Origin of the sequence: Paucibacter sp. JuS9 (genome assembly GCF_044043925.2) — a bacterium.
GTDB lineage: Bacteria > Pseudomonadota > Gammaproteobacteria > Burkholderiales > Burkholderiaceae_C > JAUASW01.
Genome location: NZ_CP194172.1, coordinates 4,705,246 through 4,930,876 on the forward strand (window position 1 = coordinate 4,705,246; position 225,631 = coordinate 4,930,876).

Consider the following 225,631-nt stretch of genomic DNA (forward strand, 5'->3'; position numbering starts at 1 on the left):
TTGGCCTGCTCGTAGTAGGCGGCGCGCAAGGTGTCGAAATCGACATTGCGGGCGCCGGGGTCGTTCACGTCCGGGCTGATCGAGGCGGTGCGCGGCGTGGGGCCGAGGGCGCCGGCGGCGAAGCGCGGTTTCTCGGGCGTCGAGTACTTGTCGCAGGCGGCGCGGGCCAGCCGGGCGGCGGCCACGTTCATCTCGTAGGCGTACTCGCCCAGCTCGTAGTCTTCCTGCGCCACCGAGGTGGTGCCGAAGGTGTTGGTCTCGATGATGTCGGAGCCGGCCGCCAGGTACTGCTCGTGGATCTCGGAGATCACTTCGGGCTTGGTCAAGACCAGCAGGTCGTTGTTGCCCTTGAGGTCCTTGTGGTGATTTGCGAAGCGCTCACCGCGGTAATCGGCCTCGCCCAGCTTGTAGCGCTGGATCATCGTGCCCATGGCGCCATCCAGGATGGCGATCCGTTGTTGCAGAATGTCCGGCAGCTGGGCGCCGCGCGTGTAGCGGATGGAGGCGTTCTTCATGTGCCCATTGTAGGAAACCAGGCAAGACCCCATGCAGCACCTGTTACCGAAGGACGCTCACGCCTTCCTGCAACGAAGGCCCGAGGCTTTGTTCCTGGACATCCGCATGGAGCTGGAATACCTCTATGTGGGCCATCCGCCGGGCGTGGTGCACCTGGCCTGGTATGAATACCCGGAGATGCAGGCGGATGCCGCGCAGTTCGTGGCCCAGGTGCGGCGCGAAGCGCGCGATCGGCTGGACACGCCGGTGGTCCTGATCTGTCGCTCAGGCCAGCGCACCGTGGCGGCCGGCGAGGCCCTGGAGGCCGCCGGCTTCACCGAGGTGGTCAACGTGCTGCATGGTTTCGAGGGTGAAATCGACGCCAACTTCCAGCGCGGCCGCCTCAGCGGCTGGCGTTTCGACGGCCTGCCTTGGGAGCAGATGTAGGGCCGGTGCTGGGGTTGGCGCCGGGCCGGCCGCCGCCTTCTCGGCGCTGCGGCTGGCGACGCTGGTCCGGGCGCGGCTCGCGCGGGCGCTGTTCCATCTCGGGCGGGCGCTCGGCGGCTTCCTTCCTGGCAATCTCGAGGATGCCGGGCAGCTCTTCCAGGGTCAGGCCTTTCAGCACGCAGAAATTGGCTTCGGTCAGCGTGGTGCGCTGGAAATCGCGCAGGAGCTGGGCGCGGTTGTTGCGCTGCTGGTTCTCCAGCGCCTCGCGCTCCTGCTGCACGCCGCGGCGCCGCTTGAGTTCCTCGCGGGCGGCCAGGCGGTGCTCCTCCAGGAGCTCGTCACCAGGCTGGCCGTCCAGGTCGTAGCGATGCGTGGCCTTGCCCAGGGCGATCAGGTAGCCGGTGCTGCCCGTGTGGCGGCGCAGGAAGGCTGAGAGCTGGGCCTTGGTGAACCTGCCCGGCGCACGTTGCTGGATGTCGGCCTGGATGCGCAGCTTCAGGGGCTTCTGCATGCCGGTGAACAGGGCCGGGAACAGCGCCTTCAGCTGCGAGGCCACCTCGGCGGGGCTCAGCGTGGAGGCAGCAACGGCGCCGGCCTCCGTCGTTTCCGTTGCTTCACCGGCATGCGCCGCGTCTGCTGCTTCCGTCGCTTCGGCAGCCTCGTTTACCTGGGTTTCCTCGTTGGCAGGAGCCTCGGGCGTGGGGGTGGTCTCGGTCATGAATGCAGGATCGGCGCGCGGGCCAGTTCGGTCGGGAAAGGGGCGTATTGTCCACGCAGCTCATGTCCTTGTGCCAGCCATTCATCCGATGTCAGCGTGCGATGTGCCCGCTCGCCGCTACGCTGCAAGCCTCACTACAACCCCTCAGAAGGAGAAGGAGCCATGTATTCCTCGTCATCACCGTCGCGCTTCGGCGCCCTGCCCAAGATCGCAGTCGGCGTCCTGGCCGTCGTCATCCTGGTCAGCATGATCAACCCCGTGCGCATCGTGCAGTCGGGTACGCGCGGCGTGATCACCACCTTTGGCAAGGTCGATCCCGAGCCGCTGGGCGAGGGCCTGCATTTCGTCATGCCGTTCGTGAACCGGGTGCACATGATCGATGTGCGCCTTCAGAAGAACGAGGGCAAGGGCGTTGCCGCATCGAAAGACCTGCAGCAGGTGGCTGTTTCAGCGGCCTTGAACTGGCGCCTGGACCCAGCCCTCGTGTCGCAGACCTACCAGGCCATTGGCAACGAGCATGCCGTGGCCGCCCGCGTGATCGAGCCGGCCGCTCAGGAAGCCACCAAGGCCATTGCCGCCCAGTACACCGCCGAAGAGCTGGTGACCAAGCGCACCGAGGTCAGCAGCAAGATCCGCGACGCCCTGGAACAGCGCCTGAAGCGCCATGGCGTGATCGTGGATTCGCTGGCCGCAGTGAACTACGACTTCTCCGCTGTGTTCGACAAGGCCATCGAAGCCAAGGTCGAAGCAGAGCAGAAGAAGCTCACCGCCGAGCGTGACCTGGAGCGCATCAAGGTGGAAGCCGAGCAGGCACTGGCCAAGGCCCGCGGTGAAGCCGAATCCTTGAAAGCCAAGCGGCTGGAAGTGACGCCCGAACTGCTGCGCCTGAAGCAGCTGGAGAACGAGTCCGACGCGATCAAGAAGTGGGACGGCCGCCTGCCCCACTACACCGGTGGCGGTACGCCCTTCATCCAGCTGAATTCGGGCGGCAGCGCCACAAAGCAATGAACCATGCGACCAAGGGGTCGATCCGGAAGGATGCCCCCCCTTGGCTCATGCAAGTGCCGAGGGGTGTCTGGAAGCGTCACATTGCTGCCATTCTTTTGACGGAGGCTCCTATGCGCTGCCACGGACAGGGGTGGGTACTTGCGCTCATGTCCCCCGGCCTTCGGCCTCCGCCTTTACTTCGCTCCAGTACCCACCCCTATCCGCGGCCGAACCTGCGCATGCCCGCTGGCGGCCTGATCTTCGACCAATCCAAACACCAGAACACGAACGGCTGCTACGTGCCGCAAGCGACCTACGCCGCGAAAGTCACCTGCCCCCGAACACCTTCTTCAAGAGCGCGCTGCCGGTGCCTATCGGGTCCTGGCGGATCTTCTTTTCTTCCTCGCCAATCATCAGGAACAGGCCGTCCAGCGCGCGGGCCGTGACGTACTGCTGGATGTTGGCGTCTTCGCCCTTCATGAGGCCCATGCTGGCCGCCTTGCCGGCAACGGCGTTGTACTTGTCGGCCAGCGCCACCTTCTCCGTGGCCTGCGTGACGATGGGCAGGAACTGCTTGCCCAAGGGCTCGCGGGTTTTGCCGGCGAAGAAATCGGTCACGGCCTTGTCGTTGCCGCCGCGCACGAGCTTCAAGGCGTCTTCTACGCTGATGTCTCTCACCGCCTTGACCAGCAGTGGCTTGGCGGCCGGTACGGCGGCCTCGGCCGCGCGGTTCATGGCCAGCAGCAGCTCGTCGACCTTCCTGCCCTGGCCGGTGGCCTTCAGGAGCTTGACCGCGCTTTTCAGCCGCTCCGGCAACTCGATGCGCACCAGCGGGTTGCCCATGAAGCCGTCGTTCCTGCCGAGCATGGCCACGGCCGATTCGGCGCCTCGCTCCAGCGCTGCACGGATGCCGCTGGCGGCATCGGTTTCGCTGATGGCGGCCCAGCTTGTTGGGATCAAGAGGCCGGATGCGGCCAGGACAGTGAACTCACGACGCTTCATGGCAAGGCCCCCAGTCTTTCGGTGATCAGCTTGAAATAGCCCTCGGCATCGATGCCGCCCAGCACCAGCGCATTCTGCTTGCGTGGCGTGACGCCCCACCAGTCCACCACGCTCATGCCCAGGGTCAAGTCGCTACTGGTCTCGATCTCGACATTGCAGCGGCGGCCCGTGAAGAGCTCGGGCTTCAGCAGCCAGGCGATCACGCAGGGGTCGTGCAGCGGGCCGCCTTCCTGGCCGTATTTCTCTTCGTCGAAACGCTCGAAGAATTCCATCCACGCGGCGCAGGCCAGGCCGGTGCGGTTGCCCAGGGCGCGCAAGGCTGCAATGCGTGGGCGCGTGGTCAGGGCCTGGTGCGTCACGTCCAGCGGTGCCATCGTGATCGGGATGCCGGCAGCGAAGACCAGTGCCGCAGCTTGCGGGTCCACAAAGAAATTGAACTCGGCCGCCGGCGTGATGTTGCCGCCTTCGAAGCAACCGCCGCCCATCAGCACGATCTGCTCGATGCGTGCAGCGATGCGCGGCTCCTTCTGAAGCGCCAGTGCGATGTTGGTCAGCGGGCCCAATGCGCAGACGGTGATGCCTTCAAGCCGCATCAAGGTCTCAACCAGGAAGTCGACCGCATGGCCTTCTCGCAAACGCATCTGTGGCTCGGGCAATTCGATGCCATCCAGGCCGCTCTTGCCATGGACGAACTCGGCGGTGACCAGCTCGCGCTGCAAGGGCTTGGCAGCGCCGGCGAATATCGGCATGTCTGTGCGGCCCGCCAGCTCGCAAATGATTCGTGCGTTGCGGCTGGTCAACGGCAGCGGCACGTTGCCAGCCACCGTCGTGATGCCGACGACTTCCAGCTCGGGGCTGGCCAGCGCCAGCAGGATGGCGATGGCGTCATCCTGGCCGGGGTCGGTATCGATGAGGATCTTCTTGACGGTCATTTGGCGTCGGGAACATGCAGCGGCAGCACATCCTGCTCGATGGCACCGAAGATGCTCTGCCCGTCCCGTCCCTTCATCTCGATGCGCACCGTGTCGCCAAACTTCATGAACTCGGTCTTGGCTTCGCCGCCGCTCTCGATCATCTCGATCGCGCGCTTCTCGGCAATGCAGCTGTAGCCCTTGGCCCAGTCCTTGTTCGAGACCGTGCCCGAGCCGATGACCGAGCCGGCACGCAGATTGCGTGTCTTGGCCACGTGGGCGATCAACTGGCCGAAGTGGAAGCTCATCTCCGGCCCGGCCTCGCACTGGCCAACCTTGCGGCCGTTCCACATCGTCTGCAAAGTGAGATGCAAGCGGCCCTTCTTCCAGGCGTCGCCGAGCTCGTCGGGCGTGACTGCCACCGGGCTGAAAGCAGTCGCCGGCTTGCTCTGGAAGAAACCGAAGCCCTTGGCCAGCTCGGCCGGTATCAGGTTGCGCAGGCTCCAGTCGTTGGCCAGCATCACGAGGCGGATGCATTCCAGCGCGGCGTCGGCGTCGGTGCTCATGGCCACATCGCCGGTGACCACGGCGATCTCGGCCTCGAAGTCGATGCCCATGGCTTCAGAAACGAAGCGGGCGCCTTCGCAGGCGCCGAGGAAGTCGTCGCTGCCGCCTTGGTACATCAGCGGGTCGGTGTAGAAGCTTTCGGGGACTTCGGCGCCGCGGGCCTTGCGCACCAGTTCCACATGGTTGATGTAGGCCGAGCCATCGGCCCATTGATAGGCGCGTGGCAGCGGCGCCATGCAGCGCTGCGGCTCGAACGGGAAGGCGTGGCGCGCCTTGCCATGGTTCAGGTTCTGCGAAATCTCTTCCAGCTGCGGTGCGACGAAGTTCCAGTCGTCCAGCAGCTGCTGCATGCGGGTGGCGATGCCGCTGGCGTAGTGCGCCAGGCTGAGGTCGCGCGAGACGACCAGCAGCTGGCCGTCGCGGGAGCCGTCGTTGTAGGTGGCGAGTTTCATGGCTTGGATGGTCGATGCGGGCAGGGCGCCGCTTTGGCTAGCATTGTCCACATGCTTCAAGCCCTGGCGACAACGACCCTCCATGCACCGCGCCCGCGCGTGCTGGTTGGGGCCTTGGCGGCGGCCGTGGCACTGCATCTGCTCCTGGTCTGGAGCCTGCTCAGCCGGCCTTCGGCACTGCCTTTGGGCCAGCCGGCCAAGGCCTTCACGACCAGCGTTCTGTTGATCCCTGCCCAGCCCGAGCTTGCGGCCGCTGCGGCGCCTGCAATGCCCCGTGAACCCGCCGCCAAGTTGCCGAAGCTGAGGCCGAGCACGCCCTTGGCGGCCACTGCCGCACCGCGCCCGGTGGCGGGCTTCAGCTGGCAGTACCTGCTGATCCAGGGCGAGCGGCAGGGCACGGCGCGGCTGAGCTGGCGCCCCGATGAGCAAGGCCACTACGAGGCCTTGCTGGAGCGTGAGCTTGCCGGCAAGGCCTTGCCCACCTGGCGCAGCCTGGGTGATCTGGACCCGGATGCTGGCCTCGCGCCGCGCCGCTTTGCGCAAAGACAGCAGGGCAAGCAAGGCATGCGCGACCGCCAGGCCACCAATTTCCGTCGGGACGAAGGGGTGGTCAGCTTTTCAGCCAGCCCGGCGGTCCTGCCCTTGCAACAAGGTTCGCAGGACCGCATCAGCTGGTGGCTGCAGCTCGCCGCCCTGGTCGAGGCCGAGCCGCAACGCTATCAAGTCGGCACGGAGCTCTTGATGCCCGTGGCCAGCCTGCGCGGCGAGCTGCAGCAGTGGCGATTCAAGGTGCTGGGTCGCGAGGGCCTGGAGCTGCCTGCCGGGCGCCTGGAGTCGGCCGTGCGGCTGGTGCGCGAGCCGCTTGGTGCCTGGGATTCCCGGGTCGAGCTCTGGCTGGACCCGGCGCGCCATCACCTGCCGGTGCGCATCCGGCATACGCAGGCCGACACCCTGCGCTGGGAATTGCTGCTCCAGAGTGAAGGGAAGCCCGAGTTGCCGTGATCTTGTGCCGCTTCCACCACAGCGGGTCCTCATGGATTCCCCTGAAGTGGGGGGCTTTCTGCCAGTATTTGGCTCAGCGCGCTCTTGAAAGCGCTTAGTCTGGATCCAGCTACCGGCCATAGGAGAGTTCTCATGCACATGCTTTACAACTCCCCCAGCTACATCGTGGTCCAGTTCGAGGTGCCGGTTGATACGGGCGTCAGCGAAGATGCACCGCAATGTCTGAGTCGGGGTGGCTTCGAGATCGTCGACAAGTTCGCTCGTCGCGAGATCTTCATCGAGGGCGCGATGGCGCAGCAGTTCCAGGAAGGTGTCGAGGCGCTGATTGGCGACCGCGAGCCGTCCGAAGATGAGCTGGACGACTTCATTGAGCGGTACGCCAACATGGGACAGCAGCCGGTCGTGATGCATTAACGAACGACAAACACAGGGGCCTCACGGGGCCCCTTGTTCTTGGCGCCGGGCTGCGCCAAGATCGGACCACGCCGCCCGATCCAACAAGGGCGGGCGAAGGTAGCGAGGAGTCGCCCATGGTCAAGCGTCTGGCAGAGCAGCAAAGCGTGCTGGCTTCGCCCGGGCTCAGCAATGCCCCGGTGCTGGATCGCATGTGCTCGCATTTCGTGCTGACGCTGACGGTGCGGCATGCTGGCCGCTTCAACCTGCGCCGCGATTTCAACGGCCTCCTGTCCTTCACCGGCCGGCATCTCGTCTGGCCGGTGCGCGTGCTGACAAGGCTGCGCGAGTTCCTCGAGCGGCGCGTGCAGGGCAATGAGCTGTGGGCCGGTCACACGGCGCTGGGTGATGCCGCCTTCCTGGACCGTTTCGGCGTCTGGAACGGCCCCTTCGCCGAAGCCACGCTGTTCTTCTACCTCGACGAGTACGTGAAGGACGCGCCCAAGGACGTGCTGGCCGTGCTGGCCACCACCTGCGACCACCTCGACCGCCAGCTCAAGCGCGAGTCCACCCTGGTCGAGAAGAACATCGCGGCCCTGGGCAATCTCCTGCAGCTCAATCCGGCCGAGCGGGCCTTGCTGCTCTACGGTACCTTGGCCCGCTACCAGCGCGAGCTGCGCGGCGCCCTGGTCGAGTTCAAGGTCAACAACGCGCAAGAAGCCTTCGCCGCGATTGCGGCCGTGGCCGGCGTGGACGAGCGCGATGTGGCCGAGGCCTTGCGCGCCGGTTCGCGGCTCGAGCGCATCGGCATGGTCGAGAACCTGATCTCGGAGCACAACATCACCGACCTGGCCGACCTGATGAAGGTCAGCGACCAGCTGCCGCCGGTGCTGATGCGCGAATACCAGGGCCCGCACGACCTGATGGCCGTGTTCACGCGGCCGGTGGTCAAGAGCAGCTTGAGTGGCCGCGACTTCCAATTCGTCGCTGAAGACCTGCAGGTGCTAGGCACCCTGCTGCGACAGGCGGTCGCGCGGCGCGAACCTGGCGTCAACGTGCTGCTTTACGGGCCGCCGGGCACGGGCAAGACCGAGCTGGCGAAAGTGGCGGCCGAAGAGGCGGGCCTGGATCTTTACGAGGTCGAATACGCCGACCGTGACGGCAACTCGCTGACCGGCCGAGACCGCTACCGCTCCTTGCAGATCAGCCAGCAGTTCCTGAAGGCCAGTGAGCAGGTGGCTCTTCTGTTCGACGAGGTCGAGGACGTGTTCCCGCCGCTGTCGAGCGACACCATGCACCTGATGGCGCGGCTCGATTCAGCGCTCGAGGCGCCGCATTCCGCCTCGGTCAGCGGCAAGGCCTGGGTCAACCAGATCCTCGAGACCAACCCGGTGCCGGTGGTCTGGGTGACCAACCGCATCGAGCAGATCGACCCGGCCTTCCGGCGCCGCTTCCAGTACCACCTCGAACTCAAGTCGCCGCCGCCGGGCGCGCGCCTGGGCCTGGTGCAGCGCGCCCTGTCGGAGGTGAAGGTCGGCGACGGCTTTGCCGCCAAGCTGGCAGAGCGCCGCGCGCTCACGCCGGCGCAGATCCGCACCGCGGTTCGCTTTGCCCAGCTCGCGGGCGATGGTGAGGACTGCGAAAAGCTGATCGAGCGCCAGTTGCTCAACGCCGACAAGGCCTTGGGCTCGGCTGGCCAGGAGCGTGGCGCGCGCGTGACGGTCACGCGCTACGAGCCCGAGCTCCTCAACTGCGAATCACGCTTCGAGATCTCGCGCATCGTCGAGGCCCTGCAGCGCCGCGGCCGCGGCAACCTCTGCTTCTTCGGCCCGCCTGGCAGCGGCAAGACGGCGCTGGCCGAACACATCGCCCAGCAACTGCACCGGCCCTTGATGGTGCGCCAGGCCAGCGACCTGGTGAGCAAGTTCGTCGGCGAGACCGAGGCGAACATGGCCCGGATGTTCGAGGCTGCCTCGCATGAAGGCGCGGTGCTGTTGCTGGACGAGGCCGACAGCTTTCTGCGCAGCCGGCGCATGGCCGAGCGCAACTACGAGGTGAGCGAGGTCAACGAGATGCTCGCTGGCATGGAGCGTTTCGACGGGCTCTTCATCTGCACGACCAATCTGTTCGACGACCTCGATGAAGCCGCCCTGCGCCGCTTTGCCTTCAAGATACGCTTCCATCCCCTGAAGCCCGCTCAGCGCGAGCGCATGTTTGCGCGCGAGGCGCTGGGCGGCGATGCGGCAGAGTTGAGCAGCGAGCAATGCGAAAGGCTGGCACGGCTCGATCAGCTGACGCACGGCGACTTTGCCGCGGTCAGCGAGCAGGTCGCCATCCTCGGTGAGCAGTTCGCCCCAGATGAATACCTGGCCCAGCTGGAGTCCGAACACCGCGTCAAGCCGGAAGTTCGGCAGCGGCGGGAGATTGGCTTCCGCTGACGGCACATTGCGGACTCTTGCCTTCTTCCTCGAAGGTACGTCGAAGATCAGGCCGCCAGCGGGCACCCATTCGCTCCTGTCCCCCGTCACCGGCCTGCGGCCGGCGCCTCCTCCTTTACCTCGCTGCGGGGCACCCACTGCCGTCCTGCTCCGCACCACCGTGGCCTGCGCCGGGTGGCAGGCGCAGGTTCGGCCGAGGGCGTCGGGTGAGGGTTTGGGCGAGGTAAAGGAGGAGGATCGGGCGAAGCCCGGTCCGGGGGACAGGAGCACAAGCCCTCACCCGATGGCCTCGGCAGCGCGAAAGAAGGAACCAGCGTGTGGCTGCTATGTGCCGAGAGCCGCCCCTCCCGAGGCGGCTCTGCCGGACTTACTTGGCCGTCACGAGCCCGCGCTTCTCCAGCAGCGGCTCGATTTTGGGTGCATGGCCCACGAGCTTGCCGAACAGCACCATCGCATCCTCAGCACCACCACGCGAGAGCAGCGTGGCGCGGAACTTGTCGCCGTTCTCGCGCTTGAGGCCGCCATTGGCATGGAACCAGGCCACGGTGTTGGCGTCCAGTACTTCGCTCCAGATGTAGGCGTAATAACCGGCAGAGTAGCCGCCCATGATGTGGCTGAAGTAGGGCGTGCGATAGCGCGGCGGCACCGGCGAGAAGTCAACGCCGGCGTCCTTCAAGGCCTTGGCTTCGAAAGCCATGACCTGGTCGGCGGTCGGAACGTCAACGGCCTTCAGCTGATGCCAGCGCTGGTCCAGCAGCGACGCGGCCAGGTACTCGGTAGTCGCGAAGCCCTGGTTGAACTTCTTGGCAGCGGCCATCTTCTCCAGCAGCGCCTTGGGCATTGGTTCGCCGGTCTTGTGATGCTTGGCGTAGTTGGCCAGCACGCTGGGCCAGGCGGCCCACATCTCGTTGACCTGCGAGGGGTACTCGACGAAATCGCGCGGCACGCTGGTGCCGGCAAAGCTCGGGAACATCACGTTCGAGAACATGCCATGCAGTGCATGGCCGAACTCATGGAACAGCGTCGTCACCTCGTCCCAGGTCAGGAGCGTGGGCTGGCCGGCCGCGGGCGGCGGGATGTTCAGGTGGTTGGCCACCACCGGCAGCGTGCCGTTGAGCTTGTTCTGCTGCACATAGGCGTTCATCCAGGCGCCACCGCGCTTGGACGGGCGCGAGTACATGTCGGCGATGAAGATCGCCAGCTGCGAACCATCGGCGTTGTACACGTCATAGACGGTCACGCTCGGATGGTAGACCGGCAGGTCGCTGCGCTGCTTGAACTTCAGGCCGTAGAGCTGGCCGGCGGCGTAGAACACGCCGTTTTCCAGCACGTTCTTCAGCTCCAGATAGGGCTTGAGCTGCGACTCGTCGAAGCCGTACTTCTCAGCGCGCAGCTTCTCGCTGTACAGGCTCCAGTCCCAGGCTTCGAGCTTGAAGCTCGGCTGCTTCTTCGCGGCCTGTTCCTTGTCGATGATGGCTTGCAGCTCGGCCGCTTCACGCTTGGCCGAGGCGACTGCCGCGGGAGCCAGCTTGCCGAGCAAGTCGTTCACGGCCTGCGGTGTCTTGGCGGTCTCGACCTGCAGCACATAGTCGGCATGCGTGGCATAGCCCAGCAGTGCGGCGCGCTCGGCGCGCAGCGTGGCCACGCGGGCGACGATGGTCGTGTTGTCGAAGTTGTTGCCGCGGCTGCCACGGGCCACCGAGGCCTTGTACAGGCGCTCGCGCAGGGCGCGGTCGTTCAGCTGATTCAGGTAGGGCTGGCCGGTGGTGTTGAGCAGCGCAATGACGTACTTGCCTTCCAGCTTGCGGGCCTTGGCGGCAGCCGCAGCGCCGGCGATCTGGTCGGGTGTGAGGCCGTCGAGCTGCTCGGCCTTGTCGACCACCAGGGCCGAGTCGTTCACCTCGGCCAGCACGTTCTGGTTGAACCGGGTCGAGAGCGTCGCCATCTCGGCGTTGATGGCCTTGATGCGGGTCTTCTGGGCTTCGTCCAGCTGGGCGCCGGCACGCACGAAATTGCGCTGGTAGCGTTCGATCAGGCGCACCGATTCGGTGTCCAGACCGAGCTTGTCGCGCTGGGCGTGCAGGGCCTGCAGGCGGGCGAACAGCTTGGCATTGAGCGAGATCGCGTCGCTGTGCGCGGCGAGCTTGGTGGCGTACTCGGCCTGCAGCTTCTGGCGGGCCGGGTTGGTGTCGGCGCCCAGCAGCGAGAACAGCACCGTGCTGGCGCGGCTGAGCGTTCGGCCGCTGCGCTCCAGCGCGACGATGGTGTTGTCGAAGGTGGCGGCGGCCGGGTTGTTGGCAATCGCCTCGACCTCGGCCAGCTGCTCGGCCATGCCGGCGTCCAGTGCGGGGCCGAAGTGCGTGTCGGCAATCTTGTCGAAGGCCGGGTATTGCAGGGGCAGGGTGCTGGGCTTGAGCAGCGGGTTGCTGCTGTCAGCGGGCGCCTGGGCCAGGCTCATCGAGGCAACGGCGGCCAGGGTGGCGGACGCGGCAATCGCGCGGCTGACGCGGCTGACGCGGCTGACGCGGGTGAGGCGGGAAATCCTCATGGGATGTACTCCAGAAACGGGGTGCGAAGCGCGCAAGGCTAACCGATGCGGGCAAAGAACTTCGAAGTTCGACCCCGCCCGAATCCATGGCATCGTTCGGGCATGCACAACAACGGCCCCAAAGAACTTCCTTCCAGTCTCAAGGTCTGGACCATCTGGCTGCTGGTGCTCCTGCTGGTCTTCCTCGGCTTCAAGGCCTGGGAGCGCGAGCAGGGCCGCAGCCGCTTCCTTGTGGAGGACAGCGGCGAGATCGTGCTCAAGCGCGGGCCGGACGGCCATTTCCATTGGCCCGGTCGCCTGGGCGATGTGGAAGTGATGTTCATGGTCGACACCGGCGCCACCTCCACCGCCTTGCCCGAGGGCCTGGCGCGCCAGGCCGGCCTGGTCTCGGAGGGCGAGGTGCGCTCCAGCACGGCGGGCGGTATCGCTCGCGGCTGGCGGGCGCGGGCTCATCTGCAGCTGGACGGCGGCGTGGAGGCGCGGCAGTTGCCGGTGACGGTGCTGCCGCAGCTGGATGCGCCGCTCCTGGGCATGGACATGCTGTCCAAGCTGCAGATGACGATGAGCGGCAATGAGCTGCGATTGAAGGGAGGCCGTTGATGCCCGTTCGCTATCTGCTGGCCGGCCTGCTCTTGTGGGCGGGCGCGGCATTCGCGCAGGACTGCCCCACCGTGCCCATGCCCGGCGCCGCCAAGCTGCGCCAGCTGGAGTCCGAGGCGGTGGACCGCGGACCGCTGTGGCGCATCCGCCGCGACGGCCATGACAGCTATCTCTACGGCAGCATCCACATCGGCCGCCCGGCCTGGCTGTTTCCCGGCCCGGCCTTGCGCCAGGCCTGGAGCCGCACCGACACCCTGGTGCTGGAGCTGGACCCCGGTGACCCGCAGTTGATGCAGGCGCTCCGGGCGATGCCCGCGATGGAGCTGGACCTGCGCAGCCAGAAGCGCCTGCAGGCGCAGATGCTCGCGGCCTGTCTGAGCGAACAGTCGCTGGCCGGCCTGCATCCTCTGCTGCAGGTGGCCAGCATCGCCAGCATCGCCGGCCGTGCCGATGGCCTGGACCCGGCCTATGCGCAGGAGATGTCCCTGCTGGCCCGTGCGCGCGGCGAAGGGCGCCCCGTGCATGCACTCGAGACCGCCGCCGAGCAGATGGCAGCCTTGGTGCCGGCCGATGCGGCCACGGCCAAGCGCGAGCTGAGCGTGAGCCTGGAGCAGCTGGAGAAGGGCCGGCTGCGGCCCATGCTGCGCGGCCTGGCCGATGCCTGGGAGCGCGGCGACCTGCAGGCGCTGAGCCAGGTCGAGCCGCCCTGCAATTGCCCGGACGACGACATCGAGCGCGAGCAGCTGCGCCGCCTCAACGATGGCCGCAACGAGGCGCTGGCGCAACGAATCGCCGCCCTGCATGCCTCCGGCAAGCGGGCGCTGGTGGCGGTGGGTGCCTTGCACATGAGCGGCACCAAGGCCCTGCCCCTGCTCCTGAAGCAGCAGGGCTTCGAGGTGGAACAACTGCTGCCCAAGCCCCGCTGACGGCGTAGGATGCTGCCACCCCTTTCAACAGCGGAGACAGCGCGCATGGCCGACACCAGCTTCACCAAGTTCGTCCCGGGCTTCGACTTCCTGCAAGGCCTGGTCAAGAACGCCGGCTCGGCCCTGCCGGGCATCGGCCAGTGGGTCGCGCCCACCTTGAACCCGGAGGAGCTGGGCAAGCGCATCGAGGAGCTGCGCACCGTGCAGTTCTGGCTGGAGCAGAACGCCCGCATGCTCAACGCCACGATCCAGGCACTCGAAGTGCAAAGGATGACCCTGTCGACCTTGCAGACCATGAACGTGCCGCTGACCGAGCTGCGCGAGAGCCTGAAGATGCCCATGCCCGAGATGCCTGCCTTCCCCGGCCTGCCGGCTGCGCCCAAGGTGGCGGCGCGCGTCAAGAAGCAGGCGGCTGCCAAGGTGGATGCAGAAAGCACGAAGCCGGCGGCCAAGGCGGATGCCAAGACACCGCCGGTCGACCCCATGCAATGGTGGGGCGCCTTGAGCCAGCAGTTCACGCAGCTGGCCGCCAACGCCATGAAAGACCAGGCCACGGACGCCGCCAAGAACCTGGCCGGCGCCATGGTCAAGCAGAGCTTCGATGCTGCCGGCGAAACGCTGCGCAAGGCCGCCTCGGTGCCAGGCGCCGTGGCCAGCAGCGTGGCCAAGGGCCTGGCGGGCAAGCCGGCCGCCAAGAAGGCCGTCAGCAAGCCTGCGGTGCGCCGCCGCTGAAGCTGCCCCGGGCCGCCATGAAGCCCTTTGCCAGCGCGCACGCCACCCATCCGCTGCCGCAGATGGCCATGGCGCTCGCGGCGGCGCAGATCGACGCGCAGCGCGCCGAGTCCGGCCTGCAGCCCACGCTGGGCTGGCTCTATCTGAGTGCCCGATTCGTCAGCGCCGCGGAGGTCTTGCTTGACGAAGCGCGCCAGCGCTGGCCAGGTGTCGATTGGGTGGGTTGCAGCGCCATCGGGCTGATTGCCGGCGAGGCCGAGTATTTCGATGACGAGCCGGCGCTGGCCCTGATGCTGGCCGAGCTGCCGCGCGAGCAGTTCCGTGTGTTCTCGGGCGCCGCGCCGCTGGCGCGCTGGCCGGCCGAGCTCGCGCAAGTGCATGCCGATGCCGCAGCGCCCGAGCTGGGCGAGCTGCTTCAGGACATGGCCAGCCACACCCGTGACGGCTATCTGTTCGGCGGTCTGCCCAGCAGCCAGCCCACCGAGGCCGGCGTGCAAGTGGCCAATGGCGTCTGGCGTGGCGGGCTCTCGGGTGTGGCCTTCGGGCCAGGCATCGAGATCATTTCGCGCGTCAGCCAGGGCTGCCAGCCGCTGGGCGAGGAGCGCGAGGTCAGCGACTGCGATGGCAACCTGCTGCTGGCGCTGGATGGCGAACCCGCGCTGGACCTGCTGCTACAAGACCTGGCCCTGCCGGTGCTGACCGAGGCCGACGACTGGCGCGAGGCCTTGCCGCGGCTGCGCCAGACGCTGGCCGGCCTTCGCCGCACGGCCCTGTCTGCTCAGCCGCGCCTGCATGCCTTCGGGCCCGAGGTGATGGTGCGCCATCTGGTGGGTATTGATCCGGCCCGTCACGGCGTGGCCATTGGCGAGCGTCTGCATCAGGGCGACCACCTGAGCTTCTGCCAGCGTAACCGCGAGGCCGCGCGCCGCGACCTGGTGCGCATCTGCGCCGAACTGCGCGAGCTGGCCGGCGAAAGGCCCATGCTCGGTGCGGTCTACGTCAGCTGCGCAGGGCGCGGCGGCCCGCATTTCGGCAGCCCTTCGGCCGAGGCCCGCATCGTTCGCCATGCACTTGGCGAGGTGCCGCTTGTGGGGTTTTTCGCGGCCGGCGAGATCGCGCATCAGCATCTCTATGGCTACACCGGCGTGCTGTCGGTATTCTTGGGTCCATGACGATGGATCGTCGAAGCCTGCTTGCCGCTGCCAGTGCACTCGCTGCGGGAGCCGGGCATGCCGCAGCGCCCCTGGTCGTGCGCGTGGCCAAGCACGAGGCCATGCAAGACCCGCAGGTGCGCTACATGCTGCTGCTCCTGCGCCTGGCCCTGGAGCGAAGCGGCAAGAAAGTCGAGATCCAGTCCAGCCGCAATGTGATGGTGCAGAGCCGCTCCTTGCTGGAGCTGGCAAGACCCGACCCCGGGCTCGACGTGTTCTGGACCATGACCAATCCCGAGCGCGAGCAGCAATTGCTGCCGGTCCGTATCCCGCTGGACCGTGGTTTGCTCGGCTGGCGCCTCCTGCTGGTACGCGAGGCGCAGCTCGGGCGATGGGCCGGCGTCAAGACGCTGGAGCAATTGGGCGCCTTGCAGGCCGGCCAGATGAACGACTGGCCCGACACCGCCATCCTGCGCGCCAACGGTCTCAAGGTGCAGACGGGCACGCATTTCGAAAGCCTGTTCAGCTGGCTGGCCGAGGGCCGTTTCGACTACTTTCCGCGCTCGGTGCTGGAGATCGGCCTGGAGGCGCAGGAACATGCCGCTCGTGGCGTGGTGATCGAGCCGCATCTGCTGCTGCAGTACCCGACCGCGCTCTACTTCTTCGTCGCACCCGCCAAGCCGCAATTGCATGAGCTGTTGACCCAGGGCATGGAAGCCCTGGTTGCCGACGGCACCCTGGAGCGGCTCTGGCAGGCCCAGTTCGGCGATGTGATCGAGCGCTACAAGCTGCGCTCGCGCCACTTGCTCAAGTTGCAGAACCCGCTGCTGCCTACCGCCACGCCGCTGGCGCGCAAGCAGTTGTGGTTCGGGCTCTGAACGAGTAACGGCTCAAGGCGGCAACTGCCAGCGCTCAACGATGCGCCGGTACTCGCCCGAGGCTTTCAGTGCCGCCAGGCCCTGGTCCAGCAAGGCCGCGTGGCGCGGCGCCTCGGCTCGCTTGCGCGAGAAGGCCACATAGATCGGCAGATCGTTGAAGGCGCGGCCCACGCGTTTCAACTTGCCGCGCAATTCGCCGGCATTGGCTTGCACCAGGTAGTCGAAGACGCGGTCGTCCAGCACGGTGAAATCGGCGCGGCCTGCCGCCAGCATGCGCAGATTGGCCAGGTCGCTCAGCGCGACGACGCGGACGATGCTCTGGTTCGCCTCGATGGTGTCGCCATACGAGCCGCCGTGCGTCAGGACCACGCGCCGGCCCGACAGGGCTGCCGGCCCCAGGCCGCTTTCCTTGTTGTCGACCCGGGCGTAGATGCCGTTGCTGTTGAGCAGCAGCGGCGTGGCGTGGAAGAGATAGGAGTCCTGGCTGTGCTTGAGGTCCTGGCCGCTGTTGAAGCAGCCCAGTTCGTCGCCACGCTCGACCAGGGTCATGCAGCGGGCAAAGGGCATGCTTTTCAGTTGCAAACTGACCCCGACGCTGGCATAGGCTGCGCGCACGAGGTCGACGGTCAGGCCGGTGATGCGCCCGTCCCGCTGCGCCGTGTAGGGGTACCAGTCGTTCTCCGCTACCAGGGTGATCTGCTCTGCCCGCGCTGGCGCCTGGCTCAGGCTCAGCAAGAGAAAGAGGACGGAGAGCAGCGCGCGCATGGTCCGCCCAATATAGACCTTGCGGGCTTCAGCGGCCACGCCGCCACGTCCCCTGATTGATGCCCAGGCCCAGCAGCACCGCCGCCGTGCCGGCCCACTGCAGGGGGCTCGGCCATTCGCTGAAGGCGGCTGCCGCAGCGAGCAGGCCCACCACCGGCACCAGCAGCGACCAGGGCACGACCTTGCTGGCCGCATGGCGCTTGAGCAAGCGGGTCCAGAGGCTGTAGGCCAGCAGTGTTGCCAGCAGGCCGAGGTAGAGCACGGCGGCACAGGCCTTCAGATCCATGGCATGGATCTGCTCGCGGATGGCGTCGTGGCCCTGCTGCCAGAGTGCCATCGCGAAGAAGGGAGCTATGGGCACCAGGCTGCTCCAGGCGATGAAGGACACCGGGTCGTAGTCGCCTTGCTTCGCCGCGACGCGACCGACCAGGTTGGACACGGCCCACATGAAGGCCGCACCCAGGGTCAGCAGGAAGCCGATCAGCGTCATTTGCCCGGGGCCTTCGCCATGGGCGGCGGCAATCGCGATCAGGCCGGCCAAGGCCACCGTGAGGCCGGCCCATTGCGAGCGGCGCGTCGGCTCGCCCAGCAGCGGGGCTGCGAGCAGCAGGGTGAAGAAGGCCTGCGTCTGCATCACCACCGAGGCCATGCCGGCCGTCATGCCGAGTTGCAGCCCGGTGAACAGGAGGCCGAACTGGCCCACGCCTTGTGCCAGGCCGTAGGCCAGCAGATAGCGCCAGGGCAGGGGTGGTGCGCGCCAGATCACGAGCAGGGCGGAGGCCGCCACGCAGAAGCGCAGGGCGCCCAGCAGCATCGGCGAGAGGCCCTGCAGGCCCAGCTTCATCACGACGAAGTTGAGACCCCAGATCACGACGACGGCGGCGATGCGCATGGCGTCGCCGCGAGACAGCGTCGTCGTGCTCATCGGCTGATCTTCCGGCCCTGCGCGGCACGGGCGGCGACGAAGGCCTCGAACGCTTCAGCGCTGCTCTTGCCTGGCACGAAGCCGAGCTCTTCCTTCAAGCGCGTGTTCAGGAGCACGGGTCGATAGCGCAGGAAGTCCAGTTGCTCGGGCCCATAGCGGCTGATGCCCAGCTTCGATCCCACGGCCAGCGCGAACTGCAGCAGCCCGGCCGGCAGGTCCAGCACCGGCTTGCCCAGCCGCGCCGCGATCTCGCGCAGCGGCAGCGCGCCATCGCCGGCCACATTGAAGAGGCCCGCCTGGCCGGTGCGCAGCGCATGAGCAAAGGCCGCGCAGACGTCTTCATCCCAGATGAAGACGAAGGGGCTGGCGCTGCCGCGTATCGCCAGCAGGCGCTTCTTCTCGAACAGCGCGGTGATCTGGTTGTCGACCCGCTCGCCGAGGATGGTGCCGATGCGGAATACCGTCTGCTTCAGCTCGGGGTGCCGCACGCGGTAGTCGGCCAGCATCTCCTCGACCAGGCGCTTGTGGTGCGAGTAGGCAAAGCTCTCGTTGCCGCGCAGCGCCTGCTCTTCGCTGATCCAGTCCGGGTTGTCGGCGTGATAGCCGTAGGCCGCGCCGCTGCTGCTCACCAGCAGGTGCCGAACGCCGGCGGCCACGCAGGCCTGCAGGATGTTCTTGCTGCCCAGCACGTCGACCGAATATTCCAGCTCGCGGCTGGAGCCGCGGCCCGGCGTGACGATGGAGGCGAGATGGACGACGGTGTCGATGCGGTGCAGCTGCAGCGCATGCACGAGGCTGGCATCGCGCACATCCTGCTTTTCGTAGACGACGCCGGCCAGGCGGCGCTCAGTCGGCACTTCGCGCACGTCCTGCGCCAGCAGCAGTTCGCAGTCGCCGGCTTCGGCCAGCAGCTTCAGCAGCGAGCGGCCGAGAAAGCCGTCCGCGCCCGTGATCAGTATCCTCATGCCAGTCGCTCCGCGTCCCGCCTTGGTATTGCTGCGGGCCGAGCGCCGGGCCGCTCCCAAGCCGGCCCGCATTGGGCGAGAGCTTGCTGGTCAAGCCAGCAAGAATCGCCGTCCCCTCGGGGGACCGGCCAAGGTACGCCTTGGACGAGGGGCCTCATATTGAGTCGCCCTTGAAGCGTGTTCTTGCGGCTGGCCGGTTTGCCCACCAGGCCGCCAGCCCCATGCCGATGATGATGTCGAGGAAGCCCCAGGCGCCGGCCACCACGGCCATGCCGCCGAGGCCACCGAAGAAGCTGAAGATCAAGACCAGGCCGAGGCCCGCATTGCGGATGCCCACCTCGACGGACATGGCCCGCCGCTCGTACTCCGCCAGGCCTGCCAGCGCCGCGCAGCCATAGCCCAGGCCATAGGCCAGCGCGTCATGCAGGATCACGGCACCCATCACCAGGCCGAGGTACTCGAGGAAGTAGCGCCAGTTGCCGGCAATCGCCGCAACGATGAAGAGCACGAGAAAGACAAAGCTCAGGATGCGCGCCGGCTTCTTGACCTTGTCGGTGAAGGCCGCAAACAGCTTGGCGCAGGCCATGCCCAGCACAAAGGGCAGGCCGATGATGATGACGATGTGCAGGCCCATCTCGAGCGGGTCCAGCGCGATGCTGCGCAGGAGCGGCGCGGCCGTCGGATGCATGCCGCCCCAGAAGGCGACATTGAGCGGCATCAGCACGATGGCGAGCGCGTTCGACACGGCGGTCATCGACACCGACAGCGCCACATTGCCGCCAGCCCGGTGCGTGATGATGTTGGAGATGTTCCCCGGCGGGCAGCAGGCCACCAGGATCATGCCCAGCGCAATGCTGGGCGCCGGCTGCAGCAGCAGCGTCAGCACATAGGTGATTGCCGGCAGCAGGAGGAACTGCGCTGCAATTGCCACCGCCATCGCGATGGGCATGCGCGCCACGCGCTTGAAGTCCTCGACCCGGGTGTCCAGCGCTATGCCAAACATCAGGAAGGCCAGCACGCCGTTGAGCAATTGCAGCGACGCGGGGTTGAAGTTGAGACGTACCTCGTCGACAGGGATCATCTTCAGGCTCCTGCGAGGGCGGCAGCTTCGGCACGCACGGTGCGGCGGTAGACGTCCTTGTTGACGTAGTAGGCCATGCGCTCGAGCTTGAGGTAGCGGTAGCCACCGCTGAGGTCGGGCGCCGGGCCCGTGAGCTTGGCGGCGAAGCCGGCGGCCCTGGCCGGCTCGCTGGCCTGGGCCTTCAGGAAGCGCGCCACCAGCTCGGCCTGCTCGTAGCGGCCCTGCCATCCCAGGCCGCTGGCCTCGACCATGCCGATGACCGCGAGGTTGGTGAAGCGCGGCGCAAAGATGTTCAGGTAGAGCTGCGGCGCCATGCCCTGCCAGTTCAAGAGCTCGCGGCTGATGAAGGGGTAGTGCAGCTGATAGCCGGTGGCCGCCAGCACCAGGTCGTAGTCGCGCGAGCTGCCGTCCTTGAAGTGCACGGTCTGGCCCTCGAAGCGCGCGATGTCGGGCCGCACCTTCACGTCGCCATGGCCGATGTGATGCAGGATCAGGGAGTTCACCACGGGGTGCGACTCGTACATCCTGTACTCGGGCTTGGGGAAGCCGAAGCGCACCGGGTCGCCGGTGAACCATTGCAGGATGCGGCTGTCAATTCTCTGCTTCAGCCAGGGCGGCAGCGTGATCTTGCCGCCTATGGTGTCGGCTGGTTTGCCGAACACATACTTGGGCACGAAGTAATAGCCGCGGCGCACCGAGATGTCCACGCTCTTTGCGTAGTGCACCGCATCCACCGCGATGTCGCAGCCCGAGTTGCCAGCGCCGATGATCAGCACCCGCTTGTCCTTGAACATCTCCGCGCTCTTGTAGGCGCTGGTGTGATGCAGCTCGCCCGTGAAGTTGCCTTCGAAGCGCGGCATATTGGGCTCAGCCAGCGTGCCATTGGCAATCACCACGGCCTTGAACTCGGCGCTGTGCTCGCCGCCTGCAGCATCGAGCCAGCTGACGCGCCACAGCGGCGCCGGGCCGTTGCCCACCGGCTCCACGCGCTGCACCCGCGTGCTGAAGCGATAGTGCTGGCGCAGGCCGAACTTGTCGGCAAAGGCGGCGAAGTAGCGCTGCAGTTCCTTGTGGCTGGGATAGTCGGCCACCGAGTCGTCCATGGGGAACTCGCTGAACTCGGTCATGCGCTTGCTCGAGATCAGGTGAGCCGACTCGTAGACCGTGCTGCGCGGGTTGGCGATGTTCCACAGCCCGCCCACATCGCTGTAGGCCTCGAAGCCCTGGAAAGGGAGGCCGGCCTTTTGCAGATTGCGCGCGGCGGCCAGGCCCGAGGGGCCGGCGCCGATCAGGGCGATTTGCTGGCGGGTGTCTTGTTCGCTCATTGTCTTGTCTCTTGGTTCTTGTTCAGGCCAGGGATCTCGGTGGCGCCGGCTTCGCCCACGCGTGGCTTGCGCGGCTGCTTCAGGAGGATGCGCTCATGCAGCCGCTCGGGCAGCAGGGCCAGGGCGCTGGAAAGCCAGCCCAGGCGCCGCGGCAGCACGATGTCTTCGCGGCCGCGCGTGAGGCCGGCCAGGATGCGGGCGGCTGCCACTTCGGGCTCCAGCAAACCCGGCATGGCGAAGCGGTTGCCCGCCGTCAGCGAGGTGCGCAGGTAGCCGGGGCTGACGGTCGTCACCTGCAGGCCGCTGGCGCGCAGGTCGGCGCGCAGGCTTTGCAGATAGACGATCAGGCCGGCCTTGCTGGCGCAATAGGCGCCATTGCCCGGCAGTCCGCGCCGGCCGGCGAGGCTGGCAATGCCCACCAGCGTGCCGCGGCCGGCCGCCTGCAATGGCGCGACAAAGGGCTGGAAAGTGGTGGCCACGCCCAGCAGATTGATCTCCAGCATGCGGCGCAGCACGGCCAGGTCTTCGGCGCGGGCGCCATCGAAGCCGCCTGCCACGCCGGCGTTGGCGATCACCAGGTCGGGTGTGCCGTGATGACTCGTCCAGTCATCCGCCATGGCCTGCATGGCCGCGCCATCGCTGACGTCGGGCGTGTAGATGCGGCTGCGAGCCGGAGCCAGGTCTTGCAGGGCCTGGAGGCGCTCCCGGTTCAGGCCGACCAGGGCCACGGCCGCGCCGGACGCGAGCAACTGGCGCGCCAGGGCCTGGCCCAGGCCGCCGCAGGCGCCGGTGACGATGGCATTGCTGAACATGGCCGCGAGCTTAGCCAGCGGCGAGAATCGTCTCGGATTGTTTTATTGATTCGTCCCGGAATCCGAGATTTGACAAGCATGCCTGAAGACGCCACCCCGGGCCTGCGCCTGCTCGACCTGCTGGAATTGCTGGCTCGCGCGGGCGTGCCGCAAAGCCTTTCGGAGCTGCTGCCGCAATCGCCCTGGCCCAAGCCCACCCTGCACCGCATGCTGCAGCAGTTGGAGGCGGGCAATTGGCTGCAGCGCGAGCCCGATGGCCGCCGCTATGCGCTGGCCGGGCGTGCGCGCGCGCTGGCCGAGGCGACTCTGTCGGGCAGTGCCCAGGCCGGCGTGCGCCACGCGGTGCTGCGCGCGCTGGTGGCCGACATTGGCGAAAGCTGCAATCTCACGGCACTGTCGGGCGCGGAGGTTATCTATCTCGATCGCGTCGAAACCGCGTTCCCGCTGCGCCTGGAGCTCAAGCCCGGCACGCGCGTGCCCCTGCATTGCTCGGCCAGCGGCAAGCTGTTCCTGGCCTTTGCGCCGGCGCGGCAGCGGCAGCAGTTGCTCGAGGGCTTGAATCTCACGCGCCACACCGCCACGACCCTGCACAGCCGCGAGCAACTGGAGGCGGAGCTGGTCCGCATCCGCCGGCAAGGCTATTCGGTGGACGACCAGGAGTTCGTCGAAGGGCTCAACTGCGTGGCCGTGCCGGTGCGCGAAAGCGGCGCCGCGTCCACGAGCCCGGCTCGCTGCGCCGTGGCCTTGCAGGCACCGAGCGCGCGCCTTCCCTTGAGCGAGGCGCTGGGCTTGGTCGGGCGCTTGCGTGAGGCGGCTGCGGCGCTCGCGCGCAGCCTGTGATCAGCGTTCCTTGAGCAGGTCCAGGCTGTAGCTGCGGTATTCGAAATCGATGTCTGGCGGCGGCGCAGTCCGCAGATGATGGATGCGTCGCTTGGACAGCTCCACCAATTGCAGCGAGGGCAGGAGATGCTTGCGCATCAAGGCTTGCAGCGAACCATCGGCATGGGCCTGCTGCAGGCCCAGGGTGAGGCGCTCGATCACCGCCGTGTTGTCGCGGTGCGTGTAGATGAACTGCGGCATGTCGTAGACCAGCGCGAAGCTGCGGTCCAGCAACAGGCCGGGCTGGGCTTGCGCCTGGGCTTCGGCCTGCACCTCCAGCACGCTGCGGCAGAACAAGTCGGCGCGGCCTCGGGCCACCATGCGGAACAGGGCCTCGTAGCCGGCGCCCTCGATGACATGGAAGCCGTTGTCGCGCAGCACCGGCACATCGGACCAGCCCAGCCCTTGCAGGATGCTGAACTTGTTGCGCAATTCGTCCAGCGTGCTGGCCTGGGCGACCGCCTGCTGCGACTGCGGCGACACGAAACAGACGCGGTAGCCGGTGGCCCCCAGCATCAGCGGGAAGCGCACGGGCGCGAGCAGGCCCGTCTCATGGGCCTCGCTGGCGCCAGTCATGATCATCAGATTGGGATGGGTCTTCTGCCGCGCACTGAGCAGCGCGCGCTGCTTGTTCATTGGCGGCGAACTCAGGAGCTTGTAGGGGCCATGGCTGGCCAAGGTCTTGTCGAGCGCCAGCCGCAGCGCAGCATTGATGTAGATCTGCCGCTTGTCCGTGGGGCTTTCCGGCGATCGCAAGGTCAACAGCAGTTCGGCCGCCGACGCGGCAATGCTGACGCTGCAGGCGAGCAGCGCGGCGAAAAGGGCGCGGAATGGCTTCACGATCAGGGGGAATGGCTTGGCCGCATTAGAGCGCATCGAAGCCGCTACAGTCACGGCTTGTCGCTGGAGAAGCCTGTTGTCAAACGCCTCTGAAGCTCCGCATGCCACGCTACGCCGCCAAGCCCAGGCGAGGCTTGTCGACGCGTTGCTGGATGTGCTGCCTGCGCATGCGCTCTTGTGGCAGTCGGAAGACACCACGCCCTATGAATGCGATGGCCTGACCGCCTATCGCACGCGGCCGCTGGCCGTGGCGCTGCCCGAGAACGAACAGCAGGCGGGCGCGGTCCTAAAGGTCTGCCATGAATTGCAGATCCCGGTCGTTGCGCGCGGTGCCGGTACCGGCCTGTCGGGCGGTGCCTTGCCGCATGAGCAGGGCCTCACGCTGGCCCTGGCCAAGTTCAACAAGATCATCGCCGTCGATCCGCTGGCCCGCACGGCGCGCGTGCAATGCGGCGTGCGCAACCTCGCCATCTCTGAAGCAGTCGCGCCGCATGGCCTGTACTACGCGCCCGACCCCAGCAGCCAGATCGCCTGCACGATTGGCGGCAATGTGGCCGAGAACTCCGGTGGCGTGCATTGCCTCAAGTACGGCCTCACGCTGCACAACCTCTTGAAGGTGCGCGGCCTGACGGTCGAGGGCGAGCCGGTCGAGTTCGGCTCCGAGGCGCTCGATGCCGCCGGCCTGGACTTGCTGAGCCTGATCGTCGGCAGCGAAGGCATGCTGGCGGTGATCACCGAGGTGACGGTCAAGCTCACGCCCAAGCCGCAGCTGGCGCGCTGCATCATGGCCAGCTTCGACGACATCCGCAAGGCCGGCGAGGCGGTGGCGGCCATCATTGCGGCTGGCATCATTCCGGCTGGCCTGGAGATGATGGACAAGCCGATGACCGCGGCGGTCGAAGACTTCGTCCACGCCGGCTACGACCTGACGGCCGAGGCCATCCTGCTGTGCGAAAGCGATGGCACGCCGGAAGAGGTGGCCGAAGAGATCGAGCACATGAGCGCCGTGCTGCGCGCAAGTGGCGCCACGCAGATTTCGGTCAGCGAGAACGAGGCCCAGCGCCTGAAATTCTGGAGCGGCCGCAAGAACGCCTTCCCGGCCTCGGGCCGCATCAGCCCCGACTACATGTGCATGGACTCGACCATTCCGCGCAAGCGCCTGGCCGACATCCTGCTGGCCATCCAGCAGATGGAAGAGAAGTACGGCCTGCGCTGCGCGAATGTCTTCCATGCCGGCGACGGCAATCTGCACCCCTTGATCCTGTTCGACGCCAACGACCCGGACCAGCTCCACCGCTGCGAGCAGTTCGGCGCCGAGATCCTCGAGGCCAGCGTGGCCATGGGCGGCACGGTCACCGGCGAGCATGGCGTGGGCATCGAGAAGCTGAACTCCATGTGCGTGCAGTTCTCGGCCGAAGAGCGCGCGCAGATGATGGCCGTGAAACGCGCGTTCGATCCGACCGAGGGTCTCAACCCCGGCAAGGTGATTCCGACGCTGCAGCGCTGCGCCGAATACGGCCGCATGCACGTGAAGCGGGGCTTGCTGGCCTTCCCGGAACTGGAGCGCTTTTGATGACGTCGCGGCTGTTGAAAGACTTGCAGGAGCAGATCCGCGCAGCCACGGCGCCATTCGAGGTTCGTGGTCACGGCAGCAAGCGCTTCTATGGCGGTGAGCCGCGCGGCGAAGTCTTGAGCACGGCAGGCTTGAGCGGCATCAGCAGCTACGAGCCGAGCGAGCTGGTGGTGACGGTGCAGGCCGGCACGCCGATCAGCGAGCTGGAGAAGGTGCTGGCGGCGCAAGGCCAGCACCTCGCCTTCGAGCCGCCCCGCATCAACGGTGAAGGCACGGTGGGCGGCATGGTCGCCTCCGGCCTGGCCGGCCCCGCACGGGCCAATGCCGGCGGCGCGCGCGACCATGTGCTCGGCGCCACGCTGCTGAACGGCAAGGGCGAGCTGATGAACTTCGGTGGCACGGTGATGAAGAACGTGGCCGGCTATGACGTCTCGCGTCTGCTCGCCGGTTCGCTGGGCGTGCTGGGCCTGATCGCCGAGGTGTCCTTGAAGGTCTTGCCGCGCCCGGTCGTGCAGGCCACGCTGCGCTTCGACATGGACCAGGCGCAAGCCCTGCAGCAACTCAATCGCTGGGGCGGCCAGCCTTTGCCGATCACCGCCAGCGCCTGGTGGGATGGCGCCCTGGTGCTGCGCCTGGCCGGTGCCGAGGGTGCCGTGCGCAGCGCCTTCCACAAGCTCGGTGGCGAGCTGATTCCCGACAGCCTGGCCCTGCCTTTCTGGGAAGGCCTGCGTGACCAGCGCGATGAGTTCTTCGTCGGTGCCGAGCGGGCGGTGAGCGCCGGTGCGCGGCTGTGGCGTCTGTCCTTGCCGCAGACGGCGCCGGCCCTGAAGCTGCCGGGCGAGCAATTGATCGAATGGGGTGGTGCCCAGCGCTGGGTCACGACCAGTGCGCCACCCGCGCAGATGCGCGAGGCGGCCAGTTCAGTCGGCGGTCATGCCACGCTCTACCGCTCGCAAGACAAGAGCAGTGGCGTATTTGCGCCCTTGTCGCCGCCGCTGGCACGCATTCACCAGCAGCTGAAGCTGGCCTTCGATCCCAAGGGACTGTTCAACCCCGGCCGCCTCTACCCAGACTTCTGATGCAAACCAAGCTCGCCCCCGAATTCCAAGGCACGCAGGAAGGCAAGACGGCCGAGGAGATCCTGCGCCGCTGCGTGCACTGCGGCTTCTGCACCGCCACCTGCCCCACTTATCAGTTGCTGGGCGATGAGCTCGACGGTCCGCGCGGCCGCATCTACCTGATGAAGCAGGTGCTGGAAGGCGAAACGCCCACGCGCAAGACGCAAGCGCACCTGGACCGCTGCCTGACCTGCCGCAACTGCGAATCCACCTGTCCCTCGGGCGTGCAATACGGGCAGTTGCTGGAGATAGGCCGCAACATCGTCGAAGCCAAGGTCGAGCGCCCGGCTGATGAGCGCCGCCAGCGCTGGCTCCTCAAGGAAGGCCTGACCTCGCGCGCCTTCGCGCCAGCCATGAAGCTCGGCCAATGGTTCAGGCCCCTGGTGCCTGGCGCTTTGAAGGACAAGATCCCGGCCCGACCCGACAAGCACGCGCACCAGTGGCCCACGCGCGTGCACAAGCGCAAGGTCCTGATGCTGCTGGGCTGCGTGCAGCCCGCGATGATGCCCAACATCAATTCCGCCACGGCCCGTGTGCTCGATGCGGCCGGTGTGCAGACGCTGGTGGCCGACGACGCAGGCTGCTGCGGCGCGGTGCGCAGCCACCTGAGCGACCACGAGGGTGGCCTGGCCGACATGCGCCGCAATATCGACGCCTGGTGGCCGGTCCTGAAGGCCGACCCGTCCATCGAAGCCATCGTCATGAATGCCTCCGGCTGTGGCGTGACGGTGAAGGAATATGGACAGTCCTTGAAGCACGACCCGAACTACGCCGAGAAGGCCGCGCGCATCAGCGCGTTGACCAAGGACCTCAGCGAGCTGCTGCCGTCGCTGGTGCCGGCGCTGAAGTCGCGCCTGGCCAAGCGCAGCGGCGGCACCGTGGCCTATCACCCGCCGTGCACCTTGCAGCATGGCCAGCAGTTGCGCGGCGGTGTTGAAGCGGGGATGCGCGAGCTCGGTTTCCGGGTGGAGACCGCGGCTTGCGAGAGCCATCTCTGCTGCGGCTCGGCCGGTACCTATTCGGTGCTGCAGCCCGAACTCTCACGCCAGCTGCGCGACCGCAAGCTGGCCGCGCTGGCGCCGCTGCAGGCCGAGACCATCGTCTCGGCCAATATCGGCTGCATCCAGCATCTGCAGTCCGGTACCGCGGTGCCGGTGCAGCATTGGGTCGAGCTGCTGGATGCCCAGCTGCGCTGAGACCGCATTCTTTACATGCGGCGTATAAAGTCGCCGTCTGCCCCGTGTTGAAGTGAAGTTGAAGTGAAGACATCCGCCATGAGCCAACGCCGTTCCTTCCTGCTGTTGACGACGCTTGCCACAGCCCTGCTGGCTGCTTGCTCGGGCCCGATCCCGATCCTGCAGCCTGCCGCGACCAAGGCGGTTGCCGCTCCTGCTTCGCCGGCCCGGCCCAAGCTGGTGGTCTTCATCGTCATTGACGGGCTGCCCATGCGCCAGGTGCTCGAGAACCGCGAGCAGTTCTCGCCGGACGGCTTCCGCCGCTTCCTGGACCGCGGTGCCACCTTCATGGATGCCCATTACGCCCATGCCCACACGGTCACCGCGGCCGGCCATTCGGTGATGATGACCGGCGCCTATCCGCAGCGCACCGGCATCATCAGCAATGAATGGGTGGACCCCGAGACCCGCAAGCCCGTCTACAACACCCAGGACACCGACTACCACTACATCGGCAACAAGACCGGCCCGATGGCGGGCACCAGCCCGCGCATGCTGCAGGCCGAGACGGTGGGCGACGTGTTGCGCACGGCAGACCCGCTGTCCAAGGTGCTCGGCATCTCGGGCAAGGACCGGGGCGCCATCCTGCCGGCCGGCCACAAAGGCACGGCATATATGTACATGAGCAGCACGGGCCAGTTCGCCTCGAGCACGTACTACATGCCGCAGCATCCGCAGTGGGTCGAGGCCTTCAATGCGGCCAAGCCGGCCGACGCCTTGTTCGGCCAGACCTGGGCGCCCTTGCTGCCCGACAAATGCGAAGACGGCAGCACGCGGCGCCAGCCGGTCGCCGGCGGCCCGATCTACGCCTGCGACGCCTATGCACGCTCGGCCGCCGATGGCCAGCCCTTCCAGAGCGCCGAGGGCAGCGTCAATGGCAACCGCCTGCCCGCCGTGCTGGGCCAGCAGCTGAGCGGCCCCGGCCCCGACTTCTACAAGCTCATCCTGCCCACCCCCTATGGCGACCAGCTGACGCTGGCCTTCGCGCGCGCAGCCGTGGAAGGCGAGGGCCTGGGCCAGGACGATCATCCCGACATCCTGAGCGTGAGCCTCTCAAGCCACGACTACATCAACCATGCCTTCGGCCCCGAGTCCAAGCTCTCGCATGACCACATGCTGCGCCTGGACCGCGATCTGCAGGCATTCTTCCAGTACCTGGACCAGCGCCTAGGCGCCGGCAACTACATGGCCATGCTGACGGCCGACCACGGCTTTGCCGACACGCCGGAGTGGGCGAAGTCGCTCGGGCGCGATGCCAAGCGCTTTGGCAGCAAGGCCCTGGTGGCGCATGCCAACGTGGGTCTGTCCATGCGCTTCGGCGAGGGCAAGTGGGTGACCGAGACCTCGGCCATGGGCCTGCTGTTCGACGAGAAGCTGATCGCCCAGCGTGGCTTGAAGCCAGACCAGGTCTACCTGGCGGCGCGCGACATCATGCTGATGCATCCCGAGGTCGAGGCTGTCTTCACCCCCGATCAGCTGCGCAGCAATGACGAGCGCACGCCCTACCTGGCGCAGATGCGCAAGTCCTGGCACCCGGAGCGCGCCGCGCCGGTACAGGTGATCATGAAGGAAGGGCGCTTGTTCAGTACCCGCACCTCCGGCAGCTCGCATGGCACGCCCTACGCCTACGACCATCATGTGCCCATTCTGGCCTGGGGCCCGGCCTGGGTGGGCCAGGGGGCGGTGAACCGCTGGGTCGAGGTGGCCGACATCGCGCCCACGCTGGCCGGCATCCTCAAGGTCGGCGTGCCGCGCCAAGCCCAGGGAAAGCCCTTGCCATTGCCGCGCTGAGGCAGCGCCGGAGCGTGAACTATCCCCATTGAAGTGCAGGTGCTGGCCGGCCTAGTATCGACCTGTGAGCAAGCCTGCCGCCCAGCCCCGCAAACGAGATATCAAGGCCTACGCCAGCGGCGCCTTCAAGCCGCACGGCCATATCGAGTTCTGGACCGAAGGTCAGGTCGTGCGTATCGAGGCCCAGGGTCCGTTCAACCGCGAAGCCTTCCAGGCTGTCGGCCTGGCCATGCGCGAGCTGTTTGCCACCATGCCGCCGGCGCCGGTGTTTGCCGACATCCTGGAAATCAGGCGCAGCATCATGATTTCGCCCGAGGCGCTGGAAGCCTTCGGTCACTTCCTGGCACAGATGAGCGCCAACAAGTCGGCGCCAAGAGCCGTGGCCTACGTCGTGGCGCCCGATGTCGAGGGCCGCAGCCTTGTGCTGCCCTTGCTGGACAGGCTCTATGCCGAGCATGGCCGGCAGTTCGCCGCGTTTGAGACCATGGCGCCGGCCGAAGCCTGGGTGCGCGAGCGCCTGAGTCAGCGCTGAGCGGCTTCAGCCCGCGTCCCTTTCAATCCGGTCCCGCCCTGCGGCCTTGGCGCGGTACAGCGCCGCATCGGCCCGCTGCAGCAAGACCTCGGAACTTTCGCCCCATTGCGCTTCCACCAGGCCCGCCGAGCAGCGGTAGCCAAACTCGGGTTGCTCGGCCAGCGGCCGGCTCTGGCGCACGCGGGCCAGCAGCCGCTCGACGATGACGCCGGCCTGCCCCAGGGCCGCGGCCGGCAGGATCAGGAGGAACTCCTCGCCGCCAATGCGGGCGCAGCCGTCTTCGCGCCGGGTGCTGGCCAGCATCTGGCGGGCAAAGTCGCACAGCACCTGGTCGCCGGCGGCATGGCCCAGGCTGTCATTGATCTGCTTGAAATGGTCCAGGTCCAGCAGCGCGACGCACAGCGGCCAGGCTTCAGACTCAGCCAGCGCCTGCTGCAGCAGTTGCAAGCCCTGGCGGCGATTGGCCAGGCCGGTCAGCGCATCGGTCTGCGAGGCCCGCAGGGCCTTGGCGTGGGCCTGTCTCAGGGACCGGCTGTCCTGGCGCAGCGGCGTGATGTCGATGGCCAGGCACATCAGCCAGCCGTCCGGCAGAACCGTCTCGCTCATCCAGATCCAGCGACCATCGGTCAGGTCGGCCTCGAAGGCGCGGTGCGGCAGCTTGCCGCGGCGCGAAGCGGTGGCGGCCAGCCAGGCCTCGATGTCGTCCGCCTCGATCACCGCGCCCTGGCCGCTGGCATGGTTGCTGCGCATCATGTCCGACCAGGTCAAGTGCCCATCCGGCTGCACCTTGTAGGCCTCGCAGAAGGCCTTGTTGGCCCAGCGCAGCACATCCTGCGCATCGAACAGCGCCGCGGGATTGGGGCTGGCCTCATGCAAGGCAAGCAGGGTCTGCGGCAGTAGGGCTTCGCTCATGGGCCGGTGCGGGTCTCCTGAGCGGCATTCTGACCCATTGCGGCGAGGCTGGCAGCCTCGCCTGTCTTGGTGTCAGCGTGCGCTGACTTCTCCCGAGCCGCTGACACGCTGCGTCAACTTGGGTCGGCCGGCGTAGCTCAGGTCGCCGGAGCCGCTGAGGTTGACGTCCAGGATGTCCACCACGCCCAGCGACAAGTCGCCCGAGCCGCTCAATTGCGCCTTGGCCGAGGCGCCGCCCAGGCTGCGTGCTTCGACGTCGCCGGAGCCGTGCAAGGCCCAGGTTTGCTGGTCTGCCCGGCCGGCCACGTGCACATCGCCCGAACCGCTGAGATGCGCCGACAGCTGCTTGACCTCCAGCATGCCGATGGCCAGGTCGCCCGAACCGCTCAGCGAGACATTGAAGCTCTCTCCCTTGAGCCGCTCGATCGTGACGTCGCCGGAACCGCTGATCTGCAGTGCCTGCAATTGCTTGACGTCGAGCCAGACGACCGGCGCATGGCGGGTCGAATAGCCGCTGCGCTCCTGGATGCGCAGGATGAGGGTGTCGCCCTCGACGCGGCTTTCCACCAGCGGTTCGATATTGTCGTCAGCGCTGACCTTCAGCCCCTCGCTGCCGGCCTGGTTGATGCGCACGTCGAAGGGACCTTCGACGCGCACCTTGCTGAACGAGCTCACAGCGCGGGCTTTCTCGACGATATTGCCGGAGCCCTTGATCCGGCGGCCGCTGGGGCCGTATTCGCTGGTGCCGCTGAAATGCGCGCTCCAGCCATTGGCCTCTTTCTTGATGCGCAGGCGCCAGTCGTTTTCGTCCCCGGCCAGGGAGGCCTGGCCCAGCAGGGCAAGGGCCAACGGCAACAGCAGGGTCTTCTTCTTGAGATTCAACATGGGTGGCTCCTGAAACACAAAGTGCGGCGAGTGTGCCCAGGCCGACAGCCGCCACCAACAAGGCGCTGACAGACTGCAATTTGAGCCGGATGGGGCGCAGGCGGCTAGGATGGAATGCCAGGCAAGGAGCATTGCATGAAGTGGGAAGGCCAGCGCGAGAGCGACAACGTGGAGGATCGCCGCAGTTCGAGCGGGAGCGGCGCAGGCGGCTTGCCCGTTGGCGGGCGGGGCCTGGGCATTGGCGGCATCGTCGTCGCGCTGCTGGTGTCCTGGGCCTTTGGCATCAATCCGATGACCGTTCTGGGGCTGATGGAAGGCGGAGGTGGCGGCGCGCTGCCGCAGGCTGAGCAGCGCGAGCAGCCGGCGGGCGAAAAGCCGAAGGATCCCGCCGGGCGCTTTGCGGCCGTCGTGCTGGCCGACACCGAGGATGTCTGGAACACCTACTTCGGCCGTGCCCAGAAACAGTACGAGGCACCTCGCCTGGTCCTGTACACCGGGCAGTACCCGACCGCCTGCGGCACCGGCGACGCCGCGATGGGGCCGTTCTACTGTCCTGGCGACCGCAAGGTCTACCTGGACCTGAGCTTCAACGACACCTTGCGCCAGCGCCTCGGCGCGCCCGGCGACTTCGCCCAGGCCTACGTGATTGCGCACGAGGTCGGCCATCACATCCAGAACCTGCTGGGCACGAGCGCCAGGATGGAGGCGGCGCGCGGCCGCCTGTCGGAGCGCGAATACAAGGCCTTGAGCGTCAAGCTGGAGCTGCAGGCCGATTGCCTGGCCGGCGTCTGGGGCCATCACTCCCAGCGCAGCAAGAACTGGATCGAGCGCGGCGACATCGAGGAGGGGATCAATGCCGCCTCCCAGATCGGCGACGACACCCTGCAGCGCCAGGCCGGCCGGGCGGTCGTGCCCGAGAGCTTCACCCATGGCAGTAGCGCCCAGCGGGTCGCCTGGTTCAAGCGCGGCATGGAGTCGGGTGAAATGAAGGCCTGCGACACCTTCAAGGCGGCATCGCTCTGAAGGCACGCACCCCTTATTCTTCGCGTGGCGGCTCGCCTTTGACGGGCTGGAAAGACAGCCAGGTCTTGCGGGCCAGGTGCACGGCCAGCAGGTGAGGCGGCATCCGCAGGGCATGTGCGCGCCAGTAGGCTGCGGTCTGCGCCCAGGCATCGCCGCTTCTCAAGGGCGGGCGCAGGGCATGCGAGCGGATGGCCCGTGGCAGGATCGCCGCATGCCAGCGGCCCAGCTGCGCTTCGCTGGCGGGATCGAGCGCGCGCAGCACAGCCTCGGGCACCGGCGTGCCCACGCAGTCGCGCGCCAGCAGCAGGCCCAGGCGCACGGGCGCGGCCAGCTCATTGCCCAGCGCGGCGCTGCTGACTCGTTGCCAGAAATCGACTGAATCCGCGGCGCTGGCAATCAGGCCGTCGATGTCGATCAGGTCGCGCAAGCCGTTGTGGAACTCACCCTCGTGGACCAGGTGCACCAGGCTGTGGATCAGCAGGTCTTCCAGCGCCGGCAGGCGGATGCAGCCATGTGCCGCCAGCGCATGCGAACGCGCCAGGATTTTTTCGGGATCGGGATGCAGGCGGGCCGTGCGCGGCAGCAGGTTGTGGTGCACGTCGATGACGCTGCCGCGACGCACGTTGAACATGGGCGGCAGCTCATGCATCCATTGCCGGTAGTAGCGCTGGTCGTAGGGTTCGGACTTCGCCGAGGCCCAGCCCGCCTTCATCAGTTCACTCTCCACGTCCCCCAGTGCCTCGCTGGGCACGAGGATGTCAACGTCGCCGAAAAGCCGGCCGCGGCTGACGGCATGGTCCGCCATGACGTAGGCAGACCCTTTCAGCAGCAGCACCGGCACGCCAAGTGGCGCCAGGCAGTCGTCAATGCAGCGGACCTCCCAGCGGACCGACTGCCGTTGGCGCTCGCTGAGCAGCCGGGCGCCATCGAAATGGCGCGCAATGGCCGCTGGCAGCCGCTGGCCACGCGAATGCAAGGCCTCGCCGACGGTGCCGATCAGGTTCAGGCGCCGCGCGACAGTGACATGTTCGAGCCAGGCCGCTTCATCGAGCGCGTGGCTGGCGCCCGGGTCGCGCAGCAGCGCGACCAGGCGATCAATGGCGGCCTTGGCGTCGATGGGCCTCATGCTTGCTCGCCGGTGATTTCTCGAATCACGGCCAGGCCTTCCGAAGTGCTGCCGTATTGAGCCGTGAAGCAGCGCGCGCCGCCCAGCAGGCCCATCATGGCGTCGAAGCCGACGCCGCCCATGCGCTCGCGGTTGAAAGACTGTTCAGCGATCAACTTGAATGCCTCGGCTCGGTCGATTTCCTCGATGGCAGGGGGCTGGCCGGCCACGAAGCGCGGGAACAGCACCCAGCGGACTCGGGCACCCTGCTCGCTCATGGCCAGCGAAGCCTCGGGAACGGCCGCATGCGTGACCGTGCCCTTGCGGGTGTCCGTGTAGACCGGGCCGATGCGGGCCCCAGGGAAGCCGCGTACAACCTCGATCGATGCATTCTTCAGGCTGATCGGCCTGGGGTGAGGCAGCAGCTCGCCGCGCGCCGGATCCAGGATGGCCAGCTCGTCCGAGAGCAACTGCCAGCCCTCGATCAAGGCCAGCGAAGCGCACAGCGTGCTTTTGCCTGCGCCAGGGAAGCCGGGCAGCATCAATGCCTGGCCGTTGCGCGCCAGCACCGCCGCGTGCATCACCAGATAGCCCAAGGCCTGGCTGGCCACACACCAGTTGAGGCCCCACTCGAACACCGGTCCGGCTTGCTCCGCTGGCAGCGGCAGGAAGAACTCGGCACCATCCAGCAGGAAGCGCACCTGCGGGCGCCACCAGCGCCTCAGGCCTGTGCCTGGCAGCAGCTCGATGTCGAAGTCGACGAACTGGCCGCCCGGCGCCTCAGTGGCGCCCGCATAGAAAGTCTCGAGGTGCAGGGCGAGCCCGGGCAATTCGGAGCGCAGCCGTATGGTGAACGGCGCAAGCCGCAGAACCGTGTCGATCACCGCAACGACCTCAGCCGACGGCCTGTATCAGGTCGGCGCGGAGCAGTTCGGCCACGGTATCGCTGGCGGGCAGCTCGCGCGGCTCGGCCAGCAGGCTGGCCAGCAGGTCGGCCGCAGGATTGGTCAGCAGCCAGAAGTCGCCCGAGTGGCGGTCAAAGACGATGCGGGCCGATTCGTCCGGCCAGGCGGGCGACAGGCTCAACGCGCGCCCGCGCCGCGGCTGCAGCCGCGGGCCCATCAGAGGGCTGACCACCGGCCCTCAGCCGAGCAGTTGCAACTCACTTCTTGCACAGGTCCGGATCGGCGCCAACGTCGGCATTGATGTCGTACATGCCCGAGATGTAGTTGATGACGTCGGTCGCAGTCCAGGGCTTGGAGCAGGTCACGCCAGCGGCGCACCAGGTGCCACCTGACTTGGTGGCATTCCACATCGAGAGGATTTGCGCCTTGGTGATCGGGTACTCGCTGGGCCAGTAGCTGGCATTGAGGTAGGCCGCCAGCAGGTGGCGCTGCAGCTGACCGCCCGGGAATGAGGTCGGGAAGGCCAGGACGGCCCAGACGCCGTAGGCGGTACTGCCGATATAGCCCGCACCCGGCAGGATGGCGTTGGCCAGCGTGCCTTGAGTCTTGATGTCAGTCAGTGCCAGGCCCTGCATGCCGGCGCTGCAGACGTCCACGGTCTTGTAGAACGTCGGGACGGTGACGCCGGTCCAGTAGTTGAACTTCTGGGGCACTTTCCAGAAACCAGGCGATCGGCCGCCGCTGCAGGAGCCAGAGCCACCCGGTCGGGGGCTCATATTGCCGCTCATCACGGCCGAAGGGCTCTTGCAGGTGCCGGTGGTGGTGCCCGTGCCCAGCGCGGTCTTGGATGCCGACGCCAGCAAGACGCCGGTGCCGCCGGCAACGCCGGACACCAGGCGACGGCGCGAACGGTTGATCGGGGCGATGGAGGCGGCGATGACCGCGCGGCTCGAGTGCTCCGGCGCTGCGGATGCGCTTGAAGGTTCTTCTCGATTCATGTCGAACTCCATCGGTGATCAATAGTGCAATATTGTTGGCTTGTGCCCGCCCTGCGAACCCGCGCACGGACAGTCGCAATGGCGGGACGCTAGCTGCCGACGTAGTGTTGCATAGTCTCCCTGGCGTCGCCCCCCGCAAACAGGGGTGGATCTGTGAACTGCTTTGGCTGCGCCGGGGCTTTGAAGCCCGCTCAGGGGACAAACAGGGGGCGTTCCCGACGCTTTGCGCAAAGCGCCCGCACTGCCGCCACGCCTCAGGGGGCCTTGCTGTCACACCAGGCGGCCACTGTCGCGCGCTCCTGGGCGCTCAGGCGCAGGCCCAGCTTGGAGCGGCGCCACAGCATGTCGTTCGCGCTGCAGGCCCATTCCTCTCGGTGCATGAACGCCAGCTCCGCTTCGTACAGGTCGGCCCCATGGTGCCTGCCCATGTCGCCCAGGCTCTTGAACGAGCCCAGCAGGCCTTCGATGCGCGTGCCCTGTGCATGCGAGAGCCGTCTCCGCCATCGCGGGCGGCAGCCAGGGCCAGCGCTGCTGGACGGCGGCGACGAAATGCTCGATATCCTGGTCGGGCCGGCCCGGCTTCTTGCCCGACCAGGCGGCCAGGTCGCCACCGGGCAAGAGCGCGTCATGGGTCCAGGCCGTGCCCTTCTGCCCAAGCATGTCGCCGATCAGGCCGGCTGCATCTTCGGCCAGCTTGCGGAAAGTGGTGATCTTGCCGCCCCAGACGCTCAGGAGCGGCGCGGCCCCGTCGTGCAGCGTTTCCAGTGCGTAGTCTCGCGTGATGGCGGCGGCGCTGCCCGAGGCGTCATCCAGCAAGGGGCGCACGCCGGCGTAGCTCCAGACCACGTCGTCTGGCTGCACCGGTGATTTGAAATAGCGACTGGCCTGCGTGCACAGATAGTCGATTTCGGCTTCGCTGATGCAGGCGCGTGCAAAGCCGGCGATGGCTTCGTCAGGCTGCTCCACATCGGTGGTGCCAATCATCGTGAAATCGCCCTCGTAGGGGATGGCGAAGATGATGCGGCCGTCCGGGTTCTGGAACAGGTAGGCGTGGTCGTGCGTGAAGCGGCGCGGCACGACGATGTGGCTGCCCTTGACCAGGCGCAGGCTCTTGGTGGCCAGTGCCTCGTGCCTGGCCGGCTTGGCCACGCCACGCAGAAAGCTCTCAGCCCAGGGGCCGGCCGCGTTGACCAGTGCACGCGCCTGCACCTGGCGGTCGCCTGCCGGCGTGGCAATCGTGGCTTGCCAGTCCTGCTCGCCGCGCTGGGCCCGCAGCACCGGGCTGCGGGTCAGGATCTCGGCGCCGCGCGCCTTCGCGTCGAGCGCGTTCAGGAGCACCAGCCGCGCGTCGTCCACCCAGCCGTCCGAATAGACGAAACCGCGGCTGAATCGGTCCTGCAAGGGCGCGCCAAGCACGGAGCCACGCAGCCTCACGCCATGGGAGCCCGGCAGCCATTCGCGCCGGGCGAGATGGTCGTAGAGGAAGAGGCCGGCGCGGATCATCCAGGCCGGTCGCATCGCCTGGTCATGCGGCATCACGAAGCGCAGCGGCCGCATGATGTGCGGCGCACTCTTCAGCAGCACTTCGCGCTCCAGCAGGGCCTTGCGCACCAGCGAAAACTCGTAGTACTCGAGATATCGCAGGCCGCCGTGGATCAGCTTGGTGCTGGCCGAGGAGGTATGCGATGCCAGGTCTTGCGCCTCGGCAAGCAGCACCGAGAAGCCGCGCCCAGCGAGATCACGGGCAATGCCGGCGCCATTGATGCCGCCTCCAACCACCAGAACATCGACCTGTTCCATGCGGCCTATCCTAGACTACGTCGATGGACTATCTGCTCGCGCTTGACCAGGGAACCTCCAGTTCCCGCAGCATCGTCTTCGACGCCCGAGGCCGGTTGGTCGCCCAGGCGCAGCGCGAGTTCACCCAGCATTACCCGCAGCCGGGCTGGGTCGAGCATGACGCGATGGAGATCTGGCAAAGCCAGTTGGCCACCGCGCGCGAAGCCATCGCGAAGGCGGGCCTGAGGGCGCAGGACATCCGTTCGATTGGCATCACCAACCAGCGCGAGACCACGGTGCTGTGGAACCGTGCCACCGGCCAGCCCATTCATGCGGCCATCGTCTGGCAGGACCGGCGCACCGAGCCCCTGTGCGCGCGCCTGCGGGACGACGGGCACGAGGCGCTGTTCCGCCAGCGCACCGGCCTCCTGCTGGATCCGTATTTCTCCGGCACCAAGCTCGCCTGGCTGCTGGACCACGTGCCCGGCGCACGCGAGATGGCCGAGCGCGGCGAGCTCGCGTTTGGGACGATGGACAGCTGGCTCGTCTGGCAGCTCACCGGCGGCGAGGTGCATGCCACCGATGTGTCGAATGCTTCGCGCACCCTGATGTTCGACGTGCATCAGAACCGCTGGGACGAAGAGCTGCTGGCGCTGCTCAATATTCCGGCTTGCCTGCTGCCCGAGGTTCATCCGTCGGCCCACCACTTCGGCCAGACCGCGTCTTCATTGCTCGGCGCAGCGCTCTCCATCGGCGGCATCGCTGGCGACCAGCAGGCGGCGCTGTTCGGCCAGGGCTGCTTTCGCGCGGGCATGGCCAAGAACACCTATGGCACCGGCTGCTTCATGCTGATGCACACGGGCGGGCGCTTCGAGCGCTCAGTCAATGGCTTGATCACGACCAGCGCAGCCCAGGTGTCATCGCGGCCCGAATACGCGCTGGAAGGCAGCGTCTTCATTGGTGGCGCCGTGGTGCAGTGGCTGCGAGACGGCCTGCATGCCATCAAGTCCAGCAGCGAAGTGCAGGCCCTGGCGGCGAGCGTTCCAGATGCCGGCGGCGTGATGCTGGTGCCGGCCTTCACCGGGCTTGGCGCGCCCTACTGGAACCCCGAGGCGCGCGGTGCCATCGTGGGCCTGAGCCGCGGCAGCAGCATGGCGCATATCGCGCGCGCGGCGTTGGAAAGCATCGCCTTCCAGAGCGCCGCGCTGTTGCAGGCCATGAGCCGCGATGCGGTGGCGGCGGGTGGCGAGCCGGTCAGCGAGTTGCGCGTCGATGGTGGTGCCTGCGTGAACGACCTGCTGATGCAGTTCCAGGCCGACCTGCTGGGGATCCGCGTCGTGCGGCCGCGGGTCATCGAGACCACGGCGCTGGGTGCGGCCTGTCTTGCCGGCTTGAGCAGCGGTCTCTATGCGGGCCTGGACGAGCTGTCCGGCCAATGGCAGGCCGAGCGTGTGTTTGAACCCGCCATGACGCGCGAGCGTGCCGCCGAGCTGATGGCGCAATGGGAGCGCGCCGTGCGCCAGACCGTGGCGCGCTGAAGCAGCTCCGCAGCACGCTCAGTCGTTGTTCCAGGCCGAGACCAGCAGGAGGATCTTGCCGTCGATGCCGGGCTTCTGCGCGGCTGTGGGCATGGGCACCTCGATGCGGATCTGTCCGCCCTTCACCTGGGTGTAGCTGAGCGCCTGCGTGGCCTGGCCCACATGCTGGCTCTCCCAGCTGTGCAGCACCTTCCAGGCGCCGCCCTCCTGCTCAGGCGGCTCCAGCGAAATGAGCAAGCTGTCACGGAACAGATGGCTGCCCTCGAAATGCTGGTCGGCCCAGAATTTGCGGTCGATCACGTAGTCGGGCACGCGCACCGACACGTCCATGGCATAGGCCAGCGTGCGGTCCACGGTCGAGACCTTGGCCTTGTTGGCCAGGAAGACCGTGGACAGATAGACCAGGTTGCCGCCGCGCGCCTTTTGCTGCGTCAACTCGGCGTGGCTGCGGCAGGCCGGCGAGTCTTCTTCGGCGGTGCGGCGGCTCAGGTACCAGCGCTTGCCGCGCGGCCGCGCCAGCAGTTCGAACTGGTAGAGCGCTTGCACCTCGGGTTTGTCTTCGATGGCGACCGGCAGCCGCACTTCGTCCACCTCGATCCACAGGTCCACGCGCACATCGCCGAACAGGAAGCGAGAGAGGTTCTGGTAGGACTCCTCGCTGTTGACGATGCCGAAGGGCCCGGAGTGCGTGCGGTAGCAATAGGCGGTGGCGGCGGTGCCGCTGATGTTGTTGTTGCGGTCCAGCCCCCAGACCGAGGCATTGTCCACCTTGACCAGGCCATCGCTGCCATGGCCGGCAAAGGTGCGCGACAGGCCCATGGCCACGTCGTAGTCGTCGCGGTTGGTGCCCACCATGCAGAAGATGCGCTCGATGGGGAAGGCCGCGGCCGGCAGGAAGTCGACCCGCTTGTAGCGCTCGAGGGCGGCTTCGAGATTCAGGTACTCCCCCATGCGCTCGCGGTTGAAGGTGTTGATCTCGCTCAGGCCCAGCCAGGAGGGCACGTTGCGGCCGCCGGCGTCGATGCCGTTGTGCGGCGTGGCGTAGGTGAAGATCTTGTCGACGGCCTTGCGCGCAGCGTCGCTGCCAAGCTTCGGGTTCTGCAAGAAGCCGCGCACCACCAGGCCACCCATCGAATGCGCCACCAGATAGCAGCGGAACTCTTCCGGCTTTAGCGCACCGCGTTCCTGCGCAACGACCAGCTCGCGCACCCGCAGGATCAGGGCCGACAGGCCTTGGCAGTAATGCTCGATCTTGCGCGCCTCGCCATCACCGAGCAGGGAGGAGCCTTCGTCGTAGTAGCGGTAGATCACCACCGAGCTGGCCGGTATGCCCACGTTGGGCTGGCCGCTCATGCTGGTGCGGGGGCGCCAGTCGGGGTCGAGGATGTCCAGGCCGTTCTCGTAGACATCGCTGTAGCCGTACTCGGCCGAGAGCCGCAGGAGCGGCGACTCGAACACGAACTTCTTCGCCGGCTCATGCTTGTTCGGATTGGCGCGGAAGATGGTGGAGCCGAGGTTGAAGCCGCAGAACGGGTCGGCCGCGGTTTCATTGCGCTCGGCCTCGGTCATGGCGTAGCCGCGCACGTAGATGATCGGGTAGAAGGGCTTTTGCATGAGCAGGGCCGTGGCTTTGAAGGCCCTGCTTATAGGTCCCGATGCCTGGTCCTACAACCCCAAGAATCGACCCGCGCCGAGCAAGGTGGCCACGCCCAGCAGGGCGAACACGACGGCGGCAATGCCATGCACGAGGCGCACCGGCACGCGGCCGGCGATGCGCTCGCCCAGCAGCACGGCCGGCACATTGGCAATCATCATGCCGGCCGTGGTGCCCGCGACGACGGCGAGCAAGGCGCCATCAAAGCGTGCCGCCAATGCCACCGTTGCGATCTGCGTCTTGTCGCCCATCTCGGCGAGGAAGAACGCCACCACCGTCGTGCCCAGCACCCCGAGGCCGAGGCGCCCGCCGCCTTCGGTTTCTTCGTCGATCTTGTCGGGCACCAGCGTCCACAGTGCCATTGCGATGAAACCCAGGCCCAAGCCCCAGCGCAGGATCCCGGGGCTCAGCAGGCTGGTGATCCAGCTGCCCAGCGCGCCGGCGCCGGCATGGTTGACGAGGGTGGCGATCAGGATGCCCAGGCAGATCGTGCCGGCGCGGCCCTTGAAACGCGCGGCCAGCAGAAAGGCCAGCAACTGGGTCTTGTCGCCGATTTCGGCGAGGGCCACGAGGCCGGTAGAGACGAGGAAGGCTTCCATCAGAGTGCTTCTTTGCAGCGGCCGGCAATGAAAACCGATTGACCATGCACAGGCCGGCCGCTGAAGCAGGACTGCGATGGTCAAAGGTCTTGCCAGGTGCAGGTGTGTGGACTGCCAGCGCCACGAGCCGAGAGGGCTCAAGTGTGTTGACGCGGGCCTGCGCTGTGGTCGCGCAGCGGCTACTCCCCAATGACGAGCACGATTGTACGGCCCTGCTGCCAGCACGCTGTCAGCAGCACCGGCGCAGCATGCGGCCTGATTCATTCATTCATCAACGGAGGAGAAAGCAATGAACGCACTCAACTGGTTCGAGAACCCGGTATTCCCATACGAAGATGGCAACCGCATCGGCTTGCACGCGGCCGCCTGAATCCCACCGCAAGGAGTTCCCCATGAAGCTCGCCTACACCATCGTCTATGTGGCCGACGTGGCCGCCTCGCTCGAGTTCTTCGAGCGTGCCTTCGGCTTTGAACGCCGCTTTCTGCATGAGTCGGGCGGCTATGGCGAGCTGGCCACCGGGGCCACCACGCTGTCGTTCGCCCAGCACGAGGTGGCGCGCGGCAACCTGGGCCACGACTATGTGGCGGCCGATCGCAGCGCCCAGCCGCTGGGCATGGAGCTGGGCCTGAGCTGCACCGACGTTCCGGCCGCCTACCAGCGCGCGCTCGCGGCGGGTGCTGCCGGCCTCGCGGAGCCGGTCAGCAAGCCCTGGGGCCAGGTCGTGGCCTATGTGCGCTGCCCGGATGGCACGCTGGTGGAGCTCTGCACGCCGATGGGCTGATCGTGAAGTGTCACGGCCTGCGCGAGCCGGCCGTGCATCGAGGTCTGGGGCACGATACTGCGGCTTCCTGAGAAACACGGCTGAGAGGGAACGGATGGGAACTCGCCATGTCGCCTTGTTCCGCGGCATCAACGTTGGCAAGGCCAAGCGCATCGCGATGGCCGATCTGCGCGCGCTGCTCGAAGAGATGGGCTATCTGAAAGTCAGCACCTTGCTGAACAGCGGCAACGCGGTCTTCGAGGCCAAGGGCCGCGCCAAGCATGCCGAGCGCATCCGCTCGGCAGTGCATGAAAAGCTCGGCGTCGACGCGCGGGTGATCGTCAAGGCGGCCGCCGAGATCGAGGCGGCGGTGACTGGCCTGCCCTTGAAGGAGCAGGCCGAGACCGACCCCTCGCGACTGCTGGTGGTTTTTTGTGAAGACGCCGCCGGCTTGGCCGCGCTGAGCGGCCTGGCCGAACAGGCTGTTGGCGAAGAGCGTTTTCTCGTCGGCCCGGATGCGGCCTACCTCTGGTGCGCAAACGGCATCCTGGAAAGCCGCCTGCCCGAGGCCCTGCTCAAGATGACGGGCAACACCGGCACCACGCGCAACTGGGCGACGCTCATGAAGATCCATCAGGCCTTGTCGGCTTGAGTGCTGCCGGCGGTTTCCGCATAGACCCGCGCATACCGCTGGAAGCTCCAGTAGGCCCAGGCCCAGTCCATCAGCACCACCAGGCGGTTGCGGAAGCCGATCAGGAAGTAGATGTGGATGAAGAGCCAGAACAGCCAGGCGAAATAGCCGCTGAACTGCCAGCGTCCCACATCTGCCACCGCTGCCTTGCGGCCTATCGTGGCGAGCGAGCCGTAGTCGAGGTAGCGGAAGGGCGGCAGCGGCGGGCTGCCGGCCCTGCGCGCCAGGATGCTCAGCGCCGCATGGCGCCCCATCTGCTTGGCGCCCGGGCTCACGCCGGGCACCGGCTTGCTCGTGCCGTCCTTCTCGACGCTTTGCGCCGACGCCAGGTCGCCAACGACAAAGATCTCCGCATGGCCCGGTATGTTGAGGCCGCCATCGACGACCACGCGACCGGCGCGATCTACCGGCACCTCCAGCGCTCGGCCCAAGGGTGATGCCGCGACGCCGGCGGCCCAGACCACGGTGCGCGCGGCGATGCGGCGGCGCTCGCCGGCCTGTTCGAGCTCCACGCCCTGCGCGTCGATGGCGACCACGCGAGCGCCGGTCTGCACCTGCACGCCCAGCGCCTGCAGTTGCTTGCGCGCCTTTTCAGACAGCTCGGGCTTGAACGCTTGCAGGACGCGCTCCGAGCCTTCCAGCAGCATCACCTGTGCCTGTGCCGGGTCGATGCGGCGGAACTCGTTGCGCAAAGTGTGGCGGGCGATCTCGGCCAGCGTGCCGGCCATCTCCACGCCGGTGGGCCCGGCGCCGATGACGATGAAATTCAGGAGCGCCGCCCGCTCGGCTGCATCGTTGCTCAGCTCGGCCTGTTCAAAGGCAGAGAGCAGCTTGGCACGCAACTGGAAGGCATCGCCCAGGGTCTTCAGCCCCGGTGCATGCTCGGCCCATTCGTCGCGGCCGAAGTAGCTGTGCGTGGCGCCGCTGGCCACGATCAGGGAGTCGTAGCCGAGCTTCTGGCCGTCGCCGAGCAAGACCTGGCGCTGTGCCTTGTCGATGCCGGTGACTTCGGCCATCAAGACCGTGGCATTGCGCTGCTTGCGCAGCATGTGCCGGATCGGCGCGGCAATGGACGGTGCCGACAGGCCCGCCGTGGCGACCTGGTAAAGCAAGGGCTGGAACAAGTGATGGTTGCTGCGGTCCACCAGCGTGATGCGCACGCCCGGCCGGTTCAAGGTCTTGGCCGCTTCCAGGCCACCGAAACCGCAGCCGATGATGAGGACATGATGGAGAGGGTCTCTGTCGTTGGCTTCGCTCATGTGGCGATTGTTGGCCACCTTTGAGCTCGATCAGAATGCGCGCCATGCAATAACGCTATGGCTTGATACATGAAAATTCTCGGCAAACCCACGTCCATCAATGTGCGCAAGGTCTTGTGGACCTGCGTAGAGCTCGGCCTCGAGCCCGAGCTGGAACCCTGGGGCAGTGGCTACCGCGACACGAACACGCCGGAATTCCTGGCGCTGAACCCCAATGCCATGGTGCCGGTGCTGAAGGACGGCGAGCTGGTGCTGTGGGAGTCGAACACCATCTGCCGCTACCTGGCGGGCCACGAGCAGCGGCAGGACTTGCTGCCCGCCGAACCGGCTGCGCGAGCCCGCGTCGAACAATGGATGGACTGGCAGGCCACCGAGCTGAACAACGCCTGGCGCTATGCCTTCATGTCGCTGGTGCGCCAGAGCCCTGCGCACCAGGACCCGGCCGCGCTGCAGGCGGGCATCTCGGGTTGGCATCGCCACATGGGCTTGCTGGATGCGCAACTCGCCAAGACCGGCGCTTTCGCCGCTGGCGATCAGTTCAGCTTGGCGGACGTGGTGCTGGGCCTGTCGGCGCAGCGCTGGCTGATGGCGCCGATGGAACACCCCGAGCTGCCTGCCGTGGCGTCTTGGCTGCAGCGCCTGAACGAGCGGCCGGGCTTCCAGCTGCATGGCGCCAACGGCATGCCCTGAGCAGGCCTCAGTGGCGCTTTCGTGGCGCTTATTGTGGCGCGTTACGTGGCTCGGCCTTCCAGCAATCGCTGCGCCAGGCGTGGGTCGGCCAGCTTGTCCAGCCACCAGCGCAAGGCCTGACCCTCGGAGCCTGCTTCGCCCGGGCTGCGCCAGCCGATGTAGAGCACATTGGGCTCGCGTGCCTGTTCCACGCGTTTGGCCAGCAGCTGTCCGCTCTTGATCAGCGGCTGCACCCGCTGCGCCGGCAACCAGCCCACGCCCAGCCCCTCGCATTGCGCGAGGATCTTGGCCCGCATCGAGGGCACGGCCAGGCTGGGCTGGCCGCCCAGGACGCCATAGCTGCGCTCACCCTTGTGCCGCGAGCTGTCGCCCACCACAACGGAGCGATGCTTCTGCACTGTCTCGGCCTGCAGAGGCTCTTTCGCCTTGGCCAGCGCGTGGCGCGGCGAGACCGCAAAGAGCCAGTCCATGCGCCCCAGTTCCCGCCAGTGCAGATCGGCCATCGATGGCGGCTCATTGGTGGCGCCTATCACCAGGTCGGCACGGCCCTCCCGCAAAGCCTCCCAGGTGCCGCCCAGCACCTCGTGCGAGAAGCGCAGGTGCACGCCTGAATCCAGCGCGTCGAAGTCGCGTATCAGCGGCAGCAGGGTCTCGAACTCGAAGATCTCGTCGGTGCAGATGCTCAGCCGGTCTTCCCAGCCGCGCGCCACCTGCTTGACCCGGCGGGTCAGGCGGTGCGCGTCCTGCTGGATGCGTTCGGCCTCCAGTGCCAGCAGCGCGCCGGCCGGCGTCAATTGCAGCCGATAGCGGCGCCGGTCGAACAAGAGGGCATCCAGCCGGTTCTCGAGCTGGCGCGCCGCATGCGAGATCGTCGAGGGTGCTTTTCCCAGCTGCGCGGCAGCACGCGAGAGGCTGCCGGTCTGCCTGATCGCCAGCAGCAAGTGCAGCTCGTCTTCCGACAACATGTTCGACTCCTTCGAACGTTGGCATCGACGGCATGGTACGGCAGCGAAGGGCAGAAATCCGACATTGGACTCACGGCAACACCGCCGCTTTGACCACCAACGGAGTTCCAGATGACACACACGACACACACCACCGCGCAACGCTTCCTCAACAAGACGGTCCTGGTGACCGGCGGCAACAGTGGCATCGGCCTGGCCGCCGCACATGCTTTCGTCGACGAAGGCGCCCGCGTCTTCATTACCGGCCGCGATCCCATTGCCCTGGACAAGGCCGCGGAGCAGCTCGGTGCAGCCGCCGTCGCGCTGCGCAGCGATGCCGGCAAGCTCGAAGACGCCAAGCGCCTGGCCGACACGCTGGCCGCGCAGGGCGTGCGCCTGGATGCCGTCTTCATCAACGCCGGCTCGGCCAAGTTCGCCAGCCTGGAGGACGCCAGCAGCGCGCTGTGGGACAGCATCTTCGACGTCAATGTGAAGGGCGCCTTCTTCCAGATCCAGGCCTTGGCACCGCTGCTGAACAAGGGCGCGTCCATCGTCCTGAACGGTTCGATCAATGCCCACATCGGCATGCCCAACAGCTCGATCTATGCTGCCAGCAAGGCTGCATTGATCTCGCTGGCCAAGACGCTCTCGGCCGAGCTGCTGCCGCGCGGCGTGCGGGTCAATGTGGTCAGCCCCGGCCCGGTGGGCACGCCGCTGTACGGCAAGCTGGGCTTCGATGAAGCCACGCTCAGCACGGTGGCGGCGCAGATCCAGAGCCAGGTGCCGCTCGGCCGCTTCGGCACGCCGGCCGAGGTCGCCTCGACCGTACTGCACCTGGCGGCGCCGGAGTCGGCGTTCATCGTCGGCACCGAAATCATCGTCGACGGCGGCATGAGCCAGCTGTAACCAGCGTCGGGGGGCGGCACAATGCCGCCCCATGCGCCGCGCCGACCGTTTGTTCCAGATCGTTCAACTGATTCGAGGCCGCCGCCTCACCACCGCCGAGTTCCTGGCGGAGAGGCTGGAGGTGTCGGTGCGCACCGTCTACCGCGATGTGGCTGCATTGCAGATGCAGGGTGTGCCCATCGATGGCGAGGCGGGCGTGGGCTATCGCATGAAGGCCGGTTTCGACCTGCCGCCGCTGATGTTCAGCAAGGACGAAGCGCAGGCCCTGGTGGCCGCCGTGCGGCTCTCGCAGCCGCAGCTCGATGAAGGCCTGGCCGATGAGGCCGAAGGCGCGCTGGGCAAGATCCTGGCGGTGCTTACCCCAGCGGCCCGTGCTTCCGCCGAGAGCCTGGCCGTCTTCGCGCCGCAGACCGGCCTGGATGCCACCACCCGCCAGCGCCTGGCGCGCCTGCGCGAGGCCACCGAGAACCGCAACAAGCTGAGCCTGCATTACCAGGACCTCAGCGAGCAGACCAGCGAACGCCTGGTGCGGCCCCTGGCCTGCCTGTTCTGGGGCCAGGTCTGGACCCTGGCAGCCTGGTGCGAGCTGCGCGAGGATTTCCGCAGCTTCCGGGTCGACCGCATCCGGTCCTTGCGCGTGCTGGACGAGCGATTCCGCGACGAGCCCGGCAAGACCCTCGCGGACATGACCCGCCGGCAGCGCGGCTGATCCAGATCAAGTCGACGCGGCGCGTCCAGGCGCATAGTCCGTCCATACATTCGTGATGACTGATGGATAAAAAGGAGCACAAGATGTTCAAGACCAATGTGGGCAGCGTGGACCGTGTCTTGCGGATTGCCATCGGCCTGGCGTTGATCGTCGGGGCCGCTACCGGCACGGTGGGTGCCTGGGCCTGGGTGGGCATCGTGCCGCTACTGACCGGCGCCTTCCGCTTCTGTCCTGCCTACCTGCCCTTCGGCTGGAGCACCTGCGCGACCGGGAAGCGCTGAGCAGCATTGGGTCGCGCAGAACGGGGCGAGCCGCGGAGGGTGGCACTGCAGAGTTGTCCAGGAATCAGGCAAACTTCGGGGCACATCGAACTCGATGCGAAGCCAGCCATGCCCTCGTCCTCTTCCTCCTTCTCTGCGTCGACCTTCACGCCGCTCGACGGCACGCCGCAAGACTGCCATGACTGTGGCAATGGCGAGCGCGTGGGCTTTCAGTTCGACTATGCATTTCAGCCCATCGTCGACCTGCAAAGCCGCAAGGTATTCGCGCACGAAGCACTGGTGCGCGGCCCGAACGGCGAGGGCGCGATGTCGGTGCTCAGCCAGGTGAATGACGGCAACCGCTACCGCTTCGATCAGGCGTGCCGGGTCAAGGCCATCAAGGGGGCGCACCAGCTCGGTATTCGAGAGCACCTCTCGATCAACTTCCTGCCCAACGCGATCTACAAGCCCGAGGTCTGCATCCGCACCACGCTGGCTGCGGCACGCCAGCACGGATTTCCGCTGGATCGGATCATCTTCGAGGTGACCGAGGGCGAAGAGGTGAATGACGGCGCCTGGCTTGCCTCCATCCTGCGCGAGTACAAGCGCTGTGGCTTCAAGACGGCCATCGACGATTTCGGGGCAGGCTACGCCGGCCTGTCCCTGCTGGCCGACTTCCAGCCCGACATCATCAAGCTCGACATGGGCCTGGTCCGCAATGTCAATGCTGACCGGCCTCGGCAGGCCATCGTCCGCAGCCTGGTCAGCCTGTGTCAGGACCTGGGCATTGCTGTCGTGGCCGAAGGCATCGAGACTGAGGCCGAGCGCGACTTCCTCCGCGCGGCGGGCATTCGCCTGATGCAGGGCTGGTTGTTCGCGCGCCCCGCGTTTCGCTCGGTGGCCGAGGTGTCGCCCGAGGCCTGGGGCCCGCTTTCGTAGCGCCCGTCAGACCTTGCCCGTGAAGATTCGGCCCAGCCAGCCGAGGTACCAGTCGAGGAAGCGCCTGCCCAGAGGCTTCTTCGGCTCAGGTGGCGGCGGGGGTGCGACTGCGTAGCGCTCTTGCAGCGCGGCGTTGAAAGCCGCGAAGAAGTCGCCAGCCATCTTCTGCGCCGCCATGTCCACGAGGCGCGAACCGATCTGCGCAATCTTGCCGCCCACGCTGGCCACCACCGCGTAGTGCAGAAGCGTTTGCGTCGGTCCCAGCGTTTCCAGCCGCACTTGCGCCGAGCCCTTGCCGTGGCCGGCTGCGCCGCCCTGGCCTTCGAAGGCGATCTGGTAGCTGCTGGGCGGCTTCAGGTCGGAGAGCTTCAGCCGGCCTTTGAACTTGGCTTTCACCGGGCCGATGGACACGGCCACCAGCGCCTCGTATTCATGCTCATCCACCAGCGTCAAGGACTCGCAGCCGGTGATGGCCTGCTTCAGGATCTCGACATCGTTGAGCGCCTCCCAGGCTTGCGCTTGAGAAACTGGAAGGGTTTCTTCGCCGGTCAGATTCATGATGATGAGGAGGAGAGGCAGTCGGTGAGTGCTTCGAGGCTGGCCAGATTGTGAGCCTTCATGTGCGCCGACACCTCCGGCAGCAGGGCCTTGATGCCGGCCGCGCGAGGCTCGAAGCCCTCGAAGCGCAGCAAGGGGTTGAGCCACAGCAGGCGGCGGCAGGAGAGGCGCAGGCGGCGCGCCTCGAAGGCCAGGCGTTCGCAGCGTGGGTCATCTTCCGCGCCTTGTTCCAGGCCGTCGGTGATCAGGAGCACGGTGGCATCGGAGCTGAGCACCCGGCGCGACCAGCGCTTGTTGAACTCATGCAGGCAGGCGCTGATGCGGGTGCCGCCCGACCAGTCTTCGACGCGGCGCGATACAGCCGCGACGGCAAGGTCCGGGTCGCGCTGCTTCATGAGCCGCGTGATCGGCGTGAGGCGGGTGCCGAAGACAAAGCTGTCGACCCGGGGCGCGCGGCGGCGCTCGGCCGGGTTGCTCAGGCCATGGGCCAGATGCAGCAGCATGCGCGAGTAGCGGCTCATCGAGCCGGAGATGTCGGCCAGGATCAAGAGTGGCGCCACGCGCTCGCCGGCACGCTCGCGCTTGGGAAGCAGGGCGGCACTGCGCGCCTCCGCGCGCAGCGTGGCGCGCCAGTCGATGCGACCGCGCGGGGCGGCCTGTTGTCGACGCGTGGGCCGCGTCTCGAACAAGGGCTGCACACGCTGCAGCACCCGCTTGGCCTGGCTCCATTCCGTGGCCGACATCGTTTCGAAGTCGCGTTGGCGCAAGACCTCGCGCTGGCTCCAGGTCAGGGCCGCGTCGAGCTCGATCTGCTCGGGCTCATCTTCCGGTACCTTCGATGGCTGGCGAGGAAACAGGGCATCAGCCAGGCGGCGGTTTTCGGGCGGCGCCGGCGTGCCTGGCTTGGACGACGCCTGCGGCAGGAGCATGGCCATCACGCGGCCGAGCAGGTCGGGGTCGCGCCAGAAGATGTGGAAGGCCTGCTCGAACAGCGCGCGGTGTTCGGCGCGGTCGATCAGGCAGGCCGCCAACGTGGCCTTGAAGTCGCGGCGCGATTCGAGGCCGGCGACTTGCAGCGCTTGCAGTGCGAGCTGAATTCGGTCGGTGCCGACGGGCATGCCGGCTGTTCGCAGCACGCGGGCGAAGTGCAGGATATTCTCGGCAAGTCGGTCAGCCATGATGGACCTGGGCGCGCACCTGTTCGAGCAGTCGCGCGGCCTCCGAACCCTGCACCCGCGCAATATCGTCCTGGTACTTCAGGAGCACGCCCAGCGTCTGCTGCACTGTTTGCGGGTCCAGCGCCACGGCATTCAACTCCAGCAGCGCGCGCGACCATTCAATGGTCTCTGCCACGCCGGGCAGCTTGTAGAGGTCCAGCATTCGCAGACCCTGAATGAAGGCCACCACCTGCCTGGCCAGTGCTTCAGGTGCGCCGGGTACGCGCTGGCGCAGGATCTCCAGCTCGCGCGCCGCGTCCGGGAAATCCACCCAGTGGTAGAGACAGCGGCGCTTCACCGCGTCGTGGATCTCGCGCGTGCGGTTGGAGGTGATGACGACGATGGGCGGCTCGGCCGCCTTGATGGTGCCGAGCTCCGGAATCGTGAGTTGGAACTCGCTCAGTACTTCAAGGAGAAAGGCCTCGAAAGGCTCATCGGCGCGGTCCAGCTCATCGATCAGCAAGACCGGTGGGCCGGGCAGTTCCAACGCCTGCAGCAGCGCACGCGGTACCAGGAAGCGGCGGGAGAACAGATCGTCGGCGCTCAGCCTCGCGTCGGCCGTCTTTATCTCCAGCATCTGCCGCGCGTAGTTCCACTCATAGGCTGCGGCCGCCATGTCCAGGCCTTCATAGCATTGCAGCCGTAGCAGCGGGCGACCGAGCATCGCGGCCAGCGTCTTGGCGATCTCGGTCTTGCCCGTGCCGGGCTCGCCTTCAAGAAACAGCGGCCGTTGCAGGCGCAAGGCCAGGAAGGCGGCCGTGGCCAGCTCCCGCTGGGCCACATAGCCCTGCGCCAGCAGCTGGCCTGCGCATTCGTCGATGCTGGTCGGCAGCGTCATCCTGCGGCGGTCACGGCGCGCCCGGCCAGCACAGGGATCAGCGCGGCGCGGTAGTCTGCCGAGCCGTGCAGGTCGGTGTTGAGGCCCTCGGGGCTGAAAGTGACCTTCTGTGCTGCCGCCGCGCTCCATTCCTGCGCCAGGGCTGCTTCGAGCTTGCTGGCGCGGAACACGCAGGCGGCGGCGCCAGTCACCGCGACCCGCACGCCGGTGTCCATCCTGCAGACGAACACGCCGACAAGCGAGAAGCGCGAAGCCGGCTGCCTGAACTTCTGCCAGCCGGCCTTGTCTGGCACCGGGAAGCTGACCGAGGTGATGATCTCGCCCGGCTGCAGTGCCGTTTCGTACAGGCCGGTGAAGAAGCTGTCGGCCGCGATGCTGCGCCTGTCGGTCGTGATCGTTGCACCCAGGCCCAGCACGGCCGCCGGGTAGCAGGCGGCCGGGTCGTTGTTGGCCAGGCTGCCACCAAGGGTGCCGCGGTTGCGCACCTGGCGGTCGCCGATATGGCCGGCCAGGTCGGCCAGCGCCGGAATCGCGCGCTGAACCTCGGCCGAGGCGGCCACGTCGGCATGCGTGGTCATCGCGCCAATGACGATCATTCCGGCGGTGAGGCGCACGCCGCGCAGTTCCTGGAGGGCCGAAAGATCGACCAGCGACTCCGGCGCCGCCAGCCCCAGCTTGATCGCGCCAAGCAGCGACTGCCCGCCGGCAATGATCTTGGTGTCCATGCCCGCGGCGGCCTTGGCTGCATCGGCCACCGACGTGGCTTGTTGGTAAGTGAAGCTCATCGCCATCTCCTCAACGGTTGGTCTGGATGGCCTGCCAGACGGTGTGCGGTGTCGCGGGCATCGCGATGTCCTTGATGCCGAGCGCATGGCAGATCGCGTTGATCACCGCCGGCGGCGAGCCGATGGCGCCTGCCTCGCCGCAACCCTTCACACCCAGCGGGTTGTGGGTGCAGGGCGTGCCCTTGGCTGTTTCGATGGTGAAGCTGGGCAGGTCGTCGGCGCGTGGCATCGCGTAGTCCATGTAGCTGCCGGTGAGCAGCTGGCCGCTTTCGCCGTCGTAGATGCCGTGCTCCAGGAGCGCCTGGCCCAGGCCTTGCGCGATGCCGCCCTGCACCTGGCCCTCGACGATCATCGGATTGACGATATTGCCGAAGTCGTCCACGGCGCTGAACCGGTCGACCCTCACGACGCCGGTCTGCGGATCCACCTCCACCTCGCACACATAGCTGCCCGCCGGGTAGGTGAAATTGGTCGGGTCGTAGAAGGCGTTCTCGTTGAGGCCGGGCTCCAGCTTGTCGAGCGGATAGTTGTGCGGCACATAGGCGGTGAGCGAGACAGAGGCGAAGGGCACGCTCTTGTCGGTGCCGGCGACCTTGAACACACCATTCTCGAACTCGATGTCGGTGTCGGCCGCCTCGAGCAGATGCGCGGCAATCTTCTTGCCCTTGGCAATCACCTTGTCCACCGCCTTGACGATGGCCGTGCCGCCGACCGAGAGCGAACGGCTGCCGTAGGTGCCCATGCCGAAGAGCACCTTGCCGGTGTCGCCATGCTCGATGCTCACGTCGTCGATGGGGATGCCCAACTTGTCGGCCACCACCTGCGCGAAGGTCGTCTCATGCCCCTGGCCGTGTGAATGCGAGCCGGTGAAGATGGTGACCTTGCCGGTGGGATGAACGCGCACCTCGCCCGCCTCGAACAGGCCGGCCCGTGCGCCGAGCGCGCCGGCGATGTTGGAGGGCGCCAAACCGCAGGCTTCGATGTAGGTCGAATAGCCCATGCCGCGCTTCAGTCCCTTGGCCTCGCTGGCGGCACGGCGCGCGCCGAAGCCGGCCACATCGGCGATCTCGATCACGCGTTTCAAGGTCGCGTCGTAGTCGCCGGTGTCGTAGGTCAGGCCGACCGGCGTGGCGTAGGGGAACTCGTGGATGAAATTTCGCCGGCGCAGTTCAGCCGGGTCGATCTTCATTTCATGCGCGGCTGTTTCAACGAGGCGCTCGACCACATAGGTGGCTTCAGGGCGGCCGGCGCCGCGATAGGCGTCGACCGGGGCTGTGTTGGTGAACACGCCGGTGACCTCGGCGTAGATCCTGGGCGTCGTGTACTGGCCGGCCAGAAGCGTCGCATAGAGGATGGTCGGCACGCTCGACGCGAAGGTGGAGAGATAGGAGCCGAGATTGGCCGTCGTCGTCACCCGCATGGCCAGGAACTTGCCATTGGCGTCGAGCCCCAGTTCGGCCACCGTCGCATGATCGCGGCCGTGGGCGTCCGACAGGAAGCTCTCGCTGCGCTCGGCCGTCCACTTGATCGGGCGCTTGATCTGCTTGCTGGCCCAGACCAGGGCGGTTTCCTCGGCGTAGAGAAAGATCTTGGAGCCGAAGCCGCCGCCGACATCGGGCGCCACCACGCGCATCTTGTGTTCCGGGATGCCCAGCACGAAGGCGCACATCAGGAGTCGCTCGACATGCGGGTTCTGGTTGGCCACGTAGAGCGTGTAGCTGTCGTCGCTGGGGTTGTAGGCCGCGTTGGCCGCGCGCGGCTCGATGGCGTTCGGTATCAGCCGGTTGTTGCGGAACTCCAGCCGTGTCACATGAGCCGCGGCAGCCATGGCCGCATCGGTGGCGGCCTTGTCGCCGCAGCCCCAGGTGTAGCAGACGTTGTCGGGTGCTTCGTCATGCACCGTGCCGGGCACCAGCTTGGCGGCCGCGCAATCGACAACCGCCGGCAGCTCCTCGTACTCGACCTCGACCAGCTGCGCCGCGGCCTTGGCCTGCGCATAGGTCTCGGCCACGATCAGCGCCACCGCGTCGCCGACGAAGCGCACCTTGCCGTCGGCCAGGATCGGATGCTTGGGCTCCTTCATCGGCGAGCCATCGAGGCTGTTGATCAGCCAGCCGCAAGGCAGGCCGCCCACGGCCTTGAAATGCTCGCCGCTGAAAACGCCGAGTACGCCGGGCGCGGCCTTGGCGGCGCTGGCGTCCAGGCTCTTGATGCGTGCATGGGCATAGGGGCTGCGCAGGAAGAAGCCGTAACTCTGGCGCGGCAGCACGATGTCGTCGGTGTACTGGCCGCGGCCGGTGAGGAAGCGCGCGTCTTCGCGGCGGCGGACCGATTGGCCAATGAATCCTGCCGTTGTTGCAGTGGCGGGTGCATTCATGATCCGCTCCTCACTTCATGGATTGCGCAGCGGTCTGCACCGCGCGCACGATGTTCTGGTAGCCGGTGCAGCGGCAGAGGTTGCCCTCCAGGCCTGCGCGGATTTCGGCCTCTGTCTTGCAGCTGTGGTGCTTCACCAGGTCCACGGCGCTCATCACCATGCCCGGCGTGCAGAAGCCGCATTGCAGACCATGGCATTCCTTGAAGGCGGCCTGCATAGGATGCAGCGTGCCGTCTTCTGCGGCCAGGCCTTCAATGGTGGTGATCTCGCTGCCATGGGCTTGCACCGTCAGCATGGCGCAGGCTTTCACCGCGCGGCCGTTCAGGTGGATGGTGCAGGCGCCGCACTGGCTGGTGTCGCAGCCGACGTGGGTGCCGGTCAGCGCGAGGTCTTCGCGGATGAACTGGACCAGCAACTGCTCCGGCGCGACCTCGCGCGTCAGCGTCTGCCCATTGATCTTGAGCGTGATCGGGATGCCCATGGTGTTGTCTCCGGTTTGCGATCCTGGCGAGCGGTGTGCCGGATCGTCTGAGGCCTATCGTCAGGCCGTAGCGGGCGGACGCGAAGCTGACGCAAACCCTCATGGATATTCATCCATGGCTGCGGCGGTACCTGGGTTGGCGCCTCGCCAGGCACGCTTTGCGCAGACCGGCCAGAATGCGCCGATGGACAACGTCGACCTGAATGTTCTGCGCCAGCTGGTGCATTGGCGCGCCGAGGGGCGCCGCGTGGTGCTCGGCACCATCGTGCGCACCTGGGGCTCGGCACCGCGGCCGGTGGGCTCCTGGGTGGCGGTGCGGGATGACGGCGCCATCGCCGGCTCGGTTTCGGGCGGCTGCATCGAGGACGACCTGATTGCGCGCATCCGCGCCGGTGCCTTGACGCTGAAGCTGCCGGAGCTGGTGCGTTACGGCGTCGGCGCCGAGGAAGCGACGCGTTTTGGCCTGCCCTGCGGCGGCACGCTTGAGCTGCTGCTGGAGCCGGTGGGCGAGCAGTCCGCTTGTGAGGAGCTCCTGCGCAGGCTCGATGCCGGCCAGCGCGTTCGCCGGGAGCTGGACCTGGCCACCGGCGTGGCCCGCTTGTTCGACGAGCATGGCGCCGATGTGCTGCGCCTGAGCGACACGCAGCTGATCAGCAACCACGGCCCGCGCTGGCGCCTGTTGATCATCGGTGCCGGCCAGTTGACGCAGTACCTGGCCGGCATGGCGCTGGCGCTGGACTACCAGGTGCTGGTCTGCGACCCGCGCGAGGAGTATGCGGAGGAATGGGCCGTCTCCGGCACGCGGCTGCTGCGCGGCATGCCGGACGATGTGGTGCAGGAGTTCCGGCCGGATGCGCACAGCGCCATCGTGGCCCTGACGCACGACCCCAAGCTGGACGACCTGGCCCTGATGGAAGCCTTGAAGAGCCCGGCCTTCTATGTGGGCGCCATCGGCTCGCGGGTCAATCAGGCCAAGCGCCGGGCACGCCTGGCTGAGCATTTCGACCTGAGCGAGGCCGAGCTCGACCGGCTGCACGGCCCCATCGGCCTGGCCATAGGCGCGCGCACGCCGCCGGAGATCGCCGTCTCCATCCTGGCCCAGCTGACGGCCGAGCGCTACGGTGCGCAGGGCAGTGGCGCGGAGGCCGGCTGCGAGGTCTGACCTAGGGGGAGGGGGCGAGCACCACTGGCCGCCTGCAATCTTGCCTGCTATGGTCGTCCGCCATGAGCAGCGCATCGCGTGGTTCTGGGCTGACCCGTCGCCAATGGCTGCACGCCATGGGTCGGCGCAGCGGTGGTGCCGGCGTCTATGCAGCGATGTCCTTCCTGGGCCTGGCGGAAGCTTCGACGGCCACGCCCGCGTTCTCGCTCGGCGAGGCGCCCAAGGGCGCGACGGTGCTGGTGATAGGCGCCGGCGTGGCCGGCCTGGTCTCGGCACTGGAGCTGCAGCGCGCCGGCTACCAGGTTCAATTGCTCGAGTACAACGACAGGCCCGGCGGCCGCAGCTGGACGCTGCGTGGCGGCGACCGCTACACCGAGCTGGGCGGCGCCACCCAGCATTGCCAGTTCGACCAGGGCCAGTATCTGAACCCGGGGCCCTGGCGCCTGCCCTACCATCATCACGGCGTGTTGTCCTATTGCAAGCAGCTGGGCGTGGCGCTCGAGCCTTTCGTCCAGGTCAATCACAACGCCTATGTCCACAGCACGCGCTCCTTTGGCGGCCAGCCGCAGCGCTGGCGCAAGGTGCAGGCAGACTTTCAAGGCGACGTGGCCGAGCTGCTGGCCAAGGTGGTGCAGCAGCGCAAGCTGGACGAGCCGCTGACCGAGGACGACCGCGAGCGCCTGCTCGCCGCGCTGCGCAACACCGGTGGCCTGGACAACGAGATGCGCTACCGCGGCGGCTTCGCGGCCAGCAAGCGCCGCGGCACCGAGCCCGCGCAGGACGACGGCCTGCACATGGTCAAGGACCATGAGCAGCCGCGCAGCCTGCAGGAGATGCTGGACCCCGAGTTCTGGGCACGGATGAACGAGAGCCGTGACTTCGAATACCAGACGCCGCTGTTCCAGCCGGTGGGTGGCATGGACGCGATACCGCGTGCGCTGGCCAAGGCCGTGGGCCCCAAGATCCGCTACCGCGCCCGTGTCACCGAGATCAGCCAGGACGATCACGGCGTTGTCGCCCGCTATGAAGACCTGAACCGCCCGGGCCGGATGCTGACGGCGCGTGCCCAGTGGTGCGTCTGCACCTTGCCGCTGTCCATCCTCTCGCAGCTGGAAATCCGCGTCGGCGATGAGCTGCGCAATGCCATCCAGTCCGTGCCCTACTTTGCCGCCACCAAGGTGGGCCTGCAGTTCAAGCGCCGCTTCTGGGAAGAGGATGAAGCCATCTACGGCGGCATCAGCCAGACCGACCTGCCCATCATGCAGATCGGCTATCCGAACTACGGCTTCCAGGGCCGCAAGGGCGTGCTGCTGGGCGCTTACACCTTCGGCACCAATGCCTATGAATTTGCTGCGATGTCGCCAGCGCAGCGCATCCGCGAAACAGTGCGCCTGGGCACGCGGATCCACAAGCAATACCCGGCCGAGTTCGAGAACGGCATGGCCGTTGCCTGGCACCGCTCGCCGTTCACCCTGGGCTGCTTCGGCTGGTGGACCGAAGAGACCCGCGCGCGTCACTATCCGGCGATGCTGAAGATGGACGGCCGCATCATCCTGGCCGGCGAGCATGCCTCGCTCCTGACCGCCTGGCAGGAGGGCGCCGTGCTCTCGGCCCGGCATGCGATCACGCAATTGCACAAGAAGGCGGTGGGCGCATGAAGTCGAATCAAGGAGCCGGCCTGAGTCTCGCCCTGCTCCTGGCCCTGCTGATGGGGGCGCCTGTGCATGCCGCCGAGCCCGAGGCGACGCTCTCGCAAGGCTGGCAATTCCAGCAGCGCAGCGGTCCGGCGCTCTATGCCTCGATCTGTGCCGGCTGCCACATGGCCGAGGGCCAGGGCGCTCGCGGTGCCGGCAGCTATCCGGCGCTCAAAGGCAATGCCCGCCTGGCCTCGGCCCCTTACGTGCTGATGATGGTGATGCGCGGCAACAAGGGCATGCCCGGCTTTGCCTGGCAGCTCGACGACGAGCAGGTGCTCACCATTGCCAACCATGCGGTGCAGCGCTTCGGCCCGAAGGGCGCCGCGCTCCTGAGCGCCGCCGACGTTGCCGCCCTGCGATCCCAGATGCCCAGACAGGAGCCTTTCCCATGAATGTCTTGATGAAGCTGTGTTCGGTCAGCCTCTTGACGCTGGTGTCCGCGCTGGCCCAGGCGCAGAGCAGCGGCGAGGTGGTCCGGCACAAGATCCCGAACTCTGATTTCCCGATTGCCGCGGCCATCGAGATTTCGCCCGGCAAGACCCTGGTACTGCTCAGTGGCGCGGTGCCGCCGGTGGCGGACGACAAGGCCGAGAAAGGCTCGCTGGCGGCTTATGGCGACACGCGCACCCAGACCGTGGGCACGCTCAAGGCCATCGAGCGCTCGCTCAAGGGCCTGGGGTTGACGATGGGCGATGTGGTGAAGATGCAGGTCTTCCTGGTCGGCGACCCGGGCAAGGCCGGCAAGATGGACTTCGACGGCTTCATGGCCGGCTACCGCGAGTATTTCGGCACCGCCGCCCAGCCCAAGCTGCCCACGCGCTCAGTGATGCAGGTCGCCGGGCTGGTCGCGCCCGGCTGGCTGGTCGAGATCGAGGTGATGGCAATACGCTGAAGCGCACGGGCAATTACCTTGACGGGCCTTGCGCCGGGCCGCTCCCAAGCCGTCCCCATGGGCGAGGGGCTTACCGCAATGTATATCCGCGGCCGTCCATGCAGGCATCGACGGCACGGTTGAACACGCTGGCATCGTTCATTGCTGACTGCTGGGTGCTGGCCCAGCGGTTGCATTCCCTACGGTCGAACTCGAGCTGTTCGGCGCTCTGGCCGTTGCGCGGGTAGATGACGGGTTCGCCACGCGACGGCGGCAGGGGCTGCAGAACGACTGGTGCTGGCGGCGGCAGCGGTGCCGGCGGCGGCACATAGACCACCTCGGGTTCGCGATCAGCCTTGCTGGCGATGGCGATCAGCGGCACCGCAATGGCCAGGCCCAGCAGGGCGCCGCCAAGGCCAATCCCGCGGTGATGGTGGTGGTGATGGCGCGGCGGCTCGTAGTGGCGCGGGCCGGCGGCCGCAAAACCATGGGCCAGGACCAGGGCCGAGACGATCAGGGTGCGGGGAAGCAGTTTCATTGCGGGCTCCGTGGGGCAATGGTCCGCCAACGCAGCCCACCTGCCGTTGGTGTACCGGCTGTAACAACTCCATGCATCTGGCGCGCCGGGTTCACCGGGCGACCCTTGCTGAAGGGAAAGGAATTTCGGCTCTGCGATGATGCCTCTCCCACCCGGAGGCCATCGATGATCAAGCTGCACTACTACCCCAGCAACGCCAGTTTTGCACCTCATGTCTTGCTGGAAGAACTGCAAATTCCCTACCAGCGCGTGCTGGTGGACCGCAATGTCGGCGCGCACAAGTCGCCAGAGTACCTGAAGCTCAATCCCAATGGCCTGATCCCGGTGCTGGAGGATGGTGAGCTGGTGCTGTATGAAACCGCCGCCATCCTGCTGCATCTGGCCGATACACATCCGGCTGCCAGGCTGGCGCCGCCGCTGGGGACACCTGAGCGGGCCGAGTTCTACAAATGGCTGGTCTGGCTGACCAACAGCCTGCAGCCGCTGCTGATCGGCTATTACTACCCGGAGCGCTGGGTGGACGAAGGCAACACGGCGGGCGTGGCCCAGGTGAGGGCCTCGGCCGAGCGCCGCATCGGCCCCTTGCTGGATCAACTGGACGCGCAATTGGCCAGGAGCGGTGGCCCTTGGCTGCTGGGCTCGCAATACAGCGCAGCCGATCCGCTTGCCTTCATGCTGTGCCGCTGGACCCGCAACTTCGCGCGGCCGGCGCGCAGCTTGCCCAACATCGGCGCCTACCTGCAGCGCATGCTGGCCAGGCCGGCTGTGGCCAAGGCGATTGAGACGGAACAGCTGCCGCAGCCCTGGGTTTGATCAGGGGGAGGTCAGGAACGACCGTCTCTTTTCTCGACCAACTCCCGGATCCTGGCGCATTCGGGGTGGGCCTGGAAATCCGCCTTCTTGCAGCTGCGCTCCAGGCAGTCCATGTAGATGAGGTTCACTGCGTCCGGCACAAAGCTGCTGCGGCGCTTGGCGCAGGCGGCTTTCGGGTCCTGTGGTGCGCTGGCGGCGGCCTCGGCCGGCCGGCTGGCCACCTGGGAGGCCGGCGCGGAAGCGCTGGTCCCGGCGCTGCCCGTGATCCCGGGATTCGCGGCGAGCACCGGCTGCTGGCTCAGGCTCGGGTCCTGGTGCGGCAGGCTCGGAATCGGCGCCGGCTTTTCCTTGACCGCTGTCTTGGTGGCGTTGTCCCGGCGAGCCGGCGCCGGCGCGCTGGCACGCGGCTCGACCGGCCGCAGGCCCGAGGCGCGCAGGGCTGGCGCGGAGGCGGCCGAAGCGGCGGCGACCGATGCCGTGCTCGGCGCGGAGGGCTTGGGCAGGGGGGCACTCGCCGCCAAGGCCACCGTCCGGACCGGCTCTGAAGCGGCCGCCAGCAGCGGCGCGGAGGCGGCGGCATCGGGAGCGACCGGACGAGGCTGCTCTCCCTTGTCGCGCCCCAGGACCAGCCAGCCCAGCACCAGGAGGAGCAGCAGGCCGACAACGGCGCCCATCATGCCTCGGCGGGTCGAGCCGCTGTCCATCAGCACGGCGGGTGGCGCCGGCCGCGGCGCAGGTTCAGGCTGTGGCGAGGGAGAGGGCAACGGTGATGGCGGCGGCGCAGGAGGCGGCGGTGCGGCAGGGGGCTCGGCGGGCGCAAGTTCCGCCAGCGAAGCTCCTGCCACGGTGGCCTCCACCGTCTCGTCAATGCTCGTCGGCTCCAGGCCGCCGCTGAGTAATTGGGTGCTCTCGTAGGCCCGCGCGCCACGCGGCGCAATGATGGTGCGTTCGGGGTCGAAATGAGCCCGCGATTCAGGCGGCTTGATTTCGCCCAGCAGCGCCGCGCGGAACTCGCGCATGGACTGGGGCCGGTCCTGAGGGCGCACGCCCAGCGACCAGTCGATGGCGGCCAGGAAATGCTGCGAGAAGCCAGCCACGCCGCGCTCGGCCAGCGGCACGAATTCGTCCGCCACGGTGCGCGTGGTGCTGGGCGGCGGCGTGTGGCCCATGACCAGGTAGTGCAGCACGGCGCCGAGCGCATAGACGTCGGTCCAGGGCCCCTGGCGCAGCGAGGCGGCCTCGGCGTACTGCTCGATCGGCGCGTAGCTGGGCTTCAGGATGGCGGTGAAGGACTGCGTCTTGTCGCTGATCGCGCGGCGCGCGGCGCCGAAGTCCAGCAGGATGGGGTCGGCCTCGTCGAGCGGCAGCAGCACGTTGTCAGGTGCGATGTCGCGGTGGTAGACCTGCTCGGCATGCAGGATGCTGAGGCCGTCCAGCAGCGGCAGGAGCCGCCTCATGATCCAGGCCTCCGTGGGCGCCTCGGTCATCTGCTGGCGCGCCTGCTTCAGCGTGATGCCTTGCAGATAGGGCATGACCATATAGGCCGTGCCATTGGCTTCCCAGAAGCGGTAGACCTTCAGGAGCGAGCGGTGGTCGAAGCGGGCCAGCAGCCGCGCTTCATTGACGAAGCTGCGCCGGCCGAGGTCGAAGGTCTCGGACAGCGAGCCCGAACGCACCGACACATGCGAGCCTTCGCTGCGCTTGGCCAGTTGCCCGGGCATGTATTCCTTGATCGCCACCAGGCGCTCCAGCGCATGGTCCTGCGCCAGGTAGACGATGCCGAAGCCGCCCACGCCCAAGGTGCGCAGGATCTCCAGCTCGCCAAAGCGGGTGCCGGCGGGAAGGGCGTTGAAATCGTCCTCGGCCGAATGGCCCGGTATCTGGCTGCGATCGTCTGAAGCGTCGGTCATGTAACTCCTGACGGGGCTCCAGGTTGATTCAGCCGAAATTCATGGCGAGCCGGCTCATGCCTTGCGCAGGGAGGCCAGGGCCTCGACGCGCTTGAGCAGCTCGCGGTCGTTCCAGGGCTTCTTGAAGATGCCGAACAGGCCCTGCACTTCATGCACCCGGGTCTGCAGCTCTTCGTGGCCGGTGATGGCGATGATGGGCAGGTCCTCGGTGGCCAGGCTGCCCTTGACGTCGGCGATCAGCTCGAAGCCGTCCTTGTTGGGCATTTCCAGGTCGGTGATCAGCACATCGACTTTCTGCCGGCCCAGCACTTCCAGGGCCTCGACGCCGTCCTTGGCCGAAGCGACCAGGTAGCCGGCCTCGTTGAACAGCTTCACGAGCTTGGTGCGCGCGACGGTGGAATCGTCCACCACCAGCACCGCGGCCGGCGAGCGGGTTTGCGGCACGACCGGCGCGGGCGCCGGCGCCATGGGTTCGACGCGCGGCGGGCGTTCCACCAGGGTGTCCTCGCCTTTGCGCAAGCTGATCAGGATGACCACGATGGCCAGCGGCACCGCGATCAGGAACGGCAGCAGGTAGTTGCCCAGTGCGTCCTGCAATTCTGCAAACATGCTTGCTTTCTCCTCAAGCCGGCCAGTGACGGGCGAATATTTCTGCGACGGCCGGATGCTGCTCCACCGTCAGCAGCAGTGCATGGAACTCGGGCCTTGCCTGCTGAAGATGGGGCCGGCTGCCCGACCATTTGGAAACGACGGTGGCCAGCAGCTCCAGCGCGCCGGGGCGGCCACCGGCCATGAAAGTGCTGCCGAACTGCTCGGCGAACAAGGACCAATGGCGATGCAGGCGCTCGCGCGAGCCGGCGCGGATGCGCTCGACATCGTCGTCATCGGCGCCCACGCACCAGCGGGCCGGGTAGTCGATGATGCTGATCGCGGCATAGCAGTTGGCAGCCACGAACACCAGGCCGCGGATCGCCCGGGCACGCGCGGTCGGGTGCGCGGGCAGCAGGCCGGAGTCGGGGTGGCGCAAGCCCAGCTCGATCAGGATGGCCGCGCTTTCGGTCAGCACCGTGCCGTCGTCCAGCACCAGCGTCGGAATCTGCTGCAGCGGATTGACCCGGGCCAGGGCCTCAAGACCTGGCCCTGGCTGCCATGACGAGGCCTCCACCTGCTCGAAAGGCAGGCCGGCCATCGTCAGCGCCGCCTCGATGGCGGCCGAGCCGGAGCCCTGGGTGCCAAAAAGGGTGAGATTGCTCATAGCCGCAGTGTTGCACGCTCCAGCGGGTATTTGTGCTTCGGGCAGGGTTCTCCCCGGAACATTGCCCTGTGTATCGCCCCCTGTTTCAGGCGCAGACGTCCCAACAGTCGCAGGCAGGCCACATCGGCGCCGACGCTCAGGGCGTGGGCCAGGGTTTTTGCGGGCCGCGCAAGGCCTCGAAAGTGGCCGAAAAGCGCAGCACACCAAGGTCGTCATGGCGCTTTCCGATGGTCTGCAGGCCTATGGGCAGGCCGGCCTTTGTGCAGCCGCAATTGATGGACGCTGCCGGCTGTTCGCTGAAGTTGAAGGGCACGGTGAAGGCGATGTGTTCGAAGGGCCGGGCCGGGTCGTCCAGGGGGCTGGCCAGCTCGGCCTCAAAGGCCGGGACCGGCGCCACCGGTGAGATCACGAAGTCAAAGGCCTGGCAGGCGGCAATGGCCGAATCGCGGAACGCTGCCATCTGGCTGTAGCCCTGGAAGAGCTCGGCTGCCGAGCAGTGCTCGCCGGCCGCCACCCACTGGCGGATGTAGGGCAGGACGCGGGCCCGCCGCTCGGGCGCGAGCGCCGAGATGTCCAGCCAGGAACGCATGCGCCAGAAGCGGTCGAGCCCGTCGATCATGGCCCGTGTCGAGAAGGGCGCCAGCGGCTCGACGATGGCGCCGGCCTGCTCGAGCAGGCGAGCCGCGGCTTCGATGGCACCCTGGACCTCCGGGTCGACCGGCAGGCCCCAGCCGGCGTCGGTCCACAGGCCGATCCTCAGACCCCGCAAGTCCAGCGGCGCACTCTGCCAGGCGATGTCCTGCGCCGGCAGGCTCATGCCGTCGCGCCAGTCGGGCCGGCTCAGCGGCACCATCATCAGGGCGGCGTCGGCGACCGTGCGCGTCATCGGCCCGGCCACGCGGCCGGCGTAGGGCGGCTGGATGGGAATGCGGCCGAGGCTGGGCTTCAGGGTGAAGATGCCGCACCAGGAAGCTGGCAGGCGCAGGGAGCCGCCGATATCGGTGCCCACATGCAAGGGGCCATAGCCGGCCGCAGCCGCTGCCGCGGCGCCGGCGCTGCTGCCGCCCGGGCCCTTGCTCTGGTCCCAGGGGTTGCGTGCCGCTGCGTGCAGGCTGGACAGGCCCGAGCTCAGCATGCCGTAGTCCGGCATCGTGGTCTTGCCCAGCAGCACGGCGCCGGCTTCGCGCAGGCGCGCTGCGGGTGGCGCGTCGGCCAGCGCCGGTGTGGCGTCGGCCAGTGCGGCCGTGCCCAGGGGCATGGCGCAGCCGGCGGTGGCAATGTTCTCCTTCAGCGTCAGCGGCACGCCGTCCAGCGCCAGCGCCTCGCCGCGCTGCCAGCGTTGCTCCGACGCGCGCGCCTGGGCCAGCGCCGCCTCGGGATCGAAGCGGTAGAAGGCATGCAGCCGGGGCTCCCAGCGTTCGATGTGCGCGATGGTCGCGCGCGCGACCTCCACCGGCGACAGGCTGCCGCGCCGATAGTGCTGCAGCAGTTCGCAGGCGCTCAGGTCATGCATGGCAGGTCAGCTCCAGCTCAGGGCGGCGATGTCGTTGGCGAAGATCGGCATGTCGGCCCACAGGCCCTTGAGCCCCTTCTTCGCCACGGTCAGCCATTGCGGCTGGTAGAGGTAGACGGCCGCTGCATCCTGGGCCAGCAATCGCTGCGCATTGCCCAGCATCTGCAGGCGCTCGGCCTCGCGCGGGCTTTCGCGCAGTTTCTCGAACAGCTTGTTGAACTCGGGGTTCTGGTAGCCCCAGTAGTAGCCCGTCTTGGCGTAGTTGCCGAGGTCCAGCGGCTCGACATGCGAGATCAGCGTCAGCTCGTAATTGCGCTGGCCATAGACCGAGGCCATCCACTGCGCCCATTCGATGTTCTCCAGCTTCAGGTTCACGCCCACCTGGGCCAGCTGCGCCTTGACCAGCTCGCCGCCCTGGCGGGCATAGGGCACCGGTGGCAGCTTCAGTGTGAGATTCAGGACGCCAACGCCCGCCTCCTTCAGCAGGGCGCGGGCGCGCTGCGGGTCGAAGGGGTTGATGGCTGTGGTGTCCACGTAGCCTGGTGCGCCGGGCACATAGTGGCTGCCGATGGGCACGCCAAAGCCGTCGGCAGCCGCGGCGATCACGGCCTTGCGATCGATGGCAGCGGCCAGGGCGCGCCGCACGCGCACATCGCCCAGGGGCTTGCGCTGATGGTTGATGGCGATCAGGGTCTTGGCTCGCGATCCGCTGACGATGACCTGGAAGCGCGCATCGCTCCTGAACTGCGCCAGGCTGCGTGCCACCGCCACGCGCGGGAAGGTGTCGATATCGCCGGCCAGCAGCGAGGCCACCTGTGCTGCCGGCTCACTGATGAAGCGGAACTGCACGCGCTTGATCGCCATTGGCGAGCGGTACTGCGGCCATGCCTTCAGCGTCAGCGAGGCACCGCGCGACCAGGCTTCGAACTGGTACGGCCCGGTGCCCACGGGCATCTGGGCATTGCCCTGGGCACTGCGGGGCTCGACGATGCAGGCGCTGGCCTGGCCGAGCAGGAAGGGCAGGTCGGGCTCGGGGCTCTTCAGCGTGATCTGCAGCGTCGCTTCATCGGCTGCCACGACGCTGGCAAAGCCGGCGAACAGGCGCTTGTCCTTGTTGGTGCTGGCTTCGCTGGCGGCGCGCTCGAACGAGAACTTCACGGCCGCCGCATTGAGGGCCTCGCCGTTGTGGAACCTGAGCCCCCGCTTGAGCTTGAAGCGGTAGGTCTTCTGGTCGGCCGAGATCTCCCAGCTGTCGGCCAGCAGCGGCCGCGCCTGGCCGTCAGGGCCGATCTTGGTCAGCGTCTCCAGCACGTTGTAGAGCACCACCTCGGCAATCGCCGAGGCCGCGCCCACGGTCGGGTCCAGGCCGGGCGGTTCCAGGGTCATGCCGACCACGAGGGTGTCACGCGGGCGCTGCGCCCACAGCGTCAGCGGCGCGGCAAGGCCCAGCGCAAGAGCGGAACGTCGGTTCAAGAAAGGCATGCGCAAGGATAAGCGCAACACATGACCCTGGTTTCCTCAGAGTGCCTGGAGCAGGTCCTCGGTGCGGCCCTGGCGGGTGATGCGGCCGGCTTCCAGCACCATCAGGCGCTCGCACAGTTGCGCCACCACCGCCAGGTCATGGCTGATCAGCAGGAGGCCCATGCCGAAGCGCTGGCGCAGGTCCTGCAGGAGGTTCAGGACCTGGGCCTGGACCGACATGTCCAGCGCGCTGACGGGCTCGTCCGCAATGATCAGCCGGGGCCTGGTTACCAGAGCCCGGGCAATCGCGATGCGCTGGCGCTGGCCGCCGGAGAACTGATGCGGGTAGCGGCCGAGGTCTGCCGCTGACAAGCCGACGGCCTCCAGCGTTTCCAGCACGCGCTCGCGGCGCATCGCCCGGGGCATGCGCCCGAGCATTTCCAGGGGCTCGCCGACGCTGCGCTCCACCGTCATGCGCGGGTCCAGCGCACCGGCCGGGTCCTGGAACACGATGGCGATGTCGCGCCGCGCATTGCGCAGATCGCGCGGGTTCAAGGCATGCAGCTCGCGGCCCAGCAGCTCCACCCGGCCGGCGTCCGGCCGCTCCAGCGCCATCAGCAGGCGCGCCAGCGTGCTCTTGCCCGAGCCGGACGCGCCGACCAGGCCCAAGGCGCCGCCGCTTTCAAGCTCGAACGAAACGCCGTCCAGCGCCTGCAGCCGGCCTGGCGCGGTGAACAGCGATTGGCGCGGCAGCGGGTAGTGCTTGCCGAGACCTTCGACCTTGAGCAGCGGCGGCGGCCTGTCGTTCATGACGCTCATGCCTGCAACCTCCAGCAGTCGGCGCTGCCATGGGCGCCCACGAGCGCCCGCGGCGGCGCTTCATCGATGCAGCGCTGGTCGCCCAAGGCGCAGCGACCGGCGAAGGGGCAGCCCCTGGGCCATTGGCCCGCGGCCGGCACCTGGCCGGGAATCGCCGGCAAGACCTGGCCCCGCGTGGCAAGGCCGGGGCGCGCGGCCAGCAACGCCTGCGTGTAGGGATGGGCCGGTGCGCTGAGGAGTTCGCTGGCCAGGCCCTGTTCCATGATGCGCCCGCCATACATGACCAGCAGCCGATCGGCGCGGCGCGCCACCAGGCCCAGGTCGTGGGAGATCAGGAGCAGCGCCAGGCCCTGCTCCCGGCCCAGTTCGGCCAACAGGTCCAGCACCTGGCGCTGTGAGGCCGGGTCCAGCGCCGAGGTCGGCTCGTCGGCAATCAGGAGCGAGGGCCCGCAGGCCAGCGCCTGGGCAATCAGCACCCGCTGGCGCTGGCCGCCCGATAGCTCATGCGGCCAGGCCCGCCAGCGCGACTCGGGCAGGCCCACGCGAGCCAGTACTTCGCGGGCGCGCTGCTCGGCGCCGTCAGTCAGGCCATGCATGCGCAGCGGCAGCATCACCTGATGCAGGACGCGCTGCAGCGGGTTCAGGGCACTGAGCGGCTCCTGCGGCACCAGCGCTATGCGGCGGCCGCGCTGCTTGCACAGTGCCGCCTCGTTCAGCTTGAGCAGATCCTCGCCGGCCAGCAGCAGGCGGCCGCGGGCGCGCGCAGCCTCGGGCAGCAAGCCCATCAGGGCCAGCGCTGTCATGCTCTTGCCGCTGCCCGATTCGCCGATCAGGGCCAGCGTCTCGCCGGCGCGCAACTCGAAATCGAGGCCGCGCACGACGGCCCGGCCATCGCCGAGGCTGACCCGCAGGTCTTCAACGAGCAGCAAGGGCAGGCTCATTGCAGCCCCTCGCCCGGCGGGTGCACCGGTCGATCCCCCGAGGGGATGCGCGCCGGCTTGGGAGCGGCCCTGCGCTCGGCCCTCATCGGGCACGCTCCTGCCGCGGGTCCAGATGATCCCGCAAGCCATCGCCCAGGAGATTCAATCCGAGCACGGCCAGCATGATGGCCAGGCCCGGGTAGATGGCCAGCTGCGGCGCCTGAAAGAGCCAGGTCTGCGCCTCGGCCAGCATGCGGCCCCATGATGGGTCGGGCGGCTGCGTGCCAAGGCCGAGATACGACAGTGCAGCCTCGGCCAGGATGGCCAGGGCGAACTGGATCGTGGCCTGCACGATCAGCGGCGCGGCGATGTTCGGCAGCACATGGTCGATGCTGATGCGCCAGGGGCCCTTGCCGCAGGCACGCGCGGCCAGCACATAGTCGCGCGACCAGACCGACAGTGCTGCGCCTCTCGCCACCCGCGCAAACGTCGGCACCGCATGCAGGCCGATTGCGGCAATCGCGTTGATGATGCCCGGCCCCCAGACCGCCGTGAACACCAGCGCGATCAGCAGCGCCGGGAAGGCAAAGCCGATATCGGCCGCGCGCATCACCACCTGCTCGACCCAGCCGCGCCGCGCCGCCGCCCACAGGCCCAGCACCGTGCCGCCGACCAGGCCGATGCCGACCGCGATCACGCCGACCAGCAGCGCATTGCGGGCCCCAGCCATCAGGAGGCTCAGCACGTCGCGACCCAGCGCGTCGGTGCCCAGCCAGTGGTTGGCGTTGGCGGGCAGCAGCCGGGCCTGCATGTCCACGTCGACAAGCGATCCCGGCGTCCAGAAGAAGGAAAGGGCGGCCACCGCCAGAACGCACAGGCTCAGGGTCGCTCCGATACGCAGGGCCGCCTTCATAGCCGGCCTCCGCCACGCAGCCGCGGATCGATCCACAGATAGAGCAGGTCGACGATGAAATTGATGACGAGCACCGCCGCCACCAGGAACATCACCGCGTTGCGCACCAGGGCGAGGTCGCGGTTGGCAATGGCCTGGAAGATCAGGCGGCCGAGGCCGGGCAGGGTGAAGACGTTTTCCACCACGATGGCTCCGGCCAGCAGATTGGCGAACTGCAGGCCGGCGATGGTCAGCACCGGCAGCAGTGCATTGCGCAGCACCGGCCCCCACAGCAGCGCACGCCGGCTCATGCCCTGGGCCCGCGCATTGCGGACGAAGTCGTCGCGCAGCAGTTCGACGAGGGCCGAACGGCTGACGCGTGCCAGGATCGCGCCCTGCACCAGTGCCAGCGCGAGCGCCGGCAAGAGCAGGGCTTGCAGTGCGGCCGTCCAGCCGCCTTCGCCGCGCCAGCCCGGGAAGCCGCCGGCCGGCAGCCATTGCAGCTGCACCGAGAACAGCAGCGTCAGCAGGATGCCCAGCCAGAAGCTGGGCAAGGCGATGCCCAGCTGGCTGATGCCCATCACCAGGAGATCGCCGGTGCGGCCTTGGCGGCTTGCCGCGAACACGGCCGCCGGCAGTGCGACAGCCAAGGCCAGCATGAAAGCGAAGAACGACAGCGGCAGGGTCACTGCCAGCCGCTCAAGCATCAGCGGCCACACTGGCGCGCCGCCATAGCTGGCACTCTCGCCCAGCTCGCCCTGCAGGAGTCCGCCTATCCATTGCAGGTAGCGCTGGAGGGCGCTCTGGTCCAGCCCGAGCTGGCGGCTCAGGGCCTCGACCGCTTCAGGCGCAGCATCCGGCCCCAGGAGCACCTGGGCCGCGTTGCCGGGCAGCAGGTCCAGGAGGCCGAAGATCAGCGCCGAGGCGGCTGCCAGCGTGGCCAGCAGCCAGAGCATGCGACGCAGCAGGGCCAGGCTCATCGCTCTGCTGCTCTTCAGCGCCGGCGCGGTGGCAGGCTGGTGGGCGGGTCCTGCTGGTAGCGTGCCGCCTGCTTCAGGCAGCCCAGCGTGGCGCGGATGTGGCTGCGGGCGGCTTGCTCGGCGGCGTCGCCATTGCCGGCCGCGATGGCTTGGGCGATGGCGCGGTGCTCGGCAATGGCCGGATGCGCGCGGTCCTTGGAAATCAGCACGGCCGGCGCGAAGACCTGCGAGGTCTTGCGCACCAGGGCCATCTGGCTTTCCAGGAACTCGTTGTCGGCCAGCTCCACGATGGCCGCGTGGAAGTCGACATTGCTTTGCGCATAGTCGCTGGGCGACCAGGGCGTGAGTGCCGCTTCCTGGCGCGCCAGCAGCGGTGTCAGCAGCTCGGCGGCGCGCTCGCTGCCGCGCTCGGCGGCCTGGCGCGCGGCAAGCGCATCGAGCATCTCGCGCATCGCATAGGCATCCATCAGCCGGCGGTGGTCGGCCCGGGCGACGCAGACGCCGCGCACGCTGTCGGCCTCCACCAGGCCTTCGGACTGCAGCATGCGCAAGGCTTCGCGCAGCGGCGTGCGGCTGACCTTGAGGTCGGCTGCCAGTTGTACCTGTCGCAGCATTTCACCGGGTGGGTAGTGGCCCATGTAAATCCGCTGGCGCAAGACCTGCGCCACTTCATCGACGAGCCTCACGCGGCCTCGCCATTCGGTCTGTTCTGTCACTTGTCCCTCGACATCCCGTCCCGGGCCTGCTGCATTCTTGTTGATGCTGATTGGCGCCGGAATGGTTGGATACTTGGCTTACCCTTGGGCGCGAATGATAGCCGCCATGCGCTGAAACCAGCGCAGGCATCCAGGGCGAGTGCTGAAGCAAGGTTTTCAAAATGCTGCTGGACGAGTTCGATCTCCTGCTGCGCTCTCTGGACGAGTCTCTGGACGCTGTTGACGTTCAGACGGCGCGGCGTCTGCTCGACAACCTCAAGGACCTCGCCTTCGACGATTCTCGCCACGCCCGCCTGGCCTGTCGCCAGCTGGTGCTCGAGATGCACAGCCGCGAGCAGGAGCCCGAGCTTGAACCGGCCTACGCGCTGCTGAATGCGGCCCGTCGTGCCCTGGACCTGCCGGCCCAGGCCGACGCCCTGGTGGCGCTGGCCCGCCTGCAGTCGCGAGCGCGCATGGTGACGCAGGCGCTGGAGTCCTTTGGGGAAGCCGAGGCGCTGTACGAGCAACTCGGCGACCCCGCAAGCGTCGCCCTGGCCAAGGTGCGCGCCAGCAGTGCCCTGTACGAGGGCGAGCTGTTCGCCGAGCTGTTGCAGCGCTTCGAACCTCTGGCCGCCGACCTTGGGCAGCTGGCCCTGCTGCCGTCCGCCGCGAGGCACAGCCTGATGACCAACATCGGTGCGGCCTACTCCTTCCTGGACCGCTATGAGGAAGCTGCTGCCATCTCGCAGCGGCTCTATGAGGAGTCGCTGCAGTCGGGCACGCCGACGGCGCGGATGCGCGACACGGTCAATCTGGCGAACCAATACCTTTGGCTGGGCAAGCTGGATGCGGTTGAACGGCTGCTGCGCGAGGCGGGCGAACTGCTGGCTGGCGGCGAGGTGCTGGAGCGGCAGCAGATCTTCTACTTCCAGAATTGCGCCCTGCTGGCCTGGAAGCGCGGCCGGCACCTGGAGGCCTTGCCCTTGTTTGATCGGGCCTGGGCGCTGGCCCTGCCGCATCCGATGATGCCCATCCGCGGCCGCATCCTGATGCGCAAGGCCGAATGTGCCGAAGAGGCCGGTCTGTTCGAAACCGCGCTGGCCGCACGCAAGGCGCAGGTCAGCCTGGTGCAGGAGCGGGCCCGCCACCAGGCCAGGTCCTTCGGCCTGACGCTGGAGCGCGTCAGCAGCCATGCCCGCATGCAAGGTCAGAACGAGTACCTGCGCCGCCAGGGCAGCCAGCTGGAGCGCGAGCTGGCCGAGGCGCGCGATGCGCTGGAGCTGAAGGTCGAGCAGCGCAATCGCGAGCTGGAGCGCGCCATGCGCATGCTGCTGGAGCGCGAGAAGCAGGCCGCCCTGACGCACCTCGTGGCCGGCGTGGCTCATGAGCTGAACACGCCGCTGGGCAACGCGCTGCTGGCGATCGGCACGATGGCCGCAGTCATCGACCAGAACAAGCAGGCTTTTGAGGAGGGGCGGCTGTCGCGGCGAGATATCCATGAGTTGCACGGCGGCCTGGAAGAGGGCCTGGCGCTGGCTCAGCGCGGCCTGGAGCGCGCGAGCGCCCTGGTGCGCAGCTTCAAGGCGCTCGCGCTGGAGCAGGCCGGTATGGAGCCGGTCGACTTCCATCCGAGCGATGTGGTCGAGAACACGCTGGCCGTGATGGATCGTGGCTTGCGTGAGGCCGGTGTCGAGGTGGAATTGCAATGCCCGGGCGGTCAGGTGCTGCATGGCAACCCCGGCGCGCTGGGCCAAGTGCTGGCCCAGCTGTTCGAGAACAGCCTGGTGCATGGCTTCAGGGGTTGGCAGGGCGAGCGGCGCTTGCGCATCAGTGCCAGCCTGCAGGGCGACGACTACTGCCTGGAGGTCGGCGACAGCGGACACGGCATTGCGCAGGCCAACCGCCCCCGCGTGTTCGATCCCTTCTTCACGACGCGGCTTGGCCAGGGCTCCTCGGGCCTCGGGCTGCACCTGGCTTACCGCCTGGTGACGCAGCGCCTGGGCGGTGAGATCCGTCTGCTCGAAGCGCCGGGCGGTGGCGCGCTGTTCGAACTGCGCTTGCCGCGCCGGCTCAGCCACTGAACCTGGCGCAGCTGCCGCAGGCAAGACCTGCCCCCCTTCGGAGGGGCAAGGCATTCCTTCCGTGCATGGATGCCCCTCAATTCGTGATGAAGTTCACAGGTTTGCCCTATGTACCAATTGGTCTAGTGGCGACGACCATTGCTGCGAGTTGGCACTGATCATCAGGGTTAGCTCCTGGCGACGCTCATGCGTCGACCTCAATGTCGCGCTTGCTGCTCGCTGGCTTGCTGGCCCTGTGCCCGCATGGACGCGCTCGTCTGCTGCATGTCGCGTTTCGGCCCTTGAGGCGCCCGGCCTGACCGGTGTGCCGGGCGCGCTTTTGGAACGAGATGACCATGACGATGAAGACCCTGAAATCTGCATTTGCCTGCCTCGCACTGGGTGCCCTGCTGGCACCCGCCCAGGCCTCGCTGCAACTGCGCGGCGGCAACAACGACATGGTGTACGACACCGCCACCGGCCTGACCTGGGTGCGCAATGCCAGCCTGGGCGGCATGCGCAGCTGGTCCGATGCCAAGGCCTGGGCCGAGGCGTTGGAGTTCGGTGGCCGCGATGACTGGCGTCTGCCGGGCCTCACACCGGTCAATGGCACAGCGCTCAATCTCGATTTCTCGGATGACGGCAGCACCGACAGCGGCTTCAACAACAGCGGCTTGAACAGCGAACTGGGCTACCTCTTCTACACCAGCCTGGGCAACAACGCCTTCGACGGACTGACCCAGACCGGCCCCTTCCAGGATCTTGCCGCCTGGGCTTACTGGACCGGCACGGCCTCGCTCTATGAAGGCGAGGCGATGCACTTCTTCACTGCCTTTGGCGACCAGGGCAGCTCCTCAACGGACAACCTCTATTACGCCTGGGCGGTGCGCGTCGGTGATGTGCCGGAGCCGCAGACCGCGGGGCTGGCGCTGGCTGCCCTTGCCGCGCTGTCGCTAACCCGCCGCCGCAGCCGCCGTTGATCGGCCTGGCAGCGTTTCGCTTCCCCCATCCACCTTCGCTCAGGGAGTCCTGTGCCATGAAGAAACTGCTATCTCGTCTCGCCCTGCTGGCCTGTGGCCTCTTGGGCCTGGGCCAGGCCCAGGCCGGCTATACGCCGACGATCGACTTCTGGGAATGTGCCAACAAGGTCGGCGGTACCTTCACGCACGGCCGCGTGCCCAGCGGCTGTGATGTGGCCTCGTTCGGCCCCGACAGCTTCGTGCGCGGCAATTACGGCCAGGCCATCTTCAACGATGCGGCCTACAACACGGCCAACTCGAGCGACCCGATCAGCGTGGCCGAGCGCAAGCGCTACATGCAGGAGATGTACCCCATCATCCGCGATGCAACGGAGCGCTATCTGAAGGCGCGCAAGCCCGGCGTGCTGCCCGATGAACTGGCGGCCTATCAGCGCGGCGTCTTTGCCCTGCTGCGCCAGGAGAGCTTCTGGTCGCATTACCGCGACGCCCAGCTCGCCGCCGGCCAGGCCTTCCTGCTGAAGATGGTTCGCGGCGACAACGGCCATGGCCACGGGATGATGCAGCTGGATGACCGCTACCACCTGGTACCGCTGCAAGAGGGCAAGGGCTGGAACATGCTCCAGAACTTCACCTACGCGATCGACATCTACTACGACGCCTGGCAAAAGGCGCCGGCAAGCTGCCTCGGCGGTGCCACAACCGGCACCGGCACGCAGGCGCAGATCGACGAGTACTGGCGCAGCCGCGCGCGCTCGGCCTGGTCGGCCTACAACGGCGGCCCGACCAAGGTCTGCCGCTGGCAGAACACGGCCGATGCCAATGTGGCCAAGGACAATGGCTATCGCGACAACTACGACCTGCGCCGCTGGCTGCCGGACGTGAGCGACCTGAACAAGGTCGCCAGCATCGACGTGCCCTGCCTGATGGACATGGGCGCTTCCTGCCCGTTGCCCACCTCGGGCGGCCCCTTGCCAAACACGCTGATGAAGCTCGGCAGCGCCGCCTGCGTGCTGGTGGGCGACAAGCTGGAATGCGTGGACGACATGCGCGACGCCGCTTGCCTGGGCTCGCGCACCACGTTTGACGACAGTGTCGCCACCACGATCTACGCCGCCGCCGTCTCCGGCCGCGCTCGCGTCGATCACAACCGCCATCAGCTCTGCCGTGCCGGCACGCCGGGCCTGCAGTCGCTGGGCAGCGCGATTGCTACCAGCAGCCCGCTGGAACTGCGCTCGGCCGTTGGCGGCATGGTGCTGGGCACCTTGCCCGCCGGCAACTACCAGGTGCTGGACTTCGAAGTGCGCGGCGTGCTGAAGCAGGACCGCTACTACCGTGTTCGCGGCGCATTGACCACCGGCGCGCAGCAGGACGGCTGGATCCTCGCTGGCGACAGCAGCAACCACGCCGGCATCGCGGCCGCCGCGGCGCCCACCGCTGCGGGCGCCATTGCCTATCCAGGCGACTGGGTGGCGGTCAACGTCACCACCAGCCTGAACCTGCGCGCCTCGCCGCCCAGCGGCACCGTCCTCACCACGATGCCTCGCGGCGCCGTGGTGCAGGTCAAGGAGGTCTATGGCACGGCATCTGCCAACAATCTCTACTACCGCACCGAGTACCTGGGCAAGGATGGCTGGTTCTTCGCCGGCAATCTCTACCCGAGCTCGACGCTGGCCAACTGGGCGATTCCGGCTGCGACGCCGGCCTCGCCGACCAAGCATGCACATTGCCCGGCCGGCACGCGCTACGACATCCACAGCCGCCAGTGCATGAGCGCCAGCGCGGTCTACGGCCCGTTCACGGCCGCAGCGACCCAGGCCTGCCTGGACAGCGGTGCCGGCGCGGTCTGCACGGCCGGTCGCGGGGTGGTGGTCGACGGTGCCCTGCTGCAAGTGCAGCTCTGGAACAAAGCGACCAACACGGCGGCTGTCGGCAATGGCGACTGCCCGCGCGGCGCCTCGCGCTCGGTCGCGCATCGATTCCATTGCACGGAAGCCGTGGTGCGCGGCGGTGCGCCCGAGACCGATGTCTACGGCCCGTTCGGCACGACGCTGGTCAATGCCTGCCTGGCCGCCAATGCCAACGCCGCCTTCTGCCGCAGCAACCGCTGGCCCGGCAGCGTCTACACGGCATTGCAGCCCTGACGAAAGAGGTGCGGCATGAACGCGAGGCAGCGAAATGCGCTGATGGCTGCGGTGCTCGTGCTGGCTGCGGCAGTGGCTGCCTTCGCCTGGCTGGGGCCGGACGCCGCGGTCGCCGAGCAGCCAGGCCCGAGCCAGCTGCTCGCCTCACCGGGCTCGGCCACGGCAGTCATGCCTTCCGCCGCTGCGGCGCTTGACGCAGCCAGTGCGGCGGCTTCAGCGGCAGCGCCGGGCCAGCTCGCCGTTGCTGGCACCATGCCCGCGGCAGCCGCGCTGAGGCTGCTCAAGCAGTGCTACTACGCCGACAACTGCGGCCTGGCCGGCAGCGAGGGGCTCGATGCCCATTTCGCGGCGTCGCGCGCCATCGTTGCCCAGCTCAAGGCCTTGCCGGCGCAGGCCAGCACGGCCGAGCAGGCACAGCTGGTGCGGGAGTTCCTGGCCTTTCCTGATGGGCATGTCCAGGCCGAGGCCCTGGCCATGGCAGCGCGCCTGCCGCCCGACGCGGCCACGGTGCAGGCCGCGGTGGCGGCGCTGCGCGAGAGCTACGACTCGGTGCTGTTCCAGAAGGCCTTCCCTGTCCTGCAGCAATGGCAGCGGCAGGGCTTGAGCGTGGGCTATGAGGACATGCTGGCCGAGGTGCTGCACACCGGCGGCTGGCATGCCGCTCAGGCCGTGGCGGAGAACCTCACGCCCTTCCTGACCGACAGCAATTTCGCTCGCTTCGAAGCGCTGCGCGGCCAGCTGGCCGAGGGCGCCCGCAAGGCGGCCCTGACCCGCTCGCTGGCCGACTATCGCCTGCAGCAAACGGGTGGCTGAACCTGCACTCATGATCCGGAAGGATCATGAGGCTGGCGAAGGCCTGGACGCGATACCGGCGGCCGGGCCGGATAGGCCTCAGCGCTTGGCCTTGAGCTGCTCGGCCGCCTTCAGCATGCTCTCGATATGGCCCTCGGGCTTCATCGCAGCGTGGACCGCGGCGATGCGGCCATCGCTGCTGATCAGGTAGGAGATGCGGTCGGCCATGTCGATGGGCTTGAGCAGCTTGGCGTCGTAGTCCCTCATCACCTTGGCACCGGCATCGGCGGCGACGGCGAACTTGTTGCGGCAGGCCTCGACCGAAAACTTTTTCAGGGTGTCGATGCTGTCGTTGGAGATGCCGACCACGGTGGCGCCGAGGGCCTCGAACTTCTCGCTCGCCTCGGCGAACAGATGGGCCTCGAAGGTGCAGCCGCTGGTGAAGGCCTTGGGATAGAAGTACAGGACCACCGGCCCCTTCTTCAAGGCCGCGGCCAGGCTGAACTTGTAGGGCTGGCCGCCGAGTGCGGCTTCGGCCGTGAAGTCAGGCGCCGGGGCACCGACGGGCAGGGCTGCCTGGGCCAGGCCGGCGATCATCAGCGCGGAAAGAGTCAGGGCATGCTTGAAGAACATCGGAAATCCTGCAGCGGTAGGGAAGGTGCCGCATCATGCCTCGCCAACGAAAATTTCGCTGGACAGCAACTCGTCGGCCAGCCATTGCTGCAGGCAGGCGATGACGGCGGCGGCCGCACCTTCTTCGCCCTGGCTTTGCGCGGCTTGCTCGCACAGCTCGGCAAAGCTGGCGCCGACCTGCAGTGCTTGCAGCAGCGAGGCCTCCAGCGGAGGCAGGGTCCGCCAGCGCGTCTCCAGCCCCTGGCGCCAGACCAGCAGGACATGCGGACCAGCCACCGGCGCCGCCAGCTCGGGCAACTCGGTGTCGGACTCGGCGGCCCGCAGCGCCGCCCATGCCGGCTCGATCACCCAGTCCATCTCGAGCAGGCCCGTGCCCGGCTGCAGATGGAGCCGCAGGCCCGGCCAGCTTTCGCCGGCGAGTGAGGCCAGGTCGGCCCCTGCCAGCGGCGTGCTGTCGGCGGCATCAAAGGCTGCTCGCAGGGCCCAGTCCATGCGGGCGATGTCGATGAGGGAAGGGTGTTCCACCTGCGCCGCACCGGCGCCAGCCATGAAGCCGGCCAGGCCGTCGCCGAACCAGCGGATCGAGCGGTGGCGGGAGGGCTGGGCTTCGATATAGGCCAGGGCCAGGGCCTCGAAGGCCGCGTCGCCCATGGCCCGGTACAGCACCTCGTGGTTGTCGCGCAGCGCGGCTATCAAGCGGGCGCGGTAGGCATGGGCATAGACATCGATGCGCGAGCCGGCCTTCAGGAGACCGGCCGCATCGCCGCCCGTCCGGATCGCCAACTGCAAGGCTTGCTGCAGCGCTGCATTCATGCCGGCACCAGCGCTTGTGCCAACGTGGCGGCGGCCAGGGCGCGCGCCTGGTCCAGCTCGGCGAGCAGCTCGGGCAAGGGCGGCATGTGGTCGTCGCGTTCGATCATGCTGGGGCGCGGGCCCATGCGGCTCAGGGTGTAGGCATAGAGCTGCCACACGGCATCGCAGATCGGGTGGTCGTGGGTGTCGATCACCAGCTCGCCCTGGTCTTCATGGCCGGCCAGATGGATCTGCACGACGGACTCGGCCGGGATGGTGTCGATATAGGCTTGTGCATCGAAGCCGTGGTTGCGGCTCGACACATAGACGTTGTTCACGTCCAGCAGCAGACCGCAGCCGCTGCGCCGGGCCAGCTCGGCAATGAACTGCGCCTCACCCTGCGCGTCGGCTTCGAACTGCAGGTAGCTGGAGACGTTTTCCAGCACGAGCCGCCGGCCGAGCAGCTCCTGCACCTGCGCGATGCGCGGCAAGAGATGCTCCAGCGTCGCGCGGTTCAGGGCCAGCGGCAGCAGGTCGTGCAGGTTGCGATGGTCGACGCCGGTCCAGCACAGGTGGTCGGAGATCCAGGCGGGCTCGATGCGATCCGCCAGTGCGCGCAGCTCGCGCAGGTAGCCCAGGTCCAGCGGGTCGGCGCTGCCGATGGACATCGACACCCCATGCATCACCACCGGGTAATCGCGCCGCAGGCGATCCAGATGCCACAGCGGCTTGCCACCGGGCACCATGAAATTCTCTGAAATGATCTCCAGCCAGTCGGGCTTGGAGACCAGATCGGGTTCGGCGAGCGCCGCGTAGTGTTCGACACGCAGGCCCAGGCCGAATGATTCTTGAGGAATGTTCATTGAAAAGCAGGGCCGCAATTGCGGCCCTGAATTCAGTTTTACTTCTCTACCTTGCCGCCGGCCTTGGTGCACTCGTCGGCCGTCTTCTTGCTGACCCAGCCCTGGCCCTTGCAGGCGTTGTGGCCCTTGCAGTCGCTCTTGGCGGTCTTGCATTCCGAGGTGCCCTTGCAGGCATTGACGCCCGAGCACTTGACCATGCCGTCCGCGGCTTGCACCGTGGTGGCCAGGCCGGTGGTGGCAAACAGGGCGGCCGCTGCGGCAGCAACACCGAGGCCGGTCTTCAGAATCTTGGCTTGCATATGCGTGTCTCCGAAAATGTGAGGAAGAGAGAGAACATTGAGAGATACAGGCCGGATGGCTGAACAGAACAGACCCGGCTTGCCAACTTGCGTCGGCGCAGGGCCGGCAGACCTTACACCTGAGCTCGCTGAGTGAGGGGATGCCACAAGATTTATGCAGTCTTGTATTGCCTGAAGTTATGACCTGAGTCTGCAAGCGCATTGGTCAGACCATTTGTAGACCATTAGAGTCCGGTCAACACTGAAAGCCCGCACCATGCTGAAGACCGAAACCCCCAGCGCCGCCCATCCGGACCTGGACCTCTACGAGCTGCCCCAACTGGTCAGCGCGTTCATCGAGGACCAGGTGGAGGCGGTCGACGCCGTGCGTCGCGCCGGGCCGCAGCTGGCTGCAGCCGTGGCAGCCGCCTTGCCGCGCATTCAGGCCGGTGGCCGCATCCTCTATGCCGGCGCTGGCACCTCGGGCCGTCTGGGCGTGCTCGACAGCGTGGAGCTCTACCCCACCTTCTCCTGGCCGCGCGAGCGCGCCGTGGCCGTGATTGCCGGCGGCCAGCAGGCCATGTTCGTCGCCATCGAAGGCGCTGAAGACGACGATGTGCAGGGCGCGGCCGACATCGCGGCCCTGAACCCCGGTCCCAACGACGTGCTGCTGGCGCTGGCCGCTTCGGGCGGCACGCCCTATGTGCTGGGCGCGATCCGCGCGGCCCGTGCGGCCGGCGCCCTCGCCATCGGCTTTGCCAACAATGCCGGCGCGCCGGTGACGGCCGCCGCCGAGCTGGGCATCACGCTGGACACCGGCCCCGAGGTCATCTCGGGCAGCACACGGCTGAAGGCCGGCAGCGCGCAGAAGATGGCGCTCAACACCTTCTCCAGCAGCCTGATGGTCAAGCTGAACAAGGTCTACGGCAATCTGATGGTCGACCTGAAAGCCACCAACGCCAAGCTCCTGCGCCGGGCCGTGGCGCTCACCATGCGCGCCAGCGGCGCCGACGAAGCCCTTGCCCGCGAGGTGCTGGCCCAGTGCGACAACCATGTGAAGGTGGCTCTGGTGGCGATCAAGAAGAACCTGACAGTCCAGCAGTCGCGTGAGCTGCTGGACGCCTCCGGCGGCAGCGTCCGGCGCGCGCTGAACGGCTGACCGAAACGATGCGACGCCTGCCGCGCTGCGAGTACACGCTGGGCTTCAAGCTGGAGGCGGTGCAACGCTCCGAGCAGTGCGGCATCTATGCGGCGGCGCGCGAACTGGGCCTGGCCGAGCAGACGCTGCGCAACTGGGTCAAGGCCCAGCGTGAGCGCGGGCTCTCCGAAGCCAGGGCGGTGACGCCGCAGCAGATGGAAGCCTCCCGACTGCGTGCGGCCGAAGCACGGAACCGCCTTCGTGCTCAGTGGCGGCAAGCGCCAATGCAACCCTCCACCGCCGCCACAATGCCCGCATGAACGACACCACCGCCGCATCGCGCAATCCCTGGGCCTGGATTCCCACGCTCTACTTCGGGCAAGGCATTCCCTACGTCGTCGTGATGACCCTCTCGGTCATCATGTACAAGAACCTCGAGGTATCGAACACCGACATCGCGCTGTACACCAGCTGGCTCTACCTGCCCTGGGTGATCAAGCCGCTGTGGTCGCCGCTGATCGAACTGTTCGGCACCAAGCGGATCTGGATCACGGCACTGCAGTTCCTCGTCGGCGTGGCGCTGGCCATGGTGGCACTCACCATTCCCGGCCCCGACTACTTCCGCATGACGCTGGCGGTGTTCTGGCTGATGGCCTTTGCCTCGGCATCGCACGACATCGCGGCCGACGGCTTCTACATGCTGGCCTTGAAGACGCATGAGCAAGCGGCCTTTGTCGGCGTGCGCTCGACCTTCTATCGCCTGGCCAATATCGGCGGCCAGGGCGGCCTCGTCTACCTGGCCGGCGAGCTGCAGGAACGCACCGGCAGCATGAAGACGGCCTGGAGCATCGTCTTCTTCGTCCTCTGCGCCATGTTCGTGGCGTTGGCGATCTATCACCAGTTCATGCTGCCCAAGCCGGCTCTTGACCAGAAGACGGCACGCGGCGACGACACGATGGCCGAGTTCTGGCGCGTGTTCGCCCGCTTCTTCAGCAAGCCCGGCATCTGGGTGATCCTCGGCTTCCTGCTGCTGTACCGCTTCCCCGAGGCGCAGCTCCTGAAGCTGGCCACGCCCTTCCTGCTCGACAAGCCCGAGCTGGGCGGCCTGGGCCTCTCGACCAAGCAGGTGGGCATCGCCTACGGCACCGTCGGCCTGATCGCCCTGACGCTGGGCGGCCTGCTGGGCGGCTGGGTGATCTCGCGTGTGGGCCTCAAGCGCGCGCTGTGGCCGCTGATCCTGATCATGCATGTGCCGAACGCGGTGTTCCTGCTGCTGGCCTTCGCGCAGCCGCACAACCTGTGGCTGGTGAGCACGGCACTGGCGGTCGAGCAGTTCGGCTACGGCCTCGGCTTCACCGCCTACCTGATGTACATGATCATGGTGGCCGACGGCCCCCACAAGACCGCGCATTACGCCATCTGCACCGGCTTCATGGCCCTCGGCATGATGCTGCCCGGCATGTGGAGCGGCTGGCTGCAATCGCAGATCGGCTACCTGTGGTTCTTCGCCTGGGTGCTCATCGCGACCCTGCCTTCGTTTGCGATGGCCGCGCTGATCAAGGTGCCTGAAGGCTTTGGCAAGAAGGTGGCGGAGTCATGAGCGCCGCGCCGGGCCGCCCCAAGCAAGCTCGCTCCCGCTTGGCGGGACAGGCCGCAGGCCGAAGGGTGCACAAATGACTGGCAGGATCAACAGCCTCGATGCCTTCCGCGGCTTCACCATCGCGGCGATGCTGCTGGTCAACAACCCCGGCGACTGGGGCCATCTCTACGGCCCGCTGGCCCACGCCAAGTGGCATGGCTGGACCTTCACCGACTGGATCTTTCCCTTCTTCGTCTTCATCAGCGGCATCTCGATGACGATCAGCCTGGGTCGCCGCGCGGCACTGGGCGACTCGAAGACGGCGCTGCTCGCGCAGACGCTGCGCCGCGGTGCCACCATCATCGCCATCGGCCTGCTGCTGAACCTGATCCCCAGCTTCAACTTCGCCGAGCTGCGCATTCCCGGCGTGCTGCAGCGCCTGGGCCTGTGCACCATGCTCGCCGCGCCCTTCGTGCTCTGGCTGAACTGGCGTCAGCAACTCGGCGCCTTGCTGACCCTGCTGGTGGTCTACAGCTTCCTGCTGCTGGCCGTGCCGGTGCCCGATGTGAACGGCAACATCCTGATCGGCTCCCTGAACCCGGGTGAAGACACGGGCGCCTGGCTGGACCGGTTGCTCCTGAACGGCCACCTCTGGAAGCAGGCCAGGACCTGGGACCCGGAAGGCCTGCTCTCCACCATGCCCGCCGTGGCCAGCCAACTCGCTGGCGTGCTGGCGGGGCATTGGCTCGCATCCAAACGCGAGCCTGCGGCCAAGGCCATGGGCTTCATGGTGGGCGGCCTCGCCTGCCTGTGGATCGGCCAGGTGCTGGACGCCTGGCTGATGCCGATCAACAAGAGCCTGTGGACGCCGCCCTATGTGTTCGCAATGGCGGGCTGGGCCTGCCTGGTGTTCGGCACCTGCTACTGGCTGCTCGATGCGCAGCCTTCGGCCGCGATGCGCGAGCGTGTTGCCCGCTGGGCCAGGCCGTTGCTGGTGTTCGGCATGAATGCGCTGTTCCTGTTTGCCATCTCCGGCCTGATTGCCAAGCTGATGGGCTACTTCAAGCCGGGTGGCCTGTCGCTGAAGGCCTGGGCCTACCAGCCGATCCAGTCGCTGGGCCTCGCGCCGGTCAATGCCTCGCTGCTGTATGCGCTTTGCTTCGTGGCCGTGCTGTACGGCATCGCCCACTTCATGTGGTCCAAGAAATGGTTTGTGAAAGTCTGATGCCATGCTGACTCGCCGTTCCCTCGTCCTCTCCAGTGCCGCTGCGCTGGCCGCCTGCGCCGACATGCCGACCACGGGCGGTGTCGCCCTGCGCGAGGCGCCGGACCTGGCCTTGCAGCCGCCCGCAGCGCCGCGCGAGTTTCGCGCCGCCTGGGTGGCGACGGTGGCCAATATCGACTGGCCCAGCAAGAAGGGCCTGACGATGGAGCAGCAGCAGGCCGAGGCCCGCGCCATGCTCGACAAGGCCGTGGCCCTGAAGTTCAACGCCATCGTCTTCCAGATCCGCACGGCGGCCGATGCGCTTTACGACTCCAAGCTGGAGCCCTGGAGCGAATACCTCACCGGCACGCAAGGCGTGTCGCCGGGCTACGACCCGCTGGCCTTCTGGGTGGCCGAGGCCCATGCCCGCGGCCTGGAGCTGCATGCCTGGTTCAACCCCTTCCGCGCGCGCCAGAACTCCGCCAAGTCGGCCGCTTCGGCCACGCACCTGAGCCAGACGCATCCGCACTGGGTCAAGGCCTATGGCGACCAGCTCTGGATCGACCCGGGCGAGATCGAGGCCGGCGAGCACACGCTGGCGGTCTTCAAGGATGTCTTGAAGCGCTACGACGTCGACGGCCTGCACATCGACGACTACTTCTATCCCTACCCGATCGCCTTGCCCGGTCGCGCTGCCGACAGCAAGGAAGAGCTGGACTTCCCCGACGAGCCGAGCTGGCAGCGCTATGTGCAGGCCGGCGGCAAGCTGGCCCGCAACGACTGGCGCCGCCAGAACGTGGACCGCCTGATCGAGCGCATCTACGGCATGATCCGCTCGACCAAGCCCTGGGTGCGCTTCGGCGTCAGCCCCTTCGGCATTCCGAAGCCGGCGATCCGCAACGAGAACATCGCCGGCTTCAGCCAGTACGACAAGCTCTATGCCCATGTCGAGCTGTGGCTGAACGAAGGCTGGATGGACTACCTCGTGCCTCAGCTCTACTGGAGCCGTGTGCAGAAGGGCCAGGCCTTCGAGCCCTTGATGGACGTGTGGCTGGCTAACAACCCGATGAAGCGCCACGTCTGGCCGGGCCTGTTCACCAGCCGCATCCAGAACGACAAGCCCGAGAGCTGGGGGCCGGACGAAATCATCGGCCAGATCGACATCGTGCGCCGCCGCGCACCGGGCTCGGGCCATGTGCACTTCAGCATGGTGGCGATCACGCAGAACCGCAAGGGCCTGTTCGATGCCTTGCAGTCGGGCGTCTACCGCGATGCCGTCGTCGTGCCGGCCACGCCGTGGCTGGAGTCAGGTGCGCCGAGCATGCCGACCCTGGGCATCGAGCGGCAAGGTGCGCAATTGCTCTTGAAGCCAGCGCCCGGCGCCGGCAGCAAGCCGGTCAGCCGCTATGCGATCTGGCTGCGCGTGGGCGGCCAGTGGCGCTTCGAGGTCACGACCGGCATGTTGAGCGTGCCGGCCGCAGGCGTCGACGCCGTGGTGGTGTCGGCGCTGGACCGGGTCAGCAACGAGAGCGAGCGGCGCGGCTACAAGCTGTGATTGGTCATTTGCGGACGCCGCACTGCTGATCCAGCCAGGCCTCTGCCTGCTGGCGCACAGGACCTTTTCCCGCGAAGGCCGCTGGCATGCTCACCACGACGTCCGGGTCAATACCCAACAGGTAGGTGCGCCCAGAGCGGTCGGCCGTCAATGCATCGACCCAGTTGAAGGCCAGGTGCTCGTTGATCTGCAAGTGTCGGAGGGTGACAGTGCTACCCGAGGTTCGGCTGCCAAAGAGGCGGGTACGCTCGCGGCCGATGAAGCTCATGACCAATGCTTCTGTTGAACCAGCGGTGAAATCGTCGATCAGGACCGCCACAGGGCTGTGCCGAAACCGGGCAGGGCCGGCATTCACCCAGCCTTGCTCCGTACGATCACCTCGGCTGGTGCCACCCTCGAATCGCCAAGAGCTGTTCCTCATGGGTGACAGGATTTGACCCATTGGACCGTCGCCGAAGAGATGCCACAGGCCATCCAGTGCCGCGTACAAATTGCTTCCGGAGTTGCGGCGTAGATCAATGACCCAGCCACAGGTTGAATCCGCAGCGCTGGTAAGGGCGCCCGCCAACCTTGCCGAATAGTCGAGCCTGTCTTCGAGCGTACGGGTCGGCATCCATTCCGGTTTCAGGTAGTAGCCAGCGCTGATAGCTTCGCGCTTGAATGCGGCGGCGCGAGGACTTGGGATGCTAACTGTTGGTGTGGATGGCGCGAGGCTGGCGGCAGGGTAGGTCGACGGAAAAGTCAGGCCGCTGTGACCATCGGCTAGTGCGTGCAAGACGAACGCCAGCGCGAGGCGACGCGATTCCGTTGAAGGGGCGCGGCCAAGCAGCTCGTAAGCCAGCGTTTCCACGGCGGGCCAGTTCACCGAGTCGGCCCGCCAGGCAGACGACTTAATCATGCTCAGTGCATTGTCGAAATCAGCGGCAGCGCCCCTCGGCACATCGACCGGAGTGATTGCTTGGAGGATTGGGTTCTGGATGGTCAGGGGGTTTCCCGGCTGGGCCTGGTTGAACTCCAGACGCAGAACCACCTTGGTTGCGTCGGCTGGCACATAAAAGGGCAGATCGACAAACACTTTGGCTTCGGCAATGCCGTCCTTGGGGCGGCCAGTGAAGTAGGTGGGCCTCGCAATGTGAGCAAAACTCCGAATCACCTCTGTCTGTACCTTGAATGCCGTGCTGCTGCTGACTTCGGCACGGAAGCGCCAGACCCGGCCGCCGAGCGCGGATTTGTCGACCTCGACACTAGCAACGCCGACGTAGTTGCTGGGCAGGCGTGGCGCTATCCGGACGATCTGCTTTTCATCTTCGGACGAGACGGTGATTTCGGCTTTGCCGCTTGCCCAGGCGGCGGCAGCGAGATCAATACTCGCTGCAGGTCCCGCGGACTGGGCCGGTAGCCCTGCAAATGCGGGCAAGCAGGGCGACAGGCAGAGCATGGCGACGAGCGAGATTCGCCTGATGGCATGAGGCATGGAAAGTTTTCTCGTATGACATAAAAGGATGCGGTGCAATTCAATCGCGCTCATGCAGTGGCCAATCATCCGCATGCACCTCGAAGTGCAGCAGATCGAACCAGCTGTCGTTCAGCTGGAAGCAGCGCTTTGAATGTCCGAACTGCTGGAAGCCGCTGGACTGCAGCACGCGCCTGGAGGCCGGGTTCTCGGGCCGGCAGGTCGCTTCGACCCGCCACAGGCCGTGGCGGCCGAAGGCTTCGGGCAGCACGCGCAGCACCGCGGCCTTGGCGATGCCGCGGCCGTTGTGGGCCTCGCCGATGCGGTATCCCAGGGATGCAGACTGGTAGCCCAGGCGCTGGATCTGGCTCAGGTTGATGCGGCCGACCAGCAGGCCGTTCTCGCGCACCAGGTATTGATAGGCGCGGTCCTGCTCGGCATCGAGCTGGGCGGCGCGGATGGCCCTGCTTACGCCATCTGGCGTGTAGAAGTTTTCGGGCCGCGGGTTGACCCAGCGCTCGAAGAAGCGGCGGTTCGCGAACTCGAATGCCTGCAGTTCGTCGTGGTCAGACGGCGCGACGGGCGCGATGGTGATGGCGGCGTTAGGCATGCGCCATGCTAGCGCGGCGCGACCACCGCCTCGGCGCGCAGGCCCGCTGCCTGCGCCGCCAATGTACCCAGCTGCTCGTACAGCGGCAGGGTGTTGGTCGGCCCGCCCTGGTGCACGCGGTTGGCCAGCAGGATGGTGAAGCTGCGGCTGCCCGGGTCCAGCCAGAAGGCGCAGCCGGTGAAGCCGGTGTGGCCGAAGCTGGTCTTGGGGTACAGCTTGCCGCGCGGCCGTGAGAAAGGCGTGTCGATGTCGAAGCCAAGGCCGCGCTTTTCTTTCAGCTCCGGTGGCGATTGCGGCCGGCTCAGCAGCGCCACGCTCTCTTCGCTCAGGAAGCGGCGGCCGTCCGGCAGCAGGCCGCCGGCCAGCAGCATGCGGGCATAGCGGGCCAGGTCGCTGCTGGTCGTGAACAGGCCGGCATGGCCGGCCACGCCGCCCATGCGTCGCGCCGTCGGGTCGTGCACCACGCCGCGCAGGATCTCGCCGTCGGCCAGCTTCTCGGTCGGTGCGATCCGGCTCACTGGCAGGCCATGCTGCAGCGGCTGGTAGCCGCTGTCGGCCATGCCCAGGGGTGCAAACAGCAGTTGTCGCGCTTGCTGATCCAGCGGTGCTTCGCCCACGCGCTCGATGACCAGGCCCAGCAGGATGAAGCTGATGTCGGAATAAACGAACTGCGCGCCCGGTGCCGCGCGCAGCTTCTGGCTGCAGGCCTGGCTCAGCGCGCCGTTTGGCCCACTCCAGATCTCGCCATTCGCAAGCTTGGCGCCCATGCCGGGCGGCAAGCCGGCGGTGTGGGTCAGCAGATGGCGCAAGCTGATGCCGCGCCAGCTCTCATCGCCGCAGCCGGGCAGGTAGCGCTGCAGTGGCGCGTCGATCTCGAGCTTGCCTTGCTCGCGCAACAGCTGCACCAGCGGTGCGGTGACGACCACCTTGGTCAGCGAGGCCGCGTCGTAGATCGTCGCTTCGTCGGCCACCTCGGGCGCCGGGTACAGCGCGCGCTGGCCGTAGGCACGGTGATGGCTCTGGCCTTCGCGCTCGATCCACCAGACGCCGCCGGGCATCTGCTGCTTGTCGATCATGGCCTGGATGGCCGCATCGCCTTGGCGCAAGGCCTCGGCATTGAGCGGCCGCTGCGGCGTGACTGCGCAGGCGGCGAGGGCCAGGGAGATCAACGAAACAGCGAGCTTGCGGGCCAAGGCATTCCAACAGCAAGAATGGAGCTTCGATTGTGGTCGATGAGCTGGCGCCACTGCACTGCTGTGCTCTGCCAAATGGCGATGTGGCCATGCGGCCAGGTTATGTTGCGGGCCCGCATTGACATTGGCGCCCGCCTGGTCGCGCCCCTAAGCTGAGCCGGCTTTGCCGACCAGCCGTCCATGAACACTTCCATGCCCGCCACGAACCAGTCCAGCGCCCACGCGTTGGGCCTGGGCCTGGACGCCGGCGGCACACAAACGCGCTGGGCCCTGGCCGATGCAGACGGCAGCCTGCGCGCCGAAGGCCATGTCAGCGGTTTCAGCGGGCTCTTGCTGAACGACCCGGCCGGTCGCATCGCGCTGGCCCAGATCAGCCATCAGCTGGCCGCGGCCGTGCTGTCCCATGGCCGGCCATCGCGAGCAATTGCCGGCGTGACCGGCCTGTCCGAGCGGCCGCAGGCGCGCCAGATGGAGGACCTGCTTTCGCAGGCACTGGGTCTGCCGCCCTCAGCCATCCGCTGTGGCGGCGACATGGACATCGCCTACCGTGCCGCCTTCAAGCCGGGCGAAGGCTATCTGCTCTACGCCGGCACGGGTTCCATTGCCGCCTTCGTCGACGAACAGGGCCAGTTGCAGCGCGCCGGTGGCCGCGGCGGCTTGCTGGGCGACGAGGGCAGCGGCTACTGGATTGCCCGCGAAGCGCTGGCCGCCGTCTGGCGTGGCGAAGATGAAAACCCCGGCGGCTGGCAGGACTCGGCCCTGGCCCGCGCCCTGTTCGACGCCATCGGCGGCCATGAATGGTCCACCAGCCGCGCCTTCGTCTACGGTGCCGACCGCGGCGCCATCGGTCGCCTGGCCCTGGCCGTGGCCGAGGCCGCTCGTCAGGGCGATGCGCAGGCGCTGGCCTTGCTCGAGCGTGCCGGCCGCGAACTGGCACGGCCACTGCTGGCCCTGCTCAAACGATATGGTCGCCGTCCGGTCGCGGCAGCCGGCCGCGCCCTGCAATTGCATCCGATGATCGCCCAGGGCCTGCGCCAGGCGCTGCCCGAGGGCCTAGAGTTGCGTATCGTCCATCTGGAACCCCATAAAAGTGCCGCCATTCACGCGGCCCAAGGCTCATCACAATGAAGACTCGTTGGTCCAAGTACTCGCTGGCCGCTTCGGTGGCCCTGCTCCTCTCCGCCTGCGCCACCGGCCCGGTGATCGACACCAGCTATGTCTCGCAGAACCAGGACAGCCGTGCGCTCTTCCTGGTGCTGCACTACACGGTGATCGATTTCGAGAAGTCGCTGCGGGTGCTGACCACCGGCGGCCAGGTGTCCAGCCACTACCTGGTGCGCGATGAGCCGCCCACGATCTACCGCCTGGTCGACGAGAACCGCCGCAGCTGGCATGCCGGCGCCAGTTCCTGGACCGGCCACACCAACCTGAACGCCTCGTCCATCGGCATCGAGATCGTCAACGCCGGCTACGTAGACGGGCCGAACGGCCGTGTCTATGCCCCTTATCCGCAGAAGCAGATCGACCAGGTGATCGCACTCTGCAAGGACATCATTGCGCGCCACAAGATCCGCCCCGAGCGTGTGATCGGCCATGCCGACATCGCCCCCGGCCGCAAGCAGGACCCGGGCCCGATGTTCCCCTGGAAGCAGTTGGCCGACGCGGGCGTCATCCCCTGGCCCGATGAGGCCAAGCTGGACGCCAAACGCGCCGAATACGCGGCCAAGGAACTGCCGCCGGCCGAATGGTTCCAGGAGCGGCTGGCCAAGGTCGGTTACGCGCTGCCAAAGAGCGGCGAGATCGACACGGCCACCAAGGAAACGCTGGCCACGTTCCAGATGAAGTACCGCCCGAGCGACTTTGCCGGCAAGCCGGATTCGGAAACGGCTGCGCTGCTGGACGTGGTCACTTCGCCGGGCGGCATGGTGCTCAAGGGCGAAGCTGATCAGCCGCCGCGCCCTTACACCTCCCGCTGGTGATGCTGAAATTTCTTGCCCGGAAATTGCTGGGCCTCGTGCCCACCTTGTTGGGCATCACCCTGCTCGCCTTCGGCCTGATACGGCTGATCCCGGGTGACCCCATCGAGGTGATGATGGGCGAGCGCCGGCTCGACCCCGAGGCGCATGCGGCCCTGGTGCATAGGCTCGGTCTGGACCAGCCCTTGCATCTGCAGTACCTCGACTACCTGGCCAAGCTGGCCCAGGGCGACCTCGGCGAATCGATGGTCAGCCGCGAGCCGGTGGCCAAGGAATTCGCGGCGCTGTTTCCGGCCACGCTGGAGCTGGCCGGCGTCGCGCTGCTGCTGGCCATCGTGCTGGGCCTGACGCTGGGCCTGCTGGCGGCGCTCAAGCGCGGCTCCCTGCTCGACCAGGGCGTGATGGGCGCGGCCACGCTCGGTCACTCGATGCCGGTGTTCTGGTGGGGCCTGATCCTGATCATGTATTTCTCGGTGGGCCTTGGGTGGACCCCGGTGTCGGGACGCCTGAGCGTGATCTATGAGGTCGAGCCGCACACCGGTTTCATGCTGATAGACAGCCTTTTCTGGGGCGAGCCCGGCGCGTTCGGCTCGGCCTGCCTGCACCTGCTCTTGCCGGGGCTGGTGCTGGGCACCAGCAGCATGGCCGTGGTGGCGCGCATGACGCGCAGCTCGATGCTGGAAGTGCTGCGCGAAGACTATGTGCGCACGGCGCGGGCCAAGGGCCTGTCGCCCAAGCGTGTGCTGGTCGTGCATGCCTTGCGCAATGCCCTGATCCCGGTGCTGACCGTGATCGGCATGCAGACCGGCAGCCTGCTGGCCGGCGCGGTGCTGACCGAAACCATCTTCTCCTGGCCGGGCATCGGCAAGTGGCTGATCGAGGCGATTGCGCGGCGTGACTATCCGGTCGTGCAGGCCGGCATCCTGATCTCGGCCACCACCTTCATCGCGATCAACCTCGTGGTCGATCTGCTCTACGGTGTGGTCAATCCGCGCATCCGGAGCGAGCGATGAGTGTTGAGAACAAGTTCCCTTCACCGGCCCGCGAGTTCTGGACCGGCTTTGCAGCGAACCGCGGCGCGCTGGCCGCTCTGGTCTTCTTCGCACTGGTTGCAACAGCCGCCTTGCTCGCGCCCTGGATCGCGCCGCATGACCCGGTGGAGCAATACCGCAGCCAGATGCTGGCGCCACCGGTCTGGGACGGCGGCAGCTGGCGCTTCGTCTTCGGCACCGACGAGCTGGGCCGCGATCTGCTCTCGCGCCTGCTGCATGGCGGCCGGGTGTCGCTGGGCATCGGCCTCGCGTCGGTGCTCTTGTCGATGATCCCGGGCGTGGTGCTGGGCCTGCTGGCCGCTTTCCATCAGCGATGGTTGTCGCCGCTGGTGATGCGCGTCATGGACATCATGCTGGCGCTGCCCGGCCTCTTGCTGGCGATCTGCGTGATCACGGTGCTGGGGCCAGGTCTTGTCAACACCGTGATCGCCATCGCCATCGGCGCGCTGCCGGGCTACACGCGGTTGGCGCGAGCTGCGGCCCTGGCCGAAATCGAGCGCGAGTACGTGACCGCGAGCCGCGTGGCTGGCGCCAGCACCTTGCGCCTGATGTTCGTGGCCGTGCTGCCCAACTGCCTGGCACCGCTGATCGTCAATGCCACCTTGAGCTTCTCGGCGGCCATTCTCGAGACGGCGGGCCTGGGCTTTCTCGGCCTGGGCGTGCAGGCGCCGATGGCGGAATGGGGCGGCATGCTGTCTTCGGCACGCGACTACATCCAGCGCGCACCCTGGGTCGTGACCTTGCCTGGGCTCACGATCCTGGCCACGGTGCTGTCGGTGAATCTGATGGGCGACGGGCTGCGCGATGCCTTGGACCCAAAATTGAAGAAGGTCTCGTGATGTTGTCGATCCGCAATCTGCGCGTGCAGTTCGGGAACTTCCCGGCGGTGGATGGCGTCGATATCGACCTTGCCGCCGGCGAGCTGCTGGGCATCGTCGGCGAATCGGGCTCGGGCAAGTCGGTCACGATGCTCGCCTTGATGGGCTTGATCGAAGCGCCCGGCGTGGTGACAGCCGACAAGCTGGAGTTCCTGGGGCGCGACCTCTTGAAGCTGAATGCCGGCGAACGCCGCAAGCTGGTCGGCGCCGAGCTCTCCATGGTGTTCCAGGACGCACTGACCAGCCTGAACCCGAGCTACACGGTCGGCTACCAGATCGGCGAGAGCCTGAAGGCGCATCGCGGCCTGCGCGGCGCAGCGCTGGAGCAGCGGGTGCTGGAGCTGCTGGAGCTGGTCGAGATCCCGGACCCGAAGCGCCGCATCAAGGCCTATCCGCATGAACTCTCGGGCGGCATGAACCAGCGCGTGATGATCGCGATGGCCATCGCCTGCGAGCCCAAGCTCCTGATTGCGGACGAGCCCACGACGGCGCTGGACGTGACCATCCAGGCGCAGATCATGGACCTGCTCCTGCGCCTGCAGCGCGAGCAGGGCATGGGGCTGATCATGATCACGCATGACCTCGCCGTCGTGGCCGAGATGGCACAGCGCGTGGCCGTCATGTACGCCGGCCAGGTGGTCGAGACGGGCCCTGTGCCGGGCCTTTTCGATTCACCTCGCCATCCCTATACACAGGCCTTGCTCGCGGCCATTCCCGAGCACAGCCGCGGCGCGGCACGGCTGGCGGCCTTGCCCGGCATCGTGCCCGGCGCGCAAGACAGGCCGTGGGGCTGCCTGCTCTCGCCGCGCTGCCCGCGCGTGCAGCCGCGCTGCAATGCCGAGCGGCCGGCACTGGCGCAGGGCGTGCGCTGCTTCTTCCCAGGTGAGATGCATGGCTGACCAAGAGCAGATCCTGCTGCGCGCGCAAGACCTGGCCCGCCACTACAAGGTGAGCCAGGGCCTCTTCAAGCCCAAGGCCACCGTCAAGGCGCTGGACGGTGTTTCCTTCACCTTGAAGCGCGGCCGCACGCTGGCTGTGGTTGGCGAATCTGGCTGCGGCAAGTCGACGCTGGCGCGCCAGCTCACGCTGATCGAGTCGCCCAGCGCCGGCTCGCTGGAGATCGCTGGCGTCGATGCGGCCCTGGCTTCGAGGGATGTGGTGAAGACCCTGCGCCGCGAGGTGCAGATGGTGTTCCAGAACCCCTTTGCCTCGCTCAACCCGCGCCGCAGCATCCTGGCCACGCTGGACGAGCCGCTCTTGATCAACACCACGATGAGCAAGGCCGAAAGGCACGAGCGCATCGAGGCACTGGCGGCCAAGGTGGGCTTGCGCAGCGAGCATCTGCGGCGCTATCCGCACATGTTCTCGGGCGGTCAGCGCCAGCGCATCGCGATTGCGCGGGCCATGATCCTCAACCCTGGCATCGTGGTGGCGGACGAGCCGGTGTCCGCACTCGACCTGTCGATCCAGGCGCAGATCCTCAACCTCTTCATGGACCTGCAGGCCGAGTTCCAGACCGGCTATGTTTTCATCTCGCACAACCTGTCGGTGGTCGAGCATGTGGCCGACGAGCTGATGGTGATGTACCTCGGCCGCGCCGTCGAGGTCGGCGACAAGGCGACGATCTATGCCCGGCCCCTGCATCCGTACACGCAGGCACTGATGAGCGCCACGCCCGCGCTGCGGGCAGCAGACCGCCGCCAGCGCATCGTCATCAGGGGCGAGCTGCCCAGCCCTCTGAACCCGCCCGGCGGCTGTGCTTTCCACAAGCGCTGCCCGCTGGCGCAAGCTCGCTGTGCGGTTGAGGTGCCGCTGCTGCGCGCTGTTGAAGGCAGGCAGCTGGCCTGTCATCTCGTCTAGTTTTCTTTGAATGAAGCCGCCCATCGCGCGGCCGGGTTCCTAGGGTTGACCCGAGGTTTTCGGGCATTCTTTACCTTGGCTATAACCGCGATACATACAACGGCGACACAAAGTAACTGTTGCAGAGGCGGCAGCAGGACGATGCTCAGCAACTAGACCAATTGGCCTAGTTGGCCACACCGGAGGCAAGTCCATGATCCCGTCGTTCAAGCCCACACCCCTGGCTCAGGCCGTCTCGCTGGCCCTGCTGCTGGCCGGCAGCAGCCTGGTTGCCGCCCAGGGCGCGCCCGCTCAAACCGAAGCCGAGGCCAAGAAGGCCGCGGATGCCAAGAAGCAGCTGGAGACCGTGCAGGTGACCGGCATTCGCGCATCGACCGAGCAGTCGCTGCTGATGAAGCGCGACGCCTCGGCCAATATCGATGTGATTACGGCGCTGGACGTGGGCAAGATGCCCGACAAGAACCTGGCCGATTCGCTGCAACGCGTCGTCGGCGTCTATGTGCGCACCGACTACGACGAGGCCGAGAAGGTCTCGATGCGCGGTACCAATCCGGACATGGCCCTGATCCTGTTCAATGGCCACACGGTCAGCGGCGGTGACTGGTATCTCGCCGACCAGAGCTCCAGCTCGCGCAGCACGTCGCTGAGCCTGATGCCTTCGTCGGTGCTGAATGCGGCCACGGTCTACAAGACCTCGCAGGCCAACATCGTCGACGGCGGCCTGGCCGGCACGATCAACGTGACGACCCGCAAGCCGCTCGACCAGAAGAAGAGCTTTGGCGGTGTGGTCAGCGTCGGCGGCGTCTACGCCGACCTGCCGAAGAAGACCAGCCCGCAGCTGAACGCCAGCTTCAACTGGAAGAACGAAGCCAACAACTTCGGCGTCATTGCCCAGGCCTTCGCCGAGAAGCGCTATGTGCGCCGCGATTCCGTCTCGCGCGCTGGCTACGGTGCCAATTCCGGTTGGGACGTGATCAATACCAGCATCATGAAGGGCATCACGGATGCATCGCTGGCGGGCACCGGCTACAAGGCGTCCGACCTGGAGGGCGTGCGCCTGCCGGGCAGCATGGCCGTGGAATTCGTCGAAGGCGTGCGCGACCGCAAGGGCGGCATGTTCGCCGTGCAGGCACGGCCGACCAATCAGTTCGAAACCGGGCTGACGGGGTTCTACTCCAAGATGAACTCCAACAACTTTGGCCGCGCTGCGTACAGCAACATCCAGAGCATGCTGCGCGGCCTCAATGGCGTGCAGGGCGCCACGACGCCGGTCACGAGTTCGGGCGGCAAGCAGGTCTTCGCCGAAATCAAGAATCCGGTGATCGTCACGGAGACGACGCTTTATGGTCACGAGCTGAAGGTGCTCAAGAGCGCCGACATCTTGTTCCCGACCGGCACGACACCACAGCTGGTCGGTGAGAACGAGGGCTTCTACCGCAGCGGTGCCGCGGCGAGCAGCGGCTTCCTCGACTGGGACTTCAAGTACGACTTCGGCCGTGGCCTCGTGGTCAAGGGCCTCTTGAGCACCACGCGCGGCGTCGGCACGACCGACCAGGACCGTGGCTATGGCTTCGCCCGCTACGGCACGGGCATGTCGTACAAGCTCAACGGCCTGGAAGAGGCACCTGACTTCCAGTTCTACGGCACCGGCGCCAACGTGCCTGTCCTGAACGCCGACGGCAGCGGCTACAAGCTGGTGGCCGCCAACGGCGCGAACAAGCACCACACCGTGGATCGCGAGAAGAGCTTCGCCCTGGACGCCGAGTACACGCAGGACAGCGGCTTCTTCACGACCCTGAACCTGGGCATGCGCCACGCCGACCATCACCGCGACTACCGCCGCACGATCAAGGCGGTTCACACGGCAGCGGTGCCGCAATTCGACCCGGCCCTGGCCGTGTCCTACCCGAGCGACTTCGGCAAGTACCTGGACGGCGGCAACTGGGACCGCAGCGGCTTCTACTTCCCGAGCAATGTGCTGGTCGACTACTTCAACGCACGCAACAAGGAAACGACGCCCGAGTGGGAACGTTTCGTCAGCTCCGAGATCTCGGTGCGTGAGCGCCAGACCTCGTTCTACGCGATGCAGAACCTGGAAGGCGCTGGCAACAAGTGGTCCGGCAATATCGGCCTGCGCTTCGTGCGCACCGAAGTGGATGCGCAAATCCCGACACCCATCCCCTCGGGCATCTGCGCCCGTACCGAGCCGGGCAAGACGCCGGTGCCTTGTGCCGCGTTCCCCGACGCCATCACGACGGCCGGCAATGCACTGTCCTACTACGACGGCGCGGTCTGGAACCCGACCGGCCAGACCTGGTACAAGAAGGCCACCAACCGCGTGTTCGACAACGTGCTGCCCAGCATGAATCTGCGCGTGGAGCTGGCTGACAAGCTGATCGGCCGCCTGGGCCTGAGCCAGACCATCGGCCGCCAGAATTACAACGTCTATGGCGCCGGCCTGTCCGGTCAGACCTGCGGCGCTGCCGGTTGCACGGTGAACGGCCCGAACCCGGACATGAAGCCGCTGACCGCCCGCAATGCCGACCTTTCGGTGGCCTGGTACTTCGCTCGCCGCTCGATGGTCTCGATCAGTGCCTACACCTCGCTGATCGAAGGCTATGCCAAGACCGGTCTGGTCAAGCAGGACTCGACCATCGACCTGTACGACACCGCAGCCAATATCATGCGCACGTACTTCATCCAGTCGTCGCAGCAGCAGAAGGCTGTCATCCGCGGCGTCGAGCTGGCCTACGAGCAGCCGATCGGTGCGGGCTTCGGATTCCAGTCCAACGTCAGCATTGCACGAACCAAGGTCGAGGATGGCCGCCCGATGACGGGTGCTTCGAAGTTCTCCGGCAACCTGGGCGTGTACTTCGAAAACGACGACTTCAGCGCGCGTCTGGTCTACAACTATCGCGACAAGTACGTGGCCAGCTCGACGGCACCGGCACCGACGACGAACAGCCAAGGCCTGTCGGTGATCAACGGCGTCGCCATGCCCACGGCACCGACCATGGCGGCCCCGGTCTCCAATGTTGCAATGTCGATGAACTACAACCTGACCAAGGAACTGCAGCTGTCGTTCAACGCCACCAATCTGACCAACCCGGCCCGTGCGACCTATCGCTACAGCGAAGCCGAACAGCAGAAGCTGGACGTGAGCGGTCGTCAGTACTACCTGGAAGCACGCTACAAGTTTTGAGCCCCTCGCCTGACTGCACCGCGCTGAACGCGGGTGCAGCCGGCCGGCCAATCGGCAAGCATGCCGATTGGCGCTTACCAGCCGCGATCCAGCGCGCAGGCGCTCGATCGGTGCGGGCTCGCTCCCCCGAGGGGACGCCCATGAATGCGGTATCTAGCCGCAATCATGGGCAGGTGGGCCGGCTTGGGAGCGGCCCTGCGCTCGGCCCCGAAGACCCAAATGCAACGACCCGGTCAACCGCGAAAGCGGCTGGCCGGGTCGATCTTCTTCAGGCTGTGCTGATCAGCGCGCCGGCTGCGGCCAGTCGATGGCGACGCAGGTGCCGCCCTCGGCGCCCTGGCCGATGTGCAGCACGGCGCCGATGCTGGCCGCCCGGGCACGCATATTGGTCAGGCCGTGGCCGGCCGGCGTGCCTTCGGGTGCCGCTTGCGGCCCGATGCCGTCGTCAATCAGGCGCAGCTGCACTTCGGCCGCATGGCCGTCGCGGGCGGGCAGCCAACGGGCGCTGACGGTCACCTGCCGGGCCTGCGCATGCTTGAGCACATTCGTGAAGGCCTCCAGCAGGATGCGCTGCAGTTGCAGCACCGCCTGTGGCGCGAGCTCCGCCAGGGGCGGCAGGCTGGCCACGTCCCAGACCACGCGCAGGCCTGCGGCCTGCAAGCGCGGCTGCAGCCGGTAGCGCAGAGTGGCCAGCACGGTGGTCAGGTCGGCATCCATCGGCTGCAGCGAGTCGACGGCCATGCGCATCTCGTCCAGCGCATGGCGCACCTGGGCTTCGAGCTCGCGGCGGTCTCCGCCGCCCTCATGGCTGACCATGTTCAGCAGCCCGACGAGCTGCGAACCGATGCCGTCATGGATCTCGCGCATGATGCGCTGGCGTTCGTTCAGCACCGCCTGCTCCTGCTGCTTGCTGCGCAGCGCCTCAAAGGCCTGGCGCAGATGCTCCTCTCGCTCGGCCACTCGCTCGGCCAGGTGCTCGTTGAGCGCGCGATAGTCGGTCACGGTGTGGCTGTAGCGGGTCACCACGACCCAGGCGAGCACCAGCACGAAGCCGAACAGGGCATGCGGTGTCAGTTGCCGGCTCACCTCGCCCAGCCAGCCGGTGCGCACCAGGAAGAAATCGTGCACGCCCGCGGCCACGGCCAGGGCGCCACTGAGCACCACCAGCCAGGCTATCGCCTGCCGCTCCAGCCAGGCCACGCGCAGCACCATGGCCAGGCAGGCCACGCTCAGGCCCAGCATCAGGCCCAGGGCCAGGGTCCAGAAATGGCGCTGCAGAAGCAGAAAGGACAGGCAGGCCAGCACCGCCATGACCGCCAGCACGAGCATGATGGCGCGCACCATCCAGCGCGGGTTCTTGCCCAGCACCAGCACGATGAAGCGGTTCAAGAGCACGATCTGGCAGCCATAAGCGAGCGCCAGCACGGCGCCCCACAAGGGCCAGGGCAGCAGCGCGTCAGGCCAGACCGCATCCAGGGGCCGCAGGACACCGGCCAGGGCCGCCAGGCAGAAGCAACCGAAGACCGGGTCACGCTGGCGCCACCACAGGCCGGCGGTCAGCCCGCCCATCAGCAGGAAGCTGGCCACATAGGCGGCTGGCAGGACCTGGTCGAACAGCTGCCAGCGCGCCTGCAAAGCCTCCGCCTCGGCGGGCGGACCCAGGCGCAGCGAACCGAGCAGGGCGCCGCGCAGCGCCTGGGCCTGCAGCTCCACGCGCAGCTCGTTGCGGCCTTCGTTCAGGAGCTCCACCGGCAGCATGACCAAGTGGCTCTGCCTGGAAACATCCTGCGAAGGGCGCCTGCCGATGACGGCCAGCCGATGGCCGTTGAGCGTCAGTGCGGCCTGGTTGCCGATCCGGTCGATCAGCAGGGCCAGCGCCTGCCTGCCCTCGGGCAGCTGCAGGCGCAGGAGCGCACGGCCGGCCTGGCCATTGCGCTGCTTGTCCCAGCGCACGGGCAAGGCCATGGCCTGTTCGGCGCTCGCGGTCTCGCCCTCGGCCTGCAGGCTGACGCAGGCGTTGTCGACCCGCCACCAGCCCGCCATGGCGGCATCGCTGCGCGCGCGGCCCGGCTCGCAGGCCGCCGCCTGGCCACAGCTCATCAACAGCCCGGCGAGGAGCAGGGCGGAGCGCGCGGGCCTAGCGAAGAAGCCCATACTGCCTGGCTTCGTACACCGCCTCGCTGCGGTTGTGCACGCCCAGCTTGCCGTAGATATTGCGCACATGGGTCTGCACCGTGGTCACCGAGATGCTCATCTGCTGGGCGATCTCGGCATAGGTGAAGCCGCGGGCAATCAGGTCCAGCACCTCGGTTTCGCGCCGTGACAGCGCCTCCGGCTGCTGACCTTCGCGCTGGGCCGGCGGCGGCTGATCGGCGCGCCAGCGGGCCAGCAGCTGGCGGGCGATGATGGGTGTCATCGGTGAGCCGCCGGCATGCAGGCTCAGCACATGGGTGGCAAGGTCGGCTTCGGTGCCGTCCTTCAGGAGGTAGCCGCGCGCGCCGGCCTCGAAGGCGCGCAGCATATTGGCCTCGTCGCCGAACATGGTGATCACCATCGCCGCGCAGGCAGGCTGCATGCGGCAGCAGCGCTGGATCAGTTCCAGGCCCGACAGGTCGGGCAAGCCCAGGTCGACCAGGAGCACATCCACCGGGTTATCGACGAACCACTGGAGCAGCTCACTCGCCGTGGACGCGCTGAAAACCAGGCGCAGGGAGGGCTCGGCACTGATGACATGGCACAGCCGTTCGCGGGTGCGGCTCTCGTCCTCGACCAGGGCGACAGTGATGGCGGCGGCTTGCATGGCGGCGATATTGGCAGGGCGGGATCGACAATGCCAGCACCGGGCCTTCCTGCAAACTGAGGAGGATCCCCAGTCCTGGCGACGGCAATCCGTGGCGGCTCCTCATTTCGAGGGATACGCCGACTCAGGCAAATTCCTAACACTGTGCGTCCACGACAAGGCGATCACGCCTGCACAGGGAGCTTTCATGCTGAATCTTCTGGATCGTTCGGGCCCGGACGCGGGCCTGCCTGGCGCGGCTTTCATTGAACGGAGGCGCTCGACGGCCAGTCGAGCGACACAGGGCCAGGGGCTCTTCGGCGCGCTGGCCGGCACTGTCCTCGATGAGCTCGACTCCCCGGTGTTGCTGGTGGACGCCGAACTGCGGCTCCAGCATGGCAACCGCATCGCCCGATCGCTGCTGGCCCGGCGCGATCCCTTCCTGATCGAGGCTGGCCAGCTGCAGCTGCGAAGCGAATGCCAGCAGGCCCAGCTGCGCCGGGCGGTCGATGCCGCGGTAGAGCGCGGCCGCCGCAGCCTCATCACCACCCGGGCCGACCGCGGCAATCAGCCAACACTGGCCGTGCTGCCCACCGGCCAGGGAAGCAAGCTGGCCCTGCTGGTGCTGGCCAGGCCGACGCTGTGCCAAAGCCTCACGCTGCAGGCCTACGCCCGCGAGCAGGGGCTGACGGAAGGCGAGCGCGAGGTGCTGGGCGCCCTGTGCGCCGGCTGCTCGCCGGAAGAGATCTCCCAGCAGCGGCAGGTGGCCCTGTCGACGGTGCGCACCCAGATTGGGGCCATCCGGGCCAAGACCGGCGCCCGCGACATTGGCGCCCTGGTGCGCAGCATGGCCATGCTGCCGCCGCTGGTACATGCCTTGGTGGAAGGGCATTGATTCACGCTCTTTGGCGCCTTGCCAACGTGGGGCTTTGAGCCCGGGCCCCGGCTCGGTCACAATCGCCCACCGTGTCAAACCCAGCCCCTGCTGTATCCCTGCTGCGATCCTGGTTGCGCGCGCTGCCCGCCGGCGCTGTGCTGGGCATCGCTTTGCTGCTGCCCGCCCATGCGGGCCCGCAGGCGCCCGGGCAGGCGGCGCAAGCCGCTGCGCAACGCTGGTCGCAACTGACCGAGCTGAGCTTCCGTCATCTGCGCCAGGACGATGGCCTGCCTAACGAGATCGCCACGGCGGTGGCCGAAGACGGCTCGGGCTATCTGTGGATAGGCTCCCTGGGTGGCCTGGCCCGCTGGGACGGATACCGTTTCCGCATCTACCAGACCGACAGCAAGCGCCCCGGTGCGTTGCCCGACAGCTATGTGCAGACGCTGCACGGCGACCGCAAGGGCCGGCTGTGGGTGGGCACCAATGGCGCGGGACTGGCCCGTTATGAGCCGACCACCGACAACTTCGTCAGCTATCCCGCCGGCCCCAATGGCCTGGCGCATGTCAGCGTGCGCGCCATTGCCGAGGATGGCGCCGGCGGCCTCTGGATCGCCAGCGAAGGTGGGCTGGACCACTTGAACCCTGAGAACGGCGCCGTGCGCCGGGTCTTGCCGACCACCGGCGCCGATGCGCCAGGCAGCCGCGTGGCGGCCGTGATGCAGGACAGCAAGGGCGGCCTCTGGGTTGGCACCGAGCGTGGCCTGTTCCACCGCCCAGCGAATGCCAGGCGATTCGTCGCCTTTGCCCTGCCTGCGCAAGGCCGTCAGCCGGAGCCGCAGGCGCTGACCGAAGATGCCGCCGGGCGGCTGTGGATAGGCACGCTGCAGCATGGCGGCTTCGTCATCGACCCCGATGCCAGCCACGCCCAGGCCCTGGACATGGCGCTGCCGGGCCTGCCGCCCCTGCAGGTGCAGCAGGTGGTGACGATCAACGAAGTGCGGCCGGGCGAGGTCTGGCTCGGCACCCTGAGCCATGGCATCGTGGCCATCGACTCGGCCACGCTGCGCGGCCGGGCGATCACGCACAAGCCGGCGCTGCCCGTCAGCCTGGCCGACAACTCGATCCGCGCGCTCTACCGCGACCGTTCGGGCCTGCTGTGGGTGGCCACCAACCGCGGCCTGAGCCGCCACGACCCGAGCCAGCGCGCGGTGCTGACCATGTATGGCGCGCCGACCTGCCCCAACCTGCATTGCAACGAGGTCTCGCTGTCCAACGAGGTCAGCTGGATCCTGCCCACGGCGGATGGTCGCATCTGGCTGGGCACGCACAAGCGCGGCGTCGAGATCATCGACCCCAGCGGTGCCCGCGTCGCCTGGCTCAAACCCGATGCCAGCAAGCCCGAGACCGCGCTGCCGCAAGACATCGTGGTGGCCCTGGAGCAGGCGGCCGATGGCTCGGTCTTCATCGGCACCAAGCGCGGCCTGTACCGCGCCAGCGGCGACGGCAGCCTGGTGCGCCGCGTCACCCTGGCCGGGCGCGATCCGAACGCCTCCACCTGGGCCTTGCTGGCTGATGGCGACACCTTGTGGATCGGTGGCCAGTCCGACGGCCTGTGGGCGCTGGACCTGATGAACGGGCGCGCCCGCGTGGTGCTGCCCGAGCCGGTGCGGCAGCTGAGCGATCAGCGCATCTTCACGCTGGCGCGAGGGCCGGGCGGCAGCCTCTGGATCGGTACCCGCATGGGACTTAACCGCTTCTTCCCCGCCAGCGGTCGGGTGCAGCGCATCGTGCCCGAAGCTGCGCGGCCGGACAGCCTCTCGTCCGGCTTCATCACCTCGCTCTATACCGACCGCCAGCAGCGCCTCTGGGTCGGCACCTATGGCGGCGGCGTCAACATCCTCGAGAGCAGCGCCGAGCCGCTGCGCTTTCGCCATGTCGGCAAGGCCCAGGGCATGCCGGACGAGAACATCAACTCGCTGCTGGAAGACCGCAGCGGCCTTGTCTGGGCCAGCACCGACAACGGCCTCGCGCGCATCGACCCCGCCACGCTGAAGGCGCAAGGTCTGCGCCGCGCCGAGGGCGTCGAGTTCCTGACCTACTGGACGGGCTCGGCCGCGCGCACCAATGCCGGCGAGCTGCTGTTTGGCGGTGCAGGCGGCATGTCCATCGTCCGCCCCGAGCAGTTCAAGGCCTGGACCTACAAGCCGCCGGTGGTGCTCACCGCCTTGCGCCTGGGTTCGGAATGGCTGGACCCGCAGCAGCTGGCCACGCTGCCGACCGGTCCGCTCAAGATTGCCGCCGACGCCAACAGCCTGGCGGCCGAAATCGCCGCACTCGACTACTCGGCGCCCGAGCGCAACCGCTACGCCTACAAGCTCGAGGGCCTGGACAAGCAGTGGGTGGAGCTCGACGCCGGCCAGCGCCAGCTCAGCTACAACAACCTGCCGCCGGGTCATTACAAACTGCTGCTGCGCGGCGCCAACCGGGACGGCGCCTGGGCCGAGAAGGAGCTGAACCTGCCGCTGCATGTGCTGCCGGCCTGGCACCAGACCTGGTGGTTCCGCGTGCTCGCCTCACTGCTGGTACTCACCGGCGTGGTGCTGGTCGTGCATCTGCGCACCCGCTGGCTGCGCGAGCGCCAGCAGCAGCTCAAGCACCTGGTGGCCGAGCGCACCGCCGAACTGGAAAGGCTTTCGCTGGCCCTGGCCGAGAAGTCGCGCGTGCTGGAGCGCGCCAGCATCAGCGACCCGCTGACCGGCCTGCACAACCGCCGCTTCCTGACCGAACACATCGACACCGCGCTGGCCGCCAGCCTGCGCCGCGTGCGCGAGGCCAAGCTACACGCAAACGAGCCGCCGCCCGACTGCGACACGCTGTTCTTCCTGATCGACGTTGACCATTTCAAGCGCGTGAACGACCAGTACGGCCATGCCGCCGGCGATGCGGTGCTGGTCCAGTTCGGCCGCCGGCTGCAGCAATTGATGCGCGAGTCCGACTATGTGGTGCGCTGGGGTGGTGAGGAATTCCTGGCCGTGGCCCGCGACACCAACCGCAGCCGCGCCGCCGAGCTGGCCGAGCGCATCCGCGGCATCATGGCCGATACGCCCTTCGAGCTCGACGACGGCCGACTGCTGCGCGTCAGCTGCTCGATAGGCTTTGCCTCCATGCCCTTCATCAGCGACAAGCCCAAGGCGCTGGGCTGGCAAGACGCCGTCAAGCTGGCCGACCAGGCCTTGCTGGGCGCCAAGCGCAGCGGCCGCAATGCCTGGGTGGGCCTGCAAGCCACCCCGTCCACGCCGGACTTCCGCCTCGCCGAGCATCTGCAGACGGGCTTGCATGCACTGCTGTGGGCCGGCCAGCTGGAGCTGCTCAGCTCCAAGCCGCCGGTACTCGTCAGCGCGGCGCTCTCGCCCGATGCGGCGCAGCCCACGGGCGATACGCGCTAGCCAGGGCAGGGCCGCCTTGGCGCGGCTCGCTCAGTAGGGCAGCACCTGATCCTGCTCACCGGCCTTGCAGCCCTCGGCCACGGGCTCCCAGCCGCGGTGGATCACGATCTGCTCGCGGTTGTGGCAGAACTCGATGCGCTGCGCCTGCGGCCAGCGTTCGCGCACAAAGCTTTCGATCGAATCGGGCAGGCTCACCTGGTAGCGCTTGGCGGCCAGGTCTTCGGCGGGATGGTCGTCGCTGTGCAGCCAGGGAATGAGCTGCGAGAGCCACATCAGGGCGCGCCAGCCGACATCCACCGCGCGCGGCCTGTAGCCTTGCGCCTCCAGCCATTGCAGGGCTTGCTGCCGAGGTGAGGTTGCTGTTGCCGGTGCGGTTGCGGCTTCAGCCTCGGCTGAGCCGCCCCAGGCGGTGGCCAGCAGCTCCACCAGCCATTGATTGCAGTTCTGGTACTGCAGGCTCCACGCATAGGCATTGGCGCTGTAGCGCTCGCCCAGCAGCGCGCGGGCGCGGGCGTCGTCGAGGCCGGCGCGGGCCAGTGGCTGGGCGGCCTCTGCCGGCAGGAGCACGACGGAGGCATAGCCCAGCGCCGGGTCATGCGTGCCGAGCAGAAAGCCGCTGAGCCCTTCGTCGTACAGCCGGGGCTTCTTCGCTTCGCAGTCGTAGTAGAGCTGGCGCACCGACCAGGGCGCGTTCGTGTTGTCCTTCAGGCTCAGGCCGGCATGCGAGTAGCGCAGGCCGAAGCGGGCCAGGTCCAGGCCGGAGCGGGCCACCAGCGCCAGGGCCTGGCCCGAGCCCTGCAGCTCGGCCTTGATGACGGCGGCGAAGCGGATCAGGCGGTCCTGCTCGCTCGCGCTGGCCTCGGGCGGCTTGCTGCAGAGTTGCAGGCTGCCTGCCTGGCAAGTGAGAGTCGCCGCCGTCAGCAGTGCCGCGGCGGCGAGGGTGCGCAACATCAGACGGGGCGCGCCTTCAGCTCGCGATGCCAGTCATCTTCCAGCACCAGGAAAAATGCTTTCGCTGTGGCGGTATTCGAGAACTCCAGGCCGTAGGGCCGCTGGACCGCCGTGATCTGGGCACCGGCGGTGATGACGCCGGCCTTGTCACCGGTCTGGCGTGGCAGGATCAGCACGAACTCGCCGCCTTGCGGAGCCAGCGCCTGCAGACGCAGGCGCAGATGCGTGGGGCGGTTGGGCGCTTCGGCCACCTCGATGACCTTGTAGTCACCGGCTGCAACCTTGTCGCCGCCGCCGCTGCTGCTGTGGCTGCTGCGTTCGATCGAGTCCGACACGCTGCCCGAGGTCGAGGAGGCGCTGTTGGAGGCCGAGGAGGCAATCGAGGAATCGGCCTGGGCGCTGGCGCTGGCCAGGCAAAGCACCGCGGTGCCCAAGGTGAAGATCAGCGTTCTGGACATGCTTGCCCTCGGTGAAATGCGATGCGGGCGAGGATACCGCGGCGCCTGTCCGCCAGGCCATGAGTCAAAGTTATAGTCAGAGCCGGTGTTCTCACTTGTTGTACCTCGGGGCGCTTCCAACAATGGCCGACCCCATCAGACCCCCGCTAGCGCCATGAAGTTGCTGCAGTTGCTGTTCCGTGTCGCCCTTGGCGCAGCGCTGCTCGCGGGCCTTGCCGTGCAGGCCAAGCCCCTGGTGTTCTGCAGCGATGCCAGCCCGGAGGGTTTTGACCCGGGCCTCTGGGACAGCGCCTCCACCAACACGGTCACCCACCAGATCTTTCAGGGCCTGATCGGCTTCAAGCGAGGCAGCACCGAGCTGGAGCCGGCACTGGCCACGCGCTGGGAGATCGCGCCAGATGCGCGCAGCATCACGTTTGAGCTGCGCCGCGGTGTGCGCTTCCAGACCACGGCCTTCTTCAAGCCGACGCGCGAGTTCAATGCGGACGATGTGCTGTTCACGTTCGGCCGCTTTACCGACCCCGGGCATGCATTCAACAAGGCGTTCCCAGCCAACTTCATCTATCCGTCCAACCTCGGACTGGCCAAGCTGATCGAGGGCATCGACAAGCTGGATGAGTACCGCATCCGCTTCCGGCTGCGCCAGCCCAATGTCACCTTCCTGGCCAATTTTGCGATGGCCTGGGCCGGCATCCATTCGGCGGAATACGGCGCCAAGCTGCTCCGCGAAGGCCGGGCGCGGCAGATCAACAACCTGCCGGTGGGCACCGGGCCTTTTCGCTTCAAGTCCTATGCCAAGGACGATGTGATCAGGCTGGAGGCCAACCCCGACTACTGGGGCCAGCCCCAACGCAGCGAGAAGCTGATCTTCGCGATCAGCCGCGAACCCAATGTGCGGGTGCAAAAGCTCCTGGCCGGCGAATGCCATGTGGCGGCCGCGCTGCGCGACGTGGACCTGGCCGCGCTCGACAAGCGGGCCGATGTGGTGACGGTGGCCAAGGCGCCGGCCCTGAACATCTCCTACCTGTCCTTCAACCTGCGCAAGCCGCCGACGGACCAGCGCCTGGTCCGCGAGGCACTGGACATCGCCATCGACCGCGACAGCATCTTCAAGGCCCTGTTCCCGCGCGGCGATGCCTTGCAGGCAGTCAGCGCCTTCCCGCCGGCCATCCCCGGCTACAACAAGGCGCTGAAGAACGAGTACAACCCCGCTCGTGCCCGCGAATTGCTTGCGCAGGCCGGCTTTGCCAAGGGCCTGGACATCGAGCTCTGGGCATTGCCCGTGACGCGGCCGACCAATCCCAATGGCCAGCTGATGGCGCAACTGATCCAGCAGGACTGGGCGCGCATCGGCGTGCGCGCCAGCATCAAGACCTATGAATGGGGCGAGTACCTGAAGCGCGCCAACAACGGCGAGCACAGCGTCTACATGAGCGGCTGGGCCGGTGAATCCGGCGATGCGGACGAGTTCCTGACGCCCAACCTGTCCTGCGCGGCCAACACCACCGGCGTGAAGTTCTGCAACCGCGAGTTCGAGGCGCTGATCGACGCGGCCCGCGCCACGCCGGATGCGCAAAAGCGCCGCCAGCTCTATGAGCAGGCGCAGGTGATCTTCAAGCGCGAGCGGCCCTGGATCACCATGGCGCACTCGACCGTCTACATTCCGATGCGACGTGATGTACAGGGCTTTGTGATGTCGCCCAACGGCAGCGTCGATTTCGAAAACGTCTACAGGAATTGAGCAGCAAGCATGCGACTCCGCCATATCGAGGTCTTCCACGCCGTGATGCAGGCCGGCACCATCAGCGGTGCCGCGCAGCTCCTGCACATCTCGCAGCCCGCGGTCACCAAGGTGCTGCAGCATTGCGAACTGCAACTGGGCATGGCCTTGTTCGACCGCGTTCGCGGCAAGCTCTATCCGACGCCGGAGGCCCAGCGCCTCTTCATCGAGATCGACAAGCTCAATCGCGACCTGGTGGCGATACGTCGGCTGGCTGCCAATCTGCGCAGCGGCGAATCCGAGCTGGTGCGCCTGGTGGCCACGCCAACGCTGGGCGCGGCGGTGATACCTGCGGCGATGACGCATTGGGTGCGCGCCTTCCCGGCCAGCCACTGTTCCCTGGCCACCAATCACACCCGGGAAATCGTCTCGGCCCTGCTGTTGGGCGAGGCAGACCTGGCGTTGTCATTGCAGGACCCCCGCCATCCCGGCATCAAGGCCGAGGTGATTGCCAGCGGCCAGATGATGGCCCTGTGCCCGGTCAGCTCGCCAGAGGCGCAAGGTCTGGGCCCCTTGTCGGTGGCCGAGATCCAGACCGAGCTGGTGGGCCTGGCCGGTGACGACCCGCTGGGCAATGTGGTGCACAACGCCGGCGAGGCGCAGGGCGCCCATCTGCACAGCCGCATCACGGTGCAAACCTATCAGCTGGCGCGCACGCTGTGCGAGGCCGGTGTCGGCGTGACCGTGGTGGACCCGTTCACCGCTGCTTCCGCCAACCGTGATCGCGTACGCCTGCGGCCGCTGGCCCCGGCCATCCCGGTGCAGCTCTACCTGCTGACCGCTTCCAATGCACCACTGGCGCAGACCGCGCGCCGACTGGTCAAGTACCTCAGCGAGGCTGCGCAGCAAAGCCTGCACTCGCTCGTAGCATCATGATTCCCTGCGAAGAGATCGCCAGCCACCCGGACTTCCGCGCGCTGGCCAGCCTGCCCGATATCGAGGTGGACCTGCGCTATGCCGGGCCTGACAACTTCGTCGGCCGCAATGTCTATGGCGGTCTCGACTGCGCCTGGCTGCGCCGCGAGGCTGCCGAGGCGCTGATCAATGCTTCCGAATGGCTGGCCCGTCAGCGCCCGGGCTACCGCTTCCTGGTGCTCGATGCGCTGCGGCCGCAGCGGGTGCAGGAGACGCTCTACGCAGAGCTGGCCGGCACGCCGCTGGCCATGTACCTGGCCCATCCGGAGCGCGGCTCCATCCATTCCTTCGGCATGGCGGTGGATTTGACCGTGCTGGACCCGCAAGGCGCCGAGGTCGACATGGGCACCGGCTTTGACGAGATGACCCTGATCTCGCACCCCGACCACGAGGCCGATCACCTGGCCCTGGGCCTGCTCACGGCGGCGCAAGTCACCGAGCGCGGCTGGCTGCGCGCCGCGATGCGGCAGGCGGGCTTCCACGGCATCAGCACCGAGTGGTGGCATTTTGATTTTGGTGACCGCATCGCCGTGCGCCGTGACCTGCCGCGCGTACTTTAGGCGTTAATTCAGACCTTAGGAATTGAATCCATGACCCCGCCCCGTCGCCAGTTTGTCCAGTCTCTCGCTGTCGCCGCTGCCGGCGTTGCGGCTCTGCCTGTTGCCGCCCAAGCTGCTGCTCAACCTGCAGCCCAGCCCGCGCCGCTGCTGGCGCGCCGCCTGCGCCCGGGCGACACCATCGCGCTGGTCAGCCCGGCCAATGCCACCTTCGAGCGCGAGCCCATCGAGCTGGCCACCGAGGCGCTGCAGGCGCTGGGATTCAAGGTCAGGCATGGCGCGAACTTGCGCGCCCGCTACGGCCAGTTCGGCGGCACCGATGCGCAACGCGCCGGCGACATCAACGCGATGTTTGCAGACGACTCGGTGGCCGGCATCATCGCGATGACCGGTGGCTCGGGCTGCAACCGCATCGTCGACAAGCTCGACTACAAGCTGATTGCCGCCAAGCCGAAGTTCTTCGGCGGCTTCTCCGACCTCACCTCGCTGGTCAACGGCATGCAGCGCCAGACCGGCCTCGTCACCTTCCACTGCCCGGTGGCCAGTTCGCAATGGAACGGCTACAGCGTGGCGGCCTTCCGCTCCCTGGTGATGGAAGCCGAGGCAGCGCTGCTGAAAAACCCGCCGCCAGAGCGTAGCGACAACATCATCCCGACCCAGTACCGCACCCGCGCGCTGCGCGGCGGCAAGGCACGAGGCCGTTTGGTGGGCGGCAACCTGGCGGTCCTGAGCTCGCTGATCGGCACGCCCTATGCGCCCGAGTTCCGCGGCGCGATCCTCTTCCTCGAGGAGATCAACGAATACATCTACCGGGTCGATCGCATGCTCTCGACGCTGCGCCTGGCCGGCGCCCTGAACCAGGTGGCCGGCGTGGTGCTGGGTCACTTCACCAAGTGCGAGCCGGGCGACAACAACTATGGCGTGCTGACGCTGGACGAGGTCTTCGACGACTACTTCCTGCCGCTCAATGTGCCGGTCTATCGCGGCGCGCAGTTTGGCCATGTGTCGCGCAAGCTGACGATTCCTGTGGGTGGCGAAGCCGAGATGGATGCCGATGCCGGCACCATCCAACTCCTGCGTCCGGTGGTGCTGTGATGACGATGAAGAAGACATTTCTGGCCCTGGGTCTTGCACTCCTGAACTTCGGTGCGCAAGCACAGCAAAGCGCCAGTGATTTCGCCTGGAGCGTGGGCCCCGAGACCGAGGTGCGCGCCAATCTCGTCTACTCGCTGGCCAGCGGCCAGGAGTTGAAGCTCGACCTCTACCTGCCCTGGCCGCGCAGCAAGGCTGTGCCGCTGCTGGTGCATTTCCATGGTGGCGGCTGGATTGCCGGCGCGAAGGAAGGCTCCACGCTTCACCTGCTGCCCTATCTGGCTCAGGGCTATGCCGTGGCCTCGGTGCAATACCGGCTGGCCAAGGTGGCGCCGGCACCGGCAGCGGTGGAAGACGTGCGTTGCGCACTGCGTTACCTGGCGATCCGAGCGAACGATCTGAAGCTCGACCCGCAGCGCATCGTTGTGACCGGCGGCTCGGCCGGCGGCCACCTGGCCCTGATGGCCGGCATGCTGCCAGCCGGCAACCGCTTCGACCGCGGCTGCGCCACGCCCGAGCAGGACCGCTGGGTCAACGGCAAGGAGCCGGCGGTGAAGGTGGCGGCCATCGTCAACTGGTTCGGCATCACCGATGTCGGCGATCTGCTGCAAGGCGCCAATGCCAAGCACTACGCCATCGAGTGGTTCGGCGCGATGCCCGACGAGCAACGCGCCCGGCTGGCGCGCGAAGTGTCACCGCTGAGCCTGGTGGCACGCGACAACCCGCCCATCATCACCATCCATGGCGATAACGACACGCTCGTGCCCTACAGCCATGCCCAGCGCCTGCACGAGGCGCTGAACAAGGTCGGGGTGAGCAATCAGCTGCTCACCATGCCCGGTGGCGGCCACGGCGGCTTCGGCCGCGAAGCGCAGCTCAAGGCCGCGGCGGCAATCCAGGCCTTCCTGCAGAAGCAGGGCCTGTAGCGCTGCGGCGCCGGTCCCAGCGCTCAGCGTCGCGCCAGCCAGTCGATCAGCGCATCCAGCACGGGCCGGCCCTTGGCGGCGGCCTTCTCGCCGTTGACCATCGCGGCCACGATCCACATGCGGCCCTGGCTGTCCGGCACGAAGCCGGCCAACGCCACGGCATCGCGCAGCGTGCCGGTCTTGAGCCGCGCGCGCCGGGCGGCCGGGCTGTCCTTCAGTCGCCGGGCCATGGTGCCGTCATAGCCGGCAACGGGCAGCGCCTGCTGCAGCTCGGGCAGCCACTTGCCGTCATTGGCGGCGAGCAGCAGGGCGGCCATCTGCGCCGGACTGATGCGCTCGATTCTTGAAAGACCCGAGCCGTTCTCCAGCACCAGGCCCTCGGTGGCGATGCCGTGCTCGGCAAACCAGCTGCGCACCGCGCGGTCGGCCGCCGCGAAGGTGGTTTCTTCCGGCGTGGCGGCCTGCGCGCCCACGCTCAGGTAGATGAGGCGGGTCAGCGGGTTGTCCGAGCTTTTCATCATGCCGCGCAGGACTTCGGTCAGCGGCCGGCTGCGATGCGCTGCCAGCACGCGGGCGCCAGCCGGCGTTGCGCCTTCGACGTCGCCGGCAGCGATCTCGCCGCCCAATTCGCGCCACAGCTGACGCACTGCGGCGGCCGTGACGGCCTGGCGCTCGTGCACATTCAACTCGGGCTTCTGGCTGCAGTTCTTCGGGAAGGCGCCTTGCAGGATCGCCGTCTTGCCGTCCGCGCTGACGCGCGGAATCTTCCAGCCGTCTTCCCAGTCCTTGCAGGCCTTGTCGTTCAGGCCGAGGGCGCTGGCATCCACGGCGAGGCCCGACCAGCCGGGTCCCACGCGCGCCGTGACCCGCTCGCCATCGGCTTGCAGATGGAAGTCCAGCATCGCGCCATTCAGGTACAGCGCGTCCGGGATCACGTTGTACTGGAACTCGGGCTGCTCATCGAAGGGCGGCTGACCCGTGTCGAAGCGGGCCGGCCGGAACAGCGTGCGGTCGACCACCAGGCCGCCCTGGATGACGCGCAGCCCCTGCTCGCGAACCTTGCGCAGCATGGCCTGCAGCGCGCCCCAGTCGAGGTCGGCGTCGGCTGCGCCGCGCAGATAGAGCGGGCCGGCCAGCACATCTCCTTGCACGGCCGCGTCTGCGAGCAGCTCGGTGCGTCCGCGCCAGTTGGGGCCGAGCTTGTCCAGCGCGACGATGGTCGTGACCAGCTTCATGGTCGACGCCGGCGACATGGGCCGCTGCGGCTGCAGGCGCAGGCCGCTGTCGCGTGCATCGAGCGGCAAGACGACCGCGGCCAGAGCGCTGTCCGGCATGCCGGCCTTGCCGAGGGCTTCGCGCACCGGCGGCGGAATCTCGTTGCTGACGCGAAATGAGGCACAGGCGCTCAGGAGGAGGGCGCTGCCAAGCAGCGCGGTGGAGCGCAGCAAATGGTTCTTCATGCTTGCAATGCCTGGTAGACCTGGTGGGCGATGGCCACATCCTCGAGGCCGATGCCGACGCTCTTGTAGACCACGATGGCGTCGGCGCCAACGCTGCGCGGTGGCTCGGCCAGCAGCGCGCCCAGCTCGACCACGCGCTCAGGAGCGATCACCCCCGGCGCGGCGCGGCAGAACTCACCCGCCTCGCCGGTGGCCGCCGGCTTCCATTCGACGACCAGCAGGGCCGCGCGGGCCAGCAGGGCGTCGTCAAGCTCGCGGGCGGCCGGCTTGCTGGAGCCCACGGCGGCCACCAGGGCGCCCGGTCGTACCAGCGCGCCATCGAACAGCGGCTCGCTGGCGCGTGTGCAGGTGACGATCACATCGGCTTGCGCGGCGGCGCTGGCAGCGTCAACGGCAACGGCGCTGACTTCAAATCGTTCGGCCAGTTCCGCGGCCAGCTCGCTGGCACCACTGCGGGCGCAGACCAGCACCCGCTGGAAGGGCCGCAGCGGCAACAGTGCCTCGGCGTGCGCCCGCGCCTGCGTGCCGGCACCAAAGATGGCCAGCACCTTGGCGTCCGGCCGGGCCAGCGCCTCGACGGCCACGGCCGTGGTGGCCGCAGTGCGCAGCCGGGTCAGCTCGTTGGCCTCGATGCAGGCCAGCGGCAGGCCGGTTTCGCTGCTGAAGAGGTTGATCACGAACTGGAACTGGCCGTTGCGGGTCGAGTAGACCTTGGTACCCAGCACGCCCATCTGCGGCAGCACGGCGCCCATGGCGCTGACCATCAGCGCGGCGCCATCAGGGGAGTTGGCCGCGGCCCGACCGCGCGCGAGCACGGCGCCCTGGCCCTGGCCGAACTGCACAAAGGCCTCGCGCAGCGCGGCACTGGCGGCGGGCAGGGTCAGCACGCTGGCGACCTGTTCTTCGGAAATGACTTGCATGGCAACGCGCCCAATACGGCAAAGCTGGGAATGGCTGCCAATGTAGGGCGTGATGCACCATTGCGGCACGAAATTTGCGCCGCAAGGGCTAGCAGCTTGGGCGCCCTGCATTCCCTGCAGTTATGAGTTGCCGTCAAGCATTCAGTGCACAACGCGCAACAGCTGCGGAGGAGCCCTATGGCGGCGTCCGTGGCGCTCCCCGATCATCGGATGCGAATCGCAACATTCGGCCATGTTCAGCAATACGGACCCGGCCCGGCATCACCAGGAGTAGCAGCATGAAATTGAACAAGCTCGCACGCAGCCTCGCGCTCGTTGGCATCGGCACCCAGCTGATCGGCGCCGCCATGGCGCAAACCACGACCACGACGCAGAAGGTCGAGAAGGTCGAAGTGACCGGCTCCAGCATCAAGCGGGTCAACCAGAACGCCCTGCCGCTGCAGGTGATCACGGCGGACGAAATCCGCAATTCCGGCTCGCAAACCGCCGAAGAACTCTTGAACTCCCTGGGCGAAAACTCGGCCAACGTCGACAACGCCACCTCGCGCAACAGCGTGTTCGGCGCCGACCAGGACCGCCTGACCGGCGGCTCGTCCTTTGCCAACCTGCGCGGCCTGGGCCCCACGGGCACCCTGGTGCTGCTGAACGGCCGCCGCGTCTCGACGCATGGCATGTCGGGCGGTGCGGTCGACCTGAATGCGATCCCCATCGAGGCGGTCGAGCGGGTCGAAGTGCTGAAGGACGGCGCATCGGCCATCTACGGCACGGACGCCATCGGCGGCGTCATCAACTTCATCCTGAAGAAGAATTACCAGGGCGCGGCATTGCGGGTCAACCTGACCAATCCGATGCAGTCGGGCGGTGGCCAGACCAAGCGGGCCTCGATCTCGGGCGGCTATGGTTCGATGGAGAAGGACCGCTTCAACGTGATGGCCAGCCTCACGATGGACCGAAACACCATCCTGCGCGGCATCGACCGGCAGTGGGCCAGCGGCTTCAACCCGGCCTGGGGCCTGAGCCCTGACACCACCAGCGCCCCGCATGCCAACATCATTGCATCGGCCGGCACCGCACTGACCTCCGCCGGCACGACTGTGGGCACGGGCGACGCCACCAAGTACACCAACCTGAACCTGCTGGCCTACCGCAACCAGTGCGACCAGGTGCCGTTCGGCGTGGCTCTTTCCCCCAACATCACGCTGTGGGACAAGTTCGGCTACACCAAGGCCAACGCGCAATTCCGCTGCGCCACCGACTACGGCCGCCAGTTCATGCTGTCGCCGCCGAAGGAGGGCTACAACGCCCTGGCCCGCGCCACCTTTGCCGTGACCGACACCGACACGGCCTTCGTCGAGTTCAACGGTTCGCGCACCGATGTGCGCTCGGAGTTCACGCCCTATCAGTTCAGCACCAGCACCAACGCCATCACCAACTACCCGGTGAACGGCCCCTACTACCTGAACATGAAGGCGTTGATCGGAGCGAATGACTTCGACCCGACCAAGCCGATCGCCTATCGCCTGCGCATGTGGGACTGGGGCTACCGTACGGTCGAGAACCGTTCGGAGAACAAGCGTGCGGCCGCCGGTCTGGACGGTGAGGTCTTCGGCTATGACTACAAGCTGGGCGTCTCCAAGGGCGAGGCCAAGGGCTCGGCCTACCTGTACGACGGCTATGCCTACACGCAAAAGCTGGTCGACCTGCTGGCCAGCGGCAAGTACAACCCATTCCTGCTGCCGGGCCAGAGCCAGACTCAGGAAGTGATGCAGCTGATCGAGGCCTCCAAGGCGCGCGGCCGCATCTTCGGCGGCAAGACCAAGGTGACGCAGTTCGACGGCGGCCTGTCGGGTTCGCTGATGAAGCTGCCGGCCGGCTCGCTGGACTTTGCCGTCGGCTTTGACTACCGCAAGGAGTTCTACGGCTTCTCGGGCTCGGAAGAGGCTTCGATTGCCTGCCGCGACAACTTCTCGGCCGCCAACCTGCTGGTCAAGAATGCCGTGATGGGCTGCGCCAGCAATGCACGCTCGCCGGATCAGGAACGCACGATCAAGGCCGCCTACGCAGAGTTGCTGGTGCCTGTGTTCAAGAACCTGGAACTGCAACTGGCTGTGCGTACCGACAAGTACTCGCAGATCGGCAGCACCACCAACCCCAAGATTGCGTTCAAGTTCACGCCGATGCGTGGCCTGCTGTTCCGCGGTTCGGCCAACACCGGCTTCCGCGCCCCGACGCCGCAGCAGCTGAACCTGGGCATGCTGGAGAACACCCTGACCGGTGTCTTCAACGACCCGGTGCGCTGCCCGACCGATCCGACACAGTGCGCGCGCAGCGGCGTGCTGTACCGCACCGGTGGCAATGCCTTGCTCAAGCCCGAGGAAAGCAAGCAGGCCACCTTCGGCGTGGTGTACGAGCCGATGAGCAATCTGCAGCTCTTCGCCGACTACTGGCAGGTCAAGCTGGATGATCGCATCCGCACGCTCAGCGTGACTCAGATGATCACGAACTACGACCTGTTCAAGGACAACTTCGTTCGTGACCCCGCCACCGGCAACGTCAGCTACATCCAGGCCGGCTGGGTCAATGCCGCCTCCAGCGAGACCAAGGGCCTCGACATGGGGGCTGTGTTCACCAGCTCGCTCGAAGGCGGGCGCCTGACTGCCAAGCTGAACCTGACCAAGATGATCAGCCACAAGGAGCGCCTGATCGACACGGCGCCTCTGGTTCAGTATGTCGGCAAGTGGAGCTCGACCACGCTGTACCTGCCCTGGAAGGGCAGCGCCAGCGTGGCCTACAAGAAGGGCTCGTTCAACACCACGCTGTCGGCTACCTACAAGGACAGCTACGACGACGAGGACATGAGCGCCTACCGCAGCACTGGCGAGACCAAGCGCACCATCGGCAGCTACACCACGTTCAACCTGTTCACGACCTACAGCGGCTTCAAGAACATGACGATCACCGGCGGTATCGTGAACCTGTTCGACAAGCAGCCGCCCTTCACCTGGCACAACGTTGACAGCGTGATCGGCGCAGGCTGGGATCCGCGCGTGGCTGACCCACGCGGCCGCACGCTGTCGGTCTCGGCCAAGTACGAGTTCTTCTAAGCCGACCAGCGCCAGCTGCCCGGAGCGGCTGGCCAAACAGAAAAGCCCCGCCGGTGTGCAGCCGGCGGGGCTTTGCTTCTTGCGGCCCTGTGGGCGAAGTGATCAGCCGACCAGCGTCAGGCGCCGCTGCTGCACATCCATGCGCACGCGCAAGCCGATGGGCAAGGTCTGGTTGGGGCGGCCATGGCCCGAGGGCCAGCCGGCGAGCACCGGCTTGGCCAGCGGGCGCAGGTAGTCGGCCAGCACCGCGTCCGGCGATTCGGCGTCGCTGAAGCTGCCGACAAGGAAGCCGGCCGCGGCATCGAGCACGCCGGCCAGGCGCAGTTGCGCCAGCAGCCGGTCGACCCGGTAGGGCTCTTCGGCAATGTCCTCGAAGAACAGGATCGCGCCTTCGGCGCGTGGCGCCCAGGGTGTGCCCAGCAGGGCGGTGAACACGGCCAGGTTGCCGCCGATGAGGCGCCCGCTGGCCGACTGGCCTTGCGAGAGCGGATGGGCGGCGACAGCGGGCGCCATCGTGTCGCCGCTGCGCAGGCCGCGCTGCAGCAGGCCGAACAGGGCCAGCGCATCGGCGCCGGCGTCCGCGTGCAGCAGGTCGGAGGCAGGCATCGGCGCATGCAGCCCTCGCAGGCCCAGCGTGTCGCGCAGGCCGTGCAGCGAGGTGATGTCGCTGTAGCCGATGAGGAGCTTGGGGTGGCGGCGCATCAGCTCGACGTCGAGCTGGTCCAGCAGCCTGGCGCAGCCGTAGCCGCCACGCAGGCACAGCACCGCATCCACTTCCGGGTCGGTGAATGCCGCATGCAGGTCGGCCAGGCGCTGGGCATCGCTGGCGGCCAGGAAGCCCAGATGGTTGGGCCCGGCACAACCCGGAAAGATCTTGGCCTTGAAGCCGTGGCCGGCGAGCAGCGCCGGCACCTGCTCCAGCGCGCCCGGCTTGGGCGGGCCCGCCGGCGCAACGATGCCCAGTGTGGCGCCTGGCGGCAGGGCGGGTATCAGCATCATGGATTCAGTCTCCCATCCATTGGCGCAGTCGCGTGTCCACAGCCGCGCCGAGCGCCGGCAGGCGCCAGGTGGTGGCACAGGGCTCGCCCGGCGAATAGCGCCGGCCCAGGCTGCTGGTCAGCGCGATCAGGTAGTGACGCCTGGAGGGAGCGATGCCGCGCACGATGCCGGCATCGGAACAGTAGTTCTCGGTGTTGCCGGTCTTGTGGGCAAACAGCAGGTCGCTGCGGGCCTGCTCGGGCCGCAGGTCGGCCGGGAACACCAGCTCGTCCGACAGCCGGGCCGAGCCGTCCGTCTGCAGCCAGCGCTGGGGCAGGCGCGCCGGCAGGCCGCGCACGTGGCCGGGCACACCAGCCAGCACGCCGCTGGAGAGAATTTCATGCAGGCCCTGCTCGCGCAGGCAGTGCAGGACGACGGCGCGGCTGGCCGGGCTCAGGAGCGGGGCCAGGTCTTGCTTCAGCCAGGGCGCCGGCGGCGCGTCTTCGTCGAGCAGCCAGAGCAGGCGCAGCGTGTCCCAGGCCGTCATCTGCAGCTGGCCGACACCCGCGCCGTCGCTGTTGCGCCAGCCGCCATCGGGCCGGGTATTGCAAAGGCGCAGGCTGTGCAGGCCGTGGGCGGCGAAAAGCAGGTGCAGCTCGTTGCGAACTTCGCTGTCCCGCTCGCGGCGAATCGCGCCACGGGCATGCAGCAGCGCGACGAGGGCCGAGGTGGCGTCGTTGCAGCTGATCACCGTCATGTCGAAAGCCCAGTCGCGCACCGTGCGGCTGCGGCCCTGCCAGGCCCAGGCTTGCTCCCAGTTCGCGTGACCCTGGTCGACTTGATGGGCCACGCCCACCAGCACCATCAGCTTGATCAAGGAGGCTGGATAGGGCGCGACGAAGCGCGGCTGGCCCGCGCTGCCGGCCAGCGTCTGCCAGGCAAGCTGGGACCAGTCGCTGCCGGGCAGCCAGGCGACGGAGCGGCCGTCCTGGTCGAGCTGGTCGGCCTGGTAGTGGACATTGCACACCGCACCTGCCTCGCCGCTGAACTCGGCCACCAGGCCTCGGGGATGCTCGCGCGAGAACAGCACATTGGCGAACACCGGCGCGGCCGCCGGCGGGAAGGCGGCGACCGCCAGGTCGATGCTGGGCATGCAAGCCGCGGGTGCGCCGTTTTGCAGCTGGTCGGCGCTGTGCTCGAAGCCCTGCTCGCGCACCGCGCCAAGCAGGGCCTGAGCGAGCTGCCCGCCGTTCATGCGGGCTGCAGCTGCAACCCGTCCAGGGCCACCGGACTGCTGCGGCCCGAGATCAGCTCGGCCACGATGTCGGCCGTGGCAAAGGAGAAGGTGAAACCCAGCGCGCCGTGGCCGACATTGAGCCAGAGATTGCCGACCGGCGTGGCGCCCACGATGGGCGCGCCCGAGGGCGTGGCGGGACGCAGCCCGGCCCAGGCGACGGCCCGGTCGTAGTCGGCCGCCTTGGGGAAGGTGGCTCGCACCGTGCGCTGCAGCGATGCGATGCGATGCGGGTCGATGCTTTCGTCTTCGCCCACCAGGTCGACCATGGCGGCCACGCGCAGCTGGTCGCCGATGCGGGCATAGAGGATCTTCTTCTCGAAATCGGTGACGCTGACTTCTGGCGGGCGGTGCCCGCTGCCGATGGGCGCGGTCAGGCTGTAGCCCTTGAGCGGGTACAGCGGCAGCTTGATGCCCAGCGACTGCGCGAGCGCGCGGCTTTGCAGGCCGGCGGCGAGCACCACCTGGTCCGCGGCGACATCGCCCTGGCTGGTCTTGACGGCGGCGACGCTGTTGCCCCGCTGCACGAAGCCGGTCACCTCAGCCGTGACGAAGCCGCGGAAATTGCCGTGTGCCTTGAGCGCCTGGGCCAGTTGCAGGCAGAACTGCTTGCAGTCCGCCACCGCCTCGCCGGGGGTGAAGATGCCGCCGGCCATCTGGGTGTCGCTGTCGGCCAGGGCCGGCTCCAGCGCCACGCATTCGTCATGGTTGAGTGCCTGCTCCAAGCCGCCCGCCTGAGCCTGGATGCGGCCAGCCACGCGGGCGAACTCCTCGTTCTTGCGATAGACCACCAGCTTGCCCGGCGCGCGCAGCGCGATGTCGTCGAGCTCGGCGGCCTCATGCAGGCGGGCAAAGGCCGACTGGCTGAAAGCGCCCAGCGCCAGCAGCTTCTCGGTCATGCGGCGGTTCACCGGCCCGCGGCAGGCACGCAGGAAGTCAAGCAGCCAGGACCACTGCTGCCAACTGGCTTCGGGCTTGAAGCGCAGCGGGCCATCGGGATCGAGCAGCCAGCGCATCGCCTTCAGCGGCACGCCCTCGTCGGCCAAGGGCGAGACATAGCGATAGCTCAACTGGCCGCCATTGGCATGGCTGGCGCCGCTGGCGACCTCGCGCTCCTTTTCGATCAGCGTGACCTGATGGCCCCGCTCGGCCAAGGCCCAGGCCGAGGTCAGGCCGACCACGCCACCACCAATCACCACAACATGTTTCATCCGACCCCTGGCCCGGTTCCAAGCGATTACAGCTTTCGCAGCGTAAGGAACAGAGGGGCTCAGGGCCAATGAAAGCGGCGGCGGCGCCTATAACCGTTTCGCATGATCAGGCGGCCGGGGCTCAGGGCTTGGCCGGCGCTGGCTTGAACGGGCCGTTGCGCCGCTGAAGCAGCTGTTGCAACTGAACCGCATGGCGGCGCTGCTCGTCGGCACTCATCACCGCATCGACCTGCTTGCGTATCAAGGCCATGCCTTGCGGCGTCGCAAAGGCATGCTCGATCGCCTGGATCGCGAGCCGCCCCCAGGGCGTTTGCGGGCAGGCGACGCCGGAGTACACCGGCTCGGAGGCGCCGGCAATCGTGTAGACGTCCAGCGAGGCGAGGTCCGGCGATTGCCGGGCCATCTGCTCGACGCCTTGCGGATGCTCGATGGTGTAGTGCGCCCGGCCGCGCGCCAGCATGGTGGGCAGGGTGGCGCCGAAATCAGCAGCCGAGTAGAAGCTGACGGCGTCGGGGTCTCGGGGGCGCGCCGCCAGCATGTTGTCGATCACCTCGCCGTAGCTGCGCCCTTCCACCAGGGCGCCAGCCAGAGCCTGGATGTGCAGGAGGCGCGGCAGCTCCACTTCGCCAGCAGGGTTCAGCGGCAAGGATTGTCGAACGCCGTGCGTGACGATCAAGCGTGGCGGCAGGCTCATGGCCGCGAGGCTGAAGAAGGCGATCTGCGTACGCTCCTTGGTGAGGAGTGTGGCCACATGGCAGGCCTTCTCGCCCGCGGCGATCATCTGCCAGCTGCGCTTGGCATTGGCCTGGATGGTCTTGCTGGCCTTGGGCAAACCGAGCTGCCCGTCCAGGAACTGGATCAACAGCTCGTTCTGAGCGCGCGAATCGGAGTGCGCAGGCGCGCTGCTGAGCCAGGTGATGCTGTCCAGCCGTTCGGCGGCCATGGCGAGCCTGCCCACCAGCGCCGCGCTGGCCAGCAGCATGAAGATCCCGACCCGCTTGCCGTCCATGGGGCCAGTATCAGCTCAACACAGCCGCGAAAGCCCGCGCCGTCGCTTCAACATTCTTGGTGTTGAGGCCGGCCACGCACATGCGGCCCGAGCGCAGGATGTAGACGCCGAACTCGCTTCTCAGCCGATCCACCTGCTCCGGCGTCATGCCGGTGTAGCTGAACATGCCGCGCTGGGTCAGGAAGTAGTCGAAGTTGCCACCGGGCAGCTTGGCCGCCAGCACCTCGTAGAGTGCGTTGCGCATGGCATGGATGCGCAGGCGCATCTCGGCCACTTCGCCTTCCCACAGCGAGCGCAGTTGCGGGTCGCTCAGCACGCGGGCCACCACCTGGCCGCCGTGCAGCGGTGGGTTGGAATAGTTGCGGCGGATCATGAACTTCAGCTGGCCGAGAACCAGCTGTGCCTGCGCCGCATCCGGGCAGACCACGCTCAGCGCGCCACAACGCTCGCCGTACAGGCTCATGCTCTTGGAGAAGCTGTTGGCGATCAGGAAGGACAGGCCGGCGTCGGCCATCGCGCGCACGGCAAAGGCGTCTTCATCGAGGCCATCGCCATAGCCCTGATAGGCCAGATCGAGGAAGGGCAGCAGCTCGCGTTCCCTCAGCACCGGGATCAGCTCGTCCCACTGCAGCGGTGTCAGGTCGACGCCGGTCGGGTTGTGGCAGCAGGCATGCATCAGCACCACGCTCTTGGCGGGCAGCTCGCGAATGGCTGCCAGCATGTCGGCAAAACGGACGCCGCCGGTGGCTGCGTCGTAGTAAGGATAGGTCTTGACCTCGATGCCCGATCCTTCGAAGACGGCGCGGTGGTTGTCCCAGGTCGGGTCGGAGACGTAGATGGCGCTGTCGGGGAAGTAGCGCTTGATGAAGTCGGCACCGACCTTCAGGCCGCCGCTGGAGCCCACGCTCTGAATGGTGACGATGCGGCCTTGCTTGCGGGCCTGGTGCTCGGCACCGAACAGCAGCACCTGCACCGCCTCGCGGAAGTTGGCCGCGCCTTCCATCGGCAGATAGGGGCGGGCGCCGGCATCGGCCACCACGGCCAGTTCGGCCTTGCGCACGGAGTCCAGCATCGGGATGCGGCCGTCGTCGTCGAAGTAGATGCCGATGGACAGATTGATCTTGTCCTGTCGCGGGTCCTTCTGGAAAGCCTCGTTGAGGCTCAGGATGGGATCGCCTGCGTAGGCGTCGACGTGCTTGAACATGGGGCCGTGCTCCTGGCGGATCGTGAATCGGCCCATTATCGACGGCGATGCCCCGAATTCCCGGGCGGCGCTCCTTGACCTAGACAGGCGACTGCGCCGCCTCCAGCAGCAGCTCCTTGAAACGCTCCACCATGGCGGCCTGCGGCTCGCGCAGGTGCCATACGGTCAGGTCCGACAGGCTTTGATCCACGGTCACCGGCAGGATCACGAGCACGCCCGTCTGGGCCGCCAGCTTGGCCACATGTTGCGGCATGACCGTGAGCAGTGGCATGCGTTTCATCAAGCTCAGCGCCAGCATCAGGTCGCCGGTCTCGATCACATTGGTCGGCAGAGGCAGGCCGAGGTTCTGCCACATGCGGTCCTGCAGCGCCCGCGAGCGGGTGCCCGGCAGCTCCCAGATCCAGGCCTGCTGCGTCAGCAATTCCCAATCCAGCTCGCGAACCTTGGCCAGCGGGTGATGGCTGCTGATCGTCAGCACCTGCGACTGCTCGATCAGGCGCAGGCCTTCGAGGTCGGCGGGCAGCTCCTGCGGCGGCACGCGGGCGATCACCAGGTCCAGCCGGCCCTCGCGCAGCTCGGCGAACAGGCTGCTGAGCGCGTGGGTGCGCACGCTGATCGTGACCTTGGGCTGCTCCTGCTTCATGGCCACGATGGCCTCGGGCAGCAGCTTGGCCAGTGCAGCATTGGTTGAGCCGATCAGCAGCTCGCCGGAGGCGCCGCGCACGATGGAGCCGAGGTCTCCGGCGCCGCGGCGCAGGTCTGCATCCAGCTTTTGCGCCAGCTCAACGAGCCTTTGGCCGCAGGCGGTGGCGCGCAGGCTGCGCCCACGGCGGGCAAACAGGGTCTGGCCCATGCCCGACTCGATCTCGCTCAGCGCCTTGCTGATGGCCGGCTGGGTGACAAAGAGCGCCTGCGCTGCCGCGCTCAGGCTGCCGGTTTCATGCAGGGCCAGCAGCACGCGCAGGTGGCGAAGGCTCATCCGGCGCAGGACGAAGTTCTCGGCCTCCTCGGGGCTGTTCTTGCTCGCATTCGGGGTAGCCATCGGGAAACTGTAGCAAAGCGCCCCGCTCGACCTGGATCTGATCTTTGCGTTGCTGGCACCCCCTCCTTTGGGGGAGGGCTGGGCCTGGCGGGCCTGAAACAGGGTCGGCATGAGTGATTGGAAAGTTTTCCAGAAAAGAATTCATGCGGGATCTGAGGGTTGTCGTCGGCAATTCCGACCTGGCTGGCCAGCCAATGGAGGTCGCGGGAGCTGGATCGCCCGCCGGGCTGAATCCAAAGCAGACCGCATAGGTGCTGGCGCGCTGCTGGTGCGGCTTGAAAATTAAGTAATAACCCTTGGTATTGGGTCGATTCAGCCGAATTTTGGTGAAGGCGGGAGTGCTTGGGTCAGCGTCGTCAAGTGCCAGTTGGCTCGCCGTTGTAAGCCTGGAACGACGGAGTCATCGGCAATTCACACTGCTTTACCATTTGCCGCTTGGCCTGTGCGTGGCTCACCACGGTGCCTTTACCCCTGATTTCAGGCATTTCGCAGTCGGCCCAGGTCGACCCCGGCCGAACGTTGCCGCGCCAAACGCGGGGCAGACCGCGACTGCGAAAAATCTAGTTGAGCTTTTGAAGGAGCGATACATGCAATTCCGTCCTACCGCACTTGCCCTGGCCGTCGTCGGTCTGGTTTCGCAAGCGCAGGCCCAGCAGGCCGCACCGGCTGCCGAACCGCAAAAGATCGAGCGCGTTGAAGTGACCGGCTCGATGATCAAGCGCACCGACCGCGAAACGCCGTCGGTCGTTCAAGTGATCACCGCCGAAGACATCAAGAACTCCGGCTACTCGAACATTGAAGACCTGCTCAAGGCCAACAGCTCGGTGGACCTGGGTTCGGTGGGTGACGGCGCCGCCAGCGGCTTCGTCTCCGGCGTTGCTGCCATCTCGCTGCGTGGCCTGGGCGCCCAAGGCACCCTGACCCTGATCAACGGTCGCCGTCTGGCACCGGTCGGCGCCGTCGACATCAACTTCGGCCGCGGCAACCTGGTCAGCGTCAACACGATTCCGAAGGGCGCCATCGAGCGCATCGAAATCCTGAAGGATGGCGCTTCCGCCATCTACGGTTCTGACGCCATGGCCGGCGTTGTGAACTACGTGCTGAAGAAGGAATACCAGGGCGTTGAAATCGGCGGTTCCGTCGGTGCCAACGACCAGGGCGCTGGCAAGAACCAGAACGTCAACGTGTCCTTCGGCTTCGGCAATCTGGACACCCAGAAGTTCAACATCTTCGGCGGCCTGGACGTGTTCCATCGCGACCGCGTCGGCTACAACGAGTTGAAGAACGTCGGCGACCTGGCTCTCTACGACAAGTGGAATGCCGACCAGGGTGTGCTGCCCAGCTTCTTCCCGAGCAGCCGCAACTCGTTCTACGGCAACTACTACGCCGTCCCGACCGCACTGACGACCGCCAACTCCAACGTTGACGGCACGTCCTTCCTGGGCACGCTGAGCGCCTGCCCGGACGACTTGACGGTGGGCAAGGGCATCGCCACCAAGTCGCCGGTCAGCACGGCTGTCTACCCGGTGGGCCAGTGCCGCTTCAACACCGACGCCTACGCCGAAGCCATCGCCAAGCAAGACCGCGTTGCCGGCTCCCTGCGCGCCAACTTCCTGCTGAACAGCGACACCACGGCCTACGCCGACCTGATGGTCTCGCGTACCAAGACCGTGCAGCGTGCGTCGCCCTACGCCCTGACCTCCAGCCTGGTTTCGTCGGCTGACCCGCGTGCCGCCACCTGGCCGCTGCCCAACGGCTCGATCCTGTCGCAGAGCGCCATCATCCTGCCGATCGGCCATCCGGACAACCCGACCAATGGCACGTCGGCACCGCGCGCCGTGCAAGTGCTGTACCGCTTCGATGACGTGCCGCAAGACGTCATCTCCGACCTGAAGGCTGCCCGCTTCACCGCCGGCGTCATCGGCGTGTTCGCAGGCTGGGACTATGACGCAGCGCTGGTCTACAGCCGTCAGGACAACGAAGCCATCCGTACCGGCCGTATCCTGGCCTCGGGCCTGAACAAGGCCATCTCGGCTGGCGGCAGCGCCTACCACTTCGGCAAGAAGAACGACGCCGCCGGCATCGCTTCGATCTCCGCCGACGCTTCGAACGAAGGCCAGGGCGAAGTCACCTCGCTGGACGTGCGTGGCAGCCGCGAGCTGTTCAACATGGCCGGCGGCAAGGCTGCCATGGCCGTGGGCCTGGAAGCTCGCCGTGAATCGCTGAGCTCGACGCCTGATGAAAACTACCAGAAGGGCGACTACATCGGCCTGGTGGGCAACTCGACCAAGGGCACGCGCGACATGTACGGCGGCTTCGCCGAGCTGCGCCTGCCGGTGCAGAAGAACCTGGAAGTGCAAGCCGCCCTGCGTGGCGAGCACTACAGCGACTTCGGCAACTCGACCACGGGCAAGCTGGGCTTCAAGTGGAGCGCACTGCCGAGCACGCTGGCCATCCGCGGCACGGCCGCCACCGGCTACCGCGCGCCGTCGATCTCGCAGATCGGCGACTCGTTCGTGATGAGCTTCCACTCGAACACCGCCGAACGTGCCATCGACCCGCTGCGCTGCGACCCGGTCACGCTGAAGAGCAAGTCGACGATCCCGGCCCAGTACCGCGATTGCAACCTGCTCGGCTACACCGCCGGCATCCCGACGACGGAACGTACCGGCAGCCTGGCTACCATCGTTGCCGCCAACCCGAAGCTGAAGCCGGAAACCTCGCAGTCCGCCACCCTGGGCTTCCTGTTCTCGCCGACCAACTCGATCGACCTGTCGATCGACACCTGGTACTTCAAGCGTAGCAAGGAAATCCGTGTCCAGGGCGGTATCGACGTGGTCAATGCCTACAAGGCTGATCCCGCCGGCAACGAGCAGTACGTGCTGCGCGACACCAACCAGGCCACCTGGCTGCGTGATGGCGCTGGCAACCTGATCGCCAACAGCGGCCCGATCCTGGCCCTGAAGCGTCAGTACGGCAACTTCAACTACACCATCACCTCGGGCGTCGACTACGAGCTGAACATCCGCCTGCCGGCCAACCAGTTCGGCAAGTTCAAGTTCAAGATCGAAGGCACCTACACCGGTCGCTACGACCAGAAGGTGCTGGACACCTCGCCGGTCAGCTACTGGGCTGGCACGACCTCGTCGCTGCTTCCCAAGACCAAGGCTTCGGCCCGTGTCGATTGGAGCAAGGCTGACTGGAACGCCTGGGCACGTTTCAACCATACCGACGGCCTGTGGAGCAACACCACGTCCGCCGCTTGCCAGACGGCTCCGGCTACCAGCACCACGCTGGGCATCCCGAGCCAAAACGGCTGGTGCACGTCGGGTGGCGAGAACACCCTGGACCTGGGCATTGGCTACAAGGGCTTCAAGAACCTGCGCCTGAATGCCAGCATGCTGAACGTGACCAACCAGTACACGGCCACCAACGCTGGTCAAGTGCCTGCCATGTGGACGTTCTACGACCTGAACACGACGCCGATGTTGGGCCGTCGCTGGAGCATCAGCGCGACCTACAGCTTCGAGTAATCGACGCAGCGCTTGTCGCGAAGGGCCGGCACCTCAGGGTGCCGGCCCTTTTTCTTTGATGCGGCCGCATGATGCAGCGCACAAACGCGCACACGCGGTAGCAAAATAGCGCTTTTCGACTCGACGTGGCCTCGCGCGGCTGCGCGACCCACCCGTGAGTTCTCCCACTACGGCGCATCGTTCGCCGGCGGCACTGGCCGCACTGACCCTGGCTGCGCTGGGCGTGGTCTATGGCGACATCGGCACCAGCCCGCTGTATGCGCTGAAGGAAGTCTTCCATGGTGGCCATGTGCCACTGACGCCCGAGAACATCCTCGGCGTGCTCTCTCTCCTGTTCTGGACCATGACCACGGTGGTCTCGGTCAAGTACGTGCTGCTGATCCTGCGCGCCGACAACAATGGCGAAGGCGGCCTGATCGCCATGTTGGCCCTGGCCACGCAGGCAGTGAAGGACAAGCCGCAGTTGCGCCGCGGCCTGATGCTGGTGGGCCTCTTCGGCACGGCCATCTTCTTCGGCGACGCGGTGATCACGCCTGCAATGACGGTGCTGGGCGCGGTCGAAGGTATCGATGTCTATGCGCCGCAGTACCACGATGCCATCGTGCCGATCTCGCTGATCGTGCTGGCGGGCCTGTTCTCGGTGCAGCGCTTTGGCACCAGCGGCGTGGGCAAGTTCTTCGGGCCGGTGATGTTGATCTGGTTCGCCAGCCTCACGCTGCTGGGCCTGCCGCAGATCATCGAGAACCCCAAGGTGCTCGCGGCCATCAACCCGATGTACGCCCTCGATTTCTGCCTGCACTACGGCTGGATCGCCTTCATTGCGCTGGGCGCCGTGGTGCTGGTCGTGACTGGCGGCGAAGCGCTCTATGCCGACCTCGGCCACTTCGGCAAGAAGCCGATCCGCATCGCCTGGTACAGCATCGTGATGCCGGCGCTGGTGATCAACTACTTCGGCCAGGGGGCCTTGCTGCTCGAGCGGCCTGAGGCGATCAAGAACCCCTTCTACCTGATCGCCCCTTCCTGGGCCGAGCTGCCCCTGTTCGGCCTGGCCACGCTGGCCGCCATCGTCGCTTCGCAGGCGCTGATCACGGCGGCGTTCTCGGTCACGAAGCAGGCGATCCAGCTGGGCATCCTGCCTCGCATGCGCATCGTGCACACCTCGGTGCGCGACACCGGCCAGATCTATGTGCCCTTCATCAACTGGGGCCTGTTTGCCTTTGTGGTGCTGGCCGTGGTTTTCTTCGGCTCGTCCAGCAAGCTGGCAGGCGCCTATGGCGTGGCCGTCACGATAGACATGACCATCACCACGGTGATGACCTTCTACGTGATCCGCTTCGGCTGGAAGTACCCGCTGCTGCCCTGCATCCTGGCCACGGGCGTGTTCTTCCTGATCGACATCACCTTCCTCGCGTCCAACCTCCTGAAGGTGGCGCATGGTGGCTGGTTCCCGCTGCTGATCGGCATCTGGATGTTCACGCTGATGCTGACCTGGAAGCAGGGCCGGCGCCTGCTCAGCGACAAGCTGCGGCACGACGCCATCGAGCTGCCTGGCTTCCTCGAGGCCGTGTTCATGAGCCCGCCGGTGCGCGTGCCCGGCACTGCCGTGTTCCTTTCCGCCGAGCCTGGCGTGACGCCCAACGCCTTGCTGCACAACCTCAAGCACAACAAGGTGCTGCATGAGCAGAACCTCTTTGTGACGGTGAAGCATCACGAGGTACCCTGGATCGGTTTCGACAAGCGCGTCGAGATGGAAGCCATGGGCAACGATTGCTGGCAGGTCGTGCTGCACTTCGGCTTCAAGAACGAGCCCGACGTGCCTTATGCGCTCAAGCTGCTGGAGCAGCATGGTGTGCAACTGGATGAGATGGAAACCAGCTACTTCCTGTCGCGAGACATCGTCATCCCGACGATAGGCTCGGGCATGGCCCTGTGGCGCGAGAAGCTGTTTGCCAGCATGCACCGCAATGCGGCGGCCGCGGCCGACTTCCTGCACCTGCCGACCAACCGGATCGTGGAGCTGGGGTCGAAGGTCGAAATTTGAGAGGCGGCTTGCGGCACGTTGCGGACGCTTGCCTTCTTCCTCGAAGGTGCGTCGAAGATCAGGCCGCCAGCGGGTTCCCCTGCGCTCGTGTCCCCCGGCCCTGGCTGCGCCAGGTCCTCCTCCTTTACCTCGCTTCGGGAAACCCACTGCCGACCTGATCCGCACCACTGTGGCGTTCGCCTGGTGGCATGCGCAGGTTCGGCCGAGGGTGTCGGGTGAGGGTTTGGGCGAGGTAAAGGAGGAGGATCGGGCGAAGCCCGGTCCGGGGGACAGGAGCACAAGCCCTCACCCGATGGCCTCGGCAGCGCGAAAGAAGGAAACAGCATTTGGCTGCTATGTGCCGCCTCCTGGCATTCAGGCCAATGCGGCGCTGTGATGCCCCTGCGCATCAAAGCGCACCACCGTGCCTTGCGGAATCAACTCCCAGCCCGTGTGGTCGTCCACCAGCGGCTCGGAGGCCACCAGCAGGCCGCGGGTCTCGAAGTGGTGCAGATAGAGCGTGGGCGCGCGCTTGTCGCTCGAGTAGCGGAAGGCGTGCACCTGCTTGCCGTCGGCCAGCGCAGCAGCAAAGCGCAGCGGCGCCTGGATGTGCAGGACGTGCATCATCGCCAGCGTTTCATTGAGTACCTGGCTGACCGCATCGGGCACCGTCTCGCCCATCTCCATGCGCGCCAGGATCAGCAGGAACAAGAGCTCTGAATCGGTCGCGCCCTTGCGCTGCGCGTACAGATGATCGGGCAGCCGGGCCTCCATCGCACGGCGCAACTGGCCGTAGCCGCCAATCTGCCCGTTGTGCATGAAGAGATAAGGCCCGTAATGGAACGGGTGGCAGTTCTGCCGTGCGATGCCGGTGCCGGTGGCCGCACGCACATGCGCAAAGAACAGGTGCGAGCGCACATTGGCGCACAGGCCCAGCAGGTTCTCGTCCGACCAGGCCGGCATCACCTCGCGGTAGACGCCGGGCGCCTCGCGTTCGCCATACCAGCCGATGCCGAAGCCGTCGCCGTTCGTGACCACCTTGGCCTCGTCGGCCCGCAGCGACTGGCGCACCAGCGAATGCGGCGGCGTGCAGACCAGCTCGTCCAGGAAGATCGCATCGCCTACATAAGCCAGGAATCGGCACATGTTTGACTCGCTCGCTATGCTTGGTCCATGTCGATGATCCAGCAACGCCTGCAACAGCTTTCGCTCAGCGCCATCGTGGCCGGTTTCGTGGCCGTGCTGGTCGGCTTCACCAGTTCGGTGGCCATCGTATTCCAGGCCGCCCAGGCCGTGGGTGCCAACGCGCAACAGACCACCTCGTGGATCTGGGCGCTGGGCCTCGGCATGGGCATCACCAGCCTCGGGCTGTCGTTGTGGACCCGGCTGCCGGTCAAGGTTGCGTGGTCCACGCCGGGCGCTGCATTGATCGCGGCCACGCAAGGGCTGACGCTGCCGGAGGCGGTGGGCGCCTTCCTGCTCTGCGGCGCGCTGATCCTGGTCAGCGGCCTCACGGGCTGGTTCGAGAAGTTGATGGACCGCATCCCGCTTGCCGTGGCGGCTGCGCTGCTGGCCGGCGTGCTGGCACGTTTCGGGCTCGATGCGGTGATGAGCGTGAAGACCGCGCCCTTGCTGGTGCTCCTGATGGCTGCGGCCTATCTGCTCGGCCGGCGCTGGTGGCCGCGCTATGCGGTGCCTGGCGTGCTGCTTGTGGGGATCCTTGTGGCCGCCGGGCAGGGCCATCTGCACATGGACGCCGTGACGCTTGAATGGGCGCAACCGGTCTGGACAACACCGGACTTCAGCTGGGCCGCGGCCATCGGCGTGGGCCTGCCACTCTTCATGGTCACGATGGCCTCGCAGAACCTGCCCGGCGTGGCCGTGCAAAGGGCGTCCGGCTATCAGACTCCGATCTCGCCGACCATCACGGTGACAGGTCTTGCCACCTTGATCCTGGCGCCCTTTGGCGGCTATGCCTTCAACCTCGCGGCCATCACCGCGGCCATCTGCATGGGCCGCGAAGCGCACGAAGATCCGGCGCGCCGCTACTGGGCGGCAGCCATGGCCGGTGTTTTCTACATCCTGCTTGGCTTGTGTGGCGGCGCGGTGGTTGGCCTGCTGGCCGCGTTCCCGAAGGAGCTGGTGGCCGCGATTGCCGGCTTGGCCCTCTTGGGCACCATCGCCGGCGGCCTGGCGCAGGCCTTGAAGGAAGAGCAGCATCGCGATGCCGCGATTCTCACCTTCCTGGTCACGCTGTCGGGCGTTTCGATGCTGGGCATCGGCTCGGCCTTCTGGGGGGTGGTCGCCGGCACGGTTTCCCTGTTGGTGCAACACTTCCGCAAACGCGCCTGAAGCCGCAGGCGCCCGAGACCGATTCAAGAGAGATTGCCCATGAAGATGCTTTTCGTCGCCGACCCGCTCGAGTCCTTCAAGATCTACAAGGACACCACGTTCTCGATGATGCGCGAGGCCGCCCGCCGCGGGCATGAGCTGTGGGCCTGCCATCCGGCCGATCTCGTGTGGCGCTCCGGCGGCCGCGTCGTCGCTCGCGCTGCACGAGCGATCACGCTGACCGGTGACGCCGATGCGTGGTTCAACGTCGTCAGCCAAGGCGAGCTGGCCCTCGCCGACACCGATGCGGTGATCATGCGCAAGGACCCGCCTTTCGACAGCGAATATTTCTACGCCACCCACCTCCTGCAGCAGGCCGAGCGCGAGGGCGCCAAGGTCTTCAACAAGCCGGCGGCGCTGCGCGACCATCCCGAGAAGCTCTCGCTGCTGGAGTTCCCGCAGTTCAGCGCGCCGACCCTGGTCACGCGCAGCGAGGAGGCTGTCCGCGCCTTCCACAAGGAGCATGGCGACATCATCCTGAAGCCGCTGGACGGCATGGGCGGTACCGGCATCTTCCGCGTCGGCGCCGACGGCCTGAATCTCGGCGCGATCATCGAGACGCTCAACAAGGGCGGCGCCGAGACGGTGATGGTCCAGCGCTACCTGCCGGCCATCAAGGACGGCGACAAGCGCGTGCTGGTGATCGGGGGGCAGGTCGTGCCTTTCTGCCTGGCGCGCATACCGCAAGGCGGCGAGGTGCGCGGCAACCTGGCGGCTGGCGGCAAGGGCGTGGCGCAGCCGATCAGCGCGCGCGACCGCGAGATTGCCGAGACGCTGGGCCCCATCCTCGCCGCGCGCGGCCTGCTGCTCGTGGGCCTGGACGTGATTGGTGACTCGCTCACCGAGATCAACGTCACCAGCCCGACCTGCTTCCAGGAAATCACCGACCAGACCGGGTTCGACGTGCCCAGGATGTTCATCGACGCGCTGGAACGCAGCCTCTGATCAAGCCGGCGCCAGGGCGCGCAGCAGGTCGCGCCAGGTGACGATGCCGACCGGACGGAATGCCTCGTCGACGACGGGCAGGCAGGACACACCGTGCTCGAGGAACATCTGCACCGCCTCCGTGATCGTGGCCTCGGGCCGCAGCGTCAGCGGCTTGCGGCTCATCACCTGATGGACCCGCTTGTTGAGCGTGGCCTGGTCGCGCGGCGTCTCGACGATGGTGCCCGCGAACGGGCTCAACGCCCGCAGCAGGTCGCGATCGGAGACCACGCCGAACAGCCGGCCTTCCTCGACTACCAGCAGGTGGTGGAACCTGGCCTTGTCGAAGATGTTCTTGACCGTGTTCAGGCTGTCGTCCAGCTCCACGGTCACCGGCGTGGTCGACATCAGCTCGCGAATCTGCGTCATCTGTGGGCGTCTCCGGCCAGGTGCTGGCGCCAGCAGATTTTGCCGCGTCCCCTTATGCTTCGCCAACGCAATTCAAAGGAGCTGTTCGATGATCACCACCCGTGCCGCCGTTGCCTGGAAGGCGGGCGCCCCGCTGACCATTGAAGAAGTGCAGCTCGAGGGCCCGCGCGCCGGTGAAGTGCTGGTCGAGGTGAAGGCCACAGGCATCTGTCATACCGATGCCTTCACGCTCTCGGGCGCCGACCCCGAAGGGATGTTCCCGGCCATCCTCGGCCACGAAGGCGCGGGCATCGTGCTGGAGGTGGGCGCGGGCGTCACCTGGCTCAAGCCTGGCGACCATGTGATTCCGCTTTACACGCCCGAGTGCCGGCAGTGCAAGTTCTGTCTCTCGCGCAAGACCAACCTCTGCCAGGCGATCCGCCCGACGCAGGGGAAGGGCCTGATGCCTGACGGCACATCGCGCTTCTCCATCGGCGGCCAGCCCATCCTGCACTACATGGGCACGTCCACTTTCTCCAATCACATCGTGGTGCCAGGTATTGCCCTGGCCAAGATCCGCGAGGACGCGCCGTTTGACAAGGTCTGCTACATCGGCTGCGGCGTCACGACAGGCGTGGGCGCCGTGCTGTTCACCGCCAAGGTTGAAGCGGGCGCCAATGTCGTGGTGTTCGGCCTCGGCGGCATTGGCCTGAACGTGATCCAGGGCGCCAGGATGGTGGGTGCCGACAAGATCATCGGCGTCGACATCAACCCGGGCCGCGAGGCGATGGCGCGCCAGTTCGGCATGACGCATTTCATCAATCCGAAGAACGTGGCCAACGTGGTCGACGAGATCGTGCAACTGACCGATGGCGGCGCCGACTACAGCTTCGAATGCGTGGGCAATACGACGCTGATGCGCCAGGCGCTGGAGTGCACGCACAAGGGTTGGGGGCGCAGCATCATCATCGGCGTGGCACCCGCCGGTGCCGAGATCAGCACGCGGCCCTTCCAGTTGGTGACTGGCCGCAAATGGGAGGGTTCGGCTTTCGGCGGCGCGCGCGGCCGCACCGACGTGCCCAAGATCGTCGACTGGTACATGGACGGCAAGTTGAAGATCGACGAACTGATCACCCACAAGCTGCCGCTGGAACGCATCAACGAAGGCTTTGACCTGATGCATCGCGGCGAATCGATCCGCGCGGTGGTGGAGTTCTGATGACGGAGCTTTTGAGCGAGCATCGCTGCTTTGGCGGCGTGCAGCGCTTTCATCGCCACGAGTCGGCCGAGATCGGCTTGCCGATGCGCTTTGGCCTTTTCGTGCCGCCCCAGCCGCGTGCGCTGCTGGTGTTCCTCGCGGGCCTGACCTGCACCGAGGAGACCTTCGCCATCAAGGCCGGTGCGCAGCGCCTGGCGGCTGAGCTGGGCCTGGCGCTGCTCACGCCAGACACCAGCCCGCGCGGCGCGAACGTGGCGGGTGAAAGCGAGCGCTGGGACTTCGGTGTCGGCGCTGGCTTCTATCTCGATGCCACTCAAGAGCCTTGGGCCAGGCACTGGCGCATGGAGAGCTATCTCCTGAACGAACTCGTGCCGCTGGCGCAGACCGAGCTGGGCCTGGACGCAGCGCGCACCGGGCTGTTCGGTCACTCGATGGGTGGCCATGGGGCCTTGACGCTGGCGCTGCGCCATCCCGGGCGCTTCGCCTCGCTGTCGGCCTTCGCGCCGATTGCCAATCCGATGCAGTGCCCCTGGGGCCAGAAGGCTTTCACGGGCTATCTCGGCGACAACACGCAGCCCTGGCGCGCCCACGATGCGAGCGAGCTGATGCGCGCTCAGGACGCCGCGCCATACCCGGCCGGCATCCTCATCGACCAGGGGCTGGCCGACAAATTCCTGGCCGAGCAACTGCAGCCGGAGGCCTTCGAAGCGGCCTGTGCGACGGTGGGGCAGCCGCTGACCCTGCGTCGCCATGAGGGCTACGACCATGGCTACTACTTCATCGCCAGTGTGATGGACGAGCACTTGCGCCATCACGCCGCCCGGCTCGGCGCCGCCGAGGCGCCGTGAGATGAAAAAAGCGGCCCGCAGGCCGCTTGCTACTGGCGGGATCGAAGCCGCGAGGCTTACTTGAAGTCGCCCGCAAACACGAGCTGGAAGCGGTCCAGCTTGAAGTGCCTGCGCAGCGCGGCGTTCACCGCTTCCGGCGTCAATTGCGCGATCTGGTCGAGCTGCTGCTGGCGCTGCGTCATCTTGCGCTCCAGATGCAGGTCGCTCGCCAGCATGCCGGCCAGGGCCGCATCCTGAGCCAGACGCAGGCGGCTTTCGCTGAGCAGTGACTGGCGGCCGTCAAGCACTTCCTCGGCCGTGAAGCCGTCAGCCAGCGCGCGAGCGACTTCCTCACGCAGCGCGGCTTCGACCTTGGCACGGTTCTGCGGCGCGAAGATCGCGTACAGATACCAGCTTGAATCCGCATCGCGCGGGCTCAACTGCACGCCTGAACCGACGCCGTAGGACAGACCGTCCTTTTCGCGGATGCGCAGCCACAGGCGCGAGCTCATGCCGCCGCCGAGCAGGTGGTTGGCCAGCTTCAGGGCCGCATGGTCCGGATGAGCGTCGTTCAAGGACATCGGCAGCAGGCCGAACAGCATGGCATTCTGCTTTTCAGGCGTGGCCACCTGTTGCAGGTGACCCGGCTTGGTCGAGGCGGTGTCGGCAATGCGGGTGTAGCCCTGCTGCGCCTTCCAGTCGCCGAGCGCCTGCGCCGTGGCGGCCTGGACTGCCGCTGCATCGAAGTCGCCGACCAAGGCCAGCTCGGCCGACCCAGCGCCGTACAGGCGGCTGTGGAATGCCTTGACCGCGGCGAGCTTGACGGCCTTCAGATCGGCTTCCTGCTCGGCAAAGTTGCGGGTATGGCGAGCGTCGCCGCGCGGGTACTCGTTGAGCGCCGCAGATGCAACGACCGGCGCCAGCGCCTGCGGCTCATCCTTTTGCGACTGGATGCCGGTCAGGCCTTGCGCCCGCAGCTCTTCCAGCGCCGCGGCATCGAAGCGCGGCTGGCGCAGGATCTCGCCTATCAGCGCCAGCGCCGGCACGGCGTACTCGCGCTTGGTGCTCCAGCTCACGTGCACCATGTCCGGCCGCGGCGCAGCAATGGTGAGCTCGACCTTGAGGGCTTCGAGTGCATCCTTCAATTGCTCGCGGCTGCGCTTGAGCGTGCCCATCTTCAGCATCGCCGCAGTCAGCTCGGCCACGCTTTGCTGGCCTTGCAGGCTCTGGGCCGAACCCAGGTGCAGTGTCAATTGGCCACGCACCGCTTCGCCGCGGGTGGGCTTGGGCAGCAGTGCGAGCTGCAGGCCGTTCTTCAGGCGCGAGGTCTGCGTGGCGCGCTCGACATTGGCCGGCGTTGCATCGAAGGCCGCCACTTCGGCGGCTGCGGCCTGTGGCTTGAAGCTGGCCATTTCCTTGTCGAGCTCGACGAAGGCGGGCTTGGGTGCGCGCTGCGGTTTGTCGGTCGGGATGTACTGGGCCAGCGTGCGGTTGCTGCGCAGGAAGCGCTCATTGGCGACGCGCTGCACGTCTGCGAGCTTGGCGGCCTTGACACGGTCACGCAGCAGGAAGAACAGGCGCCAGTCGCCTTGCGAGATGAACTCGGACAGCGTCACGCCCACGGCCTCGGGGCTGGTGAAGCGTTTTTCCCAGCTGTTGAGCCAGCGGGTGCGTGCGCGCTCCAGTTCGGCGGCTGTCACCGGCTTGTCGGAAAAACCTTCGACGACGCCAATCAGTTCCTTGTTGAGCGCATCCTGCGATGCCTTCGGCGCCAGCTCGGCCATCAGCATGGTGAAGCCGGGCTCGGCCAGGGCCAGGCCGAAATGTCCGACCGAGGAGGCAAGCTTGGTCTGCTCGACCAGGCGCTTGTGCAGACGGCCGCCCGGTGCTTCAGACAGGACCAGCTGCAAGAGTTCGATGGCGGCGTAGTCGGGGTGCGGGCCCGGCGGCACGTGATAAGCGGCCAGCGATTGCGCGGTGCCGCCCACCCGGCGGATCGTCACCAGCGATTCACCGTCCTGCACCGGGTCGATGGTGTAGGTCGGCTTGCGCGGCGCTTGCGAGGCCGGCAGTTTGCCGAAGCTTTGCTCCACCCAGTCCAGCACCTTGTTCGGGTCGAACTTGCCCGAGACGATCAGCGTCGCGTTGTCTGGCTGGTAGTAGCTCTTGTAGAAAGCCTGAAGGCGGCCGATGTCCACGTTCTCGACATCAGCCCGAGCGCCGATCGTGTCCTTGCCGTAGTTGTGCCACTGGTACATCGCGGCCAGCGCGCGCTGCGAGGTGACATTGCCCGGGTCGTTCTCGCCCATCTCCATCTCATTGCGCACCACCGTCATCTCGGTGTCGAGGTGGGCCTTGGCGATGAAGCTGTTGACCATGGCATCGGCCTGCCAGTCAAGGTACCACTGCAGGTTGTCGTCGTTCGCGGCAAAGGCGGCGAAGTAGTTGGTGCGGTCGAACCAGGTCGAGCCATTGGCCTGCAGGCCGCGCTTGGTGAACTCGCCCCAGGGCTCCTTGTACTTGGGGCTGCCCTTGAAGATCAGGTGCTCCAGCAAGTGGGCCATGCCCGTCTCGCCGTAGTTCTCGTGCCTGGAGCCGACGCGGTAGGTCACGTTGACCGTCGTCGTGGGCTTGCTGGCGTCGGGGGCCAGCAGGATCTGCAGGCCGTTGGGCAGGCGGTACTCGGTGATGCCTTCCACCGCATTCACGGGCTTCAGGCTATGGGCGTTGAGCACGCCAGAGAGCCCCGCCAGGCTGAGCGCCAGTGCCAGCTTCTTCATCGTCTCGTTCATTTTTTGTCGGTTCTCCATGTCCTCCGAGGGCCCTTGGTGAGCCCTTCCCCGGGGGCGCACAGTCTAAGCGCCATGGGTGGGGAGGAACCTTCGTCAGGCTTTGACGGACGACAGGAGCTCGAGCCTGGAAGCCTGGTTCTGCTGGTACAGCGACACGGCCTTCAGGGCGGCCTGTTGCTGCATCGTGGCCTGGGCGGCCTGGCTGCTTTCGGCGGCGAGGTCGGCGTCGACCCGGCGGCTGCGCGTGGAGGCGAGCGACTCATAGCTGACCGACAAGCCGCTGACCGTTGCTTCCAGGGCCGACTGTGCGGCGCCGATGCTGGCCTGCTGGTCGCTCACCTGGGCCAGTGCCTGGTCGATCTTGCCGATGGCATCGCGGGCGCTTTCCGGGCTGGTCACCGAGGTGGCGTCCAGTCCCAGGCCCTGGGCCGATACATCGGCGAGATCCAACTGCACGCCTTGCTCTTCGCTGGTCTGGATCTTGGCGCCGAAGCTGCCGTCGAGCAGGGGGCGGCCGTTGTAGCGGGTGCCGGTGGCCTGCTGGTTGAGCGTCTCGGACAGCTTGGCGTATTCGATGTCGATGGCCGTGCGGTCGCGGACCGTGAGGCCGGCTTCATTGGCTTGCAATGCCAGCTCGCGCATGCGCTGCAGGGCGGCGTTGACCTGGCCCAGGGAGCCGCTGGCTGTATCAGTGAGTGAGAGGGCGTCGCTGACATTGCGGCGCAACTGGCTGGAGGCGCTGAGCTGAGCGGAAAGGCGCACGGCAATAGCTGCGCCAGCCGCATCGTCGGCGGCGCTATTGATGCGCTTGCCACTCGCTATCCGCTGGTTGGCTCTGTCTCTGGAACTGTTGGCTTGGTCGAGTTGGCGCGCGTTGATTTCGATGCCGTTGGCCATGAGCCTGCCTCGTCAAGAATCGCTCGCGAGCCTGAAGGATAGAGCCACAAGGGGCCTGATGTCGAGCCATCAGGGACAATCCGGGTATGAATCCCCTCGACTGCACGTACGCGCGGCACTGATATGGCCGTCCTTTCCATCTCCAACGCCCATCTCGCCTTTGGCCATGTGGCCCTGCTCGACGGTGCGAATTTCGCCCTGGAAACCGGCGAACGCGTCGGCCTGATCGGCCGCAACGGTACGGGCAAGAGCTCGCTGCTGAAGATCCTGGCCGGTATCGACAAGATGGACGACGGCCTCCTGCAACTGCAGCAAGGCCTGACCAGCGTCTATGTGCCGCAGGAGCCCGAGCTGCGACCGGAAGCCACCATCTTCGAGGTGGTCAGCGAAGGCGTGGCCGAGGCCAAGGCCCTGCGCGAGCGCTACGAGATCCACGACGAGAACGACGACCTGGCCTGGGTCCAGGAGCGCATCGAGCACATCGGCGCCTGGAACTGGGAACAGCGGGTCGACGAAACCCTGCACCGCCTGGGCCTGGATGGGGACCGTGTGGTCGGCTCTCTGTCCGGCGGCTTGAAGAAGCGGGTGGCGCTCGGCCGCGCGCTGGTGGCCCAGCCGGATGTGCTGCTGCTTGACGAGCCGACCAACCACCTGGACCTGGACGCGATCACCTGGCTGGAAGGCCTTTTGAACGACTTCAAGGGCTCGCTGCTGCTGATCACCCACGACCGGGCCTTCCTGGACAACGTGGCCAACCGTATCGTCGAGCTGGACCGCGGGCAGTTGCGCGGCTACCCGGGCAATTTCGCCGCCTTCCAGGCCGCCAAGGCCTATGAGCTGGAGAACGAGGCACTGTTCAACGCCCGCTTCGACAAGCTGCTGGCGCAGGAAGAGGTATGGATCCGCAAGGGCGTCGAAGCCCGGCGCACCCGAAGCGTGGCGCGCATCCAGCGACTGGAGGCCATGCGCCTGGCCCATGCGGCCCGCCGTGATGTGCAGGGCAAGGTCAGGCTCGATATCGACACCGGCGGCGCCAGCGGCAAGATCGTGGCCGAGCTGGAGAACGTCAGCAAGAGCTACGGCGACCGCTGCATCGTGCGCGACTTCACCGCCACCATACTGCGTGGCGACAAGGTCGGCCTGGTGGGTTCCAACGGCGCCGGCAAGACCACACTCTTGAAGATGATCCTCGGCGAGCTGCAGCCCGACTCAGGCACGGTGCGCCAGGGCTCGCGCCTGACGGTGGCGTACTTCGACCAGATGCGCGACACCTTGAACCTGGACGCGACCTTGGCTGACACGATCAGCCCGGGCAGCGAGTGGATCGAGATCGGCAGCCAGAAAAAGCACGTCAAGAGCTATCTGGGCGACTTCCTGTTCTCGCCGGCGCGCGCCAATTCACCGGTGCGCAGCCTCTCTGGCGGCGAGCGCAATCGCCTCTTGCTGGCGCGCCTGTTCGCCCGCCCGGCCAATGTGCTGGTGCTGGACGAACCGACCAACGACCTCGACATCGAAACCCTGGAGCTGCTGGAAGAGCTGCTGGCGGACTACGACGGCACGGTCTTCCTGGTCAGCCATGACCGCCGCTTCCTGGACAACGTTGTCACCTCGACCATCGTCAACGAGGCTGACGGCCGTTGGCGCGAATACGAAGGCGGTGTGCAGGACTGGCTGATACAGAGCAAGCGTGCGGCTGCCTTGCAGGCCAAGCAGGCCGCCGCTGCACCGGCCCCCGCGCCGGCTCCGGCACCCGCTCCGGCCCCTGTTGCGGCGGCTGCGCCCAAGCGCAAGCTCAGCTACAAGGAGCAGCGCGAGCTGGACGAGATGCCTCAGCGCATCGCGGCGCTTGAGGCCGAGCAAGCCGTCCTGAACGGCCTGCTCAATTGCAGCGAGCTCTACAGCCAGGGTGCTGCACGCATCGCCGAAGTGACCGAGCGTGCCGCCGCCATCGACGGCGAGCTGCTGGCGCTGATGGAGCGCTGGGAGGCGCTCGAGGCTCGTTGAGGCCCTTCAGAGCTTGTTCAGCTGGCTGGCCGGAACCAGGCTGCCCTGGCCGCGCAGCTGGACCACCAGCTCGCCATGGCGGATCACCACGTATTCGATCGTGGCGGTCTTGCCGCCATGGTTGACCTTGTCGCCAGGCTTCAAGGGCGCTTGCATGGGGGGCAGCACGATGGGACGGGGCGGCGCGGCCTTGGGCGCGGCCGGCGCTTTCATCACCTGCATCATCCGGGCATGGAGCTCGGGCCGTTCCTGGGCCATGCTGTCCAGCGACTTGCGCATGGTGTCGCGCAGGTCGGCGGCAGTGAAGGGCTTCTTCAAGACAAAGCGTGCACCGGCCTGTGCCGCGCGGGCCTCCAGCTCGGGCGTGATCTCGAAGCTCAAGAGCGCCAGTCGGCAGCCCGGGTGCGCCTGCTGCAAGTGCTGGTGCAGGCCGAAGGCATCCATCTCGGCCTTGGGAAAGCTGTCGCTGATCAGGAAGTCGGGCTTGAAATCCAGCCCCTGCTGCAGCGCGCTGGCGATATCGCCGCAGCAGCGGATGCTGTCGGCGGGAAACCCGTAGCTCTCCAGCAGCTGGCGGGCGAAGGTCTGGACACCGGGCAGCGGGTCGACGATCAGGAATCGAAGCGGGTTGGCGGCGCTCATGCAGCTGGGAACTTCCATTGGTGATGGCGGTGATACTAGCGGCCTCTTGCCAATTTCCGATCAAGCGAATGACGCCTTCACGATCATTTTTTTGCGCGATGTCGCTGCTGTCCGCGATGCTTCTGCCGAACGGCGTGAAGGCTGCCGGTGGGCCACCGCTGTGGGAGGCGGGACTGCTTGGATTCAGCGCCAGCCAGAATGCCTATCCAGGCGCCAGTGAGCGCACACAAAAGACGCTTGTCCTGCCTTGGCTGATCTATCGCGGCCCCTTTTTGCGTGCTGATCGTGGCAGCGTCGGCCTGCGGGCGGTGCGTACGCCCGAGTTCGAGCTGGATCTCGGCTTCGCCGCTGCGCTGGGCGCGAGCTCCGAAAAGGTGCAGGCCCGCAGCGGCATGCCCGACCTGGGGTTGCTGCTGGAAGCCGGCCCCAAGCTGCGCTGGAACCTGGCCGAGCAGGGCGCGCTGCGCTGGCGTGCCGACCTGCCGCTGCGCGCGGTGTTCGACGCATCGGACTCGATGAAGATGCGCGGCTGGTCGCTGGAGCCGGCCTTGCAGCTGGAGCATCGGGGCGAAACCTGGATGAGCAGCTGGAGCGTGGCTGCGCTGCTGGGCAATCGGCGGCTGGCCGATACCTTCTACGGTGTGGCACCCGTCTACGCGACGGTCGAACGGCCCGCCTATGAGGCACGCGCCGGCCTGATTGCCTGGCGCGCCAATCTCGCGGTTTCACGCGCCCTGGCAAAAGATTGGCGCGTGTTCGGCTTCACGAGGCTGGAAAGCCTGGGCGGCGCCGCCAATCGCGCCAGCCCGCTGGTGCAGCGGCACAGCGGTGTGAGCTTTGGCATCGGCCTGTCCTGGAGCGGCTGGCGTTCGGACCAGTCAGCCGCCGATTGACTGGCTCCTAGAGCTCCTGCCGCAGCTGCTGCAGGAGCTTCCAGAAACGCGCGTCCTGCGCCGTGGCGAAGTTGATGCGCATCAGCGTGCCGGCGCGCCGCGTCGCGCTGAACAGGAGGCCGGGCGCTATCAGCCAGCCCAGGTCGAGCAGGCGCTGGGCCAGGCGCTCGGTATCCACGCCCACATCGACCCAGCCGAACAGACCTTGCGGTGGCGTGATGAATTGGCAGCCGGCTTCCAGCGCCAGTCGAACAGCTCGCTGGCGCGCTGCGTCCAGCCGGGTCGTGACGCGCTCGGCATGCCGGCGCAACTGCCCTTGTTCCAGACACAGCGCCACGGCCCGCTCCAGCAAGGGGCTGGTGGTGAGCGTGGACAGGAGCTTCAGGTCGGTCAGCTTCTCGATGCGCTCCGTGCTGCCCGCCAGATAGCCCACGCGCCAGGCGGGCGTGAGGATTTTCGAGAAGCCGGAGACATAGAGCGTGCGCTTCAAGCCATCGAGCGCCGACAAGCGCGGCGCATGGTTGGGCGCCATGAAGGCATAGGTGTCGTCCTCGACGATGAGGAAGTCGCCTCGCTCGGCCAGTCTCAGGATCTGATGGGCTGCGGCCAGGCTCAGGGTCTGGCCGGTCGGGTTGTGCAAGACCGAGACGGTCACGTACATGCGCGGCCGGTGCTCGTCGACCAGGCGCTCCATTGCCGCGAGATCGGGCCCGTCCGCGCCGCGGGGCACCGGCAGCAGGCGCATGCCGGCTTGAGTCAGGCGCGCGTACTCGATCGCCCAGCCGGGATCGTCCACCAGCACGGCATCGCCGGGCTGCAGGAGGCCGCGGGTGATCAGGTCCAGCGCATGGGTCGCGCCCACCGTGGTCAGCACCTGCGCCGGTGTGGCTGCGATGCCGAGGTCTGCATTGAGGCGCTGCGCTAACACCTCGCGCAGCCGCACGTCGCCGCCGGGCTCGCCGTATTGCAGGGCCAGCGCGTCGGCGCTCTGGCTCACCACCTTGCGCAAGGCGCTCTGCAACATGGGCAGGTCGAGCCAATCGGCGGGGAGGGTGCCGAGACCCGGCGAGGTGGCTGCTTCGGCCTGGAACATGCCGCGTATCAGCGCCGTGGCATCGAAGGGCTTGTGCGCAGGCGTTGCCGCAGCAGGCGCAGCACGAGCGGCCGGCTTGGGCCTGGGCGCGGCCTCGCGCACGAAGAAGCCGCGCTGCTTGCGCGCTTCCAGCAGTCCCGCAGCGAGCAACTGGTCATAGGCCGCCACCACGGTGTAGGGGCTCACGCCATGGTGCTGCGCGCAATCACGCACCGAGGGCAGGCGGGCGCCGGGCAGGAGCAGGCGCTGCTGGATGCGCTCAGCGAATCGCTGCGCCAATTGCTGGGCCAGCGGCACGCTGGAGCCGCGGGTCAGGGTGTCGCGTGGAGCGCTTGTGCTGGTGTTCATGCCAATACAGATCCGCAGGATGTCTGGCCAAGTGTATTGGTTCTGTACTGGTCGAGGCGGCTAGACTGGGGCGATGAAAGCTGAACGCATGCTCGGCATCCTGGGCGGCATGAGCTGGGAGTCGACCAGCCACCTCTACCAATTGCTGAACCGCGGCGTGGCCGCGCGCCTGGGCGGCCTGCACAGCGCCAATCTTGTGATGCGCAGCGTGGACTTCGAAACCATCGCGGCCCTGCAGCGCAGTGACGACTGGGCCCAAGCCGGCGCCATCCTCGGCGAAGCGGGCGCTGGCCTGAGGGCTGCCGGTGCGCAGGCCTTGCTGATCGCAGCGAACACCATGCACAAGGTGGCCGACGAGGTCGAGCGCCTCAGCGGCCTGCACTTGATCCACATCGTCGATGCCACGGCCGAAGCCTTGAAGCAGGCCGGCGTGCGCCGCGCGGGCCTGCTGGCCACGCGTTACACCATGGAAGGCGCGTTCTACCGCGAGCGCATGCGCGAGCGCCACGGCATCGAGATCCTCATTCCCGGTGATGCGACCCGTGCTGAAGTCCATCGCGTGATCTATGACGAGCTGTGCCTGGGCAAGGTCTGCGAGCCCTCGCACCAGTTCTACCGCCGCGCCATCGCCGAGCTGGCGCAGGTGGGCGCGCAAGGCGTGATCCTTGGCTGCACCGAACTCTGCCTGCTGCTCGATACCGAGCGCGATGGCGACATCCTGCCGCTTTTCGATGGCACCGCCCTGCATGCGCAGGCGGCCGTCGACTGGCTGACCTCCGATAATTCCTGAAGGCTCTTTGAGAGCCGCAACCGAGACCCCCATGAGCAGCACTGTCTGGACCCAAGCGCGCCGCGCCGCGCGCATGAACCCTTCCATCATTCGCGAGATCCTCAAGGTCACCGAGAAGCCCGGCGTGCTGTCGATGGCGGGCGGCCTGCCGTCGAGCGACACCTTCCCGGTCGATGCCCTGAAGGCCGCCTGCGACACCGTGCTCAGCAAGAACGCCAAGGAGGCGCTGCAATACGCCGCCAGCGAAGGCTTTGCGCCGCTGCGCGAATGGGTGGCCGAGCGCGTGAAGGCGCTGGGCATGAACATCAGCCCGGACCAGGTCTTGATCACGAGCGGCTCCCAGCAGGGCCTGGACCTGGTGGGCAAGATCCTGTGCGACCAGGGCGTGCCGGTGGCCGTGGAAACGCCCACCTATCTCGGCGCGCTGCAGGCCTTCACGCCCTATGAGCCGAACTTCACCAGCCTGGAAACCGACGAAGGCGGCGTGCGCCCCGAGGCCTTCGGCCGCCTGGCACATGATGCACCCGGCACGCGCTTTGCGTACCTCCTGCCCAACTACCAGAACCCCACCGGCCGTGTGATGAGCCTGGAGCGCCGCGAAGCCGTGATGGCTGCAGCCAAGGCGGCTGGCGTGCCGGTGGTTGAAGACAACCCCTATGGTGACCTCTGGTTCGACGAAGCCCCGCCGCCGGCGCTGGCCTCGCTGTGGCCCGAAGGCACGATCTATCTCGGCTCCTTCTCCAAGGTGCTGACGCCGGGCTTCCGCCTGGGCTTCCTGATCGCGCCCAAGGAGCTGTACCCGAAGTTCCTGCAGGCCAAGCAGGCGGCCGACCTGCACACGCCCGGCTTCAACCAGCGCGTGGTGCACGAGGTGGTGAAGAACGGTTTCCTCGACCAGCATGTGCCCAAGATCCGCGCGATCTACAAGGCCAACCGCGATGCGATGGCCGAGGGTCTGCGCAAGCACCTGCCCGAGGGCTGCGAATGGCAGAGCCCCAAGGGCGGCATGTTCTTCTGGATCCGTCTGCCGGAAGGCTTTGACGCAATGGCGCTGCTGCCACTGGCGGTGGAGGCGGGCATCGCCTTTGTGCCGGGCGCTGCGTTCTATGCGCAGTCGCCGGACCCGCGCACGATGCGCCTGTCCTTCGTCACCTTGACGCCCGAGCTGATCGCCGACGGCATCGCCATCCTTGGCAAGGTCTTGCGCGAAGCGATGGCCGTCGTCGACGAGCCCACGCCCTGAAGAGCGACGTGATGCAGGCGCAGGGCTGGCGTGTTGATCGCGAATGGACGGCCGAGGATTTCGACGCCATCCACGCCTTCCTCAGCCGCGCCTACTGGTGCGAAGGCATACCGCGCGAGACGCTCGAGCGGGCCATGCGCGGCTCGCTCAACTTCGTCCTGCGCAATGCCACGGGCCACCTGCAGGGCTATGCCCGCGTCATCAGCGACCAGGCGACATTTGCCTATCTCTGCGATGTCTTCATCGATGAATCGCAGCGCGGCCAGGGCCTGGGTGACTGGCTGATCGGTCAAGTGATGGCGGCCCGCGAGCTGCAAGGCCTGCGCCGCTTCTCACTGTTCACCCGCGATGCCCATGGGCTCTACGAGCGCCATGGCTTCAAGCCGCTCGCCACGCCCAACCGCGGCATGGAAATCGTGCGCCCCGGCCTCTATCTCCAACAAGCCTCCAAGCCATGAGCCTCTTGCGCCGTTTTGTCCAGGTCGATGTGTTCACCGCCGAGGCGCTGAAGGGCAATGCGCTGGCCGTCGTGGTCGATGGTGGTGGTTTGAATGAGGCCGAGATGGCGGCATTTGCGCGCTGGACCAATCTGTCGGAGACGACGTTTCTCCTGCCGCCCACGGATGCTGCTGCCGACTACCGCGTGCGCATCTTCACGCCGGGCGGTGAGCTGCCTTTTGCCGGTCATCCGACGCTGGGCTCGGCCCATGCCTGGCTGGCCAGCGGCGGCGATCCGAAGAAGCCCGGCGAGGTGGTGCAGCAATGCGAGATCGGCCTGGTGCGTGTGAAGCGCACGGGCCAGCGACTGGCGTTTGCCGCGCCGCCGCTGCGTCGCTCTGGGCCTGTCGAGCCCGAGTTGCGAGCGCAAGCCTTGCGCTCGCTGGGCATTGCCGAGGCCGATCTGCTGGACCTGGTCTGGGTTGACAACGGCCCGGCATGGATGGCCGCACGCTTGAAGAGCGCCGAGGCCGTGCTCACCTTGAAGCCGGACTTCGTCGCAATGAAAGGCTTGAAGCTGGGCGTCGTCGGCGCCTATCCGGCCGGCTCTGACCTGCAGTTCGAGGTGCGGGCCTTTGTGCCGGACATCGGTGTGCCTGAAGACCCGGTCACCGGCAGCCTGAACGCCGGCCTCGCCCTGTGGCTGATGCAGGCCGGCCATGCCGCCGACCGCTATGTGGCCGGCCAGGGCCAGGCACTCGGCCGTGACGGCCGCGTGCATGTCTCTCGCGACGCCGAGGCGACCTGGATCGGCGGCGATGTGACGCCGCTGATCCATGGACAAGTCCGGCTGTAGGCGCGCGGCCTTACCTCTCGGATTGGAAGGCGTCGTGGCAGGCCTTGCAGGTCTTGCCGACGGCGCCCACGGCGGCCTTGATCTGGGCCAGGTCACCGCTCTTGCCAGCCGCGTCGAGCTTGGATGCCTCGGCCTGGAAGGCTTCGACGGCTTCCTTGAACTTGCCGGCCTCGCTCCAGACCTCGGGCTTGGCGCGGTTGGGCAGGCCCTTGTCGGTGCCGGGGCCGAAGGAGTTGAAGGGCAGCTTGGCCAGCAGGGCCACCAGATGCGCGTTGTCGGCGGCAACCGTGGCGTCGAAGGGAATGCGACCCTGGGCCATGCCGTTCAGGCGGCCGAAATGTGCACCCATCAATGTCATCGCCGACTGACGGTACTTGATCGCCTGTTCGGGGCGGGGTTGCGGCTGGGCATGGCTGGACAGGGCGACGCACAGCGGCAGTGCTGCACATGCGGCGATCTTCAAATGACGCTTCATCCTTGGATCCTCATTCTGCAAGGTTGGCAGGGGCTGCGACCGGTCGGCCGCGCCGGGCGAGTGTATGGAATTTGCAGCTTCGGCATGCTGCGGTATCGTTGCCGCCTTGTTGCAGTTTTCAAGAAGGCATGACCGAAGGTCAACGCGAAGAAGTGCGGGTCTGGGACCTGCCAACACGACTGTTCCACTGGGCCCTGGTGCTGTGCGTGTTCGGTTCGGTCGTGAGCGCCAAGGTCGGCGGCAATGCCATGGTCTGGCACATGCGGCTGGGCTATGCCGTGCTGGCACTGGTGGCTTTTCGGATCCTGTGGGGCCTGGTCGGCGGTCGCTGGTCGCGCTTCACGCATTTCATCTACAGCCCGGCTTCCATCTTTCGCTACCTGCGCCGCAAGCCCAACGCGGGCGAGCGCTTTGATGTGGGCCACAACCCGCTGGGTGGGCTCTCGGTGCTGGCCATGCTGGCCTGGCTGCTGCTGCAGATCGGCTCGGGCCTGATTGCCGACGACGAGATAGCGACCACCGGCCCCTTGATTCGCTTCGTCTCCGGCGACGCGAGCCTGGCCTGGACCGGCTATCACAAGAGCTGGGGCCAATGGGGCATCTTCGCGCTGACGGGTCTGCACATCGCAGCCATCCTGTACTACCGCTTCGGCCATGGCCACGATCTGATCGGGCCGATGCTCAGTGGTGACAAGAAGCTGTCGTGCGGTGCGCAGGCTTCGCGCGATACCTTGGCCACGCGCGTCTTTGCCTTGACCTTGTTGCTGGCTTGTGCGGCGGCGGTGTATCTGATGGTGGTGATCGGAGAGGGGGGTGGATGAGCCAGCCTTTGGTTGAGTTGATCGTGCCTGAGAGCACGGAGCATTGGGATGAAGTGAGGCGGCTGCTCATCGACTACAGCGAAAGTCTGAAGGTCGACCTGTGCTTCCAGGGTTTCGAGGCGGAGCTGGCGAGTCTGCCCGGACCTTATGCCGGCGAGACGGGCCTGTTCCTGCTGGCGCTTGTTGACGGGCAGGCTGCGGGTTGCGGGGCATTCCGAGAACCTGCCGGATTCCGACTATCCGAACGCCTGCGAGATGAAGCGCCTCTTCGTCCGCCCGGCCTTCCGCCGCTTTGGCCTCGGCCGCACGCTGGCTCAGACGCTGATAGACCGGGCCGCGCAGGCCGGCTATTCAAACATGCTGCTGGATACGCTGGACGATATGGAGGCGGCGCGCGGCCTGTACGAGAGCCTCGGGTTCGAAGAGGTGCCGCCCTTCTATTTCAACCCGATCCCGGGCGCGCACTACCTGAAGGTGGAGCTGGGCTGACACCAACCCTGGTTACGGCGGGTTTCGGCCCTAGCATCGCGACCATGAGCGAATTCAAGATCGAGCAAGCGGGCCCGACGCCCGCGCGCCTGGGCGAATCCCCAGTCTGGAGCATGGCCGAACAGGCGCTGTACTACGTGGACATTGCCGCGCATCAGGTCTTGCGCCTGGGTGCAGACGGGCGCCTGAAGCAATGGCAGATGGACGCCGAGCCCGGCTGCATTGCCTTGACTGGAGGCGGCTTGCTGGTCGCACGGCGCGATGGTCTCTGGTGTCTTGACACCGCTAGCGGCGAGGAGCAGCAGATCGCTCCACCACCCTTCGACCCGGCCAGGCAGCGATTCAACGACGGCAAGACCGACGCCGCCGGCCGCTTCTGGATCGGCACGATCGATGACGCCCGGGCGCCGCAGGCCGCGCTCTACCGCTGGGCTGACGGCCAGTTCACGGCCATGGCCGACGGCATCACCAATTCCAACGGCCTGGCCTGGAGCCCCGACCAGTGCACGCTGTACTGGACCGACACCAAGGCGCATGAGATCTACGCCTTTGATTTCGACCTTGCCACCGGCGGCATCGCGAATCGCCGCATCTTCGCCAGCTTCGAGCCGCGCGCCCCTGGTCAGCCCCTGGAGGCATACGGCGGCCGGCCCGATGGCGCCGCCATCGACGCAGAAGGCTGCCTCTGGGTGGCGATGTACGAGGGCGCCCGGCTGGTGCGTCTTGCGCCGACGGGCGAGCTGCTGGGCGAGGTTCGCCTGCCGGTGCGCTGCCCGACCATGCCGACCTTCGGCGGCCCCGATCTGCGCACGCTCTATGTGACAAGCGCGCGCGATGGCAGGCCGCAGGAAGAGCTGGCTCGCGAGCCCTGGGCGGGCTGCGTCCTGAAGCTGCAAACGGCAGTGCCAGGCCGCCCGCCGAACCTGGCGCGCCGCTGAACGGGACTTCCGGCACTGTTGGAGTGCGCCGACCTCGCCACTTTTTGGGGCGGGCACCCAGGGTTTGTCAGGAAACTTCGGGTTTCCACATATAATCTTTGGGTTTTGCCGACAGCCCCCGGATCGATCGTGACCCCTACTGAGACGCGCGACAAAGTGCTTGCAGCGCGGAATGCCAAGGCAGGCACCTGGGATGACGAGAAGTCCGGAGATGCGGGCGGCGAAGCAGCTTTCAAGGTCCTGACGCGAGAAGAAGCCCAGGCCCTGCGAGCGAAAAACCCCTTGTTGTCACCGTGGAAGGTGGTCGCGGCACAGGCTGCGGCGGGCGTGGTGTTCACCGCGCTGTGGTGGTTGTTCGCCGAAGGAAGTGTGAAAGCGTGGTCGGCGCTGTATGGCGCCGTCGCGGTGGTGCTGCCGAATGCCTTGATGGCATGGGGCACGACCCGGCGTCAGGTCACGAACGCAAGCGCTGCGGTGCTTTCGTTTGCGGTCTGGGAGCTTGTCAAGATTTTGCTGGTCATCGCCATCCTGGTGGTGGTGGCCAAGCAGGTGGCTGATCTGAGTTGGGTGGCGATGCTGCTGACCATGATGGGCTGCCTGAAAGTTAACTGGCTGGTCCTGCTCACGCGGGGCCGAAACAAAAGCATTAGCGACGGAAACTGAACATGTCAGCTGAAGGTCACGCGCCCAGTGCTGGTGAGTACATCACTCACCACCTGCAACATTTCCAGAAGAACTTCGCGTTCGAGAACGTCAAGCAAGTCAGCATCGTCGACTTCAGCCTGTTCAACCTCGACTCCCTGATCTACTCCGTGGTCCTGGGTTTCCTGGGCTGCTTCATCCTGTGGCGTGCCGCTCGCAAGGCCACCTCCGGCGTGCCGGGCCGCTTCCAGGCCGCCGTCGAAATCCTCTCTGAAATGGTCGAGAACCAGGCCAAGGGCGTGATCCACAACGAAGCGAGCCGCAAGCTCGTCTCGCCGCTGGCACTCACCGTCTTTGTCTGGATCTTCCTGATGAACGGCATGGACATGCTGCCGGTCGACCTGCTGCCCGCCGCCTGGGGCCAAGCCTACGGCGCGATGGGCCATGACCCGCACCACGCCTACATGCGTGTCGTCCCGACCGCTGACCTGTCAACCACGCTGGGTCTGTCGACGAGCGTGCTCTTGATGTGCTTCTTCTACAACATCAAGATCAAGGGCCTGGGTGGCTGGGGTCACGAGCTGATCTCGGCACCGTTTGGTGCCCACCCGGCCCTGTGGCCCTTCAACTTCCTGATGCAGCTGATCGAGTTCGTCGCCAAGACGGTCTCGCACGGCATGCGACTGTTCGGCAACATGTTTGCCGGCGAACTGGTGTTCATGCTGATCGCACTGATGGGTGGTGCGTTCACGCTGTCGGCTTCCGGTTTCGGTCTGGCCATTGGCCATCTCGTTGCCGGTACGGTGTGGACCCTGTTCCACATTCTTGTGATCACGCTGCAAGCCTTCATCTTCATGATGCTGACGCTGATCTATATCGGCCAGGCGCACGACGCGCACTGATCGACCGCTTTACTTTCCCTTCCTTTCTTTTCTTTCTCATCTCTCTAGGAGCTTCAAATGGAAAACATCCTCGGCCTCGTGGCACTGGCTTGCGGCATCATCGTTGGTCTGGGCGCTATCGGCGCTTCCATCGGCATCGCGCTGATGGGTGGCAAGTTCCTGGAATCGTCGGCTCGCCAGCCTGAGCTGATGAACGAACTGCAAACCAAGATGTTCATCTTGGCCGGCCTGATCGACGCTGCTTTCCTGATCGGCGTTGCTATCGCTCTGCTGTTCGCCTTCGCCAACCCGTTCGCCGCTACGCTGCTGGCCAACCTGCCGAAGTAATCACCGCTTCCCTTTCACGACCGAAAGGATTGAGCCGTGAATATCAATGCAACACTGATCCTCCAGGCGATCGTTTTCGCGATCCTGGTCTGGTTCACGATGAGCTTCGTCTGGCCGCCTATCACCAAGGCACTGGACGAGCGCGCTGCCAAGATCCGCGACGGCCTGGCCGCTGCGGACAAGGCCAAGTCCGAGCTGGCCAACGCCAGCAAGGCGGCCGACGAGCAACGCGCGCAAGCCCGTGGTGAAACCACCCAGCTGCTGTCCGACGCTGAAAAGCGCGCAGCGGCCATCGTGGAAGAAGCCAAGAAGCGTGCAGAGGAAGTCGGCGCCAAGATCGTGGCTGATGCCAAGGCCGAGGCCGACCAGCAAGTCACCCGTGCCCGTGAGGCCCTGCGCGAGCAGGTTGCTGCGCTGGCCGTCAAGGGTGCCGAGCAGATCCTGCAGCGCGAGGTCAATGCCAGCGTGCATGCCGAATTGCTGGGCCGTCTGAAGACGGAGCTGTAATCATGGCCGAGCTCGCAACCATTGCCCGCCCGTACGCTGAAGCGCTCTACCAGGTCGCCAAGAAGCACGATGTGAAGGCCTGGGGCGTAGCGCTCGACGCGCTGTCCCTGGTCTCGCAGGATGCCGAGCTGCGCCAGTTCGCCGACAACCCCAAGGTCACGGCCGAGCAGGTCTTCGCGGTCACCACCGCGGCGGCCAAGCAAGAAGCCCTGGCCCCGGAGCTGCAGAACTTCCTGCGCGCAGTGATCGAGAACGGCCGCCTGTCGGCGCTGCCGGCGGTGGTCGAGCAGTTCCATGTCCTGGCCAATGCGGCCGCGGGCGTGGCCGATGCGCAAATCTTCAGCGCCTACCCCATCGAAGCAGCCCAGCTGAGCGATGTGGTGGCCACGCTGGAAAAGCGCTTCGGCCGCAAGCTCGAGGCTCATGTGACGCTCGAACCCGCGCTGATCGGCGGCATCCGCGTGGTGGTTGGCGACGAGGTGCTGGACACCTCGGTCAAGGCCCGCCTGGAACGCATGAAGGTGGCACTGACCGCCTGAGCCCTTGGGCTCACGCGCGACGAACATCGACCGAATCACCCCCTCAGTACCAAGGCGCCGCGCTGCACACAGCAGCGCGCGCCGCGGGACCGAGCAGATGGGAGCAAGCAATGCAACTGAATCCTGCTGAAATTTCCGAACTCATCAAGTCCCGCATCGAGGGTCTTGGTGCCTCGACGGACGTCCGAAACCAGGGCACCGTGGTGTCCGTGTCCGACGGCATCTGCCGCATCCACGGTCTGTCCGACGTGATGCAAGGCGAAATGCTGGAGTTCCCGGCCGACGCCTCTGGTCAGCCTTCCTACGGCCTGGCCCTGAACCTCGAGCGCGACTCCGTCGGCGCCGTGATTCTGGGTGCCTACGAGCACATCTCCGAAGGCGACACCGTGAAGTGCACGGGTCGCATCCTGGAAGTGCCGGTCGGCCCCGAGCTGATCGGCCGCGTCGTCAACGCGCTGGGTCAGCCGATTGACGGCAAGGGTCCGATCAACGCCAAGATGACCGACGTGATCGAAAAGGTCGCTCCGGGCGTGATCGCGCGTAAGTCTGTCGACCAGCCGGTGCAGACCGGCCTGAAGTCGATCGACTCGATGGTGCCCGTCGGCCGTGGCCAGCGCGAGCTGATCATTGGCGACCGCCAGACCGGCAAGACCGCCGTGGCCATCGACGCCATCATCAACCAGAAGGGTCAGAACATGACCTGCGTCTACGTTGCGATCGGCCAGAAGGCTTCGTCGATCAAGAACGTGGTGCGCGCCCTGGAACAAGCCGGCGCGATGGAATACACCATCGTCGTGGCCGCTTCGGCGTCCGAATCCGCTGCCATGCAGTACGTCTCGGCCTACTCGGGCTGCACGATGGGCGAGTACTTCCGCGACCGCGGCCAAGACGCGCTGATCGTCTATGACGACCTGTCCAAGCAAGCCGTGGCTTACCGCCAGGTCTCGCTGCTGCTGCGCCGCCCGCCGGGCCGCGAAGCTTTCCCTGGCGACGTGTTCTATCTCCACAGCCGTCTGCTGGAGCGTGCCGCTCGCGTGAATGCCGACTACGTCGAAGCGTTTACCAAGGGTGAAGTGAAGGGCAAGACCGGTTCGCTGACCGCGCTGCCCATCATCGAAACCCAGGCCGGTGACGTGTCCGCCTTCGTTCCGACCAACGTGATCTCGATCACCGACGGCCAGATCTTCCTGGAAACCAGCCTGTTCAATGCCGGCATCCGCCCCGCCATCAACGCCGGTATCTCGGTGTCGCGCGTCGGTGGTGCTGCACAGACCAAGCTGATCAAGTCGCTGTCCGGCGGTATCCGTACCGACCTGGCCCAGTATCGTGAACTGGCTGCGTTCGCGCAGTTCGCTTCCGACCTGGACGAGTCGACCCGCAAGCAACTCGACCGCGGTGCCCGCGTGACCGAGCTGCTCAAGCAGGCCCAGTACTCGCCGCTGCCGATCAGCCTCATGGGTGCCACGTTGTACGCGGTGAACAAGGGCTTCATGGACAGCCTGGACGTGAAGAAGGTTCTGGCGTTCGAACACGGCCTGCACCAGTTCCTGAAGACCAGCCACGCCGCTCTGCTGGCCAAGCTGGAAGCCGACAAGGCCATGGACAAGGATGCTGAAGCCGAGCTGAACGCCGCGATCACGACGTTCAAGAAGTCCTTCGCTTAATGACATGACCGGGCTGTGATGCAAAGCGCGGCCCGGACCTAACAGGAGAAATCATGGCATCAAGCAAGGAAATTCGCGGCAAGATCAAGTCGGTCGAGAACACCAAGAAGATCACCAAGGCCATGGAAATGGTCGCGGCTTCGAAGATGCGCAAGGCCCAGGAGCGCATGCGCTCGGCTCGTCCGTACAGCGAGAAGATCGGCAACATCGCCGCCAACCTCGCCACGGCCAACCCCGAGTACAAGCACCCTTTCCTGGTCAGCAATGACCAGGCCAAGGCGGCCGGCTTCGTGGTGGTAACGACGGACAAGGGCCTGTGCGGTGGTTTGAATACCAACCTGCTGCGCGCGACGACGGCCAAGCTGAAGGAACTAGAAGCCGCCGGCCAGAAGGCCGAGGTCGTTGCCATCGGCAACAAGGGCCTGTCCTTCATGAACCGCGTCGGCGCCAAGGTCGTTTCTCACGTGACGCAACTGGGCGACCAGCCGCACATCGAGAAGATGATCGGCCCGGTCAAGGTTCTGCTCGACGCTTACGCCGAAGGCAAGCTCTCGGCTGTGTACCTCTGCTACACCCGCTTCATCAACACGATGAAGCAGGAGCCGGTGGTGCAACAGCTCTTGCCCCTGACGACCGAAGGCATGAAGACGGCCGGTGGCAGCCACTCGTGGGACTACATCTACGAGCCGGACGCCAACACCGTCATCGACGAATTGCTGCTCCGATACACCGAGGCCCTGGTCTACCAGGCTGTCGCGGAAAACATGGCGTCCGAGCAATCGGCACGCATGGTGGCCATGAAGGCCGCCACCGACAACGCCGGCACCCTGATCGGTGAGCTGAAGCTGGTCTACAACAAGACCCGCCAGGCCGCGATCACCAAGGAGCTGAGCGAGATTGTCAGTGGCGCCGCCGCCGTGGGCTGATCCCGATCGAACGCTAATAGTTTTGAATTAAGGAACGAAAAAATGGCTAACACTCAACAAGTGGGCAAGATCGTTCAGTGCATCGGCGCCGTGGTGGACGTGGAATTTCCGCGCAACCAGATGCCGAAGATTTATGACGCGCTGAAGATGGAAGGCTCTGCCCTGACCCTGGAAGTCCAGCAACAGCTGGGCGACGGCGTGGTGCGTACCATCGCCCTGGGTTCGTCCGACGGCCTGCGCCGCGGTTCGCAGGTCTACAACACCGGTGAGAACATCAAGGTACCGGTGGGCAAGGCCACGCTGGGTCGCATCATGGACGTGCTGGGCGCGCCCATCGACGAACGTGGTCCGGTCGACCAGGCGCAAACCGCTTCGATCCACCGCGCTGCACCGGCCTACGACGAGCTGAGCCCGTCGCAAGAGCTGCTGGAAACCGGCATCAAGGTGATCGACCTGATCTGCCCGTTCGCCAAGGGCGGCAAGGTGGGTCTGTTCGGTGGTGCCGGTGTGGGCAAGACCGTGAACATGATGGAGCTGATCAACAACATCGCCAAGGCCCACAGTGGTCTGTCGGTGTTCGCTGGTGTCGGCGAGCGTACCCGCGAGGGCAACGACTTCTATCACGAGATGGCCGATTCGGGCGTCGTGAACCTCGAGAAGCTCGAAGACTCCAAGGTCGCCATGGTCTACGGCCAGATGAACGAGCCCCCGGGCAACCGTCTGCGCGTGGCCCTGACCGGCCTGACCATCGCCGAGTCGTTCCGCGACGAAGGCAAGGACGTGCTGTTCTTCGTGGACAACATCTACCGCTACACGCTGGCCGGTACCGAAGTGTCCGCTCTGCTGGGTCGTATGCCTTCCGCCGTGGGCTACCAGCCGACGCTGGCCGAGGAAATGGGCCGTCTGCAAGAGCGCATCACGTCGACCAAGATTGGCTCGATCACCTCGATCCAGGCCGTCTACGTCCCTGCGGATGACTTGACCGACCCGTCGCCTGCCACGACCTTCGCCCACTTGGACGCAACCGTCGTGCTGTCGCGTGACATCGCTTCGCTGGGTATCTACCCCGCGGTCGACCCGCTCGACTCGACTTCGCGTCAGATCGACCCGAACGTCATCGGCGAAGAGCACTACAGCACGACCCGTGCGGTGCAGGGCATCCTGCAGCGCTACAAGGAACTGCGCGACATCATCGCGATCCTGGGTATGGACGAGCTGGCACCGGAAGACAAGCTGACCGTGGCTCGCGCCCGCAAGATCCAGCGCTTCCTGTCGCAGCCTTTCCACGTGGCCGAAGTCTTCACCGGCTCGCCGGGCAAGTACGTGCCGCTGAAGGAAACCATCCGCGGCTTCAAGATGATCGTGGCTGGCGAATGCGACCACATGCCGGAACAAGCGTTCTACATGGTCGGCACCATCGACGAAGCGATCGAGAAAGCGAAGAAGTTGGGCTGATCGTTGGCGACGGAGCGGGCAACCGCTCCGTACCAAGAACAACCCTCTCAACTACGCTAAGGAAGATTGAACATGGCAACCATTCATGTTGACGTGGTGTCCGCCGAGGAGCAGATCTTCTCCGGCGAGGCCAAGTTCGTCGCGCTGCCGGGCGAAGGCGGTGAGCTGGGCATCCTGCCCCAGCACACGCCGCTGATCACCCGCATCAAGCCGGGCGCCGTGCGCATCGAGAAGGCCGACGGCAGCGAAGAGTTCGTCTTCGTCGCTGGCGGCATCCTGGAAGTGCAACCGGGCACCGTGACCGTGCTGGCCGACACCGCCATCCGCGGCAAGGACCTGGACGAGGCCAAGGCCCTTGAGGCCAAGAAGATGGCCGAGGAAGCGATGAAGAACGCCAAGAGCGACATCGACTTTGCCGCCGCGCAAAGCGAGTTCGCCGCCATGGCCGCCCAGATCGCGGCGCTGCGCAAGTTCCGCAAGAAGTAATCGGTCAGTCACCAGCACAGGCGCCGGCCTCGACAGCCCCGCCAATGCCGACGACGATAGACGCCCGCCGACGCGAGTCAGGCGGGCGTTGTTTTTACCAAGCTCTACGCCATGTCCACACCCATTCCCCTGACCCGCCACCAAGGCCTGGAAGCGCTGGAACTGCGCGCGCCCGATGGCGCAGCGGCCACGCTGCTCCTGCATGGCGCGCACCTGCTGTCGTGGACGCCGGCCGGCGCCGGCGAGCAGCTGTATCTGTCGCCCAGCAGTGCCTACGCCACGGGCCAGGCGGTGCGCGGCGGTGTGCCGGTGATCTTTCCGCAGTTCGCCGGTCGCGGCACCGGCTTGCGCCACGGCTTTGCACGCACCAAGCCCTGGCAGCTGGTCTCGGCCGAGGTGGGCAGCGACGACGCCATGGCCGTGCTCCGCCTGCAAGACGACGATGCCACGCGCCTCGTGTGGCCGCACCGCTTCGAGGCAGAGCTGTGCGTGCGCGTCGCCGGCCGCAGCCTCGAGATCGAGCTGGCCTGTGAGAACCGCGGCGAGGAGTCGTTCGACTTCACCGCCGCGCTGCACACCTACCTGGGCCTCGGCAGCCTGCTGGACGCGAGCGTGCGCGGCTTCTCGGGTCTGCATTACTGGGATTCGATCAAGAACAGCGAGCAGCGCCAGCGCGTCGACCTCCTGTTGCCCGAGCCTCCGCTGGACCGCATCTACCACCAGGTCGAGCAAGACCTGACCCTGACTGAGGAGCCAGTCGGCCGCCCGGGTCGCCGCGTCACGATCCGTCAGCAGGGCTTTGCCGATGCGGTGATCTGGAACCCGGGAGCCGAGGCTTGCGCCCAGCTGCCCGACATGCCCGATTCAGATTGGCAGCGGATGTTGTGCATCGAGGCTGCAGCGATTGACCGCCCGATCAGGCTAGAGCCCGGCGAAAGCTGGGCAGGCATGCAAAGCCTGGTCCTAGAGTAGGACCGGCGCGTCCGGAAGTTCGTTGCGGTTGGCCTCGCCGGCCGCCAGCGGGAAGTGCTGGAACAGCAGCTCGCTGACACTCTCCACCGCCTCAATCAGCCCGGCTTCAAACAGGCCGGCTCGGAACTGTTCGCGCATGCGGTCCACCATGCGCTGCCAGACCATGCTGTCGACCTTGTTCATGAGGCCGCGGTCGGCCACCAGTTCGATGCTGTGTTCGGCCAGCAGCAGATAGATCAGCACGCCGTTGTTGTTCTCCGTGTCCCAGACGCGCAGTTTGCCGAACAGGGCCACCGCCCGCTCGCGCGGCGTGGCATCGCGCATCAGGTAGGAGGTCGGCAAGCCGGCCTCGACGACCACACGCAGCTCGCCGCTGTGCAGCCGCTCCGAGGACTGGATACGCTGTTGCAGCGCTTCCATGGCGTGCGGTCCGAGCACGCGGCGCGAGTCGCCGGCATCGAGACTGCGATGCTTGACCAGGCGTTTCAGGCGTCGGAACCAGGCCATCACCAATCTCCCGAGGCGCCACCGCCACCAAAGTCGCCGCCACCGCCAGAGGAGAAGCCACCGCCATCGCTGCTGCTTCCTCCGCCGCCACTCCAGCTGCCTCCGCCACCCCAGATGATGGGCATGTCGCTGCCACCGCCATAGCGCCGGCCGATGCTGCGGCGCGAGGAGCCGATGCCCAGCACGCCCACCAGCACCAGCGACAGCAGTGCTGCCAGGCCGGCAATCCACCAGCTGTTGGCGATCAGCCATCCGACGCCGCCGACACCCACGCTGGTACCCAGGCTGCCGAGCTTGCGGCCGAGTATCGAAGTCAGCACTACACCGACGATGGGCACGCCGATGAAGAACAGCATGGCCAGGGTTTCGAAATCAAAGTCGCTGCCGCCTGTCGCAGCAGCCGGGCCCGACTTCCTGCTCGGGGCCGGCAACGCCTCGCCGCGGATCCGTGCCTGCAATTGATCAACCGCCTGGTTCAGGCCGCCGGCGTAGTCGCCCTTCTTGAAAGCGGGCGTGATCGCGTTCTGGATGATCTGGCGCGCGGCCAGGTCGGGCACGGCGCCTTCCAGCCCCTTGGCCACTTCGATGCGCACCTTGCGCTCGTTCTTGGCGACGATGATCAAGAGGCCGTCGCCAACATCGCGCCGGCCGATCTTCCAGGCATCGCCCACGCGCTGCGCGAAGGCGGCAATGTCTTCCGGCGCGGTGGCCGGCAGCATCAAGATGACGATCTGCGGGCCGGCCTGCTGCTCGAAGGCCGCCAGCTTGTTCTCCAGGCTGGTGACCTGCAGTGCATCCAGGGTGCCGGTCTGGTCGATCACGCGGGCGGTCAGCACCGGCACCGGGCGCAGCTCCTGCGCCCAGGCGGGCAGTGCCAGGGCCAGCAGCAGGGTGGCAAGCAGCCAGCGCATCAAGGGCCTACTTGGAAGCGGGCGCGGCAGGCGCTGCAGGCTTGTCGAAACTGACCGTCGGGGCCGCCGTGATGGCCGCTTCGTTCTGCACCTGGAAGTTGGGCTTCACCTGGTAGCCGAACATCATCGCGGTCAGGTTGTTCGGGAAGCTGCGAGCGTGCACGTTGTAGTCGGCCACCGACTTGATGTAGCGGTTGCGGGCCACAGTGATTCGGTTCTCGGTGCCTTCGAGCTGCACGCGCAAATCCTGGAAGCCCTGGTTGGCCTTCAGGTTCGGGTAGTTCTCGCTCACGACAAGCAAGCGTGACAAGGCGCTCGAGAGCTCGCCCTGCGCGGCCTGGAACTTCTTCAGCGCTTCCGGATCGCGGGCCAGCTCGGGCGTCACATTGATGCTGGTGGCCTTGGCCCGGGCCTCGACCACCTTGGTCAGCGTTTCCTGCTCGAAATTGGCTTCGCCCTTGACCGTGTTGACGATGTTGGGAATCAGGTCGGCGCGGCGCTGGTACTGGCTCAGCACCTCGCTCCAGCTCGCCGTGGTCTGTTCGTCCAGGCGCTGGAATTCGTTGTAGCCGCAGCCCGAGAGGCTCAGGGTGGCTGCGAGCAGGACGGTGGCACCGAGGCTGCGCTTCAGGGTCATGGTCATGTGTTTCTCCAGTGAGGGACGCCGCTGCAGATGGTGCCGGTCTGGCCTGCATCAAGTGCCGGCCGAGTATCGCAGCGGATAATGTGCGGATGACCGCAGTCCTGCAAAACGATACTTTCCTGCGCGCCTGCCTGCGCCAGCCGACCGACTACACGCCGCTGTGGCTGATGCGCCAGGCGGGCCGCTACCTGCCCGAGTACCGCGCCACCCGCGCCAAGGCTGGCAGCTTCATGGGCCTGGCCACCAACCGCGACTACGCCACCGAGGTGACGCTGCAGCCGCTGGAGCGCTATGCGCTGGACGCCGCGATTCTCTTCAGCGACATCCTGACCGTGCCGGATGCAATGGGCCTGGGCCTGTCGTTCGCGCAGGGCGAGGGCCCGAAGTTCGAGAAGGTCGTGCGCGACGAAGCCGCCGTGGCCGCCCTCGAAGTACCCGACATGAACAAGCTGCGCTATGTGTTCGACGCGGTGAGCTCGATCCGCCAGGCGCTGAACGGCCGCGTGCCGCTGATCGGCTTCTCCGGCAGCCCCTGGACCCTGGCCTGCTACATGGTCGAGGGCGGCGGCTCGGACGACTACCGCCACGTCAAGGCCCTGATGTATTCGCGCCCCGACCTGATGGAGCGCATCCTGGCTGTCAACGCCGAGGCGGTGGCGCAATACCTCAACGCCCAGATAGAAGCCGGCGCGCAAGCGGTGATGCTGTTCGACTCCTGGGGCGGCGTGCTGGCCGATGGCGCCTTTCAGCGCTTCAGCCTGGCCTACTCGCGCCAGGTGCTGGCCAAGGTCAAGACCGAACACGCGGGCCAGCGCATCCCGCGCATCCTTTTCACCAAGGGTGGCGGCCTGTGGCTGGACGAAATCGCCGATGCCGGCGCTGACGTGGTGGGCCTGGACTGGACGGTCAACCTGGCCCGCGCCCGCAAGCAGCTGAACGACCGCGTGGCCTTGCAGGGCAACCTGGACCCCAACGTGCTGTTCGCGCCGCCCGAGGCGATCGCCGAGCAGGCCAAGGCGGTGCTCGACAGCTTTGGCAACCCGCTGCGCGCCGATGGCTCCCATGGCGGCCATGTGTTCAATCTGGGCCATGGCATCAGCCAGTTCACGCCTCCCGAACATGTCAGCGCCCTGGTCGAAACGGTGCACAGCCATTCGCGCCGTTTGCGTGCCGGCGCCTGAGCGCGCCGCGGCGCGCCAATTCGTGAAGTAAGCACTCAGGGTTTGGACTTATCCCCAAATGTGTGCAAGCGACGTGCGGCTGCCGGCCATGCTGCGCCGCAAGTTCTCGTTTTCCCGATTGCGGGCTAAGTCCTTGATTTCCAAAGCAAGTACGCATTTCGCACAAGCGGAGCTCCAAGAGGCCGGAGCGTCAGCTTGTTCCACGGAGCAGGGCCTGTGCGTATCTTTCCCACAAAGTTATCCACAGCTTGTGGGAAAGCATTTCAATCCCTTGCAAATCATGGACTTGGGACGGAATGCTGAGCTTTCACCTGAGCGATGGCTTGAGCCATGAGCGAGCAGGCGCCGTCGCAGCTTTTGCCGCCGCTGCAGCGCTTGCGCGTCGCGGTTGACGCGCCCCAGCACAGCGGACTGACGGGCCCGCTGGACTACGCCAGTGAGCAGGCGCTCGCTCCAGGCAGCCTGGTGCGGGTGCCGCTGGGCCGGCGCGAGCTGCTGGGCGTGGTCTGGCCGGCTGCGCGTGAAGATGCGGCAACTGGCGCGGAATTTCCACTGCAAGACTTGCGGCCGGTCACGGCAGCGCTGGACGCGCTGCCGCCCCTGTCGGCGCACTGGTGCTCGCTGGTCGAATTCGCTGCGCTCTATTACCAGCGCAGCGTCGGCGAGTTGGCGGCTGCTGTCCTGCCGCCCCAGTTGCGGGAGCTCGAGCCCAAGCAATTGCAGCTCCGGCTCAAGAAGCTGGACAAGCTGGCCCTGCCGGTGCCCGCAGAGCCTGCCGCCAGGCCGGAGCTGAGCCCGGCCCAGGCTGAGGCGCTGGCTCAGCTCGATGAGATGCTGGCACAGAACGGTACACAGTCGCCGCAGCCATTGCTGCTCTATGGCGTGACCGGCAGCGGCAAGACCGAGGTCTATCTGCGTGCCGCCGAGCATGCGCTGGCAGCCGGCCGCCAGGTGCTGGTGCTGGTGCCCGAGATCAACCTGACCCCGCAACTGGAAGCCCGCTTTGCCGAGCGCTTTGCAGGCACAGCCATGGTCTCGCTGCACAGCGGGCTCACGCCGGCCCAGCGTCTGCGCAATTGGCTGGCCGCGCATTTCGGGCGGGCGCAACTGGTGCTGGGCACGCGGCTGGCGGTGTTCGCCTCCATGCCCAAGCTTGGTCTGATCGTGGTCGATGAAGAGCACGACCCGTCCTACAAGCAGCAGGACGGCGCCCGCTACTCGGCGCGCGACCTCGCCGTCTACCGGGCGCATCTCGAGAAGCTGCCGGTGATTCTTGGCTCGGCCACGCCATCGCTTGAAAGTTGGCACAGAGCCGAAGAAGGGCGCTATCGCCGCTTGTCGATGCCGCAACGCATAGGCGGTGGCGCGCTACCCAAAGTGCGCCTGTTCGACATGAACAGCCTGCCGCGCAACAAGGGCGTTACCACGGTCTTGAGCAAACCGCTGATCGAGGCGCTGCGTCTGCGCCTGGAACGCGGCGAGCAAAGCCTGATGTTCTTGAACCGGCGCGGCTATGCGCCGGTCCTGCACTGCCTGGAATGCGGCTGGAAGAGCGAATGCCCGCACTGCAGCGCCTTCCGCGTCTTCCACAAGCTGGACCGCACGCTGCGCTGCCACCACTGCGGCTTCACCGAGCGGGTGCCGCCCGCCTGCCCGGGCTGCGGCAATCCGGACATCGCGCCCCTGGGCCGCGGCACCGAGAAGCTGGAAGAGCAGTTGGCCGAGGCCTTGCCGGGCGCGCGCGTGGCCCGCATCGATGCCGACTCGACCAAGCTCAAGGGCTCGCTGGAAGCGCAGCTCGGTGCGGTGCATGCGGGCGAGGTCGACATCCTTGTCGGCACGCAGATGGTCACCAAGGGGCACGACTTCCGCCGCATCACCCTGGTTGCCGCGGTCAACCCCGATGGCGCCTTGTTCAGCAGCGATTTCCGCGCGCCCGAGCGGCTGTTCGCCTTGCTGATGCAGGCCGCCGGCCGCGCCGGCAGAGATGCTGAAGCTGCGGCGCGCAGCGAGATGTGGGTGCAGACCTGGCATCCTCAGCATGCGCTCTACCAGGCACTGACCACGCACGACTTCGAGCGCTTTGCCAGGAGTCAGCTGGAGGAGCGCCTCTCGGCCGGCTTGCCGCCGTTTGCGCATCTGGCCTTGCTGCGTGCAGAAGCCCGCACGGCCGAGGCCGCGAAGGCCTTCTTGCAGGCGGCGGCTGCCGTGGCTGCCGAACTCGATGGCGCCGGTCAGGTGCTCGTGTACGCGCCTGTGCCGATGCAGGTGGCGCGGGTCGCCAACATCGAGCGGCTGCAGATGCTGGTCGAATCAGAAAGCCGCGTCGCCCTGCAGCGGCTGCTGGCCGCCTGGCTGCCGGCGCTCGGCGCGCTCAAGCGCGAGCACAAGGGACTGATCCGCTGGGCGGTTGACGTGGATCCGTTGGCGATCTAGGCCTCGGCAGTCCTGAAGCTGCTGACCGTCTGCACCAAGGCCCCAGCCTGGCTGCGCATGCTCTCCGATGCAGCCGCCGACTGCTCGACCAGCGCGGCATTCTGCTGCGTGGCCTGCTCCATCTGGCTTGTGCGGGACAGCTGCGGGACGCTTGTCTGCTTGGTTCGCTGCGGCGTCGCCTCCACCTCGCCATGAATATGCGGGCGTAGATGGCCACGCCCATCAGTGTCAGGCCGAGCAAGGCGACACGGCATTCAGGTGCCAGGTCAGGCTGCGGACGTTGAGTTTCAGGATGCAAGCCTCCAAGCCGGTGAAGTGCGAGATGCGGCTTAGAACGTGGTCCAGCTGTCTCCGTTGGTGCCGGTCTTGAGCGTGGGTTCGACTGGCGCGGCTTGGGTGAACGATTGGCGCTTGGCCGGTGTGGGCAGGCGGCTCACATTGGTGGCACGCTGGCTGCTGCGGCGCGCCTCGCCCTGCCACGTCGTCGGAGCTGCCCTGACTGCCGTGGCCGCCTTCGCCGGCACGCTTGCGCTGCCGCCGACGCGGAACACTGCCACCGCACGCACCAGCTCTTCGGCCTGGACACGCAGGCTCTCCGCCGCTGCAGCGCTTTCCTCGACCAGGGCGGCGTTCTGCTGCGTGGCCTGATCCATCTGGCTCACGGCATCGCCGATCTGCGTCACGCCCGAGGTCTGCTCGGCACTGGCGGCACTGATTTCGCCCATGATGTCGGTCACGCGCTGGATCGCCTGGACCACCTCGCTCATGGTGGCGCCGGCCTGGTCGACCAGGCTCGTTCCCTGCTCCACGCGCTCGACGCTGGTGTTGATCAGGGTCTTGATTTCCTTGGCCGCGTCGGCACTGCGTTGGGCCAGGTTGCGCACCTCGCCGGCCACGACCGCGAAGCCGCGGCCCTGTTCGCCGGCGCGAGCTGCTTCCACGGCCGCGTTCAAGGCCAGGATATTGGTCTGGAAGGCGATGCCGTCGATCACGCTGATGATGTCGGCAATGCGCTTGGAGGCGTCGTTGATGCCCTTCATCGTGTCGACCACTTCGCTCACCACGGCACCACCGCGCTGGGCCACATCGCTGGCGTTGCGGGCCAGCTGGTTGGCTTGCTGGGCGTTGTCTGAGTTCTGCTTGACGGTGGAGCCCAGTTGCTCCATCGAGGCGGCCGTCTGTTGCAGGGCGCTGGCCTGCTCTTCGGTGCGGCTCGACAGGTCCTGATTGCCCTGGGCAATCTGGGCGCTGGCCGTGGCCACGCTGTCGGAGTTGCCGCGCACCGTGGTGACGATGCCGGCCAGAGCGCGCTGCATGCGTGCCACGGTGGCCATCGTGCTCTGCTCATCGCCGTTGCGTACCGGCACCGGCGTGGCCAGGTCCCCGTCGGCCACGCGCTGCACGGCCGCGCTCAACTCGCCGGGCTCGGCACCCAGCGCGCGGTTGAGGTTGCGGGTCAGGCCCCAACCGACCAGGCCGCCGACAAGGCCCATCGCGCCGGCCAGAGCTATCATCAGCATGGTCGCGAACGAGGCATCCTCGTCGGCCTCCTTGGCCAAGGCACGGGCCAGGTCGGCCTGCATTTGCGTGGATTCGTCCACTGCCTTGAACAGCGTGTTCTGGAGGGCCTGCACCTCGGTGATCAGCAATTCGCCGGCTTCGGCGGTCTTGCCCTGCTCGGCCAGGGCAATGGCGCGGTCCAGTGCCTTGTTGTAGAGCGGGCGCGTTTCGGTGATGACCTGGAGCAGCTCGCGCGACTTGGGGATCTTGAGCATCTTGTCGAGCTCATCCGCCAGCTGGCCGTTGGCTTTGCGGATCTCTGCCAGGACCTGGGCCTCGGCTGCGCGCTTGGCCGGGTCCTGCAGGACGATGATGTTGCGGGCAGTGCGCGCCGCGGTATTCAAGTTGTCCTTGAGGTCGGTGAACTTGTCGACCTTGATCATGCGCTCGTTCGCCAGTTCACTGACCTCGGTCTCGATGGAACGCAACTCCAGGGCACCGACCAGCGCAATGCCGAGGCCCAGGGCGACGGCGGTACCAAATCCGAGGGCCAGGCGAGTGGAGACCTTCATGGTGCGCTTGTTCATGATGTGTATTCGTGCAGGTTGGGTTTTGAGGGCGGTGAGGCTCTTGCGCACTCACTGCAGGACCGGCTGTACCAAGCCCATGGCCGCGCTGGACATCAGCTTCTCGATGTCCAAGAGGACCAGCATGCGAGCGTCGGAGCTGCTTACGTCGGGCGTGCCGATGCCGGCGATGTAGCGGGCGTCGACGGTGTCGTTGAAGTCCGGGGCGGGCATGATCTGCGAAGGCAGCAGGGCGATCACATCGCTGACCGAATCCACCACCACGCCGACGATGCGGTCGGCCAGATTGAGCACCACGGTGATGGTGAAGGCGTCATAGGCTGGCACCGGCAGGCCGAAGCTCAGGCGCAGGTCGATCACCGGCACGATCACGCCGCGCAGATTGACGAAGCCCTTGATGAAGTCGGGTGCGTTGGCGATGCGGGTCGGCGCCTCGTAGGAGCGAATCTCCTGCACGCAGCGCAGCTCGATGCCATAGGACACCCCGCCGAGTTGGCAGGTCAGCACTTCCAGCGGCCCGGCGGTAACGGCCGCATCGGCCATCGACGTCAGCGCGGCAGAGCGCTCCTGGACGGCGGGAATCAGGGCTGTATTCATGTCGGACACCTTTCAATCTGTTGGTGCCCGCATGTTAAATGATCAAAATGATTTTCAGATCATTTTTGCTGAGACGTTTATCACATTTGCAGAAGCTGCCAGTATCGCTTCGACCTTGATCACGGATCACCCGGCAGCCGCTGGCGCAAGGCTTGCCACTGGGCGAGGGACTGTGGCCAGTCGGCCCGTTCGGCGCTGTCCTCCAACTGGCGCGCCAATTGCGACTCGGCGGCGTGACCGAGCGTCAGCAGCACGCTTTTCAAGCTGTGTGCCAGGCGGCGCAGCGCCGGCGCGTCGCGCTGCTCGCAGGCCTGATCGCCCTGCTCGCGATCCAGCTCGAACTGGGACAGGCAGGCTGCCCTGAAGGTACGGTAGAGCGGTTCGTCACCACCGAAATGCTGGGCTACGGCCTGAGCCTGGTTCGCCGGCAATGCGCTGGTCGCTGCTACTGCGTCGTCAGCGGCAGCTGCGTTTGCACCTGCAGAAGGCGTCGCTTGCGTCAGGCCCAGCCCTTCCTGCACGCAGGTTTCCAGCTCCAGGATGCTGCACGGCTTGGCGAGCTGGCGCCAGACGCCAAGCTGGGCGAGGCGGTCCTGGACATCGCCGACCAGGCCGGCGCTGAACACGGCGATGGGGGCGCCCTGGAGCAGGTCGGAACGCCCAGACAGCTCCTCGATCAGGTCCAGCCCGGAGCCGTCGGGGAGCATCAGATCGGAGATGAGCATCTGCACCGGCGCGGCGGCCAGCGTTGCCCGCGCTTGGGCCAGGGTGCTGGAGATCAGCAGGTCAAGATCTAGCTCTTCGAGCGCCATCCGAACCAGGTGCTGGATGGTCGGGTCATCTTCCAGCAGCAGCAGGCGCGGCCTTGGTTTCATGGGTGGGGCGAAGCCTCGACCAGGGCGGCCCTCAGAAGCGCCGGCAACTCGGTCACCAGACGCGGCTTGTGGATGACGGGCAGGCCCGCCAGGGCAAAGGCGTAGGGGGCCAACTGATCGCCTTCCAGCGAGGTGACCACTATCAGACGGCTTCGCGCGAACTGCGGCTGGGTCCGCAGGCTGGTGATCAGCGTTGCCCCGTCTATGCCGGGCAGCAGGATGTCGACGATCAGCACCTGCGGCTGGATCTGGCCGTACATCGTCAGGCCAACGATGCCATCCGATGCCGTGTGCAGCTGGATCTCCGGGAACTGCTGGTTCAGCAGCAGGGCGATGAGCTTCTGGTAGTGCGTCGAATCCTCGATCAGCAGCACCTGGGGTGCTGCCGAGGCGGGGCGCGTGCTGCGCGGCAGCACGGCCGGCGAGGGCTCAGCAACGCCGCCGCGCCGAGCCATGAAGGCTTCGATGGAGGCCCGCGATATGCGGCGATGGCCGCCCGGTGTCTTCCAGGCCTTCAGCTCTTCGCGATCAACCATCAGTTGCACCGAGCGCACGGCCATGCCCAGCACCTGGGCCACTTCCATTGTGCTGAAGTCGTCCTTGTTCGGGTCGAGCAGGGGGCGGTTTTGAGACATTGAGTAATTTTGCCGAATTTTCGTCGGCATCATAAAGCGAGTCTTGACGCTATTAAATGATAAATGTGATACTTCGCTTCATCAAATCTGAAAAAGCACCGGAGTGGCCACATGAAGAAGATCCTGATCGTTGATGACCACGTGGACATCCGTCGCCTGGTCCGCATGACCCTGGAGTTCGAGTCCTACGAGATCTTCGAGGCCGAGGACGGGGCCACGGCGCTGCTGCTGGCCGAGGCTGTGCGGCCCGACCTGGTGCTGTTGGACGTGATGATGCCTGGCGAGCTGGATGGCCTGGATGTCTGCCGCAAGCTCAAGAGCGACCCGATGCTGCTGAATCCCCGCGTCATCATGCTCAGCGCCCGGGGCCAGGCGCAAGACTGCTCGGCAGGTCGGCAGGCCGGCGCCGACGCCTACCTGGTGAAACCATTCAGTCCCCTGCAATTGATCGACGTGATCGCTCAGCAATGGGAGCACGCATGATTGCCGTCGCCCTCGACACCCCTTCCGGCACCGCGCGCAGCTTCGACGATGCGGCGGCGGCGCAGATGGAGCGCATCGTCACGGACCTCGGCCGTGTCTATCAGGAGCGCAACGAAGCCCTGCGCGAAGTGGCACGCGCCCATCACGAAGCGCTGCTGCGCCTGTCGCTGGCCGCAGAAATGCGCGATGACGATACCGGTGTGCACATCACCCGCATCGGCCACCTGGCGGAAGGCCTGGCGCTGGCGCTGGGCGAAAGCAAGGACTTCGCGCGCGAACTGCGCCTGGCCGCCCCCATGCATGACATCGGCAAGATCGGCGTGCCAGACCTGGTGCTGAAGAAGCCGGGCTCCTACACGGCGGACGAGCGGCAGGTCATGAACCAGCACCCCATCATCGGTGCGCAAATCCTGGGGCGATCGCGAATCAGGCTATTCCAGCTGGCTGCCGAGGTGGCCATGACCCATCACGAGCGCTGGGACGGCAGTGGCTATCCGCTGGGTCTCGCGGGCGAGGCGATTCCGCTGTCGGGCCGCATCGTCGCGGTCGTCGATTTCTTTGATGCCTTGACCATGGACCGCTGCTACCGCAAGGCCTTCAACGACGAGGTGGCGCTCAAGATGCTGGCCGAGCAGCGCGGCCTGGCTTTCGATCCTCGCGTGGTGGACTGCATGCTGGCCCATGCGCCGTTGCTGATCGCCCTGCGCGACGCCATCAACCGCAACCCTCCCGACCTCTTAAACCTGACCGTTCCAGACTGAGCCGCGACACACAACTGGTACAAGGACGACTTCATGAGAAAACTCAAGATCACCGTGGCCTGCGTGATTCTGGTGTCGATGCTGGCAAGCTTGCTCGCCTTCGGCACCCGACCAGCCCAAGCGCAATCAGTGCAGGCCGGTGCCAGCACGCTGGAGCGGGTGCGCAGCAGCGGCAAGCTGCGTGTCTGCATCTGGCCCGACTACTACGGCATTACTTACCACAACCCGCGCAACGACAAGCTGGAGGGCATCGATATCGAACTGTCCGCAGAGCTGGCACGTGATCTCAAGGTCAAGCTTCAGTATGTGGAGTCGTCGTTCCCGCAGCTGGTCGAGGACCTGAAGAGCGAGCGGTGCGATGTGGCCATGTTTGCGGTGGGCATGCTGCCGCAGCGCAAGGCCGTGCTGGACTTCACCCAGCCCTACCTGCAAAGCGACATCTATGCGGTCACCACGCGTGCCAACCGCGTGGTGCGCCAATGGTCGGACCTGGACAAGCCCGGCGTCGTCGTCGCGGTGCAGGCCGGCACCTTCATGGAGCCTGTGATGGCCCAGGCGCTGAAACAGGCCACGCTGCGCACGGTCAAGCCGCCCGAGACCCGGGAGCGCGAGCTGGAAGCGGGCCGGGTTGACGCCTTCATGACCGACTATCCCTACAGCCGGCGCCTGCTCGACAACGCCGACTGGGCGCGCCTGGTGGCGCCGCCGCAGCCCTTTTTCGTGCTGCCCTACGCCTATGCGATCAAGCAGGGCGACGCTCCCTGGCTGGCACGCCTCAACGAATTCGTGGCCACCATCAAGCGTGACGGCCGCCTGAGCGCTGCAGCCGGGCGCAATGGCTTGAGCGACATCGTCGTTCGCTGAACTCGGGCCATGCTCCGCGAGACACGCTTCCTGCGAAATGTCGTCCTGGCCTCCGCCAGCGGCGCGGCGCTGGTGGTGGTGCTCGGCCTGAGTGCGCTGGCCTGGTACCAGCGCGCCGAGGCCCTGGGCAACGGCCGCGCGCGGGCGGAACTGCTGGCTGACGTGTTGCAGGACCAGGCGAGCCGCACGGTGGAATCGGCGGCCGTGGCCTTGCGCGCGCTGGGCGACAGCCTGCAGGCCCGGAGCCAGCCGGACCCGGCCCATGAGCAGGCGCTGCTGTCCCAGTCGCTGCTGGGCCTGAGCTCCGTGCGCAGCCTGGCGCTGGTTGACGAATCTGGACTGGTGCTCGCCAGCTCTGAGCCGCGCGACGTCGGGGTGCGTCTGCCGCTCGCCAAACTGGAATCACTGCCCGCAGCCGGCCGCAGCAAGCTGCTGAGCCTGCAATCCGGGCGCGCCCTGGCCGACATGCGCAACAGCGGCGCGAGCCACCGCATCAGCTTCCTGCCCCTGTGGCACCGCATGGCTTCGGGCAAGCTGCTGGTCGCCTTGATCAACCCGGATGCCCTGGCCACCTACCAACAGACGGTGGCGGACCAAAGTGCGATGCAGGCCCTGCTGGTCAGCTACCAGGGGCAGGTCTTGACTGCCACCGAACGGCTACCCGTCGAGGTGGGAAGTTCGCTCGCCAGTCACCCTGTCCTGGCTCGACTGATCGGCAATCAGGAGCATGGCAGCTACCTTGGCGAGAGCGTGATCGCGGGCCCCCAGGTTGTGGCCTGGCGCGGCTCGCGCAGCCAACCTTTCCTGATGCTGATCGAACAGCCGCAGGCCTTGGCACTGCAATCCTGGTACCAGGACGTCTGGAAGCTCGTCGGGCTCGGCCTGCTCATGCTGAGCCTGCTGGTGGCGGCCAGCATCGTGGCCTTGCGCAGCCTGCGCGGCCGCATGCTGGCCGTGCAATCGGCGCAGCAGGCCCAGGAAAAGGTGGCCCTGCGCGAGCGCGAGATGAGCGTGGTGCTCAAGAGCGTGCAGGAGCTGATCTTCCGGGCCGGACACGGCGGCGTGCTCACGTTTGTCAATGCACGCTGGGGCGCGGTCACACAGGACCGTGCCGAGCTGGCCGTCGGCCGCCGCCTGCAGGACCTGGTCGAGCCGGCCGACGCTGCGAAGGCCGCCGCACTGTTCGACCCCGATGATCGCCCTGGCCCGCGCACCGCGCAGATCGGCCTGCGCAGCGCCGAAGGTGGGCTCCGGCAGTATGAGGTCGCGGTCGTGCCGCTCTATGCCAAGCAGCACCTGGTCGGTTTTGCCGGCAGCGCGGTGGACGTGACCGAGCGCGAGGTGGCCCAGCACCAGCTGCAGCGTCAGCTGGCCTTCACCGGCTTGCTGCTTGAAGTGAGCCCGCAGCCGATCTCGCTGGTCGACATGCAGGGGCAATACGTGACTGTCAATCGTGCCTGGGAGGCGTTCACCGGGCTCAAGCGCGAGCAGGTGATCGGCACCCGGGTCGGCTTCATGCTGAGCATGGCTGACAGGCAGGTGCACGAGCGGCACGATGCGCAGCTGCTCGCCGAGGGCGGCACGCTGCGCTACGAGGCGCGCATGAAGCATGCAGACGGCCAGCCGCGCGACATGCAGGTCACCAAGGTGCTGCTGCTGGACGAGCAGGGCGGGCCGGCCGGCATCCTGAACACGCTGATGGACGTCAGCGAGTTCCGGGAGGCCGAACGCGCCACCCGCGAGGCGCGCGATGCGGCCGAAGAGGCCTCGCGCGCCAAGTCGGAGTTCATCGCCAACATCAGCCACGAACTGCGCACGCCGCTGCAGTCCATCCTCGGCTTCTCGGAACTGGGCGTGGCGCGGGGCCGCGATTCGCCCCGGCTGGTGACCATGTTCGAGAGCATCCATGCCTCGGGCCAGCGCATGCTGGCCCTGGTGAACGACCTGCTCGACGTCTCCAAGATCGAAAGCTCGGTCGGCACCTTCCACATGGAGCGCTGCGACCTGCGGGCCCACATTCGCAGCGTGGCCCGCGAGTTCGACCCGCTCTTGCAGCCACGCCGCCTGCAGCTTGACTGCGTCATCAGCGAGCAGCCGCTGAGCGCCAAGGTCGACCCGCTGCGCTTCCAGCAGGTGGTGCGCAATGTGCTGGCCAATGCAGTCAAGTTCAGCCCGGACGGCAGCAACATCGAATTGGCAGCGTCCCTGCACGAGGACGGCCAGATCCACATCGACATCGCCGACCGAGGCCCGGGCATCCCGCCGGGCGAGCTCGAGGCGATCTTCGATGCCTTCGTGCAGTCCAGCAAGACCAAGGATGGCTCGGGTGGCACCGGCCTCGGCCTGGCCATCTGCCGCAAGATCGTCGAGCTGCACAAGGGCAGCATCCAGGCCAGCAACCGCGAAGGGGGTGGCGCGCTGTTCAGCATCGTGCTGCCGGGCCGCGGCGATGCGGAAACCGGCTTCACGACCACCTATTGAGCGCCGCTCTCAGGGACGCGGTTCGCCCAGGTGCTGCCTGAGCCAGTGGCTCATTTCCCATTGTGTGTGGCCGACCGACTCGCGCGCGGCGTAGCCGTGCGCTTCATAGGGCAGGGAGACGAAGCGCACCGTGCCACCGAGGCCGGCGAGCGCGTGGTAGAGGCGTTCGCTCTGCAGGGGCGTGGTGCCGGAGTTGTTGTCCGCGTCGCCGTGGACCAGCAGCAGCGGCTCCTTGATCTGCTGCGCATACAGCAGGGGCGAGAGGCGCAGATAAGTTTCGCGCGAGTCCCACAGCGAGCGTCGCTCGCTCTGGAAGCCGAAGGGCGTAAGCGTGCGGTTGTAGGCGCCGCTGCGGGCGATGCCGGCCTTGAACAGGTCGGTGTGGGCCAGCAGGTTCACGGCCATGAAGGCGCCGTAGCTGTGCCCGCCAATGGCCACCTTCTTCGGGTCGGTTACGCCCAGCGATTCGGCCTTGTCCAGGATGGCTCGGGCATTCATCGTGATCTGCTCGATGAAGCCGTCGTTGATGCTGCGGATGTCGCCGACCACCGGCATCGTGGCGTCCGACAGCACCACGAAGCCGTCCAGCGCCAGCAACTGCGGCGCCAGGCCCGAGTAGCGTGCGAAGCGGCTGGTGGCGCCGCTGATCTGGCCGGCCAGCGTCGGGTCGTTGAACTCCAGCGGATACGACCACACCAGCGTCGGGCGGCGTTCGCCTTCCTTGTAGTCGGGCGGCAGGTTGAGCCAGAACGACATCTCCACACCGTCGGCGCGCTTGAAGCTGACGAACTCGCGGTGGATGCGGCGCAGCGACGGCGTCGGGTCGCGCATCTGTGTCAGGGCATGCAGGCCGGCGCTATCGCGCAGGAAGATATTGGGTGGCTCGGACGGGCTCTCGCGACTGAGCAGCAGGCGGTTGCCCTCCAGTAGCGCGAGCGGCTGCTCATAGACGGTTTCGGACGACTGGAACACATGGGCGCTCAGGCCGTCGCGCAGCGACAGGCGGTCCAGGAAGGGCTGCTCACCCTTGGGCTTGAAGCCGGCGCCCAGCATGTAGATGTCGCCTTGCGGCGAGGTGCGAATCACGCTGTGGCCGTTCGTGAGTATGCGCATCAGCGGCACACCGGGGTGGCGATAACGCTCACGCTGCGCGTACTCGAACAGCGGCTTGCTTTGCGTGCCGTTGAGCGGCAGCAGATAGGTGCGGACCCAGGCGCGGTTGCGGTCGGTTTCGGTCAGCAGCGCCTGCTGGCCATCGTCCAGGAAGCGCAACTGCGTGAAGCGATGCGGCATGCGCTGCACTTCGCGCGCTTCACCGGTGAAAGGCGGGTCCAGGCGCATCAGGCGGTCGCGGAACGGTACTCGCGCATTGGAGTTGCCGCCGTCCAGCGCCTCGATCCAGTAGACCGCCGCGTCCTTGCTGGGCGAGGGATAGAAGACCCGCGGGCCGATCAGCACGCCGTCGATTGCCACGCCCTTGCGCATCGGCATGCGCGTCAGTTCCTTGAGCACGCGGCCTTCGCGCGAGCGCACTTCCACGACGGTGGGGAAGTCATCCCAGGTCAGGTCGTAGCTGAAGGGGCGGGCGACCCGCTCGGTCAAGAGGTACTGCGGTGCGCCGGGCGCGCCGACGCTGCTGATGCTTGCGTAGAGCTGGGGCTCGCCGATCTCGCGCACCGCGCCGGTGGCGACATTGACCAGCACCATCTGCGAACGAGCGTGGTACTCGAACAGCGACTCGTCGTAGGGCGACTGCAGCAAGTCGGCGTAGTTGCGCTCCGGCGAGGCGCGGCCGCTGGCCTCCTGCACGGCGGGGCGGGGCGTCGGTCTCGGTGGCGGGCCACGGCGGGCCACGCTCAAGACCAGCAGCTCCTGCGGATTGAGCCAGGCCTGCTCGCCCTGGCCCAGCGCGTTGTTGAGCCTCAGCCCGGCGATGGCGCGCAGCCGGCCGCTGGCGGTATCGCCGACCCAGAGCTCGTTGGCCTGTTCCATCCGGCGCTCCAGGACGAAGCGCTGGCCGTCGGGCGCCCAGGCGAAGCTGTGGAAGGCGCCGCCGGCGGGCAGCTCGATGGTCCGCTCCGGCGCATCGGGGCTGTTCAAGGCACGCAGTCGCAAACGCTGCAGCACCTGCAAGGGCTGCGGCGTGCCGCTGCCGGGCTCGAAGCGCAGGCCTGCCAGGCGCAGCACCGGCCGGGCCAGTTCGTCGATGCCCGGATAGGGGCGGATGTCCATCAGCGCCAGCGTCTGCTGGTCGGGCGAGACCCAGGGCCGCGGCGGCACCGGTGCATCGAGCACCTGGCGGATGGCGGTGCTGGGCTGCAGATAGCCGGCCGGCTCCTGCGCCTGCGCCGCGCCGAGCGCGAGGCCCAGCAGCAGCGGCGCGAGCCACAGGGTTCGGCGCGGCATGCTCATGTCGATCAGCGGCGGGCTTGCGCGGATTGCAGCCGGCGCAGCACCGGCGCGTTCAACTCGCGGGTATGGCGGTTCCAGGCGCGGGTCAGCTTGTCGATGTCGGCCTGCAGCTTCTGGGCCAGGTCCTGGTCGCCGCGCTCCAACGCCCAGATCGCATACTCGGCGTGCGCCTCGAAACTGCCGAAGCGATGCAGGCCGTTCTCGAACTCGCTGCGGGCGGCGTCCTGCTGGCCATCTGCCGCCAAGGCACGGGCCAGCAGCAGGCTCAGTTGATCGGCGCGGAAGCCCGGCTGCTCGTTGCGGATGGCTTGCAGATGGGCCACGGCGCGCGCGGCCTGGCCGCTTTCAAGCCAGGCGCGGGCAGCACCGAACTTGATCTCGGCATCGCTGGCGAACGGGCCCTTGAGGCAGGTCTCGAAGGCCTGCGCTGCTTCGGCGGGCTGGCCGGCCTCGAGCAAGGCCTGGGCCAGGCGCATCTGGTTCTGGGCCGTCGGTGTGCCTTCGAGCGCCGCACGGGCTTCGCGCAGCTCGCGCCCTGGGTCCAGCGAGCGGGCGGCGGCTGCCACGGTGCGTTGGGCACCGCGCTGCAGTCGCGAGCCGGGCAGGTAGACCGCCGCGAAATAGACGATGCTGCCCAGCAAGGGGAACATGAAGAGGATCAGCAGCCAGTACATGGGCTGACCGTTGCGGATGGCGTGGATGGCGAAGAAAAGCGCGACCAGCACATGCAGGCCGACTCCGATGAAAGGCATGGTTTGAGGCTCCCCGGGGCTGTCGAATCTTGTGGCCGCTATTGTGCCGCCGCCGTTGCTGCCGGCCGTATCAAGAGCCAGGCCAGCGCGGTGAAGCTCAGGAAGGCCAACACTGTCGAGGCCATGATGATGCGTGCCACGCGGCCGTTGTCGGCGCCATAGCGCTCGGCCAGCAGTGAGACATTGCTCGCGCTGGGCAAGGCGGCGGCCAGCACGAGCACCAGCAACTGGAATTCGCTCAGCGGCAGGCCGAAGCGCCGCCCCACCAGGCCTAGGCTCCAGACCAGCGCCGGATGCAGAATCAGCTTGACCAGCGCCACCGGCAAATAAAGCGCGACCGGCGTGCGCCCCTGGGCATGCCGGCCCGAGCGCCAGAGTACGGCGCCGATGGTGAACAGGGCGACCGGTGATGCGGCATCACCCAGCATGCGGATCACGGTGTCCAGCGGCCCGGCCGGATGCAGGCCGGTGGCCGAGGCCAGGATGCCCAGTGCAATCGACCAGGGCAGCGGATTGGACAAGGCGCCTCGCAGCGCTTGCGCCAGTGCGGCGCCGGCCGTCGCAGGCCGGCCGTCGGGGCGCGGGTCGTGGGCGCTGGCCAAGGCCACGCACAGGGAACTCGTTACAAAGAGATCGGCCAGCACGGTGCAGATCACCGGTCCGGCGGCGTTCTGGCCCAGCAGCGCCACCAGCAGGGGCACGCCCATGAAGCCGGTATTCGGGAATGCGGCCACCAGGGCACCGAAGGCGGCGTTCTTCATGTCGACGCGGGGCGAGCGGGTCAGGGCGATGGTCAGTCCGACCATGGCCAGGGCCACACTCACATACAGGCCCAGCATGGCCGGGTTCAGGAGCTCCAGCACCGGCGTGTTCATGCCGAAGCGGAACAGCATGCAGGGCAGGGCGAAGAACAGCACGAAGCCGTTGAGCCCCGGAATGGCGCTTTCGGCCAGCACACCGCGCGAAGCCGCCAGGTAGCCGCACAGCACCAGGGCGAAGAAGGGCAGGGTGACGGCCAGGATTGCTTGCATCGGCCGCGAGTATCGCAAGCCGGCTTGCCCCCTCACACGGGGGATGTGAGCGAATGCTCGCCAGCCCTTTGTTCGAGGGGGCATGGGTTTCGGGCAGGGGTGGGGCTGGCTAACATGGCAAGCCATGCGTTTCGCTTTCAACCACCGTCCGCGGCCGGTCGCCGGTCCGCCAGCAGGTGCCACCCTGGTACCCGAGCAGCGCCTGGGCGTCTGGATGTTGCGCCGTGCGCTGCACGCCAGTGCTGCCGGCCAGTGGTATCGCGCCGAGCATGTGCTGGCCCGCGGCCAGCGCGCCGCCCTGATCGTGTTCGAGAACGCCACCGATGCCGCCGCGCTGATGCTGCGTTTCGCCGATGGCGCCTCCGAGCTGGCGCGCCTGGAGCACCATGGCATCGTCACCCCGATGGACAGCGGCGTCACCCCGCATGGCAAGCCCTTCCTGGTGCTGCCCTGGGTGGAAGCGCGGCCGTTGATGAGCCTGACCGAGCGCCTCGCCCTGCGTGAAAGGCTGGCGCTTCTGCTGCAGCTTTGCGATGCGCTGGCCCATGCTCACAGCGAGGGCCTGCTGCTTTCCGAGCTGGACCCAAGCCTGCTGTGGGTGCGCGCCGATGGCCGCCTGCAGCTGATGGGCCTGCACCTGAGCCACGAGGAATTGCCCGAGCCGCCGCACCCGGCCCTGCTGGTCTATGCCAGCCCGGAGCGTCGGCAGGGAGCGGTGCCCAGCAGCGCCAGCGAAGCCTATGCCCTGGGCGCGCTGCTGTGCGAGCTGGTGCATGAACGCGCCCCTGATCATCACGAAGCCAGCCCCGAGCACGACAGCGTCGCCACCCGCTGGCCCGAGTTGAGCCCGCAGCAGCGGCTGAGCCTGGAAGCCCTGGTGCACAAGGCCGCCAGCCCCCTGCCGGAGCAGCGCCATGCCAGTTCCGAAGCACTGGGCCTGGACCTGCGCTCCTGGCTGGCTGGCGAAAGCCATTCAGCCCTGCAATTGACGCCCATGCCGATCGCCAATTCCGCGCCCATGCCCCTGGACAGCGGGGCCGATGAAGCCGCGGGCGCGACATCCTGGTTCTGGCGTTTCTGGCGCCAGATCACGGCCAACGAGCCTCGCTAGTCAGCACCCCGCACGGCCCCAGTACGGCCCGGCACTGGCGGCACTGCGGCACCCGCTCAGGCGAGCTGCGGGCCTGCCTTGCCGGCTTCCACCACGAAGCGGGCCTGCGCCTGCACGGCGCTCTGCGCATCCCAGGGATCGAGCACGGCGCGCAGCTCGGCCTGCATCAGGCCAGCCTTGAGGTCGAACCGCACGTAGCCGCGCTGGTCGCTGCGTGACAGCAGCATGTGCGGGTTGTGGGCCAGCCCCTGGGTCATGCGCTCCTGCGAACCGCCGTGGCTGGTGATCGAGGTGCCGCAGAACTCGCTGGCCAGCAGCGGTGAGTCGGTCCGGTCGAAATCGGCGCGCAGGCCCGCCACATGGTTGGCATGCACATCGCCTCCGAGCACCACGGCATTGGGCACCTTGGCCGCGGCAAGGTCGTTCAGCAGGCGCGAGCGGGCGGCCGGGTAGCCGTCCCAGCCATCGGTCCAGTAGCGGCCGCCGCCGTTGCTGGTGTCGCGCTGGCTGTGGCGGGCCATCAGGGTCTGCTGGGCCAGCAGGTTCCAGGGGCGGCTGGCGTCCCAGGTCTGCGCCAGCCAGCGCTCCTGCGCTGCGCCCAACAGGCTGCGGTTAGGCTCGATGAGGGCCGGGCATTCGCTCAGGTCCACGGTGTTCGATCCGCTGCGGCCCGGCTTGGGGCAGACCTGGGGGTCGCGCCAGCTGCGGCCGTCCAGCGTGATCACACGGGCCAGCGATCCCCAGTCCCAGTGCTGGTAGAGCCGCAGCGGCGCCAGGTTGTCGGCCCGTGGCTGCCAGGCCTTGGGGAAGGGCATGTGCTCCCAATAAGCCTGAACGGCAGCGGCCCGGCGTGCCGGGAAGTCTGCCGCCAGGTTGTCGCCCTGGTTGCCTGCATAGTCGTTCGACACCTCGTGGTCGTCCCAGGTGCAGAGCCAGGGTGCGCGGGCGTGCATGGCCTGCAGGTGAGGGTCGCTCTTGTGCAGGGCGTAGCGCTGGCGGTAGTCGTCCAGGGTCTGGCAGGCGCGGCCGGTGTGCTGGCGCTTGGCCTGGCTGTCCTTGCCAGGGCCGTACTCATAGATGTAGTCGCCCAGGAAGAGCACCAGGTCCAGCTCCTGCTCGGCCATGTCGCGCCAGGCGGCGTAGAAGCCGTGGTCATAGCGCTGGCAGGAGGCGATGGCGAAGCGCAAGGTGGCCGGAGCGTCGGGTGCCGGCGCGGTGCGCGTGCGCCCGACGACGCTGCGCTGGCCCAGGGCACTGAAGCGATACCAGTACCAGCGATCGGGCTTCAAGCCGCTGGGCTCGGCATGCACGGTATGGGCGCTGTCAGGGCGCGCGGCCTCCACGCCGCTGGCGGCAATGCGCTGGAAGCCCTCGTCCTCTGCAAGCTCCCAGCGAACCTCGACCTGTTCGGGCAGCCCAGGGCCGGTGAGCCGGGTCCACAACACCAGTCGATCAGGACGCGGGCAGCCCGAAGCCAGGCCCAGGGCGAATCGCTCGGTGTCGGCGGCCAGGGCATGGCGCAGGAACAGCGGCGCCGCGCCCGCCGCCAGGGCCCATTGGAGAAGCTGGCGACGGTCGGTGTTGATGCTCATGGCAGAAGAGCTTACTCAGGAATCGCGATGTGCCATTGACGGGCCAGCTCGCGCAACTCGCCTGTCGCCCGCATCTGGCTCATGACCTGGTCGATGCTGTCGCGCCAGGCTTCGCCCCGCGCATTGCGGGTGTAGGCGAAATGCCCGCGCTGAAAGCTGATGGGAGGATTGATGATCTGCAGCTCCTGGGCGAGACCCAGGGCTTCGATCACCGGTGCGGTGTTGCGCTCATTGCTGGCCAGCAGTTCGATGCGTCCGCGCTTGAGCATCAAGAGGCCGGTCTCCACGGTCAGCGCGGTACTGAGCACCTGCAGGCCCGGACGGGCACGCTCGAACTCGTCGCCGTAGGCCCAACCCTGAACGATGGCCACGGGGACCTGTGCCAGCGCCGTGAAGTCGCCCACCCAGTGCGTGGCCAGGTTGCGCCGGGCATAGAAGACCAGGGCGTCGGCATAGAAGGCCTGGCGCGAGAAAAGAAAGCGCTGCTCACGTTCCGGCGTGCGGTAGGGGCCCACCAGCACATCGGCCTGGCCCTGCTCGACCATGGCTTGCGCGCGCAGCCAGGGCAGCACCTCGAAACGCAGGCCCAGGCCCATGCGCGCGGCGGCGCGGCGCATCAGCTCGGCACCCAGGCCATCGGCCTCGCCTGGCTTGCCGCTGACCTCGAAGATGCGAGGGAATGAGGTGCCCACGACCAGCAGATCGCGCGCCAGGGCCGGTTGGGCGACCAGGGCCAGCGGCGCCAGCAGGCACAGCCGCCGGACAGCACGATGCTCATCCATCAGTGTGGCGCCCCTGGGGGAAATGCTCATGCCGCAGAGCTTAAGCGATGCATCGCCAGTCATGAGCGATGGCTATCATCCTTTGCATGCCCACCGATGTTTCGCCAGCCCTGTCGGGCCAGCCGCCCGCCCTGCCGGCTCGCCCTGCGCTGAGCCGTCCGAACCATGCAAGCCGTTGGCTGGCGATGCTGCTGGCCCTGGGCTGTGGCCTGCTGGGCCTTGGCCTGGCCAGCCACTACCCTTTGCTGCCGTCGCTGGCTGTCGCTGCCTATCTGGCTGTGCTGGCGGCCAGCTTCCGCTGGTGGCAGGCCGCGCCCCTGCTGTTGATCGGCCTGGTGCCTGTGCTGGGCCTGGCCACCTGGACCGGCTGGTTCATCTTTGAGGAACTGGACCTCCTGGTGATGGCTGCCGCCGCGGGCGGCTATGCCGCCTATGCGCTGGGCCGGGTCGACAGCAAGGCCCAGGCCTGGCGCCGGCCGCTGGCGCCCTCGGCGCTGGCCAAGCTCTTGCTGTTGCTGTTCGCGGCCTCGGTGCTGTTGTCGGTCTGGCGCGGCATCCAGGACGCCGGTGGCCTGGAATTCGGCTGGTGGCAGGGCTACCTGGAATCGCTCAACAGTCCGCGCCAGGCCAAGGGCCTGGTCTATGTCCTGCTGCTGCTGCCCTTGTGGCAACGCGCGGCAGCGAGCCGGCCGGACCGGATCGAGCGCGGCATGCTCTTCGCCATGTGCCTGGCGCTGGCCGGCATCGCGCTGGCGGCCCTGTGGGAGCGGGTGGCTTTCCCCGGTCTCCTGAACTTCAGCTCAGACTACCGCAGCACGGCCATGTTCTGGGAGATGCAGGTGGGCGGCGCGATGCTGGATGGCGCCCTGCTGCTGTGCCTGCCTTTCGCGCTGGCGGCGCTGATGCGCCAGCGCAGCCCGGTGCTGCTGGGGCTCTTGCTGGCCTTGGTGCTGATGGCCAGCTATGCCGCGCTCACCACCTTCTCGCGCGGCGTCTACCTCGCCCTGCCGGTGACCTTGGCAACGCTGCTCTTCCTCAGCTATCGCCAGCACCATGCGCGCAGCACCTCGCTGGCCGAGCAACCCCAGCACCTGGAAACGGCCTTGCGCGCCTTGCCCTTGCTGGCGTTGCTGGGCTTGTTCGGTTTCAGCGCAGCGCAAATCTTTGCGGTGGCTGGCTATCGTGGCTTGCTGGCACTGTCCGGTACGGCCTTGCTGCTGCTGTTTGCGCCGCGGCAATTGCTGGTCGAAGGCGTTGGCGCGCGTGCCCTGGTGCTGTCCATGGCGGCCTTGCTGGGCACGCTGGCGGCGGGCTTGAGTTGGTCGGTGGCGAACTGGATACCCAAGTCCGCCTATGTGATCTATGGGCTGTCCTTCGCCTTGGGCGCCTTGCTGATGTGGCGGCCGCCCAGCCGCATGGAAGCCACGCTGCGCACAATGCTGGTGAGCACGGTGTGGTTCTGGAGCCTGGGTTGCGTGGCCGTGGTGGCAGGCAACTGGGGGGGCGAGCTCGCCTTGCGCGCGACGCTGTGGCCGCTGGCGCTCTGGGCGCTGGCCTGGGTCTGGTTGCTGGGCGCGGCGCCGCAGGCGGCTGATCGCCTGCTGGCGCTCCACTGGCGGGTGCGCGCGATCCTGGCTGGCGTGCTGCTGGTCAGTGGCGCCATCGTGTCGACGCTGGAAGGTGGTGCCTATCTGGGCGAGCGCATGGCCACCGGCGTGCAGGACCTGGGCGCCCGTGTCGATCACTGGCGCAGCAGCTACCGGCTCCTGCAAAGCGATGAGGAGCGTTGGCTGGGGCGTGGCAGTGGCCGCTATATGGCGACGCGTTTCTATTCCGGCCCGGTGGACGAGCGGGTGGGCGACTTCCGCCTCGGCGATGAAGCGGGCCAACCTTTCCTGCGCCTGAGCGGCGGGCGCCATCTGCTGGACTATGGCGGCATGCTGCGCGTGACCCAGCGCATCGCCGTGCCGAGCGGGCCCCTGACGCTGCAGGCGCGCGTGCGGGCCGGCGAAGCAGCAGGCCTCTTTGCCGAGGTGGCCGAAAAGCATCTGCTCTACCAGGAAGGCCGCAGCCACAAGGCCTTGCATGTGAAAGGCAAGCCCGGTGAATGGCAGACGGTGCAGCTCAAGCTCGATGCCTTGCCGCGCGGTGCCGGCGGCGACTGGTGGGCGCCGCGCCTGATCACCTTTGCCATCGCCGAAACCGTGGCGGGCAAGGAGCTGGATGTGGGCGAGCTGCAATTGATTGACGCCTCGGGCCGCAATTTGCTGGCCAACGGCGACTTCTCCGCGGGCCTGGCGCGCTGGTACTTCACCAGCGACCGCCACCACCTGCCCTGGCATGCCAAGAGCCTGCCCTTGCACCTGCAGTTCGAGCAGGGCTGGGTCGGCCTCTGGATCTGGGCTGCACTGGTGGCCGCGGCGCTTTGGCGCGTCAGCCTGGGCCGTGCGCGCGCCCATGCGCTGGCACCGGCGGTGGCCGCGTCCCTCGTCGGCTTTCTGATGGTGGGCCTGTTCGACAGCCTGCTCGATGCGCCGCGCATCTCCTTCATGTTCTACAGCGTGCTCTTGCTGGGCTTGTGCCTGCGGGCGTTGCCGCCGGGCGTGGTGCAGGATTCGCGTCAGTAGCCGCTCACGGGGCGCCGCTATCATGGTCGGCCCCCATAGTGCCGTTATTGCCGTTATTGCCGTCCGTGCCGTACGTGCCGTTCGTGCCCTTCCCCCATGTCCGCCCCGCCTCTCGACGCTGCCGCCACGCTCAACCCCGCGCAATTGGAGGCGGTCTACCACCTGACCGGGCCCTGCCTGGTGGTGGCCGGTGCCGGCTCGGGCAAGACGCGAGTGATCACGACCAAGATCGGCCAGTTGCTGAAGTCTGGCTACGCGGCGCGCAATATCGCCGCCATCACCTTCACCAACAAGGCCGCGCAGGAAATGCGCGAGCGGGCCAAGGCGCTGGTCGGGCCCCGCGCCGCCAAGGACCTGGCGATCTCGACCTTCCACAGCCTGGGCGTGCGCATCCTGCGCCAGGAGGGCACGCGGGTCGGGCTGAAAGAGCAGTTCTCCATCCTCGACAGCGACGACGTGCTCTCCGTGCTGCGTGATGCCGGCGGCACGACGGATGCCAACCAGGCGCGCTCCTGGCAATGGACGATCTCGCTGTGGAAGAACATGGGCCTGAACGCTGCGCAAGCCGCCGCGCAGGCCAAGGACGAGAACGAGCGCACCGCGGCCATCGTGATGACCAAGTACCAGGAGCGTCTCGCGGCCTACCAGGCGGTTGACTTCGACGACCTGATCTCCCTGCCGCTGAAGCTCCTCACCGAAGATGCCGAGGCGCGCGGCAAGTGGCAGGACACCCTTCGCTATGTGCTGGTCGACGAGTACCAGGACACCAATGCGGTGCAGTACGACCTCCTGAAGCAATTGGTCGGTGAGCGCGCGCTGTTCACGGCCGTGGGCGACGACGACCAGAGCATCTACGGCTGGCGCGGCGCGACCATCGAGAACCTGAAGCGCCTGCCGCTGGACTTCCCGCAACTGAAGGTGATTCCGCTGGAGCAGAACTACCGCTCCACCGGCGCCATCCTGCGCGCGGCCAACAACGTCATCGCGGTCAATCCGAAGATCTTCGACAAGAAGCTGTGGAGCGAGTTCGGTGATGGCGAGCCGGTGGCCCTGGTCGAGTCCGATGGCGAAGACCACGAGGCCGAGCGCGCCGTCTCGCGCATCCAGGCGATACGTGGCCAGGGCGGCGCCGGCATTGAGTTCAAGGACTTCGCCATCCTCTACCGCGCCAACCACCAATCACGGCCTTTTGAACAGGCACTGCGCCGCGCGAACATTCCCTACAAGGTCAGCGGTGGCCAGAGTTTCTTCGACAAGGCCGAGATCAAGGACCTGTGCGGCTGGTTGCGGCTCCTGGTGAACCAGGATGACGACCCGGCCTTCCTGCGCGCGGTGACCACACCGAAGCGCGGCATCGGCCACCAGACCATCGCCGGGCTGAGCCAGTTCGCCGGCAAGTGGAAGTGCAGCATGTACGAAGCGCTGTTTGCCGAGAGCCTCGGCACGGCGCTGAGTGCCAAGCAGATCGGCTCGCTCCACGAATTCGGCCGCTATGTGAACGAGCTGGAATACAAGGCTCGTCACACGTCAGGTGCGAAGGAAGCGAAGCTGCTGCTGCTGGAATGGCTCAGCGACATCGCCTACGAACAGCATCTCTACGACAACGAAGAGAACGAGAAGGTTGCGGCCGCGCGCTGGAACAATGTGCTGGACTTCGTCGACTGGGTGGCCAAGCGCTGCGGCGGCGAGATCCAGGAAGACGGTGGGAAGTTCGAGACGGAAAAGCAGACCGTGCTGCAGGTCGCGCAGACCATCAGCGTGATCCTCTCGATGGCCGAGCGCAACGAAGACCAGGACCAGGTCGTGCTGACCACCCTGCACGCCAGCAAGGGCCTGGAATGGCCGCATGTCTTCCTGGCCGGCGTCAACGAAGGGCTCCTGCCCTTCAAGGCCGACGACGAAGAGATGACGGCCCAGCGGCTCGAGGAAGAACGCCGCCTCATGTACGTGGGCATCACGCGTGCCCGCAAGACCCTGGCGGTCAGCACCCTGCGCCGGCGGCGCAAGGCGCGCGAGCTGGTGATGGGCATCCCGAGCCGCTTCATCCTCGAGATGAAACTGCACGAGTCGTCGGTCAAGGAAGACCCGCGCGAGAAGCTCAAGCGGCTGCGCGAGGCGTTTGCGGTCAAGGGCGCAGCGTCTAGCGCTGCGCAGCAGACGCAGGACTGAGCGGCGCGGCCTGCGCCTCCGGCTGGCGGCCTTCGCCCGTGGTGGCGGGTGCGTTGTAGCCGCGCGCATCGGTCCAGCCTTCCAGGCTGGCCTTGTCCTCCCAGGGGGCCGGGCGGCGAGGATCCCAGCTGCCACGCTCCACCGGCCCGTCCTTCGGCTTGAGCTCGAAGCTGATGACGCGCTCGCCCGGCTTGCGCCAGCTTGTCAGCCGAACCGTTTCGCCGGCCAGTTGCACATCGCTTGTTGACTCACCGAACGGCACCGAGTCGGGCCCCTTGGCATGGGCCGACTTCAGTGCGCCCAGCGCGGAGGCAAACACACGGTCGTAGCGATGGAAGGGATTGAGTGCGTTCCTGACCAGGCTCATCGCCGGCACGTTCGAATAGAAGATCCGCCGCGAAGGCAGCAGCACCAGGTAGCGCTGGCTAGCCGCTCCAGTGAGGCGTTCGCCCAGCAGCTCGCCGCTGCTGAACCAGGTCAGGCGTGCTGCCGTACCCGCCTTCTCGTCGCGCAGTTCCAGGGCGCCTGGACAGTCCCATTGCGCTTCGGCACCGCGGCAGGGGCCTTCGGTCGGTGCCTTCCTGACTTCCTGCGCGAAGGAGGAGGAGCAGGCCAGCAGCAGCAGGAGCGAGAGTCGGGCCAGATGCAATTTCATGAGGGCAATGCGGCCGCCCGAGGTCGACCGAGGGGATGTACCGTAGGGTTGCTCAGTTTCGCATGAGCAGAATGGCGGGCATGACCCTGTCCAAGTTCGATTGCCTGATTTTTCTCAGCGCCCTCATTGCCGTGGGGTTGAGCGCTTTCGGCGGCCCGCCGGCGCTGTTCTTCGTCTTCAAGCCGCTTACCACGATCCTGATACTCGCCTACGCCTGGCAGCGAGGGTCGGGTCTGGCGCAGCGGCGCTGGATACTTGCCGGGCTGCTTGCCTCGCTGGCCGGCGACATCGCCTTGCTGTGGCCGCAACAGGGCTTTCTGCCAGGCTTGGTCTCCTTCCTGGTTGCGCATCTGTGCTACCTCTGGGCGTTCACACGGGTGCAGCGCCTGGCCGCCTGGCCCTGGGCCTTTCTTGCCTATGGCTTGCTGGCCGGCTTCATCCTCAGCCGCCTGTGGGCCGGCGTGCCGGCACCACTGCAGGGGCCGGTCCTTGTCTACGTGCTGTGCCTGAGCGCCATGGGCGCGCAGAGCCTGGTGCTGGCCAAGCGGTCGTCCACGCCCGGCAACCGCGTGCTGGCCTTGGGGGGCCTGCTGTTCGTGATCTCCGACGCCTGTCTGGCAACCAACAAGTTCGCCGGCCCGCAGCCGCTGGCGGCCCTGTTGGTGCTGCCGACCTACTGGGCCGCGCAGTGGTGCATCGCCAGCTGGCTGGCCCCGGCCGCGCGGGACTGAGGCTCAGCGCAGCCGCCGGTACAAGGTATTGCGGCTGACACCCAGGCGGCGCGCCGCCTCGGAGACGTTGCCATGGCAGTCGCGCAGCATCTGCTCCATGCGCTGCGAGGCGAGGGTGCGCAGGTCCTCGGTCTCCAGGGGCGCGGATGCTACCTGAAGCATCAGGTCGTCGAGCAGGTCTTCCGGCAGGTGGGCCTGCTCAATCTGTGTTTCATCGTCGTCCAGCAGGGCCACGGCCGTGCGCAGCACCTGGGCGAGCTGCCTCACATTGCCGGGCCAGGCATGGGCGGCGAAGGCCTGGGCCACCGCAGGCGCCAGCGTCAGCGGCCGGCCCGGTGCCAGGTCGTGCAGCAGCTGCGCGATCAGGCCTGCCAGGTCGCTGCGTTCGCGCAGCGGCGGCAGCCTCAGCATCAGGCCGTTGAGCCGGTAGTACAGGTCTTCGCGGAAGCGGCCCTGCTGCACCAGCTCGCGCAGCGGCCGGTGGCTGGCGGCGATCAGGGCGAAGTCCAGGTCGACCGGCGCGCCGCCGCCCAGGGGCTGCACCTGCCGCTCCTGCAGCACGCGCAGCAGGCGGGCCTGCAGGGCCAGCGGCATGTCGCCGATCTCGTCGAGGAACAGTGTGCCGCCCGCCGCTTCGCGCAGCCGGCCGGGCGCACCTTCGCGCCGCGCGCCGGTGAAGGCACCGCCGCGGTAGCCGAACAGCTCGGCCTCGATCAGGGATTCGGGCAGGGCCGCGCAGTTGACGGCGACGAAGGGCCGGGCGGCGCGCGGCCCGCTGTCGTGGCAGGCGCGCGCGAACAGCTCCTTGCCCACGCCCGACTCGCCCTGCAGCAGCAGCGGGATGGGCTTGTCGAGCACGCGGCGGGCGCGGGCGATCTGCTGGGCCAGCGCGGCATCGCCGCTGTCCAGTTGCTGCAGTGCGTCGCGCGGTGCAGGCAGCTTGACCTGGGCAGGGACCGGGGCCGCGGACGGCCCGCGGCGCGCGCCGTCGAGCCGGGCCCACAGCGTGCCGGCCGCCGTGCCCTCGACCGCCTGCGGGCCGCCGCGCCGACGCAGCGCGGCCACGGCCTGCTCCATCACCGCGTCCAGTTGCCACTGGCCGACGGCCGAGGCCGGCAGGCGCAGCAGCTCGAGGGCTGTCCGGTTGGCGCCAAGGATGCGGCCGTCCTCGTCCAGTGCCAGCAGGCCTTCGACCACGGTGCCCAGGCCTTCGGGCCGGCCATGCAGCCGCAGCCGCAGGCCGGCGCCGTGCCGCGCCTCGAACAGCTGGTGCTCCAGCATGCGGCCGGCGGCGCGCACCAGGCCCAGCGCATGGCGGTGCTCGCCGCGCTGGTCGCCGGAGATGTCCAGCACGCCCAGCAGGCGGCCGTCCGGTCCCCAGATCGGCGTGGCGGCGCAGGTCAGGAAGCCATTGCGCTCCAGGAAGTGTTCGCCGCCGTGGACCATCAGCGGCCGGCCCTCGGCCAGGGCCGTGCCGATGGCATTGGTGCCGCGCCACTGCTCCAGCCAGTTGGCACCCGGGCGCAGCGCCACGCGGGCCGCCTTGTCGGCAAAGCCGGTGTCACCGAGGGCCTCGAGCAGCATGCCCTCGGCATCGGCCAGCATGACGATCTGGCCGGCATCGCGAATCTGGTCGTGGACGAATTCCATCACCGGCCGCGCCTGGGCCAGCAGCTGGCGGCGCTGCTCCTGGGCGCGGCGCAACTGGGCGGCCGAGGCATGGGGCACGCCGGCCGAGCGGCCCTGCGGCTCCAGCCCATGGGCCAGGCTGCGCTGCCAGCTGGCCTCCACCGCGGCGTCAAGCAGGCCGCTGGGCGGCGCGCCGGCCTCCAGCAGGGCGCGGCGGGCCTGGCGCAGGCTGCGGCCGTCGGGGCGCGGCCGCGCGGCAGCGGCCAGGGGCAGGGTCCACATCACTCGTTGTCTCCTTGCGGGGCTCCATGTCGGGCGCCGTCTGGCAGCGACCCTAGGGCCGGGCCCCGCGCCACGGAAGCAGTTCAGCCGGATTGCGTCTGCGACTGCTCCATCGCGTGACAGTCCTGCGGCACAGGCCTGCGTCGTCGGCACAGTCTGCGCGCGCCGCCTGACCCGGTTCTTGCGGGAAAGGGCCGCCAGGCTGCCGATCCGGCCCCTGGCACGCTCCCTGCAATGAAGCGGCGCGGATGCCAGCAGGCACCGATTCACGACAAACACAGGAGACTGACCATGATCTACGCCGCCCCGGGCACGCCCGACGCCCGCATCGCCTACAAGCCGCGCTACGACAACTTTATCAACGGCCGCTTCCAGCCGCCGCTCAAGGGCCAGTACTTCGACGTGGTCACGCCGATCAATGGCCGTGTCTACACCCAGGCCGCGCGTTCCGGTGCCGAGGACATCGAACTCGCGCTCGATGCCGCCCACGCCGCAGCAGCCCAGTGGGCCGCCGTGCCGCCGGCCGAGCGCGCCGGCATCCTTTTGAAGATCGCCGACCGGCTCGAGCAGAACCTGGAGCTGTTGGCTTATGCCGAGACCGTGGACAACGGCAAGCCGATCCGCGAGACGCTGAACGCCGACATCCCGTTGGCGGTCGATCATTTCCGCTACTTCGCCGGCTGCGTGCGAGCCCAGGAGGGTGCGCTCAGCGAGATCGACGGCCACACGATCGCGTACCACTTCCATGAGCCGCTGGGCGTCGTTGGCCAGATCATTCCCTGGAACTTCCCCATCCTGATGGCGGCCTGGAAGCTGGCGCCCGCGCTGGGTGCCGGCAACTGCGTGGTGCTCAAGCCGGCCGAGAGCACGCCCATCAGCATCCTCGTCCTGGCCGAGCTGATCGCCGACCTGCTGCCGCCCGGCGTGCTGAACGTGGTCAACGGCTTCGGTCGCGAGGCCGGCATGCCGCTGGCCCAGAGCAAGCGCATCGCCAAGATCGCCTTCACCGGTTCCACCGCCACCGGCCGCGTGATCGCCCAGGCCGCCGCCGGCAACCTGATTCCGGCCACGCTGGAGCTGGGTGGCAAGAGCCCCAACCTGTTCTTCGACGACGTGATGGCCGAGGACGACGCCTTCCTCGACAAGGCGATCGAGGGCCTGGTGCTGTTCGCGTTCAACCAGGGCGAGGTCTGCACCTGCCCCAGCCGCGCGCTGATCCAGGAGAGCATCTACGAGCGCTTCATGGAGCGTGCAATCAAGCGTGTCGCCGCGATCAAGCAGGGTAACCCGCTCGATACCGACACCATGATGGGCGCCCAGGCCTCGGCCCTGCAGATGGACAAGATCCAGGGCTACCTTGCGCTCGGCAAGGAAGAGGGCGCCAAGGTGCTGATCGGTGGCAGCCGCGCCGAGCTTGGCGGCGATCTGGCGGGCGGCTACTACATCCAGCCTACGCTGTTCCAGGGCCACAATCAGATGCGCATCTTCCGCGAGGAGATTTTCGGTCCGGTGCTGGCCGTGACCACCTTCAAGGACGAGGCCGAGGCGCTGCAGATCGCCAACGACACGCCCTACGGCCTCGGCGCCGGTGTCTGGACCCGCGACGGCAGCCGCGCCTACCGCCTGGGCCGCGCCATCCAGGCCGGCCGCGTGTGGACCAACTGCTATCACGCCTACCCGGCGCATGCGGCCTTCGGCGGCTACAAGGAATCCGGCATCGGCCGCGAGACCCACAAGGCCATGCTGGACCACTACCAGCAGACCAAGAACCTGCTGGTCAGCTACTCGCCGAACAAGCTCGGCTTCTTCTGAGCACAAGGGGCCCGCGGGCCCCTTGTGCTCACATGCCCTTGAACAAGTGCGTGTAGCTGCGGCTGACCTCGAGCTTCTCGGTCAGGCCTTTCACGCCCACCAGTTGGCGGCCGCGGAAATCGCGTGTGATGCCGTTGATGGCCTTCACGTTCACCAGCGTCGAGCGGTGGATCTGCCAGAACAGCTTGGGGTCCAGCTCGTCCACGAGTTCCTTGATCGGCTTGCGGATCAGCGCTTCCAGCGTGGCGGTCTGCACCCGCGTGTACTTCTCGTCGCTGATGAAGAACAGCACGTCCTCGACCGGGATCATCTGGATGGCCTGGCCCACGGTGGCCTGGATCCACTGCAGATAGGCCGGCGCACTGCCCGGGTTGAGCTGGGCCGAGAGCTTGTGCAGGAGCTGCTGCATCGGCGCGGCGGGCTTGCCGTCGTCGGGCACCGGCTCATTGCTGTGGCGCTGCGAGAGGCGCTTCTTGACCCGCTCCACCGTCACCTGCAGCCGCTCGCGTTCGGCGGGCTTCAGCACGTAATCGGCCACACCCTGCTCGAAGGCTTCGACCGCGTACTGGTCGTAGGCCGTGATGAAGACGATCTCGGGCAGCAGCCAGTCCTCGTCTTCCGGCAGCTGGGCGATCTGCCTGGCGGCGTCGACGCCGGTCAGGCCGGGCATGCGGATGTCCAGGAACACCAGGTCCGGCTTGTGCTCCTTGACCAGCTCGACGGCCTCGATGCCATTCTTGGCTTCGGCCACGATGTCCAGGTCGGGCCAGACCTCGGTCAGGCGGCTGCGCAGTTGCTCGCGCATCAAGCGTTCGTCGTCGGCCAGGACCGCGCGCACGCGAGGGGTGTGGTTGGTGTCGTTCATGCGCCGATGTTAGTCGTGGATCAGCGCAGGTTCGACCGGTGTCGCCGGAGCCTGGGGCGGTAGCGGCTTGGCCGGCTTGCGGCGCAGCAGCAGCCACAGCACGAGGCCGATCAGGATCAGCGGCGAGAACACCACGGCACCGACGCTCAGCGCAGCCAGCACACCCAGCGCCAGTATCGCGCCAACGATCAGCAGCGGCAGGCCGACGCCCACCAGCAGGCACAGCGGCACGACCACCAGCACCACCACCGCAGCGATGGCCAGTCCCACGGCGCCGCCGATGATGTCGCCCAGGTCGAGCGCACCAAGAATCATCTCCTCGCCATTGACCGTGATCGACATGCCTTGATGATCACCAATGTGGTGCCAGAGGCTGAAGCCGCCGGAGATGGCCGCGATCAGGATCAGCAGGGTGAAGACGGCGAAGACCTTGAACACGCGTTTCATGCTTTTGCTCCTTCGTTGGAAGAGTCGTCGGTGCGGCTGCGATAGGGCACTTGAATCGTGACCACGGTGCCGCTGGGTTGGTTTTCGGTGACGGTGACGGTGCCCTTGGCTCCGTAGAGCAGCGAGAGGCGTTCGCGGATATTGGCCAGCCCCACGCCGGTGCCGCTGGTGGCGGCGCGGCCGAAGCCCAGGCCCGTGTCGGCCACGGTGATCTGCAGCTTGCCGTGCACGATCTCGGCCTTGACCTTCAGGCTGCCGCCCTCGGCCTTGGGCTCCAGGCCATGCTTGATCGAGTTCTCGACGAGGCTCTGGATCATCATGGGCGGGAACTCGGCCGACAGCAGGCCCTCGGGCACGTCGATCTCGGTCTGCAGCCGTTCTTCCATGCGCACCTTGAGGATCTCGAGGTAGGGGCGGATCACGGCGATCTCGCGGCCCAGCTCACGCACACCGCCGGTCGCGTTGGCTTCGCGCATGGTCGGCATCGAGGCACGCAGGAGGGCGATCAGGTTCTTCTGCATCTGCGAGGCGCGGGCCGGGTCGGTTTCGATCAGGTGATCGATCGAGGCCAGGGTGTTGAACAGGAAGTGCGGCTCGACCTGGGCCTGCATGGCGGCCATGCGGGCTTCGACGACCTGGCGGCGCAGCGATTCGGCCTCGGCAGTCTCGGTGGCCTGGGCTGCCTTCACTTCGGCCTGGATGCGGCTCTTGTACATGGCCTTGATCACGGCCGATGACAGCACGATCAGCCAGGCCAGGCTGTCCAGCAGATCGCCCAGCCGGGCGTAGGTGACACGGGTGCGCGGGCCGCGGCTCGATTCGAGCATGGCGTTGCGCGCTTCTTCCACCTGGTCGCGCAGCTCGTCCATGGCCTGCTCGCGGGCCCGTTCGCGGGCTTCGCGCACCGTCTCCTCGATGGCCTTGCGGGTTTCCTCGACCGCCTTGCGCATCTGGTCGCGGTCCACGCCCTTGGGCAGGCCGATGGCGATCGAAGGCAGGTCCTGCAGCTCCTCTTCGCTGAGGGCGTTGCCGGATGCGGCACTGGCGCCGGCGGCGGCCTTGCGCGGCTCGATGCGCAGGCCTTCGTCATCGATGGTGATTTCGTAGTGGATCGGCTTGTCCGTGGCAATGGCCGGAGTGTCAGCGGCACGCTTCTTGGACAGCTTGGGGATCTTGGGCGCCTCGATGGGCAGCTCTTCCTCGCCGGTGCGGAACTTGAAGTTGAACGGCGGCAGATGCTGCAGGACGTTGGCCCCGATGATCAAGGCAACGGCGAGCAGGGTGAAGCGCTTCCAGCTGATGCTGACCAGCCAGCCCGCATAGATGTGGAATGCGCGGACCGTCAGCGCCGAAAAATGCTGCCAGCGCTGGTAGGGGGTCGGGTTGGTGGGGAGGGTGGCGCTCATGGGAATCTGCCTTGTCGATGGTTTGGACTGTACGCATGCCCAAAGTCAGGCGGGGCGAGGGAGCGATGCACCGTGCGCCCGGAGGGCCCAGATGCACTATCCGGCGACAGTCGGCAGGCCCCAAAAACAAAGCCCGCCGGATGGCGGGCCTCGTTCGTGAACTATGTCACGAGGCGGGGTGAGGCGCCCGCGCAGTCGCGGGCGAGGGGCTCACGTTTACTGCTTCACAGCCTCAACCTGGATCACCAGGCGAACATCCTTGGGGAAACCCCAGGCCAGACCGTAGTCCACGCCCCACTGGGTGCGGTCGATGACGGCGGTGAAGTCGCCACCGCAGACTTCGCGCTTGAACATCGGGTTGTCGTAGCAGCCGAAGTTGCTGGCCTTCAGCGTCACCGGGGCGGTCTTGCCCTTCAGCGTCAGCTGGCCCTGCACCTCGACCACCTTGGCGCCGTCGAAGACGAACTTGTCACCGACGAACTTGGCCGTGCCGAACTTGGCCACGTCGAAGAAGTCCTCGCTCTTCAGGTGCTTGTCGAAGGCAGCGGCGCCGGTGTTGATGCCGTTCATGTCGAAGCTGATCTCGACCTTGCCGGTCTTGGCGGCGCGGTCGAGGGTGACCGAGCCTTCCTTCTTGTCAAAACGGCCGCGGTTGGTCGAGACACCGAAGTGCGAGATCTCGAAGGTGGCGTAGGTGTGGGTCGGCTCGATGGCGTAGGTGGCCGATTCGGCCTGGGCGATGCCGGCGGTGGCCAGGGCTGCGGCGAAGAGGAGGGCTTGCTTCAACATGGTTGCGGTCCTTGGGGAGGGTTGGGGGAGAAAACTGGAGAAGAATGAAAAAAACAGAAGATGCCAGCTCAAAGCGGCGCAATGCCGCTGAAAGCCAGCTTGAACTTCACTTGCACATCGTTGGCGACCATCGAGGTGTCGGCCCATTCGCCGTCGCCAATCTTGAATTCCAGGCGCTTCAGGACGAAGCCGCCGGTCGCGGTGGTGGTGCCGCCCGCCTGGCTCAGGGCAATCGGCACGAGCACGTCACGTGTCTGGCCCTTGATGGACAGCTTGCCGGCCACCTCATACTTGCCGCCACCCAGGGCCTTGACGGCCGTGCTCTGGAATGTGGCTTGCGGCACTCGCTTGGCATCGAACCAGGAGGCCTTGACCAGCTCGGCGTCGAATTCCGGTGCGCCGAGCGTGGCGCTGGCCAGCTCGATCGCGAAGGCGACCTTGGCGGCCTCGGGCTTCTTCGGGTCGAAGCTCAGTTGTGCATCAAAGCGCTTGAACTTGCCGTCCACCGGCACGCCCATCTGCTTGCTGATGAAGCCCAGCTCGCTCTGAGCCAGCAAGAGCGTGGCGGCGGCGGCCGGCTTGGCAGTCGTGGGGGCCGCGGCGGGCTTGGCCTGTGCCTGCGCAGCGTTGTTCGTCAGGGCCAGCACGGCGGCCGAAGCCAGTGCCAGCAGGGTGGTCGAGAGAGTCCTCATCATTGGTCCTTTGCTGTTGGCGGCAGGGCCGGCAGCATGCGCTGCACCAGGCCGTCGCGGTCGATGAAGTGGTGCTTCAGGGCGGCGGCCACATGGGCCAGCACCAGAGCGCCGAGGCCATAGGCCAGGAATTTGTGGGCCTGCTTCAGCGTCTCGGCCAAGGCCTTGTCCGGGCCCACCAGGTCGGGCAGCGGCAGCAGGCCGAACCAGACGATGGGAAAGCCGGCAGCCGAGCTGTAGGCCCAGCCTGCCAGCGGCACGGCGAAGAACAGGGCGTAGAGCGCGCCGTGGGTGATATGGGCGGCCTGGGCCTGCCAGGCCGGCATCGGCAGATCGGCCGGCGGCTTGCGGTACAGGCGCCACAGCAGTCGCAGGGCCGACAGCGCCAGGATCGTCACACCGGCCCATTTGTGCCAGTTATAGAGCTTGAGCCGCGCCGGCGAGAAGGGCAGGCTGGTCATGTACAGGCCCACGCCGAAAGCGCCGACGATGGCCACAGCCAGCAGCCAGTGCAGTGCCATGGCCAGCGGGCTGTAGCGCTGCTCGGGGGCGAGGGGGGCTTGCGTCATGGCTGGCGTCGGTGGGTTGCGAATGACGTCAGTTTCCGTGCGGAGCTGCCGCCCGCGGTTCACGGCGCTTGACGCCATGGTTCAGTTCATTTGAAGGATGGGCGACTTGTGGCAGCCCGCACCCCCTTGAGAGGGATGGTTTGTGCACGGCGTGCTGCCGATACTGCGCCCCTTGTGAAGAAGCCTCGCAAGAGGGCTCATCACATGGAGGATGGGAGGGGTTGCCGTGCCGGTTCACCAAGGCCCGAAAGGGGGAGGTGGCCGGCATTGCTCTTTTTTTGAATGCCGCTCCGGCTCACAGGCTCGCAAGCCCGGGGGGGGGCTATATTGCGCGCTGCCCCGAGTCTTGAGCTGTCTCTCGCCGTGCCGCCTCTGCCGCTGTCTTCGCCTTCACTTCCTACCGCCACCGCCCCCGACGCCGATGTGCTCAGTGTCCAGCAGGAGCTCTTGCGCCTGCTGGCCAGGCAAGGCCGGCGTGTGCCCCTGCCGGTCGGCCTGAGTGCCTTCGTCATCGCCCTGGCTGCCTCTGACGCCCTCGGTTGGGCTGTGCCACTGGCTTGGCTGGCCCTGGTGCTGGGTGTGCTGCTGCTGCGCTGGTGGATGCTGGGCCGCCTGCCGGCCTGGCATCGGCAGAGCATGGCGCATCGCCTGCGCTGGGCGGTGGCCTTGAGCGGCCTCAACGGGCTGGTCTTTGCCGCCTCGTTCGCCTTCACGCCCTGGCTGATCGACCATGCGCGGATGCTTCAGACCATCCTGCTGCTCGGCTTGTGCGCCGGGTCGGTCGCGACGACGGCAGGCTATCGACCGGTCTTTCTGGCCTTTCTCTTGCCGATCACGCTGGCCAACAGCATGGCCTGGGCGCTGCATGCGCATCGCAGCAGCGCCGCGGGGCTGGAATGGGCGCTGGCCGGGCTGATCCTGGCCTTTGCCTGGATCCTGGCCGGGTTGGCGCGGGATGCCTACAAGGTGTTTGCCGACTCGGTGCTGATACGCCAGCAGCAAGTGCGCAGCAACGAGCACCTGCGCCAGGCCTTGCAGCGGGCCGAAACGGCCAACCGGGCCAAGACCCGATTCTTCGCCTCTGCAAGCCACGATTTGCGCCAGCCCCTGCACGCGCTGTCGCTGCTGGGCGCCGCGCTGCAGATGCGGCCGCTGGAGGCGGCCAGCCAGAAGATCGTTGGCCAGATGAACCAGGCGCTGGAGTCGCTCGGTTCGCAGATGGATGCCTTGCTCGACATCTCCAAGCTCGACGCGCAGGTGCTCGCCTTGAAGGAGACGAGTTTCGGCCTGGCGCCCTGGCTGGCCCGGCTGGTGCAGGAGTTCGGCCCGCCGGCGCAGCGCAAGGGGCTGAGCCTGACCCTCGATTGCCCGCCCGAGGCGCAGGTGCTCAGCGACCCGGTGCTGCTGGAGCGCGTCGTGCGCAACCTGCTCGACAACGCGATCAAGTACACCGCCACCGGCGGCGTGCGCCTGCATGTGCGCGCGGCCGGGCTGGGCGGCGAGCCGCGCTGGGAGCTGGCGGTCATCGACAGCGGCCAGGGCATTGCGCCGGCCGAGCAATCGCGCGTGTTCGAGGAGTTCTATCAGGTCGGCAACCCGGAGCGTGATCGCGCACAGGGCCTGGGGCTGGGACTGTCCATCGTCAGCCGCCTGGTGGACCTGCTCGATGCGCAGCTGCGCCTGGAGTCCGAGCCCGGCTGCGGCAGCGTGTTCACGCTGAGCCTGGCGGCCGCGCCGCAACAGGCAGTGGAGGCGCCCGCTCCCACCGATGCTCGTGAGCATCGCCTGGCCGGCTTGCGGGTGCTGGTGCTCGACGACGAGCAATCGGTGCGCGAAGCGATGCAGGCCCTGCTCTCGGCCCACGGCTGCGAGGTGCGTCTGGCTGCGACGACCCGTGGCGCCATGCTGGACAGCCTGGCCGCGCCACCTGACCTGCTGTTGGCCGACCTGCGCCTGCGCAATGGCGACGACGGCATTGCGGCCGTACAGTCCTTGCGCTCGGCGCTGCCCGACCTGCCGGCGCTGCTGGTCAGCGGCGACACCGCGCCCGAGCGCCTGCGCCAGGCCCAGGCCGCCGGGCTCACGCTGCTGCACAAGCCTGTTGCGGCCGAGGCCTTGCTCGAAGCGATGGAGCGCCTGCTGGTGCGGCGCTACCCGACGCTGTCGACCTTGGACGCTTGACCTCGGTTGGCACGGCCCAGCTCGCCGCCATAGTGCGCGGCCACCCGCGCGTCCATTACCTTGAACCACAGCGGCGGCAGGTAGGCCAGCATCAACATGCCGGCATAGCCCATGGGCAGTTGCGGGCTGCTGTCGAAATGGCGCAGCGCCTGGTAGCGCCGGCCCGGATGCGCATGGTGGTCGCTGTGCCGCTGCAATTGGTAGAGGAACAGGTTGGACACCACATGGTCGGAGTTCCAGGAATGCTGCGGCCCGCAGCGCTCGACGCGCCCATCAGCCCCGCGGCTGCGCAAGAGGCCGTAGTGTTCGATGTAGTTCACCACCTCGAGCAGCGAGATGCCGTAAAGGGCCTGGACCAGGGCAAAGGGCAGCACCGCGAAGCCCAGCCAGGCCACGACGGCAGCGTAGAAAAGCAGGCTCAAGCACCAGGCCTGCAGGCATTGGCGGCGGTCGATCTGCCAGGCCGAGCGCAGGCTGCCGACGACGGTCCGCGGCAGGAAGGCCCAGAAGCTTTCGCCCAGGCGCGCACTGGCCGGGTCTTGCGGCGTGGCCACGCGCAGATGGTGGCCGCGGTTGTGCTCGACGAAGAAGTGACCGTAGATCACCGGCGCCAGCGTCAGCAAGGACAAGGCGCGCTCCCAGCTTGGCCGCTTGTGCCCCAGCTCATGCGCGGTGTTGATCGCGATGCCGTTCACGCCGCCGACACTGAGCACCAGGCCCAGCCATTGCCAGCCGCTCACGTTCATCGTCGCGGCAATCCACAGGCCCAGCAGGGTCGCCGCATATTGCGAGGGAATGTAGGCCACCACCACGGCGCGATGCCAGATCGATTGCTCCAACCCGGCCACGGCTTCTTCAGGCGGGTTGCTGCGGTCTGGCCCCAGCAGGGCGTCCAGCACCGGAATGACGCCGTACATGACGATGCTCATCAGGAACAGCCAGTGCGTCTGACCGGTCTGGATGAACTTCACAAGATGCCAGGCGACGAGCAGGGGCAGGGCTGGCGACAGCAGCCACAGCCAGCGCTTGGGGTCTTGCCAGGAAGGCTCAGCGGTCTTGTGCATGGCCCGCGACCTTGCGCCCGTCCTGGCAGCCCGTCAAGGCTTGCCTTGCTTCAGGAAGGCCGCAAGCCCTTCGACCAGACCCGGTGCCAAGGGCAGGGCCGGGTCGGAGTAGGACGGCACCTGCTGCGCGCCGCTGCCCGACACCGCCTTCAGCACATGGTTCATGCCCTCCACCCGCAGCAGCTTGGCTTCAGGCTTGGCCGCGACGAGCAGCTCAGCATCTGCCATCGAAACCTGCACGTCAGTCGTGCCCTGGATCACCATCACCGGCATCTTGAGCCTGGCGATTTCACGGGACGGATCAACCTTGAACCAGCTGATCAGATAGGGCTGGACCGAGGGGCGGTACAGGGCGGCAAGCATGGGCGGCGTGTCGGCCACTGTTTCGCCGCGCTGCAGTGACTGCAGGATCTGCTCGCTGCGCTCGGCGAGGTCGGGCGGCAGCTTGCCCTTGAGCTGCTCGCGCAGGACGGTGGCCGCGTCGCGGCCGATGCCGGCCAGGGAAACATAGGCGACAACGCCACCGCGTTGCGCGGCCAGCAAACCAAGCGCCGCGCCTTCGCTGTGGCCGATTACGGCAACGCCGCCAAAGCGGCTGTCCTTGCGCAGCAGCTCGATCCAGGCGGCTGCGTCGTCTGCATAGTGGTCGAAGCGCAGATTGCTTTCAGCCGACAAGGCCTTGGCGCTGGCGGCGACGCCGCGCTTGTCATAGCGCACGCTGGCAATGCCCTCGCGCGCCAGGCCTTCGGCCAACAGCTTCAGGCTGTTGTTCCTGCCGGGCAGGCCCAGGCTGTTGCCATCGCGGTCGGTCGGGCCGGAGCCAGAAATGATCAGCGCCACCAGCGGCTTGGCAGCGCCTCCTGGCAGCAGCAAGCTGCCATGGAGCGCCTGCTCGCCCTGCCCGAGAACCAGGTTCTGTTCGACCGGTTCAGCGGCACGCGCGCCACCGAACAGGACCCACAGGAAGATGAAGAGGGCGGCGCGCATTTCAGTCCGCCCTCGCTGCTGCGGCTGGCTGCAGCATGCCCGCCAGCGACTGCGCCATGCCGGTGATGCCTTCGTTGCTCAGGCCGGCGTCCTTCATCACCGCATCGACGATGGGCTTGGCGATCTGGTACTGCAGGGCCGAGTTCATCACCTGCTCGGGGAAGGTGCCGGTGTTGCCGCCGCCACCGCCTTCGTTGGCCGCACCCGGCATACCGGCGTTCATGCCGTTGACCTGGAAGATGCGGATCGAATCGATCTTCTCCATCGGGCGCACGGCCTGCTCGATCACCGAGGGCAGTTGCTGCAGCAGGAGCGTGCGCACCTGCAGGTCGATCTGCGCGGCCGACAGGGTGTTGAGCGCCTCATTGATGGCGCGACGGCCTTCGGCTTCGGCAATCGCAGCCGCCTGCTTGGCCTTGGCTTCGATGGTGATGGCTTCGGCACGGTCCAGCGCGGCTTCCTTCTCGGCCGAGGCCGACACCTTCACCGCGATGGCGAGCTGCTCGGCTTCCTTGCTGGCTTCGATCAGCTGGATGTTCTTGTCGCGCTCAGCCACGGCCACCTGCCTCGCGGTGTTCACGCCTTCTTCGGCCTTCACGGCATCTGCGCGCGCCTGGTTGGCCAGGGCATCGGCCACCGACTGTTCCTTGCTCTTGTTGGCAATCGCGATCTGCATGTCCTGGCGGGCGATCTCGACCTGCTTGCGCTGTTCGGCGCGCTGCATTTCGGTCTTGCGCTCCAGCTCGATCTCGCGCGTCTGCACCACCAGGTTCTTCTCGATCTCGGCGCTCTTGATCTCGCGCTCGGCCTCGATCTTCTTCTGGCTGACCTGGCGCTCGGCTTCGATCTTGGCGGCCTCGGCTTCACGGGTGCGCTCGGCCTGCTGCGTCAGGATCTGGGCGGCCTGCTCGGCACGTGCGGTTTCAACCTGGCGTTGCTGAGCGAGCGTGGCGAATTCCTGGTCCTGCTCGATGGTCAGCTTCTGGCGCTGCGCTTCCAGGTTCTTGGAGCGCACCTGCATCTCGGTTTCCTGCTCGACGTCGTTGCGCTGCTTGCGGCGCGCCTCGGTCTGCTCGGTCAGGCGCGTCAGGCCTTCAGCGTCGAAGGCGTTGTTGGGGTTGAAGAACTGCTTGTCGGTCTGGTCGAGGCTGGTCAGCGAGACCGACTCCAGCTCCAGGCCGTTCTTCTCCAGGTCTTCGGCCACGGCGTTCTGCACCGCCTGCACGAAGTCGCGGCGCTTGTCCTGCAGCTCCTGGATGGTCATGGTCGCGGCCGTGGCGCGCAGCGAGTCGACGAACTTGTCTTCTACCAGGGTCTTCAGCGCTTCCGGATTCAGTGTGCGCGTGCCCAGGGTCTGGGCAGCGGTGCTCACGGCTTCGCTGGTCTGCTTGACGCGCACGAAGAAGGCCGCGGTCACGTCCACGCGCATGCGGTCCTTGGTGATCAGGCTTTCGCGCTCGCGACGCATCACCTCGAGCTTCAAGGTGTTCATGTTCACGAGCACGCGCTCATGGAACACCGGCAGCACGATGGCACCACCGTCCATGATGACCTTCTGGCCACCGAGGCCGGTGCGCACGAAGGCGGTTTCCTTGGTCGAGCGCTTGTAGAGCCGCGCGAACACGATGCCGATCGTCAGCAGTCCCACCAGGGCGATGCCAGCCAGCGTCAGCATTTCGAAGATGTTGTTCATGTCGTTTCTTCCCTCTCTTTTTTGATCAATCCTGCATCAATCCCGCATGAGGCCGGGATGCGGATTGCGGATGGCGCGGTAGACCGCGCCCAGCTTCTTCACCAGCAGCACTTCGCTGCCTTCCTCGAATTCCTCGTCAGCCAGGTCGGGCTCGACCAGCAGGTAGTGCGTGCGGCCATGCTGGTCGCGCACGCGCGCCTGCGCGGCCAGGCCTTGCTTGCCAATGCCGGCGGTGACCAGCGCGGCGCGGCCCAGCAGCGTGGTCTCGCTGACCGCCGTGCTTTCATCGCGCGGAATGATGTGCGCGATCAAGGCGCCCAGTGCCCTCACCGTGGCCAGGCCCGCCGGCACTGCCAAGAGGCCGGCGCCCCATGCGGGCAGGTAGTGGCCGGTGAGCCCATGCGTGGCCAATTGCAGGCTGTAGCCGAACACCGCGTAGCCGGTGAGAAAGAGCAGCACCACCACCAGCGAGGGGACGCGGCCCAGATGCAGCCAGCCGAGCAGCTTGTCGAGCGCGCTTTCGTGCCCGATTTCGGGCAGCCAGTCGTCGATCAGGTTGCTGGGGCTCAAGGCCATCAGCATGCCCAGGCCTTCCAGCAGTGCAATGCCGACGATCAGCGCGAAGGCAAGTCCGAACGGCAGGTTCTCGGGCGTGGTGAACAGGCTCATGTCTTGGAGTGGCTGAGTTTGAGCTGGGCGAGGCGGGCCTCGATCTGGGTCTGCCGCACCAGCTCTTCCAGGCTTTGCAATTGGGCGGCGTCGGCCAGTTTGCCGGCACGGGCCGGGCCGCTCAATCCGGTCTGACGCTCATACACGCGGTCAAATGCACCCGTGACGGCCTGCAAGCGCGACTCGGTATTGCTTGCGATAGCGCCCGGTGCGGTGACTGCTGCGCGGCTCGTGCGGAACTGGCTCAGCGCCGCTTCCATCTCGCGCCGCTTGGCGCCCAGGGCCTCGACATAGCCACGGTGCTCGGCTTCCTGGCGGGCCAGTTCAGCCAGGCTCGACTCAATCAGCGGCAATTGCGCTTCGATATCGAGCTGGCGGGCCACGGCGGCACGCACGAGATCCTCGCGGCCTTGTCCGAGCGCCACGCCGATCTGGTCTTGCAGCTTCTCATGCTGCTGGTTCAGCTCGGCATGGCGCTGCTGCGTCAGGTGGCGATTGGCGCTGACGCGGCCCAGCTCCAGGCGCACCTCGTCGACGATGCCGTCCAGCTCGCGCAGCGACTGCTCCATCAGAGCCTCGGGCGCCCGATCTTCGATCTTGTCCAGCAGGGCGTGCACGCCCGAGGCCATCACACGGGTGACGCGGGTCTTGAGGGAATCAGCCATTGCGGGCTCCTTTCAGGGTGTCGATGGCGGTGGCCAGTTGCAGGGTGGTGGCCATGTGGCGGCTCACCACAGCGGGATCGAAGGCGGCGGCGGCGGGCGTCATGGCCTGGCGCAGGAGCGCCTCGTTGAGGGCAAAGCTGCGGCGCACCAGGGCGTCTTCGAGCTGGCGGGCCTGCTCGATGCTGCCGGCCTCGGCCGAGACGACCAGGGCCATCGCATGGCAGACATGCTCGATGCTTTGCGCCAGCACCTCGGAATGCTGGCCGGCGTTGTTGTCCAGCGTGGCCAGGGCGTCGCGCAGCCGGGCGGCGAGGTCGCGGCACCAGGCCAGGGCGGTGACGAAGTCGAAGGCGCCATCGTGCTGGCGCTTGAGCTGGCTCAGGAGCACACGCAGCTTGTCGCTGTTGGTCGTGGCCCCCTCCACCTGCAGCTGGGCCAGCCAGAGATAGAGGTCACTGGGTATGCGGGCCGACAAGGGCTCCATGGTCGGGCTGATGCTCATGCGCTTCTCCTGCTGTGCGGGTTCGCTTGAGTACGAGTGTATACGTTTGAATGCAAATGGCAACAGCCGACCAGTCCATCGCACCAATGTGTGCCAGGGCAAGGCGCCTGGCGCCGAAATGCACCGGGTTTCCCCACTTGCCGCTGGGATGCCGGGCTTTGATATTCGACCTGGCGAGGCGGGGGCGTGAGCTCACCGCCGGCGCAGATTCGCTTCAGAACAATCACCAGGAGACCGAGATGAATGACAAACCTGTCGCGCCGGCTTCACGTCGACGCTTCTTGAAGAAAGCTGCCACCGGCACGGTTGCCGCCGGAGCCATGGCGGCGCCAATGATTTCCAAGGCCCAGACTGTCAGCCTGCGCTTCCAGTCCACCTGGCCGGCCAAGGACATCTTCCACGAGTACGCGCAAGACTTCGCCAAGAAGGTCAACGAGATGGCCGGCGGCCGCCTCAAGATTGAGGTGCTGCCTGCCGGTTCCGTCGTGCCGGCCTTCCAGTTGCTGGACGCCGTCAACAAGGGCACGCTGGATGGTGGCCATGGCGTGGTGGCCTATCACTACGGCAAGAACTCGGCGCTGGCGCTGTGGGGCTCCGGTCCGGGCTTCGGCATGGACCCGAACATGCTGCTGTCCTGGCACAACTACGGTGGCGGCGAAGCCTTGCTGGAGGAGATCTACAAGGCCATCAACATGGAGGTGGTTTCCTACCTGTACGGCCCGATGCCCACACAGCCCTATGGCTGGTTCAAGAAGCCAGTGGCCAATCTGGAGCAGATGAAGGGCGTCAAGTTCCGCACCGTGGGCCTGGCGGTGGACCTCTATACCGAGCAGGGTGCGGCGGTGAACCCGCTGCCCGGCGCCGAGATCGTGCCTGCGCTGGACCGCGGCCTGATCGACGCGGCCGAGTTCAACAATGCCTCGAGCGACCGGGTGCTCGGCTTCCCTGACGTGGCCAAGAACTGCATGCTGCAGAGCTTCCACCAGAGCACCGAGCAGTTCGAGATCCTGTTCAACAAGGCCAAGTACAACGCGCTGCCGGCCGAGCTGAGGAAGATCATCGACTATGCAGTGCAGGCCTCCAGCGCCGACATGAGCTGGAAGGCCATCGACCGCAATTCCAAGGACTATGCGGAGATGAAGAAGGCGGGCGTCGCGTTCTACAAGACCCCGAACGCCATCCTGCAGAACCAGCTCGACTCCTGGGACAAGGTTGTGGCCAAGAAGTCGGCCGAGAACCCGTACTTCAAGAAGGTGCTGGACAGCCAGCGCGCCTTTGCACAGCGTGCCGGGCAATGGCAGAACGACTATCTGGTCGACTTCAAGATGGCCTGGCACCACTACTTTGGTCGCAAGGGCTAGGCCCGGACCTCAAGGAGGCTGAAACCGGAGAGTGGCAGTCCCCGCCCGACTGCCACTCGTCTGTCGAGGGCCGCTCCGCAAGAGAAGGCCCGCGCAACAAGAAGGACGTCACTGATGCAAGCAATGCTGCTGGCGGTGGATCGCGTCTCCACCTGGTTGGGCCAGGCCTTTGCCTGGCTGATCCTGCTGCTCACAGGCCTGATCACCTGGGAGGTGTTCTCGCGCTATGCGCTGAACACGCCCCACGCCTGGGTGCTGGACGCGCAGATCATGCTCTACGGCACGCTGTTCATGATGGCCGGCGCCTACACGCTGGCCAAGAACAACCATGTGCGCGGCGACGTGCTCTACAGCTTCTTCTCACCGCGCGCCCAGGCCTGGGTGGACCTGGTGCTTTACGTGCTGTTCTTCCTGCCCGGCGTCGTGGCGCTGACCTGGGCGGGCTGGAACTATGCGCAGGAGGCCCTGGCCATCCGTGAGCAGACCTTCTCGGCCGTGCCGTTGCCGCTCTACCCGTTCAAGTTCGTCATTCCATTGGCCGGCGGCATGCTGCTGCTGCAGGGCTTGGTCGAGATCGTGCGTTGCCTGCAGTGCCTGCGCGACGGCGAGTGGCCCTCGCGCGGTGAAGACGTGGTGGAGGTCGACGTCGACAAGCTCAAGGCCATGGTCCATGTGAAGAACGAAGACATCGAAGCACTCGACCGCCTGGTCGTCCCCCCGGTCCGCGAGGAGCGCCCGTGAAAATCCGCAAAGAACTGTGGTTCGGCTTCAGCCTGATGGCGCTGATCCTGCTTGGCGTGGCCGCCATGCTGATCAGCGCCGAGCAGATCACCCGCGGGCATCTGGGCCTGCTGATGCTTTCGCTGGTGGTGGTGGCCATCATGCTCGGTTTCCCCACCGCCTTCACGCTGATGGGCATGGGCATGATCTTCACCTGGCTGGCCTACGACCGCGACACCGACAAGACGCTCACGCTGATGGTGCAGTCGACCTTCAACGTGATGAGCAAGGATGTGCTGATCTCGATCCCGCTGTTCGTGTTCATGGGCTACCTGATCGAGCGGGCCAACCTGATCGAGAAGCTCTTCCGCTCCCTGCATCTGGCCATGGCGCGCGTGCCGGGCTCGCTGGCCGTGGCCACCATCTTCACTTGTGCCGTGTTTGCCACCGCCACCGGCATCGTCGGCGCGGTGGTCACGCTGATGGGGCTGCTGGCGCTGCCGCAGATGCTCAAGGCCGGCTATGACGTCAAGCTCTCGGCGGGCGCCATCACGGCGGGTGGCTGCCTGGGCATCCTGATTCCGCCCTCGGTGATGCTGATCGTCTATGGCGCCACGGCGGGCGTGTCGGTGGTGCAGCTCTATGCGGGTGCCTTCTTTCCGGGCCTGATGCTGGCGGGGCTTTACATGCTCTACGTGATCATCCTAGCCAAATGGAAACCCCACCTGGCGCCGCCGCTGTCGATGGCCGACCGCTTCGTGCCGCTGCCACCGCTGACGCAGCCGCTTGCCGACGGCATCTCCAACCGTGCGCTGCCGGCCCTGCTCGCCGCACTGCGCGGACGCCGCAATCTCGGCGTGCCGGCGGCCCATGTGCTGCGTCAGCTGGGCGTGGTGCTGCTGCCGCTGCTGCTGTTCCTGGCCGTGGCGGGCCTGTCCTATCGCGTGTCGACGGCCGCCCCCGAGGCGGCAGTCCTGGTCCAGACCGACAGCGTGAGCACGCCACCGGGTTCCGCAGTTGAAGCGGTTCAAGGGGGCCTGCAAGAGCCCCCAGGGGCCGAGCAGGGCGGCGGTCTGAAGGCGCCGCCCGGCGCCGAAGAGGAGGCCGCCAGCGCCGCCGCGCCCGGGGCGGTCGCTGCGCCGGCCGCAGCCGCAGAGCGCGTGCCGGCCTCGCGCAACTTCTGGATCGGTACCGGCGTGGGCGCCGTGCTGCTGGCGCTGTTCTACCTGCAGTTCACTTTCCAGCGGCTCGAGATCTTCAAGATGCTGCTGGCGTCGTTCTTCCCGCTGGTGGTGCTGATCGTGGCGGTGCTGGGTTCCATCGTGTTTGGTCTGGCCACGCCCACCGAGGCTGCGGCGGTCGGTGCCGCAGGCGGCCTGCTGCTGGCTGCGGCCTACCGGCAGCTGAACTTCGGCGTGGTCAGGGAGTCGGTGTTCCTGACCGCCAAGACCAGCGCCATGGTGTGCTGGCTTTTCGTGGGCAGCGCCATCTTCGCGGCGGCGTTTGCGCTGCTGGGCGGGCAGGAACTGGTCGAGCGCTGGGTGCTGTCGATGAATCTGACGCCGGTGCAGTTCCTGATCCTGTCGCAGCTGATCATCTTCATCCTCGGCTGGCCCCTGGAGTGGACCGAGATCATCGTGATCTTCATGCCGATCTTCATCCCGCTGCTCGACAAGTTCGGCATCGACCCGCTGTTCTTCGGCCTGCTGGTGGCGCTGAACCTGCAGACCGCCTTTCTGTCACCGCCGGTGGCGATGGCGGCCTTCTACCTGAAGGGTGTGAGCCCCAGGCACGTGACACTGAACCAGATCTTCGCCGGCATGCTGCCCTTCATGGGCATCCAGGTCATTGCCATCGTGCTGCTCTACATCTGGCCGCAAATCGGCCTGTGGCTGCCGCACCTGCTCTACAAGTGAGCCTCAGGAACGTGCCAAGGCGCCTTCGAGCCTGAAGGTCTCGACCATGCTCGCCAGTCGCAGGGCCTGCTCCTGCAGGCTGGCGGCGGCCGCCGCGCTTTCTTCGACCAGGGCCGAGTTCTGCTGTGTCATGTGATCGAGCTGGCTGACCGCGGCATTGATGGTGGCCAGGCTCTGGCTCTGCTCGCGGGAGCTGGCGCTGACCTCGCCGAGCACGCTGGTCACGCGCTTGACGCTGTCGACCACTGCGCCCATCGTGGTGCCCGCGCGGCCAACCAGGCTTGAGCCGGCGTCGACCTCGCTGACGCTCTGGCCGATCAGCGTCTTGATCTCCTTGGCGGCGCCGGCCGAGCGCTGCGCCAGGGCCCGCACCTCGCTCGCAACGACCGCAAAGCCGCGGCCTTGCTCGCCCGCGCGGGCTGCTTCAACCGCCGCGTTCAAGGCCAGGATGTTGGTCTGGAAGGCGATGCCGTCGATCACACCGATGATGTCGCTGATGCGGCCCGAGCTGGCGTGGATGCGCCCCATGGTGTCCACCACCTGGCCCACGACCTGGCCGCCGTTCTGTGCCACGCTGGCGGCGTCCACCGCCAGCTGGTTGGCCGTGGCGGCAGAGTCGGACGAGCTGCGCACGGTGCTGGTGAGCTCTTCCATTGTCGAGGCGGTCTGCTGCAGGCTGCTGGCCGCCGCCTCGGTGCGCTGGCTCAGGTCCTGGTTGCCCATGGCAATTTCGCTGGCCGCCGACTTGATGTTCTCGGCGCTGTCGCGCACATCGCGCACCAGGCTGCGCAGGGAGACGACCATGCGGTTGAGGCCGCGCTGCAGGTCGCCGATTTCGTCGCCCCGGCCGCTTTCCAGTTGCACCGAGAGGTCGCCCGCGCCGATGCGCTCGGTCGCGTCCAGTGCGAGGCGCAGCGGCGGGATGAAGGAACGCGCCATCAGCCAGGTGCTGACCAGCAACATCAGCACCACGGCGCCGAGCAGCACGGCCGTGATCATCACGCTGGCCGAGCGGGCGCTCTTGGCTGCCGCTGCCACGTCCACGGCCATGCTGCGCTGGAGATCCACATAGGACTTCTGTGCGGCGAGGTACTGCTCGAGCAGGCTGCGCACGCCGGCGACCTGCGTGTCCGTGTCGCCGCTGCCCCTGGCCTTGGCGGCCGCATTGCGCGCCTCGATGTAGACGGCGCGTGCCTTGGCGATCGCAGCCAGGCTGCTCTTCTCTTCCTGGGTGTCGGCCGTTGCCTCGATCTTCTTCTGCAGCTCGGAGATGCGGGCCGAGGTCGCATCCATCTCGGGCTTGAGCAGGGTCGCTAACCCAGCATCGCTGGCCTGAAGGCCGGCCATGGTGCGGGCCGCATTGGCCTGCGTGAGCCCGGCCCATTGCAGCGAGATCTCCAGCTTTTCCCGCTGCTCGGCCTGTGCGGTCTGCTCGGCCTCCAGCGCCTGGGCGCTGCGCCAGCTCGACACCAGCGTCAGTGTGAGAAGAATGGCCGCCGTCAACAGCGTGGGCAGCCAGAGCCGGAAAGAGATGCCTATGGCCTTGCCGTTCATCATGATGGACCCCTGGAGCGGTTCGCAGTGACCGCCTGAAGTCCATTGAATGCCGGCGCCAGAACTATGTCAATCCGGCCCCGTGCGTTCCGAGCATCTCGTGCACATCGTGGCTCATCACGGCCAGGTAGGCGGCCAGCAGCAGGTAGCAGCTGCCGTACTCCCACTTCACGGCCGCTGGCACAGCGTAGTAGGTCTGGGCCTCGACGCTGTCCTTGCGGTACTTCCAGGCTTTCCACAGCTGGGGCCAGGCCAGGATCGCCATCAGGATCAGCATGGGGCTGGGCCGCCACAGGAACAGGCCCACCAGCACGGGCACGCCCAGGAGCCAGATGCGGGGCGAGAGCACGGCCGTGATGCGGCCGCCGTCGAAGGGCGAAACGGGGATCAGATTGAACAGGTTCAGGAAGAAGCCGCTGTAGGCAATGGCCAGCAGCAGGTTCGAGCCTTCGCTGCGCGCGAGCAGGTAGCACAGCGTGGCACCCACCGTGCCCACGAGCGGGCCAGCCAAGCCTACATAGGCCTCGGTCTGCGCATCATGCGGCAGGTCCTTCAGCTCGACCCAGGCGCCGACGAAGGGAATGAAGGTGGGCAGGCCCACGTTCAGCCCCTTCTGCCGGGCCGCCAGGAAGTGGCCCATCTCGTGCACAAAGAGCAGGGCCACGAAGCCCACCGCATAGCGCCAGCCAAAGATCCAGGCATAGACCACGACCGACAGCAGCATGGTGCCGCCACTGGCCAGCAGCTTGCCGAACTTGAGGCCCGAGAAGGCCAGCAGCAGCAACTTGATCATGGGGTGGCTTCAGGCCTGGGGCTTGTTGCGCTTGAAGAACTTTGCAGCGACGGCGGCGACGCCGGCCCCGCCCAGGATGAACACCTTGGCGAACTTGGCGACGAAGGCGAAGACCACGGCCAGTAGGCCCAGCTTCTTGGCGCCCACGCCCAGCACCAGCGCGGCCAGGCCGTATTCGGCCACGTGGTCGGTGCTGCTGTCGAAGTCGGCATAGCGCTTGCCTTCGTTGAACTCCAGCGCGGCCAGCAGGCTTTGCGCCTCGGCCTTGTGGCTGCTCAGCTCGTTCAGGCCGGTCACAAGGTTCAGGCTCATGTAGCCCTCGCGGCCCAGCGCATAGGTGTTGTAGTTGACACCGGCTTCATCGCCAGCCGGCGCGCCCTTGCTGCGTGAGCTCATCGCCCAGACGAGCCGGTGGCTGTCCTTGGCATAGGCGGGCTTCTCGGCCCAGCCGGTGATTTCCATCGCCGGCACGCCCATCTTCACGCGCTCTTCGTTGGAAGCCTCGGTGCCTTCGCGGTAGGACTTGAGGAGATCGTCGGCGTTCCAGTCCTTGGCGTCGTCGTCCTTGATGTAGCCCGACTTCTCGAAGCGCAGCACGGCGAACCAGCCGCCCTGGCCCGCCGGAAAGATGACGCCTTCCAGGTCGGCATAGCTGCCCGGATTGCCCATGGCGCGCATCACGGCCGCCGCGTGCGGCTGCGGGATGAAGACCTTGCCCTCGGGCAGGTGCAGCACGGCCTGGCCGGCCAGGGCAATGTCCTGCGGGCCGGGCTTGGCGGCCTGCTGGGCATCGGCCCAGGCCTTGGCGGCGTCGTCCTTGCCTTGGGCCAGGGCCGGCCCGGCGTTGACCAGCAGCAGGCACAACAGCGCCCGCGCCAGCATGGCGTTCATCTTCATCATTGTTGGAATCCCCCTGTCTGATCGGTAGCCCCGCATGAGGGCGCGCCAGTCTAGCCGCCGCCTGCCGCTTGACTGGGCAAAACAAACCCGCAGGGCTTGCGCGCTGCGGGTTGTTTTGGGGCGGAGCGTTGGATCGACTGAACGATCAGGCCTGGCGCCACTGGTTCATCAGGCCGTCCCACTTGCCGCGCGCGGCATGCACATGGCGCTCCTTCACATGGCCGTAGCCGCGGATCTCTTCCGGGATGCGGGCGATGTCGGTGGCGAGCGGCAGGCGCTCGGCCGTCAGGCCCTTGCTCAAGATCGCTTCGATGCTTTCGCGGTACTGCTGGATCAGCGCGCGTTCCATCTTGCGCTCTTCGGTGTAGCCGAAGATGTCCAGCGCCGTGCCGCGCAGGCCCTTCATCTTCGCCAGCACCGAGAAGGCCGGGCGCACCCAGGCGCCGAATTGGCGCTTGATCAGCTCGCCCTTGTCGTTCTTCTTCGACAGCAGCGGCGGTGCCAGGTGGTGCACGATCTTGTAGTCGCCCTCGAACTGCGCGGCGATCTTGTCGGTGAACGAGGTGTCGCTGTGCAGGCGGGCGACTTCGTACTCGTCCTTGTAGGCCATCAGCTTGAACAGGTACTTGGCCACGGCTTCGGTCAGCTTCGTGCTGTTCAGGGCGCCTTCTGCCGCACGCACCTTCTCGACGAAGGCCTTGTACTGCTCGGCATAGGCCGCGTTCTGATAGCCGGTCAGGAACTCGACGCGCTTGGCGACGATCTCGTCCACGCCCGGGCGCTTGACGAAGTTGATCACCTGCTTGGCGGCGCTATTTGACAAGTACAGCGACTGCACGCCCGCCAGGTCATGGGCGCAGCGACGGCCCCATTCGAAGGCGGCCTTGTTGTTGTCGATCTGGACGTTGTTCAGCTCGATGGCGCGCATCAGGGCTGCATAGCTCAGCGGGATGCGGCCCTGCTGCCAGGCATAACCCAGCATCAGCGGGTTGGTGTACAGCGAATCGCCGACCAGCTTCACGGCCACTTCCTCGGCGTCGAACATGCCGAGATGGTCCTTGCCGACGGCGGCTTGAATGGCGCCCTCGCAGGCGGCGCCGGGGAAGCTCCAGTTGGCGTCATTCACCAGGCTCGCGGTGGGCGAGCCATGGGTGTTGAGCGCCACGAAGGTGCGGCCTTCGCGCATCACGGCCAGCGTGGTCCTGTTGGCCGCGACGATGGAGTCGCAGGCGATCACCAGCTGCGCTTCGGCTGTGCCAACCTTGGTGCAGTGGATGTCGTCCGCATGGTCAGCGATCTGGATGTGGCTCCAGGTCGCGCCGCCCTTTTGCGCGAGACCCGCTGCGTCCTGCGTGATCACGCCCTTGCCTTCGAGGTGGGCGGCCATGCCCAGCAGCTGGCCGATGGTGATGACGCCGGTGCCGCCGACGCCGGCGACCACGATGCCCCAGGCTTCGGCTGCGCTCGGGATCGTGGGCTGCGGAATGACGCCCATGGCGGCATCAAAGGGGTTCAGCGACTTGTCCTTCTTGGGCTTCCTGAGCGCGCCGCCTTCGATGGTGACGAAGCTCGGGCAGAAGCCCTTGGTGCAGCTGTAGTCCTTGTTGCAGCTGTTCTGGTTGATCTGGCGCTTGCGGCCGAAATCGGTTTCCAGAGGCTCGACCGACAGGCAGTTGGACTGGATGGAGCAGTCACCGCAGCCTTCGCAGACCAGTTCGTTGATGACGACGCGCTTGGCCGGATCCACGAGCTTGCCGCGCTTGCGGCGGCGGCGCTTCTCCGTGGCGCAGGTCTGGTCGTAGATGATGGCCGTCGTGCCCGGGATCTCGCGGAACTGGCGCTGGATCGCGTCCAGCTCGTCGCGGTGGTGCACGGTCACGCCCAGGCCCAGCGGCTTGCCGGCGTACTTCTCGGGTTCGTCGGTGACGATCACCAGCTTGGCCACGCCTTCGGACAGCACGCTGTTCATGATCTGCGTGACGCTGTGGCCTTCCGGGCGCTCGCCCACCTGCTGGCCGCCGGTCATCGCGACCGCGTCGTTGTAGAGGATCTTGTAGGTGATGTTCACGCCGGCAGCGATGCTCTGGCGGATCGCCAGGATGCCGCTGTGGAAGTAGGTGCCGTCGCCCAGGTTGGAGAAGATGTGCTTCTCATCCGTGAATGGTGCCTGGCCGACCCAGGGCACGCCTTCGCCACCCATCTGCGTGAAGGTGGCGGTGTTGCGGCCCGGCATCCAGGTCACCATGTAGTGGCAGCCGATGCCGCCCACGGCGCGCGAGCCTTCGGGCACGCGGGTCGAGGTGTTGTGCGGGCAGCCGGAGCAGAACCAGGGCGTGCGGTCGGCACCGCCGGCGGTCTTCTCCTCGGCCTTGAGCGCGTTTTCCTTCGCGTCGATCACGGCGACGCGGGCGTCCAGGCGGGCCTGGATGTCGCTGTCAACGCCCAGCTTCTTCAGGCGCTTGGCAATGGCACGGGCAATTATGGCCGGCGTCAGGTCAGCCTGAGGGCGCAAGAGCCAGTTCTGGCTCGGGTTGGCCTGGTTCCATTCGCCGCCGGTGTTGTCACCTTCGATCTCGTCGAACTTGCCCAGCACATTGGGGCGCACATCGGGGCGCCAGTTGTACAGCTCTTCCTTGAGCTGGTACTCGATCATCTGGCGCTTTTCTTCGACGACCAGGATCTCCTGCAGGCCGGTGGCGAAGTCGCGCGTGATGGTGGCTTCCAGCGGCCACACGACGTTGACCTTGTGCAGGCGGATGCCGAGGCGCCGGCAGGTGTCGTCGTCCAGACCCAGGTCGTGCAGCGCCTGGCGGGTGTCGTTCCAGGCCTTGCCGCTGGCGATGATGCCGAAGCGGTCGTTCGGCGTGGCTACGACGTTGTAGTTCAGCTTGTTGGCACGCACATAGGCCAGGGCGGCGTACCACTTGTAATCCATCAGGCGCTTTTCCTGCTCCAGCGGCGCATCGGGCCAGCGGATGTGCAGGCCGCCCTCGGGCATCTGGAAGTCTTCCGGCAGGATGATGTTCACGCGGTCCGGGTCGACGCTGATGCTGCCCGAGGATTCAACGATCTCCTGGATCGTCTTCAGGCCCGACCAGAGGCCCGAGAAGCGGCTCATGGCGAAGGCATGCAGGCCCATGTCGAGGATGTCCTGCACGCTGCTCGGGAAGAACACCGGGAAGCCGACGGCCTTGAACACGTGGTCGCTCTGGTGCGCGGCCGTGGAGCTCTTGGCGATGTGGTCATCGCCGGCCACGGCGATCACGCCGCCATGCTTGGAAGTGCCGGCCATGTTGGCGTGCTTGAACACGTCGATGCAGCGGTCCACGCCCGGGCCCTTGCCGTACCAGATGCCGAACACGCCGTCGTACTTGGCCTTCTCCGGGAACAGGTCCAGCTGCTGCGAACCCCACACGGCGGTGGCGCCCAGCTCTTCGTTCACGCCCGGCTGGAACACGATGTTCTGCTTGGCCAGGTGCTTCTTGGCCTGCATCAGCATCTGGTCGTAGCCGCCCAGCGGAGAACCGCGGTAGCCCGAGATGAAGCCGGCAGTGTTGAGGCCGACCATCGCGTCCCGCGTGCGCTGCAGCATGGGCAGGCGCACCAGGGCCTGCACGCCGCTCATGAAGGCGCGACCGTTGTCTAGCGAGTATTTGTCATCCAGCGTGACCTTTTCGAGGGCGCGCAGGATGTGTTCGGGCAGCGGTGCATTCATGGGCGATGGCTCCTGGGGGACGAGGCTGGCAGTGCTCGCTTGTGGCGCGCGTGCGGGCCCGGATATCGGCAGTATTCCGGATCAGCGAGTGTAGGGAAAGCATGGCGAGGGGTGCTTTCTCATTTACGCCCTAAACCGAAGCTTGGAGCAATAATCTTTCTCAAACTGGCAAATCACTACCAATATGGCGACGAAATCCCGCAAATCAGGGCAAACCCAGGTCTCCGTGCCGGCGTCTTCTCAGGCTGGCCAGCCCGTGCCCGCCGAGAGCGAAGACGGCGCCCTGGACCGCTATCACATCGCCATCCTCGTCGAGCTGCAGCGCGAGGCGCGCCTGTCCAATGCCGAGCTGGCGGCGCGCATCGGCCTGTCGGCCGCGCCGACCTGGCGCCGCGTGCGCTGGCTGGAGGAGCAGGGCTACATCACCGGCTATCGGGCCGAGATCGACCGCCGCAAGGTCGGCCTCGGTGTGCTGGCCTTCGTGAAGGTGGATGCGGACCGCAACAATGCGCAGGCCACCAAGGTGCTGGAAGAAGCGATACGCCGCCTGCCCGAAGTGATCTCCTGCCACTACATCTCTGGTGCCGGCACGTTCGAGTTGCAGGTGCTGGCCACCGACCTCGATGCCTTCAGCCGCTTCACGATCGACACACTCTTGAGCTTGCCCAATGTCAAGGATGTGCACACGAGCTTCTCTTTGGGCGAAGTGAAGGCCGGCGGCGGTGTGCCGCTCGCACACTTGCAATCGGCACGGGGCGGCTGATCGGGTAGGCTTGTGGCTCATGACACGTGTCGCCACGACTGCCGGCTGGACGGACCGCCTCGCGGACCTGCTGTTCACTACCGAGCCGGTGCAGCGCATACGCCTGCGCCAGGCCAGCCTGGCCATCGCCCTGATGGCGATCTGCGTCTGCATCATGCAGTACGCGGCCTGGGTCACGGGCGTGGACCAGGGGCCGCTGTGGTGGTGGACTGTCCTGTCCCTCGGCGGCCTCCTGACGGCCTACCTCCTGATCCGCTGCGGCTGGAGCAAGCGCCTGGCCGATCCCTCGCTGACCGTTGGGCAGATGGTGTTCGCGATTGCCAGTGGCGCCATCGGCTACTCAATGGCCGGGCCGGTGCGCGGCGCGACCTTTCCCATCCTCATGATCATCCTGGTGTTCGGGATGTTCCAGCTGCGCGCCAGCACGACCCTGCGCATCAGCCTCTATGCCCTCGGCCTGTTCGGCCTGACGATGGCGGCGATGTCGCAGTGCAAGCCCGCGGTCTACCCGCCAGCCGTCGAACTGGGCCACTTCCTGATGCTGGCCTGCACGCTGCCGGCGGTATCCATCCTGGCCGGGCGCCTGAGTCGCATCCGGCACCGGCTGGCGCAGCAGAAGACCGAGCTGGCCGAAGCGCTGGCGCAGATCCAGTCGATGGCCACGCGCGATGAACTGACCGGGCTCCTGAACCGCCGCCACATGCAGACGCTCCTGGACCAGGAGGTGCAGCGCTGCCAGCGCAGTGGCCAGAGCTTCTGCGTCGCGCTGCTGGACATCGACCACTTCAAGCGCATCAACGACCAGCATGGCCACGGCGCTGGCGACGCGGTGCTGCGCGGCTTTTCCGACGTTGCGCAGGCGGCGATCCGCGCCTCCGACGTGCTGGCGCGCTGGGGCGGCGAGGAGTTCGTGCTGCTGATGGCCGATGCGCGCATGCCGCCGGCCGTGGCTGGCGTTGAGCGCGTGCGCGAGCATGTGGAGGCGCTTCGTGTGCCGATGGGCGAACGCATGCTGCAAACCAGTGTTTCGGCCGGTCTCACCCAGCACCGCCCCGGTGAAAGCCTGGAGCAGACGCTGGAGCGGGCCGACCGACTGCTCTACCAGGCCAAGAATGAAGGCCGCAATCGCGTGCTTTTCGGCTGAGTCTGCAGCGGCGCCCGCGCCTATGCTGAAGCTCTCATGATCAGGCGTCATCTTCTCGTACACCTGCTTCCCGCGCTGCTCCCAGCGGTGGTCCTCGTGCCGCTGCTGGCGCGGGCCGCCGAGCCGCCACAGCTGATGTTGCAGATCGAGCTGCGCTGGGTCGAGTCCAGCATCAGCGGCGCGGCTCTGGCCGGCAACAAGCAGGGTGCCGTGGTGGTGGGCACTGGCGGCTCGGTCTCGCCCAAGGGCGGCAAGATGGTCTCCACCCGGCCCGACGATGCCGGCGTCGGCGCTGTGCAAAGGCTGATGGTGCTCAATGGCCGCTCGGCCAGCGCCTTGATGAATGAGCGCAAGCGTGTCGAATGGATCGATTGGGGCGTCGAGATGCGCCGGGGCCAGATGCAGCCGCAGGCGCAGTCGCGTTCGGTCTGGGTTGAACGGCAGACCGGTGTGCAGCTCAAGGTGAACTGGCCCGGTGGCGCCAAGCCGGCCCTGCTGGAGCTGCGCAGCTTGCAGCCGCGCGACGAGGCCGGCAGCGAGGAACTGATCAGCAGCCTGCTGGTACCGTTGCAGCAATGGGTGGTGATAGCCCGTGACGGCGTCGGCCCGCAGGCCTCACCGCCTGGCGTCTACAGCAGCCGCGACGCCGAGCCGCAACTCAGCCGCGAGCTCCAGGTGCGCATCAGCCCGGCGCCGCAGTAGTTTGAAATTGGTATCTGATTGGTAGTAAATTGGTGTTAGTCTTCGCGTCGCTTGCGACACGGAGTCCTCATGCGCCTGCCTGCTACCGCGGTACTGTCTTTCTGCTGTTCCCTTTCCCTTGGCCTGAGCGGTCCGCTGCTTGCTGCGCCGCCGGCTTTCGGCGGCAAACCTCTTGCGTTCAAGACGCAGCCCGATTCGCCCGTCGTCGGCGCCTATGTGCCCGGCTGGGAGGACATCAGCCTGCTGGACCGGATCCAGCCCGGCAGCCTGAGCCATGTGCTCTATGCCTTTCTGCGCATCTGTGGCCCGGGCCAGTTGGCCAAGGACGAAAAGCTCTGTGCTGGCCGGCCCGCGTTCTCGCTGAGCGATGGCGAGACCGAGCGGCGCTTTGACGCCGGTTTCCTGAAGCTCAAGCAGCGCCTGCCCGAGCTGCAGGTGCTGGCCTCGGTTGGTGGCTGGGGCGGCTCGGACGGCTTCTTCCATCTTGCTGGCGACGCCGCCAGGCGCCAGGCCTTCGCCACGGACGTGGTGCGCTTCCTGCGCGAGCATCCGGGCTTCGATGGTGTGGACATCGACTGGGAGCACCCGGGCGACAACGGCAAGGTCAATGGCGTGCAGCTCGGCAGCAAGAGTGACGGCCAGGGCTATGCCGACCTGATGGACGATCTGCGCGCCGCCGTCGAGCTGCTGGGCCGCGAGACCGGCCGCCGCTACCTGGTGACCACCGCCGTCAATCCGACCAGCGCCATCGTTGAGCGCATCAACTTCCAGCAGGCCGCCAAGGCGCTGGATCTGGTCTTCATGATGAGCTACGACTACTACGGTGCCTGGTCGCCCGATGCTGGTCATCACACGGCCTTGAGGAGCCAGCGGCCGGGCGATGAAAGCCTGGAGCGCTCGGTGCAGAACCTTGAACGTGCCGGCGTGCCGCGCAAGAAGCTGGTGGCCGGCGTGGCCATGTACGGCCGTGGCTTTGCCGGTGTCAGCAAGCCGGTGAACGGCGCCGCGCGCAGCGGGCCGTATCCGGCTGAAGGCGATGTCGGTGCCGTCACCTACCGTGCCTTGCGTGCAGACCGCATCGATGATCGCGGCCAGCCCGCCAAGGGCTGGCAATTGCGCCACGATCCGGGCACCGGCTCCTGGAGCCTGTACGAGCCCGGGCAGCAAATCTGGATCGGCTTCGATGACCCGCGCGGCGTGCTGGACAAGGGCCGCCATGCGCGCCGCGCCGGCCTCGCTGGCCTGTTCGCATGGGAGCTGTCGCAGGACTACCGTGGCGAGCTGCTCAATGCCATGAATCTCGGCCTGGGCAAGCGCCCCCGCTAGCTGCATGGGGTCAGGCCGTGCCTGCCGCGCCACGTTGATCGGGCCGATGCCGGCATTGCCTTGACCTCCGCCTCCGAAAGGAGGTAAATCGGCGCGTCGTGCGCCGTGCATGTGCGCATGCTGCTGCTGCCGCCTCCGCAAGGAGCATGGGAAGGAGCCCGCCGTGCTGTACAAGCCCTACCGCATCCTCAGTCTGGACGGCGGGGGCACGTTTTGCCTGGCACAGGCGCGGGCACTGCAGGAGCTGTTCGGCCCCGACATGCCGGGGCGCCAGCTGCTCTCGCAGTTTCAGCTGGCGGCCGGCACCTCGGGCGGGTCCTTCGTGATCGCTGCGCTGGTGGCCGACCTGACACCCGGCCAGATCGTCCGACTGTTCCAGAGCGAGCAGAACCGGCAGCGTTTTTTTTGCAAGCTGCCCTGGTACGAGCGCCTGCTGTCGGTGCTCACGATGGGCGACATCGGCTGCCGCTTCAGCATGGAGAGCAAGCGCGACTTCATGGCCTCGGTGGTGGGCACGAACGGGCCCAGGAAGATGTCGGAGCTGGCCGATGAGCGCGGCATGCCCGAGCTGCTGATCGTCGGCTACGACTACCAGTTCGACCGCGCCAAGCTGCTGCGCAGCCGCAGCGACAGCGGGGCCGCCAACTTTCCGCGCAACGACGGGCATATCAGCCTGCTCGATGCGATCAATCTCTCCACGCATGCGCCGCTGAACTGGTTCGGCGGCCTGGCCAGCGCCGCAGGCAGCAACTCACCGGGCTTCTGGGACGGCGCGCTGACCGGCTTCAACAACCCGGTGCAACTCGCGGCCAGCGAGGCGATTGCCAATGGCGTGCCCCGCGATGCCATCGGCGTGCTCTCGCTCGGCTCCGGCAACTGCATGCTGCTGCCTTGGGACGCCGATTGCGACCCGTCCTTCAAGGTCAAGGCCCCCAGACCCTGCCTGCGCAAGGACCTGCGCAAGGTGGCGCGCGCCATCATTGCCGAGCCGCCGGATGCCGACAGCTACCTGGCCCATCTGTCCCTCAGCGCGCAGGTGCCGCGGCAGGCGGGTCAGGTTTGCGAATCGCCGATCATCCGTTGCAGCCCCCTGATCCATCCGCGCCGTGAGGGCCAGCATTGGGCGCCGCCCAAGGGCTTTGCCTCGCCCGAGGAGTTCGGCCGTCTGGTGGACATGGACATCGCCGCCACCGCCGATGAGGACGTGCGCCTGATCGAGCTGCTCTGCGACAACTGGATCTCCGGCGCCAGCCAGAACCAGGCGGTGCGCCGTGCGGGCGGCTACTTCTCGCTCGATGCCAACGGCCGCTGGAACGAGCAACGCTGCTGCGAGATCGGCTACGCACGCTTTGCCGATGCCAAGGCGGCCTGGGCGAGCATGAGCCGCGAGCCCGCGGTGACGACACAAGGCCGCGAATGCGCAAGCTCAGAGTCCTGATCGTCAACTGCTACTCCGACAACAACCGCGGTGCGCGAGGCAATCCGCTCTTCGTGCCGCAGTCCATTGCACCGCTGGCGCTGGCCGGCGCCTTTGCCCGGGAGTGCTGCGAGCTGCAGGTGCATTGCGAGTTCCGCCAGGGGCCGCTGGACGAGCTCAAGCGCCTGGCCTGGGCGCAGCTGCTTGTGCTCACCGGCCTCAACAGCGCACTCGACCGCATGAAGCAGCTCTGCGCCTATGCCAAAAGCTTGAACCCGGGCGTGGTCGTGGTGGCTGGCGGGCCGCTGGCGCGCGTGCTGCCCCAGCTCTGCGCGCGCTACTTCGACATCGTGCTGAGTGGCGACGTCGAGTCGCTGGCCGAAATGGTGGCCGGCATGTATGGGCCCGAGATGCGCGCGGCCGCGGTGACGCCGCGCCTGGACCTCGGCCCCCGCTGGCATCCGGTCGGCTATGCCGAGGCCAGCCGCAACTGCAACTTCGCCTGCAGCTTCTGCTCGATGACGGCCGAGGGCCGGCCCTACCAGTCGCTGGCCCTGGCCCAGGTGAGGGCGCAACTGGAGCAGCTGCAGGGCAAGCAATGCGTGATGTTCCTGGACCAGAACTTCTTCGGTGGCGCGAGGTGCGACGTGGAGGCGCGCATGGAGCTGCTGCGGGAGTTTGTCGATGCTGGCCACATCAAGGGCTGGGCAGCGCTCGTGACCTCGGACTTCTTTGCCAAGGACGATTGGCTGCAGCGGGCGCGGCGCAGCGGCTGCATCGGCTTCTTCAGTGGCGTCGAGTCAATGGATGACGCGCAGTTGAGGCATTATCAAAAGAAGCAGAACCTGCAATTGCCCGGCGCGCAGCGGATCGAGCGTTGCCTGTCCGCCGGCATGACCTTTCATTACGGCCTGATCTTCGACCCCCGCGAGCGGCGGGTGGCGGCGATGCGGTCCGAGGTCGAGGCCATCGCGTCCAATCCGGCCTTGACGCTGCCGAGCTTCATCAGCCTGGCGATTCCGCTGCTGGGCACGCCGATGTTCAGGCGCCTGGTGGCCGAGCATGCGCTGCTGCCCCACCTCAAGCTGCGCGACATGGATGGCCGCTCGCTGCTGACTGAAAGCCTCGACCCGGTAGACGAGGTCTGCCAGCTGCTGGCGGAGATGGACTTCTGCATGATTGACACCACCCGCGCGCGCCGCCATGCCTGGGGCCTGTGGCGTCGCTATCGCGGCACGCTGCCGGCACGGGCGCTGCTGTCGGCGCTGAGCCCCGACCTGGCCTGCCTGCTGCCGCGCTTCTCGACCGCATCGCGCGAGGCGCACCTGGGCGCCGGGGCCGCCCGGCGCACCCACTACGGGCCGAGCGAGCCGCTGGGCACGCTGTACCAGCCGCGCATCCCGCTGGAGGCACGCTACCAGGCCTTCTTTGAACCCACCCGAGTCACAGATGCTCAGGGAGAGCTGCATGCCGACATGCAGGCTGACCTGGGCTCGTCCGTCAGCACCGAGATGCCGGTGCAAATCCTGATCGAGCGGCAGCGCTTGCCTGCGATGATCCGAGGGTAGGCCAGCACAGCCAACAGGATCGCGATGACCAGCAGTACCCGGCATCGAATCGACCTTTCCTCCCGGACCGGGCCGGCCTGGCTGTGGCTGCTCATGCTCCTGGGCTGCCTGCTGTGCGGTGGCTCGGCGGCTGCCGAGTTGAAAAAGCTTTCGTCCTGGCCGGATGAAGCGGGGCGTGAGCAACGGCTGAACGAGGCGCTCTTGCAGTCGCTATCGGCCGCGGCCTGGTGCCCAGGATCGGCCCCTGCACAGCTGCTGTCCGGCCGCACGGCGCAGCTCTTCCGGCTCGAAGGTCCGGTGGCCGCCGACACCCTGGTGGTCGACGAAGACCCCATCGTCGAGCTGTTCGGCCTGGCCTATCGCGAGTCCAGTGGCTGTGCCCGCTTGCGCATGGGCGGGCGCACGCAGGCCAACCCGGCCGGCAGCCTCCTGAGCCCCTGGCCCCATCACGGTCTGGACGCCCGCGCGGCCGATTCGCCCATGCTCCTGATCATCCAGGATGCCAAGGCAGTGCGCTCCTGGATCGAGCTGGTGCCGCGCGAGGAGCTGCAGCGCAAGACCGGCCAGCACTGGATGGTGCTGGCCTGCTTCATGGGCATGCTGCTCTTGATCCCGTTCCTGAGCCTGCAGCTGGGCGTGCTCGGCGAGGCGAGGCTGTCGCTCGCCTATGCGTTCTATGTGGCGACGCTCGTGTTCTGGTCGGTTCAGAACTTCGGCCTGGCGCAGCAGTGGTGGGCCTTCTGGCCGGCACCGCGATGGTTTCCCGAGCTGCATGGCCTGTCGGTCAGCCTGCTCACGCTGGGCATCGGCCTGGCCACGCTGGAGTCCCTGCAATTGCGCGGGCGCGAGCGCCTCGCGCTGGCCGCGCCGGTGGCCGTGGTGGCCTTGATGTTTGGCGTGGCGTACAAGTTCGAAGGCCTGTACCGCAGCGCGGCCATGGCCCTGGTGCTGCTGGCCGGCGTGGTGATCGCGCTGCTCGTGCGCCGGCTGCGGGCGCGTCAGCTTGTGGACCCCTGGTTCCTTGCGGGCCTGGGCGCCAACATGCTGGGCGGTGCCATCCAGTCGCTGACCATCGTGCTGCCCGACACCGCCTTGCGCGGCTTCGGCGGCCATGCCTTCGCCATCGGCAACCTGGTGCATGCACTGGCCTGGGTCACGGCCGTGCAGCGCCGCCATGTGCGAGACCGCGAAGCGCAGCGGGTTCAGCTTGAATACGACGCCAATCACGACACGGTCACCGGCCTGCCCAACCGCAAGTGGCTGGACGCCTGCCTGACGCGCAGCATCGAACAGATCCGCAGCATGCCGGCATTGAGCCACGGCGGCCTCTTCGTCGATCTGGACCGTTTCAAGATCCTCAACGACACCCTGGGCCACTCCAAGGGCGACGAGCTCCTGTGCCTGCTGTCCAAGCGCCTGGCCGATCTCTTTGGCGAGCATGGCTCGATCACCCGCTTTGGCGGCGACGAGTATTTTGTCGTCGTGCACCAGCCCTGCGGTGAGATCGAGCTGGCGCTGCTGGGAAGCGATGTCTTGCGCCGCCTGCAGGAGCCGATCCAGCTGGACGGCCGCACGCTGCGGGTCTCGGCCAGCATCGGCATGGTCGTGATCGGCGAGCAGTACAACAGCGCCGAGGAGGTGATCAAGGACGCCGATCTGGCCCTGCACCTGGCCAAGACGCGCGGCCGCGCGCGCTTCGAGATCTTCGAGCCGCCCATGCGTCAGGCGGCCGAAAACCGTTTCCGCATCGAGTCGGACATGCGCCAGGCCATCGAGCGCGGCGAGTTCAAGCCCTTCTTCCAGCCCATCGTGCGGCTGGACGGCCAGACTCATGCCGGCTTCGAGGCACTGGTGCGCTGGGAGCATGCGCAACGGGGCTTCATCGGCCCCGGCGAGTTCATCCCGGTGGCCGAGGAGAACGGCCTGATCAACGAGATCGGCCTGCAGGTCATGGAGGGCACCATGCGCCAGGTCGCGGCCTGGCGCCGCGCCGGCCAGTGGCAGGAGGGCTGGTATGTCAGCGTCAATGTCTCGGGCGTGCAATTGCGCGATGCCGGCCTGGTCGAGCGCTTCACCGACCTGCGCTCGCAGCTGGGGTTGCTGGTTGGCGACATCCGTATCGAAGTGACCGAGAGCTCGGTGATCGCCAACCAGGACGTGGCCTTCGGCCTGCTGCCGCGGCTCAAGGAGCAGGGCTTCCTGCTTTGCATGGACGACTTCGGCACCGGCTATTCGTCGCTCAGCTATCTGAGCGAGCTGCCGTTTGACGTCTTGAAGATCGACCGTTCCTTCATCACCGACCTGTGCCGGCGCCAGGAGCTCGGCGCGCTGGTCAACACGGTGATTTCGCTCGCTGACAGCATGGGCATGATCGTCGTGGCCGAGGGTGTTGAAGAGCCGGCGCAGTGCGAGGCACTGCACAAGCTGCACTGTGGCTACGGCCAGGGCTATATGTTCTCGCGGCCGATGAATGCTGCGAACGCGACGGCCTGGCTGGAGGCCGCGGCGCGGCCCAAGCAGTCGGCGGCGGCCTGAGCCCGGCATCTGGTGCTGGCGTTGCATTCAACCAACCACCAGCAGGCTGAGGGTGCCGGGGTGGCGTGATTTGCGCGAAATCAAGCCTTGCTGCGGCTTCGACGGCCTATAAAGCCTCATGGCCCGACAGAAGCCTGCCGGGGAATTGGAGTGCTTCCACCAGGAGTTTCGGATGCGAGCTTTCAGATCTTCTTCGGCCGTGTTGGCCCTGGCGCTTGGCGCGCTGGCGGCGCCGGCCGCTTGCGCCCAGGATCTCAGCCTCAGCGGCTTCGGCACGCTGGCGCTCGGGCGCAGTTCCGGCAGTTGCGAGAGCAACGCGGCCATGGCCAGCGCCTATACGGGCTACTGCACGCGAGCCATCGCCGACTGGGGGCATGGCGGCGTGTACACCCCTTCGACCAGTGCGAAGCCGGAAAGCCGGCTGGGCCTGCAGGGTCAGGCCAAATTCGATGCCAACTTCTCCGCCACGGTGCAGCTGACGGCCAGGTCGCTGGACGAGCAGCACCTGAACCTCGAATGGGCCTATCTCACGGCGCGCCTCAGCCCCGACTGGACGCTTCAACTGGGCCGCAAGCGCTTGCCGCTGTACTACTACTCCGATTTCCAGGACATCGGCTTTGCCTACAACACGGTGCGCCCGAGCCCCGATGTCTACGGCTGGGACGTGGTGAACTACAACGGCGCCAGCCTCGCCTGGAGCCGTGACGTCGGCGAGTGGACGCTGCGGGCCGAGGCCTTGGCGGGCAGCGAGAACAGCAAGAAGAACCCCTATTCGCGCCTGGTTGTCGACGACCCCATGGACGTCAAATGGAGCGGCATCGCCGGCCTGGTGCTGGAGTTCAGCCGCGACTGGTTCAGTGGCCGCCTGAGCTACACCCGCTCGCAGTTTCAGCAGACCGACCACAACACCGGCGTCGTGCTGGCCACGCTGTCAGGCAAGACGCGCGTGAACCAGAGCTTCCTGGGTGCGGCTTTCAACGCCGATATCGGCGCCTGGACGCTGCGCAGCGAAGTCGGCCGCAGCGACCGTGCCGAGCTCGGCTACAAGGCGAGCTTCTACCTTCTGACGGCGGGCTACCGGATCGGCGCGTACACGCTGACCGCAGGCACCAGCCAGTACCGCGAGACCACCCCTTACCCGGCCGACTACGTGCCCGTCGTTGACCGCGGCAGCCTGCTGGCATTGCGCTATGAGCTGCACAAGGGCGGGGCACTCAAGCTGCAATACGACCGCATCAGTGATCGCGGCAGCAGCCCGTTTGCCGGCAGCGCACGGCTGCTGAGCGCCAGCTATGACTTTGTCTTCTGAACCGGAGCCCATCATGACCACGCCAATCCGTGCCGCCAGCCTGACCCTGCTGCTGATGCTGCCCCTGCTTGCCGCTGCGCAGGTAGCGGTGATCGTCAACCCGAAAAGTGCCCTGACTTCGTTGACGGCTGACCAGGCCGCCGCCATCTTCATGGGGCGCACCAATGTGCTGCCCAGTGGTGCCGCAGCCCAGGCTGCAGACCTGCCGGAGGCCAGCACCAGCCGCGAGCAGTTCTACAGCAAGGCCGCCGGCAAGAGCTCGGCCCAGGTCAAGGCGGCCTGGTCGCGCCTGACCTTCTCTGGCAAGGCCACGCCACCCAAGGAGCTGACCAGCGCCGCCGATGTCAAGAAGCATGTGGCCGCCAATCCTGATGCGATTGGCTACATCGAGAAATCCGCCGTCGACGCCACGGTCAAGGTGGTGCTGGTGCTGGACTGACGAGGGCGTTCAGCCCCAGGCGCTGAACGGCCGCTACGGCAGCAGGAGCTGCAGCTCGCGCAGCGCGGCATTGCCGCTGGCGTCCTGCACCCGCACCTGCAAAAGGTACTTGCCCGCAGGCAGCGAGCCGGGGTCCCAGTGGCCCGGCGTGGCGCGGCCGCTGCGCAGTTCATTCGCCAGCTGGTAGCGGAACTGCGTGGCCCGGGCGCCATGCACCGTGATGCCGCTGCTGGGCGCATACGCCAGCTTCACGCCCAGCTCGTCGTCTACCGGCAGGACCTCGAAGTTGAGCGTTTCGCGCCAGCCGTTCTCGAAGCCTGTCGCCGGGCTGCCGTCGTCCTTCAGGAGCTGCCAGGCGAGCGTGCGCACGCCCAGGCGGCGGCGCTCCAGGTTGTCGTTCACCTGGTCCCAGGCATCGACCACGATCTGCAGGGGCGCCCTTGGCACGACCAGAACGCCCGCCCTGTCGCGCCTGGCCAGGCGCTTGCCGGCGGCATCGAACAGCTCGATGGAATCGATGCGCGGCTGCACCTCGTCGACAAAGCCCTTGAAGCCCAGGGCCAGCGGGTCGCGCAGGAAACCCGGTGCACCCAGGGCCAGGTGCACATGGGCCATGGGATTGATCGAGCCGATCACCTCGCCGGCGTTGTAGCGGGTGCCACGCGCCACGCGCACCCGCTCGACCTTGCCGGCCGCATTGCGCAGCATCTGCATGCGCCGCGGGTCCACCGGCTTGCCGGCCTTGTCGCGGCCGATCTTCACGTGGATGTACATCAGGGGCCCGATGGCCAGGCCTTCACCCAGCCGCCCAAAGCCGTAGGCGGCTGCCGGGCTCAGAACCTTGCCGTCGGCAATCGTCACCACGGCTTCACCCACGTCGCCGCGGATGTCGAGGCCCGCATGCATGTGATGGCGGCTGTCGAGCTTGCCCTGCTTGTCGCGGCCGCCGCGCACCTCGCCGAGCATGCCCACCACCTCATGCCAGCTGTTCTGCGGACGCAAGGGCCAGCGACCCTCACTGGCGAGCGGCGGCTGTTCGAGCGCGGGGCCCAAGGCACCGGAGGTGCCTTCACCCGCCAGCACCTCGTGGATGCGAAAGGCCGGTGCATCGGCCACCAGCACGCGGCCGCGTGCGTCCACGGCAATGCCGCTGGCTCGTGCGAAGCGCAGCGCGCCACCGGTCAATGCATGGACCTGCTTGCTCGCCGTGATCTGCAGGAGCTGCCCCTTGCTCAGCAGGCCCACCAGCATCACGCCGTCATGCGAGAAGGCCAGGCTCAGCGGCCTGCGCAGAAGTGCTTCCTCATCGTCCTCACGGCTGTGCAGCCAGGTCTGCACTTCGCCGGTCCGGGGGTCGACGCTGCGAATCGCATCGTTGCGGGTGTCGGCCACCCAGAGCCGACCCTGCGCATCGAGCGCGAGGGCCGAGGGCGTGTCGAACAAGGCCTTGTCGCCCGGGCCATCGGCGTCGCCGGGCCGGCTGCCGCCGGCCAGCGTCGTCACCATGCCATCGGGCGAGATCATGCGGATGCGGTCGTTGTGCGTGTCGGCGACAAAGACCCGGCCCTGGCCGTCCACCGCCACGGCCAGCGGCGCATTGAAGCGCGCCTGCGCACCGGCGCCATCGCGCCAGCCCGGCGTGCCGTCGCCGGCCAGTGTCGTCACCTGGCCTTGCGGACTGACCTTGCGGATGGCGTGATTGCCCGTGTCGGCCACATAGAGATTGCCTGTCGCATCGAGCGCCAGGCCCGAGGGCGTGTT

The 225,631-nt window shown here is 67.0% G+C and carries 200 protein-coding genes, 2 pseudogenes and 1 riboswitch (2 of these 203 running past the window's edge); of the genes and pseudogenes, 103 read left to right on the forward strand and 99 right to left on the reverse strand.

The window, feature by feature from the left end:
* Positions 1–515: the start of a homocysteine S-methyltransferase family protein gene (locus ABT392_RS20985; RefSeq protein ID WP_334277693.1), read on the reverse strand. Its footprint begins 541 nt before the window's first position; only the first 515 of its 1,056 coding nucleotides appear in the window; its start codon is at positions 513–515; its stop codon lies beyond the left edge, outside the window.
* A 31-nt stretch (positions 516–546) separates the two neighbouring features.
* Between ABT392_RS20985 and ABT392_RS20990 the strand changes: the two genes are divergently transcribed.
* The gene (locus ABT392_RS20990; RefSeq protein WP_395384654.1) at positions 547–942 is read left to right on the forward strand and encodes a rhodanese-like domain-containing protein; all 396 of its coding nucleotides are present in this window, start codon (positions 547–549) and stop codon (positions 940–942) included.
* Here ABT392_RS20990 and ABT392_RS20995 read toward each other — a convergent pair.
* The gene (locus ABT392_RS20995; protein ID WP_395384653.1) at positions 899–1,660 is read right to left on the reverse strand and encodes a ProQ/FINO family protein; all 762 of its coding nucleotides are present in this window, start codon (positions 1,658–1,660) and stop codon (positions 899–901) included. The genes ABT392_RS20990 and ABT392_RS20995 overlap by 44 nt on opposite strands.
* A gap of 162 nt (positions 1,661–1,822) precedes the next feature.
* Here ABT392_RS20995 and ABT392_RS21000 point away from each other — a divergent pair, with 162 nt between their 5' ends.
* Entirely contained in the window at positions 1,823–2,668 is an 846-nt protein-coding gene (locus ABT392_RS21000; RefSeq protein ID WP_334277689.1) for a prohibitin family protein, read from the forward strand.
* Between the two features lie 306 nt (positions 2,669–2,974).
* Here ABT392_RS21000 and ABT392_RS21005 read toward each other — a convergent pair whose 3' ends face one another.
* From ABT392_RS21005 to ABT392_RS21015, 3 genes are read right to left on the reverse strand one after another with little or no spacing between them, the layout of a single operon-like run.
* Positions 2,975–3,649, reverse strand: a complete 675-nt coding sequence (locus ABT392_RS21005; protein ID WP_395384652.1) for a DUF4197 domain-containing protein — start codon at positions 3,647–3,649, stop codon at positions 2,975–2,977.
* Entirely contained in the window at positions 3,646–4,581 is a 936-nt protein-coding gene (locus ABT392_RS21010) for a nucleoside hydrolase (RefSeq protein ID WP_334277687.1), read from the reverse strand. Before ABT392_RS21010 ends, ABT392_RS21005 begins: the two co-directional genes overlap by 4 nt.
* Positions 4,578–5,579: a fumarylacetoacetate hydrolase family protein gene (locus ABT392_RS21015; RefSeq protein ID WP_395384651.1), complete on the reverse strand. Its 1,002-nt coding sequence runs from the start codon at positions 5,577–5,579 to the stop codon at positions 4,578–4,580. The genes ABT392_RS21010 and ABT392_RS21015 overlap by 4 nt, the downstream gene beginning before the upstream one ends.
* 51 nt (positions 5,580–5,630) lie before the next feature.
* Here ABT392_RS21015 and ABT392_RS21020 point away from each other — a divergent pair, with 51 nt between their 5' ends.
* From ABT392_RS21020 to ABT392_RS21030, 3 genes are all read left to right on the forward strand, one after another.
* Complete coding sequence (locus tag ABT392_RS21020) at positions 5,631–6,581, forward strand: DUF3108 domain-containing protein (protein WP_395384650.1); 951 nt, start codon at positions 5,631–5,633, stop codon at positions 6,579–6,581.
* Positions 6,582–6,713: 132 nt separating this feature from the next.
* Positions 6,714–6,995: a BTH_I0359 family protein gene (locus ABT392_RS21025; RefSeq protein WP_334277684.1), complete on the forward strand. Its 282-nt coding sequence runs from the start codon at positions 6,714–6,716 to the stop codon at positions 6,993–6,995.
* Between the two features lie 116 nt (positions 6,996–7,111).
* Positions 7,112–9,412: an ATP-binding protein gene (locus tag ABT392_RS21030; protein ID WP_395384649.1), complete on the forward strand. Its 2,301-nt coding sequence runs from the start codon at positions 7,112–7,114 to the stop codon at positions 9,410–9,412.
* 367 nt (positions 9,413–9,779) lie between these two features.
* Here ABT392_RS21030 and ABT392_RS21035 read toward each other — a convergent pair whose 3' ends face one another.
* Positions 9,780–11,960: a M3 family metallopeptidase gene (locus tag ABT392_RS21035; protein ID WP_395384648.1), complete on the reverse strand. Its 2,181-nt coding sequence runs from the start codon at positions 11,958–11,960 to the stop codon at positions 9,780–9,782.
* Between the two features lie 102 nt (positions 11,961–12,062).
* On the opposite strand from ABT392_RS21035, the gene ABT392_RS21040 reads away from it, so the two are divergent.
* From ABT392_RS21040 to ABT392_RS21060, 5 genes are read left to right on the forward strand one after another with little or no spacing between them, the layout of a single operon-like run.
* Complete coding sequence (locus ABT392_RS21040) at positions 12,063–12,560, forward strand: retropepsin-like aspartic protease family protein (RefSeq protein WP_334277681.1); 498 nt, start codon at positions 12,063–12,065, stop codon at positions 12,558–12,560.
* On the forward strand, positions 12,560–13,486 hold the full coding sequence (locus ABT392_RS21045) for a TraB/GumN family protein (RefSeq protein ID WP_395384647.1): 927 nt from the start codon (positions 12,560–12,562) through the stop codon (positions 13,484–13,486). The genes ABT392_RS21040 and ABT392_RS21045 overlap by 1 nt, the downstream gene beginning before the upstream one ends.
* A 45-nt stretch (positions 13,487–13,531) precedes the next feature.
* Positions 13,532–14,218, forward strand: coding sequence for a PhaM family polyhydroxyalkanoate granule multifunctional regulatory protein (locus ABT392_RS21050; RefSeq protein WP_334277679.1), 687 nt, complete (start codon positions 13,532–13,534; stop codon positions 14,216–14,218).
* Between the two features lie 17 nt (positions 14,219–14,235).
* On the forward strand, positions 14,236–15,390 hold the full coding sequence (locus ABT392_RS21055) for an FIST signal transduction protein (protein WP_334277678.1): 1,155 nt from the start codon (positions 14,236–14,238) through the stop codon (positions 15,388–15,390).
* Positions 15,387–16,247, forward strand: a complete 861-nt coding sequence (locus ABT392_RS21060; protein ID WP_464970860.1) for a hypothetical protein — start codon at positions 15,387–15,389, stop codon at positions 16,245–16,247. Before ABT392_RS21055 ends, ABT392_RS21060 begins: the two co-directional genes overlap by 4 nt.
* A 12-nt stretch (positions 16,248–16,259) precedes the next feature.
* Here ABT392_RS21060 and ABT392_RS21065 read toward each other — a convergent pair whose 3' ends face one another.
* From ABT392_RS21065 to ABT392_RS21090, 6 genes are all read right to left on the reverse strand, one after another.
* The gene (locus ABT392_RS21065) at positions 16,260–17,051 is read right to left on the reverse strand and encodes a substrate-binding periplasmic protein (protein ID WP_395384646.1); all 792 of its coding nucleotides are present in this window, start codon (positions 17,049–17,051) and stop codon (positions 16,260–16,262) included.
* Positions 17,041–17,937, reverse strand: a complete 897-nt coding sequence (locus ABT392_RS21070) for an EamA family transporter (protein WP_395384644.1) — start codon at positions 17,935–17,937, stop codon at positions 17,041–17,043. Before ABT392_RS21070 ends, ABT392_RS21065 begins: the two co-directional genes overlap by 11 nt.
* Positions 17,934–18,902 carry an SDR family oxidoreductase gene (locus ABT392_RS21075; RefSeq protein ID WP_395384643.1) on the reverse strand — a complete coding sequence of 323 codons (969 nt, stop codon included), beginning with the start codon at positions 18,900–18,902 and terminating at the stop codon, positions 17,934–17,936. Before ABT392_RS21075 ends, ABT392_RS21070 begins: the two co-directional genes overlap by 4 nt.
* Positions 18,903–19,056: 154 nt before the next feature.
* Positions 19,057–19,983, reverse strand: coding sequence for a bile acid:sodium symporter family protein (locus ABT392_RS21080; RefSeq protein WP_395384642.1), 927 nt, complete (start codon positions 19,981–19,983; stop codon positions 19,057–19,059).
* Positions 19,984–19,985: 2 nt separating this feature from the next.
* On the reverse strand, positions 19,986–21,308 hold the full coding sequence (locus ABT392_RS21085) for a flavin-containing monooxygenase (RefSeq protein WP_395384641.1): 1,323 nt from the start codon (positions 21,306–21,308) through the stop codon (positions 19,986–19,988).
* Complete coding sequence (locus ABT392_RS21090) at positions 21,305–22,120, reverse strand: SDR family oxidoreductase (protein ID WP_395384640.1); 816 nt, start codon at positions 22,118–22,120, stop codon at positions 21,305–21,307. The genes ABT392_RS21085 and ABT392_RS21090 overlap by 4 nt, the downstream gene beginning before the upstream one ends.
* Positions 22,121–22,198: 78 nt before the next feature.
* On the opposite strand from ABT392_RS21090, the gene ABT392_RS21095 reads away from it, so the two are divergent.
* Entirely contained in the window at positions 22,199–22,960 is a 762-nt protein-coding gene (locus tag ABT392_RS21095; protein ID WP_334277670.1) for an IclR family transcriptional regulator, read from the forward strand.
* On the opposite strand, the gene ABT392_RS21100 is transcribed toward ABT392_RS21095, so the two are convergent.
* Complete coding sequence (locus ABT392_RS21100; protein WP_395384639.1) at positions 22,961–23,839, reverse strand: hypothetical protein; 879 nt, start codon at positions 23,837–23,839, stop codon at positions 22,961–22,963.
* A 76-nt stretch (positions 23,840–23,915) separates the two neighbouring features.
* On the opposite strand from ABT392_RS21100, the gene ABT392_RS21105 reads away from it, so the two are divergent.
* The 5 genes from ABT392_RS21105 to ABT392_RS21125 all read left to right on the forward strand — a co-directional run bounded on the left by ABT392_RS21105 (position 23,916) and on the right by ABT392_RS21125 (position 30,088).
* Positions 23,916–25,412, forward strand: coding sequence for an FAD-linked oxidase C-terminal domain-containing protein (locus tag ABT392_RS21105; protein WP_395384638.1), 1,497 nt, complete (start codon positions 23,916–23,918; stop codon positions 25,410–25,412).
* Complete coding sequence (gene glcE, locus ABT392_RS21110) at positions 25,412–26,491, forward strand: glycolate oxidase subunit GlcE (RefSeq protein ID WP_395384637.1); 1,080 nt, start codon at positions 25,412–25,414, stop codon at positions 26,489–26,491. The genes ABT392_RS21105 and glcE overlap by 1 nt, the downstream gene beginning before the upstream one ends.
* Positions 26,491–27,726, forward strand: a complete 1,236-nt coding sequence (glcF, locus tag ABT392_RS21115) for a glycolate oxidase subunit GlcF (protein ID WP_334277667.1) — start codon at positions 26,491–26,493, stop codon at positions 27,724–27,726. The genes glcE and glcF overlap by 1 nt, the downstream gene beginning before the upstream one ends.
* A gap of 78 nt (positions 27,727–27,804) precedes the next feature.
* A complete protein-coding gene (locus tag ABT392_RS21120) occupies positions 27,805–29,556 on the forward strand; it encodes an alkaline phosphatase family protein (RefSeq protein ID WP_395384636.1) in 1,752 nt (583 codons plus the stop codon).
* A 64-nt stretch (positions 29,557–29,620) separates the two neighbouring features.
* Positions 29,621–30,088, forward strand: coding sequence for a hypothetical protein (locus ABT392_RS21125; protein ID WP_334277665.1), 468 nt, complete (start codon positions 29,621–29,623; stop codon positions 30,086–30,088).
* 6 nt (positions 30,089–30,094) lie between these two features.
* Here the strand turns inward: ABT392_RS21125 and ABT392_RS21130 are convergent, their stop codons facing one another.
* Both ABT392_RS21130 and ABT392_RS21135 read right to left on the reverse strand, forming a co-directional pair.
* A complete protein-coding gene (locus ABT392_RS21130) occupies positions 30,095–31,000 on the reverse strand; it encodes a sensor domain-containing diguanylate cyclase (protein WP_395384635.1) in 906 nt (301 codons plus the stop codon).
* A gap of 72 nt (positions 31,001–31,072) precedes the next feature.
* The gene (locus ABT392_RS21135; RefSeq protein WP_395384634.1) at positions 31,073–31,885 is read right to left on the reverse strand and encodes a head GIN domain-containing protein; all 813 of its coding nucleotides are present in this window, start codon (positions 31,883–31,885) and stop codon (positions 31,073–31,075) included.
* Positions 31,886–32,020: 135 nt separating this feature from the next.
* Between ABT392_RS21135 and ypfJ the strand changes: the two genes are divergently transcribed.
* On the forward strand, positions 32,021–32,908 hold the full coding sequence (ypfJ, locus tag ABT392_RS21140) for a KPN_02809 family neutral zinc metallopeptidase (protein WP_395384633.1): 888 nt from the start codon (positions 32,021–32,023) through the stop codon (positions 32,906–32,908).
* Positions 32,909–32,921: 13 nt separating this feature from the next.
* Here ypfJ and ABT392_RS21145 read toward each other — a convergent pair whose 3' ends face one another.
* From ABT392_RS21145 to glpD, 5 genes and pseudogenes are all read right to left on the reverse strand, one after another.
* Entirely contained in the window at positions 32,922–34,034 is a 1,113-nt protein-coding gene (locus ABT392_RS21145) for a nucleotidyltransferase domain-containing protein (protein ID WP_334277661.1), read from the reverse strand.
* The gene (locus ABT392_RS21150; protein ID WP_334277660.1) at positions 34,031–34,897 is read right to left on the reverse strand and encodes an HprK-related kinase A; all 867 of its coding nucleotides are present in this window, start codon (positions 34,895–34,897) and stop codon (positions 34,031–34,033) included. Before ABT392_RS21150 ends, ABT392_RS21145 begins: the two co-directional genes overlap by 4 nt.
* Positions 34,898–34,907: 10 nt before the next feature.
* Positions 34,908–35,150, reverse strand: coding sequence for a hypothetical protein (locus tag ABT392_RS21155; RefSeq protein WP_395384632.1), 243 nt, complete (start codon positions 35,148–35,150; stop codon positions 34,908–34,910).
* A gap of 25 nt (positions 35,151–35,175) precedes the next feature.
* Positions 35,176–35,916, reverse strand: coding sequence for a hypothetical protein (locus ABT392_RS21160; RefSeq protein WP_395384631.1), 741 nt, complete (start codon positions 35,914–35,916; stop codon positions 35,176–35,178).
* A gap of 254 nt (positions 35,917–36,170) precedes the next feature.
* A pseudogene (glpD, locus tag ABT392_RS21165) lies at positions 36,171–37,725 on the reverse strand (glycerol-3-phosphate dehydrogenase).
* A 14-nt stretch (positions 37,726–37,739) separates the two neighbouring features.
* On the opposite strand from glpD, the gene glpK reads away from it, so the two are divergent.
* The gene (gene glpK / locus ABT392_RS21170; protein WP_395384629.1) at positions 37,740–39,233 is read left to right on the forward strand and encodes a glycerol kinase GlpK; all 1,494 of its coding nucleotides are present in this window, start codon (positions 37,740–37,742) and stop codon (positions 39,231–39,233) included.
* Positions 39,234–39,251: 18 nt separating this feature from the next.
* Here the strand turns inward: glpK and ABT392_RS21175 are convergent, their stop codons facing one another.
* Complete coding sequence (locus ABT392_RS21175; protein ID WP_395384628.1) at positions 39,252–40,847, reverse strand: lipase family protein; 1,596 nt, start codon at positions 40,845–40,847, stop codon at positions 39,252–39,254.
* Positions 40,848–40,898: 51 nt separating this feature from the next.
* The gene (locus ABT392_RS21180) at positions 40,899–41,486 is read right to left on the reverse strand and encodes a TMEM165/GDT1 family protein (RefSeq protein ID WP_334277654.1); all 588 of its coding nucleotides are present in this window, start codon (positions 41,484–41,486) and stop codon (positions 40,899–40,901) included.
* A gap of 14 nt (positions 41,487–41,500) precedes the next feature.
* Positions 41,501–41,691, reverse strand: a riboswitch (yybP-ykoY riboswitch).
* A gap of 187 nt (positions 41,692–41,878) precedes the next feature.
* Between ABT392_RS21180 and ABT392_RS21185 the strand changes: the two genes are divergently transcribed.
* Complete coding sequence (locus ABT392_RS21185) at positions 41,879–42,268, forward strand: VOC family protein (protein ID WP_334277653.1); 390 nt, start codon at positions 41,879–41,881, stop codon at positions 42,266–42,268.
* Positions 42,269–42,362: 94 nt separating this feature from the next.
* Positions 42,363–42,899: a DUF1697 domain-containing protein gene (locus tag ABT392_RS21190; RefSeq protein WP_334277651.1), complete on the forward strand. Its 537-nt coding sequence runs from the start codon at positions 42,363–42,365 to the stop codon at positions 42,897–42,899.
* Here ABT392_RS21190 and ABT392_RS21195 read toward each other — a convergent pair.
* Entirely contained in the window at positions 42,881–44,197 is a 1,317-nt protein-coding gene (locus ABT392_RS21195; protein WP_395384627.1) for an NAD(P)/FAD-dependent oxidoreductase, read from the reverse strand. The two genes, ABT392_RS21190 and ABT392_RS21195, sit on opposite strands and share 19 nt — an antisense overlap.
* Before the next feature lie 69 nt (positions 44,198–44,266).
* Between ABT392_RS21195 and ABT392_RS21200 the strand changes: the two genes are divergently transcribed.
* Positions 44,267–44,887, forward strand: a complete 621-nt coding sequence (locus ABT392_RS21200; RefSeq protein WP_395384626.1) for a glutathione S-transferase family protein — start codon at positions 44,267–44,269, stop codon at positions 44,885–44,887.
* A 41-nt stretch (positions 44,888–44,928) separates the two neighbouring features.
* On the opposite strand, the gene ABT392_RS21205 is transcribed toward ABT392_RS21200, so the two are convergent.
* Positions 44,929–45,852 carry a LysR family transcriptional regulator gene (locus ABT392_RS21205; protein WP_395384625.1) on the reverse strand — a complete coding sequence of 308 codons (924 nt, stop codon included), beginning with the start codon at positions 45,850–45,852 and terminating at the stop codon, positions 44,929–44,931.
* A gap of 111 nt (positions 45,853–45,963) precedes the next feature.
* On the opposite strand from ABT392_RS21205, the gene ABT392_RS21210 reads away from it, so the two are divergent.
* The 4 genes from ABT392_RS21210 (at position 45,964) to ABT392_RS21225 (ending at position 48,645) form a co-directional block, all read left to right on the forward strand.
* A complete protein-coding gene (locus ABT392_RS21210; RefSeq protein WP_395384624.1) occupies positions 45,964–46,737 on the forward strand; it encodes an SDR family oxidoreductase in 774 nt (257 codons plus the stop codon).
* A gap of 31 nt (positions 46,738–46,768) precedes the next feature.
* On the forward strand, positions 46,769–47,446 hold the full coding sequence (locus ABT392_RS21215; RefSeq protein WP_395384623.1) for a helix-turn-helix transcriptional regulator: 678 nt from the start codon (positions 46,769–46,771) through the stop codon (positions 47,444–47,446).
* A gap of 83 nt (positions 47,447–47,529) precedes the next feature.
* Entirely contained in the window at positions 47,530–47,727 is a 198-nt protein-coding gene (locus tag ABT392_RS21220; RefSeq protein WP_334277645.1) for a YgaP family membrane protein, read from the forward strand.
* Positions 47,728–47,835: 108 nt separating this feature from the next.
* Positions 47,836–48,645, forward strand: coding sequence for an EAL domain-containing protein (locus ABT392_RS21225; protein ID WP_395384622.1), 810 nt, complete (start codon positions 47,836–47,838; stop codon positions 48,643–48,645).
* 6 nt (positions 48,646–48,651) lie between these two features.
* Here ABT392_RS21225 and ABT392_RS21230 read toward each other — a convergent pair whose 3' ends face one another.
* The 6 genes from ABT392_RS21230 to ABT392_RS21255 are packed head-to-tail and all read right to left on the reverse strand — an operon-like array spanning position 48,652 to position 54,901.
* Positions 48,652–49,203: a CoxG family protein gene (locus ABT392_RS21230; RefSeq protein ID WP_395384621.1), complete on the reverse strand. Its 552-nt coding sequence runs from the start codon at positions 49,201–49,203 to the stop codon at positions 48,652–48,654.
* A complete protein-coding gene (locus ABT392_RS21235) occupies positions 49,200–50,381 on the reverse strand; it encodes a vWA domain-containing protein (RefSeq protein WP_395384620.1) in 1,182 nt (393 codons plus the stop codon). Before ABT392_RS21235 ends, ABT392_RS21230 begins: the two co-directional genes overlap by 4 nt.
* A complete protein-coding gene (locus ABT392_RS21240) occupies positions 50,374–51,252 on the reverse strand; it encodes an AAA family ATPase (protein ID WP_395386802.1) in 879 nt (292 codons plus the stop codon). The genes ABT392_RS21235 and ABT392_RS21240 overlap by 8 nt, the downstream gene beginning before the upstream one ends.
* 2 nt (positions 51,253–51,254) lie before the next feature.
* A complete protein-coding gene (locus ABT392_RS21245) occupies positions 51,255–52,043 on the reverse strand; it encodes an FAD binding domain-containing protein (RefSeq protein ID WP_395384619.1) in 789 nt (262 codons plus the stop codon).
* 10 nt (positions 52,044–52,053) lie between these two features.
* Positions 52,054–54,420 (reverse strand): xanthine dehydrogenase family protein molybdopterin-binding subunit, encoded by a 2,367-nt coding sequence (locus ABT392_RS21250; RefSeq protein WP_395384618.1) that lies wholly within the window; start codon positions 54,418–54,420, stop codon positions 52,054–52,056.
* Positions 54,421–54,430: 10 nt separating this feature from the next.
* Positions 54,431–54,901 (reverse strand): (2Fe-2S)-binding protein, encoded by a 471-nt coding sequence (locus ABT392_RS21255; RefSeq protein WP_395384617.1) that lies wholly within the window; start codon positions 54,899–54,901, stop codon positions 54,431–54,433.
* A 184-nt stretch (positions 54,902–55,085) separates the two neighbouring features.
* Between ABT392_RS21255 and ABT392_RS21260 the strand changes: the two genes are divergently transcribed.
* From ABT392_RS21260 to ABT392_RS21275, 4 genes are all read left to right on the forward strand, one after another.
* Positions 55,086–56,063: an XdhC family protein gene (locus tag ABT392_RS21260; protein WP_395386801.1), complete on the forward strand. Its 978-nt coding sequence runs from the start codon at positions 55,086–55,088 to the stop codon at positions 56,061–56,063.
* 62 nt (positions 56,064–56,125) lie between these two features.
* Positions 56,126–57,721: a flavin monoamine oxidase family protein gene (locus ABT392_RS21265; protein ID WP_395384616.1), complete on the forward strand. Its 1,596-nt coding sequence runs from the start codon at positions 56,126–56,128 to the stop codon at positions 57,719–57,721.
* On the forward strand, positions 57,718–58,152 hold the full coding sequence (locus tag ABT392_RS21270; protein ID WP_334277636.1) for a c-type cytochrome: 435 nt from the start codon (positions 57,718–57,720) through the stop codon (positions 58,150–58,152). The genes ABT392_RS21265 and ABT392_RS21270 overlap by 4 nt, the downstream gene beginning before the upstream one ends.
* On the forward strand, positions 58,149–58,652 hold the full coding sequence (locus tag ABT392_RS21275) for a RidA family protein (protein ID WP_395384615.1): 504 nt from the start codon (positions 58,149–58,151) through the stop codon (positions 58,650–58,652). The genes ABT392_RS21270 and ABT392_RS21275 overlap by 4 nt, the downstream gene beginning before the upstream one ends.
* A gap of 70 nt (positions 58,653–58,722) precedes the next feature.
* On the opposite strand, the gene ABT392_RS21280 is transcribed toward ABT392_RS21275, so the two are convergent.
* A complete protein-coding gene (locus tag ABT392_RS21280) occupies positions 58,723–59,169 on the reverse strand; it encodes a hypothetical protein (protein ID WP_395384614.1) in 447 nt (148 codons plus the stop codon).
* 165 nt (positions 59,170–59,334) lie between these two features.
* On the opposite strand from ABT392_RS21280, the gene ABT392_RS21285 reads away from it, so the two are divergent.
* The gene (locus tag ABT392_RS21285; protein ID WP_395384613.1) at positions 59,335–59,982 is read left to right on the forward strand and encodes a glutathione S-transferase family protein; all 648 of its coding nucleotides are present in this window, start codon (positions 59,335–59,337) and stop codon (positions 59,980–59,982) included.
* Between the two features lie 11 nt (positions 59,983–59,993).
* Here the strand turns inward: ABT392_RS21285 and ABT392_RS21290 are convergent, their stop codons facing one another.
* The 10 genes from ABT392_RS21290 to ABT392_RS21335 all read right to left on the reverse strand — a co-directional run bounded on the left by ABT392_RS21290 (position 59,994) and on the right by ABT392_RS21335 (position 70,448).
* On the reverse strand, positions 59,994–61,892 hold the full coding sequence (locus tag ABT392_RS21290; RefSeq protein ID WP_395384612.1) for a protein kinase domain-containing protein: 1,899 nt from the start codon (positions 61,890–61,892) through the stop codon (positions 59,994–59,996).
* Between the two features lie 54 nt (positions 61,893–61,946).
* On the reverse strand, positions 61,947–62,501 hold the full coding sequence (locus tag ABT392_RS21295; protein ID WP_395384611.1) for a response regulator: 555 nt from the start codon (positions 62,499–62,501) through the stop codon (positions 61,947–61,949).
* Positions 62,502–62,514: 13 nt separating this feature from the next.
* Positions 62,515–63,147 carry a glutathione S-transferase family protein gene (locus ABT392_RS21300; RefSeq protein ID WP_334277630.1) on the reverse strand — a complete coding sequence of 211 codons (633 nt, stop codon included), beginning with the start codon at positions 63,145–63,147 and terminating at the stop codon, positions 62,515–62,517.
* A gap of 136 nt (positions 63,148–63,283) precedes the next feature.
* Positions 63,284–64,660, reverse strand: a complete 1,377-nt coding sequence (locus tag ABT392_RS21305; protein WP_395384610.1) for an amidase — start codon at positions 64,658–64,660, stop codon at positions 63,284–63,286.
* Positions 64,661–64,666: 6 nt separating this feature from the next.
* The gene (locus ABT392_RS21310) at positions 64,667–66,142 is read right to left on the reverse strand and encodes an ABC transporter substrate-binding protein (protein ID WP_395384609.1); all 1,476 of its coding nucleotides are present in this window, start codon (positions 66,140–66,142) and stop codon (positions 64,667–64,669) included.
* Positions 66,143–66,178: 36 nt separating this feature from the next.
* Positions 66,179–66,940, reverse strand: a complete 762-nt coding sequence (locus ABT392_RS21315) for an ATP-binding cassette domain-containing protein (RefSeq protein WP_395384608.1) — start codon at positions 66,938–66,940, stop codon at positions 66,179–66,181.
* Positions 66,937–67,881, reverse strand: coding sequence for an ABC transporter ATP-binding protein (locus ABT392_RS21320; RefSeq protein WP_395384607.1), 945 nt, complete (start codon positions 67,879–67,881; stop codon positions 66,937–66,939). The genes ABT392_RS21315 and ABT392_RS21320 overlap by 4 nt, the downstream gene beginning before the upstream one ends.
* Positions 67,882–67,963: 82 nt before the next feature.
* A complete protein-coding gene (locus ABT392_RS21325; protein WP_395384606.1) occupies positions 67,964–68,773 on the reverse strand; it encodes an ABC transporter permease in 810 nt (269 codons plus the stop codon).
* Positions 68,770–69,732, reverse strand: coding sequence for an ABC transporter permease (locus ABT392_RS21330; protein WP_395384605.1), 963 nt, complete (start codon positions 69,730–69,732; stop codon positions 68,770–68,772). The genes ABT392_RS21325 and ABT392_RS21330 overlap by 4 nt, the downstream gene beginning before the upstream one ends.
* A gap of 14 nt (positions 69,733–69,746) precedes the next feature.
* Entirely contained in the window at positions 69,747–70,448 is a 702-nt protein-coding gene (locus tag ABT392_RS21335; RefSeq protein WP_395384604.1) for a GntR family transcriptional regulator, read from the reverse strand.
* 161 nt (positions 70,449–70,609) lie between these two features.
* On the opposite strand from ABT392_RS21335, the gene ABT392_RS21340 reads away from it, so the two are divergent.
* The 4 genes from ABT392_RS21340 to ABT392_RS21355 all read left to right on the forward strand — a co-directional run bounded on the left by ABT392_RS21340 (position 70,610) and on the right by ABT392_RS21355 (position 76,421).
* On the forward strand, positions 70,610–72,508 hold the full coding sequence (locus ABT392_RS21340) for an ATP-binding protein (RefSeq protein WP_395384603.1): 1,899 nt from the start codon (positions 70,610–70,612) through the stop codon (positions 72,506–72,508).
* A 335-nt stretch (positions 72,509–72,843) separates the two neighbouring features.
* Positions 72,844–73,467 carry an Lcl C-terminal domain-containing protein gene (locus ABT392_RS21345; RefSeq protein ID WP_334277621.1) on the forward strand — a complete coding sequence of 208 codons (624 nt, stop codon included), beginning with the start codon at positions 72,844–72,846 and terminating at the stop codon, positions 73,465–73,467.
* Between the two features lie 56 nt (positions 73,468–73,523).
* Positions 73,524–75,608 carry an SH3 domain-containing protein gene (locus ABT392_RS21350; RefSeq protein ID WP_334277620.1) on the forward strand — a complete coding sequence of 695 codons (2,085 nt, stop codon included), beginning with the start codon at positions 73,524–73,526 and terminating at the stop codon, positions 75,606–75,608.
* 15 nt (positions 75,609–75,623) lie between these two features.
* Positions 75,624–76,421 carry a hypothetical protein gene (locus ABT392_RS21355; protein ID WP_334277619.1) on the forward strand — a complete coding sequence of 266 codons (798 nt, stop codon included), beginning with the start codon at positions 75,624–75,626 and terminating at the stop codon, positions 76,419–76,421.
* A 78-nt stretch (positions 76,422–76,499) separates the two neighbouring features.
* Here the strand turns inward: ABT392_RS21355 and ABT392_RS21360 are convergent, their stop codons facing one another.
* From ABT392_RS21360 to bufA2, 4 genes are read right to left on the reverse strand one after another with little or no spacing between them, the layout of a single operon-like run.
* A complete protein-coding gene (locus ABT392_RS21360; RefSeq protein WP_395384602.1) occupies positions 76,500–77,033 on the reverse strand; it encodes a peroxiredoxin in 534 nt (177 codons plus the stop codon).
* 33 nt (positions 77,034–77,066) lie between these two features.
* Positions 77,067–77,846 (reverse strand): HvfC/BufC family peptide modification chaperone, encoded by a 780-nt coding sequence (locus tag ABT392_RS21365; RefSeq protein ID WP_395384601.1) that lies wholly within the window; start codon positions 77,844–77,846, stop codon positions 77,067–77,069.
* The gene (gene bufB / locus ABT392_RS21370; protein ID WP_395384600.1) at positions 77,843–78,688 is read right to left on the reverse strand and encodes an MNIO family bufferin maturase; all 846 of its coding nucleotides are present in this window, start codon (positions 78,686–78,688) and stop codon (positions 77,843–77,845) included. Before bufB ends, ABT392_RS21365 begins: the two co-directional genes overlap by 4 nt.
* 38 nt (positions 78,689–78,726) lie before the next feature.
* A complete protein-coding gene (bufA2, locus tag ABT392_RS21375; protein ID WP_395384599.1) occupies positions 78,727–78,987 on the reverse strand; it encodes a BufA2 family periplasmic bufferin-type metallophore in 261 nt (86 codons plus the stop codon).
* A gap of 256 nt (positions 78,988–79,243) precedes the next feature.
* On the opposite strand from bufA2, the gene ABT392_RS21380 reads away from it, so the two are divergent.
* The 5 genes from ABT392_RS21380 (at position 79,244) to ABT392_RS21400 (ending at position 84,442) form a co-directional block, all read left to right on the forward strand.
* Positions 79,244–80,125, forward strand: a complete 882-nt coding sequence (locus ABT392_RS21380; protein ID WP_395384598.1) for an N-acetylmuramic acid 6-phosphate etherase — start codon at positions 79,244–79,246, stop codon at positions 80,123–80,125.
* 8 nt (positions 80,126–80,133) lie between these two features.
* Positions 80,134–80,424, forward strand: a complete 291-nt coding sequence (locus ABT392_RS21385) for a transposase (RefSeq protein WP_334277613.1) — start codon at positions 80,134–80,136, stop codon at positions 80,422–80,424.
* The gene (locus ABT392_RS21390; RefSeq protein WP_395384597.1) at positions 80,421–81,704 is read left to right on the forward strand and encodes an MFS transporter; all 1,284 of its coding nucleotides are present in this window, start codon (positions 80,421–80,423) and stop codon (positions 81,702–81,704) included. Before ABT392_RS21385 ends, ABT392_RS21390 begins: the two co-directional genes overlap by 4 nt.
* Positions 81,705–81,777: 73 nt before the next feature.
* Positions 81,778–82,908: an acyltransferase family protein gene (locus tag ABT392_RS21395; protein ID WP_395384596.1), complete on the forward strand. Its 1,131-nt coding sequence runs from the start codon at positions 81,778–81,780 to the stop codon at positions 82,906–82,908.
* A 4-nt stretch (positions 82,909–82,912) separates the two neighbouring features.
* On the forward strand, positions 82,913–84,442 hold the full coding sequence (locus ABT392_RS21400; RefSeq protein WP_395384595.1) for a glycoside hydrolase family 10-like protein: 1,530 nt from the start codon (positions 82,913–82,915) through the stop codon (positions 84,440–84,442).
* A 4-nt stretch (positions 84,443–84,446) separates the two neighbouring features.
* Here the strand turns inward: ABT392_RS21400 and ABT392_RS21405 are convergent, their stop codons facing one another.
* Genes ABT392_RS21405 through ABT392_RS21415 form a run of 3 tightly spaced genes read right to left on the reverse strand, consistent with a single transcriptional unit; the run spans position 84,447 to position 87,698 of the window.
* Complete coding sequence (locus ABT392_RS21405) at positions 84,447–85,970, reverse strand: S41 family peptidase (protein ID WP_395384594.1); 1,524 nt, start codon at positions 85,968–85,970, stop codon at positions 84,447–84,449.
* Positions 85,957–86,505 (reverse strand): GNAT family N-acetyltransferase, encoded by a 549-nt coding sequence (locus ABT392_RS21410; protein ID WP_395384593.1) that lies wholly within the window; start codon positions 86,503–86,505, stop codon positions 85,957–85,959. Before ABT392_RS21410 ends, ABT392_RS21405 begins: the two co-directional genes overlap by 14 nt.
* Positions 86,506–86,513: 8 nt before the next feature.
* Entirely contained in the window at positions 86,514–87,698 is a 1,185-nt protein-coding gene (locus ABT392_RS21415; protein WP_395384592.1) for a serine hydrolase domain-containing protein, read from the reverse strand.
* A gap of 192 nt (positions 87,699–87,890) precedes the next feature.
* Between ABT392_RS21415 and ABT392_RS21420 the strand changes: the two genes are divergently transcribed.
* From ABT392_RS21420 to ABT392_RS21450, 7 genes are all read left to right on the forward strand, one after another.
* Complete coding sequence (locus ABT392_RS21420) at positions 87,891–88,826, forward strand: N-acetylglucosamine kinase (protein ID WP_395384590.1); 936 nt, start codon at positions 87,891–87,893, stop codon at positions 88,824–88,826.
* On the forward strand, positions 88,823–89,677 hold the full coding sequence (locus tag ABT392_RS21425; protein ID WP_334277606.1) for an N-acetylmuramoyl-L-alanine amidase: 855 nt from the start codon (positions 88,823–88,825) through the stop codon (positions 89,675–89,677). The genes ABT392_RS21420 and ABT392_RS21425 overlap by 4 nt, the downstream gene beginning before the upstream one ends.
* Positions 89,677–90,687: an ABC transporter permease gene (locus tag ABT392_RS21430; RefSeq protein ID WP_395384588.1), complete on the forward strand. Its 1,011-nt coding sequence runs from the start codon at positions 89,677–89,679 to the stop codon at positions 90,685–90,687. Before ABT392_RS21425 ends, ABT392_RS21430 begins: the two co-directional genes overlap by 1 nt.
* Positions 90,684–91,565, forward strand: coding sequence for an ABC transporter permease subunit (locus ABT392_RS21435; RefSeq protein WP_395384587.1), 882 nt, complete (start codon positions 90,684–90,686; stop codon positions 91,563–91,565). The genes ABT392_RS21430 and ABT392_RS21435 overlap by 4 nt, the downstream gene beginning before the upstream one ends.
* On the forward strand, positions 91,565–92,503 hold the full coding sequence (locus tag ABT392_RS21440; protein WP_395384586.1) for an ABC transporter ATP-binding protein: 939 nt from the start codon (positions 91,565–91,567) through the stop codon (positions 92,501–92,503). Before ABT392_RS21435 ends, ABT392_RS21440 begins: the two co-directional genes overlap by 1 nt.
* Positions 92,496–93,464 (forward strand): peptide ABC transporter ATP-binding protein, encoded by a 969-nt coding sequence (locus ABT392_RS21445; protein WP_334277602.1) that lies wholly within the window; start codon positions 92,496–92,498, stop codon positions 93,462–93,464. The genes ABT392_RS21440 and ABT392_RS21445 overlap by 8 nt, the downstream gene beginning before the upstream one ends.
* A 193-nt stretch (positions 93,465–93,657) precedes the next feature.
* Positions 93,658–96,666, forward strand: coding sequence for a TonB-dependent receptor (locus ABT392_RS21450; protein WP_334277601.1), 3,009 nt, complete (start codon positions 93,658–93,660; stop codon positions 96,664–96,666).
* A 282-nt stretch (positions 96,667–96,948) separates the two neighbouring features.
* Here ABT392_RS21450 and ABT392_RS21455 read toward each other — a convergent pair whose 3' ends face one another.
* Positions 96,949–98,820 carry a sensor histidine kinase gene (locus ABT392_RS21455; RefSeq protein ID WP_395384585.1) on the reverse strand — a complete coding sequence of 624 codons (1,872 nt, stop codon included), beginning with the start codon at positions 98,818–98,820 and terminating at the stop codon, positions 96,949–96,951.
* Positions 98,804–99,466, reverse strand: coding sequence for a response regulator transcription factor (locus tag ABT392_RS21460; RefSeq protein ID WP_334277599.1), 663 nt, complete (start codon positions 99,464–99,466; stop codon positions 98,804–98,806). The genes ABT392_RS21455 and ABT392_RS21460 overlap by 17 nt, the downstream gene beginning before the upstream one ends.
* Before the next feature lie 187 nt (positions 99,467–99,653).
* On the opposite strand from ABT392_RS21460, the gene ABT392_RS21465 reads away from it, so the two are divergent.
* Positions 99,654–100,340 carry a helix-turn-helix transcriptional regulator gene (locus ABT392_RS21465; RefSeq protein WP_334277598.1) on the forward strand — a complete coding sequence of 229 codons (687 nt, stop codon included), beginning with the start codon at positions 99,654–99,656 and terminating at the stop codon, positions 100,338–100,340.
* 71 nt (positions 100,341–100,411) lie between these two features.
* Positions 100,412–103,771: a two-component regulator propeller domain-containing protein gene (locus tag ABT392_RS21470; RefSeq protein ID WP_395384584.1), complete on the forward strand. Its 3,360-nt coding sequence runs from the start codon at positions 100,412–100,414 to the stop codon at positions 103,769–103,771.
* A 30-nt stretch (positions 103,772–103,801) separates the two neighbouring features.
* Here ABT392_RS21470 and ABT392_RS21475 read toward each other — a convergent pair whose 3' ends face one another.
* The gene (locus tag ABT392_RS21475; RefSeq protein WP_395384583.1) at positions 103,802–104,722 is read right to left on the reverse strand and encodes a DUF2145 domain-containing protein; all 921 of its coding nucleotides are present in this window, start codon (positions 104,720–104,722) and stop codon (positions 103,802–103,804) included.
* Positions 104,722–105,180: a hypothetical protein gene (locus tag ABT392_RS21480; RefSeq protein ID WP_395384582.1), complete on the reverse strand. Its 459-nt coding sequence runs from the start codon at positions 105,178–105,180 to the stop codon at positions 104,722–104,724. The genes ABT392_RS21475 and ABT392_RS21480 overlap by 1 nt, the downstream gene beginning before the upstream one ends.
* 154 nt (positions 105,181–105,334) lie before the next feature.
* Here ABT392_RS21480 and ABT392_RS21485 point away from each other — a divergent pair, with 154 nt between their 5' ends.
* From ABT392_RS21485 to ABT392_RS21505, 5 genes are read left to right on the forward strand one after another with little or no spacing between them, the layout of a single operon-like run.
* Positions 105,335–106,921, forward strand: coding sequence for an ABC transporter substrate-binding protein (locus tag ABT392_RS21485; protein WP_334277594.1), 1,587 nt, complete (start codon positions 105,335–105,337; stop codon positions 106,919–106,921).
* A gap of 9 nt (positions 106,922–106,930) precedes the next feature.
* Entirely contained in the window at positions 106,931–107,836 is a 906-nt protein-coding gene (locus ABT392_RS21490) for a LysR family transcriptional regulator (protein ID WP_334277593.1), read from the forward strand.
* Positions 107,833–108,435 carry a M15 family metallopeptidase gene (locus tag ABT392_RS21495; RefSeq protein WP_334277592.1) on the forward strand — a complete coding sequence of 201 codons (603 nt, stop codon included), beginning with the start codon at positions 107,833–107,835 and terminating at the stop codon, positions 108,433–108,435. The genes ABT392_RS21490 and ABT392_RS21495 overlap by 4 nt, the downstream gene beginning before the upstream one ends.
* A 30-nt stretch (positions 108,436–108,465) precedes the next feature.
* A complete protein-coding gene (locus ABT392_RS21500) occupies positions 108,466–109,527 on the forward strand; it encodes a S66 peptidase family protein (RefSeq protein WP_395384581.1) in 1,062 nt (353 codons plus the stop codon).
* 5 nt (positions 109,528–109,532) lie between these two features.
* Positions 109,533–110,450 carry an alpha/beta fold hydrolase gene (locus ABT392_RS21505; protein ID WP_395384580.1) on the forward strand — a complete coding sequence of 306 codons (918 nt, stop codon included), beginning with the start codon at positions 109,533–109,535 and terminating at the stop codon, positions 110,448–110,450.
* A gap of 23 nt (positions 110,451–110,473) precedes the next feature.
* Here ABT392_RS21505 and dacB read toward each other — a convergent pair whose 3' ends face one another.
* Positions 110,474–111,910, reverse strand: a complete 1,437-nt coding sequence (gene dacB / locus ABT392_RS21510; RefSeq protein WP_395384579.1) for a D-alanyl-D-alanine carboxypeptidase/D-alanyl-D-alanine endopeptidase — start codon at positions 111,908–111,910, stop codon at positions 110,474–110,476.
* Positions 111,907–112,830, reverse strand: coding sequence for an ornithine cyclodeaminase family protein (locus ABT392_RS21515; protein WP_395384577.1), 924 nt, complete (start codon positions 112,828–112,830; stop codon positions 111,907–111,909). Before ABT392_RS21515 ends, dacB begins: the two co-directional genes overlap by 4 nt.
* Positions 112,831–113,108: 278 nt before the next feature.
* On the opposite strand from ABT392_RS21515, the gene ABT392_RS21520 reads away from it, so the two are divergent.
* Positions 113,109–115,934 (forward strand): TonB-dependent receptor, encoded by a 2,826-nt coding sequence (locus ABT392_RS21520; RefSeq protein ID WP_395384576.1) that lies wholly within the window; start codon positions 113,109–113,111, stop codon positions 115,932–115,934.
* 102 nt (positions 115,935–116,036) lie between these two features.
* Here the strand turns inward: ABT392_RS21520 and ABT392_RS21525 are convergent, their stop codons facing one another.
* The 6 genes from ABT392_RS21525 to ABT392_RS21550 all read right to left on the reverse strand — a co-directional run bounded on the left by ABT392_RS21525 (position 116,037) and on the right by ABT392_RS21550 (position 122,672).
* Positions 116,037–116,933: a S66 peptidase family protein gene (locus ABT392_RS21525; RefSeq protein WP_395384575.1), complete on the reverse strand. Its 897-nt coding sequence runs from the start codon at positions 116,931–116,933 to the stop codon at positions 116,037–116,039.
* Between the two features lie 4 nt (positions 116,934–116,937).
* Complete coding sequence (locus ABT392_RS21530) at positions 116,938–118,167, reverse strand: serine hydrolase (RefSeq protein ID WP_395384574.1); 1,230 nt, start codon at positions 118,165–118,167, stop codon at positions 116,938–116,940.
* The gene (locus ABT392_RS21535) at positions 118,164–119,417 is read right to left on the reverse strand and encodes a D-amino acid dehydrogenase (protein ID WP_334277584.1); all 1,254 of its coding nucleotides are present in this window, start codon (positions 119,415–119,417) and stop codon (positions 118,164–118,166) included. The genes ABT392_RS21530 and ABT392_RS21535 overlap by 4 nt, the downstream gene beginning before the upstream one ends.
* A gap of 121 nt (positions 119,418–119,538) precedes the next feature.
* The gene (locus ABT392_RS21540) at positions 119,539–120,426 is read right to left on the reverse strand and encodes a hypothetical protein (RefSeq protein ID WP_334277583.1); all 888 of its coding nucleotides are present in this window, start codon (positions 120,424–120,426) and stop codon (positions 119,539–119,541) included.
* 10 nt (positions 120,427–120,436) lie between these two features.
* A complete protein-coding gene (locus ABT392_RS21545; protein WP_395384573.1) occupies positions 120,437–121,630 on the reverse strand; it encodes an amino acid aminotransferase in 1,194 nt (397 codons plus the stop codon).
* Positions 121,631–121,709: 79 nt separating this feature from the next.
* Positions 121,710–122,672 carry a LysR family transcriptional regulator gene (locus ABT392_RS21550; RefSeq protein WP_334277581.1) on the reverse strand — a complete coding sequence of 321 codons (963 nt, stop codon included), beginning with the start codon at positions 122,670–122,672 and terminating at the stop codon, positions 121,710–121,712.
* Positions 122,673–123,259: 587 nt separating this feature from the next.
* Between ABT392_RS21550 and ABT392_RS21555 the strand changes: the two genes are divergently transcribed.
* Both ABT392_RS21555 and ABT392_RS21560 read left to right on the forward strand, forming a co-directional pair.
* Positions 123,260–126,205, forward strand: a complete 2,946-nt coding sequence (locus tag ABT392_RS21555) for a TonB-dependent receptor plug domain-containing protein (RefSeq protein WP_395384572.1) — start codon at positions 123,260–123,262, stop codon at positions 126,203–126,205.
* A gap of 154 nt (positions 126,206–126,359) precedes the next feature.
* Positions 126,360–128,246, forward strand: a complete 1,887-nt coding sequence (locus tag ABT392_RS21560) for a potassium transporter Kup (protein ID WP_334277579.1) — start codon at positions 126,360–126,362, stop codon at positions 128,244–128,246.
* A 354-nt stretch (positions 128,247–128,600) separates the two neighbouring features.
* On the opposite strand, the gene ABT392_RS21565 is transcribed toward ABT392_RS21560, so the two are convergent.
* Positions 128,601–129,371: a class II glutamine amidotransferase gene (locus tag ABT392_RS21565; RefSeq protein ID WP_334277578.1), complete on the reverse strand. Its 771-nt coding sequence runs from the start codon at positions 129,369–129,371 to the stop codon at positions 128,601–128,603.
* 33 nt (positions 129,372–129,404) lie between these two features.
* Here ABT392_RS21565 and ABT392_RS21570 point away from each other — a divergent pair, with 33 nt between their 5' ends.
* Both ABT392_RS21570 and gshB read left to right on the forward strand, forming a co-directional pair.
* Entirely contained in the window at positions 129,405–130,577 is a 1,173-nt protein-coding gene (locus ABT392_RS21570; RefSeq protein ID WP_334277974.1) for a benzoate/H(+) symporter BenE family transporter, read from the forward strand.
* A gap of 39 nt (positions 130,578–130,616) precedes the next feature.
* Positions 130,617–131,561 carry a glutathione synthase gene (gene gshB, locus ABT392_RS21575; protein WP_334277577.1) on the forward strand — a complete coding sequence of 315 codons (945 nt, stop codon included), beginning with the start codon at positions 130,617–130,619 and terminating at the stop codon, positions 131,559–131,561.
* Here the strand turns inward: gshB and ABT392_RS21580 are convergent, their stop codons facing one another.
* Positions 131,562–131,969, reverse strand: coding sequence for a CBS domain-containing protein (locus ABT392_RS21580; protein ID WP_395384571.1), 408 nt, complete (start codon positions 131,967–131,969; stop codon positions 131,562–131,564). It abuts the gene before it with no gap.
* 91 nt (positions 131,970–132,060) lie between these two features.
* On the opposite strand from ABT392_RS21580, the gene ABT392_RS21585 reads away from it, so the two are divergent.
* A complete protein-coding gene (locus ABT392_RS21585; RefSeq protein WP_395386800.1) occupies positions 132,061–133,167 on the forward strand; it encodes an S-(hydroxymethyl)glutathione dehydrogenase/class III alcohol dehydrogenase in 1,107 nt (368 codons plus the stop codon).
* Positions 133,167–134,015, forward strand: a complete 849-nt coding sequence (gene fghA / locus ABT392_RS21590) for an S-formylglutathione hydrolase (RefSeq protein ID WP_395384570.1) — start codon at positions 133,167–133,169, stop codon at positions 134,013–134,015. The genes ABT392_RS21585 and fghA overlap by 1 nt, the downstream gene beginning before the upstream one ends.
* A gap of 56 nt (positions 134,016–134,071) precedes the next feature.
* Here fghA and ABT392_RS21595 read toward each other — a convergent pair whose 3' ends face one another.
* Complete coding sequence (locus tag ABT392_RS21595; protein WP_395384569.1) at positions 134,072–136,786, reverse strand: M16 family metallopeptidase; 2,715 nt, start codon at positions 136,784–136,786, stop codon at positions 134,072–134,074.
* A 93-nt stretch (positions 136,787–136,879) separates the two neighbouring features.
* Positions 136,880–137,683 (reverse strand): flagellin, encoded by an 804-nt coding sequence (locus tag ABT392_RS21600; protein WP_395384568.1) that lies wholly within the window; start codon positions 137,681–137,683, stop codon positions 136,880–136,882.
* 123 nt (positions 137,684–137,806) lie between these two features.
* Here ABT392_RS21600 and ABT392_RS21605 point away from each other — a divergent pair, with 123 nt between their 5' ends.
* Positions 137,807–139,687, forward strand: coding sequence for an ATP-binding cassette domain-containing protein (locus ABT392_RS21605; protein WP_395384567.1), 1,881 nt, complete (start codon positions 137,807–137,809; stop codon positions 139,685–139,687).
* A gap of 6 nt (positions 139,688–139,693) precedes the next feature.
* On the opposite strand, the gene ABT392_RS21610 is transcribed toward ABT392_RS21605, so the two are convergent.
* A complete protein-coding gene (locus ABT392_RS21610) occupies positions 139,694–140,329 on the reverse strand; it encodes a response regulator (RefSeq protein WP_334277571.1) in 636 nt (211 codons plus the stop codon).
* A 116-nt stretch (positions 140,330–140,445) separates the two neighbouring features.
* Here ABT392_RS21610 and ABT392_RS21615 point away from each other — a divergent pair, with 116 nt between their 5' ends.
* Positions 140,446–141,222, forward strand: coding sequence for a MipA/OmpV family protein (locus ABT392_RS21615; protein WP_464970861.1), 777 nt, complete (start codon positions 140,446–140,448; stop codon positions 141,220–141,222).
* 7 nt (positions 141,223–141,229) lie between these two features.
* Here the strand turns inward: ABT392_RS21615 and ABT392_RS21620 are convergent, their stop codons facing one another.
* Positions 141,230–142,663: an aminotransferase-like domain-containing protein gene (locus ABT392_RS21620; protein ID WP_334277569.1), complete on the reverse strand. Its 1,434-nt coding sequence runs from the start codon at positions 142,661–142,663 to the stop codon at positions 141,230–141,232.
* 73 nt (positions 142,664–142,736) lie between these two features.
* On the opposite strand from ABT392_RS21620, the gene ABT392_RS21625 reads away from it, so the two are divergent.
* Genes ABT392_RS21625 through ABT392_RS21640 form a run of 4 tightly spaced genes read left to right on the forward strand, consistent with a single transcriptional unit; the run spans position 142,737 to position 145,990 of the window.
* Complete coding sequence (locus ABT392_RS21625) at positions 142,737–143,453, forward strand: aspartate/glutamate racemase family protein (protein WP_334277568.1); 717 nt, start codon at positions 142,737–142,739, stop codon at positions 143,451–143,453.
* Positions 143,454–143,484: 31 nt separating this feature from the next.
* Positions 143,485–144,696: an aminotransferase-like domain-containing protein gene (locus ABT392_RS21630; RefSeq protein WP_334277567.1), complete on the forward strand. Its 1,212-nt coding sequence runs from the start codon at positions 143,485–143,487 to the stop codon at positions 144,694–144,696.
* An 11-nt stretch (positions 144,697–144,707) separates the two neighbouring features.
* Positions 144,708–145,154 (forward strand): GNAT family N-acetyltransferase, encoded by a 447-nt coding sequence (locus tag ABT392_RS21635; protein ID WP_395384564.1) that lies wholly within the window; start codon positions 144,708–144,710, stop codon positions 145,152–145,154.
* Complete coding sequence (locus ABT392_RS21640; RefSeq protein WP_395384563.1) at positions 145,151–145,990, forward strand: PhzF family phenazine biosynthesis protein; 840 nt, start codon at positions 145,151–145,153, stop codon at positions 145,988–145,990. The genes ABT392_RS21635 and ABT392_RS21640 overlap by 4 nt, the downstream gene beginning before the upstream one ends.
* 10 nt (positions 145,991–146,000) lie before the next feature.
* On the opposite strand, the gene ABT392_RS21645 is transcribed toward ABT392_RS21640, so the two are convergent.
* A complete protein-coding gene (locus ABT392_RS21645) occupies positions 146,001–146,465 on the reverse strand; it encodes a c-type cytochrome (RefSeq protein ID WP_334277564.1) in 465 nt (154 codons plus the stop codon).
* A gap of 128 nt (positions 146,466–146,593) precedes the next feature.
* On the opposite strand from ABT392_RS21645, the gene ABT392_RS21650 reads away from it, so the two are divergent.
* The 13 genes and pseudogenes from ABT392_RS21650 to ABT392_RS21710 all read left to right on the forward strand — a co-directional run bounded on the left by ABT392_RS21650 (position 146,594) and on the right by ABT392_RS21710 (position 157,133).
* On the forward strand, positions 146,594–147,286 hold the full coding sequence (locus ABT392_RS21650) for a cytochrome b/b6 domain-containing protein (protein ID WP_334277563.1): 693 nt from the start codon (positions 146,594–146,596) through the stop codon (positions 147,284–147,286).
* A pseudogene (locus ABT392_RS21655) lies at positions 147,283–147,775 on the forward strand (GNAT family N-acetyltransferase). Before ABT392_RS21650 ends, ABT392_RS21655 begins: the two are co-directional and overlap by 4 nt.
* A 44-nt stretch (positions 147,776–147,819) precedes the next feature.
* Positions 147,820–148,713, forward strand: a complete 894-nt coding sequence (locus ABT392_RS21660; protein WP_395384561.1) for an SMP-30/gluconolactonase/LRE family protein — start codon at positions 147,820–147,822, stop codon at positions 148,711–148,713.
* A gap of 129 nt (positions 148,714–148,842) precedes the next feature.
* Complete coding sequence (locus ABT392_RS21665; RefSeq protein WP_334277560.1) at positions 148,843–149,376, forward strand: ATP synthase subunit I; 534 nt, start codon at positions 148,843–148,845, stop codon at positions 149,374–149,376.
* A 2-nt stretch (positions 149,377–149,378) separates the two neighbouring features.
* On the forward strand, positions 149,379–150,257 hold the full coding sequence (gene atpB, locus ABT392_RS21670; protein ID WP_334277559.1) for a F0F1 ATP synthase subunit A: 879 nt from the start codon (positions 149,379–149,381) through the stop codon (positions 150,255–150,257).
* A gap of 57 nt (positions 150,258–150,314) precedes the next feature.
* Positions 150,315–150,584, forward strand: coding sequence for a F0F1 ATP synthase subunit C (atpE, locus tag ABT392_RS21675; protein ID WP_282827241.1), 270 nt, complete (start codon positions 150,315–150,317; stop codon positions 150,582–150,584).
* A 36-nt stretch (positions 150,585–150,620) separates the two neighbouring features.
* Complete coding sequence (locus ABT392_RS21680) at positions 150,621–151,091, forward strand: F0F1 ATP synthase subunit B (protein WP_282827239.1); 471 nt, start codon at positions 150,621–150,623, stop codon at positions 151,089–151,091.
* Between the two features lie 2 nt (positions 151,092–151,093).
* Positions 151,094–151,630, forward strand: a complete 537-nt coding sequence (locus ABT392_RS21685) for a F0F1 ATP synthase subunit delta (protein WP_395384560.1) — start codon at positions 151,094–151,096, stop codon at positions 151,628–151,630.
* 110 nt (positions 151,631–151,740) lie between these two features.
* Positions 151,741–153,294 carry a F0F1 ATP synthase subunit alpha gene (gene atpA / locus ABT392_RS21690; protein WP_395384559.1) on the forward strand — a complete coding sequence of 518 codons (1,554 nt, stop codon included), beginning with the start codon at positions 151,741–151,743 and terminating at the stop codon, positions 153,292–153,294.
* A 53-nt stretch (positions 153,295–153,347) separates the two neighbouring features.
* The gene (gene atpG, locus ABT392_RS21695; protein WP_395384557.1) at positions 153,348–154,220 is read left to right on the forward strand and encodes a F0F1 ATP synthase subunit gamma; all 873 of its coding nucleotides are present in this window, start codon (positions 153,348–153,350) and stop codon (positions 154,218–154,220) included.
* Between the two features lie 42 nt (positions 154,221–154,262).
* Positions 154,263–155,675, forward strand: a complete 1,413-nt coding sequence (gene atpD / locus ABT392_RS21700) for a F0F1 ATP synthase subunit beta (protein ID WP_334277555.1) — start codon at positions 154,263–154,265, stop codon at positions 155,673–155,675.
* Positions 155,676–155,747: 72 nt separating this feature from the next.
* A complete protein-coding gene (locus ABT392_RS21705) occupies positions 155,748–156,161 on the forward strand; it encodes a F0F1 ATP synthase subunit epsilon (RefSeq protein ID WP_334277554.1) in 414 nt (137 codons plus the stop codon).
* A gap of 111 nt (positions 156,162–156,272) precedes the next feature.
* Entirely contained in the window at positions 156,273–157,133 is an 861-nt protein-coding gene (locus ABT392_RS21710; protein WP_334277553.1) for a D-hexose-6-phosphate mutarotase, read from the forward strand.
* On the opposite strand, the gene ABT392_RS21715 is transcribed toward ABT392_RS21710, so the two are convergent.
* Genes ABT392_RS21715 through ABT392_RS21725 form a run of 3 tightly spaced genes read right to left on the reverse strand, consistent with a single transcriptional unit; the run spans position 157,125 to position 159,188 of the window.
* Positions 157,125–157,640 (reverse strand): TPM domain-containing protein, encoded by a 516-nt coding sequence (locus ABT392_RS21715; RefSeq protein ID WP_334277552.1) that lies wholly within the window; start codon positions 157,638–157,640, stop codon positions 157,125–157,127. The genes ABT392_RS21710 and ABT392_RS21715 overlap by 9 nt on opposite strands.
* Positions 157,640–158,551 carry a TPM domain-containing protein gene (locus ABT392_RS21720; protein ID WP_395384556.1) on the reverse strand — a complete coding sequence of 304 codons (912 nt, stop codon included), beginning with the start codon at positions 158,549–158,551 and terminating at the stop codon, positions 157,640–157,642. The genes ABT392_RS21715 and ABT392_RS21720 overlap by 1 nt, the downstream gene beginning before the upstream one ends.
* A 7-nt stretch (positions 158,552–158,558) precedes the next feature.
* Positions 158,559–159,188, reverse strand: a complete 630-nt coding sequence (locus ABT392_RS21725) for a LemA family protein (protein ID WP_395386799.1) — start codon at positions 159,186–159,188, stop codon at positions 158,559–158,561.
* Between the two features lie 95 nt (positions 159,189–159,283).
* Here ABT392_RS21725 and hemE point away from each other — a divergent pair, with 95 nt between their 5' ends.
* Both hemE and ABT392_RS21735 read left to right on the forward strand, forming a co-directional pair.
* Positions 159,284–160,375, forward strand: coding sequence for a uroporphyrinogen decarboxylase (gene hemE / locus ABT392_RS21730; protein ID WP_334277549.1), 1,092 nt, complete (start codon positions 159,284–159,286; stop codon positions 160,373–160,375).
* Positions 160,376–160,705: 330 nt separating this feature from the next.
* A complete protein-coding gene (locus ABT392_RS21735) occupies positions 160,706–162,811 on the forward strand; it encodes a primosomal protein N' (RefSeq protein ID WP_395384555.1) in 2,106 nt (701 codons plus the stop codon).
* On the opposite strand, the gene ABT392_RS21740 is transcribed toward ABT392_RS21735, so the two are convergent.
* The 5 genes from ABT392_RS21740 to ABT392_RS21760 all read right to left on the reverse strand — a co-directional run bounded on the left by ABT392_RS21740 (position 162,808) and on the right by ABT392_RS21760 (position 167,005).
* On the reverse strand, positions 162,808–162,933 hold the full coding sequence (locus tag ABT392_RS21740; RefSeq protein ID WP_395384554.1) for a hypothetical protein: 126 nt from the start codon (positions 162,931–162,933) through the stop codon (positions 162,808–162,810). The two genes, ABT392_RS21735 and ABT392_RS21740, sit on opposite strands and share 4 nt — an antisense overlap.
* A 207-nt stretch (positions 162,934–163,140) precedes the next feature.
* On the reverse strand, positions 163,141–164,898 hold the full coding sequence (locus ABT392_RS21745) for a methyl-accepting chemotaxis protein (protein WP_395384553.1): 1,758 nt from the start codon (positions 164,896–164,898) through the stop codon (positions 163,141–163,143).
* A 51-nt stretch (positions 164,899–164,949) separates the two neighbouring features.
* Entirely contained in the window at positions 164,950–165,495 is a 546-nt protein-coding gene (locus ABT392_RS21750; protein WP_395384552.1) for a chemotaxis protein CheW, read from the reverse strand.
* 119 nt (positions 165,496–165,614) lie between these two features.
* Entirely contained in the window at positions 165,615–166,370 is a 756-nt protein-coding gene (locus ABT392_RS21755) for a response regulator (RefSeq protein WP_395384551.1), read from the reverse strand.
* Positions 166,367–167,005, reverse strand: coding sequence for a response regulator (locus ABT392_RS21760; protein ID WP_395384550.1), 639 nt, complete (start codon positions 167,003–167,005; stop codon positions 166,367–166,369). The genes ABT392_RS21755 and ABT392_RS21760 overlap by 4 nt, the downstream gene beginning before the upstream one ends.
* 111 nt (positions 167,006–167,116) lie before the next feature.
* Here ABT392_RS21760 and ABT392_RS21765 point away from each other — a divergent pair, with 111 nt between their 5' ends.
* From ABT392_RS21765 to ABT392_RS21780, 4 genes are all read left to right on the forward strand, one after another.
* Complete coding sequence (locus ABT392_RS21765; RefSeq protein ID WP_395384549.1) at positions 167,117–167,488, forward strand: response regulator transcription factor; 372 nt, start codon at positions 167,117–167,119, stop codon at positions 167,486–167,488.
* Complete coding sequence (locus ABT392_RS21770; protein ID WP_395384548.1) at positions 167,485–168,249, forward strand: HD-GYP domain-containing protein; 765 nt, start codon at positions 167,485–167,487, stop codon at positions 168,247–168,249. The genes ABT392_RS21765 and ABT392_RS21770 overlap by 4 nt, the downstream gene beginning before the upstream one ends.
* Before the next feature lie 78 nt (positions 168,250–168,327).
* Positions 168,328–169,113, forward strand: coding sequence for an ABC transporter substrate-binding protein (locus tag ABT392_RS21775; RefSeq protein ID WP_395386798.1), 786 nt, complete (start codon positions 168,328–168,330; stop codon positions 169,111–169,113).
* 9 nt (positions 169,114–169,122) lie between these two features.
* A complete protein-coding gene (locus tag ABT392_RS21780; RefSeq protein WP_395384547.1) occupies positions 169,123–171,594 on the forward strand; it encodes a sensor histidine kinase in 2,472 nt (823 codons plus the stop codon).
* A 9-nt stretch (positions 171,595–171,603) separates the two neighbouring features.
* On the opposite strand, the gene ABT392_RS21785 is transcribed toward ABT392_RS21780, so the two are convergent.
* From ABT392_RS21785 to ABT392_RS21795, 3 genes are read right to left on the reverse strand one after another with little or no spacing between them, the layout of a single operon-like run.
* The gene (locus tag ABT392_RS21785) at positions 171,604–174,006 is read right to left on the reverse strand and encodes an alpha/beta hydrolase family protein (RefSeq protein WP_395384546.1); all 2,403 of its coding nucleotides are present in this window, start codon (positions 174,004–174,006) and stop codon (positions 171,604–171,606) included.
* A 5-nt stretch (positions 174,007–174,011) separates the two neighbouring features.
* Positions 174,012–174,758 (reverse strand): tetratricopeptide repeat protein, encoded by a 747-nt coding sequence (locus ABT392_RS21790; RefSeq protein WP_395384545.1) that lies wholly within the window; start codon positions 174,756–174,758, stop codon positions 174,012–174,014.
* Positions 174,759–174,796: 38 nt separating this feature from the next.
* Complete coding sequence (locus ABT392_RS21795) at positions 174,797–175,789, reverse strand: AEC family transporter (protein WP_395384543.1); 993 nt, start codon at positions 175,787–175,789, stop codon at positions 174,797–174,799.
* Between the two features lie 124 nt (positions 175,790–175,913).
* On the opposite strand from ABT392_RS21795, the gene ABT392_RS21800 reads away from it, so the two are divergent.
* Complete coding sequence (locus tag ABT392_RS21800; protein WP_395384542.1) at positions 175,914–176,900, forward strand: protein kinase family protein; 987 nt, start codon at positions 175,914–175,916, stop codon at positions 176,898–176,900.
* A gap of 56 nt (positions 176,901–176,956) precedes the next feature.
* On the opposite strand, the gene ABT392_RS21805 is transcribed toward ABT392_RS21800, so the two are convergent.
* Both ABT392_RS21805 and ABT392_RS21810 read right to left on the reverse strand, forming a co-directional pair.
* Positions 176,957–178,492: an alkaline phosphatase D family protein gene (locus tag ABT392_RS21805; RefSeq protein WP_395384541.1), complete on the reverse strand. Its 1,536-nt coding sequence runs from the start codon at positions 178,490–178,492 to the stop codon at positions 176,957–176,959.
* Positions 178,493–178,503: 11 nt separating this feature from the next.
* Positions 178,504–179,304: a substrate-binding periplasmic protein gene (locus tag ABT392_RS21810; RefSeq protein WP_395384540.1), complete on the reverse strand. Its 801-nt coding sequence runs from the start codon at positions 179,302–179,304 to the stop codon at positions 178,504–178,506.
* A 38-nt stretch (positions 179,305–179,342) separates the two neighbouring features.
* Here ABT392_RS21810 and ABT392_RS21815 point away from each other — a divergent pair, with 38 nt between their 5' ends.
* Together ABT392_RS21815 and ABT392_RS21820 are read left to right on the forward strand one after the other, a co-directional pair.
* Positions 179,343–181,901, forward strand: coding sequence for a hypothetical protein (locus tag ABT392_RS21815; RefSeq protein ID WP_395384539.1), 2,559 nt, complete (start codon positions 179,343–179,345; stop codon positions 181,899–181,901).
* Between the two features lie 96 nt (positions 181,902–181,997).
* A complete protein-coding gene (locus ABT392_RS21820; RefSeq protein WP_395384538.1) occupies positions 181,998–184,070 on the forward strand; it encodes an ATP-dependent helicase in 2,073 nt (690 codons plus the stop codon).
* Here ABT392_RS21820 and ABT392_RS21825 read toward each other — a convergent pair.
* Positions 184,042–184,725, reverse strand: coding sequence for a hypothetical protein (locus ABT392_RS21825; protein ID WP_395384537.1), 684 nt, complete (start codon positions 184,723–184,725; stop codon positions 184,042–184,044). The two genes, ABT392_RS21820 and ABT392_RS21825, sit on opposite strands and share 29 nt — an antisense overlap.
* 80 nt (positions 184,726–184,805) lie before the next feature.
* Between ABT392_RS21825 and ABT392_RS21830 the strand changes: the two genes are divergently transcribed.
* Entirely contained in the window at positions 184,806–185,456 is a 651-nt protein-coding gene (locus tag ABT392_RS21830; RefSeq protein ID WP_395384536.1) for a lysoplasmalogenase, read from the forward strand.
* 3 nt (positions 185,457–185,459) lie between these two features.
* On the opposite strand, the gene ABT392_RS21835 is transcribed toward ABT392_RS21830, so the two are convergent.
* Positions 185,460–187,367 (reverse strand): sigma-54-dependent Fis family transcriptional regulator, encoded by a 1,908-nt coding sequence (locus tag ABT392_RS21835; RefSeq protein WP_395384535.1) that lies wholly within the window; start codon positions 187,365–187,367, stop codon positions 185,460–185,462.
* Positions 187,368–187,658: 291 nt separating this feature from the next.
* Here ABT392_RS21835 and exaC point away from each other — a divergent pair, with 291 nt between their 5' ends.
* Entirely contained in the window at positions 187,659–189,179 is a 1,521-nt protein-coding gene (exaC, locus tag ABT392_RS21840; protein WP_395384534.1) for an acetaldehyde dehydrogenase ExaC, read from the forward strand.
* A 28-nt stretch (positions 189,180–189,207) separates the two neighbouring features.
* On the opposite strand, the gene ABT392_RS21845 is transcribed toward exaC, so the two are convergent.
* From ABT392_RS21845 to ABT392_RS21870, 6 genes are all read right to left on the reverse strand, one after another.
* Complete coding sequence (locus ABT392_RS21845) at positions 189,208–190,044, reverse strand: LytR/AlgR family response regulator transcription factor (protein ID WP_334277520.1); 837 nt, start codon at positions 190,042–190,044, stop codon at positions 189,208–189,210.
* Positions 190,045–190,053: 9 nt separating this feature from the next.
* Positions 190,054–190,491 carry a hypothetical protein gene (locus ABT392_RS21850; RefSeq protein WP_395384533.1) on the reverse strand — a complete coding sequence of 146 codons (438 nt, stop codon included), beginning with the start codon at positions 190,489–190,491 and terminating at the stop codon, positions 190,054–190,056.
* A complete protein-coding gene (locus ABT392_RS21855; protein WP_334277518.1) occupies positions 190,488–191,897 on the reverse strand; it encodes a sensor histidine kinase in 1,410 nt (469 codons plus the stop codon). Before ABT392_RS21855 ends, ABT392_RS21850 begins: the two co-directional genes overlap by 4 nt.
* A 216-nt stretch (positions 191,898–192,113) precedes the next feature.
* Positions 192,114–192,686, reverse strand: coding sequence for a YceI family protein (locus ABT392_RS21860; protein WP_334277517.1), 573 nt, complete (start codon positions 192,684–192,686; stop codon positions 192,114–192,116).
* A gap of 68 nt (positions 192,687–192,754) precedes the next feature.
* Positions 192,755–193,378: a YceI family protein gene (locus ABT392_RS21865; protein ID WP_395384532.1), complete on the reverse strand. Its 624-nt coding sequence runs from the start codon at positions 193,376–193,378 to the stop codon at positions 192,755–192,757.
* Positions 193,378–193,947, reverse strand: a complete 570-nt coding sequence (locus ABT392_RS21870) for a cytochrome b (protein WP_334277515.1) — start codon at positions 193,945–193,947, stop codon at positions 193,378–193,380. The genes ABT392_RS21865 and ABT392_RS21870 overlap by 1 nt, the downstream gene beginning before the upstream one ends.
* 423 nt (positions 193,948–194,370) lie before the next feature.
* Between ABT392_RS21870 and ABT392_RS21875 the strand changes: the two genes are divergently transcribed.
* Positions 194,371–196,128: a hybrid sensor histidine kinase/response regulator gene (locus ABT392_RS21875; protein WP_464970862.1), complete on the forward strand. Its 1,758-nt coding sequence runs from the start codon at positions 194,371–194,373 to the stop codon at positions 196,126–196,128.
* Here the strand turns inward: ABT392_RS21875 and ABT392_RS21880 are convergent.
* The 6 genes from ABT392_RS21880 to ABT392_RS21905 are packed head-to-tail and all read right to left on the reverse strand — an operon-like array spanning position 196,098 to position 201,708.
* Positions 196,098–197,192 carry an alkane 1-monooxygenase gene (locus ABT392_RS21880; RefSeq protein ID WP_395384530.1) on the reverse strand — a complete coding sequence of 365 codons (1,095 nt, stop codon included), beginning with the start codon at positions 197,190–197,192 and terminating at the stop codon, positions 196,098–196,100. The two genes, ABT392_RS21875 and ABT392_RS21880, sit on opposite strands and share 31 nt — an antisense overlap.
* Positions 197,193–197,225: 33 nt before the next feature.
* A complete protein-coding gene (locus tag ABT392_RS21885) occupies positions 197,226–198,179 on the reverse strand; it encodes an alpha/beta hydrolase (RefSeq protein ID WP_395384529.1) in 954 nt (317 codons plus the stop codon).
* 1 nt (position 198,180) lies between these two features.
* Complete coding sequence (locus ABT392_RS21890; RefSeq protein WP_395384528.1) at positions 198,181–199,872, reverse strand: flotillin family protein; 1,692 nt, start codon at positions 199,870–199,872, stop codon at positions 198,181–198,183.
* A gap of 36 nt (positions 199,873–199,908) precedes the next feature.
* A complete protein-coding gene (locus ABT392_RS21895) occupies positions 199,909–200,541 on the reverse strand; it encodes a YqiJ family protein (protein WP_395384527.1) in 633 nt (210 codons plus the stop codon).
* Positions 200,538–201,206: a PspA/IM30 family protein gene (locus tag ABT392_RS21900; RefSeq protein ID WP_395384526.1), complete on the reverse strand. Its 669-nt coding sequence runs from the start codon at positions 201,204–201,206 to the stop codon at positions 200,538–200,540. The genes ABT392_RS21895 and ABT392_RS21900 overlap by 4 nt, the downstream gene beginning before the upstream one ends.
* Positions 201,199–201,708, reverse strand: coding sequence for a hypothetical protein (locus tag ABT392_RS21905; RefSeq protein ID WP_395384525.1), 510 nt, complete (start codon positions 201,706–201,708; stop codon positions 201,199–201,201). Before ABT392_RS21905 ends, ABT392_RS21900 begins: the two co-directional genes overlap by 8 nt.
* Positions 201,709–201,947: 239 nt before the next feature.
* Between ABT392_RS21905 and ABT392_RS21910 the strand changes: the two genes are divergently transcribed.
* From ABT392_RS21910 to ABT392_RS21920, 3 genes are all read left to right on the forward strand, one after another.
* On the forward strand, positions 201,948–203,069 hold the full coding sequence (locus ABT392_RS21910) for a TRAP transporter substrate-binding protein (protein ID WP_334277512.1): 1,122 nt from the start codon (positions 201,948–201,950) through the stop codon (positions 203,067–203,069).
* Positions 203,070–203,183: 114 nt separating this feature from the next.
* Positions 203,184–203,810: a TRAP transporter small permease subunit gene (locus tag ABT392_RS21915; RefSeq protein ID WP_334277511.1), complete on the forward strand. Its 627-nt coding sequence runs from the start codon at positions 203,184–203,186 to the stop codon at positions 203,808–203,810.
* Positions 203,807–205,705: a TRAP transporter large permease gene (locus tag ABT392_RS21920; protein ID WP_395384524.1), complete on the forward strand. Its 1,899-nt coding sequence runs from the start codon at positions 203,807–203,809 to the stop codon at positions 205,703–205,705. Before ABT392_RS21915 ends, ABT392_RS21920 begins: the two co-directional genes overlap by 4 nt.
* Positions 205,706–205,708: 3 nt before the next feature.
* On the opposite strand, the gene ABT392_RS21925 is transcribed toward ABT392_RS21920, so the two are convergent.
* The 4 genes from ABT392_RS21925 to ABT392_RS21940 all read right to left on the reverse strand — a co-directional run bounded on the left by ABT392_RS21925 (position 205,709) and on the right by ABT392_RS21940 (position 212,667).
* Positions 205,709–207,262, reverse strand: coding sequence for a methyl-accepting chemotaxis protein (locus tag ABT392_RS21925; RefSeq protein ID WP_464970863.1), 1,554 nt, complete (start codon positions 207,260–207,262; stop codon positions 205,709–205,711).
* A gap of 61 nt (positions 207,263–207,323) precedes the next feature.
* The gene (locus ABT392_RS21930) at positions 207,324–208,052 is read right to left on the reverse strand and encodes a site-2 protease family protein (protein WP_334277508.1); all 729 of its coding nucleotides are present in this window, start codon (positions 208,050–208,052) and stop codon (positions 207,324–207,326) included.
* A gap of 9 nt (positions 208,053–208,061) precedes the next feature.
* A complete protein-coding gene (locus ABT392_RS21935; protein ID WP_395384523.1) occupies positions 208,062–208,943 on the reverse strand; it encodes a DUF2167 domain-containing protein in 882 nt (293 codons plus the stop codon).
* Between the two features lie 154 nt (positions 208,944–209,097).
* Positions 209,098–212,667 (reverse strand): indolepyruvate ferredoxin oxidoreductase family protein, encoded by a 3,570-nt coding sequence (locus ABT392_RS21940; protein ID WP_464970864.1) that lies wholly within the window; start codon positions 212,665–212,667, stop codon positions 209,098–209,100.
* 256 nt (positions 212,668–212,923) lie between these two features.
* Here ABT392_RS21940 and ABT392_RS21945 point away from each other — a divergent pair, with 256 nt between their 5' ends.
* From ABT392_RS21945 to ABT392_RS21985, 9 genes are all read left to right on the forward strand, one after another.
* Complete coding sequence (locus tag ABT392_RS21945) at positions 212,924–213,430, forward strand: Lrp/AsnC family transcriptional regulator (RefSeq protein ID WP_395384522.1); 507 nt, start codon at positions 212,924–212,926, stop codon at positions 213,428–213,430.
* Between the two features lie 19 nt (positions 213,431–213,449).
* Positions 213,450–214,574 (forward strand): diguanylate cyclase, encoded by a 1,125-nt coding sequence (locus tag ABT392_RS21950; protein ID WP_395384521.1) that lies wholly within the window; start codon positions 213,450–213,452, stop codon positions 214,572–214,574.
* Positions 214,575–214,610: 36 nt separating this feature from the next.
* Positions 214,611–215,276 (forward strand): hypothetical protein, encoded by a 666-nt coding sequence (locus ABT392_RS21955; RefSeq protein WP_334277500.1) that lies wholly within the window; start codon positions 214,611–214,613, stop codon positions 215,274–215,276.
* Between the two features lie 69 nt (positions 215,277–215,345).
* Entirely contained in the window at positions 215,346–216,602 is a 1,257-nt protein-coding gene (locus ABT392_RS21960; RefSeq protein ID WP_395384520.1) for a glycoside hydrolase family 18 protein, read from the forward strand.
* A gap of 163 nt (positions 216,603–216,765) precedes the next feature.
* On the forward strand, positions 216,766–218,040 hold the full coding sequence (locus ABT392_RS21965; protein ID WP_464970865.1) for a patatin-like phospholipase family protein: 1,275 nt from the start codon (positions 216,766–216,768) through the stop codon (positions 218,038–218,040).
* The gene (locus tag ABT392_RS21970) at positions 218,019–219,587 is read left to right on the forward strand and encodes a B12-binding domain-containing radical SAM protein (RefSeq protein ID WP_395384519.1); all 1,569 of its coding nucleotides are present in this window, start codon (positions 218,019–218,021) and stop codon (positions 219,585–219,587) included. Before ABT392_RS21965 ends, ABT392_RS21970 begins: the two co-directional genes overlap by 22 nt.
* A 24-nt stretch (positions 219,588–219,611) precedes the next feature.
* Positions 219,612–222,122, forward strand: a complete 2,511-nt coding sequence (locus ABT392_RS21975) for a putative bifunctional diguanylate cyclase/phosphodiesterase (protein ID WP_395384518.1) — start codon at positions 219,612–219,614, stop codon at positions 222,120–222,122.
* A 172-nt stretch (positions 222,123–222,294) separates the two neighbouring features.
* Entirely contained in the window at positions 222,295–223,431 is a 1,137-nt protein-coding gene (locus ABT392_RS21980; RefSeq protein WP_395384517.1) for a porin, read from the forward strand.
* Positions 223,432–223,444: 13 nt separating this feature from the next.
* Entirely contained in the window at positions 223,445–223,870 is a 426-nt protein-coding gene (locus tag ABT392_RS21985) for a type 2 periplasmic-binding domain-containing protein (RefSeq protein ID WP_334277493.1), read from the forward strand.
* Positions 223,871–223,903: 33 nt separating this feature from the next.
* Here ABT392_RS21985 and ABT392_RS21990 read toward each other — a convergent pair whose 3' ends face one another.
* Positions 223,904–225,631, reverse strand: partial view of a gluconolaconase gene (locus tag ABT392_RS21990; protein WP_395384516.1) — the 3' portion only. It continues 411 nt past the right edge of the window; 1,728 of the gene's 2,139 nt are visible here — the last part of the coding sequence; the start codon falls outside the window, past its right edge — the gene reads right to left on this strand; the stop codon is at positions 223,904–223,906.

Bases quoted from the DNA above. Each gene is read 5' to 3' on its own strand.
- ABT392_RS20995 (WP_395384653.1), bottom strand. From the start codon at position 1,660: ATGACCGAGACCACCCCCACGCCCGAGGCTCCTGCCAACGAGGAAACC.
- ABT392_RS21755 (WP_395384551.1), bottom strand. From the start codon at position 166,370: ATGAAACCAAGGCCGCGCCTGCTGCTGCTGGAAGATGACCCGACCATC.
- atpB (WP_334277559.1), top strand. From the start codon at position 149,379: ATGTCAGCTGAAGGTCACGCGCCCAGTGCTGGTGAGTACATCACTCAC.
- ABT392_RS21950 (WP_395384521.1), top strand. From the start codon at position 213,450: ATGACACGTGTCGCCACGACTGCCGGCTGGACGGACCGCCTCGCGGAC.
- glcE (WP_395384637.1), top strand. From the start codon at position 25,412: ATGACGTCGCGGCTGTTGAAAGACTTGCAGGAGCAGATCCGCGCAGCC.
- ABT392_RS21425 (WP_334277606.1), top strand. From the start codon at position 88,823: ATGAAGACTCGTTGGTCCAAGTACTCGCTGGCCGCTTCGGTGGCCCTG.
- ABT392_RS21090 (WP_395384640.1), bottom strand. From the start codon at position 22,120: ATGTTCAGCAATGCCATCGTCACCGGCGCCTGCGGCGGCCTGGGCCAG.
- ABT392_RS21740 (WP_395384554.1), bottom strand. From the start codon at position 162,933: ATGGAGCAGGCCACGCAGCAGAATGCCGCGCTGGTCGAGCAGTCGGCG.
- ABT392_RS21835 (WP_395384535.1), bottom strand. From the start codon at position 187,367: ATGTGGACCCTGCCCCTGGCCGCTGCCGCGCGGCCGCGCCCCGACGGC.
- ABT392_RS21320 (WP_395384607.1), bottom strand. From the start codon at position 67,881: ATGAGCCTGCCCTTGCTGCTCGTTGAAGACCTGCGGGTCAGCCTCGGC.
- ABT392_RS21515 (WP_395384577.1), bottom strand. From the start codon at position 112,830: ATGCAAGTCATTTCCGAAGAACAGGTCGCCAGCGTGCTGACCCTGCCC.
- ABT392_RS21450 (WP_334277601.1), top strand. From the start codon at position 93,658: ATGATCCCGTCGTTCAAGCCCACACCCCTGGCTCAGGCCGTCTCGCTG.
- ABT392_RS21220 (WP_334277645.1), top strand. From the start codon at position 47,530: ATGTTCAAGACCAATGTGGGCAGCGTGGACCGTGTCTTGCGGATTGCC.
- ABT392_RS21445 (WP_334277602.1), top strand. From the start codon at position 92,496: ATGGCTGACCAAGAGCAGATCCTGCTGCGCGCGCAAGACCTGGCCCGC.
- atpE (WP_282827241.1), top strand. From the start codon at position 150,315: ATGGAAAACATCCTCGGCCTCGTGGCACTGGCTTGCGGCATCATCGTT.
- ABT392_RS21040 (WP_334277681.1), top strand. From the start codon at position 12,063: ATGCACAACAACGGCCCCAAAGAACTTCCTTCCAGTCTCAAGGTCTGG.
- ABT392_RS21205 (WP_395384625.1), bottom strand. From the start codon at position 45,852: ATGTTGTCGGAAGACGAGCTGCACTTGCTGCTGGCGATCAGGCAGACC.
- ABT392_RS21960 (WP_395384520.1), top strand. From the start codon at position 215,346: ATGCGCCTGCCTGCTACCGCGGTACTGTCTTTCTGCTGTTCCCTTTCC.
- bufB (WP_395384600.1), bottom strand. From the start codon at position 78,688: ATGAACATTCCTCAAGAATCATTCGGCCTGGGCCTGCGTGTCGAACAC.
- ABT392_RS21600 (WP_395384568.1), bottom strand. From the start codon at position 137,683: ATGGCCAACGGCATCGAAATCAACGCGCGCCAACTCGACCAAGCCAAC.
- exaC (WP_395384534.1), top strand. From the start codon at position 187,659: ATGATCTACGCCGCCCCGGGCACGCCCGACGCCCGCATCGCCTACAAG.
- ABT392_RS21750 (WP_395384552.1), bottom strand. From the start codon at position 165,495: ATGAATACAGCCCTGATTCCCGCCGTCCAGGAGCGCTCTGCCGCGCTG.
- ABT392_RS20990 (WP_395384654.1), top strand. From the start codon at position 547: ATGCAGCACCTGTTACCGAAGGACGCTCACGCCTTCCTGCAACGAAGG.
- ABT392_RS21260 (WP_395386801.1), top strand. From the start codon at position 55,086: ATGGACAACGTCGACCTGAATGTTCTGCGCCAGCTGGTGCATTGGCGC.
- ABT392_RS21930 (WP_334277508.1), bottom strand. From the start codon at position 208,052: ATGATCAAGTTGCTGCTGCTGGCCTTCTCGGGCCTCAAGTTCGGCAAG.
- ABT392_RS21180 (WP_334277654.1), bottom strand. From the start codon at position 41,486: ATGGAAGCCTTCCTCGTCTCTACCGGCCTCGTGGCCCTCGCCGAAATC.
- ABT392_RS21230 (WP_395384621.1), bottom strand. From the start codon at position 49,203: ATGAATCTGACCGGCGAAGAAACCCTTCCAGTTTCTCAAGCGCAAGCC.
- ABT392_RS21395 (WP_395384596.1), top strand. From the start codon at position 81,778: ATGACTGGCAGGATCAACAGCCTCGATGCCTTCCGCGGCTTCACCATC.
- ABT392_RS21280 (WP_395384614.1), bottom strand. From the start codon at position 59,169: ATGAAACTGCTTCCCCGCACCCTGATCGTCTCGGCCCTGGTCCTGGCC.
- ABT392_RS21060 (WP_464970860.1), top strand. From the start codon at position 15,387: ATGACGATGGATCGTCGAAGCCTGCTTGCCGCTGCCAGTGCACTCGCT.
- ABT392_RS21495 (WP_334277592.1), top strand. From the start codon at position 107,833: ATGATTCCCTGCGAAGAGATCGCCAGCCACCCGGACTTCCGCGCGCTG.
- ABT392_RS21290 (WP_395384612.1), bottom strand. From the start codon at position 61,892: ATGACCGACGCTTCAGACGATCGCAGCCAGATACCGGGCCATTCGGCC.
- bufA2 (WP_395384599.1), bottom strand. From the start codon at position 78,987: ATGCAAGCCAAGATTCTGAAGACCGGCCTCGGTGTTGCTGCCGCAGCG.
- ABT392_RS21850 (WP_395384533.1), bottom strand. From the start codon at position 190,491: ATGAAACGCGTGTTCAAGGTCTTCGCCGTCTTCACCCTGCTGATCCTG.
- ABT392_RS21265 (WP_395384616.1), top strand. From the start codon at position 56,126: ATGAGCAGCGCATCGCGTGGTTCTGGGCTGACCCGTCGCCAATGGCTG.
- ABT392_RS21300 (WP_334277630.1), bottom strand. From the start codon at position 63,147: ATGAGCAATCTCACCCTTTTTGGCACCCAGGGCTCCGGCTCGGCCGCC.
- ABT392_RS21295 (WP_395384611.1), bottom strand. From the start codon at position 62,501: ATGTTTGCAGAATTGCAGGACGCACTGGGCAACTACCTGCTGCCGTTC.
- ABT392_RS21710 (WP_334277553.1), top strand. From the start codon at position 156,273: ATGTCCACACCCATTCCCCTGACCCGCCACCAAGGCCTGGAAGCGCTG.
- ABT392_RS21940 (WP_464970864.1), bottom strand. From the start codon at position 212,667: ATGAATGCACCGCTGCCCGAACACATCCTGCGCGCCCTCGAAAAGGTC.
- ABT392_RS21595 (WP_395384569.1), bottom strand. From the start codon at position 136,786: ATGAACGAGACGATGAAGAAGCTGGCACTGGCGCTCAGCCTGGCGGGG.
- ABT392_RS21480 (WP_395384582.1), bottom strand. From the start codon at position 105,180: ATGTCCAGAACGCTGATCTTCACCTTGGGCACCGCGGTGCTTTGCCTG.
- ABT392_RS21525 (WP_395384575.1), bottom strand. From the start codon at position 116,933: ATGATGCTGATACCCGCCCTGCCGCCAGGCGCCACACTGGGCATCGTT.
- atpA (WP_395384559.1), top strand. From the start codon at position 151,741: ATGCAACTGAATCCTGCTGAAATTTCCGAACTCATCAAGTCCCGCATC.
- ABT392_RS21095 (WP_334277670.1), top strand. From the start codon at position 22,199: ATGCCTGAAGACGCCACCCCGGGCCTGCGCCTGCTCGACCTGCTGGAA.
- ypfJ (WP_395384633.1), top strand. From the start codon at position 32,021: ATGAAGTGGGAAGGCCAGCGCGAGAGCGACAACGTGGAGGATCGCCGC.
- ABT392_RS21045 (WP_395384647.1), top strand. From the start codon at position 12,560: ATGCCCGTTCGCTATCTGCTGGCCGGCCTGCTCTTGTGGGCGGGCGCG.
- ABT392_RS21625 (WP_334277568.1), top strand. From the start codon at position 142,737: ATGAAAGCTGAACGCATGCTCGGCATCCTGGGCGGCATGAGCTGGGAG.
- ABT392_RS21200 (WP_395384626.1), top strand. From the start codon at position 44,267: ATGAAAATTCTCGGCAAACCCACGTCCATCAATGTGCGCAAGGTCTTG.
- ABT392_RS21630 (WP_334277567.1), top strand. From the start codon at position 143,485: ATGAGCAGCACTGTCTGGACCCAAGCGCGCCGCGCCGCGCGCATGAAC.
- ABT392_RS21505 (WP_395384580.1), top strand. From the start codon at position 109,533: ATGAAGAAGACATTTCTGGCCCTGGGTCTTGCACTCCTGAACTTCGGT.
- hemE (WP_334277549.1), top strand. From the start codon at position 159,284: ATGACCGCAGTCCTGCAAAACGATACTTTCCTGCGCGCCTGCCTGCGC.
- ABT392_RS21250 (WP_395384618.1), bottom strand. From the start codon at position 54,420: ATGAATGCACCCGCCACTGCAACAACGGCAGGATTCATTGGCCAATCG.
- ABT392_RS21785 (WP_395384546.1), bottom strand. From the start codon at position 174,006: ATGAGCATGCCGCGCCGAACCCTGTGGCTCGCGCCGCTGCTGCTGGGC.
- ABT392_RS21015 (WP_395384651.1), bottom strand. From the start codon at position 5,579: ATGAAACTCGCCACCTACAACGACGGCTCCCGCGACGGCCAGCTGCTG.
- ABT392_RS21190 (WP_334277651.1), top strand. From the start codon at position 42,363: ATGGGAACTCGCCATGTCGCCTTGTTCCGCGGCATCAACGTTGGCAAG.
- ABT392_RS21130 (WP_395384635.1), bottom strand. From the start codon at position 31,000: ATGAGCGAAGCCCTACTGCCGCAGACCCTGCTTGCCTTGCATGAGGCC.
- ABT392_RS21215 (WP_395384623.1), top strand. From the start codon at position 46,769: ATGCGCCGCGCCGACCGTTTGTTCCAGATCGTTCAACTGATTCGAGGC.
- ABT392_RS21080 (WP_395384642.1), bottom strand. From the start codon at position 19,983: ATGATCCCTGTCGACGAGGTACGTCTCAACTTCAACCCCGCGTCGCTG.
- ABT392_RS21725 (WP_395386799.1), bottom strand. From the start codon at position 159,188: ATGACCCTGAAGCGCAGCCTCGGTGCCACCGTCCTGCTCGCAGCCACC.
- ABT392_RS21955 (WP_334277500.1), top strand. From the start codon at position 214,611: ATGATCAGGCGTCATCTTCTCGTACACCTGCTTCCCGCGCTGCTCCCA.
- ABT392_RS21975 (WP_395384518.1), top strand. From the start codon at position 219,612: ATGACCAGCAGTACCCGGCATCGAATCGACCTTTCCTCCCGGACCGGG.
- ABT392_RS21275 (WP_395384615.1), top strand. From the start codon at position 58,149: ATGAATGTCTTGATGAAGCTGTGTTCGGTCAGCCTCTTGACGCTGGTG.
- ABT392_RS21235 (WP_395384620.1), bottom strand. From the start codon at position 50,381: ATGGCTGACCGACTTGCCGAGAATATCCTGCACTTCGCCCGCGTGCTG.
- ABT392_RS21815 (WP_395384539.1), top strand. From the start codon at position 179,343: ATGGCTATCATCCTTTGCATGCCCACCGATGTTTCGCCAGCCCTGTCG.
- glcF (WP_334277667.1), top strand. From the start codon at position 26,491: ATGCAAACCAAGCTCGCCCCCGAATTCCAAGGCACGCAGGAAGGCAAG.
- ABT392_RS21860 (WP_334277517.1), bottom strand. From the start codon at position 192,686: ATGTTGAAGCAAGCCCTCCTCTTCGCCGCAGCCCTGGCCACCGCCGGC.
- ABT392_RS21420 (WP_395384590.1), top strand. From the start codon at position 87,891: ATGCCCGCCACGAACCAGTCCAGCGCCCACGCGTTGGGCCTGGGCCTG.
- ABT392_RS21970 (WP_395384519.1), top strand. From the start codon at position 218,019: ATGCGCAAGCTCAGAGTCCTGATCGTCAACTGCTACTCCGACAACAAC.
- atpG (WP_395384557.1), top strand. From the start codon at position 153,348: ATGGCATCAAGCAAGGAAATTCGCGGCAAGATCAAGTCGGTCGAGAAC.
- ABT392_RS21465 (WP_334277598.1), top strand. From the start codon at position 99,654: ATGCTGAATCTTCTGGATCGTTCGGGCCCGGACGCGGGCCTGCCTGGC.
- ABT392_RS21660 (WP_395384561.1), top strand. From the start codon at position 147,820: ATGAGCGAATTCAAGATCGAGCAAGCGGGCCCGACGCCCGCGCGCCTG.
- fghA (WP_395384570.1), top strand. From the start codon at position 133,167: ATGACGGAGCTTTTGAGCGAGCATCGCTGCTTTGGCGGCGTGCAGCGC.
- ABT392_RS21440 (WP_395384586.1), top strand. From the start codon at position 91,565: ATGTTGTCGATCCGCAATCTGCGCGTGCAGTTCGGGAACTTCCCGGCG.
- glpK (WP_395384629.1), top strand. From the start codon at position 37,740: ATGGACTATCTGCTCGCGCTTGACCAGGGAACCTCCAGTTCCCGCAGC.
- ABT392_RS21795 (WP_395384543.1), bottom strand. From the start codon at position 175,789: ATGCAAGCAATCCTGGCCGTCACCCTGCCCTTCTTCGCCCTGGTGCTG.
- atpD (WP_334277555.1), top strand. From the start codon at position 154,263: ATGGCTAACACTCAACAAGTGGGCAAGATCGTTCAGTGCATCGGCGCC.
- ABT392_RS21640 (WP_395384563.1), top strand. From the start codon at position 145,151: ATGAGCCTCTTGCGCCGTTTTGTCCAGGTCGATGTGTTCACCGCCGAG.
- ABT392_RS21035 (WP_395384648.1), bottom strand. From the start codon at position 11,960: ATGAGGATTTCCCGCCTCACCCGCGTCAGCCGCGTCAGCCGCGTCAGC.
- ABT392_RS21610 (WP_334277571.1), bottom strand. From the start codon at position 140,329: ATGAGCGCCGCCAACCCGCTTCGATTCCTGATCGTCGACCCGCTGCCC.
- ABT392_RS21025 (WP_334277684.1), top strand. From the start codon at position 6,714: ATGCACATGCTTTACAACTCCCCCAGCTACATCGTGGTCCAGTTCGAG.
- ABT392_RS21385 (WP_334277613.1), top strand. From the start codon at position 80,134: ATGCGACGCCTGCCGCGCTGCGAGTACACGCTGGGCTTCAAGCTGGAG.
- ABT392_RS21830 (WP_395384536.1), top strand. From the start codon at position 184,806: ATGACCCTGTCCAAGTTCGATTGCCTGATTTTTCTCAGCGCCCTCATT.
- ABT392_RS21715 (WP_334277552.1), bottom strand. From the start codon at position 157,640: ATGGCCTGGTTCCGACGCCTGAAACGCCTGGTCAAGCATCGCAGTCTC.
- ABT392_RS21530 (WP_395384574.1), bottom strand. From the start codon at position 118,167: ATGAACGGCGGGCAGCTCGCTCAGGCCCTGCTTGGCGCGGTGCGCGAG.
- ABT392_RS21210 (WP_395384624.1), top strand. From the start codon at position 45,964: ATGACACACACGACACACACCACCGCGCAACGCTTCCTCAACAAGACG.
- ABT392_RS21820 (WP_395384538.1), top strand. From the start codon at position 181,998: ATGTCCGCCCCGCCTCTCGACGCTGCCGCCACGCTCAACCCCGCGCAA.
- ABT392_RS21305 (WP_395384610.1), bottom strand. From the start codon at position 64,660: ATGCATGACCTGAGCGCCTGCGAACTGCTGCAGCACTATCGGCGCGGC.
- ABT392_RS21195 (WP_395384627.1), bottom strand. From the start codon at position 44,197: ATGAGCGAAGCCAACGACAGAGACCCTCTCCATCATGTCCTCATCATC.
- ABT392_RS21225 (WP_395384622.1), top strand. From the start codon at position 47,836: ATGCCCTCGTCCTCTTCCTCCTTCTCTGCGTCGACCTTCACGCCGCTC.
- ABT392_RS21460 (WP_334277599.1), bottom strand. From the start codon at position 99,466: ATGCAAGCCGCCGCCATCACTGTCGCCCTGGTCGAGGACGAGAGCCGC.
- ABT392_RS21775 (WP_395386798.1), top strand. From the start codon at position 168,328: ATGCTGGCAAGCTTGCTCGCCTTCGGCACCCGACCAGCCCAAGCGCAA.
- ABT392_RS21020 (WP_395384650.1), top strand. From the start codon at position 5,631: ATGCTTCAAGCCCTGGCGACAACGACCCTCCATGCACCGCGCCCGCGC.
- ABT392_RS21005 (WP_395384652.1), bottom strand. From the start codon at position 3,649: ATGAAGCGTCGTGAGTTCACTGTCCTGGCCGCATCCGGCCTCTTGATC.
- ABT392_RS21565 (WP_334277578.1), bottom strand. From the start codon at position 129,371: ATGTGCCGATTCCTGGCTTATGTAGGCGATGCGATCTTCCTGGACGAG.
- ABT392_RS21075 (WP_395384643.1), bottom strand. From the start codon at position 18,902: ATGAGGATACTGATCACGGGCGCGGACGGCTTTCTCGGCCGCTCGCTG.
- ABT392_RS21890 (WP_395384528.1), bottom strand. From the start codon at position 199,872: ATGAACAACATCTTCGAAATGCTGACGCTGGCTGGCATCGCCCTGGTG.
- ABT392_RS21650 (WP_334277563.1), top strand. From the start codon at position 146,594: ATGACCGAAGGTCAACGCGAAGAAGTGCGGGTCTGGGACCTGCCAACA.
- ABT392_RS21870 (WP_334277515.1), bottom strand. From the start codon at position 193,947: ATGACGCAAGCCCCCCTCGCCCCCGAGCAGCGCTACAGCCCGCTGGCC.
- ABT392_RS21980 (WP_395384517.1), top strand. From the start codon at position 222,295: ATGCGAGCTTTCAGATCTTCTTCGGCCGTGTTGGCCCTGGCGCTTGGC.
- ABT392_RS21780 (WP_395384547.1), top strand. From the start codon at position 169,123: ATGCTCCGCGAGACACGCTTCCTGCGAAATGTCGTCCTGGCCTCCGCC.
- ABT392_RS21535 (WP_334277584.1), bottom strand. From the start codon at position 119,417: ATGAAACATGTTGTGGTGATTGGTGGTGGCGTGGTCGGCCTGACCTCG.
- ABT392_RS21685 (WP_395384560.1), top strand. From the start codon at position 151,094: ATGGCCGAGCTCGCAACCATTGCCCGCCCGTACGCTGAAGCGCTCTAC.
- ABT392_RS21620 (WP_334277569.1), bottom strand. From the start codon at position 142,663: ATGAACACCAGCACAAGCGCTCCACGCGACACCCTGACCCGCGGCTCC.
- ABT392_RS21145 (WP_334277661.1), bottom strand. From the start codon at position 34,034: ATGAGGCCCATCGACGCCAAGGCCGCCATTGATCGCCTGGTCGCGCTG.
- ABT392_RS21185 (WP_334277653.1), top strand. From the start codon at position 41,879: ATGAAGCTCGCCTACACCATCGTCTATGTGGCCGACGTGGCCGCCTCG.
- ABT392_RS21905 (WP_395384525.1), bottom strand. From the start codon at position 201,708: ATGAGCATCAGCCCGACCATGGAGCCCTTGTCGGCCCGCATACCCAGT.
- ABT392_RS21010 (WP_334277687.1), bottom strand. From the start codon at position 4,581: ATGACCGTCAAGAAGATCCTCATCGATACCGACCCCGGCCAGGATGAC.
- ABT392_RS21340 (WP_395384603.1), top strand. From the start codon at position 70,610: ATGCTGCTGGACGAGTTCGATCTCCTGCTGCGCTCTCTGGACGAGTCT.
- gshB (WP_334277577.1), top strand. From the start codon at position 130,617: ATGAAGATGCTTTTCGTCGCCGACCCGCTCGAGTCCTTCAAGATCTAC.
- ABT392_RS21570 (WP_334277974.1), top strand. From the start codon at position 129,405: ATGATCCAGCAACGCCTGCAACAGCTTTCGCTCAGCGCCATCGTGGCC.
- ABT392_RS21805 (WP_395384541.1), bottom strand. From the start codon at position 178,492: ATGAGCATCAACACCGACCGTCGCCAGCTTCTCCAATGGGCCCTGGCG.
- ABT392_RS21770 (WP_395384548.1), top strand. From the start codon at position 167,485: ATGATTGCCGTCGCCCTCGACACCCCTTCCGGCACCGCGCGCAGCTTC.
- ABT392_RS21430 (WP_395384588.1), top strand. From the start codon at position 89,677: ATGCTGAAATTTCTTGCCCGGAAATTGCTGGGCCTCGTGCCCACCTTG.
- ABT392_RS21790 (WP_395384545.1), bottom strand. From the start codon at position 174,758: ATGCCTTTCATCGGAGTCGGCCTGCATGTGCTGGTCGCGCTTTTCTTC.
- ABT392_RS21555 (WP_395384572.1), top strand. From the start codon at position 123,260: ATGCAATTCCGTCCTACCGCACTTGCCCTGGCCGTCGTCGGTCTGGTT.
- ABT392_RS21345 (WP_334277621.1), top strand. From the start codon at position 72,844: ATGACGATGAAGACCCTGAAATCTGCATTTGCCTGCCTCGCACTGGGT.
- ABT392_RS21855 (WP_334277518.1), bottom strand. From the start codon at position 191,897: ATGAGCGCCACCCTCCCCACCAACCCGACCCCCTACCAGCGCTGGCAG.
- ABT392_RS21120 (WP_395384636.1), top strand. From the start codon at position 27,805: ATGAGCCAACGCCGTTCCTTCCTGCTGTTGACGACGCTTGCCACAGCC.
- ABT392_RS21455 (WP_395384585.1), bottom strand. From the start codon at position 98,820: ATGGGCTTCTTCGCTAGGCCCGCGCGCTCCGCCCTGCTCCTCGCCGGG.
- ABT392_RS21000 (WP_334277689.1), top strand. From the start codon at position 1,823: ATGTATTCCTCGTCATCACCGTCGCGCTTCGGCGCCCTGCCCAAGATC.
- ABT392_RS21900 (WP_395384526.1), bottom strand. From the start codon at position 201,206: ATGGCTGATTCCCTCAAGACCCGCGTCACCCGTGTGATGGCCTCGGGC.
- ABT392_RS21070 (WP_395384644.1), bottom strand. From the start codon at position 17,937: ATGAGCACGACGACGCTGTCTCGCGGCGACGCCATGCGCATCGCCGCC.
- ABT392_RS21350 (WP_334277620.1), top strand. From the start codon at position 73,524: ATGAAGAAACTGCTATCTCGTCTCGCCCTGCTGGCCTGTGGCCTCTTG.
- ABT392_RS21325 (WP_395384606.1), bottom strand. From the start codon at position 68,773: ATGAAGGCGGCCCTGCGTATCGGAGCGACCCTGAGCCTGTGCGTTCTG.
- ABT392_RS21160 (WP_395384631.1), bottom strand. From the start codon at position 35,916: ATGAATCGAGAAGAACCTTCAAGCGCATCCGCAGCGCCGGAGCACTCG.
- ABT392_RS21365 (WP_395384601.1), bottom strand. From the start codon at position 77,846: ATGAATGCAGCGCTGCAGCAAGCCTTGCAGTTGGCGATCCGGACGGGC.
- ABT392_RS21615 (WP_464970861.1), top strand. From the start codon at position 140,446: ATGCTTCTGCCGAACGGCGTGAAGGCTGCCGGTGGGCCACCGCTGTGG.
- ABT392_RS21720 (WP_395384556.1), bottom strand. From the start codon at position 158,551: ATGCGCTGGCTGCTTGCCACCCTGCTGCTGGCCCTGGCACTGCCCGCC.
- ABT392_RS21765 (WP_395384549.1), top strand. From the start codon at position 167,117: ATGAAGAAGATCCTGATCGTTGATGACCACGTGGACATCCGTCGCCTG.
- ABT392_RS21845 (WP_334277520.1), bottom strand. From the start codon at position 190,044: ATGAACGACACCAACCACACCCCTCGCGTGCGCGCGGTCCTGGCCGAC.
- ABT392_RS21380 (WP_395384598.1), top strand. From the start codon at position 79,244: ATGCTGAAGACCGAAACCCCCAGCGCCGCCCATCCGGACCTGGACCTC.
- ABT392_RS21605 (WP_395384567.1), top strand. From the start codon at position 137,807: ATGGCCGTCCTTTCCATCTCCAACGCCCATCTCGCCTTTGGCCATGTG.
- ABT392_RS21050 (WP_334277679.1), top strand. From the start codon at position 13,532: ATGGCCGACACCAGCTTCACCAAGTTCGTCCCGGGCTTCGACTTCCTG.
- ABT392_RS21085 (WP_395384641.1), bottom strand. From the start codon at position 21,308: ATGAGCGAACAAGACACCCGCCAGCAAATCGCCCTGATCGGCGCCGGC.
- ABT392_RS21800 (WP_395384542.1), top strand. From the start codon at position 175,914: ATGCGTTTCGCTTTCAACCACCGTCCGCGGCCGGTCGCCGGTCCGCCA.
- ABT392_RS21030 (WP_395384649.1), top strand. From the start codon at position 7,112: ATGGTCAAGCGTCTGGCAGAGCAGCAAAGCGTGCTGGCTTCGCCCGGG.
- ABT392_RS21310 (WP_395384609.1), bottom strand. From the start codon at position 66,142: ATGCCTTTCTTGAACCGACGTTCCGCTCTTGCGCTGGGCCTTGCCGCG.
- ABT392_RS21895 (WP_395384527.1), bottom strand. From the start codon at position 200,541: ATGAGCCTGTTCACCACGCCCGAGAACCTGCCGTTCGGACTTGCCTTC.
- ABT392_RS21055 (WP_334277678.1), top strand. From the start codon at position 14,236: ATGAAGCCCTTTGCCAGCGCGCACGCCACCCATCCGCTGCCGCAGATG.
- ABT392_RS21745 (WP_395384553.1), bottom strand. From the start codon at position 164,898: ATGAACAAGCGCACCATGAAGGTCTCCACTCGCCTGGCCCTCGGATTT.
- ABT392_RS21485 (WP_334277594.1), top strand. From the start codon at position 105,335: ATGAAGTTGCTGCAGTTGCTGTTCCGTGTCGCCCTTGGCGCAGCGCTG.
- ABT392_RS21550 (WP_334277581.1), bottom strand. From the start codon at position 122,672: ATGGCTACCCCGAATGCGAGCAAGAACAGCCCCGAGGAGGCCGAGAAC.
- ABT392_RS21760 (WP_395384550.1), bottom strand. From the start codon at position 167,005: ATGTCTCAAAACCGCCCCCTGCTCGACCCGAACAAGGACGACTTCAGC.
- ABT392_RS21500 (WP_395384581.1), top strand. From the start codon at position 108,466: ATGACCCCGCCCCGTCGCCAGTTTGTCCAGTCTCTCGCTGTCGCCGCT.
- ABT392_RS21810 (WP_395384540.1), bottom strand. From the start codon at position 179,304: ATGAGCATTTCCCCCAGGGGCGCCACACTGATGGATGAGCATCGTGCT.
- ABT392_RS21315 (WP_395384608.1), bottom strand. From the start codon at position 66,940: ATGAGCGTCATGAACGACAGGCCGCCGCCGCTGCTCAAGGTCGAAGGT.
- ABT392_RS21245 (WP_395384619.1), bottom strand. From the start codon at position 52,043: ATGAGCTTCACTTACCAACAAGCCACGTCGGTGGCCGATGCAGCCAAG.
- ABT392_RS21360 (WP_395384602.1), bottom strand. From the start codon at position 77,033: ATGTTCTTCAAGCATGCCCTGACTCTTTCCGCGCTGATGATCGCCGGC.
- ABT392_RS21705 (WP_334277554.1), top strand. From the start codon at position 155,748: ATGGCAACCATTCATGTTGACGTGGTGTCCGCCGAGGAGCAGATCTTC.
- ABT392_RS21645 (WP_334277564.1), bottom strand. From the start codon at position 146,465: ATGAAGCGTCATTTGAAGATCGCCGCATGTGCAGCACTGCCGCTGTGC.
- ABT392_RS21925 (WP_464970863.1), bottom strand. From the start codon at position 207,262: ATGATGAACGGCAAGGCCATAGGCATCTCTTTCCGGCTCTGGCTGCCC.
- ABT392_RS21910 (WP_334277512.1), top strand. From the start codon at position 201,948: ATGAATGACAAACCTGTCGCGCCGGCTTCACGTCGACGCTTCTTGAAG.
- ABT392_RS21865 (WP_395384532.1), bottom strand. From the start codon at position 193,378: ATGAGGACTCTCTCGACCACCCTGCTGGCACTGGCTTCGGCCGCCGTG.
- ABT392_RS21935 (WP_395384523.1), bottom strand. From the start codon at position 208,943: ATGAACGCCATGCTGGCGCGGGCGCTGTTGTGCCTGCTGCTGGTCAAC.
- ABT392_RS21435 (WP_395384587.1), top strand. From the start codon at position 90,684: ATGAGTGTTGAGAACAAGTTCCCTTCACCGGCCCGCGAGTTCTGGACC.
- ABT392_RS21410 (WP_395384593.1), bottom strand. From the start codon at position 86,505: ATGCCTAACGCCGCCATCACCATCGCGCCCGTCGCGCCGTCTGACCAC.
- ABT392_RS21175 (WP_395384628.1), bottom strand. From the start codon at position 40,847: ATGCAAAAGCCCTTCTACCCGATCATCTACGTGCGCGGCTACGCCATG.
- ABT392_RS21985 (WP_334277493.1), top strand. From the start codon at position 223,445: ATGACCACGCCAATCCGTGCCGCCAGCCTGACCCTGCTGCTGATGCTG.
- ABT392_RS21490 (WP_334277593.1), top strand. From the start codon at position 106,931: ATGCGACTCCGCCATATCGAGGTCTTCCACGCCGTGATGCAGGCCGGC.
- ABT392_RS21915 (WP_334277511.1), top strand. From the start codon at position 203,184: ATGCAAGCAATGCTGCTGGCGGTGGATCGCGTCTCCACCTGGTTGGGC.
- ABT392_RS21580 (WP_395384571.1), bottom strand. From the start codon at position 131,969: ATGACGCAGATTCGCGAGCTGATGTCGACCACGCCGGTGACCGTGGAG.
- ABT392_RS21255 (WP_395384617.1), bottom strand. From the start codon at position 54,901: ATGGGCATCCCGATCACGCTCAAGATCAATGGGCAGACGCTGACGCGC.
- ABT392_RS21330 (WP_395384605.1), bottom strand. From the start codon at position 69,732: ATGAGCCTGGCCCTGCTGCGTCGCATGCTCTGGCTGCTGGCCACGCTG.
- ABT392_RS21825 (WP_395384537.1), bottom strand. From the start codon at position 184,725: ATGAAATTGCATCTGGCCCGACTCTCGCTCCTGCTGCTGCTGGCCTGC.
- ABT392_RS21520 (WP_395384576.1), top strand. From the start codon at position 113,109: ATGAAATTGAACAAGCTCGCACGCAGCCTCGCGCTCGTTGGCATCGGC.
- ABT392_RS21885 (WP_395384529.1), bottom strand. From the start codon at position 198,179: ATGCGCGCCGCCCTCTTCATCTTCCTGTGGGTCCTGTTCGGTGGCGCG.
- ABT392_RS21285 (WP_395384613.1), top strand. From the start codon at position 59,335: ATGATCAAGCTGCACTACTACCCCAGCAACGCCAGTTTTGCACCTCAT.
- ABT392_RS21270 (WP_334277636.1), top strand. From the start codon at position 57,718: ATGAAGTCGAATCAAGGAGCCGGCCTGAGTCTCGCCCTGCTCCTGGCC.
- ABT392_RS21475 (WP_395384583.1), bottom strand. From the start codon at position 104,722: ATGTTGCGCACCCTCGCCGCCGCGGCACTGCTGACGGCGGCGACTCTC.
- ABT392_RS21405 (WP_395384594.1), bottom strand. From the start codon at position 85,970: ATGAGCGCGATTGAATTGCACCGCATCCTTTTATGTCATACGAGAAAA.
- ABT392_RS21390 (WP_395384597.1), top strand. From the start codon at position 80,421: ATGAACGACACCACCGCCGCATCGCGCAATCCCTGGGCCTGGATTCCC.
- ABT392_RS21135 (WP_395384634.1), bottom strand. From the start codon at position 31,885: ATGTTGAATCTCAAGAAGAAGACCCTGCTGTTGCCGTTGGCCCTTGCC.
- ABT392_RS21545 (WP_395384573.1), bottom strand. From the start codon at position 121,630: ATGTTCAAGCACGTCGACGCCTACGCAGGCGATCCCATCCTGAGCCTC.
- dacB (WP_395384579.1), bottom strand. From the start codon at position 111,910: ATGAAGAACCATTTGCTGCGCTCCACCGCGCTGCTTGGCAGCGCCCTC.
- ABT392_RS21400 (WP_395384595.1), top strand. From the start codon at position 82,913: ATGCTGACTCGCCGTTCCCTCGTCCTCTCCAGTGCCGCTGCGCTGGCC.
- ABT392_RS21735 (WP_395384555.1), top strand. From the start codon at position 160,706: ATGAGCGAGCAGGCGCCGTCGCAGCTTTTGCCGCCGCTGCAGCGCTTG.
- ABT392_RS21355 (WP_334277619.1), top strand. From the start codon at position 75,624: ATGAACGCGAGGCAGCGAAATGCGCTGATGGCTGCGGTGCTCGTGCTG.
- ABT392_RS21880 (WP_395384530.1), bottom strand. From the start codon at position 197,192: ATGCACAAGACCGCTGAGCCTTCCTGGCAAGACCCCAAGCGCTGGCTG.
- ABT392_RS21540 (WP_334277583.1), bottom strand. From the start codon at position 120,426: ATGGACGGCAAGCGGGTCGGGATCTTCATGCTGCTGGCCAGCGCGGCG.
- ABT392_RS21635 (WP_395384564.1), top strand. From the start codon at position 144,708: ATGCAGGCGCAGGGCTGGCGTGTTGATCGCGAATGGACGGCCGAGGAT.